At 73.3% G+C, this 222,938-nt stretch carries 202 protein-coding genes, 4 tRNA genes, 11 pseudogenes and 1 riboswitch (1 of these 218 running past the window's edge); of the genes and pseudogenes, 110 read left to right on the forward strand and 107 right to left on the reverse strand.

Annotated elements, in window-relative coordinates:
- Positions 1-330 precede the first annotated feature (330 nt).
- The 4 genes from ACF0H8_RS00005 to ACF0H8_RS00020 all read left to right on the forward strand — a co-directional run bounded on the left by ACF0H8_RS00005 (position 331) and on the right by ACF0H8_RS00020 (position 4,097).
- Complete coding sequence (locus ACF0H8_RS00005; RefSeq protein WP_395286955.1) at positions 331-1,461, forward strand: peptidoglycan DD-metalloendopeptidase family protein; 1,131 nt, start codon at positions 331-333, stop codon at positions 1,459-1,461.
- Positions 1,462-1,861: 400 nt separating this feature from the next.
- Positions 1,862-2,045: riboswitch (cyclic di-AMP (ydaO/yuaA leader) on the forward strand.
- Between the two features lie 3 nt (positions 2,046-2,048).
- Positions 2,049-2,897, forward strand: coding sequence for a C40 family peptidase (locus ACF0H8_RS00010; protein WP_395286956.1), 849 nt, complete (start codon positions 2,049-2,051; stop codon positions 2,895-2,897).
- Between the two features lie 211 nt (positions 2,898-3,108).
- Positions 3,109-3,432, forward strand: coding sequence for a type II toxin-antitoxin system VapB family antitoxin (locus tag ACF0H8_RS00015; RefSeq protein ID WP_395286957.1), 324 nt, complete (start codon positions 3,109-3,111; stop codon positions 3,430-3,432).
- 53 nt (positions 3,433-3,485) lie between these two features.
- Positions 3,486-4,097 (forward strand): LytR C-terminal domain-containing protein, encoded by a 612-nt coding sequence (locus ACF0H8_RS00020; RefSeq protein WP_395286958.1) that lies wholly within the window; start codon positions 3,486-3,488, stop codon positions 4,095-4,097.
- 12 nt (positions 4,098-4,109) lie between these two features.
- Here the strand turns inward: ACF0H8_RS00020 and ACF0H8_RS00025 are convergent, their stop codons facing one another.
- The gene (locus tag ACF0H8_RS00025) at positions 4,110-5,648 is read right to left on the reverse strand and encodes a uracil-xanthine permease family protein (RefSeq protein WP_395286959.1); all 1,539 of its coding nucleotides are present in this window, start codon (positions 5,646-5,648) and stop codon (positions 4,110-4,112) included.
- Positions 5,649-5,671: 23 nt separating this feature from the next.
- On the opposite strand from ACF0H8_RS00025, the gene ACF0H8_RS00030 reads away from it, so the two are divergent.
- The 4 genes from ACF0H8_RS00030 to ribA all read left to right on the forward strand — a co-directional run bounded on the left by ACF0H8_RS00030 (position 5,672) and on the right by ribA (position 9,469).
- Entirely contained in the window at positions 5,672-5,992 is a 321-nt protein-coding gene (locus tag ACF0H8_RS00030; RefSeq protein WP_395286960.1) for a hypothetical protein, read from the forward strand.
- Between the two features lie 23 nt (positions 5,993-6,015).
- Positions 6,016-6,750 (forward strand): glutamine amidotransferase, encoded by a 735-nt coding sequence (locus ACF0H8_RS00035; protein ID WP_395286961.1) that lies wholly within the window; start codon positions 6,016-6,018, stop codon positions 6,748-6,750.
- A gap of 126 nt (positions 6,751-6,876) precedes the next feature.
- On the forward strand, positions 6,877-7,869 hold the full coding sequence (locus ACF0H8_RS00040) for a bile acid:sodium symporter family protein (protein ID WP_395286962.1): 993 nt from the start codon (positions 6,877-6,879) through the stop codon (positions 7,867-7,869).
- A gap of 223 nt (positions 7,870-8,092) precedes the next feature.
- On the forward strand, positions 8,093-9,469 hold the full coding sequence (ribA, locus tag ACF0H8_RS00045; protein ID WP_395286963.1) for a GTP cyclohydrolase II: 1,377 nt from the start codon (positions 8,093-8,095) through the stop codon (positions 9,467-9,469).
- Positions 9,470-9,600: 131 nt separating this feature from the next.
- Here ribA and ACF0H8_RS00050 read toward each other — a convergent pair whose 3' ends face one another.
- Genes ACF0H8_RS00050 through ACF0H8_RS00060 form a run of 3 tightly spaced genes read right to left on the reverse strand, consistent with a single transcriptional unit; the run spans position 9,601 to position 12,015 of the window.
- Positions 9,601-10,647 (reverse strand): glycosyltransferase family 4 protein, encoded by a 1,047-nt coding sequence (locus ACF0H8_RS00050; protein ID WP_395286964.1) that lies wholly within the window; start codon positions 10,645-10,647, stop codon positions 9,601-9,603.
- Positions 10,648-10,656: 9 nt separating this feature from the next.
- Entirely contained in the window at positions 10,657-11,037 is a 381-nt protein-coding gene (locus ACF0H8_RS00055) for a 6-pyruvoyl trahydropterin synthase family protein (RefSeq protein ID WP_395286965.1), read from the reverse strand.
- A gap of 15 nt (positions 11,038-11,052) precedes the next feature.
- Positions 11,053-12,015, reverse strand: coding sequence for a zinc-binding alcohol dehydrogenase (locus ACF0H8_RS00060; RefSeq protein ID WP_395286966.1), 963 nt, complete (start codon positions 12,013-12,015; stop codon positions 11,053-11,055).
- A 130-nt stretch (positions 12,016-12,145) separates the two neighbouring features.
- Here ACF0H8_RS00060 and ACF0H8_RS00065 point away from each other — a divergent pair, with 130 nt between their 5' ends.
- The 6 genes and pseudogenes from ACF0H8_RS00065 to ACF0H8_RS00090 all read left to right on the forward strand — a co-directional run bounded on the left by ACF0H8_RS00065 (position 12,146) and on the right by ACF0H8_RS00090 (position 15,930).
- Positions 12,146-12,724 (forward strand): alpha-ketoglutarate-dependent dioxygenase AlkB, encoded by a 579-nt coding sequence (locus ACF0H8_RS00065; protein ID WP_395286967.1) that lies wholly within the window; start codon positions 12,146-12,148, stop codon positions 12,722-12,724.
- A 68-nt stretch (positions 12,725-12,792) separates the two neighbouring features.
- Complete coding sequence (locus tag ACF0H8_RS00070) at positions 12,793-13,641, forward strand: HAD family hydrolase (RefSeq protein WP_395286968.1); 849 nt, start codon at positions 12,793-12,795, stop codon at positions 13,639-13,641.
- 138 nt (positions 13,642-13,779) lie between these two features.
- On the forward strand, positions 13,780-14,349 hold the full coding sequence (locus tag ACF0H8_RS00075) for a dihydrofolate reductase family protein (protein WP_395286969.1): 570 nt from the start codon (positions 13,780-13,782) through the stop codon (positions 14,347-14,349).
- A 353-nt stretch (positions 14,350-14,702) separates the two neighbouring features.
- On the forward strand, positions 14,703-15,044 hold the full coding sequence (locus tag ACF0H8_RS00080) for a helix-turn-helix domain-containing protein (protein WP_395286970.1): 342 nt from the start codon (positions 14,703-14,705) through the stop codon (positions 15,042-15,044).
- A pseudogene (locus tag ACF0H8_RS00085) lies at positions 15,026-15,349 on the forward strand (DDE-type integrase/transposase/recombinase); the annotation flags it as partial. The gene ACF0H8_RS00080 and the pseudogene ACF0H8_RS00085, both read left to right, overlap by 19 nt.
- Positions 15,350-15,507: 158 nt before the next feature.
- On the forward strand, positions 15,508-15,930 hold the full coding sequence (locus ACF0H8_RS00090) for a hypothetical protein (RefSeq protein WP_395290779.1): 423 nt from the start codon (positions 15,508-15,510) through the stop codon (positions 15,928-15,930).
- On the opposite strand, the gene ACF0H8_RS00095 is transcribed toward ACF0H8_RS00090, so the two are convergent.
- Positions 15,912-15,997, reverse strand: a tRNA-Ser gene (locus ACF0H8_RS00095). The two genes, ACF0H8_RS00090 and ACF0H8_RS00095, sit on opposite strands and share 19 nt — an antisense overlap.
- A 193-nt stretch (positions 15,998-16,190) precedes the next feature.
- Here ACF0H8_RS00095 and ACF0H8_RS00100 point away from each other — a divergent pair.
- Complete coding sequence (locus tag ACF0H8_RS00100; RefSeq protein ID WP_395286971.1) at positions 16,191-16,769, forward strand: protoglobin domain-containing protein; 579 nt, start codon at positions 16,191-16,193, stop codon at positions 16,767-16,769.
- 51 nt (positions 16,770-16,820) lie between these two features.
- Here ACF0H8_RS00100 and ACF0H8_RS00105 read toward each other — a convergent pair whose 3' ends face one another.
- Positions 16,821-17,960: an FAD-dependent oxidoreductase gene (locus tag ACF0H8_RS00105; RefSeq protein ID WP_395286972.1), complete on the reverse strand. Its 1,140-nt coding sequence runs from the start codon at positions 17,958-17,960 to the stop codon at positions 16,821-16,823.
- An 80-nt stretch (positions 17,961-18,040) separates the two neighbouring features.
- On the opposite strand from ACF0H8_RS00105, the gene ACF0H8_RS00110 reads away from it, so the two are divergent.
- Positions 18,041-18,898, forward strand: a complete 858-nt coding sequence (locus tag ACF0H8_RS00110; RefSeq protein WP_395286973.1) for an NAD-dependent protein deacetylase — start codon at positions 18,041-18,043, stop codon at positions 18,896-18,898.
- A 1,010-nt stretch (positions 18,899-19,908) separates the two neighbouring features.
- On the opposite strand, the gene ACF0H8_RS00115 is transcribed toward ACF0H8_RS00110, so the two are convergent.
- Both ACF0H8_RS00115 and ACF0H8_RS00120 read right to left on the reverse strand, forming a co-directional pair.
- The gene (locus ACF0H8_RS00115; protein ID WP_395286974.1) at positions 19,909-20,175 is read right to left on the reverse strand and encodes an acylphosphatase; all 267 of its coding nucleotides are present in this window, start codon (positions 20,173-20,175) and stop codon (positions 19,909-19,911) included.
- A 176-nt stretch (positions 20,176-20,351) separates the two neighbouring features.
- Positions 20,352-20,783, reverse strand: coding sequence for a nucleoside deaminase (locus ACF0H8_RS00120; protein ID WP_395290780.1), 432 nt, complete (start codon positions 20,781-20,783; stop codon positions 20,352-20,354).
- A gap of 168 nt (positions 20,784-20,951) precedes the next feature.
- Between ACF0H8_RS00120 and upp the strand changes: the two genes are divergently transcribed.
- Positions 20,952-21,587, forward strand: coding sequence for a uracil phosphoribosyltransferase (gene upp, locus ACF0H8_RS00125; RefSeq protein WP_395286975.1), 636 nt, complete (start codon positions 20,952-20,954; stop codon positions 21,585-21,587).
- Positions 21,588-21,599: 12 nt separating this feature from the next.
- Here the strand turns inward: upp and ACF0H8_RS00130 are convergent, their stop codons facing one another.
- Complete coding sequence (locus ACF0H8_RS00130; protein WP_395286976.1) at positions 21,600-21,803, reverse strand: hypothetical protein; 204 nt, start codon at positions 21,801-21,803, stop codon at positions 21,600-21,602.
- Between the two features lie 14 nt (positions 21,804-21,817).
- Between ACF0H8_RS00130 and ACF0H8_RS00135 the strand changes: the two genes are divergently transcribed.
- Complete coding sequence (locus ACF0H8_RS00135) at positions 21,818-22,882, forward strand: alpha/beta hydrolase (protein ID WP_395286977.1); 1,065 nt, start codon at positions 21,818-21,820, stop codon at positions 22,880-22,882.
- A 66-nt stretch (positions 22,883-22,948) separates the two neighbouring features.
- On the opposite strand, the gene ACF0H8_RS00140 is transcribed toward ACF0H8_RS00135, so the two are convergent.
- The 3 genes from ACF0H8_RS00140 to ACF0H8_RS00150 form a co-directional block, all read right to left on the reverse strand.
- Positions 22,949-24,757: an MDR family MFS transporter gene (locus ACF0H8_RS00140; RefSeq protein ID WP_395286978.1), complete on the reverse strand. Its 1,809-nt coding sequence runs from the start codon at positions 24,755-24,757 to the stop codon at positions 22,949-22,951.
- A complete protein-coding gene (locus ACF0H8_RS00145; protein ID WP_395286979.1) occupies positions 24,754-25,257 on the reverse strand; it encodes a MarR family winged helix-turn-helix transcriptional regulator in 504 nt (167 codons plus the stop codon). Before ACF0H8_RS00145 ends, ACF0H8_RS00140 begins: the two co-directional genes overlap by 4 nt.
- 104 nt (positions 25,258-25,361) lie before the next feature.
- Positions 25,362-25,880 (reverse strand): DinB family protein, encoded by a 519-nt coding sequence (locus ACF0H8_RS00150; protein WP_395286980.1) that lies wholly within the window; start codon positions 25,878-25,880, stop codon positions 25,362-25,364.
- Between the two features lie 314 nt (positions 25,881-26,194).
- Between ACF0H8_RS00150 and ACF0H8_RS00155 the strand changes: the two genes are divergently transcribed.
- From ACF0H8_RS00155 to ACF0H8_RS00175, 5 genes are read left to right on the forward strand one after another with little or no spacing between them, the layout of a single operon-like run.
- The gene (locus ACF0H8_RS00155) at positions 26,195-26,629 is read left to right on the forward strand and encodes a nitroreductase family deazaflavin-dependent oxidoreductase (protein WP_395286981.1); all 435 of its coding nucleotides are present in this window, start codon (positions 26,195-26,197) and stop codon (positions 26,627-26,629) included.
- Positions 26,630-26,660: 31 nt separating this feature from the next.
- Complete coding sequence (locus ACF0H8_RS00160) at positions 26,661-27,977, forward strand: ThiF family adenylyltransferase (RefSeq protein ID WP_395286982.1); 1,317 nt, start codon at positions 26,661-26,663, stop codon at positions 27,975-27,977.
- Between the two features lie 13 nt (positions 27,978-27,990).
- Positions 27,991-29,250, forward strand: coding sequence for a gephyrin-like molybdotransferase Glp (gene glp / locus ACF0H8_RS00165; RefSeq protein ID WP_395286983.1), 1,260 nt, complete (start codon positions 27,991-27,993; stop codon positions 29,248-29,250).
- 5 nt (positions 29,251-29,255) lie between these two features.
- Positions 29,256-29,735 carry a cyclic pyranopterin monophosphate synthase MoaC gene (moaC, locus tag ACF0H8_RS00170; RefSeq protein WP_395290781.1) on the forward strand — a complete coding sequence of 160 codons (480 nt, stop codon included), beginning with the start codon at positions 29,256-29,258 and terminating at the stop codon, positions 29,733-29,735.
- Positions 29,732-30,373 (forward strand): molybdenum cofactor guanylyltransferase, encoded by a 642-nt coding sequence (locus ACF0H8_RS00175; RefSeq protein WP_395286984.1) that lies wholly within the window; start codon positions 29,732-29,734, stop codon positions 30,371-30,373. The genes moaC and ACF0H8_RS00175 overlap by 4 nt, the downstream gene beginning before the upstream one ends.
- A 240-nt stretch (positions 30,374-30,613) precedes the next feature.
- Here the strand turns inward: ACF0H8_RS00175 and ACF0H8_RS00180 are convergent, their stop codons facing one another.
- A complete protein-coding gene (locus tag ACF0H8_RS00180) occupies positions 30,614-31,147 on the reverse strand; it encodes a molybdenum cofactor biosynthesis protein B (RefSeq protein ID WP_395286985.1) in 534 nt (177 codons plus the stop codon).
- Between the two features lie 176 nt (positions 31,148-31,323).
- Here ACF0H8_RS00180 and ACF0H8_RS00185 point away from each other — a divergent pair, with 176 nt between their 5' ends.
- The 3 genes from ACF0H8_RS00185 (at position 31,324) to ACF0H8_RS00195 (ending at position 34,693) form a co-directional block, all read left to right on the forward strand.
- Positions 31,324-31,734: a molybdopterin-binding protein gene (locus tag ACF0H8_RS00185; protein WP_395286986.1), complete on the forward strand. Its 411-nt coding sequence runs from the start codon at positions 31,324-31,326 to the stop codon at positions 31,732-31,734.
- A gap of 65 nt (positions 31,735-31,799) precedes the next feature.
- Entirely contained in the window at positions 31,800-32,609 is an 810-nt protein-coding gene (gene modA, locus ACF0H8_RS00190) for a molybdate ABC transporter substrate-binding protein (RefSeq protein WP_395286987.1), read from the forward strand.
- Positions 32,606-34,693: an ABC transporter permease gene (locus tag ACF0H8_RS00195; protein ID WP_395286988.1), complete on the forward strand. Its 2,088-nt coding sequence runs from the start codon at positions 32,606-32,608 to the stop codon at positions 34,691-34,693. Before modA ends, ACF0H8_RS00195 begins: the two co-directional genes overlap by 4 nt.
- A 26-nt stretch (positions 34,694-34,719) precedes the next feature.
- Here the strand turns inward: ACF0H8_RS00195 and ACF0H8_RS00200 are convergent, their stop codons facing one another.
- A complete protein-coding gene (locus ACF0H8_RS00200) occupies positions 34,720-35,064 on the reverse strand; it encodes a DUF488 domain-containing protein (RefSeq protein ID WP_395286989.1) in 345 nt (114 codons plus the stop codon).
- Between the two features lie 61 nt (positions 35,065-35,125).
- On the opposite strand from ACF0H8_RS00200, the gene ACF0H8_RS00205 reads away from it, so the two are divergent.
- From ACF0H8_RS00205 to ACF0H8_RS00215, 3 genes are all read left to right on the forward strand, one after another.
- Positions 35,126-36,013, forward strand: a complete 888-nt coding sequence (locus ACF0H8_RS00205) for a ribonuclease Z (RefSeq protein WP_395286990.1) — start codon at positions 35,126-35,128, stop codon at positions 36,011-36,013.
- 122 nt (positions 36,014-36,135) lie between these two features.
- On the forward strand, positions 36,136-37,257 hold the full coding sequence (locus ACF0H8_RS00210; protein ID WP_395286991.1) for a maleylacetate reductase: 1,122 nt from the start codon (positions 36,136-36,138) through the stop codon (positions 37,255-37,257).
- A gap of 121 nt (positions 37,258-37,378) precedes the next feature.
- Positions 37,379-37,774: a cupin domain-containing protein gene (locus ACF0H8_RS00215; RefSeq protein ID WP_395286992.1), complete on the forward strand. Its 396-nt coding sequence runs from the start codon at positions 37,379-37,381 to the stop codon at positions 37,772-37,774.
- 18 nt (positions 37,775-37,792) lie between these two features.
- Here the strand turns inward: ACF0H8_RS00215 and ACF0H8_RS00220 are convergent, their stop codons facing one another.
- The 3 genes from ACF0H8_RS00220 to ACF0H8_RS00230 form a co-directional block, all read right to left on the reverse strand.
- Positions 37,793-38,968: a hypothetical protein gene (locus ACF0H8_RS00220; RefSeq protein ID WP_395286993.1), complete on the reverse strand. Its 1,176-nt coding sequence runs from the start codon at positions 38,966-38,968 to the stop codon at positions 37,793-37,795.
- Between the two features lie 96 nt (positions 38,969-39,064).
- Entirely contained in the window at positions 39,065-40,225 is a 1,161-nt protein-coding gene (locus tag ACF0H8_RS00225; protein ID WP_395286994.1) for a HoxN/HupN/NixA family nickel/cobalt transporter, read from the reverse strand.
- Between the two features lie 76 nt (positions 40,226-40,301).
- Positions 40,302-41,678: a rhodanese-like domain-containing protein gene (locus tag ACF0H8_RS00230; protein WP_395286995.1), complete on the reverse strand. Its 1,377-nt coding sequence runs from the start codon at positions 41,676-41,678 to the stop codon at positions 40,302-40,304.
- Positions 41,679-42,164: 486 nt separating this feature from the next.
- On the opposite strand from ACF0H8_RS00230, the gene ACF0H8_RS00235 reads away from it, so the two are divergent.
- On the forward strand, positions 42,165-42,344 hold the full coding sequence (locus tag ACF0H8_RS00235; protein ID WP_395286996.1) for a helix-turn-helix transcriptional regulator: 180 nt from the start codon (positions 42,165-42,167) through the stop codon (positions 42,342-42,344).
- Between the two features lie 183 nt (positions 42,345-42,527).
- On the opposite strand, the gene ACF0H8_RS00240 is transcribed toward ACF0H8_RS00235, so the two are convergent.
- From ACF0H8_RS00240 to ACF0H8_RS00265, 6 genes are all read right to left on the reverse strand, one after another.
- Complete coding sequence (locus ACF0H8_RS00240) at positions 42,528-42,815, reverse strand: hypothetical protein (RefSeq protein ID WP_395286997.1); 288 nt, start codon at positions 42,813-42,815, stop codon at positions 42,528-42,530.
- A gap of 71 nt (positions 42,816-42,886) precedes the next feature.
- Positions 42,887-44,035, reverse strand: coding sequence for a bifunctional glutamate N-acetyltransferase/amino-acid acetyltransferase ArgJ (argJ, locus tag ACF0H8_RS00245; protein ID WP_395286998.1), 1,149 nt, complete (start codon positions 44,033-44,035; stop codon positions 42,887-42,889).
- Between the two features lie 260 nt (positions 44,036-44,295).
- Positions 44,296-45,582, reverse strand: coding sequence for a Zn-dependent hydrolase (locus ACF0H8_RS00250; protein ID WP_395286999.1), 1,287 nt, complete (start codon positions 45,580-45,582; stop codon positions 44,296-44,298).
- Entirely contained in the window at positions 45,579-45,830 is a 252-nt protein-coding gene (locus tag ACF0H8_RS00255) for a hypothetical protein (protein WP_395287000.1), read from the reverse strand. The genes ACF0H8_RS00250 and ACF0H8_RS00255 overlap by 4 nt, the downstream gene beginning before the upstream one ends.
- Positions 45,831-46,056: 226 nt before the next feature.
- Entirely contained in the window at positions 46,057-47,298 is a 1,242-nt protein-coding gene (locus ACF0H8_RS00260; protein ID WP_395287001.1) for a M20 family metallopeptidase, read from the reverse strand.
- 27 nt (positions 47,299-47,325) lie between these two features.
- A complete protein-coding gene (locus ACF0H8_RS00265) occupies positions 47,326-48,873 on the reverse strand; it encodes an AbgT family transporter (protein ID WP_395287002.1) in 1,548 nt (515 codons plus the stop codon).
- Positions 48,874-49,065: 192 nt separating this feature from the next.
- Here ACF0H8_RS00265 and ACF0H8_RS00270 point away from each other — a divergent pair, with 192 nt between their 5' ends.
- The 4 genes and pseudogenes from ACF0H8_RS00270 (at position 49,066) to ACF0H8_RS00285 (ending at position 51,615) form a co-directional block, all read left to right on the forward strand.
- Complete coding sequence (locus ACF0H8_RS00270; protein ID WP_395287003.1) at positions 49,066-50,085, forward strand: AsnC family transcriptional regulator; 1,020 nt, start codon at positions 49,066-49,068, stop codon at positions 50,083-50,085.
- Positions 50,086-50,566: 481 nt separating this feature from the next.
- Positions 50,567-50,923, forward strand: a pseudogene (locus ACF0H8_RS00275) (transposase); the annotation flags it as partial.
- Between the two features lie 368 nt (positions 50,924-51,291).
- Positions 51,292-51,348: pseudogene (locus ACF0H8_RS00280) on the forward strand (hypothetical protein); the annotation flags it as partial.
- Between the two features lie 69 nt (positions 51,349-51,417).
- On the forward strand, positions 51,418-51,615 hold the full coding sequence (locus tag ACF0H8_RS00285; protein WP_395290782.1) for a transposase: 198 nt from the start codon (positions 51,418-51,420) through the stop codon (positions 51,613-51,615).
- 277 nt (positions 51,616-51,892) lie between these two features.
- Here ACF0H8_RS00285 and ACF0H8_RS00290 read toward each other — a convergent pair.
- The 14 genes and pseudogenes from ACF0H8_RS00290 to ACF0H8_RS00355 all read right to left on the reverse strand — a co-directional run.
- Positions 51,893-52,276 (reverse strand): annotated as a pseudogene (locus ACF0H8_RS00290) (integrase core domain-containing protein); the annotation flags it as partial.
- 29 nt (positions 52,277-52,305) lie between these two features.
- Positions 52,306-52,732, reverse strand: a pseudogene (locus ACF0H8_RS00295) (transposase); the annotation flags it as partial.
- A 626-nt stretch (positions 52,733-53,358) separates the two neighbouring features.
- The gene (locus ACF0H8_RS00300) at positions 53,359-54,315 is read right to left on the reverse strand and encodes a sugar kinase (protein WP_395287004.1); all 957 of its coding nucleotides are present in this window, start codon (positions 54,313-54,315) and stop codon (positions 53,359-53,361) included.
- Between the two features lie 20 nt (positions 54,316-54,335).
- A complete protein-coding gene (gene eda, locus ACF0H8_RS00305; RefSeq protein WP_395287005.1) occupies positions 54,336-54,977 on the reverse strand; it encodes a bifunctional 4-hydroxy-2-oxoglutarate aldolase/2-dehydro-3-deoxy-phosphogluconate aldolase in 642 nt (213 codons plus the stop codon).
- Positions 54,978-54,997: 20 nt separating this feature from the next.
- A complete protein-coding gene (locus ACF0H8_RS00310; RefSeq protein WP_395287006.1) occupies positions 54,998-55,753 on the reverse strand; it encodes an SDR family oxidoreductase in 756 nt (251 codons plus the stop codon).
- Entirely contained in the window at positions 55,750-56,784 is a 1,035-nt protein-coding gene (locus tag ACF0H8_RS00315) for a zinc-binding dehydrogenase (RefSeq protein WP_395287007.1), read from the reverse strand. Before ACF0H8_RS00315 ends, ACF0H8_RS00310 begins: the two co-directional genes overlap by 4 nt.
- Positions 56,781-57,791 carry a C-terminal binding protein gene (locus tag ACF0H8_RS00320; RefSeq protein ID WP_395287008.1) on the reverse strand — a complete coding sequence of 337 codons (1,011 nt, stop codon included), beginning with the start codon at positions 57,789-57,791 and terminating at the stop codon, positions 56,781-56,783. The genes ACF0H8_RS00315 and ACF0H8_RS00320 overlap by 4 nt, the downstream gene beginning before the upstream one ends.
- On the reverse strand, positions 57,788-58,579 hold the full coding sequence (locus ACF0H8_RS00325; RefSeq protein ID WP_395287009.1) for an SDR family oxidoreductase: 792 nt from the start codon (positions 58,577-58,579) through the stop codon (positions 57,788-57,790). Before ACF0H8_RS00325 ends, ACF0H8_RS00320 begins: the two co-directional genes overlap by 4 nt.
- 26 nt (positions 58,580-58,605) lie before the next feature.
- Positions 58,606-59,424, reverse strand: coding sequence for an IclR family transcriptional regulator (locus tag ACF0H8_RS00330; protein ID WP_395287010.1), 819 nt, complete (start codon positions 59,422-59,424; stop codon positions 58,606-58,608).
- Between the two features lie 27 nt (positions 59,425-59,451).
- Positions 59,452-60,282, reverse strand: coding sequence for a 5-dehydro-4-deoxy-D-glucuronate isomerase (gene kduI / locus ACF0H8_RS00335; protein ID WP_395287011.1), 831 nt, complete (start codon positions 60,280-60,282; stop codon positions 59,452-59,454).
- 104 nt (positions 60,283-60,386) lie between these two features.
- Complete coding sequence (locus ACF0H8_RS00340; protein ID WP_395287012.1) at positions 60,387-61,691, reverse strand: TRAP transporter large permease; 1,305 nt, start codon at positions 61,689-61,691, stop codon at positions 60,387-60,389.
- Between the two features lie 12 nt (positions 61,692-61,703).
- Entirely contained in the window at positions 61,704-62,207 is a 504-nt protein-coding gene (locus ACF0H8_RS00345; protein WP_395287013.1) for a TRAP transporter small permease, read from the reverse strand.
- 26 nt (positions 62,208-62,233) lie between these two features.
- Positions 62,234-63,262: a TRAP transporter substrate-binding protein gene (locus ACF0H8_RS00350; RefSeq protein WP_395287014.1), complete on the reverse strand. Its 1,029-nt coding sequence runs from the start codon at positions 63,260-63,262 to the stop codon at positions 62,234-62,236.
- 475 nt (positions 63,263-63,737) lie between these two features.
- Positions 63,738-64,010, reverse strand: a pseudogene (locus tag ACF0H8_RS00355) (IS630 family transposase); the annotation flags it as partial.
- Here ACF0H8_RS00355 and ACF0H8_RS00360 point away from each other — a divergent pair.
- Positions 64,009-64,581: pseudogene (locus tag ACF0H8_RS00360) on the forward strand (IS630 family transposase); the annotation flags it as partial. The pseudogenes ACF0H8_RS00355 and ACF0H8_RS00360 sit on opposite strands and share 2 nt — an antisense overlap.
- 459 nt (positions 64,582-65,040) lie before the next feature.
- Here ACF0H8_RS00360 and ACF0H8_RS00365 read toward each other — a convergent pair.
- The 13 genes from ACF0H8_RS00365 to ACF0H8_RS00425 all read right to left on the reverse strand — a co-directional run bounded on the left by ACF0H8_RS00365 (position 65,041) and on the right by ACF0H8_RS00425 (position 73,227).
- A tRNA-Arg gene (locus tag ACF0H8_RS00365) sits at positions 65,041-65,113 on the reverse strand.
- A gap of 72 nt (positions 65,114-65,185) precedes the next feature.
- On the reverse strand, positions 65,186-65,986 hold the full coding sequence (locus ACF0H8_RS00370) for a GvpL/GvpF family gas vesicle protein (RefSeq protein WP_395287015.1): 801 nt from the start codon (positions 65,984-65,986) through the stop codon (positions 65,186-65,188).
- On the reverse strand, positions 65,983-66,306 hold the full coding sequence (gene gvpK, locus ACF0H8_RS00375; RefSeq protein WP_395287016.1) for a gas vesicle protein GvpK: 324 nt from the start codon (positions 66,304-66,306) through the stop codon (positions 65,983-65,985). Before gvpK ends, ACF0H8_RS00370 begins: the two co-directional genes overlap by 4 nt.
- Positions 66,303-67,268, reverse strand: coding sequence for a gas vesicle protein GvpJ (gvpJ, locus tag ACF0H8_RS00380; RefSeq protein ID WP_395287017.1), 966 nt, complete (start codon positions 67,266-67,268; stop codon positions 66,303-66,305). Before gvpJ (ACF0H8_RS00380) ends, gvpK begins: the two co-directional genes overlap by 4 nt.
- Complete coding sequence (locus tag ACF0H8_RS00385; RefSeq protein ID WP_395287018.1) at positions 67,261-67,749, reverse strand: gas vesicle protein; 489 nt, start codon at positions 67,747-67,749, stop codon at positions 67,261-67,263. The genes gvpJ (ACF0H8_RS00380) and ACF0H8_RS00385 overlap by 8 nt, the downstream gene beginning before the upstream one ends.
- 64 nt (positions 67,750-67,813) lie before the next feature.
- On the reverse strand, positions 67,814-68,647 hold the full coding sequence (gene gvpO, locus ACF0H8_RS00390) for a gas vesicle protein GvpO (protein WP_395287019.1): 834 nt from the start codon (positions 68,645-68,647) through the stop codon (positions 67,814-67,816).
- Complete coding sequence (locus ACF0H8_RS00395) at positions 68,644-68,898, reverse strand: gas vesicle protein GvpG (RefSeq protein WP_395290783.1); 255 nt, start codon at positions 68,896-68,898, stop codon at positions 68,644-68,646. The genes gvpO and ACF0H8_RS00395 overlap by 4 nt, the downstream gene beginning before the upstream one ends.
- Positions 68,899-68,903: 5 nt before the next feature.
- On the reverse strand, positions 68,904-69,659 hold the full coding sequence (locus ACF0H8_RS00400) for a GvpL/GvpF family gas vesicle protein (RefSeq protein ID WP_395287020.1): 756 nt from the start codon (positions 69,657-69,659) through the stop codon (positions 68,904-68,906).
- Positions 69,656-70,069, reverse strand: a complete 414-nt coding sequence (gvpJ, locus tag ACF0H8_RS00405; protein ID WP_395287021.1) for a gas vesicle protein GvpJ — start codon at positions 70,067-70,069, stop codon at positions 69,656-69,658. The genes ACF0H8_RS00400 and gvpJ (ACF0H8_RS00405) overlap by 4 nt, the downstream gene beginning before the upstream one ends.
- On the reverse strand, positions 70,066-71,169 hold the full coding sequence (locus ACF0H8_RS00410) for an SRPBCC family protein (protein WP_395287022.1): 1,104 nt from the start codon (positions 71,167-71,169) through the stop codon (positions 70,066-70,068). Before ACF0H8_RS00410 ends, gvpJ (ACF0H8_RS00405) begins: the two co-directional genes overlap by 4 nt.
- A 61-nt stretch (positions 71,170-71,230) precedes the next feature.
- Complete coding sequence (locus ACF0H8_RS00415; protein WP_395287023.1) at positions 71,231-72,373, reverse strand: hypothetical protein; 1,143 nt, start codon at positions 72,371-72,373, stop codon at positions 71,231-71,233.
- Positions 72,374-72,889: 516 nt separating this feature from the next.
- Positions 72,890-72,978, reverse strand: a tRNA-Ser gene (locus tag ACF0H8_RS00420).
- A 164-nt stretch (positions 72,979-73,142) separates the two neighbouring features.
- Positions 73,143-73,227 (reverse strand) — tRNA-Ser (locus tag ACF0H8_RS00425).
- A gap of 427 nt (positions 73,228-73,654) precedes the next feature.
- Here ACF0H8_RS00425 and ACF0H8_RS00430 point away from each other — a divergent pair.
- Positions 73,655-74,623: an NAD(P)H-quinone oxidoreductase gene (locus ACF0H8_RS00430; RefSeq protein ID WP_395287024.1), complete on the forward strand. Its 969-nt coding sequence runs from the start codon at positions 73,655-73,657 to the stop codon at positions 74,621-74,623.
- Positions 74,624-74,668: 45 nt separating this feature from the next.
- On the opposite strand, the gene ACF0H8_RS00435 is transcribed toward ACF0H8_RS00430, so the two are convergent.
- The 3 genes from ACF0H8_RS00435 to ACF0H8_RS00445 form a co-directional block, all read right to left on the reverse strand.
- On the reverse strand, positions 74,669-75,637 hold the full coding sequence (locus ACF0H8_RS00435; RefSeq protein ID WP_395287025.1) for a carbohydrate ABC transporter permease: 969 nt from the start codon (positions 75,635-75,637) through the stop codon (positions 74,669-74,671).
- Positions 75,634-76,620, reverse strand: coding sequence for a carbohydrate ABC transporter permease (locus tag ACF0H8_RS00440; protein ID WP_395287026.1), 987 nt, complete (start codon positions 76,618-76,620; stop codon positions 75,634-75,636). Before ACF0H8_RS00440 ends, ACF0H8_RS00435 begins: the two co-directional genes overlap by 4 nt.
- An 81-nt stretch (positions 76,621-76,701) precedes the next feature.
- On the reverse strand, positions 76,702-78,060 hold the full coding sequence (locus tag ACF0H8_RS00445; RefSeq protein ID WP_395287027.1) for an ABC transporter substrate-binding protein: 1,359 nt from the start codon (positions 78,058-78,060) through the stop codon (positions 76,702-76,704).
- 268 nt (positions 78,061-78,328) lie between these two features.
- On the opposite strand from ACF0H8_RS00445, the gene ACF0H8_RS00450 reads away from it, so the two are divergent.
- Positions 78,329-79,420: a winged helix DNA-binding domain-containing protein gene (locus tag ACF0H8_RS00450; RefSeq protein ID WP_395287028.1), complete on the forward strand. Its 1,092-nt coding sequence runs from the start codon at positions 78,329-78,331 to the stop codon at positions 79,418-79,420.
- Between the two features lie 32 nt (positions 79,421-79,452).
- Here ACF0H8_RS00450 and ACF0H8_RS00455 read toward each other — a convergent pair whose 3' ends face one another.
- Positions 79,453-80,415 carry a DUF5937 family protein gene (locus ACF0H8_RS00455; RefSeq protein ID WP_395287029.1) on the reverse strand — a complete coding sequence of 321 codons (963 nt, stop codon included), beginning with the start codon at positions 80,413-80,415 and terminating at the stop codon, positions 79,453-79,455.
- Positions 80,416-80,472: 57 nt separating this feature from the next.
- Here ACF0H8_RS00455 and ACF0H8_RS00460 point away from each other — a divergent pair, with 57 nt between their 5' ends.
- A complete protein-coding gene (locus tag ACF0H8_RS00460; RefSeq protein ID WP_395287030.1) occupies positions 80,473-81,897 on the forward strand; it encodes an MFS transporter in 1,425 nt (474 codons plus the stop codon).
- On the opposite strand, the gene ACF0H8_RS00465 is transcribed toward ACF0H8_RS00460, so the two are convergent.
- Together ACF0H8_RS00465 and serS are read right to left on the reverse strand one after the other, a co-directional pair.
- Positions 81,836-82,750 carry an HAD family hydrolase gene (locus ACF0H8_RS00465; RefSeq protein WP_395287031.1) on the reverse strand — a complete coding sequence of 305 codons (915 nt, stop codon included), beginning with the start codon at positions 82,748-82,750 and terminating at the stop codon, positions 81,836-81,838. The two genes, ACF0H8_RS00460 and ACF0H8_RS00465, sit on opposite strands and share 62 nt — an antisense overlap.
- Positions 82,747-84,018, reverse strand: coding sequence for a serine--tRNA ligase (gene serS, locus ACF0H8_RS00470; protein ID WP_395287032.1), 1,272 nt, complete (start codon positions 84,016-84,018; stop codon positions 82,747-82,749). The genes ACF0H8_RS00465 and serS overlap by 4 nt, the downstream gene beginning before the upstream one ends.
- A 245-nt stretch (positions 84,019-84,263) precedes the next feature.
- Between serS and ACF0H8_RS00475 the strand changes: the two genes are divergently transcribed.
- A complete protein-coding gene (locus ACF0H8_RS00475; protein WP_395287033.1) occupies positions 84,264-85,532 on the forward strand; it encodes a diacylglycerol/lipid kinase family protein in 1,269 nt (422 codons plus the stop codon).
- 425 nt (positions 85,533-85,957) lie between these two features.
- Here ACF0H8_RS00475 and pheA read toward each other — a convergent pair whose 3' ends face one another.
- On the reverse strand, positions 85,958-87,004 hold the full coding sequence (gene pheA / locus ACF0H8_RS00480; RefSeq protein ID WP_395287034.1) for a prephenate dehydratase: 1,047 nt from the start codon (positions 87,002-87,004) through the stop codon (positions 85,958-85,960).
- A 95-nt stretch (positions 87,005-87,099) separates the two neighbouring features.
- Here pheA and ACF0H8_RS00485 point away from each other — a divergent pair, with 95 nt between their 5' ends.
- Positions 87,100-89,697, forward strand: coding sequence for a hypothetical protein (locus ACF0H8_RS00485; protein ID WP_395287035.1), 2,598 nt, complete (start codon positions 87,100-87,102; stop codon positions 89,695-89,697).
- A gap of 34 nt (positions 89,698-89,731) precedes the next feature.
- On the opposite strand, the gene ACF0H8_RS00490 is transcribed toward ACF0H8_RS00485, so the two are convergent.
- From ACF0H8_RS00490 to ACF0H8_RS00500, 3 genes are all read right to left on the reverse strand, one after another.
- Positions 89,732-90,532 (reverse strand): glycosyltransferase, encoded by an 801-nt coding sequence (locus tag ACF0H8_RS00490; protein ID WP_395287036.1) that lies wholly within the window; start codon positions 90,530-90,532, stop codon positions 89,732-89,734.
- Positions 90,533-90,627: 95 nt separating this feature from the next.
- On the reverse strand, positions 90,628-91,506 hold the full coding sequence (locus ACF0H8_RS00495; protein ID WP_395287037.1) for a DUF5926 family protein: 879 nt from the start codon (positions 91,504-91,506) through the stop codon (positions 90,628-90,630).
- 85 nt (positions 91,507-91,591) lie between these two features.
- Positions 91,592-91,945, reverse strand: a complete 354-nt coding sequence (locus ACF0H8_RS00500) for a rhodanese-like domain-containing protein (RefSeq protein ID WP_395287038.1) — start codon at positions 91,943-91,945, stop codon at positions 91,592-91,594.
- Between the two features lie 119 nt (positions 91,946-92,064).
- Here ACF0H8_RS00500 and pgm point away from each other — a divergent pair, with 119 nt between their 5' ends.
- On the forward strand, positions 92,065-93,744 hold the full coding sequence (pgm, locus tag ACF0H8_RS00505) for a phosphoglucomutase (alpha-D-glucose-1,6-bisphosphate-dependent) (protein ID WP_395287039.1): 1,680 nt from the start codon (positions 92,065-92,067) through the stop codon (positions 93,742-93,744).
- A gap of 6 nt (positions 93,745-93,750) precedes the next feature.
- Here pgm and ACF0H8_RS00510 read toward each other — a convergent pair whose 3' ends face one another.
- Entirely contained in the window at positions 93,751-94,251 is a 501-nt protein-coding gene (locus ACF0H8_RS00510) for a GNAT family N-acetyltransferase (protein ID WP_395287040.1), read from the reverse strand.
- A 158-nt stretch (positions 94,252-94,409) separates the two neighbouring features.
- Here ACF0H8_RS00510 and ACF0H8_RS00515 point away from each other — a divergent pair, with 158 nt between their 5' ends.
- A complete protein-coding gene (locus tag ACF0H8_RS00515) occupies positions 94,410-95,714 on the forward strand; it encodes an Nramp family divalent metal transporter (protein WP_395287041.1) in 1,305 nt (434 codons plus the stop codon).
- A 112-nt stretch (positions 95,715-95,826) separates the two neighbouring features.
- On the opposite strand, the gene ACF0H8_RS00520 is transcribed toward ACF0H8_RS00515, so the two are convergent.
- Both ACF0H8_RS00520 and ACF0H8_RS00525 read right to left on the reverse strand, forming a co-directional pair.
- Positions 95,827-97,893, reverse strand: coding sequence for a PhoX family protein (locus ACF0H8_RS00520; RefSeq protein WP_395287042.1), 2,067 nt, complete (start codon positions 97,891-97,893; stop codon positions 95,827-95,829).
- A gap of 140 nt (positions 97,894-98,033) precedes the next feature.
- A complete protein-coding gene (locus tag ACF0H8_RS00525) occupies positions 98,034-98,498 on the reverse strand; it encodes a nucleoside deaminase (protein ID WP_395287043.1) in 465 nt (154 codons plus the stop codon).
- A 101-nt stretch (positions 98,499-98,599) separates the two neighbouring features.
- Here ACF0H8_RS00525 and ACF0H8_RS00530 point away from each other — a divergent pair, with 101 nt between their 5' ends.
- From ACF0H8_RS00530 to ACF0H8_RS00560, 7 genes and pseudogenes are all read left to right on the forward strand, one after another.
- Positions 98,600-99,808, forward strand: coding sequence for an MFS transporter (locus ACF0H8_RS00530; RefSeq protein ID WP_395287044.1), 1,209 nt, complete (start codon positions 98,600-98,602; stop codon positions 99,806-99,808).
- Positions 99,809-99,879: 71 nt separating this feature from the next.
- Positions 99,880-100,233: pseudogene (locus ACF0H8_RS00535) on the forward strand (thiamine pyrophosphate-binding protein); the annotation flags it as partial.
- A 236-nt stretch (positions 100,234-100,469) separates the two neighbouring features.
- Entirely contained in the window at positions 100,470-101,345 is an 876-nt protein-coding gene (locus tag ACF0H8_RS00540) for a basic amino acid ABC transporter substrate-binding protein (protein WP_395287045.1), read from the forward strand.
- A gap of 17 nt (positions 101,346-101,362) precedes the next feature.
- Positions 101,363-102,148, forward strand: coding sequence for an amino acid ABC transporter permease (locus ACF0H8_RS00545; protein ID WP_395287046.1), 786 nt, complete (start codon positions 101,363-101,365; stop codon positions 102,146-102,148).
- Positions 102,145-102,924 (forward strand): amino acid ABC transporter ATP-binding protein, encoded by a 780-nt coding sequence (locus tag ACF0H8_RS00550; protein ID WP_395287047.1) that lies wholly within the window; start codon positions 102,145-102,147, stop codon positions 102,922-102,924. The genes ACF0H8_RS00545 and ACF0H8_RS00550 overlap by 4 nt, the downstream gene beginning before the upstream one ends.
- Before the next feature lie 206 nt (positions 102,925-103,130).
- A complete protein-coding gene (locus ACF0H8_RS00555; protein WP_395287048.1) occupies positions 103,131-103,649 on the forward strand; it encodes a gluconokinase in 519 nt (172 codons plus the stop codon).
- Positions 103,646-104,356: an HAD hydrolase-like protein gene (locus ACF0H8_RS00560; protein ID WP_395287049.1), complete on the forward strand. Its 711-nt coding sequence runs from the start codon at positions 103,646-103,648 to the stop codon at positions 104,354-104,356. Before ACF0H8_RS00555 ends, ACF0H8_RS00560 begins: the two co-directional genes overlap by 4 nt.
- A 180-nt stretch (positions 104,357-104,536) precedes the next feature.
- Here ACF0H8_RS00560 and ACF0H8_RS00565 read toward each other — a convergent pair whose 3' ends face one another.
- The 3 genes and pseudogenes from ACF0H8_RS00565 to ACF0H8_RS00575 form a co-directional block, all read right to left on the reverse strand.
- Positions 104,537-104,923 carry a transposase gene (locus tag ACF0H8_RS00565; protein ID WP_395290784.1) on the reverse strand — a complete coding sequence of 129 codons (387 nt, stop codon included), beginning with the start codon at positions 104,921-104,923 and terminating at the stop codon, positions 104,537-104,539.
- A 297-nt stretch (positions 104,924-105,220) separates the two neighbouring features.
- Positions 105,221-106,224, reverse strand: a pseudogene (locus tag ACF0H8_RS00570) (transposase); the annotation flags it as partial.
- 122 nt (positions 106,225-106,346) lie between these two features.
- Complete coding sequence (locus ACF0H8_RS00575) at positions 106,347-107,093, reverse strand: FadR/GntR family transcriptional regulator (RefSeq protein WP_395287050.1); 747 nt, start codon at positions 107,091-107,093, stop codon at positions 106,347-106,349.
- Between the two features lie 268 nt (positions 107,094-107,361).
- On the opposite strand from ACF0H8_RS00575, the gene ACF0H8_RS00580 reads away from it, so the two are divergent.
- The 4 genes from ACF0H8_RS00580 to ACF0H8_RS00595 all read left to right on the forward strand — a co-directional run bounded on the left by ACF0H8_RS00580 (position 107,362) and on the right by ACF0H8_RS00595 (position 111,762).
- Positions 107,362-108,741 (forward strand): GntP family permease, encoded by a 1,380-nt coding sequence (locus tag ACF0H8_RS00580; RefSeq protein ID WP_395287051.1) that lies wholly within the window; start codon positions 107,362-107,364, stop codon positions 108,739-108,741.
- Between the two features lie 8 nt (positions 108,742-108,749).
- Positions 108,750-109,520 (forward strand): SDR family oxidoreductase, encoded by a 771-nt coding sequence (locus ACF0H8_RS00585; RefSeq protein WP_395287052.1) that lies wholly within the window; start codon positions 108,750-108,752, stop codon positions 109,518-109,520.
- A gap of 232 nt (positions 109,521-109,752) precedes the next feature.
- Positions 109,753-110,778 carry an L-idonate 5-dehydrogenase gene (locus ACF0H8_RS00590; protein ID WP_395287053.1) on the forward strand — a complete coding sequence of 342 codons (1,026 nt, stop codon included), beginning with the start codon at positions 109,753-109,755 and terminating at the stop codon, positions 110,776-110,778.
- Between the two features lie 15 nt (positions 110,779-110,793).
- A complete protein-coding gene (locus ACF0H8_RS00595; RefSeq protein ID WP_395287054.1) occupies positions 110,794-111,762 on the forward strand; it encodes a C-terminal binding protein in 969 nt (322 codons plus the stop codon).
- Positions 111,763-111,804: 42 nt separating this feature from the next.
- On the opposite strand, the gene ACF0H8_RS00600 is transcribed toward ACF0H8_RS00595, so the two are convergent.
- A complete protein-coding gene (locus ACF0H8_RS00600) occupies positions 111,805-112,509 on the reverse strand; it encodes a sulfite exporter TauE/SafE family protein (protein ID WP_395287055.1) in 705 nt (234 codons plus the stop codon).
- Between the two features lie 429 nt (positions 112,510-112,938).
- Here ACF0H8_RS00600 and ACF0H8_RS00605 point away from each other — a divergent pair, with 429 nt between their 5' ends.
- The 4 genes from ACF0H8_RS00605 (at position 112,939) to ACF0H8_RS00620 (ending at position 118,086) form a co-directional block, all read left to right on the forward strand.
- Complete coding sequence (locus ACF0H8_RS00605) at positions 112,939-115,632, forward strand: M14 family zinc carboxypeptidase (protein ID WP_395287056.1); 2,694 nt, start codon at positions 112,939-112,941, stop codon at positions 115,630-115,632.
- Positions 115,633-115,802: 170 nt separating this feature from the next.
- Positions 115,803-116,762: a sugar kinase gene (locus ACF0H8_RS00610; protein ID WP_395287057.1), complete on the forward strand. Its 960-nt coding sequence runs from the start codon at positions 115,803-115,805 to the stop codon at positions 116,760-116,762.
- Complete coding sequence (locus tag ACF0H8_RS00615; RefSeq protein ID WP_395287058.1) at positions 116,759-117,379, forward strand: bifunctional 4-hydroxy-2-oxoglutarate aldolase/2-dehydro-3-deoxy-phosphogluconate aldolase; 621 nt, start codon at positions 116,759-116,761, stop codon at positions 117,377-117,379. Before ACF0H8_RS00610 ends, ACF0H8_RS00615 begins: the two co-directional genes overlap by 4 nt.
- Positions 117,376-118,086 carry a FadR/GntR family transcriptional regulator gene (locus ACF0H8_RS00620; RefSeq protein WP_395287059.1) on the forward strand — a complete coding sequence of 237 codons (711 nt, stop codon included), beginning with the start codon at positions 117,376-117,378 and terminating at the stop codon, positions 118,084-118,086. The genes ACF0H8_RS00615 and ACF0H8_RS00620 overlap by 4 nt, the downstream gene beginning before the upstream one ends.
- Positions 118,087-118,147: 61 nt before the next feature.
- Here the strand turns inward: ACF0H8_RS00620 and ACF0H8_RS00625 are convergent, their stop codons facing one another.
- The 11 genes from ACF0H8_RS00625 to ACF0H8_RS00675 all read right to left on the reverse strand — a co-directional run bounded on the left by ACF0H8_RS00625 (position 118,148) and on the right by ACF0H8_RS00675 (position 131,661).
- On the reverse strand, positions 118,148-119,032 hold the full coding sequence (locus tag ACF0H8_RS00625) for a carbohydrate ABC transporter permease (RefSeq protein WP_395287060.1): 885 nt from the start codon (positions 119,030-119,032) through the stop codon (positions 118,148-118,150).
- The gene (locus tag ACF0H8_RS00630) at positions 119,029-119,970 is read right to left on the reverse strand and encodes a carbohydrate ABC transporter permease (RefSeq protein ID WP_395287061.1); all 942 of its coding nucleotides are present in this window, start codon (positions 119,968-119,970) and stop codon (positions 119,029-119,031) included. The genes ACF0H8_RS00625 and ACF0H8_RS00630 overlap by 4 nt, the downstream gene beginning before the upstream one ends.
- An 11-nt stretch (positions 119,971-119,981) precedes the next feature.
- The gene (locus ACF0H8_RS00635; RefSeq protein ID WP_395290785.1) at positions 119,982-121,274 is read right to left on the reverse strand and encodes an ABC transporter substrate-binding protein; all 1,293 of its coding nucleotides are present in this window, start codon (positions 121,272-121,274) and stop codon (positions 119,982-119,984) included.
- 125 nt (positions 121,275-121,399) lie between these two features.
- Positions 121,400-122,548 (reverse strand): galactonate dehydratase, encoded by a 1,149-nt coding sequence (gene dgoD, locus ACF0H8_RS00640; protein WP_395287062.1) that lies wholly within the window; start codon positions 122,546-122,548, stop codon positions 121,400-121,402.
- A gap of 129 nt (positions 122,549-122,677) precedes the next feature.
- Positions 122,678-124,855, reverse strand: coding sequence for a glycogen debranching N-terminal domain-containing protein (locus tag ACF0H8_RS00645; RefSeq protein WP_395287063.1), 2,178 nt, complete (start codon positions 124,853-124,855; stop codon positions 122,678-122,680).
- On the reverse strand, positions 124,852-126,477 hold the full coding sequence (locus tag ACF0H8_RS00650; protein ID WP_395287064.1) for an MGH1-like glycoside hydrolase domain-containing protein: 1,626 nt from the start codon (positions 126,475-126,477) through the stop codon (positions 124,852-124,854). Before ACF0H8_RS00650 ends, ACF0H8_RS00645 begins: the two co-directional genes overlap by 4 nt.
- The gene (locus ACF0H8_RS00655; protein WP_395287065.1) at positions 126,477-127,271 is read right to left on the reverse strand and encodes a sugar phosphate isomerase/epimerase family protein; all 795 of its coding nucleotides are present in this window, start codon (positions 127,269-127,271) and stop codon (positions 126,477-126,479) included. The genes ACF0H8_RS00650 and ACF0H8_RS00655 overlap by 1 nt, the downstream gene beginning before the upstream one ends.
- Positions 127,268-128,308: a zinc-binding alcohol dehydrogenase gene (locus ACF0H8_RS00660; RefSeq protein WP_395287066.1), complete on the reverse strand. Its 1,041-nt coding sequence runs from the start codon at positions 128,306-128,308 to the stop codon at positions 127,268-127,270. Before ACF0H8_RS00660 ends, ACF0H8_RS00655 begins: the two co-directional genes overlap by 4 nt.
- A 35-nt stretch (positions 128,309-128,343) precedes the next feature.
- On the reverse strand, positions 128,344-129,294 hold the full coding sequence (locus ACF0H8_RS00665) for a carbohydrate ABC transporter permease (protein ID WP_395287067.1): 951 nt from the start codon (positions 129,292-129,294) through the stop codon (positions 128,344-128,346).
- Entirely contained in the window at positions 129,291-130,238 is a 948-nt protein-coding gene (locus tag ACF0H8_RS00670) for a carbohydrate ABC transporter permease (RefSeq protein ID WP_395287068.1), read from the reverse strand. The genes ACF0H8_RS00665 and ACF0H8_RS00670 overlap by 4 nt, the downstream gene beginning before the upstream one ends.
- Positions 130,239-130,263: 25 nt before the next feature.
- Entirely contained in the window at positions 130,264-131,661 is a 1,398-nt protein-coding gene (locus tag ACF0H8_RS00675) for an ABC transporter substrate-binding protein (protein ID WP_395287069.1), read from the reverse strand.
- A gap of 127 nt (positions 131,662-131,788) precedes the next feature.
- Between ACF0H8_RS00675 and ACF0H8_RS00680 the strand changes: the two genes are divergently transcribed.
- The 3 genes from ACF0H8_RS00680 to ACF0H8_RS00690 all read left to right on the forward strand — a co-directional run bounded on the left by ACF0H8_RS00680 (position 131,789) and on the right by ACF0H8_RS00690 (position 134,695).
- Complete coding sequence (locus ACF0H8_RS00680; protein ID WP_395287070.1) at positions 131,789-132,766, forward strand: Gfo/Idh/MocA family protein; 978 nt, start codon at positions 131,789-131,791, stop codon at positions 132,764-132,766.
- A gap of 196 nt (positions 132,767-132,962) precedes the next feature.
- Positions 132,963-133,457 carry a general stress protein gene (locus tag ACF0H8_RS00685; protein WP_395287071.1) on the forward strand — a complete coding sequence of 165 codons (495 nt, stop codon included), beginning with the start codon at positions 132,963-132,965 and terminating at the stop codon, positions 133,455-133,457.
- An 8-nt stretch (positions 133,458-133,465) separates the two neighbouring features.
- Entirely contained in the window at positions 133,466-134,695 is a 1,230-nt protein-coding gene (locus ACF0H8_RS00690) for an AGE family epimerase/isomerase (RefSeq protein ID WP_395287072.1), read from the forward strand.
- Between the two features lie 48 nt (positions 134,696-134,743).
- On the opposite strand, the gene ACF0H8_RS00695 is transcribed toward ACF0H8_RS00690, so the two are convergent.
- From ACF0H8_RS00695 to ACF0H8_RS00715, 5 genes are all read right to left on the reverse strand, one after another.
- Entirely contained in the window at positions 134,744-135,025 is a 282-nt protein-coding gene (locus tag ACF0H8_RS00695) for a hypothetical protein (RefSeq protein ID WP_395287073.1), read from the reverse strand.
- A 143-nt stretch (positions 135,026-135,168) separates the two neighbouring features.
- The gene (locus ACF0H8_RS00700) at positions 135,169-135,420 is read right to left on the reverse strand and encodes an acyl carrier protein (RefSeq protein ID WP_395287074.1); all 252 of its coding nucleotides are present in this window, start codon (positions 135,418-135,420) and stop codon (positions 135,169-135,171) included.
- 308 nt (positions 135,421-135,728) lie between these two features.
- Positions 135,729-136,550 carry a matrixin family metalloprotease gene (locus ACF0H8_RS00705; RefSeq protein WP_395287075.1) on the reverse strand — a complete coding sequence of 274 codons (822 nt, stop codon included), beginning with the start codon at positions 136,548-136,550 and terminating at the stop codon, positions 135,729-135,731.
- Positions 136,551-136,624: 74 nt separating this feature from the next.
- A complete protein-coding gene (locus ACF0H8_RS00710) occupies positions 136,625-138,109 on the reverse strand; it encodes a sugar porter family MFS transporter (RefSeq protein ID WP_395287076.1) in 1,485 nt (494 codons plus the stop codon).
- A 209-nt stretch (positions 138,110-138,318) separates the two neighbouring features.
- Positions 138,319-139,215, reverse strand: a complete 897-nt coding sequence (locus ACF0H8_RS00715; RefSeq protein ID WP_395287077.1) for a LysR family transcriptional regulator — start codon at positions 139,213-139,215, stop codon at positions 138,319-138,321.
- Between the two features lie 121 nt (positions 139,216-139,336).
- Between ACF0H8_RS00715 and ACF0H8_RS00720 the strand changes: the two genes are divergently transcribed.
- The 9 genes from ACF0H8_RS00720 to ACF0H8_RS00760 all read left to right on the forward strand — a co-directional run bounded on the left by ACF0H8_RS00720 (position 139,337) and on the right by ACF0H8_RS00760 (position 147,548).
- Positions 139,337-140,587, forward strand: a complete 1,251-nt coding sequence (locus ACF0H8_RS00720) for an FAD-dependent oxidoreductase (protein ID WP_395287078.1) — start codon at positions 139,337-139,339, stop codon at positions 140,585-140,587.
- A complete protein-coding gene (locus ACF0H8_RS00725; RefSeq protein WP_395287079.1) occupies positions 140,587-141,429 on the forward strand; it encodes an NAD-dependent epimerase/dehydratase family protein in 843 nt (280 codons plus the stop codon). Before ACF0H8_RS00720 ends, ACF0H8_RS00725 begins: the two co-directional genes overlap by 1 nt.
- A gap of 12 nt (positions 141,430-141,441) precedes the next feature.
- Positions 141,442-142,339, forward strand: a protein-coding gene (locus ACF0H8_RS00730) for an IS5 family transposase (RefSeq protein WP_395287080.1) whose coding sequence is annotated in 2 segments (ribosomal slippage) — positions 141,442-141,801 and positions 141,803-142,339 — 897 coding nt in all. Because the reading frame shifts where the segments join, the coding sequence is not laid out codon by codon here.
- Between the two features lie 77 nt (positions 142,340-142,416).
- Positions 142,417-143,223 (forward strand): ABC transporter ATP-binding protein, encoded by an 807-nt coding sequence (locus tag ACF0H8_RS00735; protein ID WP_395287081.1) that lies wholly within the window; start codon positions 142,417-142,419, stop codon positions 143,221-143,223.
- Positions 143,220-144,095 carry an ABC transporter permease gene (locus ACF0H8_RS00740; RefSeq protein ID WP_395287082.1) on the forward strand — a complete coding sequence of 292 codons (876 nt, stop codon included), beginning with the start codon at positions 143,220-143,222 and terminating at the stop codon, positions 144,093-144,095. The genes ACF0H8_RS00735 and ACF0H8_RS00740 overlap by 4 nt, the downstream gene beginning before the upstream one ends.
- The gene (locus ACF0H8_RS00745; RefSeq protein WP_395287083.1) at positions 144,092-145,123 is read left to right on the forward strand and encodes an ABC transporter substrate-binding protein; all 1,032 of its coding nucleotides are present in this window, start codon (positions 144,092-144,094) and stop codon (positions 145,121-145,123) included. The genes ACF0H8_RS00740 and ACF0H8_RS00745 overlap by 4 nt, the downstream gene beginning before the upstream one ends.
- Positions 145,124-145,412: 289 nt before the next feature.
- Positions 145,413-145,649, forward strand: a complete 237-nt coding sequence (locus ACF0H8_RS00750) for a DUF6458 family protein (RefSeq protein ID WP_395287084.1) — start codon at positions 145,413-145,415, stop codon at positions 145,647-145,649.
- A gap of 158 nt (positions 145,650-145,807) precedes the next feature.
- Positions 145,808-146,938, forward strand: a complete 1,131-nt coding sequence (locus tag ACF0H8_RS00755; RefSeq protein WP_395287085.1) for an App1 family protein — start codon at positions 145,808-145,810, stop codon at positions 146,936-146,938.
- 166 nt (positions 146,939-147,104) lie between these two features.
- Complete coding sequence (locus ACF0H8_RS00760) at positions 147,105-147,548, forward strand: DUF1801 domain-containing protein (RefSeq protein WP_395287086.1); 444 nt, start codon at positions 147,105-147,107, stop codon at positions 147,546-147,548.
- Positions 147,549-147,660: 112 nt separating this feature from the next.
- Here the strand turns inward: ACF0H8_RS00760 and ACF0H8_RS00765 are convergent, their stop codons facing one another.
- The gene (locus ACF0H8_RS00765) at positions 147,661-149,277 is read right to left on the reverse strand and encodes a S49 family peptidase (RefSeq protein ID WP_395287087.1); all 1,617 of its coding nucleotides are present in this window, start codon (positions 149,275-149,277) and stop codon (positions 147,661-147,663) included.
- A gap of 441 nt (positions 149,278-149,718) precedes the next feature.
- Between ACF0H8_RS00765 and ACF0H8_RS00770 the strand changes: the two genes are divergently transcribed.
- Entirely contained in the window at positions 149,719-150,063 is a 345-nt protein-coding gene (locus tag ACF0H8_RS00770; protein ID WP_395287088.1) for an STAS domain-containing protein, read from the forward strand.
- Between the two features lie 112 nt (positions 150,064-150,175).
- On the opposite strand, the gene ACF0H8_RS00775 is transcribed toward ACF0H8_RS00770, so the two are convergent.
- Entirely contained in the window at positions 150,176-151,324 is a 1,149-nt protein-coding gene (locus ACF0H8_RS00775; RefSeq protein WP_395287089.1) for a glutamate--cysteine ligase, read from the reverse strand.
- Between the two features lie 260 nt (positions 151,325-151,584).
- Between ACF0H8_RS00775 and ACF0H8_RS00780 the strand changes: the two genes are divergently transcribed.
- Positions 151,585-152,505 (forward strand): SDR family oxidoreductase, encoded by a 921-nt coding sequence (locus ACF0H8_RS00780; RefSeq protein WP_395287090.1) that lies wholly within the window; start codon positions 151,585-151,587, stop codon positions 152,503-152,505.
- Positions 152,506-152,574: 69 nt separating this feature from the next.
- Here ACF0H8_RS00780 and ACF0H8_RS00785 read toward each other — a convergent pair whose 3' ends face one another.
- Entirely contained in the window at positions 152,575-152,811 is a 237-nt protein-coding gene (locus ACF0H8_RS00785) for a hypothetical protein (RefSeq protein WP_395287091.1), read from the reverse strand.
- The gene (locus ACF0H8_RS00790) at positions 152,730-154,034 is read right to left on the reverse strand and encodes an aminotransferase class I/II-fold pyridoxal phosphate-dependent enzyme (protein ID WP_395287092.1); all 1,305 of its coding nucleotides are present in this window, start codon (positions 154,032-154,034) and stop codon (positions 152,730-152,732) included. The genes ACF0H8_RS00785 and ACF0H8_RS00790 overlap by 82 nt, the downstream gene beginning before the upstream one ends.
- Positions 154,035-154,242: 208 nt before the next feature.
- Here ACF0H8_RS00790 and ACF0H8_RS00795 point away from each other — a divergent pair, with 208 nt between their 5' ends.
- Positions 154,243-155,157, forward strand: coding sequence for a glycerophosphodiester phosphodiesterase (locus ACF0H8_RS00795; protein ID WP_395287093.1), 915 nt, complete (start codon positions 154,243-154,245; stop codon positions 155,155-155,157).
- 108 nt (positions 155,158-155,265) lie between these two features.
- On the opposite strand, the gene ACF0H8_RS00800 is transcribed toward ACF0H8_RS00795, so the two are convergent.
- Together ACF0H8_RS00800 and ACF0H8_RS00805 are read right to left on the reverse strand one after the other, a co-directional pair.
- Positions 155,266-155,712 carry a hypothetical protein gene (locus ACF0H8_RS00800; protein ID WP_395287094.1) on the reverse strand — a complete coding sequence of 149 codons (447 nt, stop codon included), beginning with the start codon at positions 155,710-155,712 and terminating at the stop codon, positions 155,266-155,268.
- The gene (locus ACF0H8_RS00805; protein WP_395287095.1) at positions 155,709-156,281 is read right to left on the reverse strand and encodes an RNA polymerase sigma factor; all 573 of its coding nucleotides are present in this window, start codon (positions 156,279-156,281) and stop codon (positions 155,709-155,711) included. The genes ACF0H8_RS00800 and ACF0H8_RS00805 overlap by 4 nt, the downstream gene beginning before the upstream one ends.
- 171 nt (positions 156,282-156,452) lie before the next feature.
- On the opposite strand from ACF0H8_RS00805, the gene ACF0H8_RS00810 reads away from it, so the two are divergent.
- From ACF0H8_RS00810 to ACF0H8_RS00860, 11 genes are all read left to right on the forward strand, one after another.
- Positions 156,453-156,941 (forward strand): Asp23/Gls24 family envelope stress response protein, encoded by a 489-nt coding sequence (locus ACF0H8_RS00810; protein ID WP_395287096.1) that lies wholly within the window; start codon positions 156,453-156,455, stop codon positions 156,939-156,941.
- Positions 156,938-157,267, forward strand: a complete 330-nt coding sequence (locus tag ACF0H8_RS00815; RefSeq protein ID WP_395287097.1) for a hypothetical protein — start codon at positions 156,938-156,940, stop codon at positions 157,265-157,267. The genes ACF0H8_RS00810 and ACF0H8_RS00815 overlap by 4 nt, the downstream gene beginning before the upstream one ends.
- 41 nt (positions 157,268-157,308) lie before the next feature.
- A complete protein-coding gene (locus ACF0H8_RS00820; protein WP_395287098.1) occupies positions 157,309-157,488 on the forward strand; it encodes a DUF2273 domain-containing protein in 180 nt (59 codons plus the stop codon).
- Complete coding sequence (locus ACF0H8_RS00825; RefSeq protein ID WP_395287099.1) at positions 157,481-157,879, forward strand: Asp23/Gls24 family envelope stress response protein; 399 nt, start codon at positions 157,481-157,483, stop codon at positions 157,877-157,879. Before ACF0H8_RS00820 ends, ACF0H8_RS00825 begins: the two co-directional genes overlap by 8 nt.
- Positions 157,876-158,502 (forward strand): DUF6286 domain-containing protein, encoded by a 627-nt coding sequence (locus tag ACF0H8_RS00830; protein WP_395287100.1) that lies wholly within the window; start codon positions 157,876-157,878, stop codon positions 158,500-158,502. Before ACF0H8_RS00825 ends, ACF0H8_RS00830 begins: the two co-directional genes overlap by 4 nt.
- A complete protein-coding gene (locus ACF0H8_RS00835) occupies positions 158,499-159,080 on the forward strand; it encodes a hypothetical protein (protein WP_395287101.1) in 582 nt (193 codons plus the stop codon). Before ACF0H8_RS00830 ends, ACF0H8_RS00835 begins: the two co-directional genes overlap by 4 nt.
- A gap of 186 nt (positions 159,081-159,266) precedes the next feature.
- Complete coding sequence (locus tag ACF0H8_RS00840; RefSeq protein WP_395287102.1) at positions 159,267-160,094, forward strand: DUF2382 domain-containing protein; 828 nt, start codon at positions 159,267-159,269, stop codon at positions 160,092-160,094.
- Positions 160,095-160,235: 141 nt separating this feature from the next.
- Positions 160,236-160,511, forward strand: a complete 276-nt coding sequence (locus ACF0H8_RS00845) for a hypothetical protein (RefSeq protein WP_395287103.1) — start codon at positions 160,236-160,238, stop codon at positions 160,509-160,511.
- A gap of 357 nt (positions 160,512-160,868) precedes the next feature.
- Entirely contained in the window at positions 160,869-161,363 is a 495-nt protein-coding gene (locus ACF0H8_RS00850) for a toxin-antitoxin system HicB family antitoxin (protein WP_395287104.1), read from the forward strand.
- Positions 161,364-161,385: 22 nt separating this feature from the next.
- A complete protein-coding gene (locus tag ACF0H8_RS00855) occupies positions 161,386-162,210 on the forward strand; it encodes a DUF4097 family beta strand repeat-containing protein (protein ID WP_395287105.1) in 825 nt (274 codons plus the stop codon).
- Positions 162,211-162,539: 329 nt separating this feature from the next.
- A complete protein-coding gene (locus tag ACF0H8_RS00860; RefSeq protein WP_395287106.1) occupies positions 162,540-162,839 on the forward strand; it encodes a GNAT family N-acetyltransferase in 300 nt (99 codons plus the stop codon).
- 79 nt (positions 162,840-162,918) lie between these two features.
- On the opposite strand, the gene ACF0H8_RS00865 is transcribed toward ACF0H8_RS00860, so the two are convergent.
- Positions 162,919-163,911: a pirin family protein gene (locus ACF0H8_RS00865; protein ID WP_395287107.1), complete on the reverse strand. Its 993-nt coding sequence runs from the start codon at positions 163,909-163,911 to the stop codon at positions 162,919-162,921.
- A gap of 155 nt (positions 163,912-164,066) precedes the next feature.
- On the opposite strand from ACF0H8_RS00865, the gene ACF0H8_RS00870 reads away from it, so the two are divergent.
- A complete protein-coding gene (locus ACF0H8_RS00870) occupies positions 164,067-164,453 on the forward strand; it encodes a hypothetical protein (protein ID WP_395287108.1) in 387 nt (128 codons plus the stop codon).
- 216 nt (positions 164,454-164,669) lie between these two features.
- Positions 164,670-165,440, forward strand: a complete 771-nt coding sequence (locus ACF0H8_RS00875; protein WP_395287109.1) for a DoxX family protein — start codon at positions 164,670-164,672, stop codon at positions 165,438-165,440.
- 34 nt (positions 165,441-165,474) lie between these two features.
- Here the strand turns inward: ACF0H8_RS00875 and ACF0H8_RS00880 are convergent, their stop codons facing one another.
- Positions 165,475-168,735 carry an SNF2-related protein gene (locus ACF0H8_RS00880; protein WP_395287110.1) on the reverse strand — a complete coding sequence of 1,087 codons (3,261 nt, stop codon included), beginning with the start codon at positions 168,733-168,735 and terminating at the stop codon, positions 165,475-165,477.
- Positions 168,736-169,598: 863 nt separating this feature from the next.
- Between ACF0H8_RS00880 and ACF0H8_RS00885 the strand changes: the two genes are divergently transcribed.
- From ACF0H8_RS00885 to ACF0H8_RS00975, 19 genes are all read left to right on the forward strand, one after another.
- Positions 169,599-171,266, forward strand: coding sequence for an ABC transporter substrate-binding protein (locus tag ACF0H8_RS00885; RefSeq protein ID WP_395287111.1), 1,668 nt, complete (start codon positions 169,599-169,601; stop codon positions 171,264-171,266).
- Positions 171,266-172,294: an ABC transporter permease gene (locus tag ACF0H8_RS00890; protein ID WP_395287112.1), complete on the forward strand. Its 1,029-nt coding sequence runs from the start codon at positions 171,266-171,268 to the stop codon at positions 172,292-172,294. The genes ACF0H8_RS00885 and ACF0H8_RS00890 overlap by 1 nt, the downstream gene beginning before the upstream one ends.
- A gap of 41 nt (positions 172,295-172,335) precedes the next feature.
- Positions 172,336-173,208 (forward strand): ABC transporter permease, encoded by an 873-nt coding sequence (locus tag ACF0H8_RS00895; RefSeq protein ID WP_395287113.1) that lies wholly within the window; start codon positions 172,336-172,338, stop codon positions 173,206-173,208.
- Complete coding sequence (locus ACF0H8_RS00900) at positions 173,205-174,875, forward strand: dipeptide ABC transporter ATP-binding protein (RefSeq protein WP_395287114.1); 1,671 nt, start codon at positions 173,205-173,207, stop codon at positions 174,873-174,875. The genes ACF0H8_RS00895 and ACF0H8_RS00900 overlap by 4 nt, the downstream gene beginning before the upstream one ends.
- Entirely contained in the window at positions 174,872-176,173 is a 1,302-nt protein-coding gene (locus ACF0H8_RS00905) for an acyl-CoA dehydrogenase family protein (protein WP_395287115.1), read from the forward strand. Before ACF0H8_RS00900 ends, ACF0H8_RS00905 begins: the two co-directional genes overlap by 4 nt.
- A complete protein-coding gene (locus tag ACF0H8_RS00910; protein WP_395287116.1) occupies positions 176,170-177,558 on the forward strand; it encodes an LLM class flavin-dependent oxidoreductase in 1,389 nt (462 codons plus the stop codon). Before ACF0H8_RS00905 ends, ACF0H8_RS00910 begins: the two co-directional genes overlap by 4 nt.
- Before the next feature lie 85 nt (positions 177,559-177,643).
- The gene (locus ACF0H8_RS00915; RefSeq protein ID WP_395287117.1) at positions 177,644-178,171 is read left to right on the forward strand and encodes an NAD(P)H-dependent oxidoreductase; all 528 of its coding nucleotides are present in this window, start codon (positions 177,644-177,646) and stop codon (positions 178,169-178,171) included.
- Positions 178,168-178,692 carry a flavin reductase family protein gene (locus ACF0H8_RS00920; RefSeq protein ID WP_395287118.1) on the forward strand — a complete coding sequence of 175 codons (525 nt, stop codon included), beginning with the start codon at positions 178,168-178,170 and terminating at the stop codon, positions 178,690-178,692. Before ACF0H8_RS00915 ends, ACF0H8_RS00920 begins: the two co-directional genes overlap by 4 nt.
- 88 nt (positions 178,693-178,780) lie before the next feature.
- A complete protein-coding gene (locus tag ACF0H8_RS00925; protein ID WP_395287119.1) occupies positions 178,781-179,014 on the forward strand; it encodes a hypothetical protein in 234 nt (77 codons plus the stop codon).
- A gap of 195 nt (positions 179,015-179,209) precedes the next feature.
- A complete protein-coding gene (locus ACF0H8_RS00930) occupies positions 179,210-179,482 on the forward strand; it encodes a hypothetical protein (RefSeq protein ID WP_395287120.1) in 273 nt (90 codons plus the stop codon).
- Between the two features lie 183 nt (positions 179,483-179,665).
- Positions 179,666-180,241: a hemerythrin domain-containing protein gene (locus tag ACF0H8_RS00935; protein WP_395287121.1), complete on the forward strand. Its 576-nt coding sequence runs from the start codon at positions 179,666-179,668 to the stop codon at positions 180,239-180,241.
- A gap of 396 nt (positions 180,242-180,637) precedes the next feature.
- Entirely contained in the window at positions 180,638-181,408 is a 771-nt protein-coding gene (locus tag ACF0H8_RS00940) for a GntR family transcriptional regulator (RefSeq protein WP_395287122.1), read from the forward strand.
- 47 nt (positions 181,409-181,455) lie between these two features.
- A complete protein-coding gene (locus ACF0H8_RS00945; protein ID WP_395287123.1) occupies positions 181,456-182,412 on the forward strand; it encodes an ABC transporter substrate-binding protein in 957 nt (318 codons plus the stop codon).
- A gap of 14 nt (positions 182,413-182,426) precedes the next feature.
- Entirely contained in the window at positions 182,427-183,323 is an 897-nt protein-coding gene (locus ACF0H8_RS00950; RefSeq protein ID WP_395287124.1) for an ABC transporter permease, read from the forward strand.
- 13 nt (positions 183,324-183,336) lie between these two features.
- On the forward strand, positions 183,337-184,134 hold the full coding sequence (locus ACF0H8_RS00955) for an ABC transporter ATP-binding protein (protein ID WP_395287125.1): 798 nt from the start codon (positions 183,337-183,339) through the stop codon (positions 184,132-184,134).
- 47 nt (positions 184,135-184,181) lie between these two features.
- A complete protein-coding gene (locus tag ACF0H8_RS00960; protein WP_395287126.1) occupies positions 184,182-184,919 on the forward strand; it encodes a DUF1275 family protein in 738 nt (245 codons plus the stop codon).
- A gap of 5 nt (positions 184,920-184,924) precedes the next feature.
- The gene (locus tag ACF0H8_RS00965) at positions 184,925-186,028 is read left to right on the forward strand and encodes an acetamidase/formamidase family protein (protein WP_395290786.1); all 1,104 of its coding nucleotides are present in this window, start codon (positions 184,925-184,927) and stop codon (positions 186,026-186,028) included.
- Positions 186,025-187,626, forward strand: a complete 1,602-nt coding sequence (locus ACF0H8_RS00970; protein WP_395287127.1) for an AtzH-like domain-containing protein — start codon at positions 186,025-186,027, stop codon at positions 187,624-187,626. The genes ACF0H8_RS00965 and ACF0H8_RS00970 overlap by 4 nt, the downstream gene beginning before the upstream one ends.
- Before the next feature lie 73 nt (positions 187,627-187,699).
- Positions 187,700-189,469: a DUF429 domain-containing protein gene (locus tag ACF0H8_RS00975; protein ID WP_395287128.1), complete on the forward strand. Its 1,770-nt coding sequence runs from the start codon at positions 187,700-187,702 to the stop codon at positions 189,467-189,469.
- Positions 189,470-189,491: 22 nt separating this feature from the next.
- Here the strand turns inward: ACF0H8_RS00975 and ACF0H8_RS00980 are convergent, their stop codons facing one another.
- Positions 189,492-189,857, reverse strand: coding sequence for a TipAS antibiotic-recognition domain-containing protein (locus ACF0H8_RS00980; RefSeq protein ID WP_395287129.1), 366 nt, complete (start codon positions 189,855-189,857; stop codon positions 189,492-189,494).
- A 47-nt stretch (positions 189,858-189,904) separates the two neighbouring features.
- The gene (locus tag ACF0H8_RS00985) at positions 189,905-190,777 is read right to left on the reverse strand and encodes an RICIN domain-containing protein (protein ID WP_395287130.1); all 873 of its coding nucleotides are present in this window, start codon (positions 190,775-190,777) and stop codon (positions 189,905-189,907) included.
- Positions 190,778-191,190: 413 nt separating this feature from the next.
- Between ACF0H8_RS00985 and ACF0H8_RS00990 the strand changes: the two genes are divergently transcribed.
- Both ACF0H8_RS00990 and ACF0H8_RS00995 read left to right on the forward strand, forming a co-directional pair.
- A complete protein-coding gene (locus ACF0H8_RS00990; RefSeq protein WP_395287131.1) occupies positions 191,191-192,855 on the forward strand; it encodes an alpha/beta hydrolase domain-containing protein in 1,665 nt (554 codons plus the stop codon).
- 148 nt (positions 192,856-193,003) lie between these two features.
- Positions 193,004-193,594 (forward strand): amidohydrolase family protein, encoded by a 591-nt coding sequence (locus ACF0H8_RS00995; protein ID WP_395287132.1) that lies wholly within the window; start codon positions 193,004-193,006, stop codon positions 193,592-193,594.
- 418 nt (positions 193,595-194,012) lie between these two features.
- Here the strand turns inward: ACF0H8_RS00995 and ACF0H8_RS01000 are convergent, their stop codons facing one another.
- Together ACF0H8_RS01000 and ACF0H8_RS01005 are read right to left on the reverse strand one after the other, a co-directional pair.
- On the reverse strand, positions 194,013-195,302 hold the full coding sequence (locus ACF0H8_RS01000) for a cation:proton antiporter (RefSeq protein ID WP_395287133.1): 1,290 nt from the start codon (positions 195,300-195,302) through the stop codon (positions 194,013-194,015).
- A 205-nt stretch (positions 195,303-195,507) separates the two neighbouring features.
- Positions 195,508-196,332 (reverse strand): annotated as a pseudogene (locus ACF0H8_RS01005) (SOS response-associated peptidase).
- On the opposite strand from ACF0H8_RS01005, the gene ACF0H8_RS01010 reads away from it, so the two are divergent.
- On the forward strand, positions 196,255-196,569 hold the full coding sequence (locus tag ACF0H8_RS01010) for a hypothetical protein (RefSeq protein WP_395287134.1): 315 nt from the start codon (positions 196,255-196,257) through the stop codon (positions 196,567-196,569). The pseudogene ACF0H8_RS01005 and the gene ACF0H8_RS01010 overlap by 78 nt on opposite strands.
- A 436-nt stretch (positions 196,570-197,005) precedes the next feature.
- On the opposite strand, the gene ACF0H8_RS01015 is transcribed toward ACF0H8_RS01010, so the two are convergent.
- Both ACF0H8_RS01015 and icmF read right to left on the reverse strand, forming a co-directional pair.
- Positions 197,006-197,389 (reverse strand): nuclear transport factor 2 family protein, encoded by a 384-nt coding sequence (locus ACF0H8_RS01015; RefSeq protein ID WP_395287135.1) that lies wholly within the window; start codon positions 197,387-197,389, stop codon positions 197,006-197,008.
- Positions 197,390-197,423: 34 nt separating this feature from the next.
- Positions 197,424-200,723, reverse strand: a complete 3,300-nt coding sequence (gene icmF / locus ACF0H8_RS01020; RefSeq protein WP_395287136.1) for a fused isobutyryl-CoA mutase/GTPase IcmF — start codon at positions 200,721-200,723, stop codon at positions 197,424-197,426.
- Positions 200,724-200,890: 167 nt separating this feature from the next.
- On the opposite strand from icmF, the gene ACF0H8_RS01025 reads away from it, so the two are divergent.
- Both ACF0H8_RS01025 and betT read left to right on the forward strand, forming a co-directional pair.
- Positions 200,891-203,977 carry a DUF3427 domain-containing protein gene (locus tag ACF0H8_RS01025; protein ID WP_395287137.1) on the forward strand — a complete coding sequence of 1,029 codons (3,087 nt, stop codon included), beginning with the start codon at positions 200,891-200,893 and terminating at the stop codon, positions 203,975-203,977.
- A gap of 470 nt (positions 203,978-204,447) precedes the next feature.
- Complete coding sequence (betT, locus tag ACF0H8_RS01030; RefSeq protein ID WP_395287138.1) at positions 204,448-206,691, forward strand: choline BCCT transporter BetT; 2,244 nt, start codon at positions 204,448-204,450, stop codon at positions 206,689-206,691.
- Between the two features lie 2 nt (positions 206,692-206,693).
- On the opposite strand, the gene recD is transcribed toward betT, so the two are convergent.
- From recD to ACF0H8_RS01050, 4 genes are all read right to left on the reverse strand, one after another.
- The gene (gene recD / locus ACF0H8_RS01035; protein WP_395287139.1) at positions 206,694-208,601 is read right to left on the reverse strand and encodes an exodeoxyribonuclease V subunit alpha; all 1,908 of its coding nucleotides are present in this window, start codon (positions 208,599-208,601) and stop codon (positions 206,694-206,696) included.
- Positions 208,598-211,924: a UvrD-helicase domain-containing protein gene (locus ACF0H8_RS01040; RefSeq protein ID WP_395287140.1), complete on the reverse strand. Its 3,327-nt coding sequence runs from the start codon at positions 211,922-211,924 to the stop codon at positions 208,598-208,600. The genes recD and ACF0H8_RS01040 overlap by 4 nt, the downstream gene beginning before the upstream one ends.
- On the reverse strand, positions 211,921-215,310 hold the full coding sequence (recC, locus tag ACF0H8_RS01045) for an exodeoxyribonuclease V subunit gamma (RefSeq protein ID WP_395287141.1): 3,390 nt from the start codon (positions 215,308-215,310) through the stop codon (positions 211,921-211,923). Before recC ends, ACF0H8_RS01040 begins: the two co-directional genes overlap by 4 nt.
- Positions 215,311-215,384: 74 nt before the next feature.
- Positions 215,385-215,594 (reverse strand): ATP-binding domain-containing protein, encoded by a 210-nt coding sequence (locus ACF0H8_RS01050; protein ID WP_395287142.1) that lies wholly within the window; start codon positions 215,592-215,594, stop codon positions 215,385-215,387.
- A gap of 245 nt (positions 215,595-215,839) precedes the next feature.
- Between ACF0H8_RS01050 and ACF0H8_RS01055 the strand changes: the two genes are divergently transcribed.
- Positions 215,840-217,084 carry an AI-2E family transporter gene (locus tag ACF0H8_RS01055; RefSeq protein ID WP_395287143.1) on the forward strand — a complete coding sequence of 415 codons (1,245 nt, stop codon included), beginning with the start codon at positions 215,840-215,842 and terminating at the stop codon, positions 217,082-217,084.
- Positions 217,085-217,134: 50 nt separating this feature from the next.
- Here ACF0H8_RS01055 and ACF0H8_RS01060 read toward each other — a convergent pair whose 3' ends face one another.
- From ACF0H8_RS01060 to ACF0H8_RS01085, 6 genes and pseudogenes are all read right to left on the reverse strand, one after another.
- Complete coding sequence (locus ACF0H8_RS01060; RefSeq protein ID WP_395287144.1) at positions 217,135-218,076, reverse strand: serine/threonine-protein kinase; 942 nt, start codon at positions 218,074-218,076, stop codon at positions 217,135-217,137.
- Positions 218,077-218,227: 151 nt separating this feature from the next.
- Positions 218,228-218,949: pseudogene (locus ACF0H8_RS01065) on the reverse strand (aldehyde dehydrogenase family protein); the annotation flags it as partial.
- Positions 218,950-219,034: 85 nt separating this feature from the next.
- A complete protein-coding gene (locus tag ACF0H8_RS01070; protein ID WP_395287145.1) occupies positions 219,035-219,460 on the reverse strand; it encodes a hypothetical protein in 426 nt (141 codons plus the stop codon).
- 696 nt (positions 219,461-220,156) lie between these two features.
- On the reverse strand, positions 220,157-221,065 hold the full coding sequence (locus ACF0H8_RS01075) for a VOC family protein (RefSeq protein ID WP_395287146.1): 909 nt from the start codon (positions 221,063-221,065) through the stop codon (positions 220,157-220,159).
- 44 nt (positions 221,066-221,109) lie between these two features.
- Positions 221,110-222,435, reverse strand: a complete 1,326-nt coding sequence (locus ACF0H8_RS01080) for a hypothetical protein (RefSeq protein ID WP_395287147.1) — start codon at positions 222,433-222,435, stop codon at positions 221,110-221,112.
- 45 nt (positions 222,436-222,480) lie between these two features.
- Positions 222,481-222,938, reverse strand: the 3' end of a protein-coding gene (locus tag ACF0H8_RS01085) for an aldehyde dehydrogenase family protein (protein ID WP_395287148.1). The gene runs 1,048 nt beyond the window's last position; the window shows 458 of its 1,506 coding nt (coding positions 1,049-1,506); the start codon falls outside the window, past its right edge; it ends in the stop codon at positions 222,481-222,483.

Below are 222,938 nucleotides of genomic sequence, written 5' to 3' on the forward strand. Positions count from 1 at the left end.
GTGCGACGTCGCACGAAGCCCGGGTCCTCCCCACGAGGGCCCGGGCTTCGCCGTTCCAGCCGACGCGGCCTAGGGGCGCTCTCGCGCCGGAGCCGTCGGGCGGCGCGGGCACCTGCCGGCGCGGGCACCTGCGCGCGCCCGCGTATCCACACGAAGTGCGACAGGTGGCGACGACACACGGGGGGTGACGAGGCGCACAGGAAACGGGGGTAGATTTCCCGGATCAGCGCTCGTTATCGTTCTGTGACCTTTCCGGTGAGCACGCCGACGTGTGCGCCACCCGAAGAGCTCCCCCGAGGGGCTCGTCCCCTTCCTGTGGAGGTTTGCTTCATGCCGAGTCGTGCTCTGCCCACAACCGGGGCACCACTGACCCGACGGCAGATTCGTGAGGCCGAGCGCGCCCGCGAGCGCCTCGGCCTGGCGGCGCCCACCGAGGCGCCCCAGCCCGCTACGCCGACGGCCGACAGCACCCCTGTCGCGCCGGCCGAGGACGTCGTCACGACCAACGCTCCCGCCACCGAGACTTCGAAGGTCGCGCCCGGCGCGGCCGCCAGCGTCTACGGCGGCGACGCCGACGGCATCCCCACCGCGGTCCTCATCCGCCCGGCCGTGCGCCGCCGCGACCTGCGGGTGCAGGCGTCGGCGACGCCGCACCGCCGCCGGGTCCGCGTGCCGCACGTCGCCGCGCTCGGCGTCTTGGGCGCGCTGACGGTCGTCACCCCGGTCGTGGGGGCGGTCGACGGCGCCGACTCGGCCGCCGCCGCGACGGTCCGGACCCAGCCGAGCGTGCTCGGCCCGCTCTCCGCCAGCTTCGCCTCCGCCGAGCTCGAGCAGGGCGGCACGCCCGAGAGCCTGAAGTTCGACCCGAACGCCGAGGCCCGGGCGCAGGAGGTCGCCGCCTCCCGCGCCGCCGAGCGCCAGGCTCTCGAGGAGGCGGCAGCCGCCGAGGCCGCGGCTGCCCAGGCAGCCGCCGAGGAGGCCGCCCGGCAGGAGGCTCGGGCCAACGCGGTCGTCATGCCGCTGGCCGCCGGCACGTACCGGCACACCTCCGGCTACGGCAACCGCAACGACCCGCTCGGCCGCGGTGCGGCGTACTCCTTACACCTCGGCACCGACATGGCCGCGCCGCGCAACACCCCGATCCACGCGGCGGCCGCCGGCACGGTGGTCCACGCCGGCGCCGGGATCGACGGGCGCTCGAGCAACCTGATCATCATCGAGCACAACATCAACGGCGAGAAGTTCTTCACCTGGTACGTGCACATGTACAACGACGGCGTCTACGTCAGCGCGGGCCAGCAGGTCGCCGCCGGCGACGTCATCGGCGGGGTGGGCTCCAACGGCAACTCGACCGGGGACCACCTGCACTTCGAGGTGCACCTGGCCGACGGTGACACCACCACCGACCCGCTGGCGTGGCTGGCGCAGCACGGCGCGAAGGACGTCAGCGAGCTGCCCTGACGCACCGCGGCCCGCGGTCGGTCCTCCTCCGGGAGGGCCGGCCGTTCTGCGTCCACCCGCCGGTGCCGCCCGTAGAGCAGGCGCCGCCCCGCCGCCAGCAACCGCCGCCATCACGCCGGCAGCGACCGCCGCCGCGCCGCCCGGTGGGCGCGGCCCGGCCGGCAGAGCGGACGCCGTCCCACGCGCAGAGCGGGAGCCGTCCCGCGAAGGCAGCGAGCGCCGTCCCGCCGGGTGGCCGGGGAGCTTCCACCCCTCGGGCGCACCGGCGCGGGAGGACGGCGCCCGGCGCCGTCCACAGGGACCGAGATCAAATCGAAACATTCCGTGATCAAACCGTGACATCGGAACGGCTCGCCCGGTAACGTCCCACCCACTCGCCGGAACCCTCCTCCGGCGAGCCCCGGGCGGAACGCCGAACCCTGCCGCCGCCCGGGACCCGACGGACAGTGCGGCAGGGACGGGGGAACCAACTTGTGGCCCTGGCGCGCCCAGGGCCTTGGGGTGAAGCGCGGCTATGACGCCGCGCCGGGTGCACTCCCATCCGAACCCGACAGCTCACCTCGCAGGCGGCCAGGAGAGGCAAGCCAGTGACGACCAGCACAGACGCGCGTCACAACGACGCGCCAGAACTGAGCAAGAAGCTGTCCGTATCCCTCCTCACCCGCCGGGGCGTCGCCGCCCTGGCATCGACCGGCCTCCTGCTCGCGGGGGCCACCGGCGCCAGCGCCACCACGCGGGAGCCCGCCCCGGCCCAGGCCCAGGTCTCCGCCTCCGCCCAGCGCGCACCGCGCGCCGTCGTCACCACCCCCACCGTCTCGGTGCCCGCCGACACGACGTGGAGCGTGGCGACCCTCGAGGCCGTGGCCACTCCGCCGCCACCCCCGCCGCCGCCGCCGGCACCCGAGCCGGAGCGGGAGACCGTGAGGCGCGAGGCGCCCGCGACCTCGCGGACGGCGGCCCGGGCGGCCGTCCCGGCCGCGGCCGCGCAAGCGTCGGCTCCGGCCGCCGCCTCCGCACCGGCCACCGCCTCCGCACCGGCCACCGCCTCCGCACCGGCCACCGCCGCGGCGCCGGCCGCCCCCGCGGCGCCGGCCCCGTCCGCGTCCGCCAGCGCGGTGGTGAACTACGCGCGCCAGTTCCTCGGCACGCCGTACGTGTACGGGGGCTCCAGCCCGGCGGGCTTCGACTGCTCGGGCTTCACGCAGTACGTCTTCGCCAACTTCGGCGTCTCCCTGCCACGCTCCTCGGGCGCGCAGGCCGGCGCCGGGGTGCGGGTCTCCGCGGCGGAGGCCCGGCCCGGGGACCTCGTGTGGTGGCCGGGGCACGTCGGTATCTACACCGGCAACGGCAACAACATCGCGGCCCGCAACCCGGGCACACCGCTGGCGGAGACGCCGATCTACAACGGCAGCCCCACGTTCATCCGGGTGCTGTGACCGACTGACCGAGCGGGCGGGACGCCGCGTGGCCCGGGGATTCCCGGGCCACGCGCCGCCTCGGGCTCGCCGTCCCCGCCCGCTCCTCACGGTCCGGGCAGCGCGCCGGCCGGCTCCGCAGCGCCCGCACAGCGCCGCCGGCCCCTCGCCGGGCGGCGCCGCGCACACCGGTTCCCGACCACCGGTCGCCGGGCGCTCTAAGATCGTCGGCGTGATGTTCAAGGCCGTGGGTGACGGGCGCCCCTACCCCGAGCACGGCGTCGCCACCCCGCGGGACTGGGCCGCCATCCCGCCCCGGCAGGTGCGCCTCGACCAGCTGGTGACCACCAAGAGCACCCTGGACCTGAGGTCCCTCCTCTCCTCGGACTCCACCTTCTACGGCGACCTCTTCGCGCACGTGGTCGCGTGGCGCGGCACCCTCTACCTCGAGGACGGGCTCCACCGGGCGCTCCGCGCCGCCCTGCAGCAGCGGCTCATCCTGCACGCGCGCATCCTCGAGCTCGACGACGCCGGCCGCCCGGTCCCGGCCGTCTGACCCGCGTCGTCCCCTCCCCGCCGGCGGGCCGGGCCTCGACTACGGTGAGCGCTGTGACCGCCACCGCGCCCGACGACACCGACCGACTGCGCGCCGCGAGGCGGCGCCACCTCCAGCAGCGCCAGACCGTCATCATCGGCGGTCTCGTCACGGTCCTGCTCGTCGTCGGTGTGATCGCCGGCGCGATGTGGGCGGGGCTGCTCCCCGCCCCCTTCACCCGGGAGTTCTCCAGCCCGGAGCCCACGGAGGAGGCGATCGTCACCCCGTGCGTGCCGGAGGGGACGGCGCCGCCGGCGTTCACCGAGATCACCGCGAACGTCTACAACGGCACCGACCGCCCCGGCCTGGCGGGCGACACCGCCGAGGGGCTGGGCCAGGCGGGCGTGGTCGTGAACCAGCAGGCGAACTGGCCCCAGGGCGAGTACTCCGGCGCCGTGCAGATCATCGTCGGTCCCAAGGCCGTCGCCGCCGGGTACTCCGTGGCCCGGGCCTTCCCCGGTGCGGTCGTCAGCCTGGACGAGAACCGCGACGACGAGACCGTCGACGTGGTGCTCGGCGCGACGTACGAGTCGATGCTGCCGCCCGAGGAGATCGCCGCCCTGGACCCCGCGGCGCCGCTGGTCTCCGCCGAGGGGTGCACGCCGGTGGAGCAGCCCGCGGAGTGAGCGCGGGCCGCGCTACAGGCGCGAGGCGGCCTCGGTCGCCCGAGGGGGCGCGCCCGAGCCGTCGGCCCCGGCGGCGCCCGGAGCCTGACCGGCCCCGCCCGTCTCTCGGCCGGCGCGCCGCAGCCCGCCGTCGAGCTCGGCCCCGGCCGGCGCGGAGGCGGGGCTGGCCGCCTCCTGGCTGGTGCCACGCAGCCGTGAGACCCTGCGCATGACGTGGTAGACCACGATCGCGGCTGCCGAGCCGAGCGCGATGCCCTCGAACGGCGTCCCGCCGACGACCCACGTGTAGTTGGCGATGCCGACGACCAGGGCGATGGCCGCGGTGTTGAGGTTCACCGGGTCGGAGAAGTCCACGCGGTTCTGCACCCAGATCCGCACGCCGAGCATGCCGATCATGCCGTAGAGCACGGTGGCCGCCCCGCCGAGCACGCCGACCGGGATGGTGTTGATGGCCTCGCCGAACTTCGGCGAGAGGCTGAGCAGGAAGGCCACGACCGCGGCGACGTAGTACGCCGCGGTGGAGTACACCCGGGTCGAGGCCATCACGCCGATGTTCTCCGCGTAGGTGGTGGTGCCCGAGCCCCCGCCGGTGCCGGCGAGCACGGTGGAGAGGCCGTCGGCGAACAGCGCCCGGCCGGTGACGTCGTCCAGGTTCCGGCCGGTCATGGCGGCGACGGACTTCACGTGCCCGACGTTCTCAGCGACGAGCACGAAGACCACGGGCAGGAACAGCCCGAGGGTGCTCGGGTCGAAGGTGGGCGCCGTGAAGTCGGGGAGGCCGAACCAGGCGGCGTCCCCTACCTTCTCGAAGCTGACCTCGTCGCGGAGGATCGCCGTCACGTACCCCACGACCACGCCGAGCAGGATGGACAGGCGCCCGAGGATGCCCCGGAACAGCACGGTGACGAGCACGATCGCAGCGATGGTCGCCAGCGCCGTGACCGGCGCCTGCTCCACGTTGCTCCAGGCCGTCGGCGCCAGGTTGAACCCGATGAGCGCCACGATCGCACCGGTGACGATCGGGGGCATGACGGCGTCGATCCACCGGGCCCCGGCGAGGTGCACGACCACGCCCACCACGGCCAGCAGGGCGCCGACCGCGATGATCCCCCCGAGCGCGGAGGACTGCCCGTGCGAGGCGGACGCCGCGGTGATGGGCGCGATCAGCGCGAAGCTGGACCCGAGGTAGCTCGGCAGCCGGTTGCCGGTGATCAGGAGGAACAGCACGGTGCCGATGGCGGAGAAGAACAGCGTCGTCGCCGGCGGGAAGCCGGTGATGAGCGGGACGAGGAACGTCGCGCCGAACATCGCCACCACGTGCTGCGCGCCGATGCCGATGGTGCTGGGCCAGCTCAGCCGCTCGTCCGGCGCCACCACCTCGCCGGGGCCGAGGTGCCGGCCGTCGCCGTGCACGGTCCAGCGTCCGAGACCCTTGCCTGTCGCGCCCACGGCGCCCTCCCGATGATCCGTCACTCCCGCGCCCACGACGTCGGGGGGCCTGGCTCGGGAGGAGAGCGTACCCAGCGGCGCGGGGAGCCCGCGTCGTGCCATCCTGGGAGCCGAGGGAGGCCCCGATGAGCACGAGCGATCCGGGCGTCGCCGGCGGGCCGCTGCCCGCCCTCACGCCGCCGCCGCTGGACCCGTTGGCCGTCGCGTCCCTGGCGCTCGGCCTGCTCGCCATCGTTCCCGTCCTCGCGCTGGCCGCGGTGGCCTGCGGGCACCTGGCCCTGCACCGGGCGGCCTCGGCGCGCGGGCGGGGCCGCGCCATGGCGGGCGTCGCCCGCGGGTACTCCCCCGCCGGGCGGGCCCTCGCCGTCGCCGGCTCCGCGCTCGGCTGGGTGATGACGACGGTGTGGGCGCTCGCCGTCGCGGCCGTCCTGCTCCTCGGCGGCTGACCCGGCGCCGTTATCCTCGCCCTGTGAAGCCATTCCTCCTCCTGGCGACCCGGCCGGAGGACGCCGCCGCCGACAGCGAGTACGAGGCGTTCCTGCGCTACGGCGGCCTCGAGGAGCGCGAGCTGGTCCGGGTCCGGCTCGAGGCGGGCCCGCTGCCGCCGCTCGAGCTGGCGGACTACTCGGGCATCTTCGTGGGCGGCAGCCCGTTCACCGGCTCGATCCCCACCGAGCACAAGAGCGACACGCAGCGCCGCGTGGAGGCCGAGCTGGCGGGCCTGCTCGACGTCGTGGTGGCCGCCGACTTCCCCTTCCTCGGCGCCTGCTACGGCGTCGGCAGCCTGGGCCGGCACCAGCGGGCGGTCATCGACGGCACCTACGCCGAGCCGATCGGCGCGCCGGTGATCGAGCTGACCGAGGCCGGCGCCGCCGACCCGCTGCTGGCCGGGATGCCGCGCCGGTTCCAGGCCTTCGTCGGCCACAAGGAGGCGATCACCTCGCTGTCCGAGGGCGCGGTGCTGCTCGCGTCGTCGGCGGACTGCCCGGTGCAGATGTTCCGGGTACGGGAGAACCTCTACGGCACCCAGTTCCACCCCGAGCTGGACGTGCCGGGGATCCTCGAGCGGATCCGGATCTACCGCGACGCCGGGTACTTCCTGCCCGGGGAGCAGGAGGCCGTCGAGCGGGCGTGCGCCAGCCAGCGGGTGGACGCCCCGCAGCGGCTGCTGCGCAACTTCGTCGAGCGGTACGCGCGGGACTGACCCGCCCGGCCCGGTCGGGCTCCCGGGCGGCGAGGCCGCCGCCGGCGGCACCGCTCACCGGCCGCGGTTCTCACGAAGCGGTACGGCACGTTCCAGATAGCGGGCGGCGGGGCATCATGCTCGCCCATGACCCCTACCGAGACCAGCGCCCCCGCCCCCGCTGCGGATCGCAGCGCGCGCCTGGCCGTCACCGTCTTCCCGTTGCTGATCCTCGCCGGCGCGGCGATCGCGTTCCTGACGCCGGGCACCTTCGCCCCGATGGGCAGCTGGATCAACCCGTTGCTCGGGATCATCATGTTCGGGATGGGCCTGACGCTCACCGTGCCCGACTTCAAGCTCGTCGCCAGCCGGCCGCTGCCCGTCCTGCTCGGCGTCGTCGCCCAGTACTCGATCATGCCGCTGCTGGGCCTGGGCGTGGCGTGGGTGCTGCGGCTGCCGCCGGAGCTCGCGGCCGGCGTCATCCTCGTCGGCTGCACCCCGGGCGGGACGTCGTCCAACGTGGTGACCTACCTGGCCAAGGGCGACACGGCGCTGTCGGTGACGATGACGTCGGTCTCCACGCTGCTCGCGCCGCTGCTGACCCCGGTGCTCACGCTGTGGCTCGCGGGCACCTACATGCCGGTGGACGGCCCGGCCATGGCCCTGTCCATCCTCCAGATCGTCCTGGTGCCCGTGGCGCTCGGCCTGGTCGTCCGCCTCGCCCTGCCCGCACTGGTGAACCGCGCCCTGCCGATCCTGCCGTGGCTCTCCGTCGTCGCGATCACGATGGTCGTCATCGCCGTGGTCTCCGGCAGCGCTGACAAGATCGTCGACGCGGGGCTGCTGGTCCTCGCCGCCGTCGTCCTGCACAACGGGCTCGGGTACGCGATCGGCTACGGCATCGCGGCGCTGACCCGGCAGCCCGAGCGGGTGCGCCGCACCGTGGCGGTCGAGGTCGGCATGCAGAACTCCGGCCTGGCCGCCGGCCTGGCGGCGCAGTACTTCAGCCCGCTGGCCGCGCTGCCCGGCGCGGTGTTCTCGGTGTGGCACAACGTCTCGGGCGCGATCCTCGCCGCGCTCTTCCGCCGTCGCCCCATCCCCGCCGAGCCGGCGCGCGAGCCGGTCCCGGCCGCTCGCTGAGCGGCGCCCGCACCACACACGTGCGCCCCCGGTCCGGGACACGGACCCGGGGGCGCGCTCCTTCCCTCCCGGGGCGAGCGCCTCCGTGCCGGACGGCCGGACCGTCACGGCTCCAGCGAGCGCGCGGAGGTCCCGGCCGAGGGCGCGCCAGCTGGCCGGGGCGCGCCGCCCCTGAGGGAGGAACGCTGTGCGTCCGCCGTTGCGCCTGTGCGAAGGTGTGCCAATGACCGACGCTGAAGTCCACGTCCTCGCCAGGCGCGTGGTCGCCACCTCGCTCCCCACCGCCCACGGCACCTTCCGCATGCTCGGCTACGACGGCGCCGCCGGCCTCGGGCACGTCGCCCTCGTGCTCGGCGACCTGGACGGCGACGAGCTCGACGGCCTGGCGCCGCTCGTGCGGGTGCACTCGGAGTGCCTCACCGGTGACGCGCTCGGGTCGCGGCGGTGCGACTGCGGCGAGCAGCTCGACGCCGCCCTGCACGAGATCAGCCTGGAGGGGCGCGGCGCCGTCATCTACATGCGCGGGCACGAGGGCCGGGGCATCGGCCTGCTGGCCAAGCTCCACGCCTACGCCCTGCAGGACGCCGGGGCGGACACCGTCGACGCGAACCTGCAGCTGGGCTACCCCGCCGACGCGCGCGAGTACGACGAGGCCGCCGCGATCCTGCGGGACCTGGGCGTCGCGCGGGTGCGGCTGCTGTCCTCCAACCCGGACAAGGCCGTCAAGCTGGAGCAGCTGGGCATCGAGGTGGTCTCCCGGCAGGCGCTGCCGGTGGCGGACCGGCCGGAGAACACCTTCTACATGACCACCAAGCGCGTGCGGATGGGGCACGACAGCCTGGGGGGCACGGCCGACGTGTGGCTCGAGCTCCTGGCCGGCCGGGTGCCGGGCGCGGCGTCCCCAGGCCTGGACTCCGTCCTGCTGGACCGCTACGGCCCGCTCGTCGCCGCGGGGTCGCCGCTGACCATCGCGCAGCTGGGGCAGAGCGCCGACGGCTTCATCGCCGCCCGCAGCGGCGACGCCGAGTTCGTCACCGGCGCCGAGGACCGCGAGCACCTGCACCGGCTGCGCGCGCTCGTCGACGCGGTCGTCGTCGGTGCCTCCACGGTGGTGGCGGACGACCCCCGGCTGACGGTGCGGGCCGTCCCGGGCGCCTCCCCGGTGCGCGTGGTGCTGGACCCGCGCGGCAGGGTGCCGGCCACGGCGCGGGTGCTGCGCGAGGCCGACAGCCCCACGCTGTGGTGCGTCGGCCCCGAGGCCGCCGTCCCGGACGACCTGCTGCCGCACGTGGCGGTGGTGCGCCTGCCAGCCGGCCCGGACGGGTTCGCGCCGGACGCCGTGCTGGCCGAGCTGCGCCGCCGCGGCCTGGGCCGGGTGCTCGTGGAGGGCGGCGGTCGGACGGTGTCGTCGTTCCTCGCCGCCGGCCTGCTCGACCGGCTGTTCCTCACCACCGCGCCCAAGCTCATCGGCGACGGCGTGCCGGGCATCCGGTTCACCGGCTCCGACCGGCTCGCGGACGCCCTCTCGGCCCCGGTACGCCGGTTCGTGCTCGGGGCGGACATCTGCACGGAGTTCGACCTGGGCGCGCGCCAGAACTGACCCGCCCGGCCCGGCCGTGGCCGCGGCCCTTCGACTGCTACAGGACATCTCGGCCGCTACATCTCCTGCTGTGGCGGTCGAGGAATTCTGTAGCGGCCGGCCCGGTCCGGTGGGCCACCGGCAGCAGCCGACTACGCCAGGGCGGCGAGCACCCGCCGGGCGGTGTCGTCCCAGCCGGGCAGCCGGGTGCGCCGCTCGGTCGCGGCGCGCCGCCACTGCGCCCGCAGGCGCGGGCTGCCGAGCCACTCGCGCAGGACCGCGGCGAGGGCGTCCACGTCGCTGGGCGGCACCGCCCGGCCCGGCGGCGTGCCCGCCGGCGTCCCCGCCCCGGTGCCCAGCGCCTCCACGGCGCCCGTGCCGGCCGGGACCACCGCGGGGATGCCGTGCGCCAGCGCCTCCAGGACCACCAGGCCGAAGGTCTCGGTCCGCGACGGCAGCACCAGCAGGTCGGCCGCCGCCCACTGGGCCTCCAGCGCCGCGCCGACGAGCGGCCCGGTGACGAACAGCCGGTCCCCCAGCCCGGCCGCGGCGATCTCGGCGCGGACCGCGTCGGCGTAGCCGGGGTCCGCGGCGGTGGGCCCGACCAGCCGGGCGGTCCATCCCAGGTCGTGCACGCGGGCGAGCGCGCGCACGAGGGTGAGCTGGTCCTTCGTCGGCGTCAGCGCCGCGACGGTCAGCAGCCGGGGCGGCTGAGGCGGGCGGGCGCCCCACGCCTGCGGCGCCGGCCGCGCGCCCGGCGGGGCCACCCGCACGTCCAGGCCGTACCTCGCGGCCAGGTCCGCGGCCGCCGTCCGGCTGGTCGCGATCACCCGGCTGGCCGCGTGCAGGGCGGCGCGCTCCGCCGTCGCCCGGCCCTCCTGCTCCACCGGGGCGAGGCCCACCTCGTCGGCGAGCGGCATGTGCACGAGCACGGCGACGGTGCGGCCGGCGGCGACGGCGCCGCGCACCGCCTCCGGGGCGGCGCAGGCGACGATCCCGTCCACCAGCACCACCGGCAGCTCCCGCAGCAGCCGGGCGAGCCGGCGGCGGTCCTCGGCCGCGGGTGCCGGCCACGCGCCGGGCACCGTCCGCACGTCCACCTCGCGGCCCGCCGCCCGCAGCGCGGCGACCAGCTCACGGTTGTACGTGTTGCCCCCGCTCGGGCCCTCCCGCGTCCAGGTGACGAGCGTGATGGGCATGCGCGCGGCTCAGGACAGCGGCAGGGAGTAGGTGGCCCAGGCGTCGGGGTGCTCCCGCAGGGTGACCTCGAGCCCGGCGTAGGTGCCGGCGGGCAGCCGCCCGGCGACCCGCTCGGCGACCACGCGGGCGAGCGTCTCGGTGGTGGTCAGCACGCCGGCCAGCTCGGGATGGTCGTCGAGGTTGGTGTAGTCCAGGTCCGCCAGGGCGTCGCGGAGCAGCCCGGTGGCCTCGCCGATGTCGATGACGATGCCCTTCTCCCCCAGCTCCGCCCGGTCGATGGCCAGCTCGACGACGTACGTGGCGCCGTGCAGCTGCTGGGCGGGCCCGAAGGCGGGGTGGGGCAGGGAGTGGGCGATCATCATGTGGTCGCGCACGGTCAGCCTGTACATGGGGCTCCTTCTTCTCTACGGGTACTGGACGACCTGGCACAGCGCCGCGGGGTCGTCGGCCAGCGCGGCCATGGTGGCCGGCAGGTCGGCGAAGGCGGAGCGGCCGGTGAGAAAGGCATCGAAGGCCGGGTCGGCGAGCTGCCGCAGCGACACCGCGAGGCGGTCGGCGGTGGTGCGGCGGGCGCGCCGGGCCGCGGCGACGGCACCGACCTGGCTGGCGCGGACGGTGAGGCGGCGGGCGTGGAAGGCGCCGCCGAGCGGCACGCGCGGGGCGCGGGTGCCGTACCAGGACATCTCCACCAGCTCGCCCTCCTCGCCGAGCAGCTCCAGGCCGCGGGCCAGCCCCTCCTCCGACGCCGAGCAGTGGATCACCAGGTCGCACCCGTCCGCTGCCTCCTGGGGTGCGCGGAACGTCACGCCGAGCGCCTCGGCGAGGGCCGCCCGGGCGGGGTTGACGTCCACGAGCTCGAGCCGCTCGAGCGGGAAGGTCCGCAGCAGTGCCGCGACGGCGCCGCCGACCATGCCGGCCCCGATGACGGCCACGCGGTCCCCCAGGCGAGGCGCGGCGTCCCAGACGGCGTTGACGGCCGTCTCCACGGTGCCGGCGAGGACGGCGCGGTCGGAGGGCACGTCGTCGGGCACGGGCGTCAGGGCCGCGACGGGCACGACGTAGCGGTCCTGGTGCGGGTGGAGGCAGAACACCCGTCGCCCGGACAGCTCAGCGGGGCCCTCCACGACGACGCCGACGGAGAGGTACCCGTACTTCACCGGCCCCGGGACGTCACCCTCCTGGAAGGGCGCCCGCATGATGCCGGCGACCTCCGCGGGGACCTCGCCCCGGTGCACGAGGAGCTCGGTGCCGCGGCTGACGCCGGAGCGCAGCGTGCGCACGAGCGCCTCGCCGGGCCCCGGGGCGCGCTCGGGCTCGGTGCGCAGCTCTCCTCGGCCGGGGGCGGTCGTCCAGTAGGCGGTGAACATCTTCCGATTCTCTCGTGCCGCCCGTCGCGGCGCGCGGGCGGCCGGCCAGGCGGGGGCCGCCGCGGGAGTGGCGCCGCCGGGCGGATCGGCCGGCCGACGTCCCGCCGGGGCCCGGCGCTAGCATCCGCAGATGGCACCGATGCGGGGGATCGTCGAACGGCCCGCGGGTCTGCGGTTCCTGCCCGAGCTGATCGGGGAGGCGGAGGAGCGCGAGCTGCTGGGCCACCTTGCGGACCTGGACTACGGCGCGGTGGTGCTGCACGGCCAGGCCGCCCGCCGGGTGGTGCGCCACTACGGCGTGGGCTATGACTTCGACTCCCGCGGGGTGACCCCGGGCGACCCCGTGCCGGGCTGGCTCGAGCCGCTGCGCGAGCGTTGCGCCGCCCTGCTCGACCGGCCCGCGGCGGACTTCGCGGAGGTGCTGGCCACGTTCTACCGGCCGGGCGCGACGATCGGCTGGCACCGCGACGCTCCCGCCTTCGGCGACGTCGTCGGGGTCTCCCTCGGCTCGGCGTGCGTCATGCGGTTCCAGCTGGGCGCCGGGGCGGAGCGGCGCGTCTTCGAGCAGCCGCTGCCGCCGCGGTCGGCGTACGTGCTCACCGGCCCGGTGCGCACCCGCTGGCAGCACAGCATCCCGGCCGTCAAGGAGCCGCGGTACTCCCTGACGTTCCGCACCCTGCGGCGGGGCTGGGGGCCGCCGACGGCGTGAGCCCGCCGGCCCGGCCGTGCCGGCGGGCTACCGTTGCGCGACCGCCCCTTGGACGAAGGAGTGCCCGGATGCCCCTGCCGGACGAGCTGCCCGCCGACCTGCTGGACGTGCGCGCGATCGCGTTCGACGTCGACGGCACCCTCGCCGGGAGCGACCACCTCGTCAGCCCGCGGACGCTGCGGGCCCTGGCCGAGCTCCGCCTGGCGGCGATCGAGCCGATCATCGTCACCGGCCGCATCGTCGACGCGGCGACCGACATCCTCGCGGGGGCGGGCATCGACGGTTTCGCGATCGCCTCGGGCGGCGCGGTCGCCGTCGACACCCGCGCGGCCGAGCCGCTGCACACGGCCACCATGGACTCCGCCGACGTCGGCGCCGTGGTGGACTTCGCCGTCGACCGCGGCGTGGAGCCCCTGGTCTTCACGGCCACCGAGATGGTCGTCGCCGAGGGCAGCGTGGCCTACCAGTACCTCGTGGCCGCCAACCTCGACGCCGTCGTCCGGGTCGTCCCGCCGGCGGACCTGCCGGGCGACGGCGTCACCAAGGCGATGCTCTTCGGTGCCACCGAGCGCCTCGACGAGCTCGACGCCGAGGTCCGGGCCGCCCTGCCGCGAATGGTGCGCTCGATGGACAACGTCTTCGAGGTCGGCCCCGCCGACGCCGACAAGTGGGTCGCGCTCCGGGCCGTGCTCGAGCGCCTCGGGATCGCGCCGGGGCAGGTGGCGGGGCTCGGCGACGGCGAGAACGACGTGCCGTGGCTGTCCCGGGTGGGCTGGCCCATCGCCATGGCGAACGCCCGCGAGCCGGTCAAGGCCCTGGCCCGGCTGGAGATCGGCCACCACGGCGACGACGGCGCCGCCGCGTTCGTCGAGGCGCTGCTGGACCGGCGCGCCGACCGGGCGTCCGCGCGGCGCTGACGGCGCGCACCCCGGTCCGGGGATCCGAGCGGCGACGGGTCGCGGCCGGGTCCGGCCCGAGTGTGCGCCGGTGCGCTGGTGCGCACCGCCACTCCCCGCGACACTGGTGCCTCTGCCGTCCCCGCCACGGGAGCCGCGATGCGCAAGGTCATCCTGTTCATGTCGGTGTCCGTGGACGGCTTCATCGAGGGGCCGGGCCGCGACATCAGCTGGCACCTCGTCGACGACGAGGTGCACGGCCACGTCAACGAGCGCCTGAGGTCCATGGGCGCCTTCCTCAGCGGCCGCGTCACCCACGAGCTCATGGCAGGCTTCTGGCCCACGGCCGACGCCGACCCCGCCAGCACGGCGCCGATGGTGGAGTTCGCCGGGATCTGGCGGGACATGCCGAAGTTCGTCTACTCCCGGACGTTGCAAAATTCCGGCTGGAACACGACGATCGTGCGCGACGTCGTCGTCGAGGAGGTCCTGGCGCTCAAGGCGGAGCCGGGCGGGGATCTCGCTCTCAGCGGCGCCGGGCTCGCCGCGACCTTCCGGCGCCTCGACCTCATCGACGAGTACTCGCTGTACGTCCACCCGGTCCTCGTCGGGCTGGGCAAGCCGCTCTTCGAGCCCTCCGCCGCACGCACCGGGCTCCGGCTGGCCGAGACCCGACCCTTCGGCAACGGCGTCGTCCTGCTCCGCTACGAGCGCGTGAGGCCGTCGTGATGCTCGTCGGCGCTGGCGACGGAGAGTCCTCCCGGGCCTGGGAATGCAGGAAGCCCGGCCCCTGCCGGGACCGGACTTCCTGATGTCTCGCGACATCAGCGGTAGCGGTGGTGTCCTGGTTCAAGACATCCCGGACACCTCTCTCAAGACATCCCGGACACCGTCAACCCCGCCTGGACAACGCGTCCGTGACGGCGCCCGTTCGAGCTAGTCGAGATGTCGCAGGACATCCCGGACACGCGCCATGGCCGGCCCCGGACACCTCGGCCACGACGCATCATCCCCGTCGGGCGCCCGCGGTCAGGAGCGTGTCGCAAGACATCCCGGACACCACCCGGCCCTACCCGTAGGGCATGTCCTCTCTGCCCCGGCTGGTCCTCACCGCCGTCGTCATCCAGAAACGTCCCGTCGCCGAGGTGACCGCCGCCTACGGGGTCTCCCGGTCCTGGGTCTACGAGCTCCTCGCCCGCTACCGCGCCGAGGGCGAGAGCGCCCTCGAGCCCCGCTCCCGCCGCCCGCACACCAGCCCGCGAGCGATCAGCGACGAGGTCGTCGCCGCGATCGTGGCCCTTCGCGCCGAGCTCACCGATGCCGGCCACGACAATGGGCCCGCCACCATCGCCCACCACCTCGCCCAGGACGGCCTCACCGTCTCCGAGGCCCCATCTGGCGGACCTTGCACCGGCACGGCCTGATCACTCCCGAGCCCAAGAAGCGGCCGAAGTCCTCCTACATCCGCTTCCAGGCCAGTGCACCGAACGAGTGCTGGCAGTCCGACTTCACCCATATCCGCCTCGCCGACGGCACCGACACCGAGGTCCTGACCTTCCTCGACGACCACGCCCGCTACGCCCTGTCCGTCACCGCCCACCGGGTCGTCACCGGCACTACCGTCACCGCCGAGTTCACCGCCGCGACCGCCGTCCACGGCATCCCGGCCACCGTGCTCACCGACAACGGCCTGGTCTACACCACCCGCTCCCTCGGCGCCCGCAACGCCTTCCAACGCCTGCTCATCACCCTCGGGGTCCACCAGAAGAACGGCGCCCCGCACCACCCGCAGACCCAGGGCAAGGTCGAACGCTTCCAGCAGACCCTCAAGAAGCACCTGACCACCCCCGCGAACCCGCCACCACGCTGGAGCAGCTGCAGGCCCAGATCGACGCCTTCGTCAGCTACTACAACGACACCCGCCCGCACCGCTCCCTCGCGGGCAGAACACCCCGGGCCGCCTACCTCGCCCGCCCGAAGGCCGCCCCGCTCGGCTCACCCGCCGGCAAGGACAACCGCGTCCGCACCGACAAGATCGACCGCCAGGGCAAAGTCACGCTGCGCTACAACGGCCGACTGCACCACATCGGCGTCGGCCGAGCCCACGCCCGCACCCCGGTCGTCATGGTCATCCAAGACCTGCACATCACCATCGCCGACGCCACCACCGGCGAGATCCTGCGCCGAGCTCACCCTCGACCCCACACGCGACTACCAACCCCGATAACGGAAAAGCCCGGACCCACAAACGTGGGTCCGGGCTGTCCGGGATGTCTTGCGACATCACACAGCGGTAGCGGTGGGATTTGAACCCACGGAGGCTGTTAACCTCACACGCTTTCGAGGCGTGCTCCTTAGGCCGCTCGGACACGCTACCTCGCCGCGTGATGGTACCCGGCGGAGGGAGGCCGCCCCAAACCGGCGCCTCGTGGAACCCATCACGTCGCTCCTCTCGCCGCGGCCCGTCCTGCGACCGCGGGCCGCCGCGCGGTCCCCGGCCGTGGCCCCTCCCGCCTCTGGCGGGCCGGGGGTACCTTGAGGGAAAGGTCCACGCTCGATGGAGGGGCATCATGAGCGAGACGGCCATCTCCGGGTACGACTACGGCACCGTCGCCGCCTCCCCGGTCACCAAGGAGGAGCTGGACCTGCTCCGCGCATCGGTGCTGTTCGGGCACGAGGACGAGGCGGCGCTGCGCCGGGCGGGTGAGGTGCTGGGCGGCCAGGTCGAGCAGATCCTGGACGTCTGGTACGGGTTCGTGGGCGTGAATCCCCAGCTCCTCGCGCACTTCTCCGGCCCGGACGGCGAGCCGATCGCCGCCTACCTCGACCGGGTCCGCGGCCGCTTCGGCCAGTGGATCCGGGACACGTGCGAGCGGCCCTACGACGAGCGGTGGCTCGCTTACCAGGAGGAGATCTCCCTGCGGCACACCCCGGCCAAGAAGAACCGCACGGACAAGGTCACCTCCAGCTCGCACGTCCCGCTGCGGTACCTGGTGGCGCTGATCTACCCGATCACCGCAACGGTGCGCGAGTTCCTCATGAAGGGCGCCTCCGGCGAGGACCTCGAGGCCATGCACGAGGCCTGGCGCAAGGCCGTCGTCCTGCAGGTGGCGCTGTGGACGCGGGCCTACGCCCCCGACCTCTGGTGACGCTCAGCGCCCCAGCACGTGCTCGGTGACGCTCAGCCCTCTCGGTGACGCTCAGCGCCCCAGAACGTGCTCGGTGACGCGCGCGCCGCCGGCGAAGCGGGCGAGCGAGAAGCTCGCGACGTCGCCGTCCGGCGTCCGCCCCTCGGCGAGGTCCGCGAGCACCAGGCCCATGAGCGCCGAGAACTTGAACCCCTCACCGGAGTCCCCGCAGGCCACGACGACGCCGCCGGGCAGGACGTCGAGGACGAACCGGCCGTCCGGTGAGAGCGTCCAGGAGCACACCTGCGCGTCGAGCGCCCGCGGCGTCAGGGCGGTGAGGTCGCGCCGCACCCGCGCGACCGTCTCCGCCACCAGGTTCTCGTCGGGGCTGCGGTCGTCGTCGCCCTCGGCCAGGTCGCGCACCGGCCGGTCGAGGCCGAGCTTGTAGCCCACGCCAGGCGTGGGCATGGAGTACAGGCCGGGCTCGTCCCCGCGCGGGCCGTCGAAGAGGCACGGGAAGTCGTCCGCGGCGCCCGGGTCGGCCGGGTCGCCCACGTGGACCACCTGCTCCAGCCGCGGGCGAAGCGGCAACTCGACGTCCAGGGTCGCCAGCAGCGGGCCGGCGCCCGGGCCGGCCGTCAGCACGACGACGTCGCCCGCGAAGGTCCGCCCGTCCTCGCACGCCACCGTCACCCCGCCCGGGCGGGTGGCCACCTCGCGGACCATGGGCCCGACGACGAGCTCGCCGCCGGCGGCCTCGAACAGCCTGGCCTGCGCCCGCAGCGACTCCGCGGCCAGCACCGGCCCGGCCTCGGCCTGCCACACGGCCGGCCGCCCGTCCGGCCGGAGCCCGGGGAAGAAGCGGGCGACGTCGCCGGGCTCGACCTCCTCGTGGGCCACGCCCTCCGCCCGCAGGGCGCCGGCCACCGCGGGGACGGACACGTCGTCGCGCCACAGCAGCCCTCGGCGCAGGAAGACCTCCCGGCCGCTCCGGGCCGCCAGCCTCTCCATGGCCTCGACGCTGCGCAGGCCCAGGCGCACGCGCAGCGCGTCCGGGTGGGTGAGGCGCCAGAGCCGGGTCGGCCCGGAGGATGAGGCCAGCGCGTTGCCGATCCCGTACCGGTCGAGGAGCACCACCTCGTGCCCGCGCCCGGCCAGCTCGGCAGCCGCCGGCAGTCCCCAGGCCCCCGCTCCCACCACGATGCACCGCATGGCGCCGAGCCTAGCCACGCCAGACGGCGCCCCACCCGCTCGGCCGTCGCCGCCGGGGGACGCCACGTACTCTCGGTGGGGTGACGACCGAGCCCGCGACGTCGGCCGCGGCCACCGGGGAGCCGCTGGCCCGCCTGGTCGCGACCCTGGGGGGCCGCCGGGTCGCCGTGCTGACGGGCGCGGGCGTCTCCACCGACTCCGGCATCCCGGACTACCGCGGCCCGGACTCCCCGCCGCGCAATCCCATGACGTACCAGCAGTTCGTGGGCGACGAGCGCTTCCGCCGCCACTACTGGGCCCGCAACCACGTCGGGTGGCGGCACATGCGCCGCACCCGCCCGAACGCCGGCCACCACGCGCTGGCCAGTCTCGAGGCGGCGGGGATCGTCGTCGGCGTCATCACGCAGAACGTCGACCTGCTCCACGAGGCCGCCGGCTCCCGGCGCGTCATCGACCTGCACGGGCACTACAACGAGGTGGTGTGCCTGCGGTGCGGGCACGTCATCCCCCGCGCCGAGCTGCACGAGCGGCTCGAGGCCCTGAACCCGGGCTTCCTGGAGCGGGTCGCCGCGGTCGCCGACGTGGAGATCGCGCCCGACGCCGACGCTGTGGTCGAGAGCACGGCCGGCTTTCGCGTGGCCGCGTGCGGGATCTGTGGCGGCGTGCTCAAACCCCACATCGTCTACTTCGGCGAGAACGTCCCCAAGCCCCGGGTCGCCGCCGCGTACGACATCGTCGACGAGGGCGAGGCGCTGCTCGTGGCCGGCTCGTCCCTCGCCGTGATGAGCGGGCTGCGCTTCGTGCGCCACGCGGCCAAGGCGGGCAAGCCGGTGGTCATCGTCAACCGGGGCGTCACGCGCGGGGACGACCTCGCCGCCGTCAAGGTCGAGGCCGGCACCTCCGAGACGCTGACGGCGCTGGCCGACGCGCTGACCTGAGGACCCACACTGACCTGAGCCCCGCAGGGCCCTGCCCGGCCTGGGGGCGGCTGCAAGGCCCGCGCCACTTCATTGATGAGGATTCGTCAGGCATTGCCTGACGAATCCTCATCAATCCCGTCTCCGCGCCGCTCAGCAGGGCCCCGGCCTCGCAGGGGGTTGGCTGCCGCCATCCGGGCGGGTTCCTGCAACATTCCTGGAGGCGGTGGCTGCCGCCTTCCGGGCGGGTTCCTGCAACATTCCGGCAGGGGGTGCTGCCACCTTCCGGGCGGGTTCCCGCAACATTCCTGGAGGGCGGTTGGCTGCCGCCTTCCGGGCGGGTTCCTGCAACATCCCTGGAGGGTGTCAGCAATGCGGAACAGGAGGCAGGATTTTGAGACCTCCGCTCGATTGGCGCCGACGACGCATGCCGCGCTGGAGCCGTGCAGGTCTTATGGGCGGTGCCAGGGACACCGGAGAAGTGAGGCTCTCTCGGCTCTCCGTGTCGGCGACGGTCGACAAGTAGGCCAGGAACGACGGGCGAGTTCGAAACCTGCCGGTTTCGACCGTCGCTGACACTCCGCCGGGTGGTGCAGACGGCGTCCGCTGCGTCCGGTACGCGTGTGCCCTCGGCGGTTTCAGCAAGGCTGAGGCAATGCCACAATCCGGTCACGAGGCCTTCCCGCTCGGGGCGCCCGACCAACCCTGATCTCCCCTGCTCCCGCGTCGCGATCCTCCCTCCCTCGTCGCGATCCTCCCTGCTCCCGCGTCGCGATCCGCCCTGCTCCCGCGTCGCGATCCTCCCTGCTCCCGCGTCGGGGTCCGGCGTCACGCAAATCTGAATCGGCGACTGCAGACCGTTCGCTGGATCGAAATTCCTGACAGCCCCCAAGAAATCAGCGCGCCCCGGTCGGAGATCCGGCATCTACCGAGCCGCTCGGATCACGGCCACGAGAAACCGCCGCGGCGGCCACCGTTGGCAGCGACAACTCCGCATGACCGCGGCCACCACGGGCGTGGAGCGTGCGGCGTCAGTAGGTGTCGAACCCGGCAAGGCCCTCGGGCCGCTCCTCCGCGACGTCCACCCGCGTGACGTCCGCGTGCCGGGGTCCGCGGCGGGTCCAGGTCACCATCTGCTCCACCGCGGTCGCGTCGCCCTCGAACACCGCCTCCACCGTGCCGTCCGGGCGGTTCCGCGCCCAGCCGCGCACGCCCAGGTTCTCGGCCTGCATCTGGCAGGAGAATCGGTAGCCCACGCCCTGGACGAGGCCGTGGACGATGACGCGGCGCCGGATCACGGTCCCAGTGTGCCGGGGACCCGCCCGCCCTGCCCTGCGGGCCCGTACCGGCCCGCACGACCTCTCGCCCGCGAGCACCGCCAGCACCGCGAGGACCGCAAGCACCGCGAGCCGCGAGCTCCCCGAGCGACGCGAGCACCGCGGGCCACCGGCGACGCCGGCACCGCGCGGCCGCGCTACCGCCGCTCGCCGAAGAAGTCCCGCAGCAGCGCGGCGCTCTCGGCCTCCCGCACCCCGCCCAGCACCTCGACGCGGTGATTGAGGCGGGAGTCGCGCACGACGTCGCGCACGGACCCCGTCGCCCCGGCCTTGGGGTCCCACGCCCCGAGCACCACCCGGGCGACGCGAGCGAGCACCACCGCACCGGCGCACATGGTGCAGGGCTCCAGGGTGACCACCAGGGTGCAGCCCTCCAGCCGCCACGTGCCGAGCGCCCGTGCCGCCTCCCGCAGGGCGAGCATCTCGGCGTGCGCCGTGGGGTCGCCGTCGGCCTCCCGGCGGTTGCGCCCGCGGCCGAGCACCTCCCCGCCCGGGCCCAGCACCACCGCGCCCACCGGCACGTCCGCGCTGCCGAGCGCCTCCCGGGCGAGCCGCAGCGCGAGCGTCATCGCCTCGTCGACGGCGGCCGGGACGGCGGGGGTCGGGCGGGCGGGGTCCACGGGCACATCGTGTCATCCGCCGCGCCGCGCCCGCCGCTCCCGGGGCCGGCCGGGCCGCCCGTGAGCCGCAGGACCCCGACCCCGGCGCCGCCGACGGCCGGACGATAGATTCAGCGCATGCGCCTGCACGTCGCGGACCACCCGCTGATCGCCCACAAGCTCACCGTCCTGCGCGACAAGGACACGGAGTCCCCGACGTTCCGGCTGCTCGTGGACGAGCTGGTCACCCTGCTGGCGTACGAGGCCACCCGCGACGTGCGCGTGCAGCAGGTGGAGATCACGACCCCGGTCGCGCCGACGGTGGGCACCCACCTGGCAGCGCCGAGGCCCATCGTCGTGCCGATCCTGCGCGCCGGCCTCGGCATGCTCGAGGGCATGACGCGGCTGCTGCCCACCGCCGAGGTCGGCTTCCTCGGCATGCAGCGCGACGAGACCACGTTCGAGGCGATCACCTACGCCAACCGGCTGCCCGAGGACCTCTCCGGCCGGCAGTGCTTCGTGCTGGACCCGATGCTCGCCACCGGCCACACCCTCATCGCGGCGATCAGCTACCTGTTCGAGAAGGGCGCCCGGGACGTCACCGCCATCTGCCTGCTCGCCGCCCCCGAGGGCCTGCGGACCCTGGACGAGGCCATCGGCGAGCGCGGCGACGTCACCATCGTCACCGCGGCCGTCGACGAGCGCCTCAACGAGAACAAGTACATCGTCCCCGGCCTCGGCGACGCCGGGGACCGGCTCTACGGCGTGGTCTGAGCCCGCCGCCGCTCACGCCGCCTGCAGCGCTGTGATCGGCGAGACCCGCACCGCCCGCCGGGCGGTCGCCGCGGACGCCGCGGCCACCACGAGCCCGGCGGCGCCGACGCACGCGGCCAGCACCTCCCACGGCACGGCGGGGGCGAAGAACCCGACACCCTCGACCGCGGACAGCCCGGTCACCAGGCACAGCGGCGGCGTGAAATCCAGCGGCACGGCATGATCGGCGCATGCGTCGCGACGTCAACGGCTCAGCACGACCCACCGTCCCCGACCTCCCGGACGCGCCGTCCACCGTCCCCGATCGCGGCCCGGTTCCCGCAGGAACGCGCGAGGACCTGCTCGGCCCGCCCTGGGTGGCGCGCACGCTACGGCTGGGCCGGCTGACCGACGGCGGCGAGGAGCCCGCGGCCCCCGACGTGGCCACCCTCGTCCACCACGCCGACGCCGGCGGCCGGGACCGCGCGGTGCTGTACCTGCCGGGCTTCGTCGACTACTTCTTCCAGGCCGGCCACGCCCAAGCCTGGATCGACGCCGGCTACGACTTCTACGGCCTGGACATGCGGCGGGCGGGCCGCTCGGTCAACGGCCACCCCCGGCCCGACGACGTGCGCGACCTGCGGGTGCACGACGAGGAGATCGGGGCGGCGCTCGAGCTCGTCCGGGCGGGCGGCGCGCGCCGGCTGGTGCTCCTCGGCCACTCCACCGGCGGGCTGCAGGCGGTGCTGTGGGCGCACGACCATCCCGGCACGGTGGACGTCGTCGTGCTGAACTCGCCGTGGCTGGACCTCAACCGCGGCTGGTTCGAGCGCACGGTCCTCACCGCGGTGCTGGACCGGCTCGGCGCCTGGTTGCCGAGCGTCCAGGTGGGCACCCTCGGCGACGCGTACGGGCGGAACCTGCACGCCGGCACCGGCGGTGAGTGGGAGTACGACCTGAGCCTCAAGCCCCACGCCGGCTTCCCCGTCCGGGCTGGGTTCATCCGGTCGGTGCGCCGCGCGCACGCGGAGCTCGCGCGGGGCATGGACGTCGCCGCGCCGGTGCTGCTGTGCTGCTCCACCCGCTCGGGCGACCGGCGGCAGCCCGGCCCCGCCGAGCTCACTAGCACCGACGTGGTGCTCGACGTCCGCCAGATGCTCCGCCGCGCCCCCATGATCGGCGAGGACGTGACGATCCTCCAGGTGCCGGGTGGCATCCACGACCTCGCCCTCTCCCCCGCGCCGGCTCGCGAGTACTACACCCGCGCGGCGATCGAGTGGGCGAACGCCCGGCTCGACGAGCTCGCCCCCGCGTAGCGCGCGAGATGTCATCTTCCTCCCCAGATGTCATGACATGTGGCGAGGCGGGGGGCGGGCGGGGCGTCAGGCCTTGCGGCCCGCCCCCTCGTCGGCGATCACGCGGTCGGCGGTGGCGGCCGCGACGGCTGCGGTCGGCTCGATGCCCACCTTGCCGGCGGCGCTCGGCGCGCCGGCGCGGGTGGCGGCCACCCCGCGGGTGGCCGGCTCCCCGGCGCGGGTCCCGGCGGCGTCATCCGGGGTGGTCCCGCCCGCCGTAACCGTCTCGCCAGCCACCTCGGAGATGACCTCGTGGCTACGCCGGGGCACGTCCCAGGTGCTGCGCAGCTCGGTGCCCTTCATGAAGAGCACGGCGATGAACCCGACGGCGGAGATGGCGGCCGCGACCACGAAGACCGAGCCGATGCCGTCGCCGTAGGCCCCGGTGACGATGTCCGCCATCGCCGGCGGCACCTGGGAGAGGTCCAGGGATGAGGTAGAGGTGTCAAGGCCGGTCCCGTCGAGCTCCTGCTCCGCCATCCCGGCCCGGGTCAGCGAGGTGACGCGCTGGGTGTAGATCGCGCCGAGCACCTGGATGCCGATCGCGCCGCCGAGCGAGCGGAAGAAGGTCACCGAGGACGTCGCGGCCCCGACGTCGCCGATGGAGACGGTGTTCTGCACGGCCAGCACGAGGTTCTGCATGGACGCGCCCAGGCCGAGGCCGGCGACGAGCAGGTACAGCCCGATCAGGCCCAGGTTCGTGTCGCCGTCGGCCGTTCCCATGAGGGCCATGCCGAGGGCGAGGAGGCCCATGCCGCCCACGACGTACGGCTTCCACCGCCCGCTGGCGGTGACCCAGCGGCCGGCCACGGTGGAGGAGACGAGCAGGCCGACCATGATGGGCAGGCCGAGCCAGCCGGCGACGGTCGGGGAGTACCCGCGGCCGATCTGGAAGTACTGGCCCAGGAAGACGTTGGCGCCGAACAGGGCGGTGCCCACCGCGAGGCTGGCCACGATCGCCAGCATGGTGGTGCGCTCGGTGAGGATGCCCAGCGGGATGACCGGCTCGCTGACGCGCCGCTCGACGAGCACGAACGCCACGGCGCTGACCGCCGCGGCGGCGAGGAGCGCCGCGGTCTGCCAGGAGACCCAGTCGAAGGCGTGGTTGGCGAAGGAGACCCAGACCAGCAGGAGCGTGGCGGACAGGGAGATGAGCACCGCCCCGAGGTAGTCCACCCTGGCGCCGGGCCGGCCCGTGCCGGGCACGTGCAGGTTCTTCACGACGACGGCGATCGCGGCGAGCATGAACGGCACGGTCGCCCAGAAGCACCAGCGCCAGCCGAGCCAGGGGGTGTCCACGATCAGGCCGCCGGCGAGGGGCCCGGAGACCGTGGCCACCGCGATGACGGCGCCCATGTAGCCGTTGTACCGGCCGCGCTGCCGCGGCGGGATGATCGTGGCGATGATGATCTGGGTGAGGACCATGTTGGCCCCCATGCCCAGGCCCTGCAGCACCCGGACGGCGATGAGCATGCCGGCCGACGTGGAAAGGCCCGCCAGCACCGACCCGGCGATGAAGACGACCATCGAGGCGAGCAGCAGCTTCTTCTTGTCGAAGAGGTCGGCCAGCTTGCCCGCGATCGGCGTCACCGCCGTCGAGGCCAGGATCATCGAGGTGATGATCCAGGTGTACTGCTGCTGGGTGCCGCCGATCTCCCCGACGATCACCGGCAGCGCGTTGCCGACGATGGTGCCGGAGAGGTTGCCGACGAACATGGCCATCAGCAGGCCGGTGAGCACCTTCAGGATCTGCCGGTGCTCGCCGTGCGCCGTGGCGGCCTCCTCGGCCGTCATCCCGGCGTAGACCCGCCGGGAGGTGAGGTTCTTCTTGCTCAACCGAGCTCCTTCGTCAGTTCCATAGCCGGCTCCGCGCCGGTAAGTCGTGCGTAGACGTGCTCCGCCGCCGCGGTGAGCTCGGCGAGGTCGTCCGCCAGGCGGCGCATCCGCTCGGGCGACCAGCCGTCCATGGACTGCTCGATGGCCTCGACGTGCAGGCGCCGGACCTCCCGCAGCCGCGCGAGCCCCGCCTCCGTCAGCGACACCAGCGTCGCCCGCCCGTCCTCGGGGTCGGGCCGGCGGGCGATCAGGCCGTCCTTCTCGAGCCCGCCGATCTGCCGGCTCGCGACGGAGGGGTCGACCAGCTGTTGCTCCGCCAGCGCAGCGACTCGGCACTCGGTGGCGCGGTACAGGCTGAAGAGCAGCTGGACCTGGGCCGGCTGGAGCCCGGCGCGGCGGGCGACCATCGTGCCGAAGGTCCGCGCGCGCCGGTTGAGGTGGGTGATCTGGTCGAGGACGCGGGCCGAGGCGTCCTGTCGCGTATCGGTCAGTTCGGGCACGGGTCCGACCGTACGCCTACATGCACCATGCATCTATATAATTCGGTGTGCGGTTGCCCATAGCGGTGCACAGCCGCGCGCCCGCGACGACCCGGAGACGCCCCTCAGCCGCGCACGTCGTGCAGGTGGTGCAGCACGTCGTGGACGAAGTACTGAGCGAGCGTCTCGACCGTGAACTCCGAGCCGTTGCTGCGCACGCCGCGGCGCTGCCACCGCTCCTCCGGCACGGCCGCGAAGGCTTCCGCGATCCGGTCCCCCGCCGCCTCCAGCTGAGCGCTGACCTCGGCCGGGGTCTGGCCGGCGTAGTTCCCCTCGACGGCGGCCGCGTCCTGGTCCCAGTCGGGGAAGGTCGGCTCGTCCTGCTCGAGCATGAGCCGGAGCCGGCCCTCGAACACGGTGAAGACGTCGCGCACGTGGGCGGCGTACTCCAGCGGCGACCAGGTGGACTCGTCGGGACGCACCGCCACGCCGGGCCGGCGCAGCACCTCCTGCCAGCGCGCGACGGCGTCGCGCACCAGGCCGGGCACGCTCGCGGGGTCCTCCCGCGCGGCCTCCACGCCGCACTCCTCGCAGCGGCGCCGCAGCACCCAGGTCCAGTCCTTGGTGTCCGGCACGATCGCCATGCCCGCTCCTCCCGCCGCGCCCGCCCGTGGGGCGGGTGTCCGGCCCCGGCTGCGTCGGTGCCCAGGCTAGGGGAACGCCGGCGTGCGCGTCCGGCGCGGGCTGGCGGAACACCGGCCGGAGGTGGCGGTGCCGGACGTGGCGCGGTCGCCGAGACCGCGTTGCCGGGCCGTGGCGCGGCCGCCGGGACCGCGTTGCCGGGCCGTGGCGCGGTCGCCGGGACCGGCGCGGGTCCGTCCCGCGGTGTCCCGGGTTCCTCCGCAGCAGCGTCGGCGGTGCCTCGCGCTCCGCTCCCCGGGGATGCTTGACTGCGACCATGCCGCTCACAGGTACGTACGAGCCCAGCCCCCGCGCCTCGGTCCGCGAGCAGGTCGAGCTCTACGAGCGCTCCGGCGGGGCCGAGGGCGCGACCATGCGCGGCCTGCCCTGCGTGATCCTCACGGTCCGCGGCGCCCGGTCGGGCAAGCTGCGCAAGATCCCGCTCATGCGGGTCGAGCACGACGGCGCCTACGCGATCGTCGCCTCGCTGGGCGGCTCGCCGCGCCACCCGCTGTGGTACCGCAACGTCCTCGCCAACCCCGAGGTGGAGCTGCAGGACGGGCCGGAGAAGTGGGACATGGTCGCCCGGGAGGTCACGGGCGCGGAGAAGGAGCTGTGGTGGCAGCGCGCCGTCGAGGCCTTCCCGCTGTACGCCGACTACCAGCGCCGCACCAGCCGCGAGATCCCCGTGCTGGTGCTCGAGCGGGCCTGACCAGGCACGGCGCCGCGCCTACAGTGTGGGCATGCCGCTGCCGCCGCTGGTCGCCCCGGGCCCGCCGCTGACCCGGGAGCAAGTCCGGCGCTACTCGCGGCACCTGCTGCTCGGGCAGCTCGGCGAGGAGGGGCAGCGCCGCCTGCGCGCCGCCCGGGTCCTCGTCGTGGGCGCCGGCGGCCTGGGCGCTCCGGCGCTGCTCTACCTGGCCGCCGCCGGCGTGGGGCGCCTCGGCATCGTGGACGACGACGTCGTCGACGGCTCCAACCTCCAGCGCCAGGTCATCCACACGACCGCCGACGTGGGCCGGCCGAAGGTCGACTCGGCGGCGGAGAAGATCGCCGCGCTCGCGCCGGACGTGGTCGTCGACCGCCACCACCTCCGCCTGGACGCCGCCAACGCCCGGGCGGTGCTGGCCGGCTACGACCTCGTGCTGGACGGCACCGACAACTTCCCCACCCGCTACCTGGTCGCCGACGTCGCCGCGGAGCTCGGGCTGCCGGTGGTCTGGGCCTCGATCCTGCGCTTCGACGCCCAGGTCTCGGTGTTCTGGTCGCGCCCGCCCGGGACCGCCGCGGGGGTGACGCTGCGCGACCTCTTCCCCGCCCCGCCCCCGCCGGGGACGACGCCCTCGTGCGGGCAGGCCGGTGTGCTCGGGGCGATGACCGGCCAGGTCGGCTCCCTCATGGCTACCGAGGCGGTCAAGCTCATCACCGGCACGGGGGAGCCCCTGCTGGGGCGGGTGCTGATCCTCGACGCCCTCGCGGCCCGGTGGAGCGAGCTGCCGGTGCGGCCGCGCGCCGCCGCACCGGCGCCACGCACCCGCGCCGAGCTCGGCTACGACCCCACCGGCGCGCCGGCCGGCTCGCTCGCCGCCGCCGTCGCGGCCGCGGAACGCGCGACCGGGCCCGACGCTGCTTCGTCCGACGCCGCAACCTGGCCCGGCGGCGCCGCGCCCGGCGGCGCGGCGCCCGACGCACTCACGCCCGCGACCCCGAGCATCACGGCGACGGAGCTGGCCGAGCGGCTGTCGGACCGCGAGCGCGGCGCCGACGACTTCGTCCTGCTAGACGTCCGCGAGCCGGCCGAGCGCGCGATCGTCGCCATCCCCGGCGCCGTCAGCGTCCCCCTCGGCGAGGTCCTCGCGGACCCCGAGGGCGCCGTCCACCGCCTCGACCTGGGCCGCCCCGGCGAGGCGGCCCGCGAGCTGCTCGTGCACTGCCGCACCGGCCAGCGCTCCGCCCAGGCCGCCCGCGCCCTGGCCGGGGCGGGTGTGCGCGTCGTGGACGTCGCCGGCGGGGTGCTCGCCTGGGTCGCCGACGTCGACCCCACCCTGCCGACCTACTGACGCGAGGAGCCCCATGATCACCGTCGAGCAGCACCTGGACCGGGTGCTCGCCGCCGTCGCGCCGCTGGCGCCGCGCCGCCTGCCGCTGGGCGAGGCGCAGGGCTGCGTGCTGGCCGAGGACGTCGCCGCGACGCTGGCGGTGCCCCCGTTCGACAACTCCGCCATGGACGGCTACGCCGTCCGCGCCGCCGACGTCGCCGCGGCCGACGAGGCCGCGCCGGTGCGCCTGCGCGTGGTCGCCGACCTGCCCGCCGGCTCGGCCGCACGCCCGCCCGTCGAGCCCGGCACCGCGGTGCGCATCATGACCGGCGCCCCCGTGCCGCCGGGGGCGGACGCCGTCGTCCCGGTCGAGCACACGGACCAGCAGGCCGGGCCCGGCGCGCTGCCGGCGACCGTTCAGGTGCGGCGCCCGGCGGCGCGCGGGGCGCACGTCCGCAGCGCCGGGGAGGACGTCCCTCCCGGGCACGTCGTCCTCCGGGCCGGCACGCACCTGCGGGCGCGGGACCTCTCCGCCGCGGCGTCGGTGGGGCACGGCTCCCTGCTCGTCCACCCCCGGGTGCGGGTGGGCGTGCTCTCCACCGGCGCCGAGCTCGTGCCGCCGGGCGAGGAGCCCGGGCCGGGGCAGATCCCGGACTCCAACGCCGTGCTCGTCGCCGGGCTGGTGCGGGAGGCGGGCGCCGCGGCGGTGCCGCTCGGCGCGGTGGACGACGACCCCGAGGCGCTGCGGACACGGCTTGCGCACAACCTGGGGCGCCTGGACGCCGTGATCACCACCGGCGGGGTGAGCGCCGGCGCGTACGACGTCGTCAAGGAGGTGCTCGCGCCGCTCGGCGAGGTCGGCTTCGACCAGGTGGCCATGCAGCCCGGCAAGCCCCAGGGGTTCGGGGTGCTCGCCCACCCGCACGGCGAGCTCGGGGTGCCGATCTTCTGCCTGCCGGGCAACCCGGTCAGCGTGTTCGTCAGCTTCGAGGTCTTCGTCCGCCCGGCGCTGCAGCGCATGCGGGCGCTCGTGGCCGAGGCCGGGCCGCGGCCCACGCTGCCCGCCGTCGCCGCCGCCGGGTGGCGCTGCCCGCCCGGCCGGCGCCAGTACATGCCCGTGGTGGTCGACGCCCCGGGCGAGGACGGCGAGGTGCGGGTGCGCCCGGCGGCCGCCCGCGGGTCCGGCTCGCACCTGGTGGCCTCGCTGGCCGCCGCCGACGCCCTCGCCGTCGTCGAGGCCGGCACGGCGGAGGTGGCCCCGGGCGACGCCGTGCGCGTCATGATGGTGCCGTGAGCGCCATGGAACCCGTCCGCCTGACCCACCTCGACGACGCCGGGCACGCCCGGATGGTCGACGTCACCGGCAAGGAGCCGACCGTGCGGGAGGCGGTGGCCACCGGTGAGGTGCTGTGCCGCCCGGCGGTGATGACGGCGCTGCGCGAGGGCACGGTACCCAAGGGCGACGTGCTCGCCGTCGCGCGGATCGCGGGCATCGCCGCGGCCAAGCGGACGCCGGAGCTGCTGCCGCTGGCGCACACCATCGGCGTGCACGGCGCCGCCGTGGACCTCGAGCTCGCCGAGGACCGGGTGCGGATAACCGCCACCGTGCGCACCGCCGACCGCACCGGGGTGGAGATGGAGGCGCTCACCGCCGTCTCGGTCGCCGCGCTCGCCGTGGTGGACATGGTCAAGGGCGTGGACCGTTCCGCCGAGATCACCGCCGTGAAGGTCGTTGCGAAGTCCGGCGGCCGCTCCGGCGACTGGCGCCTGCAGGAATGACGCCCGGCCGCGGGGCCACGCCCGCCTTCGACGCCGTGGTGCTCGCCGGCGGCACGGCCCGTCGCCTGGGCGGCGCCTCCAAGCCGGACGTCGTCCTCGGCGGGCGCCGCCTGCTCGAGCACGCCCTCGACGCGGCGGCCGGCGCCAGGCGCACCGTCGTCGTCGCCCCGCCCGAGGTGGCCGTGCCGCCCGGCGTGCTGCGCACCCTCGAGGACCCGCCGCACGGCGGCCCGGTGGCCGGGATCGCCGCGGGCCTGGCGGCGCTCGACGCCGCCGCCACCTCGGGCAGCCCGGCGGCCGACGGCGCCGGGCCGGCCCCGTGGCTGCTCGTGCTGGCGTGCGACGTCCCCTACGCCGCCGACGCCGTCCCGCGCCTGCTCGCCGCCGCGGTCACGGGCGACGGCGCGTGCCTCGTGGACGGCGACGGCCACGCGCAGTGGCTCACAGGCGTCTACCGGACGGCGGCCCTGCGGGAGCGGCTCGGCGCCCTGCCCGACGCCGGCCGAGGCGCCTCGGTGCACCGGTGCGTCGGCCCGCTCGCCACCGCGCGCGTCCGGGCGGCCGGCCGCGAGGCCGTCGACGTGGACTCCTGGGCGGACCTCGACGCCCTGGGCGCCGACGGCGCCCCGCTGCCCTGAGCCCGCGCCGTGTCCCACACCGCCCGCCATCGAGGGCGCGCGGCCGAATGCGCCCGCCGTCGACCGGAGGGCCGCATTCGAGTGCCCGCCGTCGACCGAAGGGCCACGCATTCGAGTGCGACGTTGTGGGGCCCCGCGGAACCATGTGACCCCCAAGAACGTCGCAGTCGCTGAGCGGCGAACCCAGAACGTCACAGTCGAGGGGCTCCCGCGCCGGCTCGGCGGGCGCGCGGTGGCTCGCTAGTGCCCGGCGCCGCCGAGCTGGTCCAGGACGTGTCGCACCAGCGGCGCGAGCACGGCGACGGCGTCGCGCACGGCACCGGGCGAGCCCGGCACGTTGACGACGAGCGCCTCGCCGGCCCTGCCGCGCGCGATCCCGGCGAGCCCCCGCGAGAGGACGGCGGTGGGCACCGCGGCGGCGCCGCGTGCGCGGATCGCCTCCGCCAGCCCCGGCAGCTCCCGCACCAGCAGCGGCCCCGTCGCCTCCGGGGTGAGGTCGCGCGGCGCCAGGCCGGTCCCCCCGGTGGTCAGCACCAGCCGCGCGCCGTCCGCCAGCGCCCGGCGGATGGCGGAGCGCACCGGGTCCACGCCGTCCGGCACGACCACCACCCCCGCCGAGACGCCGGCCCCGGCGAGCAGCTCGGCCGCCAGGGGGCCCGACCGGTCCTCGGCCTCGCCGCGGGCGCACCTGTCCGAGACGGTGACGACGGCGCCGCGTACGAGACCGCCGCCGCCCGGACCGGGGGTGGACGCTGGCTCGGGTCTGTGGTTCACGGCGCGGCTACGGGTCGGTTGCTCACGTGCTCACGGTAGCCAGCACGAGCGCGGCAGGACCCCCGGGCACTCCGGAGGCCGGCGCCCGGCCGCGGGGAGCACTGCCTGCACTTCGCCCCGCGGATTCGGGGACCGGGGCCTGTTGATCCCGCCGGTGCGGCGCTATCGTACGGTTCGTGCCGCAGTATCGGATCAGTGAGGCGGCCGGTCTGCTAGGGGTCAGCGACGACACGGTCCGTCGCTGGGTCGACGACGGCCGCCTGCCCGCGGGCACCGACGCCGCCGGGCGGAAGGTGGTCGACGGCGCCGCGCTCGCCCGCCACGCGCAGGCCCTCGCCGGGCGCGTCCCGGCGGGCGAGCCGGACGGCGTGCGCGGCTCCGCCCGGAACCGGTTCACCGGGCTGGTGACCGACGTCGTCGCCGACGGCGTCATGGCCCAGGTGGAGCTGCAGTGCGGCCCGTTCCGGGTGGTTTCGCTTGTCAGCAGCGAGGCGGTGCGGGAGCTGGGCCTGGAGGTGGGCTCGCGCGCCACCGCGGTCATCAAGGCCACGACCGTGCTGCTCGAGACCCCCGCGGCGCGGGCATGACCGGCCGGCAACCGCAGCCCGGCCGCCGGAGTCCCGCGGCGCGCGCCCACCGCCCGCGCCCCCAGGTGATTGGCCGGCCGCACCTGCCGGGCCGCCGCGCGCGCCGCGCCGCCCGCGCCGCCGGTGGTGCCCTCCTCGCCCTGTCGGTGGGGGTCGGGTGCGCCGCCGGCACCTCCGGCGGCGGGGCGGACGGCGCCGCCGGCGCGGCCGAGCTCACGGTCTTCGCCGCGGCCTCGCTGACCGGCGTGGCCGAGCAGGTCGCGGCGCTCGTGGAGGAGGCACGACCCGGCACGGAGGTGCGGCTCTCCTTCGCCGGCTCCTCGGACCTGGCCGCCCAGGTGATCGCGGGGGCGCCCGCCGACGTCCTCATGACCGCCGACGAGGCGACCATGGACCGCCTCGTCGACGCCGGTCTGACCGACGGCGAGCCCGTCGTCGTCGCGGAGAACCATCCGGCGCTCGTGGTGCCCGCGGGCAACCCGGCCGGCGTCACCGGGCTCGACGCGAGCCTGGACGGCGCCGCCCTGGTCGTGTGCGCACCCCAGGTGCCGTGCGGGCGGGCGGCGCAGGAGCTCGCGGGCCTGGCCGGGATCACGCTCACCCCGGTGAGCGAGGAGTCCGCGGTCACCGACGTGCTGGGCAAGGTCCGCTCCGGGCAGGCCGACGCCGGCATCGTCTACAGCAGCGATGCCCGGGCCGCCGGTGACGCCGTCGAGGTCGTGCCCGTGCCGCTCGCCGAGCGAGTCGTCAACCGCTACCCGGCCGCGGTGCTCGCCGGGTCCGGCGAGCCGACCCTGGCGCGGGCCTGGATCGCCGCCCTCACCGGGGAGCAGGGCCGCCTGGTCCTCGCCGACGCCGGGTTCGAGCTGCCATGACCCGACCCGCAGCCGACCGGTCGCCGGACCGGCGGGCTCCGGCACGGCCACAGGCCCCACGGGCGGCGCCCCGGCGCGCCGACGGCGGCGGGCTGCCGGGCTGGGCCTTCCTTCCGGCCGCGCTCGGCGTACTCCTCCTCGCCGTGCCGGTCGCCGGCGTGCTGCTGGAGGTGCCGTGGGCGCGCTTTCCCGCCCTCGTCGCCAGCGAGGCGTCGGTGGACGCCCTGGCGCTGAGCCTGCGCACGTCGCTGGCGGCCACGGGGCTGTGCGTGCTGCTCGGCGTGCCCCTCGCGCTCGTGCTGGCGCGCGCCCGGTGGCCGGGGATGCGGGTGGTGCGCACGGTCGTGCTGCTGCCGCTGGTGCTGCCGCCGGTCGTCTCCGGCCTCGCGCTCCTGACCACGCTGGGACGCCGCGGCCTGCTCGGCGGACGGCTGGAGGCGCTGGGCGTGGAGGTCGCCTTCTCCACCGGCGCCGTCGTCCTCGCGCAGGCCTTCGTGTCGCTGCCGTTCCTGGTGCTCGCCCTCGAGGGCGCGGCCCGCACCGCGGGCACCCGGTACGAACGGGTCGCCGCCACCCTGGGGGCGCGGCCGACGACGGTGCTGCGCCGCGTCACGCTCCCGCTGCTGCTGCCCGCGCTGGGTTCGGGCACCGCGCTGGCCTTCGCCCGCTCCCTCGGCGAGTTCGGTGCGACCCTGACCTTCGCCGGCTCCCTGCAGGGCGTCACCCGCACCCTGCCGCTGGAGATCTACCTGCGCCGCGAGACCGACCCCGACGCCGCGCTGGCCCTGTCCGTGGTGCTCATCGCGGTGGCCGCGGTGATCGTGCTGGTCACCGAGCGCCCGGCCCGTCGCGGCGCCGGGGAAGGGCGGGGCGACGACGGCGCGGGGACCGTGAGCGCGCCGGACGGCCCGGCGAGGGCGGGCGCGCCCGACGGGGCGGTGCCCGGCTCCGCCCCGGAGGAGGCAGCGCCGGCAACGCGCCCGAGGGGAGGCGCCCCGTCAGCCGGGCCGGCGCTGTCGGTGCGGGCCGCCGTCCCGGACCGGGGCGTCGACCTGGCCGTGGAGGTGCCCGCCGGGCAGGTGCTCGCCGTCCTCGGCCCGAACGGCGCCGGCAAGTCCACCCTGCTGGCCGTGGCCGCCGGGCTGGTGCGCCCCACCGGCGCCGTCCGCGTCGGCGGCCGCACCGTGGCGGACGGCGCCACCTGGGTCCCGCCGCACGCCCGCCGGGTGTCCCTGCTCGCGCAGGAGCCGCTGCTCTTCCCGCACCTGGACGTCACCGCCAACGTCGCGTTCGGGCCCCGGGCCGCCGGCACGCCGCCCGCCCGGGCCGAGGCGGCCGCCCGCGAGCGCCTCGCCCAGGTCGGCTGCGCGCCCCTCGCCCGGCGCCGTCCGTCCCAGCTCTCCGGCGGCCAGGCGCAGCGGGTCGCGCTGGCCCGCGCCCTGGCCACCGACCCCGACGTGATGCTGCTCGACGAGCCGCTGTCGGCGCTGGACGTCGGCGCCGCCGCGGAGATGCGCCTGGTGCTGCGCCGGGTGCTGCGCGGTTCGGGACGCACGGCCTTGCTGGTCACCCACGACCTGCTCGACGTCCTCGGCATCGCCGACGCCGTGGTCGTGCTCGACGGCGGGCGGGTGGTCGAGCGCGGACCGGTGGTGGAGGTGCTCACCCGGCCGCGCTCGGCCTTCGCCGCCGCCCTGGCGGGCGTGAACCTCGTGGTGGGGTCCCTGGCCCCCGACCGTTCCGCCGTCGTCGCGCCGTCACCCGCGGGCGGCGCCCCGCTCGTGCTGCACGGCCTGCCCGACGCCGGCTGCGAGCCGGGCGGCGCCGTCGCCGCCACGTTCAGCCCGCGCGCGGTCGCGGTGCACCTGGCGCCGCCCGGCGGCAGCCCCCGGAACGTGCTCCCGGCCACCGTCGCCTCCCTCGAGTCCCAGGGCGAGCTCGTCCGCGTGCGGGCGGCGACGACGACCGGGCACCTCCTCGCCGCCGACATCACGCCCGGCTCCGCGGCCGCTCTCGGCCTGGGGCCGGGCGCGCCCGTGCACCTCAGCGTCAAGGCCGCCGAGGTGACGGTCTTCCCCTCCTGACCGGCGGGGCCGGAGACGCCCGGCGGTCAGGAGGCGAGGAAGTCTCGCAGCACCACCGCCTGGTTGTGCTCGGTGTCCTTCGCGCCGTAGAGCAGCGTGACCCGGCCGCGCTCGCGCTCGAGCTCGCGCAGCCGCTCCACGGCCGGGTTGCCCGCCAGCTCGTCGCGGTAACGCCGGGTGAACTCGGCGAACCGCTCCGGGTCGTGGTGGAACTCCCGGCGCAGCTGCGTGGACGGCGCGACGTCCTTGAGCCACAGGTCGATGCGCGCGCCGTCCTTGGCCAGCCCCCGCGGCCACAGCCGGTCCACCAGCACGCGGGCGCCGTCGTCCTCGCCGGGCGGGTCGTAGACGCGGGCGATGGCGAACGTCATGGGCCCATGGTGGCCCGCCCCTGCCGTGCGGCGACAGCGCGCGGGGCGGCACACTCGGACGATGCGCGAGCTGGTCGTCCTCGGCACCGCCTCCCAGGTGCCCACCCGCACCCGGAACCACAACGGGTACCTGCTGCGCTGGGACGGGCAGGGCCTGCTCTTCGACCCGGGCGAGGGCACGCAGCGGCAGATGGTCCACGCCGGCGTCGCGGCGTCGTCCATCACCCGGATCTGCCTCACGCACGTGCACGGCGACCACTGCTTCGGGCTGCCCGGCGTTCTGGCCCGCCTGGCCCTCGACGGCGTCGAGCACCCCGTGCACCTGCACTACCCCGCCTCGGGCGCCGAGGTGGTGCGGGCTCTGGTCACGGTCGCCGGCGTGCGCATCGACCTGCGGCTGCACCCGCACGGCGCCGCCGGGGAGGTGGCCGAGGGGCTCGACGTCGTCCCGCTGCGCCACCGCGTCGAGGCGTTCGGGTACCGCCTGCGCGAGCCGGAGGGGCGGACGCTGCTGCCGGAGCGGCTCGCCGCCGCCGGCGTCCGCGGCCCCGGGGTGGGTCGGCTGCAGCGCGAGGGCCGGCTCGGCGCCGTCCGCCTCGAGGACGTCAGCGTGCCGCGGCCCGGGCAGCGGTTCGCCATCGTGATGGACACCGCGATGTGCGAGGGCGCGGAGGCCCTGGCCGAGGACGCCGACCTGCTCCTGGCGGAGTCGACCTTCGCGGACGGCGAGGCGGAGCTGGCCGAGACGTACCAGCACCTCACGGCCGGCCAGGCCGGTGCCCTGGCCGGCGCCGGTGGCGCGGGCACGCTGGTGCTCACGCACTTCTCCTCCCGCTACACCGGCACGGGGGAGCTCCTCGAGCAGGCGCGCGCCCGCGCCGGGTCGGTCGTCGTCGAGGCGGCCGAGGACCTCGACCGCTACGGGCTGGGCCGCCGGCGCGGGTTCTGAGCAGGGCGAGACCGCGTCACCGACACGCCCCAACGTTCCCCGCGCCGGGCCGCACGGGCGCAAGATGGGAGCAGCACGACCGGCGCCGCGAGTCCGGCCGGCGCCGTCGCCGAGGAGGGAGGTTGACGTTGCAGTTCTCCTTCGACACCTCACCCGCGCGCGTGGTCTTCGGCCGTGGGACCGTCCTGACCGCCCTGCCGCCCGAGGTCGAGCGCATGGGGTTCGAGCGGGTCCTGGTCGTGGCGGGCCGGCCCCACGAGCCGCTGGCCCGCAAGGTGACGATCCCCTTCGCGGAGGTGGCCGTGGCCTGGTTCACCGGTGTCGAACCGCACGTGCCGGCCGCCGTGGCGGAGCGGGCCGTCGAGCTGGCCCGCCGCGCCCGGGCCGACGGCGTGCTGAGCATCGGCGGCGGGGCGACCACGGGCACCGCGAAGATCGTGGCCCGGGAGACGCACCTGCCGATCGTGTCGGTCCCCACCACCTACGCCGGCTCGGAGATGACGCCGGTGTGGGGCATGACGACGGCGGGCCGCAAGGAGACCGGCACCGACCCGGCGGTGCAGCCGCGCACGGTCATCCTGGACCCCGACCTGACGGACGAGCTTCCCCGCGCCCTGGCGGTCGCCTCCGGCCTGGGCGCGATGGCGCACGCCGCCGAGGCCCACTGGGCGCCGGGCGCGAACCCGATGACCGCCGCCCTGGCCGACGAGGCGGTGCAGGCCCTGGCGACCGGGCTGCGCGGGATCGGCCGGGTGCCGCTGGCCCTGGCGAACTCGCCGGAGGCCGCGCTCAACGACCCGGTCGGCACGTGGGCCGGCACCTCCGCCAACGCCGGCGAGCAGCTGCTCTACGGCGCGTTCCTGGCCGGTGCCATCGTCGCCGCCACCGGCTCGGGCCTGCACCACCGGATCTGCGCCGTGCTGGGCGGGGCCTTCAAGCTGCCCGACGCCGCCGCGCACGCCGTCGTGCTGCCGCACGTCCTGGCGTTCAACTCCCCCGCCGTGCCGGCCGCCGCCGGCCGGATCGCGCGCGCGCTGGGCGCCGAGGACGCCGTCGCCGGCCTGCGCGGGCTGTACGCCGAGGTGGGGGCGCCCCGCACGCTCGAGCAGATCGGGCTGCGCCGCGACCAGCTCCCCGAGGCGATCGACCGCGTCAACGCGGCCCTGCCCATCCCCAACCCCCGCCTGGTGGGCACCGGTGACGTCCGCGCCCTCCTGACCGCGGCCTACGAGGGCGTGGCCTGACGCCCGGGCCGCCCGGGCCCGCCGCGGGACGGCCTCGCGGGCGTTCGGTCGCGGGGCCGTCCGGTAGCGGGCCCCCGCGGGCGCACCTAGCGTCGCAGCACCATCGACGAGGGGAACCATCATGGCGGGTGACGTGCGCCCCGAGGTGCTCAGCGCGGGCCAGGGCCAGCAGGAGACGTGGGACGACCCGGTGAAGGGCAAGGTCTCCTTCGTGACCACGTTCAGCAGCGGCGCGACCGCGACCACCGGCCTGACAGCCGGGGTCTCCGAGCTGGCGCCCGAGGGCTGGCTGGGGCTGCACCGGCACACGCCGCCGGAGGTCTACTACGTCCTGGAGGGTGAGGGGCTGGTCGTGATCGACGGCGCCGAGCACCCCGTGTCGGCGGGCTCCGCCGTCTTCATCCCCGGCGACGCCGAGCACGGCATCCGCAACACCGGCAGCCAGACCCTGCGCTTCCACTACACCTTCCCGGTGGACTCGCTGCAGGAGGTCGACTACCGGTTCTCCGAGGGCTGACGCGCACGGCCGGGAGCGCTACCGCTGCAGCCTGGCCATGCGCGCGCGGGCCCGGTCCGCCGCCGTGCGGGCGCCGTCGTAGGTGTGCTCCGCCGCCTCGCGCTGCTCCTCCGCGTCGGCGAGCTCGTCCTCGACCACCTCCAGGTCCTGCTCCCGCTCGTCCACCTGCCGGCGCAGCTCCTCGAGCTGGGCCTGGAGCCGGAGGCTGCGCGCCTGCAGCCGCTGGATGCGCTCCTCGGCCTTGCGCAGGGTCCGCTGCGCGCTGTCGGCGAGGGCGTCGGCCGCGGCGGCCTCCTCCCGCGCCTCCTCGAGGGCGCGGGTGTCGTCGGCAACCACGCTGAGCCGGCCCTCCGGCGCCCGCCCGGGTTCCGCCTCCGGCTGGGGCTGGCGTGCTCGGGTCGTCCGTCGCGCGTCCACGCGGAGCCGCGCCGGCTCAATCTCCGGCTCCGGCTGCGGCTCTCTCTCCCGCGCCGGCTCCGGCTCCGGCTGCGGTTCCGGGGCGGCCTGCCGCTCCGGGGCTTCCGCTGCCTCAGGCACTTCCTCTGTCTCTGGCTCGGCCCCGGCCTCGGCCTCCCGCCCGGCCTCGGCCTCCCGCGCGGCCGCGGCCGCCCGCCCGGCCGGGGCACCGCCGCGGCTACGGCGCGCCCGGGCGGTCGCCGTGGCCTCCTGCTCCGCGCGGTCGCCCAGCGCGGCAGGCACGGCGACGACCCCGTCGAGGTCGACCGGGCCGACCGTGGCCTCCATGGGCTCGACGAGCAGCCCCGTCCGGAGCGCCGCCGCGGCCCCGCCGTCCACCATCGCGGCGTGCAGGGTGGCCTCCACCTGGCCGGCGACCGCGTCCGACATGCCCTGCCCCATCCCGGCGAGCAGCGTCCGGGCCCGCCGCACCACCTGGGAGGTAAGCTCGCGTCGCTGCTTGTTGAGGTCACGGAGGCGGCGGGCGTCCAGGTCGGCCTGGGCGCGGCGCAGCGCCGTCCCCAGCTCGAGCACCTCCTCGACCTGGTCCGGCAGGTGGCGGACGATCGTGTTGACGGCGCCGGCCGCCGCCGACGGCTTGGGCAGCGCCTTCACGGCCGCGGCGAGCTCCTTCTCGCCGGCCGCCCGCAGCTGCTTGGCGCGGTCGTTGCGGGCCTGGGTGAAGTCCGACACCGCCAGCCCGTACAGGTCCTGCGCCACCTCCACCAGGTCGGTCATGCGGGGGCCCGCCCCGTCGCCGCGTGCGCCGTCATGTGGAGGATTGGACCACCTCCCGCCCTCGCGGTCTCGCCGAGCGGGGGACTGCCGGGCGCCTCAGCCCTGGGCGAGACGTCCCTGCCAGCGGTCCTCGAGCCGGCCCCAGCGCCAGACCGCGATGCTGACCAGCCAGGTCGCGACGAAGAGGCCGACGAGGACGTACCCCACGTTACCCAGGTCGAGGGCGGCCACCTCGCCCAGGAGCCCGCCGGTGGGCCGGACGTGCTCGGCCAGCAGCTGCAGCAGGACGACGCTGCCCACCCCGAGCGCGGCCAGGACGGAGAGCACGGTGACGGTGAGGTTGTAGTAGACCTTGCGCACAGGGGCGAGGAACGCCCAGCGGTAGGCGCGGGCCATGACCACGCCGTCCGCGGCGTCGAACAGGCTCATCCCGGCGGCGAAGAGGACCGGCAGCACGAGGATCGCGTACCACGGCAGGGTCAGCGCGGCGGTGCCGCCGGCCAGGACGAGCAGGGCGACCTGGGTGGCCGTGTCGAACCCGAGGCCCATGAGCAGCCCGACGGGGTACATGTGCCAGGGCCTGCTCACGCGCCGGGTGAACCGGCCGAGCAGCCGGGCGAGGAGGCCCCTGCTGTTGAGGTGCCGCTCCAGCTCGGCCTCGTCCAGCGGGGCGCCGCGCAGCTCCCGGAACACCTTGACGATGCCCCGGACGGAGCCGAGGTTCAGCAGCCCGATGAGGATCAGGAACGTCCCGGCGACAACCGTGCCGACCAGCCCGAGGGTCTGCTGCAGCGTGGAGTTCTCGTCGACGACGTGTCCGGCGATGGCCTGGACGCCGAGGGCGAGGAGCACCGCCAGGCCGAAGACGACGCTGGAGTGGCCCAGGGAGAACCAGAAGCCGACGCTGAGGGCGGGGCGGCGCTCGCCGACGAGCTTGCGGGTGGTGTTGTCGATGGCGGCGATGTGGTCGGCGTCGAAGGCGTGCCGCACGCCCAGCAGGAACGCCGTCACCCCGAGCCCTACCCCGAAGACGCCGGCGTTGCCGACGACCAGGCCCTGCGGGGCGACGGCGAGCAGCAGGACGCCCCAGCCGACCACGTTGAGCAGGACGACGACGGCGACCATGCCGGCCAGCGACCGCTTCTCCGCGCCGGTCCACCTCCGCCGGCCTCCCGCGGCGGGCGCGTCGGCTCGGCGGTCCGGCGCAGCGGGGCCGGGGACGGTGCGGTCCGACAGCGGGCAAGGGTTCTCGGGCATGGCATTCCTTCCGGCCCCTGGCGGGCGGTGGGCGACCGTTCGAGGGTAGCCAAGGCAGCCTCGCCATGGCGGCAGGTCAGGCGGACGCCGGGGCCTGTCCGGCCTCGACAGGCAGCCCCGCGGCGGCGGCCGACCGGGCGAAGCTGTCGTCGATGAGGACCACCCGCCGTCCCGTCGCCGCGAGGAGCGAGGCCGCGATGGACGCCCGGTATCCCGAGGCGCAGTGGACCCACACCTCACCGGCGGGTACCTCGCCCATCCGGGCGACGATGTCGTGGATCGGGACGTGCACGGCACCGGCGATGTGAGAGACGCGCCACTCGCTTGTCCGGCGCACGTCCAGCACCGTGACCGGCCGGTGGTGCCGCACCTGCGCCAGGTCCGCGAACGACGCCCGGGCCAGCGTGGCCAGCGGGTCGGCGGTCCACTCCTCCGGCCCGCCGGTGGCGGCCGCGGCCGGGCGGTCGATCCCGATGCGGACCAGCTCGCGCTGGGCCTGCGCGACCTGCTGCGGGCTCTCGCCGAGCAGGGTCACGGGGGTGCCCCACGGGATGAGCCAGCCGAGGTAGGTGGCGAAGCGCCCGTCCAGCCCGAAGCTGAACGTGCCGGGCACGTGCCCGGCGGCGAAGGCGGTGCGGTTGCGCAGGTCCACCAGCCACTCCCCGGCCCGCAGCCGGCGGCGGAGCTGCTCCCTGTCGGCGCGCTGCGGCTCGGTCAGGTCCGGCGCCGACGGGCCGGCCGCGTTGATCGCGCCCATGCGCACGTAGTAGGCGGGATAGGCGTCCAGCCCGGCCAGCACGTCGGCGACGTAGTCCTCCTCGTCCTGGCTCAGGACCGGGTTCACCAGCCGCTCCTGCCCGATGGTGGAGGCCGTGGTGTGACCGCCGGAGGGGGTGGCGCAGAAGCTGCCGAAGCCGTGCGTGGGCAGCACCCGGGTGTCGTCGGGCAGCTGGGCGGCGAGCCGGCGCGCCGAGCCGTACTGGCGGTGCGCCAGCTCGTGCGTGTGCTCGGCCCCCAGCAGGTCGGGGCGGCCGGTGGAGCCGAACAGCAGCGACCCGCCGGAGAACACGGCCGGGTGCTCGCCCTCGAGGACGTACGCCAGGTGGGTGAAGGTGTGCCCCGGCGTGTGCAGCGCGCGGACCCGCAGCTCGGGGCTGACCTCGACGACCTCGCCGTCGCGGACGGGCACGCGGTCGAAGGTGACGTCGTCGTCGGCGTTGACGAGGTACCGGGCGCCGGTGCGCCGGGCCAGCGCGTACCCGCCGGTGACGTAGTCGTTGTGCACGTGGGTCTCGAGGACGTGGGTGATGCGCACGCCGGCCCGCGCGGCGGCGTCGAGCATCCGGTCGATGTCCCGCTGCGGATCGACGACGAACGCGACCCGGCCGTCGTGGACCAGGTAGCTGCGGTCGCCGAGCGACGGCGTGTCGATGGAGACGATCGTGACCGGCATCCGGGCCCTCCGGCTGGTGGCCAGCCGCCGGGCGCCGCGGCGAGCCGGCGGCGCCCGGCGCTCGATGACTCCATGATGACGCCGAAGGCCGCCGAAGCCGAGAGGTCCGGACCGCCGGCGGCGCGGATGGGCAGATGAGCGTGGTCAGACGAGCGCGGTCGCGACGAGCGCGAGCAGCGGCGGGCCCCCCTCGGCCACCACCCCGCCGATCCCCGCGCCGCGGGGCCGGCTCATGGCCAGTCGGTCGGCGACCAGCATGGCCATGCTGGACAGCACCGAGAACACAGGTAGATGACGAGCGTGCGGCCGACCGCCTCCTGGCCCACGGCCCATGCGGCGACGCCCAGGATGAGCCCGGCGCCGATGAAGGCTGAGCCCGGCGCCGATGAACAGGATCACCATCGAGCCCGCCTCCGGCGACCAGCTGCTGGGGCTGCTGCTCGTGGCCTACGGGTTGACGCCGCGCGAGCGGGACGTCTGCCGGGAGTGATCGCGGGGCGCTCGACTACCGACATCGCGGGCCGCCTGTTCATCTCCGCCAACACCGTCCAGGACCACCTGAAGTCGGTGTTCGCCAAGGTCGGTGTGCACAGCCGCGGCGAGCTCGTGGCCCACCTCCGCCCGGAGGCCGCGCCGCCCGTGGAGGCGAGCGTCGCCCCGCACTGAGCAAGGGGCCGTGGGCCCCCGGCCCGCGGGATTCACGGTCGCGGGGTTCCGGCACGACAAAGGCCCTGAACTGCACGAGTGCAGATCAGGGCCTCACATTCGGTGCGCCCTGAGGGACTCGAACCTTCAACCTTTCTGATCCGTAGTTGGAAGGTGACCCCGTAGGGGCCCCGTCAGGGAGTGTCAAACCGCAAGAAAACCGCTGCCGCCTTGAGGATCTCGTTCGCCTCGCGCAGGCGCTTGTTCTCCGCTTGAGGGCTTTGATCTCCTCGTTCTCCTCCGTGCTCCCCCGGCCTTGTCCCCGGTGTAAACCCGCGCCTGGGAGACGCAGCGGCGCAGCGTCTCGCGCGGGATCCCGAGCTGGGAGCCCACCGCGATCGTCGCCTTCGTCTGCGAGCCGTAGTCACCGCGGTGGTCCAGCACCATGCGCACCGCACGGTCCTTGACCTCCGGGTCGTACTTCTTGGGCATGTCGCCATCCTTCACTCAGAAGCAAGCGGCATCGAACCCGTGACGGTTCGGTGTTCGCCCAGCTCGTTCAACTAGGTGGTGTAGTCGGCATTGATGCGGATGTACCCCTCCGTGAGGTCGCAGCCGTACACGGTGAACTCGCCGGCTGCGATCCCGAGGTCGACCTCGATGAGCACCGCGTCGTTCTTCAGGTACGCCTCGAGCTCGGCCCTGCGCTCGGGCGTGGGCAGCGTCGGGTAGGTCTCCAGACCTCCGAACGCGATGCGGACGTTCTCCTCGAGGATGTCGGTCTCGGTCTCGCACTTGCCCACCGCCATGGCCACGCGGCCCCAGTTGGGGTCGGCGCCGTGCACGGCCGTCTTGACCAGCGGCGAGTTGACGATCGCCTTGCCGACGAACTTGGCCTGCGCGTCGTCGCGGGCCCCGGTCACGCGCACCTCGATGAGCGTGGAGGCGCCCTCGCCGTCGGACGCGATCATCCTGACCAGCTCGGTGCACACCTCGAGCAGGGCCCCCTCGAAGGCGGCCAGGTCGACCGGTCCGCCGACGCCGGAGGCCACGACGGCGGCAGTGTCCGACGTGGACGTGTCGGTGTCGACGCTCACCGCGTTGTACGTCCGCTCGACCACGGCGCGGAAGACGCGGTCCAGGTCCCCGGCGGCCACCTCGGCGTCGGTGTAGACGAACGACAGCATCGTGGCCATGTTCGGCTCGATCATCCCCACGCCCTTGGCGATGCCGACGATGCTCGCCGCGCCCACGCGCCGAGAGACCACCTTCGCACGCGTGTCAGTGGTCATGATCGCGCGCGCGACGGCGTCGAGGTCGACGGGCCCGGACCCGGGCAGGGCCGCGAGCCGCTCCCGCACGGTCTCGATCGGGTACGGCACCCCGATGACGCCGGTTGAGGCGACGAGCACCTGCTCGGGCCGGCACCCGGCCCGTGCGGCCGCCCACCGCTGCAGCTCCCGGGCGTCGGCCAGGCCGCGCTCCCCCGTGGCGACGTTCGCGTTCCCGGACACGACGACGACGGCGCGCAGCCCGCCGGTGTCGCCCTCGCGGCTGACGCGGACGCTCGGGCCCGCGAAGCGCGACCGGGTGAACACGGCGGCCGACGTCGTCGCGCCCGTGGCGTGGACCAGGCTGACGTCCGGGACGCCGTCCTTCACTCCGGCGTTGCCCGTCACGCCGGCGAACCCGGCGACGGTGGCGGTGGTCATGCGGCTCTCTCCTCCTGCTGGTGCGGGGTGGTACCGGTCACGCCGGGCTGCGCTCGCGCAACGTCGACCGAATCACCGCGGCCGTGCGCGCCGCGGCGGCGTTACTGCACCCCTGACCAGACCGAGGCGGGCGGCAATCCGCTACTGGATGCGCAGGACTCGCCGAGTCACCGGGGCCTTTTTTCGTCCCAGGTGCGACGGGCACGGTGGCGGGCGGGGAGGACCTCGGCTGAGCTCGGCGACCTGGCGGTGTCCGCCGCTCATGCGGTCCTTCGATCAGGCTCGGCGTCGAGGGCCAGCAGCGCCTCCAGGAGCACGCCCGCGCCGGTGGCGATGTCCTCCGCGTTGGTCCACTCCTCCGGTGCGTGGCTGATCCCGTCGCGGCTCGGGACGAAGACCATCCCGGTGGGGACTACGCGGTTCACCATCTGAGCGTCGTGGCTTGCCCCGCTCGGCATGACCCGATAGGCGACGCCTCGGGCCTCGCTCGCCCGGACGAGGTGATGCTTGACCCGCTCCGGGAGGACAACCGGCGGCGTGTCTGCCAGGAGTTGACTGGTCAGCCGGATGGTGCGGCGCTGGCACAGCTCTGTGGCCCGGCTGAGGAACTCCGACACGGTCTGGTGCTGGCGGTCGGCGTCAACGTCGCGGACGTCAAGGGTGAAGCGCACCTTGCCGGGGATCGTCGTCAGGGATCCCGGCGAGACCTCGAGCCGGCCGACCGTGGCGCGCGTCCCGTGGTGGCGTGTACGGCGGGCGAGCCGCTCGGCCAAGAGGACGAGCTCGGAGGCCGCGGCGAGCGCGTCGGCGCGCTGGTGCATCGGAGTGCCGCCGGAGTGTGACGCCCTGCCGTGGAGGTCGATGGCCAACCTGGTGCTTCCCGAGATGACGTCGACGACGCCGACCGGGACGCCGAGCGACTCAAGCACTGATCCCTGTTCGATGTGGAGTTCGATGAACGCCGCCCAATCATCGTGGTGCCACCGGGCGTCGCCGATGTCGTGGGGGTGGAGCCCGACAGAGCGCATGGCGGCGGCCATGGTGATCCCATCGGCGTCGGTCAGTCGCTCTAGGTCTGCTGTGTCGGTGAGGCCTGCCACGATGCGGGACCCATTGCATGCCTGACCGAACCGCGCGCCCTCTTCGCTCGCGAAGACGACAATTCGGACGGGGTGGCATGTCCGGAGTCCCGTCGTGCTGAGGAGGCGCGCTACCTCCATCGCTGCGGCGACGCCGGCGATTCCGTCGAACCGGCCGCCGGAGGGGACGGAGTCCAGGTGCGAACCGGTGCCAAGGGCCCGTGCTCCCGGATCCGTGCCGGCGGCCTCGGCGATGGTGTTGCCGGCGGCGTCCGTCCGGACGCTGAGTCCGAGCTCCTCCATCGCCGCGCGGAAGTACGCGTGAGCCTGACGCTCGAGGGTTGAGTAGGCGAGGCGGGTCACGCCGCTTCCCGGCTCGGAGAGGCTCGCGAAGTGCGCGATGTCGGCCGCGATGCGGGCAGCAGAGGGGAGGAGCACTGCGGCCGGGGACTTCTTGAGGGTGGTCATGAGTTGTCCGTAGTGAGGGAGTCGAGCCGGTCCTGCTCGAGCGCGGTGGCCGCGAGGACCACCTGCCCGCCGGCGGCGGTGAGGCCTGCCTCCCGCGGGAGGAGTCGCGTGGGCGGGGCCTTGGGGCAGAGAGACCAGGGGGCGCCCTGGTCGGTCAGGGCCGTGCCGAAGACGCGGAGCAGACCCACGTTCTCCCTGACGAACGCGCGTTCGGCACCCAGGGCCTTGGTCGCGCTTATGGAAGCCATGAGATCAGGAGTTCCGAGCGGCCGGTGCGGGTGCCGATCCGAACAGGGCGGACGGCGTCGAGCAACTCGGACGGGGTGACGCCAAGCATCTGGCCCTCCGGCGGTGAGTGCGGGATTTCGTGTGCGCGCGGTCGGTCGTGGCCGGTGCCGCACCGCCCGGGAGGGCGGCTGCGGACCGGAAGAGGGCCGGTCGGGCGCACCAGTCGCCCGCCGGGAGCGTCGGCCGCTACCGGGCCCTCCTGAGGGCGTTCGACGCCGCGAACTCCTTCTTCACCCGTGAGAGCGCCGCGGGGTCCGTGAACAGCGTGAGCGCGGTGGCCGCGAGCACCCGGGCGCCGTCCAGCACGGCCGACGCCATGCGCGGGCCCGCAGCCGCCGTCGCGAACTCCCGCGTGTGCAGGTCCAGGCCCTCCTCCAGCTTCAGCGTCGGGTGAACCGAGGGCACCAGCTGACTGACGTTGCCCATGTCGGTGGAGCCCACCCCCATCCCGGAGCTGCCAGCTCCGACCTGCCGGCCGACCAGCTCCATGGCCGCGGTGACGATCTGTCCCATCACGGAGTTCGTGAGCAGCGGGTGGTACGGCGGCGTGCGCTGCTCGATCGTCACGTTGCAGCCGGTGGCCAGCGCGGCGCCCCGGGCGCAGTCCTCCACTCGCGGCACGAGGGCGTGGAGCCGACCGGCGTCGGGTGCGCGGACGAAGACCCGCAGAGCCGCGTGCTCGGGGATGATGTTCGGCGCCTGCCCGCCATCGGTGACGATGCCGTGCACACGCACCTCGGGCGGCATCTGCTGGCGCAGCATGCCGATCGCGCTCCAGGCCAGGGTTGCCGCGTCGAGGGCGTTGACGCCCTGCTCGGGACTGGCGGACGCGTGGCTGGGCCGGCCCGTGAAGTCGATGTCCAGCGCGACCCGCCCCAGCGTCGGCATCGCGACGAGGTCGACGCTGGAGGGATGGACCATCATGGCGGCGTCCACGCCGTCGAGCAGACCTGCCTCCACCATCGGCACCTTGCCGCCACCGCCCTCCTCGCCCGGGCTGCCGACGACGAGGAGATGCGCCGGCACGCCGGGGTGCCGCTTGAGCCACGCCTTCGTGACCAGTGCGGCACCGAGGCCGGCCGCGGCGATGACGTTGTGGCCGCAGCCGTGGCCGATGCCCTCGAGAGCGTCGTACTCGCAGAAGATCGCGAGAGTCGGCGCGCCGGGTCCTGCCGCCGGGCTCGACCAGCGGCCGACGAACGCGGTGGGCAGACCGGCGAACCCCGTCTCGGTGCTCACGCCGTCGGCGCGGAGTGCGGCCACGAGTGCGGCGGCGGCGTGCTCCTCCTGGAAGCGGACCTGCGGGTGGGCGTGGATGTCGCGCGCCAGCGCGACCAGCTGGTCTTGGACATCCGCCAGCAGCGGCTCGAGGTCGGCGAGTGTCTCGGCGACGGACGTAGCGGGACCAACTGTGGTTCGGGTGCTCATCGTCTCTCCTTGTGCGGTCGGGTGAGGTCAGAACGTCAGGCCGTGGCCCGGACCGACGGGCAGACCGAGTAGACCCCAGAGGACGAACAAGGCCATCCAGACGAGCCAGATAGTCACGGTGAAGGGCAAGACCAAGCTGAAAAGGGTGCCGAGGCCCGCCTTCCTGTCGTACTGCTGCATGAAGCCGAGGACGACGGGGAGCATGGGGTTCATCGGGACGAGGGGGTTGGTCGCCGAGTCGCTGATGCGGAAGGCCGCCTGCACGTAGGCGGGATCGATGCTGTTGATCATGAACATCGGCACGAAGATCGGCGCCAGGAGCGTCCACAGCCCCGAGCCGGACACCATGAGCAGCGCCGGGACGAAGACGAACACGGCGAAGAGGGCGAGTCCCCAGATGCCGTCGAGGTTGGTGGCCTCCATGATGGCGGCGCCCTCGGTGGCCACGAGCAGGCCGAGCTGCGTCCAGTCGAAGTAGGCGATGGCCTGCGCGGCGCTGAAGATGACGACGAGGAAGGGCGCCAGCTCCTTGACCGACTCGGCCATCATCGCGGGGACGTCGGACTTGTGCGTGATGGTCCCGGCGGCCTTCCCGTACGTGACGCCCGCGAGAAGGAAGCCGAGAAGGATGCAGACCGGCAGGCTCGACATGAACGGCGACCTGAGGATCGCGCCGCCCTCACCACGGAGCGGCGACGCCGGGTAGAGCACCGCGGCCGCGACGACGACCGCGAAGAGGACCAGGGCCAGGCAGGTGGCGAGGAGCGCCCTGCGCTCCGAGGGTGAGGCGGGCTCGAGGGTGGCGGCGTCGGCGAGCGCCGTTCCTGTGTACGGGCCCAGCCGCGGCTCGACGAACCGCTGGCACGCGAAGGTGATGACCACGGCCAGCACGAGCGTCGACGCGCCCATGAAGTACCAGTTGGCGACGGGCGAGATGGCCATGTCCTGGACGATGGAGGTCGCCTCGGTGGTAATGCCGGCGAGGAGGACGTCGGTGCCGGCGGGCAGCAGGTTGGCGCTGAAGCCGGCCGCGACTGCGCTGTAGGAGGCGACGAACCCTGCGATCGGGTGTCGCCCGGCTGCCATGAACGCCGCCGCTGCCAGCGGCGGGAGGATCACCATTGCCGAGTCCGACGCGAGGTTGCCCATCATTGACACGAGCACGACGGCGAACGTGACCAGACCCGGCGGCGCCGCCATCACCGCGCTGCGCATCGCCCGCTCGAGCAGGCCGGAGCGCTGGGCGACTCCGATGCCGAGCATCACGGTGACGATGAGACCCAGCGGCGGGAAGCCGACAAAGTTGTCGATCGCCGAGGTCACCATGAATTCGGCGCCCTCACCGGAGAGGAGGCTGCGCACCTGCACCGACTCACCCGTGCTGGGGCTGACGGCCGACCAGCCCGCGAACCGGGCGACGGCCGAGAGCGCGATGATGGCCACCGCGATGTAGAGGAACAGGAAGAACGGGTGGGGCAGCCTGTTGCCCCATCGCTCGACGGCTGACAGCAGGCGCCACGTCCTGCCGGCGGGAACTGCCGCGACGTCAATCTTCTCGGTCGTGGTCGGGGACACGTGGGCCTCCTTCGCTCGGGACGGATGACGGGAGGCTCGCGGGCGAATGATTCGCCGACGTTACGCCGCCGGTCGCCGGTGTTACCGATGCCGGTTTCCGTCACTCGTCCCGCTACATGGACGGCATCCGCCACCAGCGCCCCGGATTCCGACACAATCCGTCACACGCACGTCTTCGGCGGAAGGAGTCCCGTGGCCCGGCCGAGGTCCCAGCCCGAACGGGCGCTCGACGACCGCGACTTCGCGCTCCTCGAGGCTCTCCAGGTCGCGCCCCGCGCGCCATGGGAGCTCCTCGGGCGTGCACTGGGCATCGGTGCGCGGACGGCGCGGCGCCGGTGGGAGGAGCTGCGGGAGCACGGCCACGCCGCCATCAGCTGCACCCCCGGTCGGGTGATCGACGGCGCGTACGTCGACCTCGACTGCGACCGGGACCGGTCCGAGGAGGTCGCTCACGCCCTGGCGAGGATTCCGGACGTGGCCTCGGTGGAGCTCATCTCCGGTGGTCACGACGTCCAGGCGCTCCTGCACTCGTCGAGCCTCGCGCGCCTTCGCGAGGTGCTCATCTCGGAGATCGCCCGCACTCCCGGGGTCCTCCGCCAGCGGTCGGCGATCATCACCAACATCTTCCGGCTGGGCGCCGAGTGGCGGATCGGTCTGCTCACCGCGCCCCAGCTGGCCCTCCTCGCCCCGGCGCGCGTGCTCGTCCGGCCCTCGGCGCCTGTCCCGGCATCGGCGCACGCCCTCCGGGCGCCGTTGCTGGAGCTGCTGACGGAGGACGGACGGATGACCGTCGCCCACCTGGCCGCCCGTACCGGGGTCGCAGAGGCCTCGGTGCGACGGGCGCTGCTGGCCTTGCTCGTCTCTGGGCATCTCGTGCTCAGGTGCCACGTGTCGGGATACGCCGTCGGCCGCCCGATGAGCGCCGTGCTGCGGCTGACCGCGCCGGCGGACCAGCTCACCGCCACCGCGCAGGCCATCTCGGCCCTGAACGTCACGCGCGTCTGCGTCGGGCTGGCGGGCGGACCCAGCAACCTGCAGGCGGGCTTCTGGCTGCGCCGTCCCGCGGACCTCATCGCCCTGGAGGAGACCATCACGAGCCGCACGCCAGCGGTGGTCACGGACCGCGCGGTCACGCTGCGGACGATCAAGCGGATGGGTCATCTCATCGACGCGGACGACCGCATCATCGGCTCGATGCCGCTGCCCGTCTGAGCACGCCGGCATTCCGCTAGGCCGGGCCCCGGACCGACGTGGACCCGCGTGCGATGGCGGCCGGTCGCTCCTGGCGACCTTGGCCGTGGTAGGCGTGGCCACCGCGCCGACCCTCGCCTAGACGGTATGGAGTGACACACGATCCGTGGGGAGTCTCCGTTCCCGGTGCCGTTGAGGGTGGCGCGGGTGTCCCTCGCTCCGGTGGAGTGTCCGCCGGCGCCGGTCGGTGTCAACGTCGTTCATGCTCGCTGCGCTGCGCGTGCTCCACGTTGACACCTTCCCGGGCGTCGGCGGGTAGGCGGCGATCGAGGGATACCCGATCCGTAGGCACTGCCCGGGGGGAGCAACGGTTGGGCGTTGCGGGCCGGGGCCTCGCGCACAAGTGTTCGTGGGTTACCGGGCAGGGGCCCGCCCGCCCGGCCTATCCGACAAGTTGTGGGAGGCCCCGGTGTTCACCGAGCGTACGAGTGTGGGGCTGGACGTGCATGCACGATCCGTTGCGGCAGCGGCCATCGACGGCGTCACGGGCGAGCTGTTCGAGACCAGGTTGACCCCGTCGTATGAGCACGTCCGTTCGTGGGTGCAGGCACTTCCGGGCCCGGCGGCGGTGGTTTACGAGGCCGGCCCGACCGGCTTCGCGCTGTACCGGGCGCTGAGCGCGGCGGGGATCCGGTGTGTGGTTGCTGCCCCGTCGAAGCTGGTCAAGCCGTCCGGGGACCGGGTCAAGACCGACGCCCGGGACGCGATCCATCTGGCCCGGCTGCTGCGCCTGGACGAGGTCACCGCGGTGACGGTGCCCAGCGCGGACCAGGAGGCCGCCCGGAACCTCGTCAGGGCCCGAGAGGACTGCCGCGGTGACCTGATGCGGGTTCGGCACCGGCTCTCCAAGCTCCTGCTGCGCGAGGGCATCGTCTACTCCGGCGCTCAGGCCTGGACCGCAGCGCACGACAAATGGCTGCGCCAGCGGCGCTTCGACGCCCGGGCGACCCAGCAGGCGTTCGACGCTGATTACGACGCCGTGCTGACCGTCAGGGCGCGCCGCGACCGGCTCGACACAGCCATCGTCGCCATGGCCGCCGACAGCGAGTACACCCCGACGATCCAGCGGCTGGGCTGCCTGCGCGGGATCAACACCTTGACCGCCTTCGCCCTGGCGGTGGAGATCGGCGACTGCAGCGCTTCACCGGCAACACCATCGCCTCTTTCGTGGGCCTCGTCCCCTCGGAGTACTCCTCCGGAACCTCCAGGGTGCAGGGCTCGATCACCAAGACGGGCAACGGGCACGTCCGCCGGCTGCTGGTCGAGGCGGCCTGGCACCACCGCGCGCGGTACGTGATCGGCAAGACGATGCGCGACCGGTGGGACAACGCCCCGGCGGCAGCCCGCGCGCGTGGAGACCTGGGCAACCGGCGACTGCACGCCCGCTGGGTCACCTTCATCGACAGGCGCAAACGCCCCACCATCGCCAACGTCGCCATCGCCCGTGAGCTCGCCGGCTGGTGCTGGTCTCTGGCCATCATGGACGACTGACCCCACGAGCCGCTTCGTCGAAGGGGACCCTGGTGGCAGCGCGTGGAGCGACCCGCGAAACAACTATGAGCAGCCGGCTACGCCAGCGACGCTCGACCCTAGACACGCCGGCCCGCTCCTGCCGAACCACCGTCCTGCGGTAACCAACCCGCGCATTTCAGTCTGACCGCGCGTCGCCAACGACACGCTCACCAGGGCACCGAACGACGAAGCAACGAGGCGCCGCCGGAACCCCGGCGGCGCCTCACCATGCCACTTGACAACCAGCCACTCCATATCAGATGTACTGCCCCGGCAGGTTGGTTACGCGGTCGGCGGGTGGGGCGCCTTTGAGGGCGGTGTGGCCGCGGTGGTGATTGTGGTGATGGAGGAACTAGTCGTAGGCGGCGACGCCTTCGGCCTCTGAGCGGTAGGGACGCGCGTAGGCCCATTCCACGAGCAGGATTCGGTTGAACCGCTCGACCTCGCCGTTGGTCAGGGGCCGGTAGGGGCGGGTGTACTTGTGCTTGACGTCCGCGGTGTCCAGGACGGCGTTGAACAGCCCCGAGCGGTAGCACGGACCGTTGTCGGTCAGCACCCGCTCGACGCTGACGGCGCGGTCGGCGAAGTGCGCGAGGGCTCGGTCATGAACGCCCGCCGCGGTCTGCTTGGTCTTGTCGGTCGGCCCGGTCCCGTCCCCTCAGGAGGGACGTCGAGGTCCTTGGCCATCTCCGAGACCTGGGACCTGCTCAGCCCGGTGATGCCGAGCGTCTGCACCAGCTTGTCCATCCGCCGGGTGGAGACCCCGAGCAGGTAGCAGGTCGCCACCACCGAGGTCACGGCCGACTCGGCGCGGCGGCGCCGCTGCAGCAGCCACTCGGGGAGTAGCAGCCGGTGCACAGCTTGGGATCGCGACGTCGACGGTCCCCCGCGAGTGTCGAAGTCGCGGTGGCGGTAGCCGTTGCGCCGGTTCGCCCGCGCCTCGCTCGCGGTAGCCGGCCCCGCAGACCGCGTCGGCCTCGGCGGAGAGCAGGGCGTTGATAGACATGGCGAGCATGTCCCGCACCAGGTCGGGAGACGCTTGGGCGAGGTGCTCGTGCAGGAACCGGGCAGGGTCGATACTTGAGGGTGCGGTCATCGCGTTAGGTCCTCTTCGAGTCGGTTGTGAGAGATCACTCGAAGGATCACGCGGTGACCGCACTCGTCTACGTCGGCACGCTCACCGGGCTACCGATACACCACTCTGCCGACGTAACTCTTCGCCCAGGCGCGCAGACCCTGTGCGTGCACCTCGTCGATCAACTCCATCACTCCTTCCGCGGAAGGATGATGCGCCTCGACGCGCGGAGTGTTGCACGGGCCACCGACGCCACGTATGGAATCACGACTGAGGAGCCGACTGGAGCCGAGACGTGGGCTCCAATTATGGGGCTGCGGCGCCCCCGGACGGCATGCCCCCGACACCGGAGTTTTCGTTGGGATGGCGCCGTTTTCGCTGTGCGCCCGGAGGGACTCGAACCCCAACCTTCTGTTGAAGGACCACGACTCTCGCCCGTATTCGATGCCCCTCGACATGTCGCCCAAGCTCTGCAGCTCGGCCCGTTTCCTGCTCTCGTCAACTCGCACCATCGCGACGTAACTTCCGTCGATTTCGATGAGTAAACGAGACCATGAGCCGTCTGCCATGCCGGATAGGGCGGCGCCCCTTCCCGCTCCAACACCGGACAGACCTCCCACCGGACCGTTTCTGGGCTCGAAGCTTAGCTAGAACGCGGGCATTGTCTCCGCGTCACGCACCCACGGTCCGTGCCCGGGGCGGAAGTCGTCGGGTGATCCGAGCACCCATGCGGCGACGGAGTGGCCCATGGCGAGTCGGTCGGTCGCGCTGTCGTCGCGCAGCAAGGCGCCGAGGTAGCCGCCGGCGAACGCGTCACCGGCGCCGACCGGCTCCACCACGGCCACGCGGCGGGCCGGCAACCGGGTGACGACCTCGCCGTCGTCGTGCCGGTGGAACTCGACAGCCTCGTTGCCACCATCCTTGACGACGACGTAACGGGCGTCGGGGAAGAGGTCCGCGATCTCCTCGGCAGTCGGGGTGCCCCACAGACGCTCCGCCTCGTCCCGGCCGACGAGGACGATGTCCGCCCGCGCGGCCAACGGCCGGAGGACGGCGGCCGCTTCGTCCGCGGACCAGAGGGACGGGCGGTGGTTGACGTCGAAGGAAACCAGCGCCCCGGCGCGTTGTGCGGCGTCGATCACGGCAGGAACGAGGTCGCGACAGCTCGGCGAGAGGGCGGGGGTGATCCCGCCGAGGTGGACAAGGCGCGCACCGGCGACGGGCCAGTCGCCGATCTCCGACGCGCGCATGCGGGACGCGGCAGAGTCCTTCCGGTAGTAGTACACGCCGCCCGCCGGATCTTTGACGTACAGACCGGTGCGGGCATCGGGGTCGCGACGTACCCACCAGGTGTCCACACCGTGCGACTCCAGCTGAGTGACAACCCGCTGACCCAGCGGGTCGTCGCCCACAGCAGAGACCCACGCCGTCGCGATCCCCAGGCCGGCGAGGTGCTGGGCGACGTTGGACTCCGCCCCGCCCGCCGTCACCGTGAATGTCTGGCCGGTCGCGACCGGGGTGGCGTCGCAGGTGGTGACCATCGCCATGGTCTCGCCGATGCACACGACCTCCGGCAGGGCGGGCTTGTCTGACGACTGTGACATGAAGCCTCCGTGGTCTCGGTTCAGGCGGTGGGGACGGGCACGGCCGCGGTGAGCGCGACCGCCTCGGCGGTCAGGCGCGTGACGCCCTCGAAGTCGCCGGAGGCCACGAGGTCGTTCGGGACCATCCACGATCCGCCGACGGCCACTACGGAAGGCAGTGCGAGGTAGTCGTCGAGGTTCTCCGGGCTCACCCCGCCGGTGGGAATGAACCGGGCCTGGGCGAACGGTGCGGCGAGCGCCCTGATCGCCCGCGCACCGCCGGACGTCCCTGCCGGGAAGAACTTCACCGTGCTCAGTCCCATTTCCAGCGCCGCCTGGATCTCCGTGGCTGTGACCGCGCCGGGCAGCGCCAGCACTCCGTGCTCCGCGCACCGCTCGACCACGGCGCGGCTGAGGCCCGGGGAGATGACGTAGGCGGCGCCGGCTGCGACGGCCCGGTCGACCTGCGCGGCCGTCAGCACTGTGCCGGCACCGACGAGGATGTCGCCGCGGCCCGCCATCGCTCGGATCGAATCTTCGGCGGCGGCTGTCCGGAACGTCACCTCGGCCACGGGCAGGCCGCCGGCAACCAGCGCCGCGGCCAGCGGGTCCGCCTGCGTCGCGTCGTGCAGGACGACCACGGGGACCAGGCGAGCGGCACCCAGCCGCGTCAGAACGTCCATGCTTTCTCCTTGTGGTCGAGTCATCGGGCCAACCAGCCGCCGTCGACGGCCAGTACCTGCCCGTGCACGTAGATGGCCGCCGGGGCGGCGAGGAACACGACGACGTCGCCGATGTCGTCGGGAGTGCCCCACCGTCCGGCGGGGATGCGGACGGAGAGCTGCTCGAGCCGCACGCGATCGTTCATCAGGGCGGTGTTCATGTCGGTGGCGAAGTAGCCGGGCGCGACGGCGTTGACGTTCACGCCCCGGCCCGACCATTCGTTGCACAGCGCCTTGGTCAGCTGCGCCACGGCACCCTTCGAGGCGGCGTACGCGGGGATGGTGATCCCGCCCTGAAAGCTGAGCAGCGAGGCGAGGTTGACGATCTTGCCGTCGCCCCGCTCGAGCATGGGTCGCCCGAAGAGCTGGCACAGCTGGAAGACGGCCCGCAGGTTGACGTCGAGCACCCGGTCCCATACCTCGAGGGGGAAGTCTGCGGCCGGGGCTCGCTCCTGCGTTCCGGCGTTGTTCACCAGGATGTCGATGCGGTGGACGGCGAGGACCTCGGCAGCGACGGCGTCGATCCCGTCGGGGTCGAACAGGTCCAGCGCGTACCAGGACAGCGTCCGGCCCAGGCCCTCGGCGTGGTCCCGCAGGTCTGCGGGCACGTCTGAGCGGGAGAGGATGACGACGTCGGCGCCGGCGCCCAGCAGCGCCTCGGTGATGCCCCGGCCGATGCCCCGCCCGCCCCCGGTGACAACGGCGGTGCGGCCGGTCAGGTCGAAGGGCCCGCTCATGCGTCGGCCCTCGCGGCGTCCGGGGTGACGAGGACCTTGAGGCAGTCCTCGCCGGCCGCGGCCGCGACGTACGCCGCGGCGACGTCGTCGACGGCGTAGGCGCGGGTGGGAAAGCGCCCAAGGTCGAGGGCGTCCTCCGCGATGAACGCGATGGCACGCTCCACGTCGGCGGCGGTGTAGACGCGCACCCCCACCATGGTCTGCTCCTTGAAGTTGATGTCGCGCAGGTCGACGGCGGCGGGCTGCTTGTAGACGCCCACCACGACGATCCGGCCGCGCACACGGGTGGCGGCGGTCAGCTGGGCCGCGACGGCCGGGTGCCCGGCGCTGTCGAACGTGGTGTCCGCACCCTCCCCATCGGTCAGCGGTGCGAGTAGCTCGGCCGCGGTGGCGCCCTCGGGGACCGTGGTGAATCCGTAGGAGGCGGCGACCTCGCGGCGCCAGGCGCTCGGCTCGGCGACGACCACCTGGCCGGCCCCGGCGTGCCGGGCGACCAGCGCCGTCAGCAGGCCGATGGGTCCCGCGCCGAAGACGGCGACGGTGTCGCCGGCCTCCATGCCGGACATCTCCACCGCGTGCACGGCGACGGCGAGCGGCTCGGCCAGGGCCGCAGTCCGCGGGTCCACGCCGTCGGGCACGGTGTACAGCACCTCGGGCGGCAAGGACACATACGCAGCCATGGCGCCGGGCGCGTCGATGCCGTAGAGCCCGAGCGACCGGCACACATGCGAGTGGCCCTCGCGGCACGCGCGGCAGGTGCCGCAGGAGATGAGCGGGCGCACCGCCACGAGGGTGCCCTCGGGAAGGCCCGACGCCCCGGGCTCGGCGATCCAGCCGGACATCTCGTGACCGGGGACCAGGCCGGGGCGCGCCCGTGGGTGCTTGCCGTGGTAGATGGCCAGGTCGGTGCCGCAGATCCCGTTGTAGGCGACCTTGACAAGGGCCCAGCCCTCGGGTCGCTCGGGCAGCGGAACCTCCTGCGGCTCGACGGTGCCCGTGGCCGCCCAGACGGCGGCGGTCATCGTGCTCATGCTCGGCTCCTCGCTCGGGTCGCGACGTGGACGGCGTTGCGCCCCGGGGCCCCGAGGACCTCGGGGTTGACGATGTTGCGCGGGGTGCGGCCGGCGCACACGTCGAGCACGTTCTCGATCGTCCGGCGCTTGAGCTCGCCGTAGGACTCCTCCGAGTACCACGCCAGGTGCGGGGTCAGCACCACGTTGTCGAAGGTGGTCAGTGGGTGGTCGTGCGGCAGCGGCTCGTGCTCGTGCACGTCGATGCCGGCGCCCGCGATGGTGCCCGCCCGCAGCGCGGCGACCAAGGCGGACGTGTCGAGGACGCCGCCCCGCGAGGTGTTGACGATGATCGCGTCGCGCCGCATGGTGGCCAGCTCGCCGGCGCCGATCAGCCCGCGGGTCGTCTCGTCGAGCGGGGTGTGCAGGGAGAGCACCTGGGAGCGTTCGAGCAGCTCGGGCAGCGAGACCGTGGCCACGCCGTGGTAGGTGGTGCCCGGTTCGGAGCGGGCGTCGTATCCGATCACCTCGTAGCCGAGGCCGGCCGCCTTCCGGGCGGTGGCGCTGCCGATACGGCCCATGCCGAGCACGCCGAACACCCGCCCGGCGATCGTGTGAAGCGGCCGCACGGCCGGCAGGTCGAAGCGCCCTGCCCGGACCCCACGGTCCAGCCGGGGGATGCCGCGGGCCACCGCCAGCGTGAGCCCGATCGCGTGGTCGGACACGGCCTCCGTCCCGTAGTCGGGGACGTTGCAGACGGCGATCCCGCGGGCGGTGGCGGCGGCGACGTCGACCGAGTCCACGCCGACGCCGTAGCGGCCGATGGCGCGAAGGCCCGGGAGCGCGTCCATGATCTCGCCGCTGATGCTCGCGTACTGCACAAGGATCCCGTCGGCGTCGGCGCAGTTGGCTACCAGCTCGCCGGCACTACGGGATTGGGTGATGAGGAGCTCGGCTCCCCGCGCGTCCGCCTCCGCCTGCTCGACGGCGAAGGAGTCGTGGTCACACTCGGTGACGGTGATTCTCATCGGGCCAGCCACCCCCCGTCGACGGGGAGGACGACGCCGTTGACGTAGTCGGCGGCGCGCGAGGCGAGGAAGAGCACAGCGCCGGCGATGTCGGTCGGGAGCGCCCAGCGGCCCGCCGGGATGCGGTCGATGATGCCCTGGCTACGGTCGGCGTCGGCGCGCAGGTCGGCGGTGTTGGCGGTCGCGACGTAGCCCGGCGCGACGGCGTTGACGTTCACCCCGCGCCCGGCCCACTCGTTGGCCAGCGCCTTGGTGAGCCCGGCGACCGCGGACTTCGAGGCGGTGTACCCAGGCACGTTGATGCCGCCCTGGAAACTGAGCATGGACGCGGTGTTGATGATCTTGCCGTGGCCACGCTCGAGCATGGTGCGTCCCACCTCCCGCGAGAGCACCCAGGTGGCCCGGAGGTTGATGTCCATGACAACGTCGAAGTCGGCGTCGGAGTGCAGCGTGGCCGGCGTACGGCGGATGGTGCCGCCGTTGTTGACGAGGATGTCCACCTCGCGCGCAGCGAGGTCAGCGGCCAGCGCGGCCACCGCGTCGCGATCCGCGAAGTCGGCCCGCAGCGGCGTGAATGTCCGGCCGGCCTCCTCCACAGCGCTGCGGACCTCGCTCGGGCCGGTGGGCATCGAGTTCGAGACACCGACGACGTCGGCGCCGGCCCGCGCGAGCGTCGTGGCCATGGCTAGGCCGATGCCCTGGTTCGCGCCGGTCACAACGGCCAACTCGCCGTCGAGGCTGAACAGGTCCACCAGCGTGGTGGAGACGAACGTTCCTGTGTTGCTCATGGTGCTTCTTCCTGGGTGGGCGCCGGTCAGCGCGGTCGGTACCCGAGCGCCGCCGAGATCGCGGAGGCCGTGGCGAGGACGTCGGCGGACATCGCTTCGACCTGCTCGGGGGTGTGCTCGAGAGCGAGGGTGGAGATGGAGACGCCGTACTTGACGACGCCGGTGTGGTCATGGATGGGGGCGGCTACGCACGCCACGCCGGGCACGTTCTCCTCGCGGTCGAGGGCGTAGCCGTGCTGCCGGATCCAGGCCAGCTCCGCCCGCAGCTGCGGCAAGGTGGTGATGGTGTGCTCGGTGCGAGGCGCCAGGCCCGCCCGGGTGACGAAGCGGGCGACGGCGTCCTCGGGCCACGAGGCGAGGATGACCTTCCCGATCCCGGAGCTGTGCATGGGGATCGTGTGCCCGACCCGCGACGGCATGCGGTACGGCTTGTCGGAGTCGGTGCGCACTAGGTAGATCACCTCATCCCCGTTCGCGGCGCCGACGTGCACGGTGCAGTGCACGTTCTCGACAAGCTTGTCGACGAAGGGCTGGGCGATGGCGGAGATGTCGATGCGCTCCAGGGCGTGCCCGGCCATGGAGAGGATCTTCGGGCCGGGCATGTACCCACCGGCGCGGTCCGCCACGAGATAGCCGTGGTCGATGAGGGTGGTCAGGATGCGGTGTGTCGTGGCCTTGGCCAGGCCGGTCGCCTCCACCACGTCCGTGAAGCGGCGGTGGGTGAGCGCGGCCTCGAGCACGAGCAGGGTCTTCTCGCTGGCGTTGGCCGGGCCACGGCGCCCCGGCGCGTTGACGTCTGCCACGCTGTCGGGGCCGAACGCCTCCGCGGCCTGTTCCGTACTCATCCCGATCTCCCCGTCCGCGCCGAACCCTCAGCGCATGTCAGCGATGGCGAAGCCATCCATGTCCTCGAACGCCTGATTCTCCCCGGCCATGGCCCAGACGAAGGAGTAGGAGGCGGTTCCGACGCCGGAGTGGACGGACCAGCTCGGGGAGATGACGACCTCGCGGTCGCCCACCACGAGATGGCGTGTCTCGCCCGGCCGACCCATGAGGTGTACGACGCGGGCTTCGGCCGGGAGGCCGAAGTAGAGGTAGACCTCGGTGCGGCGGTCGTGGGTGTGCGCCGGCATCGTGTTCCACATGCTGCCCGGGTGCAGGGTGGTGACTCCCATGACCACCTGGCAGCTCCTCACCCCGTTCTCGTGGATGTACTGGTTGAGGGTGCGCCGGTTCGACGTGAGCGGGTCCCCGAGCTCGCGGGTGGTGCCCTGGCCCGCTTCGACGAGACTGGTGGGGTACGCGGTGTGCGCGGGCGCGGAGAACAGGTAGAACCGTGCCAGGTCAGCGTCGCCGGCGGAGGTGAACGTCACCTCGACAGCACCGCGGCCGACGTACAGGCACGAACCCGTGGTGAGCGTGTGCTCGATGCCGTCCACCGTGACGGTGCCCGTGCCGCCCACGTTGACGATGCCGGCCTCGCGGTGGTCGAAGAAGTTGTCGCTGCGGATCTCGGGGAAACCGGGCAGGGTCAGCGGCTCGCCGGCCGGTGAGATGCCGGCCACAACCACGCGGTCGTGGTGGGTGTAAACCGCCTTGACCTCACCGTCGGCGAAGAGGTCCTGCACGAGGTAGCGCTCGCGCAGGCCGGCGGTGTCCATGCCCGGGATCTGCTCCGGGCTGGTCGCGTACCGCTGTTCCATGACGATCCTTCCGTTCGGGTGCGGGGTGCCGGTCATCGGCTTCCCCGATGGGGTCGTGCAGGGCCGGGAGGTGGGCGTCCGCCCGGCCCAAGTGCCGGGAGAGGTCAGAGGAGGCCGATCAGGCCGGGGAGCCACAGCGAGAGCTGCGGCACGAAGGCGACGATGACGAGTAGGACGACGAGGGCGACGAAGTACGGAACAAGGTTTCGGATGACGTCCTCGATTCGGCGGTCGGAGACCTTCGCCCCGACGAACAGCACGGGGCCGACGGGTGGGGTGATAGTGCCGATGCTGAGGGCGAGGATCATCACCATGCCGAAGTGGATGGGGTCCATCCCGAAGCTGGAGACGATGGGCAGAAAGATCGGCACGAAGATCAGCACCGCGGGCGTGGGGTCCATGAAGCAGCCGATGACCAGGGTGGCTACGAGGATCAGGATGAGCAGCACCGTGGTGTTGTCAGTGAGCGCGAACATCGTGTCGGCGACCATCGCCGGGATGCCGGCGAAGGACATGACCCAGGACATGATCGTCGAGACGCCGATGAGGAACATCACGACCGACGTGGTGACCGTGGCGGTGTAGAGGATGCCCTTGAGGTCCCGGACCTTGATGGCGCGGTAGAGGAACGACAGCACCAGGGAGTAGACCACCGCGACGCAGGAGCCCTCGGTCGGGGTGAAGTAGCCGGCGAGGATGCCGCCGATCACCACGACGATGAGCAGCAGCGCGGGGACGGCGTCGAGGATGATTCGCGCGCGCATGGCCCAGTTCGGCTGGTCGGCAACGCGTAGCTGGGACCTCTTGCGTGAGTACAGGTGCACGATCAGCATGCAGACCACCGCCCAGAGGATGCCTGGCGCGTACCCGGCCACGAAGAGTGTCGCGATCGAGGTCGAAGAGACCAGCGAGTAGACGATCATCAGGTTGCTCGGCGGGATGAGCATCCCGGCCGGGGCGGAGGCAATGTTCGTGGCCGCGGCGAAGTTGCGGTCGTACCCCTCCTTCGCCTGCATCGGCGCCATGGTCGAGCCCACCGCGGCGACCGCGGCGACGGCGGAGCCCGAGACGGCGCCGAAGAGCGCGTTCGCGGCGACGTTCGTCTGGGCGAGGGAGCCCGGCATGCGGCCGACCAGGACCTTAGCGGCGTTGATGAGCCGCAGGGCGATGCCGCCGTTGTTCATGATCACGCCTGCGAGCACGAAGAACGGGATGGCCAGCAGGGAGAAGCTGTTGATCCCCCGGAACATCTGCTGCGCCGAGGTGAGCAGGCCGTTCTCGAACCCGAGGGCGGAAACGGCCGCGAGGGCCGACGACAGTCCCACGGCGACAGAGATCGGTGCGCCGAGCAGCATGAGGACCGCGATGCCGACGACCAGCACGGTACCGGCGAGAGTTGCGACGTCCATGGTGTTCGCCTCCTAGATGACGTCCGGCTCGACGTCCTCGACCGCGCTCTCGGCGCGGGTGGAGATCGCCACCAGGTGGTAGAGGGTGTAGAAGGCCACCAGCACGCCGGAGACCGGCAGGGCCAGGTAGAGCCAGCCGACGTTGACGGGCAGGCCAGTGAGGTTCTGGTTCCAGGTCAGCTGGGAGACCCGCCATCCGCCATAGACCAGGACGAGTACCGCGAAGGCGAGGATCGCGAACTGCATGGCGAGCGCGACCACCCGGGCGAGGCCGTCGGGGAACTTCGATATCACGAAGTCGACGGCGATGTGGCCGCGCTCACCGAAGACCAGCGCCGCACCGAAAAGGCCCAGCCAGATGAAGAGATACTTCGCGAGTTCTTCGGACCACCCGCTGGGCTGGTCCAGGACAAGGCGGGTGAACACCTGCCACGTCACGTCGAGGACGAGGACTCCGAACAGCACCACGCAGAACCAGGTCAGCACGCTGTCGAGCGTCTCTTTCACTTTTCTCATGGCCGGGACCTCTCCGGTTCGGCAGGTCACTCGGCGCCGGCGCGGACGGCCTCGTAGAGGGCCTTCTGCGTGTCGGTAGTGAGCGATTCCTCGATCAACGGCGTGAGGGCGGCACGGAAGGCGTCGGCGTCGACCTCGTTGAACTGCGCTCCGGCCTCCTTCGCCGCGGCGACGGACTTCTCGACCTCCTCGCCCCAGTACCCCGCCTCGGCGTCGATGGCGGCCGCAAGCTCCTCGGTGAACACGGCCCGGTCCTCCTCGGACATGCCGTCCATTACGGCGGGGTTGACGACCAGGTAGTCCGGGAACATCAGGTGGCGCGTGTAGGAGTAGTAGGGCGCGATCTCGGCGTGCTTGAGGTTGGCGTAGATCGACTCGTTGTTCTCGCCGCCGTCGATGACGCCGGACTGGATGGCGGTGTAGACCTCGCCCTGCCCCATGGGCGTTCCGGTACCGCCCATCAGTTCCATCATCCGCAGGTTGGTGTCGGACTCGATGACGCGGATCTTCATGCCTGCCAGGTCCTCGGGCGTCTCGATCGGCTTCTCGCCGTTGTAGACGCTGCGCACGCCGCCGTGGAAGCCGACGAGCACCCGGACCCCGGAGTCCTCCATGGAGGCGAACAGCTCACCCGTGATCTCCGGGTCGTTGACCGTCTTGCGCTGGTGCTCCTGGGAGTCGAACGTGTACGGCAGGTTGAAGACGACGAAGTCGGGGTTGATGTTCTCCAGCAGCGAGCCCGCCACCATCGCCATCTCGATGGAGCCGGCCTGCACCAGCTCCAGGGTGTCCTTCTGCGTGCCGAGGGTCTCGTTGGGGTAGACCTGCAAGTCGTAGCGGCCCTCGGTGCGCTCGGAGATCCGGTCGCCCATCTCGTCGACAGCCTTGTACTGCGGGTGGGTCTCCGTCTGGTTGAAGGCCACCTTGAAGACCTTCGCGCTGTCCTCGTTGACGCCGGCGCCTCCCTCCTCGCCGCTCCCCGAGCCGCAGGCGGCGAGGACGAGGGTTGCGGGGGTGACCGTGGCCAGGATCGAAACGACCTTGTTCCGTCGCATGTGTGCTTCCTTCTCTTCGCCCACCTTCGGTGAGCTCGCTCGTCGCACCGGTGGTGCGGCCCGCGCGCGTCGTAGCGCTCGGAGACGGGTGCGCGCTGGGCGTATCCGTACCCGGGTCGACCTGCCCGTGCTGGGACTGTCAACATCATTGTGAGGTCCTGCTGCCGGAACGATGTTCCGTGGCACGGAACTATGGCGGAGGCCGGAGGCGATGTCAAGTGGCTCTCCGCTTGCACGAGCCCCCTGTCAGTGCGCGCAGAGGGATCTCCCCAAATCTGCGCACTGAATCTCGTGTAGTTCCACCGCTGAGGCCAAGCCCCCTCGACGATGAGGGTCTCCGACCGTTTGCCATGCGCCTCGAAGGAGGCGACCTCGGGCTGGCACGGCGGGACGACATCGACGCGAGGCCCTGACCTGCGGCGTGCAGGTAATCCACCCTCCCCTCACCGTCCGTGGCCCAGGGCACGCCGGGAGGGAGGCACATCGCGTTCTCCGGCGGCGCGAGATACAGCCCCACCACGTCGGTGACCTTGGCGACCAGCTCGGGATCGGTCGAGAACTTGAAGGTCTCCTCGCGCCACGGCTGCACCCCGTACTCCCGCCAGGCCCGGGCGACCGTAGCGTTGCCGACGCCGAGGTGACGGGCCAGCAACCGGGACGGCCAGTGCGTCACGCCGTACTTCTTCGGCGGCGGCGCCAGCGTCACCGCCACGACCCGGCGGTGGTCGACGCTCCGCGGCCGACCCGTGCTGTGCGTGGACGAGAAGTCCCAGATCCAGGCGCTGGACCGGACCGCCCCGATGTTGCCCATGCAGCCCGGGCTGCCGGAGCGGCGTACCCACGACTACGTCCGGCACGGGACCTCGACGCTGTTCGCGGCCCTGGAGATCGCGACCGGGAAGGTCACCGCGGCGTGCAAGCCACGCCACCGCCACACCGAGTTCCTGGCCTTCCTCAAACAGGTAGCTCGCGCCTATCCCGACGACGGGACCGGGCGCGAGCTGCACCTGGTGCTGGACAACTACGCCACCCACAACAAGGCCGAGGTCCGCGCCTGGCTCGAGCAGCACCCGCGCATCCACGTCCACTTCACCCCGACCGCCGGCTCCTGGCTCAACCTCGTCGAGGTCTGGTTCGGCATCATCGAGCGCCAGGCCATCCACCGCGGCAGCTTCGCCTCCGTCAAGGACCTCGACGCCAAGATCCGCGCCTTCATCGACGGCTGGAACGACCGCTGCCACCCATTCGTCTGGACCAAGACCGCAGAAGAGATCCTCAAGAAGGCGAACCGTCAGACCACTTCAAACACGGGCCACTAGAGGCGCACGCCCACGCCGCACCTGAGTGCCAATCGCCGTTGGCCCGTCTGTCCTGGCTTTCTCACCCTCGGCATCGGGCTCGCCGCTGACGTCGTGGTCGACGTCGACTGCGGCCATGCCCCCCGCACCTCTCACTCGTCAACCGCCCGCCCGCCGAACTCGTCGTCGACCACGAACGGAAGAGCCCTGACCCAGGTGCTGACCTAGCCGCTCGCCCCGGCCCAGGCCCCACACCGCGAGAGCGGCACGCACGCCGCAAGCGCCGCAAGAAGGCGCGCGGGGACCGGTTGGTGCCAACACCGGGAAGTAACTACATTCCCCCGACCCCAATCCGAGGGGCTCGACGCCCGCGAGCGCCCGAGTCCGCAGCAGATCGAGACCAAAAGCGATGAGCAAACGGTGCGTTGCGAGAAGAACGAGGGGCCCTGACCCGCGTTTCCGCTGGTCAGGGCCTCGCTGTGCGCCCGGAGGGACTCGAACCCCCAACCTTCTGATCCGTAGTCAGATGCTCTATCCATTGAGCTACGGGCGCGTGGCCGCTCGGGCCGTCTTCGACTCTACCGTGCCCGGCAGACCCGATCCAATTCGGGAGGCGTGAGGGTGGTCACGGTGCCCCCACAGACGGGTCGGCCTCCGGGGTCATCGCCGGTACCTCCGCGAAGGAGTACGGGGGCCACGGGCCCAGGTAGCGGATGCGCGCCGCGGGCTGCTCCTGCTGGATGGCCGCGAGCTCGAGCCCCACCCTCTCCATGTTCTCGCGCCGCACCAGGACGGCCACGGTCAGCACCGCGACGGTGCCCGGCTCGGTCCGGGCGCTGCGGTTCTCGGTGAGCTCGTCCGAGATAACCGCGAGGCGGCGACGGTACTCGGGGTAGAGGTCGTCGGCGACCCTGTCGGCGATGTCCCGCTCGAGCTGGTCGAGCTTCTTGCGTAGCAGGCGCTGGACGCCGGCCGGCCGGCCGTCCATGTCGGCGAGCAGGTTCTGGGCGTCCGGGTGCTGCTCGGCCAGCACGTGCGGGTCCAACGCGATCTCGACCCGCAGCTCCACGCGGTCGCGAAGCCGGTCCAGCCGCTCCCCCAGCGCGGCCGCGCCGCGGGCGAGCCACTCCTGGAGCCGCTGCTGCGCGGAGGCATCCTCGGCGGCGGCGACGAGGACGTTGAAGCTGACCGGCAGGACCGTGCCCGCGCGCTCCCAGGCCCGCTCGATGACGTCGCCGTGCTCGAGCACCCACCGCTTGACGTCGTCGTCCGCGCCCTCGTACGGGGCGCCGGAGTGCCGGTGGACCACCGCCGCCACGTCACCGGAGGGCACCAGCTCCAGCGAGGTGCGGTCGATGCCGGTGCCGAGCTCGCCGGTCGTCGCGGCGGGCACGATCGCGTACACGTAGAGACTCTCGGCCGTCACATTCCCTCTTTCCTGACCTCCTCGGCCCACCTCGCCGGATTCACCAGCTTGTCCACCACCTCGTCGACGACGTCGTCGAGGCCCCGGCGCAGGTCCGCCACCGAGGTCGTCAGCCCGTGGTCGCGCTTGATCTGGTCCAGCGCCTCGTCCAGCTCCAGCAGCGCCTGCCCGAGCCGCTCCTGCTCCTCCTCGGTCAGCTCACCGCCCTCGAGGCGCCGGATGGCCTGGCTCTCCAGGGCCTCCTCGATCACCTCGACGAGCGTGATCACCAGCGTGAGCACGCCGTTCTTCAGGCTCTGCTCGTCGATCTTGAGGGTCATCCTGCACCTCCCGGTTCCGGCGGCTGCCCCTCCGGGCCGCCGCCCGCCATGCGTCGGAGCCGGCCCAGCCAGTGGGCCGTGTCGTGGGTCGCCAGCCGCACGTCGCCCGAGCGGGACCGTACGACGAGCACGTCGGAGTGGCCGACCGGCGTGCGTCCCGCCTCGACGTCGACGGCGGTGAGCGCCTGCGGGCGCAGCCGGACGGCGGGCCGGGAGTCGAGCGGACCCTGCCACGTCAGGCCGTCGGCCTCGTCCAGCGTGGCGGCGCCGCCCCGCCACAGCGCGCCGCCGGCCCGTTCCTCCAGGTACCACACGTGCCCCTCCGCGAGCGGCCGGCGCCTCGTCTCGACGACGGCGGCCCGGGAGCCGGCGTCGCCCACGCCCTGCTCGCGGAGCAGCTCCCGCAGCCGCTCCGGGGCCGCGGCGGAGAGGACCGTCTCGCCGGCCGGGGTGGTCACGTGCAGCCGCGCCCGGTCCTCGCCGCCGATGCTGCGCTCGGTGCGCAGGTCGAGCGCGGTGATGTCCTCGAGCGGCGACTGCCACAGGATCTCCTGCGGGTCCCGCCGGTAGGCGATCAGCCGCCGCGTCGTCAGGTAGACGGTGCCGGGGCGCCAGGTGCGGTACGGCTCCTCCTGCAGGTGCCCGCCCGCCATCCGCGCCACGATCTCCTCGCCGTCGGCCAGGGGCACGTGCCGGGAGATCGACCGGCGCACCCAGGCGCGGGTCTGCTCGTCCCAGCTGCGCATCATCCCGTACTCGAGCATCGTCTCGATGCCCGCGATGGTGGCCCGCAGGTTCACGCCGATGAGGGGAATGTCCGCGACGGTGATGATGAGGTCCAGATCGAGGTAGACGCCCTTGTTGAGCAGCACCTCGAGCAGGTCGGGCAGCGTGGCGCGGAGGTCGCGCGTGGGCTGGAGCCCGGCCTGCGGAGCGGTGACTGCGCCACCCTGCTCACTCATCGGACCCGGCGGCCTCCCGACGCTTCGCCGCGGCGCCGGCCCGTGACCGGTCGTCCCCGGACCTGGCCTCGGTGACCTCGCCCTGCTCACCAGCCTCGACCTGCCCGCGCTCCTCCCGGGCGCGGACGGCCCGCGCGCTCTGCCACCCGCACCACGGGCAGTACTCGTCCAGGAGCTGGGCGGTGGGGGCCGTCTTGCCGCAGCTCGGGCAGGTCTCCTTCGGCTCGATGGCGTTGCGCCACGCGACCGTCTCCGTGTTGGTGCCCGCCGGGAACTCCAGCCCGTACTTCGCCGCGGTGTCGAAGGACGCCAGCGCGGCGCGGATGCGGATGCCGAGCAGCTCTACGCCCGCGACCGAGACCATGATGTCGGCGTTGAGCACCAGGCCCTTGTCGAGGAGCGTCTCGATGACGTGCACGAGCGAGCCGTCGCGGTCCCGCTGCGGTTCCATCGCCCCGCCACGCCCGCTGACCACGCTCATGCCTGACGACCTTCCTCTGCGTCCTTCACCGGACTGCCGGCGCGGCCCGTCCCGGCGCGTTCCCTCACTCGTCCCGGACCTGTCCGCGCACGTACCGCGTGCCGCGCCTGTAGGAGACGAGCTCCCCCTCCTCGTCGAGCTCGATCCGGTACTCGGCCATGATGTCGGCCGTGCTCGGCACGTGCGGGTCCTCGAGGACCTCCAGGCCGACGGCCCAGCCGTTGTCGTCGCGCTCGACGCCCACCACGGCCTCGATGCGGCGGTTGGTGAGCTCCGCGAGCTGCTCCACCGCCGCCGCCGCGGCCCGGCGTGCGGTCAGGCGGGGCGGGCGCTCCTCGCGCTTCCCGTCCGGCGGCGACGCCTCCGACGAGGAGGTCCTTCCGCCGTCCTGCGGGCTCTGCTCGCGTCCCTGCTCGTCCTCCGTGGTGGTCCTGCCTTCCTGGCGCCCCTGGGTGCTTTCGTCCGACGGCTCCCTGCCGCCGCTCGACGGCTCCCTGCCGCCGTCCGACGGCTTCCTGCCGCGGTCCGGCTGCTCCTCGCCGCCGTCCGCCTGCTCCTTGCCGCGCTCCGACCGCTCCGCGCCGCCGGCTGCCTGCTTGCCGTCCTCCGCGGTTGCGGGCCGGCGCGGGGCCGGCCGGTCCCCGGCGTCGTTCCTCCCGGCTCCCTCCCGACGCTCGTGGGGGTCCCCGTGCTCGGGACGCTCGCCCTGCCCGGACGACGCCGCCCGGGCCTCGCCCCGCTCGGAGTGCTCGGCCGGCCTGCGCGCCGGCTTGGAGCCCGTGCCCTTCGGCCGCTCCTCGGCCGGGCGGCGCTTCTGCTGGCCACCTTCCGTGCGCTTGGCCGGCTGGGCGCCCTCGCGCCGCGGACGCTCCCGCGTCCCGGTGTCCGACTCGCTCATCGTTGCCCTCCTTCCCGGCTCCTGCGGTTCGCCTCGAGGAGCCTGGCGATGAGCTGCTCCTCGCGGGCGGCGGCCTCGTCGCCGGTGAGCTCGCCGGACTCCCGCGCACGGGCCACGGCGTCGAGCTCCCGGCGGATCGTGCCGGCGTCGTAGTACTGCCGCTCTGCCTCGTCGCGCACCTGTTCTGCCACCCAGACGGTGCCACGCACGGGTGCCAGCGGGAGCGACAAGATGTTCCAGAGGAGCCCCATGCCGCTCACGCCTCCACGAAGTCGTACGGGGCCTGGGGACCCACGAGCCGGAACGTGGCGCGGTCCTTCATCCGGGCCGCGACGTCCTCGACGGCGTCCTCGAAGCTGGTGATCTCGTTCCGCCTGACCAGCACGGCGGCCTCGAGGACGTCGTCGACCTGCCCGGCCTCCCGGGGTCGCAGCTCCTCGGCGTAGCGGGTCAGGTCCGCAGTGATGGCGGCCGCGTCCGTCGAGCGCTTCTCCTCGAACCCGCGCACGACCAGCTCGCCGAGCCGGATCCTGTCGTAGTAGGACGCGTCCTCGGGCTTGCCCGCCGTGGACTCGCGGAGCTCGCGGATCTCGGGCTGCTCGGCCACCAGCTCCGCGATGACGGCTTCCTGGACGTAGCGCACCTGCAGCGTGAACTGCACCGCGTCCGAGAGCCGCCGGAGGTCCTCGACGTACCGGTCCTCGTGCTCGGGCAGGACCTCCTCGCGGAGCACGTCGACGTCGGGGACGACGGTCGCGAACCTCATCGGCAGCACCGGGCACGCCGCGGCCACGGTGTCGAGGACGAGTGCGTGCGCGCGCATCTCGTCGGGGAGCCCGACGACCTCGGGCTCGGGCAGGTCGGAGACCAGCACGCCGACGTGGCCCATCGGTTCCAGGCGCACCGGGTGCCCGCCGAGCCCGTTGAGGTCGGCGGGCACCTGGGCGTCGGCCGGGACGATGCCGTAGACGTACTGGTTGAGCTCGGTCGCGCCGGGGTCAGCGGCTGTCATGAGGACGCCTTGTCCGCGCTGCGACGGCGCGTCCTGTCCTCCTCGCCGCCCTGGTCCTCGTCGCCGGACCGCCGGCTCGTCAGGGCCTCCTTCGCCCCGGAGAGAACGCCGCCGGTCTTGCCGCGGGCCCCCGCGTTGGTCATTCCTTCGACCAGCTCGGGCAGGTCCTTGCCGCCCTGGGCCTGGAGGTCCAGACGGTTCGTCGCCTCGGCGAACCGGAGGAACGTGTCGACGCTGGCGATGACGATCCGGGCGTCGACGGTCAGGATCTCGATGCCGACCAGGGACACCCGGACGAACGCGTCGATGACGAGGCCCTTGTCCAGGATCAGGGCGACGACGTCCGCGAGGGAGCCGCCCTGCGGCCGGTCGACGTAGCCGCCGCGGCCACGCGTGGTCGTGACGCTCACCGGGTCCTCCTAGCCGGCTGGGGCTCCGCCTCTTCCTCGGCCTCGCCCTCCTCTGCCTCGCCCTCTTCGTACTCCTCCTCGGGCTCGCCCTCCTCTGCCTCGCCCTCGGCATACTCCTCCCCCTCGGCCCCGGCCTCCTCGGGCTCCTCCTCGTACTCGTCGCCGGCCTCGGCCTCTTCCTCCTCGGCCCGGGCCCGCTCCTCCTCCTCGAGGACGTCCTCGTGCGTACGCACGATCTCCTTGTCGTGGATCTCGGCGTGGTACCCCTCGAGGTCCTCCGGATGGAGCACCGCCTGGGTCATCACGTACCGCTGCCAGAACTTCAGCTCCAGCCGCATCCGGCGGTTGGCGGCGCGCCAGATGTTCGCCGTCTTCTCCATGAGGCCCTGCGGGTGGTACTCGAGGATGACCGCGATGCGGGTCAGCTCCTCGCCCAGCGGCTGGAAGGTCACGGCGCCGCTGATGTGCCCCTTGCGCCCGGTGGAGTCCCACACGATGCGCTTGTAGGGCACCTGCTCCTTGATGGAGGTCTCCCACTCGCGGTGGGACCAGAAGACCTGCCCCTTGAACTTGACCTTGCCGTCGTCCTTGTTGAGCTCGGCGTGCTCGAGCTTCTTCATGAAGTCGGGCCAGCGGTCGTACTCGGTCCACTGGTTGTACGCCACCTCGACGGGTACGCCGACGTCGAAGCTCTCGACGAAGTTGTTGAACTTGAACTTCTTGCCGCCCTTGCCCTTGCCCTTGCCGCCGCCACCGAAGACGCCCTTGACCTTCTCCTTGACGCCGGTCGCGGCGGCGCTGAGGCCGGCCTTGACCGGGGACTCACCCTCGGCCATCTTCTCGGCGGCCTTGCCGGCCGCCGCCGCCTTGGCGGAGACGCCGTCGCCGTCGCCACCCTGCTCGCCCTCACCCGCGCTCGGGGCCTTCTCCCCGCTGGCATAGGCGGTGAGGCGATCGGCGACGCCCCCGACGCGGTCCGTGAGCTTGTCGACGGCACGGCCGCCGAGCGCCCTGGCGAAGCCGCCGGCGGACCCCTTCAGCGCGTCGATCGGCAACTTTCCCGTGCTGGTTCCTGACTCCTGAGCCGTCTTGCTTTCCATCAAGCTGCTCCTTCACCTTCGCCGATCCGTCGACCGTGACCTCGTTGCCGTCAGCGCCTGCTCACGGGGCGGGCCTGGTGGGCGCCATGCGCTTGGGGGCCGCCTTCTTGCCGCCGCTCGCCGGCTTCTTCTTCGGCGCCGCCTTGGCCGCCTTGGGCTTGGGTGCGGGCTTCGGCTCGGGCTCCGGCTCTGCCTCCTCGGCGGCAGGCTCGGCAGCTTCTTCCTCGGCCGGCTCCTCAGCCTCCGCCTCCGGCGCCGCCTCTTCTTCCTCGGCGGGCTCCTCAGCCTCGGCCTCGGGCTCGCCGGCCTCTTCCTCCTCGGCGGGCTCCTCGGCCTCGGCCTCGGGCTCCGCGCCCTCTTCCTCCTCGGCGGGCTCCTCGGCCTCGGCCTCCGGCTCGCCCTCTTCCTCGTACTCCTCTTCCTCGTACTCCTCCGCGGGCTCCTCACCCTCCGCCTCAGCCTCGGCGCCCTCTTCCTCCTCAGCCTCGGCCTCGGGCTCAGCGCCCTCTTCCTCCTCGGCGGGCTCCTCGGCCTCGGCCTCCGGCTCGCTCTCTTCCTCGTACTCCTCCGCGGGCTCCTCACCCTCCGCCTCAGGCTCGGCGCCCTCTTCCTCCTCGGCGGGCTCCCCGGCCTCGGCCTCCGGCTCCCCCTCTTCGTACTCCTCCGCGGGCTCCTCACCCTCCGCCTCAGCCTCGGCGCCCTCTTCCTCCTCGGCCGGCTTCGCCACGCCCGCTGCCTGCTGCGCCACGCCCTTGACCCGGCCAGGCACCGCAGCCGTCTCCTCGGTGACCCCTTGCGCCGCCTTGCCAGCACCCTTCGTCACGTCCTCGGCGGCCTCACCGGCGCCTTCTGTTGCGCCCTCGGCGGTCTCGGCCGCACCCGCGGCCTGCTCACGCAGCGGCGCCTGGAGCTTCTCGGTGCGCTCCTGCAGGTTGCTGGTGAGCGACTCGACACCCCTCGTCGCGGCGGCCAGCGCTGCGACCCTGGTCGCCTCGGTGAGGCGCCCGGTGACCTCCTCCGTGAGCCTCTTGACCTCGGGCGACTCGAGCACCGAGCCCAGCGCCGAGGTGAGGCCCTCACGGTTATCGCTCAGTTTTCGCGCACCGACACTGGTGGCGAGCGTGAGCGCCAGCTTCATCTTCTTGGTCCGCCCGAGCAGGTATCCGCCCAGGAGCAGACCGGCGAGCTTGAGCTTGTCATCCATCGCGTATCCCTATCCCCCCACGGTTCCGGCCAAGCACATCCACCCCGCGTGTGCAGGATGTCACAGGCCCCTCACCACTGCGCGACGAGTGTCGATTGGCACCGGCCGCACCTCATCAGGTCTTCTCCAGGACACCGCAGTTACAGGCCGCACGCATCCGCAGACGAGGCTCGGCCAGGGGGAGCCATGGTGCGCCGAAGCCGGATCGCCGGGATCATCAACGGATCCGGCTCGGCGCTCGGTGCCGGAGAAGTGGGGTGCTGGACGCGGACGACGGCGTGGGCGGGCGGCCAGCCGCAGACGACGGCGTGGGCGGGCGGCCAGCCGGGCACGGGCGAGACGCCGTCAGGCAGCATCGCCCCCTGCAGCTGGGCGGCCGCTCACGCATCCCGCACCTGCCCGAGCCGCGGGCGAGCTCACCCTCGACCCCACACGCGACTACCACCCGACAACGGAAAAGCCCGGACCCACAAACGTGGGTCCGGGCTGTCCGGGATGTCTTGCGACATCACAGAGCGGAGACGGTGGGATTTGAACCCACGGACGGGTTGCCCCGTCACGGCCTTAGCAGGGCCGCGCACTAGACCTGACTATGCGACGTCTCCAAGTCCATCGGACAGGTTACCTGGCGCGGTCGCCCTGGCCAAAAACGGGCGCCTGCGCCATGGACACCCGGCGCATCCGCCCCAGCCTCGTGACGAGCGCCGGTCCCTGGCTTGGCACCTGTGACGCAGCCACCGGACAGCCTCGCCCGCCGGGGCCGCGCACGCGGAGGGCAAGGGATTCGAACCCTTGGTGGGTCGCCCCACAACGGTTTTCAAGACCGTCACATTCGGCCGCTCTGTCAGCCCTCCCTGCCGTGCGCCACGGTCCGCAGGCCGTGGTGACAGCGCCGTCCAGTCTACGGGCGCCCCATCGCCGGTCCGTCGCCGTCGGCCGGGCGCGCCGCGGGAGGCCCGCCGCCGCGGTGATCGCACCCAGGCGCCCCACTGCTCGGCGAATCGCGCGGATCGCGCCACAACTGGGGCCAGAGTGACGACGGGACGCCGCGCCGCGGACAACCGACCTGCGCAGACGCTCCCCGGCCGATACCAGTTGTGGCGCGATCCGCACGCCACGCTGCCGTCATGCCCCGCGAGGGCGTCCGGCGACACCAGCGTCGTGGCCAGGCGTCGCCGCACGAGATGACACCGACCCAAGGTGGGCGGCCACAAAGAAGCCCCGGCCCCCACCCCGCGTGGCCCGCGCGACCGCCCGGCACGGCTAGGCCAAGATGGGCCCATGCGTGCCATTACCGTCATCGCCGACCAGGAACTCGAGCTCGCCGACGTCCCCGACCCCACGCCGGGTCCCGGGGAGGTGCTCGTGCGGGTGGCCGCCACCGGCGTCAACCGCGCGGACGTGCTGCAACGCGCCGGTCACTACCCACCGCCGCCCGGGACCAGCGACGTCATGGGGCTGGAGGTCTCCGGCACCATCGCCGCCCTCGGCGAGGGCGTCACGGCCTGGCGGGAGGGCGAGCAGGTGGCCGCCCTGCTCGCCGGCGGCGGCTACGCCGAGCTCGTCGCGGTGCCGGCGGGCCAGCTGCTGCCCGTCCCCGCGGGTCTGGACCTCGTCGACGCCGCGGCCCTGCCGGAAGCCGTCTGCACCGCCTGGGCCAACCTCGTGCAATCCGGCGGGCTGACCAACGCGGACACGGTCCTGGTCCACGGCGGCTCCGGCGGCGTGGGCTCGGCCGCCATCCAGCTCGCCGCCGCGCTGGGCGCCCGGGTGCTCACCACCGCCGGCGGTCCCGAGCGCGCCGCCCGGTGCCGCGAGCTCGGCGCCGACCTCGCGATCGACTACCGCGCCCAGGACGTCGTCGAGGAGGTCGAGCGCGCCACGGACGGACGCGGCGTCGACGTCATCCTCGACGTGCTCGGTGCGGGGGGCCTGCCCGGCAACGTGCGCATGCTGGCCACCAACGGGCGCCTCGTCGTCATCGGCACGCAGAAGGGCCGCAAGGGCGAGCTCGACCTGGGGCTGCTCATGACCAAGCGGGCCAGCATCCACGCCGCGACGCTGCGCGCCCGCCCGCTCGAGGAGAAGGCCGCGGTGGTCGCCGACGTCCGCGAGCGCGCCTGGCCGCTGCTCGACGACGGCCGGCTGCGTCCCGTCATCTCCCACCGCGTCCCGCTGGCGGAGGCGGCGCGGGCCCACGAGCTGCTCGAGAACGGCCAGGTCTTCGGGAAGGTCCTGCTCCTGCCCTGACGAGGCGGGGCGGCGCCCGCCCCGGGCAGTCCACCGCTCCCGCCGCTATCCCTTGACGGACCCGGCGAGCAGCCCCTTGACGAAGTACCGCTGCAGGCTGAAGAACACGACCAGCGGCACGATCATCGAGACGAACGCGCCCGAGGTCAGCAGGTGCCAGTCCTGCCCGCGCGAGCCGGCCATCTCGGACAGCCGCGCCGTGAGCGGCTGGATCGCGTTGTTCCCGCCGGAGAAGGTGAGACCGACCAGCAGGTCGTTCCACACCCACAGGAACTGGAAGATCGCGAAGCTCGCGATGGCCGGCACCATCAGCGGCAGCATCACCCGGAAGAACACCGTCACGTGTCCGGCGCCGTCCACGCGGGCGGCCTCGATGAGCTCCCGGGGGATCTCCGACATGAAGTTGTGCAGCAGGAAGATCGCCAGCGGCAGGCCGAAGGAGGAGTGCGCCACCCAGATCGGGAGGAAGGGGAACGCCTCGGCCAGCGCCGTCCCGGAGAAGATGCGCAGCAGCGGGATCAGCGCCATCTGCAGCGGCACGATCTGCAGCGCGAAGACGATGACGAAGACGGTGTCCCGGCCCTTCCACCGCAGCACCGAGAAGGCGTAGGCCGCCATGGTCGCCACCACGAGCGGGATGAGCGTCGCCGGCACCGTGATGGTCAGCGAGTTCATGAAGAAGTTGGACAGCTGACCGGTGGAGGCCCGGCCGAACAGCACCGTCTCGTAGTTCGCCATCGTGAACGACGGGTCGGTGAAGAACGTCCACCAGCCGCTCGTGCGGATCTCCCCCTCCGGCCGCACGGAGCTGATGAGCAGCCCCGCGGTGGGCAGCGTCCACACCACCGCGATGAGGATGGCGACGACGGAGCCGGCCTGGCTGGTCAGCATCGCCTTGGCGCGGGAGGCCGAGGAGACGCGCGGGCCGCGCAAGTCCCGCCGCATCGGGTCCGGCAGGGACGACCTCGGCTCGAGGGTCGCGACGGCCGGGTTGGCCGGGGTTATGCCGCTCATGCGCCACGCACCTCCCTGTTCCGCAGCATCTGGCGGACGTTGAAGACGATCACCGGGACGACCAGGACGAAGATGACGACGGCGAGCGCCGAGCCGACGCCGTTGTTGCCGAAGGTGAAGGACTGGTCGTACATCTGGTTCGCCAGCACCTGCGTGCCGAACCGGGCCCCGGTCACCGTGCGGGTGATGTCGAAGATCTTCAGCGTGGCGATCATGATCGTGGTGACCACGACGACGAGCGTGGGCCGGATTGAGGGCACCGTGATGCTGCGGAACATCTGCCACGAGCTCACGCCGTCGAGCCGGGCGGCCTCGATGATGTCGGCCGGGATGGCCTTGATGGCCGCGGAGAGCAGCACCATCGCGAACCCGGCCTGGATCCAGATCATGATGACGATGAGGAAGAACGTGTTCCACGGCCCGTCCTGCAGGAACCGCACCGGCTCCAGGCCCAGGCCGGTGAGCAGGGCGTTGAGCAGGCCGATCTGGTCCTGCTCGGCGCCGCGGTACTCGTAGACGAACTTCCAGATGATGCCGGCGCCCACGAACGAGATCGCCATCGGCATGAACAGCAGGGACTTCGCGACCTTCTCGAAGCGCTTGCCGTCCACCAGGATGGCGTAGAGCAGGCCGACGGCGGTGGAGACCAGCGGCACCAGGGTCACCCACCAGAAGGTGTTGACGAAGGACTGGATCGACTCGGGGTTGGTGAACACCCACTCGTAGTTCTCCAGCCCGACCCAGGTCTCGGACCGGCGGTCCATGAACGACATGAGCATCGTGCGGATCGCCGGGTAGATCAGGCCGACGCCCAGCAGCAGCACCGCCGGGCCGGCGAAGACGAGCAGCGTCCAGAAGCTGCGGCTGCGCCCCGCGAACCTGTCCGCGGTGCGCGCGACCGCCATGAGGGCGATCACCACCGCGGCGAAGACGAGTACGGCCAGCACCATCTGGCCCGTCTTCGAGTACAGGAAGAAGTCCATGTCACGCTCCCCGGCCGTGGATGGGTGGGGCGCCGGGGGTGCGGCCTGCTGGCCGCACCCCCGCGCCGGGTGGTCAGCTGGTCAGCTGGCCGGCCAGGACGCCTCGATCTGGTCCAGGACCGTCTTGGTGTCCGCGCCGTCGATCCACTGGGTCATGCCGGTCCAGAAGGACCCGGCGCCGACCTCGGAGGGCATGAGGTCCGAGCCGTCGAAGCGGGCGACGGCGTCCTCGTCCTGCAGCAGCTCGATCGCCAGGCGCAGCACGTCGGAGGACGCGAGCCCGGGGTCGACCGCCTTGTTGGCGGAGGTCACGCCGCCGATCTCGACGCGGGTGTTCGCCCACTCGCCCGAGGCCATGAAGGCCTGCACGGCCTGGGTGGCCTCCTCGTCGTTGAAGGCGCCGACGAACTCGCCGCCGGTGAGCAGCGGCTTCTCGTCCGCCGTCTTGCCGGGCAGGTAGAAGGCGAAGACGTCGCCCTCGGGGCTGACGTCGGTGTCCTCCGGCCACTGCGCCTCGTAGAACGAGGCCTGGCGGTGCATGTAGCACTCGGCCTCGAGGATGGGCAGTCCGCCGTCGTTGAAGGAGGTGGTGGCGATGGACCGCGAGTCGCCGATGCCGCCGTTGACGTAGTCGTCGTTCTTCAGGATGGAGCCGGCCATGTCGGTGGCCTCGACGATCTGCGGGTCGTTGAAGGGCACCTCGTGGCTGACCCACTGGTCGTACAGCTCGCCGCCGCCCTGACGCAGGACCATGTCCTCGATCCAGTCGGTGGCCGGCCAACCGGTCGCGCCGCCGGACTCGATGCCCGCGCACCACGGCTTCACGCCGGTGGCCGCGATCTCCTCGGTCAGGCTCATGAGCTCGTCCCAGGTCTCGGGGACCTCGTAGCCGCCCTCCTCGAACGCGCTCGGGGAGTACCAGACGAAGGACTTCACCGACGCCATGAGCGGCGCGGCGTAGAACTCGCCGTCGACGGTGCCGTAGGCCTTCCAGTCCTCGGACCAGCCCTCGTCGACCTTCGCCTCGACGGCGTCGGGCGCGGGGACGAGGTAGCCGTCGTCGACCATGCGGGCCAGCAGGCCCGGCTGCGGGAAGATCGCCAGGTCGGGGGCGTTGCCGCCCTCGGCCTGCACGACGACCTGCTGCTCGAACTCGCCGGAGCCGTTGTGCTCGACCGTGATGCCGGTGCACTCGGTGAACTCGGAGAAGGAGTCCTGGAGCTGGTCCGCCTCCGTCTCGCGGATGGAGGAGAACAGCGAGACCGTCTCGCCGTCGAACGCGCCGTACTCCTCGAAGGCGGAGCAGTCGGCGTCGCTGCCCTCGCCGGCGGCCGAACCGCCGCCACCCAGGTCGTCGGCGCCACAGGCGGAAAGCACCATGGTGAGGGCGGCGGCACCGGCCAGGGTGGCCACGCCCCGCTTCTTGGACGTCCTCTTCATCGCGGAACTCCTCGTCACGTCATCGTCACGCGAGCGCGGCAGCGCTCCCGTCGGCCTACCCAACCACCGCGCGGATGTGATTTCCGACGCAAACGTCCCGTCGGATGTAACGGTTCTGCAACAAAGCAATCGGGGGCCCGATCTCGCCATCCGGACGGCGGGTGGTGCAGGTCCCGGTGCGGTGCCATCGGCCGGACCGGCGGCCGTCGCCGGGGGCGACCCGTCGATCCGTCAGCCGGGCCCCGGTCCTGCTGCCACACTCGGCGCCATGGCTGCGGCGGCAGGGCCGGTCCTCGGCACGCGCGTCCTGGGTAGGGCGACGCTCGAGCGGCAGGGCCTGCTGCGCCGTGCGCCCGGGGGCGTGCACGCGACGCTCGAGCGGCTGGTGGGCCTGCAGGGCCAGGTCCCCCAGGTGCCGTACACCGCGCTGTGGGACCGGCTGGAGGGGTTCGACCCCGAGGAGCTCTCGGCGGCGATGGCGGACCGGTCGGTGGTGCGCGCCACGCTGATGCGCGGGACCCTGCACACCGTCACATCCGAGGACGCGCTGGGGCTGGCGCCGCTGATGGCGCCGGTACTCGCCCGGGCGTTCGGGTCCACCGCCTGGGGGCAGCGGCTGCGGGGCGTGGACCTGGAACCGGTGCTCGCGGCGGCGCGCGAGCTCGTGGAGGAGCGGCCGCGGACCCGCGCCGCGCTGGGCCAGGCGCTCGGCGAGCGCTTCCCGGAGCTGGACGGTGGGTCGGTCGCGTACGCGTTCAGCTACCTGGTCTCTACCGTGCAGCCGCCGCCGCGCGGGCTGTGGCGGCGCAGCGGCCCCGCGGCCCTGACCACGACGGAGTCGTGGCTGGGGCAGGCGCCCGCCCCGATGCCGGCGCAGACCCTGGTGCGGCGCTACCTCGGCGCGTTCGGGCCCGCGACCGTGATGGACGTGCAGGCCTGGTGCGGCCTCACCCGGCTGCGCGAGGTCACCGACGGCATGGACCTGCGCCGGTACCGCACGCGCGACGGCGCCGAGCTCCTGGACCTGCCGGACGCCGCCCTGCCGGACCCCGACGTCCCCGCCCCGGTGCGGCTCCTGCCCGAGTACGACAACGCGCTGCTCGGCTACGCCGACCGCTCCCGGGTGGGCGCCGGCCGCGCCGTGCGCTGGCCCGAGCACGGGCCGGGCGGCGCGATCGGCACCGTGCTCGTCGACGGCCTGGCCGCCGGGACGTGGGTGCTGCGCCGCCAGCCCCTCAAGCTGCAGGTGACGCCGCTGTTCCCGTTGGCGGCGCCGGAGCGGGACGAGATGACCGGCGAGGGCGTGGCGCTGGCGGCGTTCCTGCGCCCCGGCCGCGAGGTCGCCGTGGAGGTGCGATGACTCGGGCGTTCGCCGGGCGATGACCACCGGCCTCAACGGGCGGCGTGGCCGAGCAGCGCGTCCCCCAGCTCGCTGCGCAGGTACAGCACGCTGCGCCCGTGCCGGGCGGCGGTGAGCAGCCCGCCGTCGCGCAGCGCCCGCAGGTGCTGGTTGACGGCGGAGGTGGTCACCCCCAGGCGCACGGCGAGCTCGGTGGAGGAGGCCGGCTCCGCCAGCGCGGTGAGCAGCCGGGCGCGCGCCTTCCCCAGCAGCGCCGCGACCGCCGGCTCGCGGCCGACGTCCTCCCGCTCCCACAGCGCCCCCTGGCCGCGGGCGGGGTAGAGCAGCATGGCCGGCTCGTCGACGCCGACGGGCACCGAGGTGCGCGCGGTGAACATGGTCGGCACGAGCGTCAGGCCCTGCCCGCCCGTCCCGCCCCGGCGCTCCAGCCGGCTCCTGAGGTCGACCCGCAGCCGCCGGCCGTCGAAGGTCACGCTCGGGCTGAGCCCGTTGAGCATGGCGGAGAGCCCGCTGTAGGCCATGACGCGCCCGCGGTGGACGATGTCGGCCTCGAGGACGGCCTTCATCCGCGGCCAGTGGGGCGCGAAGCACAGCTCCCAGTACCCGTGCAGCGCGGCCACCACGCGGCCGATCGCCGCCCGCGGCGGCCCGGCCAGCACCGCGGGCACCTCCCCGCGCACCGCCCGCAGCTGACGGGTGAACTCCTCGGGGGCGATCGCCCCCAGCTGCTCCAGCTCGTCCTCCAGGCGGGTCAGCGGCGAGGCCGGCCGGGGGTTGAGGAAGTCCGGCGTCCACAGCCGGTCGTCCACCAGCGCCGTGAGGACCTCCACGTCCGCCCGGGCCCGCGCCGCCTCCGTCCGGGCCAGCCAGGGCAGCTGCAGCGGGTACCGGCCGGGGGCGCGGAGCGTCTTGAGGGACAGGCCCATCTCGCACAGCGGCGAGAGCCCGAAGCGCACGCCCGCCAGGTCCGTCTCGCTCAGCTCGTACGTGAACATGTAGCGCAACGCTATATCGATTCCAGCCGCGTCCGGTTCGAGACCAGGATGCATGGCGTGAGCGACTCCCGGACCGTCCCCGCCGACACCTCGACCGAAGCACTTGGCGGTCCGGCGACCGAGACCGCGGCGACGGGCCCGACAGCGGAGACCGCCGCGACCGGCCCGACGTCGACCGGCGGGGCCGGCGGCCTGCGGGCGCGGCTCCTTGCCGGGTTCGGTGACCCGGTGCTGCGGATCCTCGCCACCGCGACGATGGTGAGCACCCTGGGCCGGGGGGTGTTCTTCACGCTGACGGTCCTGTACTTCACCACGGTGGTCGGCCTGAGCGCCGGGCAGGTCGCCGTCGTCCTCTCCGTCGCCAGCGGGGTGGGGGTGGGCACGTCGCTGCTCGGCGGGCAGCTCGCGGACCGGCTCAGCGCCCGGTACCTCCTGGTCGTCCTCACGGTCGCCGAGGGCGTCGCGCTCGTGGCCTACACCGCCGCCACGTCCTTCGCCGCGGTGCTGGCGCTGGCCTGCGTGGTCACCGGCGCCGGCAGCGCCTCGCACTCGGTCCGCTCGGCGATCATCGCCCGGGCGTTCGACGGCGCCGCCCGCGTGGGCGCGCGGGCCGTGCTGCGCACCGTCACCAACGTCGGGATCGCGCTCGGCTCGGCGGGCGGCGGCCTGGCGCTGCTGGCGGGGACGGGGACGGCCTACCGCGTCACGATGGTCGCCGCCGGCGTCGCCTACGTCCTCAGCGCGCTGCCGCTGCCCCGGCTGCCGCGGCGGGTGGACGCCCCGCCGCGCGGGGCCGCCCCGCGGAGAAGCGGCGGCCGGGCGGCCGAGGCGGCCGCCGTGCCCGGCCGCTCGCCGTTCCGGGACGCGCGCTACCTGCTGCTCACGGTGCTCTCCGGCGCCTTCAGCATGCAGTTCGCGCTGGCCGAGGTGGGCCTGCCGCTGTGGGTGTCGGACCACACCGTCGCCCCGACCGTCGTCGTCGCGATCGCCTTCATCCTCAACACGGTGATCGTCGTCGCGTTCCAGATCCGCCTGTCGCGGGGCACCGACGACGTCGGGCACGCCGGGCGGGTGATCGCCCTCGCCGGCGTCCTGATGCTGGCGGCGACCGTGGCGTACGCCGGCTCGGCGGACGTGGGGGCGGGCGCGGCCGTCGTCCTGGTCCTGGGTGCCATGACGGCGCACTCCTTCGCGGAGGTGCTCTCCTCCGCCGGCACGTGGGGCCTGAGCTTCGAGCTGGCCGAGCCGGCGCGGGCGGGGGCGTACCAGGGTCTCTTCGCGATGGGCTACAACGTCGGTGCCATGGCGGCGCCGGTCGTCGTCACCGCCACCGCGCTCACGCACGGGTGGTGGGGCTGGCTGGCCCTGGGCGTGCTGTTCCTGGTCGCGGCCCTGGGGATGTGGTGGATCGCGCGGCGGGCTACCGGTCCAGCAGCGCCCGCAGGACGACGGCCGCACCGTCGTGAGCGACGTCGTCGGTGACGGCGTCCGCGGCCGCCTGCACCTCCGCGGCGGACTGGCCCATGGCCACCCCGAGGGCCGCCCACTCCAGCATCTCCAGGTCGTTGGACCCGTCCCCCATCGCCACGGTGGCGGCGGGATCGATGTCCATGCGCCCGCGGAGCATCTCCAGCGCGCTGGCCTTGTTGACGCCCTCGGGCGAGATGTCCAGCCACGCGGTCCAGCCGACGGCGTAGCCCACGCCGTGCAGGCCGACCCGCCGGACGAGCTCGTGGAAGTCCGCCGAGCTCAGCTCCGGCGCGCGCAGGGTCACGCGGGTGGCCGGGGCGGAGACCAGCTCCTCGAAGTCGACCACCTGCACCTCGCCGCTGAGCTCCCCCATCGGGAACGGCGCGGTGACCTTGAACCCCTTGCCGAGGTCCTCGACAGCGAACAGCCCCGACGGGAGCTCCTCGCGCAGCAGCCGCAAGGTCGGCCCGGGGTCGAAGGTGACGACGTCGGAGATGACGTGGCCGTCGTCGAGCTCGGGGTCGAGCCGGATGCACACCGCCCCGTTGGAGCACACCGCCCAGCCGCGGCTCAGGCCCAGCTGCTCGGCGACCGGGGTCACGGCCTGCACCGACCGGCCGGTGGAGAGCACCACCTGCGCGCCGGCGTCGCGGACCGCCGCGACGGCCTCGGCGACGGCGGCGCTGAGCTCGCCGGCGTGGCTGAGGAGCGTGCCGTCGATGTCCAGGGCGACGAGCAGCTCGTCCCCCGCCGCGGGCAGCGTGGGCGGCACCAGCTCGCGCCACCGCGCCGCCCGGGCGCCCAGGGGCAGGACGCCGTTGCCCTCCCGGGCCGCGGCGCCCCCGGCCACCACCTCACCGGTCATGCGGGCTCGATGACCTCGAGACCGCCCAGGTACGGGCGCAGGCCCGCCGGCACGCGCACCGAGCCGTCCGGCAGCTGGTGGTTCTCCAGGATCGCCACGAGCCACCTCGTGGTGGCCAGGGTGCCGTTGAGCGTGGCGACCGGCCGCGTCTCCCCGGCGGCGGTGCGCTCGCGGGTGCCCAGGCGGCGGGCCTGGAAGGTGGTGCAGTTGGAGGTGGACGTGACCTCCATGTAGCGCTCCTGGGTGGGCAGCCACGCCTCGCAGTCGAACTTCCGGGCGGCGGAGGTGCCCAGGTCGCCGGCGGCGGTGTCGATCACGCGGTAGGGCAGCTCCACCTTCGCGAGCATCTCCTCCTCCCAGGCGAGCAGCCGCTCGTGCTCGGCCGCCGCCTCCTCGACCGGGACGTAGGAGAACATCTCCACCTTGTTGAACTGGTGGACGCGGATGATGCCGCGGGTGTCCTTGCCGTACGAGCCGGCCTCGCGCCGGTAGCAGGTGGACCAGCCGGCGTAGCGCAGCGGGCCGCCGGTGAGGTCGAGGATCTCCCCCGAGTGGTAGCCCGCGAGCGCCACCTCGGAGGTGCCGGTGAGGTACAGGTCGTCTGTGGCCAGGTGGTAGATCTCGTCCGCGTGCGAGCCGAGGAAGCCGGTGCCGCCCATGACCTCCGGGGTGACGAGGGTGGGCGTGATCATGGGCGTGAAGCCCGCCGCCACGGCCTGGTCCAGCGCCGCCGTCAGCAGCGCGAGCTCGAGGCGGGCGCCGATGCCGGTGAGGTAGTAGAAGCGGGCGCCGGAGACCTTGGTGCCGCGGCGGGTGTCGATGGCCCGCAGCCCCTCGCCGAGGTCCAGATGGTCCTTCGGGGTGAAGCCCTCGGCGGCGAAGTCCCGCGGCGTGCCCTCGTGGCGCAGGACGACGAAGTCCTCCTCGCCGCCCTCCGGGACGCCGTCGGCGACGACGTTGGGCACCTTCCACAGCAGCTCGTCGGCCGCGCGGGCCGCCTCGGCGGCCGCCGCCTCGGCGGCCTTGACCTGCTCGGCGAGCTCCTTGGCGCGGGCGAGGATCGCGGGCCGCTCCTCCGGGGAGGCCTTGCCCACCGACTTCGAGACCTGCTTCTGCTCCGCGCGCAGCTCCTCGAACCGGGACAGGGTGGCCCGGCGCCGGGCGTCCGCCTCCAGCAGGCCGTCCACCAGGCCGGCGTCCTCGCGGCGGGCGCGCTGGCTGGCGCGGACCTTCTCCGGATCCTCACGCAGTGCTCGAAGGTCGATCATGCTCCTGAGCCTAATGGGCGGTTTCGCCCCGTCCGTTCCGCCCGGGCGGCGCGGCCGCCGTCGTCGCGGCGGCGGGTCAGCGCGCCAGCTCCAGGAGGACGGCGATGACGGTCCGGTGCAGGACGTGCGCGACCAGGCTCACCGCGGCGGTCTGGGCCGGCGCTCGAGCCGCCGGGGCGCTTCGCTCGCCGCAGGGCCGTCGCCCCGGAAGGGCACGAGGGTGCCGGTCCGGGTAGGTTGCCGACATGGGCTGGGAAGGGATCGTCGCGATCGTCGCGCTCGTGCTCGCCCTGGCCGCGCTCGTCGTGGGGCTGGTCACGTACCGCGCCCTGGCCGCCCGCCGTTCCCGCACCACCCCGATCGAGGAGTTCTCCAGCGCCGGCGCCACCGACGAGGAGGTGGGCCCGCCGGCCGTGGTGTTCAACCCCTCGAAGGGCGCCGACGCCGACTCGGTACGGCGGATCGTGGCCGAGACCGCCAGCGACGTGGGCCTGCCGGAGCCGCTGTGGTTCGAGACCACCGTCGAGGACCCGGGCCTCGGCCAGACCCGCGAGGCCCTCGCCCGGGGCGCGTCGGTGGTCGTCGCCGCCGGCGGTGACGGCACCGTGCGCGCCGTCGCGGAGGGCCTGGCCGGCACGCGCGTGCCGATGGGGCTGCTGCCGCTGGGCACCGGCAACCTGCTGGCCCGCAACCTCGAGCTGCCGCTGGGCAACCAGCGCGAGCTGGTGGCGACGGCGCTGACCGGCCGCAACCGGACCATGGACCTGGGCTGGCTGCGCACCGAGCCGCTCGGCCCCGACGAGGCCGCCAGGGTGGAGGGTCGGGCAGACGCCTCCACCGCCCGCTCGGCGGACCGGGACGACACGGCCGAGGCCGCCGAGGGCACGGTCAACGACCCCGCGATCCCCGCGGACCCGGAGCAGGCCGCCCGGGAAATCGTCCCGCCCGACGCCGGCGCCCTGCCGGACGACGACCCGGAGAAGGAGCACGTCTTCCTCGTCATCGGCGGACTGGGCTTCGACGCCGCGATGGTGGCCGGGGCCGACGACCAGCTCAAGGCCAAGCTGGGCTGGATGGCCTACTTCGTGGCGGGCGTGCAGCACCTGACCGGCCGGAAGATCCACGCCACCGTGGAGTACGGCGACTCCGGCCGGCGCGAGGAGGTCACCGCCCGCACGATCCTGTTCGCCAACGTCGGCCGCCTGCCCGGCGGCGTGGTGCTGTTCCCCGACGCCCAGCTCGACGACGGCTGGCTGGACATCGCCGCCATCGACACCCGCGGCGGGATCATCGGCTGGGTGGACCTGCTGCGCAAGGTGACGCTGCAAGGACTCGGCGTGCGCAAGGACCCCGTGCCGCTCAACACCGGATCCATCGAGTTCCGGCGCAGCCACGAGGTCGTGGTCCGCACCGAGGAGCCCGAGCACGTCCAGGTCGACGGCGACCTCGTCGGGTTCGCGAGGACCATCTACGCCCGCGTGGAGAAGGGCGGCCTGATCGTCCGCACCGCGTGACCGGGACACCGGGCCGCGCACCGGGTCGCCGGCGCGCGTGACCGGGACACCGGCGCGCGTGACCGGGACACCGGCCGGGGGCAGCCGTCTAACGTCCGGACACTGCCGGGCCCCGCGTCGAGAATGGCCTAACTCGGCATTTGCGCGGGAAACGGCCGATCAGGGCATTCTCGCCACCACAGCCAGGCGATCGGCCCGAAGTGCGCCACGCGGCTCGAACGGCTCGACCCAAGCGCGCGAGGCTGTGACCGCCGAGAATGGCCTAACTCGGCATTTGCGCGGGAAACGGCCGATCAGGGCATTCTCGCCGGGCAAAGCGCCCAACCAGGGCATTGTCGCCGCCACTCACCCGCCGGTCAGCCGCTACGCAACGGATTCCTGCCGCCCAGGGGCCACGCCCCGGAGTCTCGTGTCCCGCGGCCACCTCAGACGGCGAGGCCGGCCAGCAGGTTGGCCACCCACTCCCGCGCGGCCTTGAAGTCCGCGTCGTAGGTGCCGGGCCGCACGTGGGGGCGCTGGCCGTCGGCGCGCGGGTAGGAGCCCAGGAAGCGCACCATCGGGCACACCCGGTGCAGGCCGATGAGCGTGGCCTGCACCCGCTCCTCGGCCACGTGCCCCTCGGCGTCGATGGAGAAGGAGTACCGGCCCAGGGAGTCCCCGATCGGGCGGGACTCGATGCGGGAGAGGTTCACCCCGCGCGTGGCGAACTGCTCGAGCATGTGCAGCAGGGCGCCGGCCTCGTTGTCCGGCAGGTGCACCACCAGCGTGGTCTTGTCCGCGCCCGTCGGCTCGGGCACGTAGCCGGGCTTGGCCACCAGGACGAACCGGGTGACGGCGTGGGGGTTGTCCGCCACGCCGTCGGCGATGACCTGCAGCCCGTACTTCCCCGCCGAGTGCGGGTTGACCAACGCGGCGTCGAAGCCCGGCGCGGGCTCCTGCGCGAGCAGCGCGGCAGCCGCGGCCGTGGAGGTGGCCGGCACGTGCACCGCGTCCGTCAGGTGCGCCGCGACCCAGCCGCGGCACTGCGCCCAGGCGTGCGGGTGCGTGGAGACCCGCCGCACCCGCTCCAGCGTCATGCCCTCGCGGGCGGCGAGCACGAACGTGATCGGCACCAGCATCTCGGCGACGATGACGAGCGGGCTGCCGGCGCTCAGCGCGTCGAGGGTGACGTTGACGCCGCCCTCGACGGAGTTCTCGATCGGCACGACGGCGTAGTCGGCCTCGCCGGTCCGCACCTTCTCGAGCGCCGTGACGACGTCGAGGCACGGCACGAGCTCGGACTCCGTGGGATCGGTCACCTGCAGCAGCGCCACCTCGGTGAACGTGCCCTCCGGTCCGAGGTAGGCGAACCGCCCGCGGCGGGGCTCCTCCTCGGCGGTGGCGGTCGCCGTCCGGCCGGCAGCGGGACGCGGCTGCGCGGCCACCTCCGGCCCGCTCTGCGGGCGCGCGCCGTCGTCGGCCTGGTGGTGCATCGGGATCCTCCAGCTCGGGGCCTGTCGGGGCCGAGCCTAGTCGCGTCGGGCCGGGCCTTCTGCGTCGTCCAGGACCCGGCACGTAGGCTGCCCGGGTGAGCAGGAGACGGCGCAAGGACAGGCAGCGGCGGTTCGCCACGATCCTCGCGCTGGCGGTCGTGCTGGCACTGGTGCTCCCCTTCCTGCTGCCGCTGCTGCCCGCGGGGGCGGCCACCGCAGCTCCGGCGCCGGCGTCCGACGCCGCGGCCGGCGCCACCGCCCCCGGGGCCCCCGCCTCGGCGGACACCGCGAGCACCGACGCGCCCCTCGTCGTCATCGGCACCGCCGGCGTGCGGTGGGAGGACCTGTCCTCCCTCGCCACCCCGCACCTGTGGGGGCTCGCCCAGGAGGCGGCCGCGGCCAACATGGTCGTGCGCTCGGTCCGCTCCTCCACCTGCCCCGCGGACGGCTGGCTCGCCCTCTCCGCGGGCCGGCGCGCCGCCGACGTGCCCATGGAGGACTACGGCACCTGCCGCGAGCTGCGCGACGCCCAGGAGGACGGCACCGTCCCGGGCTGGCAGGACTACCTCGACGCGGCGGAGGAGGCCTCCTACGACGCCACGCCCGGCCTGCTCGGCGACGCGGTGGCGGAGGCGGGCGTGCCCGCCGTCTCGCTGGGCCCCGGGGCGGCGATCGCGCTGGCCACCTCGGCGGGCACGGTCGCCGGGGACTACGGCCCCGCCTCCGTCAGCGCCCAGCGGCTGGAGTCCGCGGTCCGCGAGGCGCTGCCCGGCCACGCCCTCGCCGTCGTCGACGTCGGCGCCGTCCGCGACCGCAACCGCCCGCTCGTCAACGTGCCGGACGAGCCGGCCGAGGACGGGCTCGCCCCGGGCGAGGCCACCGAGGAGCCCGCCCCGGCGGAGACCCCCACGCCGCCGCCGGACGAGGCGTGGCTGCTGAAGTCCCCGGAGCGGCACCTGCAGGTCTCGGCGATCGACGCCCGCGTCGGCGGCGTGCTCGCGGCGGTGCGCGCCGCCGCCCCGCACGCCACCGTGGTGGTCGCCTCGCTCGCCGACTCCGGCACCACCGCGCTGATGCAGCTGGTCGTCGCCGACGGGCCCGCCATGCCGCCGATCCCGTCCGACGGCGCGCTGCTCGACACGCGCTCGACCCGCCAGCCCGGCATGGTGCAGTCCACCGACCTCGCGCCCACGGTGCTCGGGATGCTCGGCGTGGAGGCCCCGGCGGGGCTGGCCGGCGCCCCGCTGGGCGTGGCGCCCGACGGCCGCACCGGCCCGGAGCGGGTCGCCCACCTCGACGACGTCAGCCGGCACGCCGTGGCCATCCGCCCGCTGACCGCGCCGTTCACCTCGGCGCTGGTGCTGATGAATTTGCTGCTCTACGCCGTCGTCACGCTCGGGCTCAACCGCCGGTGGCTCGACGGCGCGGCCGCCCGGCTCGAGGCGCGGGCCGCCCGCGAGGCCCGGGGGGCGGCGACCGCCGCCCGCCTCGCGCGCGCTCTGCGCTCGCGCCGCCCCGCCAAGCTGCTGCGCACCCTGCGCACCGCCGCGGTCACGGTCGGCGCCGTGCCGCTGGCCTCCTACCTGGCGAACCTGGTGCCCTGGTGGCGCACCGACGAATCCGGCGTGGTGCTCTACGGCCTGACCGCGGTGATCGCCGCCGCCCTCGCCGCCGTCGCGCTCCTCGGGCCCTGGCGGCGCTTGCTCCTCGCGCCCGTCGCCGTCGTGGGCGGCCTGACCGCGGTTGTGCTCGCCGTGGACGTCCTCACCGGCGCCCGCCTGCAGCTCTCCTCGCTCATGGGCGTCCAGCCGCAGGTGGGCGGGCGGTTCTACGGCTTCAACAACTCCTCGTTCTCCCTCTTCGCCGCCTCGACGATCCTCACGGCCATGTGCGTCGCGGAGCCGCTGGTGCGCCGCGGGCGCCGCGCCTGGGCGGCCGCCGCCATCGGCCTCATCGGCGCCGTGGCGGTGGTGCTCGACGGCGCCCCCTCCATCGGCGCGGACTTCGGCGGCCCGCCGGCCCTCCTCCCCGGGTTCCTCGTCCTGGCGCTGCTGGCCCTGGGCGTGCGGCTCACCTGGCGCCGCATCGCGGCGGTGCTCGGCGTGACCGTGGTGGCCGCGCTCAGCTTCTCGGTCCTGGACTGGCTGCGCCCGCCGGCGGAGCGCTCCCACCTGGGCCGGTTCGTCGAGACCGTGCTCGACGGCGGCCTGTGGTCGGTCGTCGCGCGCAAGCTCGAGCAGAACCTCAACAACCTGTTCGGCTCCGTCTACGCGCTGCTGGCCATCGGCGGCATCGCCGTCGTGGTCGTCCTGCTCACCCGGCCGCTGCGCCGCGGGCCGAGGGGCCGGGACGGCTACGGGTGGCTCACCGGCGGGGACACCGTGGGACGGCTCGACCGCGACGCCGTCATGCTGCGGCCCACCCTGGTGGCACTGGCGACCACCTTCGCGATCGCCTTCGCCGTCAACGACTCCGGCATCGTGCTCCCGGCCCTCGGCATCTCGCTGGCCGTGCCGCTGCTGGTGGCTGTCGTCGCCGGGTGGCTGCTCGAGCACGGCACGACGGCGCCGCCGCCCGGGCGGGAGGGGGCGACGCCGGCCGCGTCCACCGGCAGGGCGCTGCGCGTGCCGCGCCGCCGGGCGAGGGTGGCGGCCGACGACGCCGGTCAGCCCTCGGGGGCCCAGGCGCGGTAGGGGTCAGCCCTCGGGAGCCCAGGCGCGGTAGGGGTCAGCCCTCGGGAGCCCAGGCGCGGTAGGGGCGCCCGGGCTTCTGCCGGGCCGGGTTGTCCCCGCGCCGCGACGCGGGCACCCGCACGCCGCGCAGCCGCCGCGCGTTCACCGCGAGCGCGACGTCGCGGTACTGCGCGCCGCGGTGGAGCTGCCCGGCGAGGTCGTTGCGCGAGGCGCGGTGCCGCAGGTCGCAGGGCACCTCCTGGACGGTGAGCCCCGCGACGAGCAGATCGATGGTCATCCCGGTCTCCACGCCCCAGCCGCGGGACAGCGGGCTGGCCGCCTCGAACGCGGCGCGGGTCATGCACCGCTGCCCCGACAGCGGCTGGGTGGGGGTCCAGCCGGTGGCGCGGGCGATCGAGCGGCGCGCCAGGCCCGTGACGATGCCGCGACCGCCCGCACCGGGCTGCGGGGGCAGGACGGCGATGGCGCAGTCCGCCCGGCCCTCGAGCACCGGCGGGACCAGCGGCGCGGTCGCGACGGCGCTGTCGCCCAGGTCCGCGTCGATGAACAGCAGCAGCCGCGGCGGCGCGCCCTCGACGTCGCGCATCGCGACCACGGAGGCGCCGGTCTCCATCGCCGAGGCCTTGCCCCGGTTCACCGAGTGGCGCACCACCACGGCGCCGGCGGCGCGTGCCGCGTGCTGCGTGTCGTCCTGGGAGCCGTCGTCGACGACGAGCACGAGGTCCACGTGCGGGATGGCCCGCGCCGCCCGGACGGTGGCGGCGATCCGCTCGACCTCGTCCTTGGCGGGGATGACGACGGCGACACGCTGCGACCTGGGCCCGGGCTCCTTCACGCGGGAGAGCCTAGTCAAAATCTAGACCAAAGGCGCACCGGGCCCGGGTGAGGGCTTGACCACTGCATGACGATGCCGACTCCGCGGGACCGGCGTCAGCGCAGGCTGACCTGCCGGGAGACGATCCCCGCGCGGGCGCGGCGCTCGTCCGCCGTGAGCGCCTCGGTGCTGGCCAGGGCCTGCTCCAGCTTCGCCTCGAAGGCCTCGAGCGGCGCGGCCAGCTCATCCGCCTCCGTGCCCGGCGCGAGCTCCCACACCGGGATGAGGATGCCGGCGGACCGGAAGGCGCCCACGAACTTCGCGCCGTCGTCGACCGCGGACTCCCGGGCCGCGTGCAGCCGCGCGAGCGCGTTGAGCACCTGCTCCTGGTCCTCGGGGCGGGCCCAGCGCAGGAACTCGCGCGCGCCCATGCGCACCCAGTACGCCGACCGCACACCGTCGACCTTCACCGTCGGGACGATGTTGGCGTTGGCCTGCTCGAGGGCGGCGGCGACGTTGTCGTCCTGCTTCGCCTCGTCCGTGAGCCAGAAGTCGAACGAGTCGCGGACGGTGATCTCGAAGGGGCCCGTCAGGTCCAGGACGTCCTGCAGCCGCGGGCCCGGCTCGGGCAGCCCGGCGGTGGTCAGGGCGCTGCCCGGCTCGAGGTCGAGCGCCTCCAGGAGCGCGGCGGCCACGTCGCGGGAGGCGTCGCCCGAGCGCATGCCGGTCTGCAGCGCGACGAGGACGGCGTCGTCGTCGCGGTGGATGGCCGGGAGCATGTCCGGCAGCAGGGTGACGAGCTGGACCTCGCGGTCCCCGTGCTCGGCGGTGGTGCGCACCGAGAGGGTGGCGGCGGGGATGATCTCGCGCATGGCCACCAGGTCGGTCTCCGCGGGCAGGCCCTCGAACGGCCGCTCGACGTACGCGACCTCATGCCGCTTCGGCTTGGGGGTGCCCTCGGGGCGGGACTGGCGCTTCCTGCTCTTCTTACCCATGGCGCCCTAGCCTAGGGGGCCCGGGGAGACGTCCGTCACCGGCCCCGGCGCGGGGTGGGTCGGGTGACCGTGGGCGCCGGGCGGGTCAGAGGACCGTGGGGGCGGCGCCGTCGTCGGTGGTCAGCGGCAGGCCGGCGCGCTCCCACGCCTTCATGCCGCCGTCGACGTTGTAGGCGTCGAACCCGGCCTGGTTCAGCCAGGCCACGGACCGCGCGGACCGGCCGCCCGAGCGGCACACGACCAGGAGGTCACCCTCGGGGATGTCGTCGACGCGGACGGGCAGCTCGCCCATCGGGATGTGGACCGCGCCGGGCGCGTGGCCCGCGTCCCACTCGTCCTGCTCGCGGACGTCGAGCAGCACGTAGCCGTGCGGGACGGGACGCTCGGGATCGAGGTCGGTGACGGGGACGGAGCTGCCGGGCACGTCGGGAAGGGCCATGCCCCCAGCCTAGGACGCCGGCGCCCCACCGCACCGGCCGGGGCGCGGACCGGCACTTGCGGACCGCGGGGGACGCGTCCGCGGTGCTGGGAGGGCGCCCCGGTGGCAGGATCGGGAACATGCACGAGCGCGCAGGTACCACAGCCCGTTCCGAGGACCTCATCGACGTCGACCAGGTGGTCTCGGCCTACTACGACCGCGAGCCCGACGTCGACGACGCCACCCAGCAGGTCGCGTTCGGCACCTCCGGCCACCGCGGCTCCAGCCTCGACGGCGCGTTCAACGAGGCGCACATCGTCGCCACCACCGCCGCGATCGTGGAGTACCGCCGCTCGCAGGGCATCGACGGGCCGCTCTACATCGGCCGCGACACCCACGCGCTGTCCGAGCCGGCGTGGCGCACCGCCGTCGAGGTGCTGGCCGCCGCCGGCGTCGAGGCCCGGGTGGACGCGCGCGGGTCCTTCACGCCCACCCCGGCGGTCTCCCAGGCGATCCTGCGGGCCAACGGCGCCGGCACCACCGGCGGCGTGCGCACCGTCGGGCCGGAGCTGGCCGACGGCATCGTGGTGACCCCCTCGCACAACCCGCCCCGCGACGGCGGCTTCAAGTACAACCCGCCCCACGGCGGCCCCGCCGGCTCCGACGCCACCTCGGTGATCGCCGCGCGCGCCAACGAGATCCTGCGTTCGGGGTGGAAGCAGGTCGAGCGCGTGCCGTTCGACTCGGCGATCGCCGCGGAGACGACCCGCAAGCACGACTACCTCACCTCCTACGTCGACGACCTGAGCAACGTCCTCGACATCGACGCCATCCGGGACGCCGGCGTGCGCATCGGCGCCGACCCGCTCGGCGGGGCGTCGGTGGAGTACTGGGGCGCCGTCGCCGAGCGGTACGGGCTGGACCTCACCGTCGTCAACCCGGAGGTGGACCCCACCTGGCGGTTCATGACGCTGGACTGGGACGGCAAGATCCGGATGGACTGCTCCTCGCCGTCGGCCATGGCCTCCCTCGTGGCGAAGATGCGCGCCGACGGCGGCGCGGCGCCGTTCGACGTCGCCACCGGCAACGACGCGGACTCCGACCGGCACGGCATCGTCACCCCCGACGCCGGGCTGATGAACCCGAACCACTACCTGGCCGTGGCCATCGAGTACCTCTTCACGCACCGGCCGCAGTGGCCGGCCGCCGCGGCGATCGGCAAGACCCTCGTGTCCTCCGCGCTCATCGACCGGGTCGCCGACGGGCTGGGGCGCAGGCTCATCGAGGTCCCGGTGGGCTTCAAGTACTTCGTGCCGGGCCTGATCGACGGCTCCGTCGGCTTCGGCGGCGAGGAGTCCGCGGGCGCCTCCTTCCTGCGCAAGGACGGCAACGTCTGGACCACCGACAAGGACGGCATCCTGCTCGCGCTGCTGGCGTCCGAGATCCTCGCGGTGACGGGCCGCTCCCCCAGCCAGCTGCACGCCGACCTCGTGGAGCGGTACGGGGACAGCGCCTACGCCCGCATCGACGCCGCCGCCTCCAAGCCGCAGAAGGCCAAGCTCGCCAAGCTCCAGCCCGACGACGTCGCCGCCACCGAGCTGGCCGGCGAGCCGATCACCGGGCGGCTCGTGGACGCCCCCGGCAACGGCGCGGCCATCGGTGGGCTCAAGGTCACCACGGAGAGCGCGTGGTTCGCCGCGCGCCCGTCGGGCACCGAGGACGTGTACAAGATCTACGCCGAGTCCTTCCGCGGCCCGCAGCACCTGGCGCAGGTGCAGGCCGAGGCCAGGAAGGTCGTCGACGCCGCCCTCGCCGGGTAACGCACGTCACCAGAGCGCGATCCGCCACCGGTTGACCCGCATCGGCGTGCCCGGCGGATACTCCACGTCCGCCTCGCCGAGCAGCTCGAAACCCACGGACCGGCACAGGGCGTTGGAGGCGGCGTTCTCCACCGACGGGTGGGCGTACACCCATCGGTGCCGGCGCTCCGCCCGGGCACGGTCGAGGGCCAGCCGGGTCCCACCCGAGGCGAGCCCCCGCCCCTGGAGGGCGGGCACGATGCTCCAGCCCATCTCGTAGACCGGCGCGCCGTCCTCCTCGGCGTCCCAGTAGCCGACCGACCCGGCGGCCTCGGCGCCGGCGAGGATGACGAACATCCGTCCCCGTCCGCTCCCCGCCAGCGCCAGGTAGCGCGCATGCCGCCCGGCGAGCTTCTCCGGCGGCTCCGGGCCGCCGAGGTAGCGGGTGGCGAGCGGGTCCCCCATGGTCGCCTCGAGGACGGGGAGGTCGCCCTCCGCCCAGTCGCGCAGCGCAACAGGCCCGGTCATCGGCGACCCCCTCCTCGCAGGTGTGCCACAGCCTAGGCACCGCCACCGACATCCCGCGGCGTCCTACGGTCGGACAACATATGAATCGGTCTGGCGCGCGGGAGCGGCGACGTGCTTCACTCTCGCGATCCCATTCCAGACTCCAACGAGGGTGATTCATGAGCGAGCAGCCGTCGCGCGCCTCCACCAGCGACCTGGCACCGGACGCCGTCGTCCCGGGCCACGAGCCGCAGATATCGCTGAAGAAGTGGCAGATCATCGGGCCCGGGCTGGTGGTGGCGGGCACCGGCGTCGGCGCCGCTGACCTCGTGGCCACGCTCACCGCCGGCTCGCGGTACGGCTACGCGCTGCTGTGGGCCGTGATCGTCGGCGTGATCCTGAAGATCGTGCTGGTGGAGGGCGCCGGCCGGTACTCGCTCGCGACGGGCCGCACGATCTTCCAGGGCTGGCGGTCCCTCGGCCGCTGGACCACGTGGTACTTCGCCCCCTACATCGTCATCTGGGGCGTGGTCTACGGCGCCTCCGCCATGACGTCGGCCGCCCTGCCCCTGGTCACCCTGTTCCCGGGCATCGACCTCAAGGTCGCCGCGACCGTCAGCGGCCTCATCTGCTTCGCCATGGTGTGGTTCGGCCGCTACCGGACGTTCGAGAAGATCGTCAGCGCACTCGTGCTGATCATGATGGTCACGGTCGTGGGCATCTCCACGCTGGCCCTGCCCAACCTCGGCGAGATCGCCCGTGGCCTGGTGCCGCTCATCCCCGACGGGTCCATGATCTACGTCCTCGGCCTGGCCGGCGGCGTCGGCGGCACCATCACCCTGGCCGCCTACGGGTACTGGCTGCGGGAGAAGGGCTGGGCGTCGGCCGGGTGGATGCGGGTCATGCGGCTGGACAACACCGTGGCGTACGTGGTCACGGGCATCTTCGTCGTCGCGGTCATGATCATGGGCGTCGAGCTGCTCTACAGCGCCAACCTCGCCATCTCCTCCGGCGACAACGGTTTGATCGACCTGTCGGAGATCCTGCGCGACCGCTACGGCGACGTCATCGGCATCCTGTTCCTCGTCGGATTCTGGGCCGCGTCGTTCTCCTCCCTCGTGGGCGTGTGGAACGGCGTCTCGCTGATGTTCGCGGACTTCGTCGGCAACCTGAAGGGCCTGCCCGGCGACCACCCCGACGTGCACACCGGCGGCAAGTACTTCAAGTGGTACGTGGTGTGGCTGACGTTCCCGCCGATGCTGCTGTTCTTCCTCGAGCAGCCCACCGGCCTGGTCATCGCCTACGGCGCGCTCGGCGCGCTCTTCATGCCCTTCCTCGCCCTCACGCTGCTCTTGATCCTCAACTCCTCCCGAACGCCGAAGGAGTGGCGCAACGGGTGGCTGAGCAACGTGGTCATGGGCATCTGCACGCTGCTGTTCCTGGCGCTGGGCGTGAACCAGCTCATCGGCGCCTTCAGCGGCTGAGGCCCGCCGGCCTGCCGATGGTCGCGCCGAGCGCGGCCGGGGTACGGGGCCGGTCGGTCCCCGGGCGCCGCCATGCTGTGCGGCGCCCGGGCGCCCCGATCGTCCGGCCCGCTCAGGCGCTGCCGATGTCCCGCCCGTCGGCGCGCCACGCGACCACGACGGACGGCCGTGGCACTCCGCCGTCGGGCCACCGGGAGAGGGGGTTCTCGAACGTCGACCCCTCCGCCTCCCCGGGGTGCTGGACGTGGACGAGGACGCGCTTCTCCTCCACCCACGGACCGCACGTCTCCGCACCGACCGGGACGGTGAGGAACTGCGTGACCTGCCCCCGGTGCGGAGCTTCCAGCGCGACGCCGAAGAGCCCGTCGTTGGAGCCGAGGGCGTTGCCGTCCGTGGCGATCCAGAGGTTGCCGTACCGGTCGAAGGTGACGTTGTCCGGGCACGAGATGGGTGAGACCTGGCTCTTGTCGAACCCGGCGAAGTAGGTGCTGGGGTCGTTCGGATCCCCGCACAGCAGCAGGATGCGCCAGGCGAACGACGTCGCCCCAGCGTCGTTGTTCCGCTCCTCGAGCTCGATGACGTGCCCGTGCCGGTTCTCCACGCGGGGGTTCGCCTCCTCCGGACCCGCGTACCCGGCCAGCCCCCGGTTGGTGTTGTTGGTCATCGCCATGTACACCCGCCCTGTCTGCGGGTGCGGCTCGATGTCCTCCGGCCGGTCCATCTTTGTGGCGCCGACACGGTCGCCGGCCTCGCGGACGAAGGTGAGCACCTCGATGCCATCCATCCCGGGCACGTGCGACACCGCCTCGCCCCCGCAGGAGGTGACCAACGGTATCCACTCGCCGCCGCCGTCGAACTCGCCGTCGGCGGGCACGTGGCCGTCGCCGGTGATCTCTCCCGGGGAGTCCCCGGTGAACCGCGCGACGTAGAGGGTGCCGTTGTCGAGCAGCGTGGCGTTGTGCCGGCGGCGGCCCTTGCGGTACCGGTCCCGGGAGACGAACTTGTAGACGTACTCGAAGCGCTCGTCGTCACCCATGTACGCCGCAGCCCGGCCGTCGGCCGTCAGCCGGATGGTCGCGCCCTCGTGCTTCATGCGCCCAAGGGCGCTGCGCTTGCGGGGTGTCGAGGCAGGGTCGTACGGGTCGATCTCGCACACCCAGCCGAACCGGTTCGGCTCGTTCGGCTCCTTGGCGAGGTCGAAGCGGTCGTCGAAGCGCTCCCACTTGCGGTCGCTCGCGCCCTCGTTGACCCCGTAGCGGCGCAGCCGCGCAGCCGCTGCCGGATCGCTGACCACCTCCGCGTTGGCGAAGTACTGGTTGAAGTTCTCCTCCCCCGTCAGCCACGTGCCCCACGGTGTCAGTCCGCCGGCGCAGTTGTTGAGCGTGCCCAGCACGGTCGTTCCGTCGGGGTCGGCGTGGGTGGACACCAGCGGCGCCCCGGCGACCGGCCCGGACATCCGGAACTCGGAGCGCACGGTGAACCGGCGGTTGAGCGGGTGGCCGACGACGGCGTCGAGCCCGCCGGACCGGCGCCCGCGCCGCTCACCCGTGAGGGCCACCACGCTGAGGCTGTGCGCCGCCCAGGCGATCTGGACCTGCTCGCGGGTGGGCGCGTCCGGGTTGTAGCCCGGGAACATGAGCTCCTCGTTGGTGTACTCGTGGTTGGCCACGAGCAGGAACGAGCCGCGGCCGCGCAGGGGCAGCAGCCCGAGGTAGTCGCAGTTGTAGCCGAACTGCCTCTCCTGCTTCTCCGCGCTCTGGTCCAGCGGGTCGAACTCGGGCACGCCCTCGAAGAGCGGGTCGCCCCAGCGGAGCACCACCTCGTGCAGGTACCCGGGCGGGACGGTCACGGCGTCGGCGGTGTTCGGCGGCACGGGGGTGAACCGCAGCCCGGGGGCGCCCGCGCCGTCCCCGCCTCCGCCCGCTCCGTGTGCGCCCGCCGTCGGGGCGGCGCCGGTGGCGCCCATCCCGGCGAGCGCCACGACGACGCCGGCCTGCAGGACGCTGCGGCGGGACACCACCCGGGCCACGACGTCGCCGAAGTACTCGTTGGCCGAGGTGTTGGGGATCTCGTGGAAGCAGGCGTCACCACAGCGATACCGGCACGTCATCGCCGACCGGCCGCCCGGGTGGGCACGGACGAGCGGCAGGAGCGTGCGCCGGGGGAGGGTCTCGCTCATCACATTCCTCACGTCGGCGTGAGAGCGCGCGGGCCGCGCGCCCGCCCCCGCGTCCGGGGTGTCGCGATCCTCGCCGTCCCGGCGTTACCGACGCGTTACGGACAGCGCGGCACGGCTCTCCGGCCGCCCGCGCCGCGCCATCAGCCCTCCTCGCCGATGTCCTCGTGCCACAGGTGCGGCTCCTCCGCCACGAAGGCGCGCATGAGGTCGGCGCACACCGGGTCGTCGAGGACCACGACCTCCACGCCCCGCTGCCGCAGCAGCTCCTCCCCGCCGCGGAACGTGCGGTTCTCGCCCACGACCACGCGCGGGATCCCGTAGAGCAGGATCGCTCCGGTGCACATGTCGCACGGCGACAGCGTGGTCACCATGGTGGCGCGCGCGTAGACGCTCGCGGGCAGCCGGCCGGCGTTCTCGAGGCAGTCCGTCTCGCCGTGGCGGATCACGCTCCCGTCCTGCACCCGCCGGTTGCGCCCGACGGCGAGCACCCGCCCGTCCACGACCAGGGCCGCCCCGATGGGGATGCCGCCCTCGGCGCGGCCGGCCCGGGCTTCGGCCAGCGCCGCGGCGAGCGCGTCGGCGTCCGTCGGTCGCGTCGTTCCCATGAGTCGATCCTGCCAGCGGGCCGGGCGCGGGTGACCAGTGCCACCGCGCGGATCCGTCCGTGCGGCGGGGGACCACCGGCGGACGGTGCGAGAATCCTCCGGTGCTCGGCCCCTACCGCCAGGTCCTCGCCCTCCCGGGCGCCCTGGCCTTCTCCGCCACGGGTCTGCTGGCCCGCCTCCCCGGGGGCATGGTGAGCATCAGCATCGTCCTGATGCTCGCGGCCCTCACCGGCTCCTACGGGCTGGCCGGCAGCGTCTCCGCGACCTTCGTCGTCGCGCAGGCGGTCTGCGCCCCGCAGCTCGCCCGGCTCGTCGACCGGCACGGCCAGGCCAGGGTCATGGTGCCGTCGGTCACCGTCAGCGCGCTGGGCCTCGCCGGGCTCACGGCCGCCGCGGTCGCCGGCGCGCCCAGCTGGACGTTGTTCGCGGCGGCGGTGCTGGCCGGCGCGACCATCGGATCCATGGGCGCCCTGGTGCGCGCCCGGTGGAGCCGTGCCGTGCACAACCCGGGCCAGCTGCATCGCGCGTTCTCGCTGGAGTCCGCGTTCGACGAGGGCACCTTCGTCCTCGGGCCGGTGATCGCCACGGCGCTGGCGACCTCGGTCGCCCCGTGGGCGGGCCTGGCGCTGGCTCTGGTCCTCGTCGCGGGGGGTGGCTACGCCTTTCTCGCCCAGCGGTCCACCGAGCCGCCGACGGCGGTGCTGACGGGTCGCTCCGGCCGCGGCTCCGTCATGCGCTCCAGCGCCATGGTGGGGCTCGTCGTCGTCTTCGTGTTCGCGGGCGGCATCTTCGGCGCCACCGACGTCGCCGTCGTGGCCTTCACCGCCGAGGCCGGTCGCCCGGGCGCGGCCGGGCTGCTGCTCGCAATCTTCGCGGGCGGCTCGATGATCGCCGGCCTCCTGTACGGCGCCAAGGTCTGGACCGGGCCCGCGTGGCGGCGCTTCCTGCTCGGCGTCGTGGTGCTCGCCGTCGGCTCGTCGTTGTTCCTGCTGGTCAACAGCCTCGGCGTGATGGCGGTGGTGATGTTCGTGACCGGCTTCGCGATCTCGCCGACGATCATCAACGGCAACTCGATCATCCAGCAGGTCGTCGCGAAGGAGCGCCTCACCGAGGGCCTGACGTTGCTGAGCACGGGCATCAACCTGGGCGTCTCGCTCGGCGCGTCCGTCGGCGGCACGATGATCGACCGGGCCGGCTCGTTCGGCGGGTTCGGCACGGTCACGGTCTGCGGGCTGCTCGCCGTCGTCGCCGCGCTCCTCACCGCCCCGGTGCTGCGGCGTCGTGCCACGGAGGTCCCGCACCTGCCGTGAGCTCGGGCCCCGGGCTGCAGGGGGCGGCCGGGGGCGGGAGATCGTCAGCGTCGTCTGACGAAGGAGTCGCCATGGCCCGCACCGTCGCCCAGCATCTCTTGGACCAGATGGTCGCCGCGGGGGTCCAACGGATCTACGGCATCGTGGGGGACTCGTTGAACCCGGTCGTCGACGCCGTGCGCCGCACGCGCGGGATCGAGTGGGTCCACGTGCGGCACGAGGAGTCCGCCGCCTTCGCCGCCGCGGCCGAGGCCGAGGTCACGGGCAGGCTGGCCGTGCGCGCCGGCTCCGGCGGTCCGGGGAGCATCCACCTGATCAACGGCCTCTACGACGCCAACCGCTCGCGGGTGCCGGTGCTCGCGCGCCCTCGATCACCTCCGGGCAGATCCGCGGCTTCGCCACCGCGGTCACCAAGCAGGTGCTCGGCGGCGCCATGGGCGAGGTCATGGCCATGGCCAGGTCGAACCTCCGCAACGTGCCGGCCGTGACCTCGGTGCGGCGCCGTCGCCGGGGGCCGGCCCGGCACCCACGCCGTCGCTGCGCGGCGCCGCCGGCCGCGGCGCCCGCGCGCGACGGAGCGGACCGTGTTGGACCCTGGGTCCGTGATCTGCCACACTCCTGCAACCTCGGCGTAACACCGGGGAAACAACTGCCTGATGCCATGACCTGGCAGAATCTTGACGTCACCGGCGCCCTGGAGGCCACCATGACCGCACGTCGGACCCGTATCGCCGTCGGGGCGGCAGCCGCCGCGCTGGTGCTGGCCGCGTGCGGTGGCGGGGGCAACGGCGAGGACGGCGGTGGTGACGGCGGTGGCGCCGCAGCGGGGGCCGAGTTCGACCTGGTCCAGGAGGGCACGCTGACGGCATGCTCGGACGTGCCCTACCCGCCGTTCGAGTTCGAGGACCCCAGTGCGCCCAGCGGCTACAGCGGCTTCGACATCGACCTGCTCTCGACGATCGCCGAGAACCTGGGCCTCGAGCTGGCCGTCCAGGACGTCAGCTTCGACGCCCTGCAGTCCGGCACCACGCTGGCCGCCGGGCAGTGCGACATCGGCGCCTCGGCGATGACCATCACGCCCGAGCGCGAGGCCAACCTCGACTTCACCGACCCCTACTACGACTCCCTGCAGTCGCTGCTGGTGCACAAGGACTCCGGCATCGAGTCCATCGACGACCTCGCCGGCAAGAACGTCGGCGTGCAGCAGGGCACCACCGGCCAGAGCTACGCCCAGGAGAACGCCACCGGCGCCAACATCTCGGCCTTCCCCTCCGACGGCGAGCTGTGGCCGGCGCTGCAGGCGGGCCAGATCGACGCGATCCTGCAGGACCAGCCGGTCAACGTCGAGCACGTCAAGGCCGACGAGAACTACGTGATCGTCGAGGAGTACGAGACCGGCGAGCAGTACGGCTTCGCCCTCGCCAAGGGGCAGAAGCCCGAGCTGCTCGAGGCCATCAACGCCGAGCTCGCCACGCTGCGCGAGGACGGCACCTACCAGGAGATCTACGACTCGTACTTCGCCGCCGACGAGTCCTGAGCCGGCCGGGGGTCGCCGTGCGCAAGACCACCAGGCGCCGCCTGTCACGCGGCGTGAACTACGCGATCTTCCTCGCCGTCGTGGTGATCGTCGTCGCGGCGATGGACTGGGAACGCGTGGCCAACCAGTTCTTCCGGCTGGACATCGCCCGGGAGCAGCTGCCGCAGATCATCACGATCGCGCTGAAGAACACGATCCTCTTCACGCTGATCGCCTTCTTCGGCGGCCTGGTGCTCGGCATCGTCATGGCGTTGCTGAAGCTCTCGCAGGTGGGGCCCTACCGCTGGTTCGCCACCGCGTACATCGAGGTCTTCCGCGGCGTCCCCGCGCTGCTCACCATCTTCGCCATGGCCTACATCGTGCCGATCGGCCTGGGTGTCCAGGTGCCGGGCGGCCAGATCGGGGCCGGGCTGCTCGGGCTCATCCTCGTGGCGTCGGCGTACATGGCCGAGGTGATCCGCGCGGGCATCCAGGCGGTGCCCAAGGGGCAGACGGAGGCAGCACGTTCGCTGGGCATGTCGCCCGCACGGACGATGTTCTGGGTGGTGCTGCCCCAGGGCTTCCGGATCATCATCCCTCCGATGACGAACGAGTTCGTCCTGCTCCTCAAGGACACGTCGCTGTTGTTCATCGTCGGGTCCACCGTCTTCACCAAGGAGCTGACCACCTTCGCGCGTGACGCGCTGACGACGAACGCCAACGGCACCCCGCTGATCATGGCGGCGATGCTCTACCTGCTGGTGACGATCCCGCTGACGCGCCTGGTGGCGGTGCTCGAACGGAAGATGGCGAGGACCCGATGACCGCACCCCTCGGCTCCGGCGCGGAGGTCACCACGCCGCCTCGCGACGTGCCCGCCATCGACATCCGGGACCTGCACAAGAGCTTCGGCGAGCACGAGGTGCTCAAGGGCATCAACCTGACGATCCAGCCGGGCGAGGTCGTCTGCGTCGTCGGCCCCTCCGGCTCGGGAAAGTCCACGCTGCTGCGCACGGTGAACCTGCTGGAGCAGCCCACCAGCGGCTCGGTGCACATCGAGGGGGTGGACATCCTCGATCCCGACGTCGACCTGGACCACATCCGCACCCGGATCGGCATGGTCTTCCAGCAGTTCAACCTCTTCCCGCACATGACCGTGCTCCGCAACCTCACCATCGCCCAGGAGCGGGTGCTGCGCCGCAAGCCGGCCGAGGCGAGGGCGGTGGCGCGGGCCGTGCTCGAGCGGGTCGGGCTCACTGACAAGGCGGCTGCGCACCCGGCGCAGCTCTCCGGCGGCCAGCAGCAGCGGGTGGCCATCGCGCGGTCGCTGTCGATGAACCCCGACATGATGCTCTTCGACGAGCCCACCTCCGCGCTCGACCCCGAGCTCGTCGGCGAGGTGCTCGAGGTGATGAAGGGCCTGGCGGCCGAGGGGATGACGATGATGGTGGTGACGCACGAGATGGGCTTCGCCCGGGAGGTCGGCAGCCGGCTGATCTTCATGGACGACGGCCTGATCGTCGAGGAGGGCACCCCCCGCGAGGTGCTGGCCGCCCCGCAGCACCCGCGCACACAGGCGTTCCTCTCCAAGGTCCTCTGACCGCGTCCAAGGTCCTGTGACCGCGTCCAAGGTGCTGTGACCGCGTCCGCGGTGCTGTGACCGCGGGACTTACCTGCCCTCTCCGGAGGCGTCGGCGGCCTGCCCGCGCCCGTGAGATCGGCCACTGACGCGCGGATCCATTTGGATGCCGTGGCCTCGCGGTGACAACGTCGGGGGGCGAGGGTCGCGCAGGAAGGTCAGGAACGATGGTGAACAGCAGCGCCAAGCATCTCGTCGTCATGGGGGTGGCCGGGTCGGGGAAGACCACCGTCGCCGAGCTCCTCGCCGAGCGTCTCGGCTGGCTGCGGGCCGAGGCGGACCAGTTCCACCCGCAGGCGAACATCGACAAGATGAGCGCGGGCACCCCGCTGACCGACGAGGACCGCTGGCCGTGGCTGCGGGCCATCCGGGCGTGGCTCGACGAGCAGGACGCCGCCGGCAGCAACGCCGTCGTCACCTGCTCCGCCCTCAGGCGGGCCTACCGCGACATCCTCGCCGGCCCCGACGGCGACGTCACCTTCGTGCACCTGAACGGCTCGCCGGAGCTCATCGCCGAGCGCATGGCCGCCCGCAAGGGGCACTTCATGCCCACGTCCCTGCTGCCCTCGCAGTTCAGCACGCTGGAGCCGCTCGCGGACGGGGAGAACGGCATCGCCCTGGACATCTCCGGCACCCCGGAGCAGATCGTCGACGAGATCCTCTCCAGGCTCGGCCTGCCCGGATGAGCACCGGCACGCTGGCGCCGGCCCGCGCGCCCCGCCTCGCGCCCACGGCCGTCCTCCTCGACCTCGACGGGACGCTCAGCCACTCCGGTCCGGTGATCACGCGGTGCGTGGCCGAGACGCTGGCCCGCCACGGCTACCCCGCCCAGACCCCCGAGGAGCTGCTGCGCTTCGTCGGCCCGCCCAGCCGGGAGGGCTTCGCCGAGTTCGGTGGCGTGCCGGAGGAGGAGCTGACCGCCGTGGTCGCCACCTACCGGACGATCTACCCGGAGCACATGCTCGAGGCCGAGCTCTTCCCCGGGGTGCCCGAGCTGGTCGGCCGGCTGCACGCCGCCGGCCTGCCACTCGCCGTGGCGACGTCGAAGCTGCGCCACCTCGCGGTCCGCATCCTCGAGGACGCCGGGCTCGCCGGGTACTTCTCCGTCATCTGCGGCGCCACGCCGGACGAGAGCCGCAGCACGAAGGCCGACATCGTCGAGGACGCCCTGGCGGGGCTGCGCGCGGCCGGCGCGGACGTCGGGGGCGCCGTCATGGTCGGAGACCGGCACCACGACGTCGACGGCGCCGCCACCCACGGCGTGCCCACCGTCCTGGTCGGGTGGGGCTACGGGCAGCCCGGCGAGGAACGGGGCGCCCGGGCGACGGCGGCGACCCCGGAGGAGCTCGCCGCGCTGCTGCTCGGCGCCGACGACGGCGCGAGCCCCGGCTAGGAGGCTGCTGAACAAGACGGCGTTCTTGTACCCGCGTGAGCAGAAGCGTGCGCGGGCAGGTCGCCTCACGGCCGTCTCGCGGCGGTCACAGCGCTGGGCTGGACGTCGAGGTCGGGCCTGCCCGTCGGATTCATGATGCGCCTGGCGGGCCCGTGCGGGCCGGGGCGGTGGTCCAGCCGGTCAGGCCGTGGCCATCACCCAGGCCCCGGCGGTGCGCTGCAGGCCGAGGGTGAGCAGCCGCTTGAGGTTGATGGCGGCGGCGCGGTGGTGGAGCCAGTGGTCGTTTTTGGCGATCCCGCGGTAGCGGACCTTGCGGTTGCCGCGGGTGAGCCAGGCGATGGAGCGTTCGACCATCGGCCGCCAGGTGCGGTAGGTCTGCTGGAACTCGGGTTGCTGGGCCCGGGCGCGGTGCGCGCGCTGGAGCGCGTCGTGGGGGTGCAGGTCGAGCTGGCGGCCGCGCGCGGCGGTGGTGCAGCGCGCCCGGAGCGGGCAGCCGCGGCAGCCGGCCCCGAAGGTGACCTTGCGCTTGGCACTGATCTTCCGGGTCAGCCCGTTCGGGCAGGTCACGGTGCCGGCGGCCTGGTCGACGGTGAAGTCCTCGAGCGTGAACCCGCCCGGGATGGCCGGGCGCAACGGCCAGGGCTTGATGATCGCCGTGTGCCCGGCCGCCTCCAGGGCGGCCAGCGCCTCGCCGGTGCCGTAGGCGGAGTCGGCGAGGACCTCGACCGGGACCTGCGCGACGACGGGCGCCTCGCCGGCCTCCGCGGCCTCGAGGCTCGCGGCGCTCTCGGGGTTCTCCGGGCTCGCGGCGCTCTCGGGGTTCTCCGGGCTCGCGGTGCTCTCGGTGGTCTCGGGGCTCAGGGTGGTGTCGGTGGCCAGCAGGTCGACGCCGACCGCGCCGTCGGCGGACTCGGCCCCGGCGGCCTTGGTCAGCTTGGTGGCGGTGATCAGCCCGGTGGCCGGCTCCACCACGACATGGGCCTTGAACCCGTTACGGCGCTGATGGACGGTCTTATGGGCGTGCCGGGTCTGGGGATCGACGGTGGAGATGACCCGGTCGTAGGCCACCTTGCGGGCGATGCGCCAGCGCCCGTCCGTGCCGTCGCTGCCCTCGGCGGGCTCGACGTCCTGACCCGCGACCACCGCCAGCAGCGCCACGACCTGCGCCTGGTCCTCGGGCAGCGCATCGACGTCGAGGTGGTCCAGCAGCGCCAGCGCATCGGTGACCAACGCCGAGACGAGCTCGTCCCGGGCGGCCGGGTCGTCCCAGGCGATCCGCGGCTTACCCGGCGAGCTGTAGTCGTGCCGGGTGCAGTGCGCCGCGACCGCCTTCTTGCCGCCGGTGACCTCGCGGGCGACCCGGCGGATCGCGGCGATCAGCTGGGTCACGGTGTCCTGGGTGGCGACCGCGTCCTCCAGCACCGTGGAGTCCAGCGCCCGCCGGGTCTTGCCCGTCAGGATCCCGGTCTCCAAAACCACCGCGTTCACGGCCTCGAAGATCCGGTACGGCCGCCGGCTCGCGGCGAGGCGGCGGCGCCAGTACGTCAGCGTGGTCGGATGGAACGCCGGCGCCTGCACCGGCAGACCGCACGCCGCCTTCCACCGCAGGTCGAACGTGACCGCCTCGGCCGCCTCCCGGTCCGACAGCCCGTTCAGCGTCTGCAGCACCAGCACCGTGGCGACCACGTCCGCCGGCACCGACGGGCGCCCGCGCGCCGAGCGGAACAGGTCCGCGAACAACTCCTCCGGGAACAACGCCAGCCGGTGCTCGGCCAAGAACGCGTACACGCTGCCCGGCTCAAGCAGCTCACCGGCCATCGACTCCGCGTCGAACAGATCCCGCTGATCTCTCGAGCTCGCCCCTGCATGCCCCAAGCGTTCCCGAACCGCACACCAAGACCGGGCAGGGACACGCATTGTTCAGCAGTCTCCTAGCGCTCACCGGCGGCGGTGACCCGCTGGCCGCGGGCCCATCCCGCTGCGGCGGCGCTCATGATGTGCGGGACGGCGGCGCCGTCAGCCGCCCGGCGGGCGTCGCGAGGTCGGCGTCGCGCAGCTCGTGCCAGACCTCCATCACCACCGCCCTGGCGTGGCGCTCGGCCGCCTCCTCGTCCCGCGCGCTCACGGCGCGGGCGACCGCCTCGTGGTGGTCCAGCGACGCCGGGGCCGGCTCGGCCGGGGTCAGGTGCAGGTGCGTGCGGCCCGCGAGGACCTCGGTGATCACGTCCTGCATCGCCAGGAACAGGTCGTTCTCGCTCGCCTCGAGCAGCAGGCCGTGGAAGGCGATGTCGGCCGCGAGGTACTCGGGCTGGTCCCCCTGGCCCGCCTCCCCAAGCTCCCGGATGCGCGCCGCGAGCTCCGCCAGCCGTTCCCCGACGGCGGGCCCCGCCTTGCGGGCGGCCAGCCGCGCCGCCGTCGGCTCCAGCGCCAGGCGCAGCTCGGTGAGCCGGTGCAGCTGCAGGTCCCGCTCCGGCCCGCACAGCCGCCAGCGCACCACCCGCGGGTCGAGCACCGTCCAGCCGGCAGGGGGCCGCACCCGCACCCCGACGCGGCGGCGGGACTCCACCATGCCGAGGGACTCGAGGACCCGCACCGCCTCGCGCACGACCGTGCGCGAGACGCCGAACCGCTCCTCCAGGGATGCGAGCGTCACCACGCTCCCGGCGGGCAGCCTCGCGTGCGCGATCTCCTGACCGAGCCGGTCCAGCACGTCGCTGTGCAGCACCGGTGCCGTCATCGTGACCTCCTTGTTCCCCTGGCGTCTGGCCCGCCCGGGACAGCGCACCTCGGCCCGTCGGGAATGCCCGTCCGCTAGTTGGTTTGTCAATGATGTGACCATTGTGTCAGGGTGGTCGGCACCACACCAGGGCCGTCCGGCATGCGACCACTGTCGCCGCGAGACCGCGGCCCTGGCCCCGACAACGCCGGCCCGCCGCGAGGCGGACCGGTCGAGAACTGGGCGGCGGCCACCACGGGTGGGCCCGTCCACGACAACGGAGTTATCCATGGAAGAGTGGACTCAGACCCTCGGAGCGGGTCCCCTGCTCGGGATCGCGGCCGCCGCCATCGCGCTGCTGCTGGTCCTGGTCATCAAGTTCAAGATGCACGCGTTCCTCACGCTCATCCTGGTCTCGCTGCTCACGGCGTTCGCCGCCGGCATCCCGACCAACCTCATCGTCGACACCGCGGTGAGCAGCTTCGGCGGCACGCTCGGCTCGGTCGCGCTGCTCATCGGCCTCGGCGCCATGCTCGGCAAGATGGTCGAGCACAGCGGCGGCGCGAAGGTGCTGGCCGACAAGCTCGTCGACGCCTTCGGCCACCGGCGGGCACCGTTCGCCCTCGGCCTGGCCTCGCTGATCATGGGCTTCCCCATCTTCTTCGACGCCGGCCTGGTCGTCATGCTGCCCATCATCTTCGCGGTCGCCCGCCGCCTCGGCGGGGGCAACGTGCTGCTCTACGGCATCCCGGCAGCGGCCGCGTTCTCGGTGATGCACGTCTTCGTGCCCCCGCACCCCGGCCCGGTCGCCGCGACCGAGCTCTACGGCGCCAACCTCGGGCTGGTGCTGCTCGTCGGCCTGGTCATGGCCTTTCCGGTCTGGTACGTCTCCGGTTACCTCTGGGGCAAGCGCGTCGGCACCAAGTACGTCATCCCGGTCCCGGCCCTGTTCGGGTCCGTGGACGAGGACCAGCCCAAGAACCCCCCGCGCGTCGGCACGGTCATCGCGATGCTGCTGCTGCCGCTGGTGCTCATCTTCCTGAACACCGGCCTGGACTTCCTGCGTGCCGCCGGGGTCGTCTCGGCCGACGCCACCTGGTTCCAGGTCCTCTCGGCCCTGGGCGAGTCTCCGGTGGCGCTCCTGATCTCGGTCCTCGTCGCCACCGTCGTGCTCGGCACCCGCCGCGGCGAGAACGGCACCGCCCTGGAGAAGGTGCTCGACTCCTCGCTCGGCCCCGTCGCCTCGGTCACCCTCATCACCGGCGCGGGCGGCATGTTCGGTGGCATCCTGCGCGCCTCGGGCATCGGCGACGCCCTCGCGAACTCGCTGGACAACCTCGGGCTGCCGGTGATCGTCGCCGCGTACGTCATCGCCGTCATCCTGCGCGTGGCGCAGGGCTCGGCCACCGTCGCCCTCGTGACCGCGGCGGGCCTCATGGCGCCGGCCGTCGCCGCCGGTGACTACAGCGTCATGCAGATCGTCGCCGTCACCCTGGCCACCGCCGCCGGCTCGGTCTTCGCCGGGCACGTCAACGACTCGGGCTTCTGGCTCGTCGGCCGCCTGATGGGGATGGACGTCAAGACCACCCTGAAGACCTGGACGGTCCAGCAGGCCCTGGAGTCGGTGCTCGGCTTCGCCGTCGCCCTCGCCGTCTTCCTGATCTTCTGAGGAGCGGGATGGGCAACATCTTCGACATCTCGGGCCGGCTGGCCCTGGTCACCGGCTCCTCCCGCGGCCTGGGCAACGCCCTCGCCACCGGGCTCGCCGAGGCCGGCGCCCGCGTCGTCCTCCACGGCCGCGACCGGGACGCGCTCGCCGCGGCCGCGGACCGGATCGCCGAGGCCACGGGCACGGCCCCCGCGGGGACCGCCACGTTCGACGTCACCGACGTCGAAGCCGTCGAGGCGGGCGTCGCCGAGCTGGTTGCCGAGCACGGCGTGCCCGACATCCTGGTCAACAACGCCGGGATCCAGCGCCGGGCGCCGTTCACCGAGTTCCACCCGAAGGACTGGGACGACATCGTCGCCACCAACCTCTCGAGCGCGTTCTACGTCTCCCGGCAGGTCTCGCGGGGGATGGCCGAGCGCGGCTCGGGCAAGATCGTCAACATCGGCTCGGTCCAGTCGATGCTGGCGCGGCAGACCATCGCCCCGTACTCGGCCACCAAGGGCGGCGTCGTCATGCTCACCAAGGGCATGGCCGCCGACCTCGCGCGGTTCAACATCCAGGTCAACGCCATCTCCCCCGGCTACTTCGCCACCGAGATGAACAAGGCCCTCGTCGAGGACGAGGCCTTCAACGCCTGGGTGATCGGCCGGACCCCCGCCCAGCGGTGGGGGAGGTTCGAAGAGCTCGTCGGCACGCTGGTGTACCTGGCGTCCGACGCCTCGAGCTTCGTCTCCGGGCAGAACATCTTCGTCGACGGCGGCATGACGTCCGTCGTCTGACCGCCCGGTTGGGTGGGGCGGCCCATCCGCCACGCCCACCCGGCCGCCGAGGGCCCCTCGACACGTCGATGGCCACTCCTGCAGCTGCAGCCCTCGACGTGTCGAGGCGCCCTCGCGGTGCCCACACCGCCCGGCGCCGCCCCCGGCACCCGGCCCCTCCGACCCACCCCGGCCCCTCCGCCCCACCCCACCCCGCCCGACGACGCGCCGGGCACCGCAGAAGGAAGTTGTCATGAAGGCCATCGTCATCAACGGCAAGCTCGACCTGCAGGAGGTCGACGTCCCCACCCCTGAGCCCGGCGAGGGCCAGGTCCGCCTGCGCATGGCGTTCGGCGGCATCTGCGGCTCGGACCTGCACTACTACAACGAGGGCGCCAACGGCGAGTACGTCGTCCGGGAGCCCCTCGTGCCCGGGCACGAGATGTCCGGCACCGTCGACCTCGACCCCTCCGGCGAGCTCGCCCCCGGCACGCCGGTGACCATCCACCCGGCCACCTTCGGCACCCCGGAGCCCGGCGTGGAGGACCGCCGGCACCTGTGGCCGGGCGGCTCCTACCTGGGCAGCGCCTCCACGTGGCCGCACACCCAGGGCGGCATGAGCGAGTACCTCGTGGTGGGCAAGGACATGGTCCGCGTGCTGCCCGGCTCCCTGCCCCTGCGCCGCGCCGCGCTCGCCGAGCCCCTCGCCGTCGCGCTGCACGGCATCAACGTCGCCGGCGGGGTGGAGGGCCGGCGCGTCCTAATCTCCGGCTCCGGCCCGATCGGTCTGCTCGCCGCCGCCGCGGCGCTGGCCAAGGGCGCCGCCCAGGTGGTGTCCACGGACGTGCTGCCCGGCCCGCTCGAGCGGGCCCGCGCCCTGGGTGTCCACGGCACCGTCCAGGTCGGCGTGGAGGAGATCCCCGCGATGGCCTTCGACGTCGTGCTGGAGTGCTCCGGGGTGCCGGCAGCCATCAGCCCCGCGCTGGTCGCGGCGCGCCGCGCCGGCATCGTCGTCCAGGTCGGGATGGTCCCCAACGAGCCCCGGCCCATCAACCTCGCCGCGCTGGTGTCCAAGGAGTTGCAGCTGCGCGGCACCTTCCGGTTCGACGACGAGATCGACGAGGCCGTCGCCCTGCTCGACGCCAACCCCGGCTTCGAGCAGGTCATCACCCACGAGCTGCCCGCCGACCGGGCCGTCGAGGCCTTCGCCGCCGCCAAGGACTCGGCCTCGTCCGGCAAGGTGCTCGTCTCACTCTGGCGGCCCGCCGACCATGCCTGACCCGAAGAAGCGTCCATGAAGATCGTCATCACCGACCTCGACCACGCCTCGGCCGACGTCGAGCGCGAGGTCGCCGCGACCGCCGGCGCCGAGCTGGTGCTCACCCAGGGCACCGACCCGGCGGAGGTGGTCGCCAACGCCGCCGGCGCGGACGGGCTGCTGGTGCAGTACGCCGCCATCACCGCCGAGGTGCTCGACGCCCTGCCCAGCGTCCGGGCGGTCGGCCGGTACGGCGTCGGGGTCGAGACGGTCGACGTCGACGCCGCCACCGCCCGCGGCGTCGCCGTGTGCAACGTGCCCGACTACGGCACGGAGGCGGTCTCGGACCACGCCGTCGCGCTGGCCCTGACGGTCGGCCGCGGCATCGGCACGCTCGACCGCAACCTGCGCGCCGGGGTCACCGACCTGACCCCGGCGCTGCCGGTGCACCAGTTCGCCGGGCGCATCTTCGGCGTGCTCGGCTACGGCGCCATCGGCAGGGCCACCGCCCGCAAGGCCGCCGGCGTCGGCTTCGAGGTGATCGTCACCGACGCCACCCTCGCCCCGGGGACCGCGACGCCCGAGGGGTACGAGGTCGTCGGCCAGGGCGAGCTGCTGCGCCGCGCGCAGGTGCTGTCGGTGCACGTGCCGCTCGTGCCCAGCACCCGGCACCTCCTCGACGCCGCGGCCCTGGCCACCATGCGGCCGGACGCCATCGTCGTGAACACCTCCCGGGGCGGCGTGGTGGACACCGACGCCCTCGTCGCGGCGCTGGCCGAGGGGCGGATCCTCGGGGCGGGCCTGGACGTCTTCGAGACCGAGCCGCTCCCCGCCGACCACCCGCTCACCCGGTTCGACCGCGTGGTGCTCACCCCGCACGCGGCGTTCTACTCCGAGGAGTCCTACGCCGAGCTCAAGCGGCGCACCATCGGGAACGTCGTCGACGTGCTCGCCGGCCGGACGCCCCGCAACATCGTGAACCCGGGGGTGCTCCGCGGCGGGTGAGCCGGTTCCCCGCTCCACGCGGGCCGCAAGGACCCCCGTCGCTCAGAGCAGCAGGTTGGCGGCGGCCACCACGGTCAGCACCAGGACGAGACGCTCGAACACCGCCCGCGGCAGGCGCCGCGCCAGCGGCCGCCCGACCAGGGCGCCGACCACGACGGCGGGCGCGAGGACCGCGTCCAGGAGCAGCGACTCCCGCGTGATGAGCCCGAGCGAGGCCGAGAAGGGCAGCTTGGCGAGGTTGATCGCGAAGAAGAACAGCGCCGCGGTGCCGAGGAACATCGCCACCGAGAACCGCGACGCCAGGAGGTACAGCGACATCACGGGCCCGCCGGCGTTGGCCACCATGGTCGTGAAGCCGGCGAGCACGCCGTAGCCGCCGGCCCGCAGCCGCGCGAGCCGGCCCCGCCGCGGCGCGGGCTCCGCGCCCGGCAGCGCGCCGCCGTCCTGCCGCCCGCGGCCCGCCCGCCGGCCCGCGAGCGGCACCGCCACGAGGGCCAGGAGCACAGCGCCGATCACCCGGCGGACCATGTGGTCGCCGGCGACGGCGAGGAACCCCGTCCCGGCCAACACGCCGAGCAGCACGGCGGGCGCCAGCCGCCGCAGCGTCGGCCAGTCGGCGTGGGCGCGGTACGACCGCACGGCGAAGAGGTCTCCCACCAAGAGGAGCACGAGCAGCGCCCCGGTGGATGCCTTCGCCGGGAGGACGGCGGCGAACACGGCGACGGAGATCGTGCCGGCGCCCGGCACGGCGGTCTTGCTCAGCCCGACCAGGGCGGCCGCTCCCCCAGCAACGCCCAGGAGAGGGCCGACAGCTCTGGCACCCCGCAAGCATGCCGCACAGGTACCGCGGGCTCGGCATCGGTCCGCCGTGCCGCCCGCGAGCCGGCGCGGCGCCCCCCGGCGTCGACCTGCGCGCCCACCCGGCTGGCACACCGCGTGCCTCGCCGTCCAGCGTCCGCTTGCGCCGCCGCGTCCCTCTCGCGCCCGGGCCGCGTCAACGTCCGCGGGCAACGATCGGGCAACGATCCCTGCGCCCCGGCAACGATCCCGCATCGATTACCGGACGACCGGCGCTTTGTGATCCGTCCGAAACATCGGCCGCCTAGGTTGGCGAAGCCCCCGGCCGCGCGGCGCGCCGCTCCGGAGGCCTGCACGTCTTCAGGGGGAAGGACTGCCATGCAAACTCGGTTCCGCACGACGGCCGTGGGCGCGCTCGCCGCCGCGCTCCTGGCGACGGCCCCGGTCCCGGCCGCCGCGGCCCCGGCGCCGCCCGCACCCGCGGCCCCGGCGCCGCCCGCACCCGCGCCCGCCCCCGCGGCTCCCGCCGTCGCCGACGACGACGGCGCGCCCTACCCGCGCCAGGCGCCGCTCGCCGAGCCCGCCCCCGACGCCGACGACGCCTCCCTGGACCGCGGCGCGCTCGCCTACCACGAGATCGCCCCCGCGCTCAACGACCTCATGGCCGCCTCCGACCTGGTCTCCGCCGAGGTCGTCGGCGAGTCGACGCAGGGGCGGGAGATCTACCTCGTCACGGTCACCGCGCCGGAGACCGCCGCCGAGAGCGCGCAGCAGGACGCCTGGCGCGAGGCGGTCAAGCACTCCCCCGCCGCGGCGGCCGCCGACCCGGCGCTGGCGGAGGGCTACAAGCTGCCGGTGTGGTTCAACGGCAACATCCACGGCAACGAGTGGGAGGGCACCGACGCGACCCTGGCGTTCGTGGAGGACCTGGTCGGCGACGTCGCCGCCGGCGACCCGGCCGCCACCGCACTGCTGGAGGACCACCGCCTGTACTTCACCGTCGCCAACAACCCCGACGGGCGGGTGGCCGGCACCCGCGCCACCGCCCTCAACCTGGACCCCAACCGCGACTTCGTCACCTCCACCACCCCCGAGACGCGCGTCGTGCGCGGCCTCGCGGACGACCTCCAGCCGGCGTTCTTCGTGGACCTGCACGGCTACACCGGCGTGCTCCAGGTGGAGCCCACCGGCCCGCCGCAGGGCGAGAACTACGAGCACGACCTGCTGATGCCGCACGCCTATGCCGCCGCGCTGCGCATCGAGGAGGACGTCGTCGCCGCGGGCATCGAGGGCAACCCCCTCACCCCCGCCGGCGGCATCCGCATCCCCTACCGCGACATCGCCGACGGCTGGGACGGCTGGCCGCCCGTCTTCACCGCGCAGTACGTGGCCTTCCAGGGCGCCATCGCCTACACCGTGGAGCTGCCGCTGGGCCGCACCGCCGACCGGGCGGAGAGCGCCCGCCGCACCAGGGTGAACACGACCGTGGGCGAGCAGGTCATCGGCTCCACCACCGCCTACGTGGCCGAGCACCGCGGGGACCTCCTGGGTAACCAGATCGAGATCTTCCGGCGCGGCCTCGCGGGCGAGCCGCTGCGGCAGATCCCGGCGCAGCCGGACGGCGCCGACTACCCCGGCCCGGACCAGTGGGCCGCCGAGTGGGACGCGGCCGACGTCACCGGCACCACCTTTCCCCGCGCGTACGTCGTCCCGCGCGGCGAGCGCCAGGCCTCCGAGACGAACGCAGCGACGCTGGTCGACCACCTCCTGGCGCACGGCGTGGAGGTGGACGCCGCCGCGGCGCCGTTCACCGCGGGCGGCGTGCGCTACCCGGCCGGCTCGTACGTGGTCGACATGCACCAGCCGCTCCGCGGCCTGGCGAACGTGCTCCTGGCGGACGGCTCCGACGTCTCCGGCCGCGTGCCGTCGATGTACGACATCTCGGCGTGGAGCCTGGGCCGGCTGTGGGGCGCGACCGTGACCCCCGTCGGGGACACCACCGGGGCCCCGATCGGCGTGGTGACCACCCCGGTGCTGGCGGCCGCCCCGACCGGGTCGGCGCCGGCCGGCGGCCACCTGCGCGTGCAGGTGGGCGGCGCGGCGGAGGTCACCGCGGTCAACGCGCTGCTCGACGCCGGCGTCCGGGTGACCGCCACCGGCGACGGCGCCGTCGTCGTCCGGCCCGAGGACGCCGCCGCGGCGCGGCCGGTGCTGGCGGTGCACGGCGTGACGGCCACGCGCACGGACGCCCGCGCCCTGCGCGGCCCCACGAAGCCGCTGGCGGACCTTCGGGTGGGCTACACCTCCGCCGCCGCGTACGGCGGGGAGGATCTGCTCACGCTCACCGAGCTCGGCTTCGACGCCGTCCGCGTCACGGCCCAGAACCTCTCAGACGGCGGCGTCGACCTCGCCGAGGTCGACGTGCTCTGGCTCGGCGCGCCCCTGCGGTTCGGCCCCGGTCAGGAGGCTGGTCGCAGGCAGGTGGCCGACTACCTCGCCGCGGGCAAGGGCTTCGCCGGCCGGGCGGAGGCCGGCGCCGCGCTGGCCGCCGACTTCGGCGTCCTCGACGTCGGCGTCGTCACCGCGCCCGGCGCCGCCAACGGGATCGTCGCGGTGCAGACCCCCGACGACGGACTCCTGGGTGCGACCGCCCGGTCCTCGGCGTTCGCGTACGCGCCGAGCTACTTCACCGACCTGGGTGAGAACGTCACGGTCGAGCAGGCCTACGCGCTCGATCCGCTGGTGAGCGGGCACTGGCGCCCCCGCCCGGACGGCACCGGCGGACCGGACGACGCCGCGGGGCAGCCCTCGGTCGTCTCGGCGGTCTCCGCCACCGGGGCGCGGGCGGTGCTCTTCGGGACCCATCCCACGTTCCGCACCCACCCGCGCGGGATGTGGACGGACCTCGCCACCGCCCTGTTCTGGGCCGGTCCGGACGGCGAGCGGGCACCCGGCGCGGCCACGCCCCGGACGGAGCCGGCGCCGCTGGGCGTCATCCCCGCGGACGCCGGGCCGGACTGCCCGCCCTCCGCGGGACCGAACCAGTCCGACCGCTGGGACACCTGCGCCTGACGACGCTCCCGGGCACGATCGCCGCGGCGTCAGGACACCGCCGCTCCCGTCGAGGCCGGCCGTGCTGCAGGGTGGACCCGCCGTCCCCCAGCGCGCCGAAAATGGCCGCTGCGCGGCTAGAATCGAAGCCGGTGATTCCGGCACCGCTCCGAGCACGACGAGGTGATCTCTTGGCGTCCCCTACCACGCCGGACGTGCTGTGCATCGGCGAGGCGATGGCCCTCGTCGCGCCCACCGACGGCAGGTCCCTGGCGTCGACCCAGCAGGTCGAGCTCACGTTTGCCGGCGCCGAGTCGAACGTCGCCCACCACCTGGCCGACCTCGGCGTGCCGACCGCCTGGGTGAGCGCCCTGGGCGCCGACGCCCTGGGTGACCGCATCGTCGAGGCGCTGGCCGCGGCCGGTGTCGACGTGCGATGGGTCGACAGGCGCCCCGGCGCCCCGACCGGCGTCTTCTTCAAGGATCCCGGTCCGGAGGGCACCCGGGTCCTGTACTACCGCGCGGGGTCGGCCGCCAGCACCCTCGGGCCGGCGGACGCGGGGCGCTGGCCCCTGGAGGGCGCCCGGCTGATGCACCTCTCGGGCATCACGCCCGCGTTGTCACGGACCTGCGCGTATCTCACCGACACGCTCCTCGACCGTGCCCGCGAGATCGGCATGACCGTCTCCTTCGACGTCAACCACCGGCCGCCGCTGTGGCGCGACGGCGCCGCGGCCGAGCAGCTGCACCGCCTCGCCCAGCGCGCTGACCTCGTGTTCGTGGGTCGTGACGAGGCGGAGAGCCTCTGGGGGACCGCATCGGCGGAGGACGTCGCCGCGCTGCTGACTGGACCGTCGGTGCTCGTGGTCAAGGACGGGGACCGGGAGGCGGTGGAGTTCGACCGGCGCGGCGGCGCACCCCGGGTGACCCGTGCGCCGGCCCGCCGGGTCGCCGTGGTGGAGCCGGTCGGCGCCGGGGACGCATTCGCCGGGGGGTACCTCGCGGCCTTCCTCCGGGGCGACGACGCCGAGGACCGGCTGGCCCTGGGCCACTCCCTGGCGGCGTGGACGCTGGGGACCAGCGCGGACTACCGTCCTGGGCACGGGCCGGCCGTACGACCGCACACCGACGACGAGCAGGACGGCGCATGAGCACGGACACCCAGCCCACAGCCAGCTGGTTCGACGAGGCGTTCACGGAGCGCGACGTCATGGTTATCCTCCGCGGACGCTCACCCGGAGCGACGGCATCGTTGTGCCACCGCGCATGGGACCTCGGCATCGCGCAGGTGGAGGTGCCCGTCCAGTCCCCGGACGCCATGCCCAGCTTGCTCGCGGCCATCGCCGCGGGTGCCGAAAGGGGTCGGCAGGTGGGGGCCGGGACCGTGACGAGCGTGGAACAGCTGGAGATGGTGGCGAACGCCGGCGTCTCCTTCACCGTCGCCCCGGGGCTGGACGAGGACGTCATCCGCTGGAGCACCGATCACGGCCTGCCGCACCTGCCGGGGGTGAGCACCCCCAGCGAGATCCAGCGCGCGCTGCGCCTGGGCTCGCCCTGGCTGAAGGTCTTCCCCGCTTCGGTGCTCGGACCCGAGTGGTTCCGCGCCGTCCGCGCCCCGTTCCCACACCTGCGCATGGTGGCGACCGGCGGCGTGACGACGGACACCGCCCGCCGCTACCACGACGCAGGCGCGCGGGTGATCTCGCTGGGGTCTGCGCTGGAGGACGAGCGGCAGCTCGAGGCGCTCCCGGAACTGCTCAGGAGATGACCACCTCGGCCTCGCCGACGCTGGCGCAGCAGGTGATGGAGGCGCTCGCGCGGGAGATCGTCGCCGGACGCCGGCCCCCCGGCGCCGTGCTGCGCATCGAGGATCTCCAGCGCGAGCACGGCGTTTCCCGCACGGTGGTGCGCGACGCCCTGCGCGCCATGGAGTCCCTCCATATGGTCAGCGCCCGCCGCAGCATCGGCGTGACGGTCCAGCCCACGACGGAGTGGAACGTCTTCGCGCGCGACGTCGTGCGCTGGCGGCTGGAGAGCGAGGGCGTCGAACGGCAGATGCGGTCCCTCACCAGCCTGCGCGCCGCCGTCGAGCCGATGGCCGCGTCACTGTCGGCCACCGCGGCGCCGCCGAGCGTGTCCGCCGAGCTCGTGGCGCTCACCGACGGGATGCGGGCCGCTGCCGCAGCCGGGGACCTCGACCGCTTCCTGGAGCTGGACCTGCGTTTCCACTCGATGATCCTGCGCAGCTGCGGCAACGAGATGTTCGCCGCCCTGGACGAGCCGATCGCCGAGGTACTGCGCGCACGCCACGAGAAGAACCTCATGCCGAGCAGGCCCCGGGACATCCCCGTGCTGCTGCACATGCTCGTCGCCGCGGCCATCCGCGACGGCGACCCGGCGACGGCGGAGAGCGCCATGCGTCAGATCGTCGCCGAGGTGCAGTCCATCGTGGACCGCCGCCGGGCCGACGGCTGATGGAGCACGACGGCCCGGGCACGACGCCGCCGGCCCCCACGAGGGCCCGGCGTCGCATGTGTCACCCCTTCGTCGCCCCGGCCGTCAGCCCGGAGACGATGTACTGCTGGGTGAACAGGGCCATCACCATCACCGGCAGGGTGATGATCACCGACGCCGCCATGAGCCCACCCCAGTCGATGCTCGAGTAGGCGATGAAGTTGAAGATCGCGACGGGCAAGGTCCGGGTCGCCTCGCCCGAGAGCACCAGCGCGAACAGGAAGTTGTTCCAGGAGAAGATGAACGCCAGGATCGATGCCGTCGCGATGCCCGGGACCGCGAGGGGCAGGGCGATCTTGCGGAAGACCCCGATGTTCGACAGGCCGTCGACGCGGCCGGCCTCCTCCAGCTCCTGCGGGATGCCCTCGAAGAACGACAGCATGATCCACGCGATGAGGGGCAGGGTGACGAACATGTGGGAGATCACCAACGGTACGTAGCCGCCGACCAGCCCCAGCCGGGAGAACACGAAGTACCACGGCACCAGCAGCGAGACGCCGGGGATGATGCGCGCCAGCAGCAGGGCCCCGGACGCGCGGTGCATCCCGTAGCGGGCCATGGCGTAGGCCGCGGGAACCCCGACGACCAGCGAGATGGCCGTCGAGACCACGCCGACCACCAGCGAATTCCAGATGAAGGGCAGGAAGTTCTGCTCGGTCAGGACGTTGCGGAAGTTGTCCATCGTCGGGCTGAACGTGAACATCGCCGAGGGGTCGGTGATGTCCAGGCTCGTCTTGAACGCCGACAGCAGCATCCACAGCAGCGGGAACAAGAAGACCGCGATGACGACGGCGATCGCGATCGCCCGCCACAGCTGGGCCTGGTACCGGCGGCGGCTCCTGCTCGCCGCCTGGACGGGCCGGCCCTGCCCGGCGGTGCGAGCCTTCTTGGGGGTCAGCGTGGTCATCGGGAACCTGCCCTGGAGATGCGGAAGAGGAGCCACGCGAAGAACACGATGAGGAGGAAGAACACCACCAGCACCGCGGACGCCATGCCGTAGTCGTTGTACTCGAAGGACATCGAGTAGGCCAGGATGTTCAGCGTCTCCGCCTCGTGCAGCGAGCCGCCTCCGCGGCCCTTCGTCGCGTAGAGGAGGTCGAACGTCTTCAGCGCGTCGATGCTGCGAAGCAGCACGGCCGTGACGATGGCCGGCAGGAGCATGGGCAGCGTGACGTGCCGCAGGCGCTGCCAGGCGTTCGCGCCGTCCACCAGCGCCGCCTCCTCCGGCTCCTCGGGAAGCGTGGACAGGCCGGCCAGCAGGATGAGGGCGACCATCGGCGTCCACTGCCAGATGTCGACGAACATCAGCGTCGGCAGCGCCTGATCGGGGTCGGAGATCCACCCCTGCGCAGGCACGTTGAACCAGCCGAGGAACTCGTTGGCGAAGCCGATGGTGGGCTCGAAGATGAGCAGCCACATCATGGCGACCGCGACCGGGGTGGCCACGAGCGGCAGCAGGATCACCACGCGCACGAAGCCCTGGCCCCCGAAGGGCTTGCGCAGCAGCAGCGCGATGGCCAGGCCCAGGACGAGCTCGACGAGCACCGCGCCGGCGGTGAAGGCCAGCGTGCGCCACACCGCCGGCCAGAAACGCGGGAATGCCGTGAGCATCTCCGCGAAGTTGTCCAGGCCGATAAAGGAGAACTCGCGCTGGATGGACCCGCGGGCGTCTGTGAGGGAGAGCACCACGGTGTAGATGACCGGGAACAGGATCATGCCTGCCGTGAACACCAGCGCCGGAAGGGTGAAGACCCACTTGACGTGCCGGTTGGCCCAGGCGTTCAGGGCGGCCAGAGGCCCCGCACCGGTGCTGCGGGGCCTCTGCGTCGTCGAGACGGAAGACATGCGCGTCCTCGCTACTGCTCGTCGTCCAGAAGTGCCTGGTACTCGGTCTGCGCCTGCTTCAGCGCGGCGTCGAGGTCCTGCCCGTCGAGGACGGCGATGATGGGGGCGCCCACGATGTCACGGGCCCGCGCCACTTCGACGACGACCGGACGGTCGTGGTTGACGCCGGCCTCGGCGGAGTCGATCAAGACCTGGGCGAGCTGCTCCGGGAACGCCGACGTGGCTTCCGGGTCCTCCCAGACGGAGCCGCGGGCGCCGGCAACGCCCTCGAGCTGGATCTCCTTGACCATCTCGGGGCTGGTGGCCCACTCGATGAAGGCCCAGGCGTTCTCCTGGTTCTCGGAGTTCGGGTTGATGCCCAGGCCCCAGGAGGGGATCGAGTACGGCTTGGAGCCCTCGGGGCCGCCCGGCATCTGCGCGTAGCCGACGGTGTCGCCGATGCGCGACTGCCCCGGGTCGATCATGTTGTTGTAGAAGACGCTGGCGTCGGTGTAGAAGGCGGCCTGGCCCTGCTGGAAGATGGCGCTGGCCTCCTTCCAGCTCATGTTGGTCACCCCGGGAGGGCCGTAGTCCTTCAGCAGGCCGGCGTACATCTCGTAGGCCTGCTTGGCCTCGGGGGTGTCGATCGTGGCCGTGCCGTCCTCGTCGAAGTCCCCGCCGTAGCCGTACAGGAAGCTGGAGAACTGGGTGACGGCGGCGGCGCGCTGGCCGCGGGCGACGAAGCCGTACACGCCCTCGTTCTGACTCTGGATGGTCTCCGCGGCGGCCTTGAGCTCGTCGAAGGTGGTCGGGACCTCCAGACCCGCCGCCTCGAGAAGGTCGGTGCGGTAGTAGAGGATCTCCTGCTCGGTGACGATCGGCACAGCGACGACGCCCTCGTCGGTGGTGACGGCGTCCTTGGCCTGGAAGTCGTCCCAGTTGAAGTCCTCCGAGGCGCCGTCGATCATGTCGTCGAGCGGCTGGAGCCACCCGTTGAAGGAGAAGAGCTTCGCCTCCTGCAGCGGGCGCATCATCATGACGTCGATGTCCGTGGCACCGGCGTTCAGCTTGACGTTGTACTGGTCGGACAGCTGGTCCTCGCCGAGCTTGGTGGTCTCGACGTCGATACCCGTCTCCTCCTCGAACTCGGGGATCTTCTGCTCCACCACGGTGGTCCAGGGGTGGTTGGCAAGCGTGACGAAGAGCTTGCCGCCGGTGGCTTCGCCCTCGGCCGATCCCTGGTCATCACCGCCGCCGCCGCAGGCGCTCAGTACCAAGGCGGTCGCCGTGATGACGGCCGCTGCGACACCCTTCTTCCGCATCATGCTCACGTCCAGCTCCTTTGCTAGATCTCTCGATGTACACGAGTCGACTAAGTATGACTAACCGATGTGAGTGCTGTCACGCCTGCCCCGTTGCAATCCGGTCACGAGGTGTGCGCGGGGGGTCGTCACCACTCCGCCAGGCTTCCGTCCTTACGGCGCCAGACCGGGGTGCGCCAGCGGTGCCCCACCTCGTCCGCGCGCCGCACCGCGGCCTCGTCGATGGCGATGCCCAGGCCCGGCGCCGTGGGCCGGCGGATGTAACCGTCCACGAAGGAGAACGTCTCCGCGTCCACCATGTAGTCGAGCAGCTCGTTGGTGCCGGCGTTGTAGTGGATGCCAATCGACTGCTCCTGGATGAGGACGTTCGGCGTGGCGAAGTCGACCTGGAGCGACGCCGCGAGCGCCAGCGGGCCGAGCGGGCAGTGCGGAGCGATGGCGACATCGAAGGTCTCCGCGAGAGCGGCGATGCGCCGCACCTCCGAGATGCCGCCGGCGTGAGCGAGGTCGGGCTGGAGGACGGCGACGCCGGCCCGCGCCGCCGGTAGCACGTCCCACCGGCTGTAGAGGCGTTCCCCGGTGGCGATGGGCACGGACGTGCCCTCGACGATGCGACGCAGCGTCTCGGTGTTCTCCGGGACGACCGGCTCCTCGACGAAGAGGGGATGGAACGGCTCCAGCAGCGGCAGCAGACGCCGCGCATACGGGCCGGAGATGCGCCCGTGGAAGTCGAGCGCGAAGTCGCCAGCGGCCCCCAGCGCCCCGCGGGCGGCGGCGGCGCGGGCGAGGATTCCATCTGTGTCCTCGCGCGTGCCGAGGTGGTCCAACGGGCCGGACGCGTTCATCTTGACGGCGGTCAGGCCCGCGGCGAGCTGGGCCTCGACCGCCTCGGCGACGCCCGCGGGGTTGTCCCCGCCGATCCAGCCGTAGACCCGCACGGCGTCCCGGACGGGGCCGCCCAGCAGGTCGTACACCGGCACGCCGAGCGCCTTGCCCTTGATGTCCCACAGCGCCTGGTCGATGCCGGCCACGGCGGACCCGAACACCGGCCCGCCGCGGTAGAAGCCGCTCTTGGTCATGCGCTGCCACAGCGCCTCGATCTTGCCGGGGTCCTCGCCCACCAACAGGTCCTCGAAGGAGTGGACGGCCGCGCGCACGGTCTCGCCGTGCCCCTCGAGGCTCGCCTCGCCCCACCCGACAACACCCTCATCGGTCTCAATACGGACGAACAGCCAGCGGGGCGTGACGAGGAACGTCTCGACGTTGCGGATCTGCATCTCATCTCCATCGACGAAGCAGGTGATCTGTCTCGCCATTAATGTTACCAAGGGCGCCGCGCGGAACACCGCGCTGCACTCCTGGAGCGATCGGCGCGTGGGGATGCGGTCGGCCGGCCCGCCGGGCGGCTACGCCTTCAGCAGCCGGGCCGCGGCCACGCCGGCCGCGGCGGCCCACGCCTGCGGCACCGCCGCCCGGGCGTGCGTGAGCGGTCCGGGGAAATCCGCCGTCGTGTTGCCGCCGAACAGCTCGGGCAGGTGCCCGCCGAACGGCTCGGCCGCCCGCAGCAGGCCGGCGGCGAGCCGGTGCGCCTCGTCGGTGAAGCCGTAGGCCTGCATGCCAAGCGCGGCGAGCACCGTGTCGTGCGGCCAGACGGCGCCGCGATGGTAGGACAGCGGCGAGTACGCCGGCTGCCCCGCGGCCAGCGTCCGCAGGCCGAAGCCGGTGAAGAACGCGGGCGACATCAGCCGCTCCACGACCAGCGCCGCCTCGGCGTGGCTGAGCATGCCCGTCCAGAGCAGGTGCCCGGCGTTGGAGGCCAGCGCGTCCACCTGGCGGCCGGCGCCGTCGAGCGCGAGCGCGGGGAACTCGGCCCCCTGGAGCCAGAACCGTTCCCGGAACCGCTGGCGCAGCGCGCCGGCCGCCGCCTCCAGCTCGTCGGCCCACGCGCTGTCGCCGGAGAGCGCCCGCGCCAGCCGGACCGTCTCGACCAGGGCCCGCCAGGTGTAGCCCTGCACCTCGCACAGCGCGATCGCGCCCTCCGCCGGCCGGCCGTCCGCGTGCACGACGCCGTCCGCGGAGTCCTTCCAGCCCTGGTGGTGCAGGCCGGCAGGGTCCGGGACGTAGCGGACGAAGCCGTGCTCGTCGAGCCCGCCGGGGCCGCGCAGCCACGCCACGGCGGCCCGGGCGCTGGTCTTGAGGGTGCGCAGCAGCGGCTCGGCGTGCGCGCCGAGCCGGCCGAGCGCCACCAGGTACAGCGCGGTGGTGTCGACGGCACCGTAGTACCGCAGGAAGGGCACCTGGCCGAGCACGGCCAGCTCCGAGACGCGCAGCTCGTGCACGACCTTGCCCGGCTGCTCGCCGCGCGCGGCCTCGTCACCGGTCCCCTGCGTGCGGGCCAGCGCCTGGACGACGCCCGGCAGCAGGGCCGGCCGCTCCTGGTGAGCGAGCAGGGCGGCGAGGACGGCGTCACGGCCGAAGAACGTGAGGAACCACGGCACCCCGGCGGCGGGGACGGCGAGCTCCGGCTGCGTGGGGCACGGCATGACCAGCGCGTCGAGGTCGGCCAGGCCCTGCGCCCGGAGCCGGTCGACGGGGTCGGCCGGGAGATCGCCGGGGTCGGTCCGGTCGCCGGCCGGGTCGTGGGGCAGCGGCGCCCCCGGCAGGCGGGCGGCGGCCCCGCTCGGGAACGGCTCGCCTGCGGGCCCAGCAGCGGCAGGCTCCGCCGTCTCGGGGGCGGGCGCCGTGGCCGGCCCCCGCTCGGCCGGGGGGTGCGGCCTCCGCTCGGCAGGGGGATGGGCGCCGGCGTCGAGCTCCTCCTCGGCGGGCGCGTCGACGTCGACCTCCACCCGCACCTCGCGAACCTCGCCGGGCGCGAGCGTCACCACCCAGCCGAGCCGGCCCCCGACGGCGCCGTCCGCCAGGTCGATGCCCGAGGCGATCTCCGCCGTGCCCGTCGCCCGCACCCGCACGCGCCGGGTGAAGGCCCCGTCGTCCAGGCGGCGCGCGTAGGTCATCTCCAGGGCGTCCGGGCGCACGTGCACCGCGGCGCTGCCGCCGGAGAGGTCGAACGCGCGGCCGTCGGCGCGCAGCTCGAAGGGGTCGGCGAAGTCGGTCGCGGCGTGGAGCACCACCGCCAGGCGCACCTCCTCGCCGGCCAGGCCGCGCAGCGTGAGCACCTCGGTCATCCCGCCGGCCCGCACCCGCTGGCGCCGCACCAGCAGGAACCCGGGCGGGACGTGCCGCCGGGTGGCCGGCACGAGCGCGAGCGTGCGGGTGCTGCGCCCGAGGCGCACGCCGGCGTCCTGCAGCGTGGCGCCGTCGACGGTCAGCGCCCACACCGACAGGCACCGGGTGTCGGCAACGAACAGTCCCAGGGGCGTGCGGCCGGGCACGCGGTCGTCGGGCGGCCGCCCGGCGGGCGTCCCGAGCCCGGCGGGCGCCGCCCCGAGCCCGGCCGCGCCCAGCCCGGCCCCGCCCTCTCCGGCCCGCTCGGCGTGGGCGAGGAAGGCCCTGGTGGTGAGGGAGCCGTCGGGCGCGCTGAGCAGCATGGTGCCGGCCCGCACGAGCACCTCGGCCGCGGTCATCTCACCGGCTCCGCCACCGCCAGGTCGAGGGCCAGGGCTGCCGTCCAGCTGAAGTCCCGGGCGCCGTGCGGCTCGCCCGTCATCGGGTCGACGTACTCGGGGAAGTCGTGCCGCCGGGCGAGCAGCATGAGCTGGTCGGCCAGGCCGTCGGCGAGCGGGCCCTCCAGGTGCTCGTGCAGGCCCACGACGAGCAGCCAGTTCATGTTGAACCAGGCCGGCCCGCGCCAGTACCGCGCGAGGTCCACGTCCGCCGCCCGCAGGTCGTAGCTCGGCACCATGAGCGCCCCGCCGCCGAGGAACCCGGGCCCGCGCACGGTGGCGACCAGCTGCTCGGCGCGGTCGAGGCCCGGCACGATCAGCGGCACGAGCCCGTTGACCACCACCCGGCGCACGAGGGTGTCCCGGAACACGTCGTGCGCGCCGTACAGGCCCAGCTCCGGCACGTACAGGTGCTCCAGCGCGGCGGCGATGCGCGCGGACCGGGCGCGGTGCGGGCCTGGGTCGCGCCCCAGCTCCTCGGCCATCTCGGCCAGCGCCAGCTCGGAGACGGCCCACAGCGCGTTGAAGGCGGGGTCCTCCAGCACGAAGGGGTGGTCCGGGTCGTCGTCGTCGCAGCCGTGGTCGCGGTACCGCTCGGCGAGCCGGTAGTACTGCGCGTACTCCCGCTCCCCCGGCCGCTCCCCGGGGCGCACGTGCGCCAGGTCCGGGCGCCTGGCGGTCGTGGTGGGCCCGACCGGGACGGCGGCCAGCGCCTCGTCCCACAGCGGGGAGTCGTCGGTCCCGGACTCCCACGGGTGGATGACGCTGGCCAGGCCCGCGCCGCGGTGGTCGCGCCGGGCGGCGAGGTAGCGGTGCCAGGCCACCAGGCGGGGGTAGACCCGCTCGAGGAAGCCGCGCTCCCGGGACAGCTGTGGCGCCGCCTTGTGCACGAGCAGCGCCGCCCACGCGTGGTTCGGCGGCTGCACCAACCCCGACGTCGGCACCTCCGGCGCGCCGGGAAGGCTCCGCGAGCGCCAGAAGGACTCGCCCGGCTCGTAGTCGTCCGGGTGGGCGGGGTCGTACACGATCTGCGGCACCCGACCGTCGGCCCACTGCGCGGCCAGGAGCCGCTCCAGCTCCGCCTGGGCCCGCTCGGGTGCCACATGGCGCAGCCCGACGGCGATGAACGCCGAGTCCCAGCTCCACTGGTGCGGGTACAGCCCCGACGCCGGCACGGTGTGCGTGCCGGTCCAGTTGCGCTGGAGCAGCTCGGCGGCCACCCGGCGCAGCTCGTCGCGGTCGGCACGTTCGGCGCGGTCCTCCTCCTGCGCGGCGACGGCCCGCTCCGCCCGGGCCTCGGCGGCGACCTCCTCCCCGGCCCGCTCGACCGTCTCCTCGGCCTCGGCGACGACCTCGCGGACGTCCCGCTCCTCGGGGGTCTCCGGGAGCCGGCCGGGCGCGGCGACGTCGCCGGCCCCTGCGTCGCCGGGCGTCGCGTCGCCGGGCGTCGCGCTGCCGGGCGTCGTGCCGGCTCCGGCCGCGCCGCCACCACCGGCGGCGCCGCCGGTGCCACCGCCCGCGACCTCCGCGGCGTCCGGGTCCACGCCGTGCGGCTCCACCCCGTACGGGTCGACGTCGCGCATCACAGCACCCCTCTCAGCAACGCGGCCGACCTTGGCAGCACCGACCCGGCCGGGCCGCTCAGCCAGGACTCCACCGCGACGTCCCCGGCGTACCCCGTCTCGCGCAGCGCGGCGAACAGCGGCACGAAGTCGACGTGCCCGGCACCGGGCTCGAGCCGGTTGGAGTCGGAGGCCTGCACGTGGCCCAGGTGCGGGCCGGCCCGGCGCAGGGCGTCGGCGAGGTCGGTCTCCTCGATGTTCATGTGGAACGTGTCGGCCGCGAGCCGCAGCGCGGCCGAGCCGATGGCCCCCACCAGGGCGGCGCCCTGCTCGAGGCGGTTGACCATGTGGTCCTCGTACCGGTTGAGCGGCTCCAGGTACACGCTCACCCCGGCGGCCGCCGCGTGGTCGGCCACCCGCCCGAGCGTGTCAACCAGCACGGCGGTGTCCTCCTCGGGGCTCCGCGGGGGCACGAACGGCGGCAGCCTGGTGGAGAACATCCCCCAGGACGCCGGCGTCATCGCCCCGCTGCCGCCGATCTCCGCCATCACGTCGAGCTGGGAGCACAGCTGGACGACGGCGTCCTCCCGCCTGGCGGGATCGAAGTCGCCGACGAAGTGGTCGGTCTCCGGGCACACGGTGGGCATCACGACGCCGCCGGCGGCGGCGCGCCGCAGCTCGGGCAGGCGCCGGGCGAACCCCAGGTCGCCGGCGCCGCGCAGCTCGATGCCGGTGAACCCCCACGCCGTCGCCGTCTCCCACTTCTCCTCGAGGGTGGCGCCGGGCAGGTGCTGCTCCTGCACGCACAGTCTCACGGCATCTCCAGGATGACCTGCAGGGCCTGGGTGCCGTTCCCGTCGAGCATGGCGTAGGCCTCCGCGGCCTGGTGCAGGGGGTAGCGGTGGGTGACCAGGGACAGCACGTCCGGCTCCCCCTTCAGCAGCAGGTCCACCACCGTGCGTTGCAGGCGCGGCACGTCCCACCGCGAGCGCAGCACGGAGGGGACGGAGCCGATCTGCGAGGCGACGATCTGCACCCGGTTGTGGTGGAACTCCTCCCCGAGGCGCAGTACCTCGCCCTGACCCTGGTAGAAGCCCGCGGCGACGACGACGCCGTCGAGCCCGACGATCCGAGTGGCCGCCTGCAGCCCGACGTAGGAGCCGGAGATCTCGATGGCCGAGTCCGCGCCGGCGCCGCCGGTCAGCTCGCGCACCCGCAGCGGCAGGTCAGGGCCCGGCGCCAGGACATGGTGGGCCCCCATCTTCCGGGCCATCTCCTGGCGCAGCGGGATCCGCTCGACGGCGATCACGGTCGCCCCGGTGAGCACGGCGTACCGGGTGGCCATCAGTCCCACGACCCCCTGACCGATGACGCAGATCGTGAAGCCGATGGTGGAGTGGGCCGCGAGGACGGCGTTGAGCGCGATCGCCCCGACCCGCACGAAGCACCCCAGCACGGGGTCGACGCCGGGTGGGAGCCCGTGCCCGCGCAGCTCGGCGGCGTCCAGCACGCCCTCGGTGCGGTGGCCCCAGATGCCCCAGACGAGGTCCCCCACGGCGACGTCGTCGGGCAGGGGCATGGTCAGCCGCTCCCCCATCTCGACGATCTCGCCGACCTCGGAGTAGCCCCAGCCCTCCAGCGGGTACCCGGCCGAGGTGCCCTCCCGCTGGAGGAACAGGCGCATCTGCGGGTCCCAGACCGAGGTGAGGTAGGGGTTGGTGCCGCGGTAGGCGGTCATCTCGGTGCCCGCGGAGATGCCCGAGGCGATGGTGCGGACCCGCACCTGGCCGGGCTGGAGCGCCACCTGGGGCACGGTGACGACCTCGACCACCCGCGGCGCGGTGAAGCGCATGACGTCTGGCACCTCGACTGCCTCTTCCCGACCCCTCAGCCCTTCTCCGCGCCGCTGGTCAGACCTTCGGTCAGCAGCCGCTCCGTGACGAAGAACAGCACGATGACGGGCACGGTGATGACGACCGAGCCCGCCATCAGTACGGTGGTGGGGACCTCGACGCTGCCGGAGAGCTGCGCGAGGCCGAGGGAGACGGTCCACCTGTCGCGCTGCTCGACCAGGAAGAGCAGGGCGAAGAGGAACTCGTTCCACGCGATCATGAACACGAAGATGCCGGTGGACATGATGGCGGGCAGGGCCAGCGGCAGGCTGATCCGCCGGATCACCCCTACCCGGGTCAGGCCGTCCACCATCGCCGCCTCCTCCACGCTCTGCGGCAGCGACTCGAAATAGTTGCGCAGCGTGTAGATGGCCACCGGCACGGTCTGCGCGATGTACACCAGCACCAGGCCCACCAGCGACCCGCGCAGGCCCAGCCGGGTGAAGAGCACGAACAGCGGGATGGCCAGCACGATCGCCGGGAAGAGGTACACGGCCAGGAACAGGGCGCTGACCTGGCGCCGGCCGAAGAACGGCAGCCGGCCGATCGCGTAGCTGCCCGGGATCGCCACCAGCAGCGAGAGCGCCACCGCCGAGAGCGCCACGAATGCGCTGTTGAGCAGGAAGCGGGTGAAGCCCTGCCCGCCGCTGGCAACCGGCAGCAGTACCTCCCGGTAGGTGTCGAGCGTGAAATCCCGCAGCCCGGCGACCAGGGAGGTGGGGTTGAGCAGCAGCGTCTCGATGGGCGTGACGGACAGGTAGAACATGTAGTAGAAGGGCACCAGGGTGGCCAGCAGGAACCCGGCGATGGCGGCCCAGCGCAGGATCGTGAGCACCCGCCGCTCGACCCGGTCGCGCGTCCAGCCCCCGGCCGGGTGCGGGCCGGGGCGGGTCGTGAGCCGCTCGGGTACCCCCGCGGCCACCGGTACCCTCGACACCTCGCTCACAGCCGCTCCCCCCGCCGCCGCAGCAGCCACATGTACAGGGACAGGCCGATGACGAGCACCACCGCCAGGACCACCGACTGCGCCGCGCCCGCGCCGACGTTGCGCTGGACGGTGAGGTACTGGAACACGCTGACGCTGACCACGCGCGTCCCCGCGGCGCCGCCGGTGAGCAGGAAGACGTCGTCGAACTCGTTGAACGTCCAGATCGCCCGCAGCACCGCCAGCACCCCGATCACCGGCATCAGCTGGGGCAGCGTCACCCACCGGAACGCCTGCAGCGGCGTCGCGCCGTCGACGACGGCGGCCTCGTCGATCTCCCGGGAGAGGGACTGCAGCCGGGCGAGGATGAAGAGGAAGGCGAACGGGAAGTTCCGCCAGCCCTCGAACAGGATCACGGTCAGCAGCGCCGTCGGGACCGTGATGCTCAGCCCGAAGATGTCGAGCTGGCCCTGCGCCTGGCTGAGGAACGCGATGGGCTCGTCCCAGCCGAGCACGTTCTGGCCGAACCCGTTGACGATGCCGAAGTTGGGGTTGAGCATCGTGCGCCACACGAAGGTCACGGCCACGACCGGCGCGACGTAGGGCAGCAGCATCGCCGCGCGGACGAACGTGCGCCCGCGGAACGGGCTGCGCACCACCAGGGCCGCGAGCAGGCCCAGGGCGATGGTGAGGATCGTCGAGCCGGCCGTGTAGAAGATGGTGAGCAGCAGGCTGCTCCACATCACCCCGGAGGACAGCACGAGCCGGAAGTTGTCCAGGGTCAGCGGCTGGAAGATGCTCGCGGTGCCGATCTGCAGCAGCCGCAGCTCCTGGAAGGCGATGAGGAAGGACCACAGCAGCGGCACGATGACGACGGCGAGCACGATGATCAGCGTGGGCGTCAGGAGCAGCACCCCCGTGCGCGCGTCGCGCTTCTCGAGGCCGCCCCGTGCCTGCCGTGCCATCGCCCCCTCCGTCCCGCGGCCCGCCTCAGGAGCCGGTCTGCTGCTGGATCTGGGTGACCTGCTCGGCCATGCTCGCGACGGCGTCGGCCGGGTCGGTGCCGGCGTTGATGACCTCGGCGAGGCCCGCCGGGATGACGAACTGGGACTGCACGGTGCCGGCGAGCTGCCCCTGGCCCTGTGGGATGCCCCACCGGGTGAGGTTCTCGGCGCTGGCGGCGACGGCCTCCAGGACGGCGGGGTCGTAGATGTCCGACAGCGGCGCCTTGGTGTCCACGCCGGCCTGCATGCCCCGCCAGGCCGTAGTGAACCGGTCCGGCTCGTCAGCGGTGCCGGTGCGCACGGGGACCTTGCCCTCCGGGGCGATGGCCAGCCAGTCCTCGTACCCGTCCTCCATCAGCCACTGCACCAGGTCGGCGGTCTCCGGGGCGGCGTCGGCGAGCGGGGCGAAGGAGACCACCTCGCCGAAGGTGGCCGGCTGCGAACCGCTGGGCCCCTCGATGGCGCTGACGACGCCGGTGTTCTCGGAGAGGAATCGGGGGTTGTCGGCGCACTCCGGGCAGGTCGGCAGGGCATCGTTGCGCAGGCCGGCCAGCTCGTCCAGCAGGAACGAGGACCAGATCACCATGCCGGCCGTGCCCGCGAAGTAGGCGGCGCGGGTGGTGTCGGCGTCCTGGTTGCCGGCCACGGAGTAGTTCCGCATCAGGTCGGTGTAGAAGGTGACCGCCTCGGTGCACTGCTCGCTCTCCAGCGCGACGTCGCCGCCGTCGTCGACGAGCTGGCAGTCGTTGGCCAGGGCGACCTGCTCGAAGGTCTGGTGCGTGAAGGTCTCCGCCGGCGCGGTCGCCGCCACGATGCCCGCGACGCCGCCGGTGTTGAGGGCCTGGGCGGCGGCCTCGATCGCCTCGTACGACTCCGGCGGCTCGAGCCCCGCCTGCTCGAACAGGTCGGTGCGGTAGAAGAGCAGCTGGGACCAGCTGTCGCTGGGTACCGCGAGCTGGGTGTCCTCGCTGCGGGTGAGCTCGAGCGCGGACTCGGAGAACGTGTCCTCCCCGAGCGCGTCGACGATCTCGGCGGCGAGCGCGGTGTCGAGCAGCCCGTCGGCGTTGAGCTGGTTCACCGCGCCGAGGGACACGGCGGCGATGACGTCGGGCAGGTCGCCCGCGGCCGCCGCCGAGGTCAGCACCGGCGTCAGCTGGTCCTCCGCGACCGGGACCAGCTCGACCCGGGTGCCGGTCTCCTCGGCGAACCGGTCCAGGATCGCCTGCTGCGCCTCGACGCGTTCGCTGAGGTCCTCGACGGTCCACATGGTGAGGGTGCCGCCCTCCCCGCCGTCGCCTCCGCCGCCGTCGCCTCCGCCGTCGCCGCAGGCCGCCAGGACCATCGCCGCGGCCGCGCCGCCCGCCAGGAGTGCTCGCCGCTTCATGAGGACCTCGTCTCGGTCGCGCCGCGGGTACCCGGCCCCGTCGCCGGTCGCCTGGGCGTCAGGCTACGGTGTGGCGTATCTCACGACAACCGTAGCGATTTGCGTGTCAGGGCAGGCCAGAACGGGCGTGGCGGTCTGGAGGGACTTCGTGGTGGACGACGGCGGACGCGGCACCCCGGTCACGGTCGGGCTGGTCGGGGCGGGCCGGTGGGCCCGGCTGACCCACGGCCCGATGCACTCCGCGCCGGGCCCGACCCGGCTGACCGGGGTGTGGGCCCGACGCGCCGACGCCGCGGAGGAGCTGGCGAACGAGCTCGGCGTGCCGGTGTACCAGCGGTTCGATGAGCTGCTCGAGGCCTGCGAGGCCGTGGACTTCGCCGTCCCGCCGGGCGTCCAGGCCGAGATGGCCCCGGTGGCCGCCCGCGCCGGGAAGGCGCTGCTGCTGGAGAAGCCGCTCGCCAAGACCCTCGACCAGGCTCGCGCGGTGGCCGACGCCGCCGGCGAGCACGGCGTGGCGACCATCGTGGCGCTCACCCGCCGCTACCACCCGCGCACCCGCGACTTCCTGGCCGCCGCCGCCCGGCTGCGCGAGGAGGGGCCGCTCGCCGGCGGGCAGGCGGCATACCTGCACGGCGGGTACCTGCCGGGCGGGTTCCTCGCCGGCACCGCCGCGACGACCTGGCGCGGCGAGCCCACCGGCATGCTCCTCGACATCGGGCCCCACCTGCTCGACGTCGTCCAGGAGGCGGCCGGGCCGGTGGAGGCCGTCCGTGCCGAGGGCGACGCCACCCGCCACCTCACCCTGACCACCCGTCACGACGGGGGCTGGCTGGTCCAGTCGCTGCTCTCCGGGGCGGTCGCCGTCGAGCACCCGGTCACCCGCGCGGAGATCCTCTCCGGGCAGGGCCACCTGCGCTGGGACACCGAGGGCATGGCGGGGGACGAGCCGTGGGCCCGGCTGCGGGGCGAGTTCGCCGCCGCGGTCCGCGACGGCGCACCCGTCACCGCCGACGCCCGGCACGCCGTCCGGCTGCAGGCGGTGCTGCACGCGGCGTGGGTCTCGGCCACCGAGGGCGGCTGGGTGGACGTGCCCGCCACGCCGTAGACGGCCCCGACCAGCCGCCGCCCCCCCGACCAGCCGTCGGCCCCCGGACCTCACCGACCCCGACCAGCCGTCACCACCGACCCGGGACATCCGTCGGCGCGCCGCCCGGGCGCCCCGCCCTGAGGCCCCGTTCTGCGGAACCTCCCCGGCCGCCATATCGTTGGGATAGACGAACCATCTACGTGAGGAGCGCACGATGACCATGCCCAACACGCCCGGGGCCATGGGCAGTCAGAACATGCTCGGGGCCATGAGCAAGGCGGACTACCGCCCCCTCGTCGAGCTGCCGAACTACGCCGACGCCCAGGACCTCGTCGACTTCCTCTCCGACAACGGCTTCCCGGTGGGCAAAGTGCGGATCATCGGCACCGGCCTGCACTCGGTGGAGCAGGTCACCCACCGCAAGACCAAGGGCCGCGCCGCCCTGGAGGGCGCCGGCAGCGGCGCCTGGTTCGGCCTCCTGCTGGGCCTGCTGCTCTCCCTGTTCGTGCCCGGACAGTTCTGGCTCACCATGCTGCTCGCCGCCGTCGTCTTCACCGCCCTGTGGGGCGCGCTGTTCGGCTTCCTCTCGCACTGGGCCACCCGCGGCAAGCGCGACTTCGCTAGCATCAAGGGGCTGGAGGCCTCCAGCTACGAGGTCCAGGTGACCGCGGAGCACCTGGCCCAGGCCCGCCAGATGGCCAACCTCTGAGCCCGGCCGTGGGCTGGCTGGGCGGCGCCGCGCACGCGCGGTGGCTCGAGCGTGAGACCGACGCCCTGCTCACGTTCGCCCGCGGCGCCGCCACCGACCTGGGCTTCGGCTACCTGGACGACGCCGGCCGGCCCCTCCCCGGGCGCCCGGCCGAGCTGTGGATCACCTGCCGGATGATCCACGTGTTCTCCCTGGGCACGCTGCTGGGCCGCCCCGGGTGCGCCCCGCTCGTCGACCACGGCCTGGCCGCGCTCGAGGGGGTCTTCGCCGACCGCGAGCACGACGGCTGGTTCGCCGCCGTCGGGCCGGACGGCCCTGCCGAGACCCGCAAGGAGGCCTACCCCCACGCCTTCGTGCTGCTGGCCGCCGCGAGCGCGACGGCGGCCGGCCGGCCCCGCGGCGCCGAGACCCTCACGCACGCCCAGGACGTCTCGACGCGTCACTTCTGGCGCGAGGACGAGGGCATGGTCGTCGAGGGGTACGACCGGGGCTTCGCGGCCGCCGAGGACTACCGCGGCGTGAACGCCAACATGCACACCGTCGAGGCCTACCTCGCCGTCGCCGACGTCACCGGCGACGACGGCTGGCTGGACCGGGCGCTGCGGATCGTGCGCCGCGTCGTCGACGGCTTCGCGCGGGAGGCCTCCTGGCGCGTCCCCGAGCACTTCACCCGGGGCTGGACCCCGCTGCCGGACTACAACCGGGAGGACCCCGCCCACCCGTTCCGGCCCTTCGGCGCCACCGTCGGGCACTGGTTCGAGTGGGCGCGCCTGACGCTGCAGGCCGCCGACGCGCTGCGGCGCCGGGACCGGGAGCCCGGCGCCTGGATGCTCGACGCCGCCCGGGAGCTCTTCGCCGCCGGCGCGCGTGAGGGCTGGGCGGTGGACGGCGCGGACGGCTTCGTCTACACCGTCGACTTCGACGGCCGCCCCGTCATCCGCGAGCGCATGCACTGGGTGGTCGCCGAGGCCATCGGGGCGGCGGCCGCCCTCCACGCCGTCACGGGCGAGCCGGAGTATGAGCGCTGGTACGCGACCTGGTGGGACTACGCCGCCGCGCACCTGATCGAGGCGCCCGGCGCCTGGCGGCACGAGCTGAGCCCGACCAACGGGCCCAGCGCCAAGACCTGGACCGGCAAGCCCGACGTCTACCACGCCGTCCAGGCCACCCTGCTCCCCCGCCTGCCGGTCTCCCCGGCGCTCGCCCCCGCCCTGGCCGCCGGCCTCCTCGACGCCTGAGGCTCGACGTCCGCCCAGCGCTCGGCTATCGCGCCTGACCGTCGGCGGTCAGAAGGGGTTCGCGCGCCGGCCGATGACGTACCCGGCCGCCACGGCCAGGAGCACGACACCCAGCAAGGTCACGCCGTAGCCCATCAGCTGCGCCGGCCCGAGCACGACCATGCTCTGGGTCGGGAGCATGACCAGCGTGGCGGCGGTGGTCGAGACGAACGGCGCCTCGGCCGGCGCTTGGTGAGCCGCCCAGCCGGACGAGGGGAAGCGGACCGCGAGCACGAGCCCTCCGACGATCAGGAACAGGGCCATCGCGGTGAGCCTGCGCGGGAGCGACATGGCCGCAGCGTATGGCCAACCCCGGCCGGGGGCTGCCGTGCTGCGCATGACCGCGCACCGAAACGACGAGCGCGCATGTCACACCATGCGCGCTCGCCGTCTCGATACGCGGCCGGCGGGCCGCTGGCGGCCCGGGGGCCGTCCTACGCCTCGGCGCCCTCCTTGGGCTGGGTCACGTCGATGCCGCCGAGCGACTTGAGGAACTCGTGGCACTTCTTGGCTCGCTCGGAGTCCTGCGCCATGACCTCCTCGAAGAAGGCCGCGATGTCGTCCTTGCCCGCGTTCTTGGCGTCACGGACGTACTGGCCGTAGTCGTGCCCGGCCTTGAGCGAGTGGTACTGCACCGAGATGAGGTCGTAGGTGACGTCGTCGAAGCCGGTCTCTCCGGTTGCCATCGCGCTTCCCTTCTCTCGTGGTCCGCGAGGACGAGCTGCGCCCTCGCGCCCCCGGCGGGGGCTGCCGTCCACGTTAGGCAGCCCGCCGGGCGCCGCAACCCGGAGCCTTGATCCGCGAGGCGACCGGCCCCGGGAGCTGGGGTGCTGGGGCTTCCCGCGCGCAGGGCTCCGATCGATGCCACGCGGGCGGGGCGGCGGGTGCCGAGCACGCCCAGGCGGGGCCGCGGGCCGGCCGGACGGCCAGGCCGGCGAGCGGCAAGCGGCAATCGGCAAGCGGCAATCGGCGGAGCCGGCGCACGTACGAAGGTTCAGAGGCACTCGCCCGAGCCGAGGGCCGCGAGCCCCTCGCGGTCGCCAGGCCCCCACCCGGTCTGGCCGACGTTGCCCTCGTACATGAGCTCGGCCGGGTCGTCCACGTGCCCGAGGCCGACGACGTGCCCCAGCTCGTGCATGATGACCGCCCGTACCCGCGCCTCGCCGTCGAGGTGGCGGAGCGCGTCGGCGAGCGTCGGCGCGTCGAGCGTCACGCCCCCGGTGACGAGCTGGCTCCGCCCCATCGCCTCCAGCACGACGCTGCCGCCGACGCCGGCCACGTCGCCGGCCAGCTCGGGCTCCGCCTCCGGCGTGGACCACGCGATGACGACAGGGGGCCAGCCGCCGACCGGCGGCACCCCGCTCACGACGCCGCCCCACTCCGGCTCGTCCTCCGTCGTCCCGGCCGCCTCGAAGACGAGGCCCGTGGCGAGGGAGACCTCGCGGACCGCCTCCTCGACCAGGCGGCCGCCCCCGGCAGGCGCCAGCGCGTCGTTCACCGCGTACCTGATGGGCTCGCACGGGTCGTAGGTGACCGGCACGCCGGGGCGGCCGGGCTGGTGGACGAACGCGAACGTCCCCACGCCGGTGCCCACCGCCGGGGGATCCCCGAGCGGCCGGTCCGTCGTGACGACGTAGCCCCCGGCGGCGAGAGCGACGAGCACGGCCACCGCGAGCAGGGCTCGCCCGGTGCCGCCGTGGGTGGACCGCGGCGTGCTCGCACCGGGCAGGTCCGGCCCGGGCAGCAGGCGGCGCATCCGGCGACGACGGCGCGCCGGACCGAGCGTGATGCCGTCGCGCAGCTTCCCGGCGCCCATGCGGGGATCCTTCCACGGGCGGCGCACGAAAGATGGCCGCTCGAGCGTCCCGGCCGCGCGGGCGTCCCGGCCGCTCAGGCGTAGCGGCGGCGGAAGTCCTCCTCCAGCTGCTCCAGCGAGCGCCCCGACGTCTCCGGGACGAGCCGCCACGCGAAGACGATCGCGCCGATGTTGATCACCGCGAAGACGAGGAAGGCGGCAGCTCCCCCGAAGGAGTCGACGAGGACCGGGAACGCGAAGGAGATGGCGGCGTTGACGCACCAGTGCAGGAAGACGGCGATGCCCATGCCGAGGCCCCGGAGCCGCAGCGGGAAGATCTCCGAGAGCATCACCCACGTCACCGGGGACAGGGCAGCCTGCTGGAAGAGCAGGAAGACGAGCATGAACGCGAGCACCGTGTAGCTGGCGGCGGCCGCCGGCACCTCGCCGGCCCGCAGCGCCGGCTCGACGCCGGTGGCGAACACGAGGCTCAGCGCCAGCAGCGAGAGCAGGATCCCCGCCTGGCCCACCAGCAGCATGGAGCGGCGGCGCACGCGGCGGACGACCCGCAGGCCGATCACCGCCGCGACCACGGAGACGACGCCATTGGCGATGGTGGCGGTGAGCGCCGCGTCGGTGGCCAGGCCGGTGAGCTCCAGCAGGGTGGGGGCGTAGTACATGATCGTGTTGACACCGCTGACCTGCTGGATCACCGCGATGCCGATCCCGACGACGAGCAGCCGCCGCACCCACGGCACGCGCAGGTCGCGCCGGCCGACCCGGTGGGTGGCGGCCTCGGCGTCGACCACGCGGGTCATCTCGAGCAGCTCGCCGACCGCGTCGTGCCCCGCGGGGCGGGTGCGCCGCAGGGTGGTGAGGGCCTCGCCGTAGCGCGCCTTCGCCGCGTACCACCGGGAGGTCTCGGGCAGGTGCATGCCCAGCCACAGGGCGACGGCGGGCACCGAGGCGACCACGAGCATGTAGCGCCAGGTGTCGGGCGAGTCCACGGTGTTGGCCAGGACGGCGTTGACCGTGTAGGCGAGCAGCTGGCCGGTGACGATCATCAGCTGGTCGACGGCGACGTAGCTGCCGCGGGACTCTCTGGGCGCCAGCTCGGCGAGGAAGACCGGCACGGTCGCCGAGGCGCCGCCGACCGCGAGGCCGAGGACCACCCGCGCCAGCACCATCACCGAGACGTTGGGCGCCACGGCGGTGCCCACCGCGCCGAGCAGGAAGACCACGGCCAGGACCAGGAGGGTGCGCCGTCGCCCGTACCGGTCCGAGAACCGGCCGGAGCCGAGGGCCCCGAAGGCCGCACCGACCAGCAGGGAGGATGTGACGAGCCCCTCGGTGGCGGGCGTCAGCCCGAGGCCGCCCTCCTGCGCGTCGCGGGACATGTACGGCAGCGCGCCGGCGATGACGCCGGTGTCGTAGCCGAAGAGCAGGCCGCCCAGGGTGATGACGAAGGCCGCGAGCCGGGTCCGCAGCGGCGTGACCGGGGACGTGGCCTCGGGCAGCGCCGCGAGCTCCTGCCGGGTGACCGTGCCGTGCTGGGCACGCGCGCCCGCTGCCGTTCCCACTTCGCCGCCTTTCGCCGAGGACCCCCTGATATGGGGACGTCTGTCGACTTTATCCTGCGGCGACGGCGGGCCTGGCGGGCGTCCCCGCCCAGCCCGCCGCGGTGCGGGTGAGCGCCGTCTCAGCAGGACTCAGCCGGGCCGCCGGACGGCATGGTGGAGCCCCTGCCCTGTCGCCCGGGAAACGTGTGGGCGGCGCCCACTCGGTGCCGTCACCAGTCGGCACGCTTTCCTTCCTGTGACATGATCTCGACCAGTCGCTCGGTGGCGGACGGTGCTGAGTTCCGCCATGCAGCCCATGTCAGGACCGCCAGGCTTTCACCGGCAGCGTCCTTCTCGACGAACGGAACCCACGTCCAGCCGGGAAGGTTTCGTCCGGCAGAGGCTCTGGTGACAAGGACGGCGTCGACCTTTGTGCTCTCCGCGATCAGAGCAGCGTGCTCCGAGAACCGCCGAAACACCCATCGGGCCCTGACGCCAGCAGCCGCTGACGCAGCTCGGAGCCGATCCTCCTCGCGTGTGACCTCGTCTGCGGCGTGGGCCATCACCTGCCTGTCATGAAGATCGGTGAACCGCACTGCGGCGTGGTTCCGGAGCGGGGAGTCCGGCGGAACCGCCGCGCCGAGCTGTTGGCGCAGCACGCCCGCGTTCTTCAGGCCCGTCGGCCGGGAGTGCAGCAGGGCAAGGTCCACGAGGCCATTTCGTACCATCGCCTGCTGCTCGTTGCTGCTGGCCTCCAGCAAGGAGACCGCAACCTGGGGCAGCTCCGCCCGCGCGTGGTCCAGCACGGCCAGGAACCACTCGTGCGGAACGCCGGGCGGAAGGCCCACCCGCACGATCTCGCGATGCGCCTGGAAGGTACGAACGACCTCCGGTATGCGTTCGACCTGCGCGAAGACCACCTGGGTGTGCTCGTACAGTCCCCGCCCAGCCGGCGTGAGCACCATGCCGCCTGGCGTCCGCTCGAACAGCCGCTGCCCGATCTCGCGTTCGAGCACCGCGATCTGCCGACTGAGCGAGGGCTGAGTCATGTGCAGCATCTCAGCCGCCCGGCTCACCGAGCCGGCGTCCGCCACCTTGGCGAAGTACGAAAGGTGTCGTAGTTCCATGTCCCGGGCACCCTATGCCTGCAAAGCATGGATGGGCTGCAGAACAGGCATTTGCGGTTATTAAGGCGCCCCGGCAAGTTAGGCATAACGACCAATTCGCACCATGGAACGAGGACGTCCTATGGCCCTCACCGCCGACTTCGATCTCCTGGTTGCCGGAGGCGGCGCAGCGGGAATCGCTGCGGCCGTCGCCGCCGCACAAGCCGGGGCGAGGGTGTGCCTGGTCGAGCAGCACGGCTTCCTCGGAGGAGCGGCGACAGCGAGCTCGGTGCTCACGCACTGCGGCTTCTTCGACCAGACGCGTACCCAGGTGGTGCGCGGCGTGGGTCAGCAGGTCCTGGACCGCCTCGCAAGCCGCGACCTCTACCAAACTGAGACGTTCGCCTCGACCGGCAACACTGTCGTCCTGCTGGACCTGGAGACCACCAAGAGCGTCTATGACGACCTGGTCGCCGAGGCCGGCGTGACCCTGCTCCTCCATTCCCGGCTAAGCGGCGCCACCGTCGAGGACGGGCGGCTCGTCGCCGTCACGGTCGACCACCGCGGGGGCCGGGAAGTACTGACCGCTCGGTCCTTCGTCGACTGCAGCGGCGACGGCGCGCTGCTGGCCGCCGCCGACGCCGCCGTCCACGTCTCCCCAGTTTCCGAGCGCCAGGCGTCCACGCTCGTCATGCGCGTCGGCGGTGTCGACGAGTCGGCCGACATCTCTGCCGACGCCCTCTCCAGAGCGGTCCAGGACTATCAGGCCGCCACCGGCGTGGAGCTTGGGCGCGACGGTGGCACAGCCGTACGGATGCCGCTGTCCCGCGAGGTCATGCTGCTGCTTGCCGACGAGTATCGCGATGTCCTGGATGTCGCGGAGCTCACGGCCGCCGAGACCGGTGCACGTCGCCAGGCGTGGCACTACCTGCGCGCCTTCCAGCGCGGGCTGCCCGGATGGGAGCACTCGTTCTTGGCCGCCACTGGCCCGCAGATCGGCATCCGGGAGTCGCGCCGTCTGGTCGGCAGAGACACCGTGACGGCGGAGGATGTCTCCACCGGCCGGCGCCGCCCAGACGATGGCGTGGCCCGCTGTGGGTGGCCCATGGAGGATCACGCCACTCCAGGGGTGACGGTCTACGGCGGCATCAAGGACAAGGGTTGGTACCACATCCCGCACGGAGCCCTCGTGTCGGCGACGATCGACAACCTCTGGGCGGCCGGGCGGCTCGTCAGCTCGGACAACCGCGCCTACGCCTCGCTCCGGGTGATGGGCACCGCGTTCGCCACGGGGCACGCCGCAGGGATCGCCGCCCTCCTCCACGCGCGCACGGGCCGGCACGACTACGCCCCCGTCCGCGAGGCCCTGGTGGCCCAGGGAGCGCTGATCTGATGCCTCAGGCTGCCGATGTCATGCGTGTGGCTCTGACGGGGGCTGCGGGTTCACTTGCTGGTGACGTCATCCCGGGTCTCCTCGACCTTGGCTACCACCTGGTCTGCCTCGACCGGCGGCGGCCGGACCGGCCCAGGGGCGGTACCTGGTACACCTTCCCCCTGGAGGATCGTGACGCCCTGTCCCAGGCTCTGAACGGGTGCGACGCCGTTGTGCACCTGGCCGGTATCCCACTCGAGGCGGACTGGGACGCCGTGTTGTCGGCGAACGTCGGCGCCACCCAGGCCGTGCTCGAGACCAGCCGTTCCCTCGGCATCGGCAAGGTCGTGCTCGCCAGCTCGATCCACGCGGCCGGCTTTGTCCCGGTCCCGCCCCCGGGCGAGAAGGTGCCCGACGACGTGCCTGTCCGGCCCAACACCTTCTACGGGGTGAGCAAGGCTGCCGTCGAGGCGCTGGGGAGCATGTACCACGACCGCCACGGCATGGATGTCGTCTGCCTGCGTATCGCCTCTCGGTTCGACAGGCCTCGGGACGAACGCATGCTCAGTACATGGCTGTCCCCCGCCGATGCGGTCCGCCTGCTCCATGCCGCGCTCTCACCATCGGTGAAGGGGTTCCGACTGGTCTGGGGCGTCTCCGCTAACACCCGTAGCTACCTCTCCCCGGAGGGCGGCTCAGCCATCGGGTTCGAACCGGCGGACAACGCCGAGCGGTGGGCCGGCGAACTGGTGAGCGACCAGCCTCCGCAATTACCGGATATCACGGACTGGAATGCCCGATACATCGGCGGGGCGTTCTGCTCTCCTAGGGCGTGTCTCCTAAAGGCTGCGCTGTCTGTCTGAAACGCTGCGAGGGTGTCGCGTACTGCCCAGCTCACGGATGCCCAGTGGGAGTTGATCGAGCCGTTGATGCCGTCCTCGGGCGGGCGGCGGGGGCGGCCGTTCCGGGAGCACCGCATGGTGGTGGAGGGAATCATCTACCGCTACCGGGCCGGCATCCCGTGGCGGGACCTGCCCGAGCGTTTCGGGCCGTGGCAGACGGTGTGGAAGCGACACCGCCGGTTCAGCGGCGATGGCACCTGGGACAAGGTCCTCACCACGCTGCTCGCCCACGCCGACGCCGCCGGGCTGATCGACTGGGAGGTCTCGGTGGACTCCACGATCAACCGTGCCCACCAGCACGCCACGAACCTGCCCCGGGACACAGGGGGACCTGTCGAATTACACGAAACTGCGCGAGGAGCCGCCTGATCACGCCATCGGCCGTTCCCGCGGCGGGCTGAGCACGAAGATTCACCACCTGTGCGACGGGAACATGCGCCCGCTCGTGATGCTGCTCGGCCCCGGCCAGGGCGGGGACTCACCGATGTTCGAGCACGTCCTCGGCGCCTTGGAAGTTCCCAGGCTGGGTCCCGGACGCGCCCGCACCACGCCGGTGCGGGCGCTGGCTGACAAGGCCTACTCCTCGAAGGCCATCCGGGCGCTGCTGCGCCGGCGCGGCATCCAGGCCGTCATCCCCGAACGCTCCGACCAAGTCGCCAACCGCAAACGCCGAGGATCCAAGGGTGGACGCCCGGTCACCTACGACACCGAGGCTTACAAGCGGCGCAACGTCGTTGAACGCTCCTTCAACGTCTTCAAGCAATGGCGCGCCCTGGCCACCCGCTACGACAAGCTCGCCCTGACCTACCGCGGCGGCGTCGTCCTCCGGGCCATCACCATCTGGCTCAAGACATTAAGAGACACGCCCTAGCCCACCAAGGTACGAGCCCCGGAACAACGACGACCGCGGCGCAGACAGTTGAGCCCCCCACCACGAGGAGAGAGTTCATGACCGAGACGGCGGTGTCGGCGGACGTCGACACCTTTGCTTTCGAGACCGAGGGAGTCTCCAAAGTCTTCGTCGGCCAGCACGGTAACGTCCAGGCCCTCAGCGACATCAACCTCGGATTCCGCAAGGGGTCCTTCACCTGCATCGTGGGCCCCTCCGGGTGCGGGAAATCCACGCTCCTGCGAATCCTCGGCGGCCTGGAGACCGCGACGACGGGAAAGGTCGTCGACAGCCTCGGATCCACACGGGTGCCCAAGTCGGCATTCGTGTTCCAGGAGCACGGTGTCTTCCCCTGGTTCGACGTCCTGCAGAACGTCGCCTTCGGCGAGCGCATGGCAAATGTGGGCAAGAAGGAACGTGAAGATCACGCTCGACACTGGATCGCCCATGTCGGACTCAGCGGTTTCGAGCATGCCTATCCCCACCAGCTCTCGGGGGGCATGCGCCAGCGCATTGCCATCGCGCGGGCCTTCGCCACCGGCTCACCGTCACTTCTCATGGACGAGCCCCTGGGTGCGCTCGACGCGCAGACCCGCATCCTTATGCAGGAACTCCTCGTTCGACTGTGGGAGGCCGAGCGCAAGACGGTCGTACTGGTCACCCACGCCATCGAGGAAGCGCTGCTGCTCGGCGACCAGATCATCGTGATGTCCGCCCGTCCGGGGCGGGTGAAGGAGATCATCGACGTGCCCTTCGCCCGACCGCGCGACGTCGCCATCGAGGGCACGCGTGACTTCGCCGCGGCGCGGCAGGCGATCTGGGAGTCCCTGCGGGACGAGGTCCAGAAGTCGGTGAGCTTCGCATGAGCACCGTGGAGGCCCAGACGCACCGCCGAACGGGCGACGACGCCGAGCTTGGCGCGGCCATCGAGCGGGACTACCGCCGTGAGCGGCGACTCAGGGCGCGAGACGTCACTCTGGCAGTCCTCACGCCGATCGTTCTCCTTCTGATGTGGGAGCTGGCCTCCCGGGGCGGGGTGCTGGATCCACGACTTTTCACCCCGCCGTCGCAGATCCTTGTCCGCGGTTGGGAGATGGTGCTCACCGGGGAGCTGTGGGCCCACACCGTCGCCACGGTGGGGCGGCTCCTCGCCGGCCTGTTGTGGGGCGCGGCCTTCGGCATCGTCTTCGGGTTGCTCATGGGGGTATGGCGCCCCGTCCGCGCGGCGCTCGGCCCCACCTTCACGGCGTTGTACGCCCTCCCTAAGATCGCGATCCTGCCGCTTCTCCTGCTGATCTTCGGCCTGACCGAGACCCCGAAGATCCTTTCCGTGGCGATCTCGGTGTTCTTCGTCGTACAGATCAACACTCTGGCCGGCATCGTCCAGATCGACTCGCGCATCCTGGAGGCGGCGCGCGCCTACCGGGCGACCGGGTGGAAGCTCTTCCGGCACGTGCTGCTGCCTGGGGCATTGCCCCACATCATGACCGGGCTGCGCGTCTCGGCGGGGATGGCTGTCATCGTCATCACCGCGGTCGAGTTCGTCGCCTCCAACGACGGGCTCGGCTATCTCATCTGGAACTCCTGGCAGCTTTTCCAGCCGGAGAAGATGTTCGTCGGCCTCATCGCCGTCTCGCTGATCGGCGCAGTCGTAACAGGTCTAGTAATCCTCCTCGAGCGCATGCTCCTGCCCTGGAAGCACGCCACCGGACCCCGTAGAAAGGCAAAGAAGCCATGAGAAGAACGAGAATCCTGGCGAGCGTGGCGGCGCTGGCCGCCCTCCTCGCCGCGTGCTCCAGCGGGACCGCGGGCGAGTCCAGATCCACGGGCGGTGGCGAGGACGGCGCTGGCGAGGAGCTGGCGACCGTCAGGGTTGGCCACGTCCAGCTACCGATCTTCGCGCCGCTGTACGTCGCTGACGCCAGGGGCTACTTCGCCGACGAAGGCATTGCCATCGAGCTCGAGACGGTCAAGTCCGGTCAGGACGCGGTGCCCCTCGCGTCGGCCGGCCAGCTCGACGTCGTCGCGGCGGGGTTCTCCGCAGGCATGTTCAGTGCCATCGAGACCGGCCTGGACGTCAAGGTTGTCGCCTCCATGGGTGTCTCTGACGGCAACACCGAGTCCTCTCCGACCGACCTGGTCGTCTCCAGCTCCCTCGTCGACTCGGGCGAGATAACTTCCGTCGCCGATCTGGAGGGCCGCAATGTCGGCGCCGCCGGTGGGCCGGGAGCCACCGGCGCCTATCTCCTCGCCCTGGCGTTGGAGGAAGAAGGCCTGACGATCAATGACGTCACGATCGTCAACCTCGCCAACCCCGACATGCCGACCGCGCTCGCCAACGGAAGCATCGACGCCGGGCTGATAAGCGCACCGTTCTCGACCCTCGCGATCGAGGACGGCACGGGCGTCTCCTTCGGCGTGCCACCGAAGGGCACCTCCGGCACGGGCGTGATCTACGGCGGCCAGTTCGCCGAGTCGGACCTCGCCCAGCCGTTCTTCAACGCGCTGGCCCGCGCCGCCAAGGACCTCCAGGGCGAGGACCGGTACTCCGAGGAGAACCTCGAGATCATCGGCGCGGCCACCGGCCAGACGGCTGAGGAGGTCGCCTCGGTCCCGCTGTACACCTGGCTGCCCGACCTGGCGCCGCTGCCTGACCAGCTGGCTGCGATGGAGCGCGTGTGGATGCAGGCAGGTGCCATCGAGTACTCCGATCCGCTCCCTCAGGATGCCTACATCGACAGTTCGTTCGCGGAGAACGCGGAGTAGCAGACCCGAGGTCATGCTCGGCCGGCCGGTGTGGGCGATGCCGGCTGGCACGCGAGGTCGCCTCGAGCGCTCGCTCCGACCATCGCTCCTGCATGAGCATGAGGCCGGCGCTCCACCTCACGAGGTGGAGCGCCGGCCGCGTTGTTGGTCAACGCCGACGCCCGGTCCCGCCCTCGCCGGCCTCGCGCTCGCCGGGATGTGATGCCGCTCCGGGATGCGGACGACCTCCGGCGCCACCACACTCGGGGCACCGACCCGCCCCCGCGGGTCTTGACGAAGGGAGCGGAGCATGGGCATCGGAGGAGGCATCTTCCTCATCGTCGTCGGCGCCATCCTGGCCTTCGCGGTCTCGGACATCATCTCCGGCGTCGACCTGACGATGGTCGGCTACATCTGCATGGCCGCCGGCGTGATCGCGCTCGTGCTGGCGCTGGTCATGAACCGCCAGCGCACGAACACGCGCCACACCGAGTACGTCGAGCGCCGCGACGACCGCCACGTCCACGGCCCCGGCGACACGGTCTGAGGTGGCGCGCCGGCGCGACGGCGCGAGCGCGGCGGGCCCCCTCGGCGGCGTCCGCAGACCCGCCGCGCGTAACACCTGCGGACGGGCCGCGCGGGGCGTCCGCCGCCGTCGCCGTCCCCGCCGGGCCGCCTCGTGCGGCCGCGTCTAGGGTGTGGCCCGTGGCACTGAGCAGATTCGGCATCGCGCTCGACGACGCGATCAACCGGCGCAGCGTCCGGGCCCTGAAGAAGAAGGGCTGGCGCCCGCGCACGATCGGCCTGACTGGGTACGGCTCGGTGCAGAGCCTGCACGTGCTCGGCCGGGTGGTCATGGCCGACCCCAGCGTGCCTCAGGACGACGACGAGATCACCCCGGTCGGGCCGATCAACGTGGGCGCCGTCGCCGCCGAGGCGCAGCGCGGCTGGCGCGCGTTCTTCACCGCGCAGGTCGGCTTCCTGCCGGTCGTGGTGCGGGCCGGCGACCAAGAGGTCCGCACGACGACGGACCGCGGCGGGTACATCGACGTCATGGTCCGTGACCACGGGCTGCCACCCGGCTGGCACGAGGTGACGATCGAGGCCAAGGCCGCCGAGCCGGCCACCGCGAGGGTCCTGGTGGTGGACCCTGAGGTACGCGCCGGCATCGTCTCCGACATCGACGACACGATCATGGTGACGATGCTGCCGCGTGCCCTGCTCGCGGCCTGGAACACGTTCGTGCGCCACACCAGCTCCCGCAAGCCGGTGCCCGGGATGGCGGAGCTGTACCGCGGGGTGCTCGAGGAGCAGCCCGCGGCGCCCGTCTTCTACCTGTCCACCGGGGCGTGGAACGTGGTGCCGACGCTGAAGGACTTCATGCGCCAGCACGGCTACCCCGACGGGCCGATGCTCATGACGGACTGGGGGCCGACGAACACCGGGCTGTTCCGCTCCGGCATCGAGCACAAGCGCACCCAGCTGCGGAACCTCATGATCACGTTCCCGAACATCCGCTGGCTGCTCGTCGGCGACGACGGCCAGCACGACCCGATGATCTACGACGACGTCGCCCGCGAGCACCCGCGCCACGTGGCGGCCATCGCGATCCGCGAGCTGTCCCCCGCCGAGCAGGTGCTCTCGCACGGCACGCCCGAGGCCATCGAGGAGCCGAACCCGCTGCGCAACGCCAACGCCGAGCACGGCGTGCCCACGGTCAAGGGCCGGGACGGCTACGCCTTGGCGGAGGTGCTGCCGGACGTCCTCGTCGCCCGGCGAAAGGAGCGCCTCGCCGCGGACGAGGCGGCACGCGTCGCCGCGGAGGGGCAGTCCTGAACCGTCCCGCCGCGGAGCGGTCGTGACCGGCTCCTCCCCGGGTATGGACGACGCCGTCGCGCCCCAGCCCGATCCGGGCCCACAACGCTCGGGCGGCGGTTGCGCGTGAGGTCGCGGCAGGGTTGGCGACGCCGCCGGCGTGGGTGCAGCGCGGCAGGATGGCCCCATGACCCAGATCCCGGACGACGTCACCGCCTACCTCGATGCCGCCCCCGAGTCTCGCCGGCAGCTGCTGCGGGAGGTCTTCGACACCGTGGCCGCCAACGTGCCGGACGGCTACGAGCTGGGCATGCACTTCGGCATGCCCGCCTGGGTGGTACCGCTCGAGCGCTTCCCGGACACCTACAACGGCCAGCCGCTGGGCTACGTCAGCGTGGCCGGGCAGAAGAACTACGTCTCGGTGTACCTCATGGGCGTCTACTCCGTGCCCGAGGAGGCCGAGTCCTTCCAGGCGGCGTGGCGGGCGAGCACCGGGCGGATCGACATGGGCAAGTCGTGCCTGCGGCTGCGCAAGCCCGACGACGTCGACCACGAGCTGCTCGGCCGCACCGTGGCGGCGATGCCGGTGGAGCGCTTCCTCGACACCTACGAGCGGATCCGGAACCGCTGACGCCGCGCCGGCCGGCCAGGGCGCATGCCGCACCTGGCGGTGAGCGGCCCGCGAGTGCCCCCGACGACCAAGATGGCCCGCTCGGCAGTGCCGTCATGAGGTGCCGCGACCGTCAGCGGACGGTGATCGAGCGGTCCATCCATGCCAGCACCCGCTCCTGGCCGAAGGGCCACACCCCGGCGAGGGCCGACGCCGCATCCTTGCCGAAGGTGGGCGCCCCGGGAAGGGCGAGCCCGGCGCCGACGGTGCGCACGGGCGCGTCCTCGCCCAGCCCGGCGAGGCGGCGGGCGGTGGCGATGCCGTCCTCCAGGCCGCCCAGCTCGTCCACCAGCCCCAGCTCCCGGGCGTCCCGGCCGCTCCAGATCCGGCCGCGGGCGAGCTCCTCCACCCGCTCGCGGGGGAGCCGGCGGCCGGTGGCGACGCGGTCGACGAAGCGGCCGTAGGTCTCGTGCAGCACCTTCTCGGCCCACTCCCGCTCCGCCTCCGTGAAGGCGCGGGCGGTGCTGGCGAACAGGGCGCGGTCGCGGCCGACCGACTCGGGGTTGAGCCCGTGGCGCTCGTTGAACTGCGTCAGCACCGGCTTGCCGATGACCACCCCGATGCTGCCGGTGATGGTGAACGGGCTCGCCAGAACCCGGTCCGCCGGCGCGAGGACGTAGTAGCCGCCCGAGGCGGCCACCTCGCCCATGACCGCCACCACCGGCTTGTCGCAGCGGGCCACGGCACGGCCGATCAGGTCCGACGCGAGCGCCGAGCCGCCGCCGGAGTCCACGAACAGCACGATCGCCTTGGTGCGGTCGTCGCGCTGCGCGCGGTGCAGGGCGGCGACGACGGTCTCGGAGCCGGCCAGCGGGCCGCGGAGGAGCGGCACCGGCGGGCCGGGGCGGCTGCGTCCGGTCACGATCATGCCCACCACCGGGACGACGGCGACGCCGGCCGCGGCCCGCGCGAGCTTGCGCGCCGAGAGCTGTGGCCGCGCCAGCTCCAGCGTCCGGCCCCAGTGCGGGCCGACCGGCGTGACCAGCTCGTCGTCGTACGCGACCCGGGAGATGAGCCCGGCCTCGCGCAGCTGCTCCGCGCTGGTGAAGTCGGCGTCGAGCCAGCCGCGCGCCGTCTCGGCGTCGACGCCGCGGGCCGCCGCCATCTCGCCGAGCCAGCTGTGCTCCGCGGCGGCCAGGTACGCGGTGAGCTGCTCGCGGTTGTACTCGTCCATCCGGTCCTGCGAGAACGGCGTCAGCGCGGACTTGTACTCCCGGATGCGCAGGTTCTCGAACGTGACGCCGTGCCGGCTGAGGAAGCTGCCGTAGAAAACCTGCTCGGCGGCGAAGCCGGGCACGGAGACCTCGGCCGACTCGGGGGCGACCACCTCGGTGAGGGCGGTGGTGACCAGGAGGCTGCGCATGGTCACCTCCGGGAGGTAGGCGACCACGCGCCTGCGCTCGGCCAGCCGGCCCAGCAACCCGCCGATGGCGCGGGCGGTGGCCAGGCCCGCCGTCAGGCCGGTGACGCGGACGAGGACGCCGCTGACCCAGCCGGCCTCCCGGAGCCTCTCCAGCCGGGCCGCGAGGCTCTCGAAGGTCTCGGTGCGCTGCAGCATCGTCTGCAGCGCGGCTGCCGAGCGGTGCGTGGGGTAGCTGCCGTGCAGGTCGACGACGACCCAGTCGGGACCGCCGCCGTCGTGGCTGTCGCGGCCGAGGGCGAGGCGGATCAGCTCCGGGACGGGCGCCATTCACCCACGCTAGCCCGACACGCGGGCAGCGCGGGCGCCGTCGGGCGGTCAGAGGCTGCGGGGGCAGCGCGGGCGCCGTCGGAGCGGTCAGAGGCTGCGCGTGCCGCGGCGCGACTGCAGCGTCGCCCCCGGTCATGGCGGCCGGCGCCCATCATCCCCGCCGCCGCGCCGCGGGCGGCGGCACGAGAAGGGCGCGAGGCCGCGAGCCGTGGGCGTTCATCCGAGTCCCTTCCGCCGGTACGCGCAGCGTAGGCGGGAGGGCGTCCGCGCGCCGGGTGAGATTCACGCCCCGCCGGCGCGCAGAGAGGACGCGCTGCGGACGCCGGTCTTTCATGCGACCGTGGATTGAAAACCAGAGCGAGGTTCGAAGGAGCGGCAGGCATCGTGAGCGACATGGGGACACCCCTGAGGAATGCGCAGCGTCATGGGGACCCTGGGTCGGTGGCCGTGCTGCACGCCCCTCTCCGCACACGCCTTCTGCTCTCCGGCGAGGTGGACGTGAGCATGAACGCCGAGCTCAACCAGGTTGTCGAGGACGCCATGCTGCGCGCGGTCCCCGTGGACGTCGACTCCCGCGCCGTGACGTTCATGGACTCCTCCGTCGTCGCGATGCTGGCCCGGCTGGCGTACCGCCTGCCGTACCGCCTGCAGGTGATCGAGCCGCCGGAGCTGGTGCGGTTCCTGCTGGACGTCACCGAGCTGGGCGACATCGTCGACGTCGTCGAGCAGGACCCGGGCTTCCCCGGGGACGGAACAACGGCGACCGGCGCACCGCCGGCCGCCTGACCCGCCGCACCCTCGAACGGAACCCCGGCTCCGCGGCCACGGGACCCACACCGGCGGGCGGGCCGGCCCGGGGCCGTCGTCGGAGCATGGCCGCCCGCCGGGCGCCCGAACCTCAGCCTGCCGTCACGCGGGCGGCTTCGGCGGCTACCGCGGCGAGGTCTCCCGTGCGGGCGAGCACGTCGCGCTGCCGGCGGGCGCCGGTGCCTGCGGCGAGGACCCGGGCGACGCCGTCCTCCACCAGCGCCAGGTCCCCGTTCTCCTCGAGCGCCGGGCGCACGTGCGCCACCAGCGCGCCGACCACCTCGGCCGCCGGCCGTGGCGCGCCGTCGTGCGGGTTCACCAGCGCACCCTCCGCGCCGTCGCGGCCCGCCTGCCAGCGGGCCAGCCGCAGCAGGCCGGCGGGGACCGGCGGAGCCTCAATCCCGGCGGCCCAGGCCGCGGCGGCGGTGTCCACGAGCCCCCGGCTCAGTGCGGCGACCAGCACGGCATCCTCGGCAGCCAGGCAGACGTCGGCGGCGCGGATCTCCACCGTGGGGTAGCGCGCCGAGAGCCGGGCGTCGAAATAGACCATCTTCTCGTCCAGCACGACGCCGGTCGCGAGCATGTCCCGCACGTGCCGCTGGTACGCATCCACCGAGCCGAACACGTCGGTGGGCCCGGCCGAGGGCCAGGCGCTCCACGCCTGGGAGCGGTAGCTGGCGTAGCCGGAGTCCTCGCCGCGCCAGAACGGCGAGTTCGCTCTCAGCGCCAGGAGGGTGGGCAGCCAGACGCGGATGCGGTCCAGCACGCCCACGGCTTCCTCGGCGGAGCCGACCGAGACGTGGACGTGGCAGCCGCACACCAGCTGGTCGGTCGCCGTCCGGCCGAACCGGGCCGCCATCTCCTCGTACCGGGGCGAGGGCGCGAGGTTCGGCTGGGCCGGCACCGGGGAGGTCGCCGTCGCCACGACCTTCGCTCCGGCCGCGACGGCGGCATCGACGGCGCGGCGCCGCCACGCCCGCAGCTGTCGCGCCACGTCCCCGAGGTCGGCCGCCGGCGGGGTGCTGAACTCGATCTGCTCCTGCTGGAGCTCGCCCTCCAGACGGCCGCCCGGGCCGGCGTCGTCATCGGGAGGCCCGCCGGGCCGGGCGTCCCTGTCCTCCGGGGCACCGGCGAGGCCGGCCTGCGCCGCGCGGCGCAGCACCTCGCCGGCCACCGGCTTGGGCGCGCCGGTCTCGGCGTCGACCAGCAGGAGCTCCTCCTCCACCCCGATCGTCCTCACGGGCACAGTGTGTGGGTGGCCCGGGTCCGCCGCATTTCGGCCCTCCTGCCTCCGCAGCAGCCGCAGCGACGGGCGGTTCCGAGGCGGGCCCGGCGCGGACGGAACCGGCGGCCAGGGCGGGCTCGCCACGCCCCCCGCGAGCGGGCGCCCGGTGGCTGCGGATGCGGCCGGACGGGCACCGGCGCCACCGGATGCGGCCCGGCGGGCTCCGGCGCAAGGTGGACAGAGTCAGCACGACGATCCGATGAGGAGGCCGCCCAGTGACCACAGAGGACACCCACACCACCCGCACGGACCAGCTCACGCTGGTCAACCCGGTCACGCGCTACCCGTCCATCAGCCCGCCCGAGCAGGAGCAGCCCGAGCCCGGGCTGGACGCCGAGCTCGCCCCCAAGGCGGACCTCGGCGAGTTCTCGTACCGCGGCACCGGGCGGCTCGTGGGCCGCAAGGCGCTTGTCACCGGCGGGGACTCCGGCATCGGCGCCGCCGTGGCCATCGCGTTCGCCCGCGAGGGTGCCGACGTCGCCATCACCTACCTGCCCGAGGAGGAGGAGGACGCGCAGAACGTCGCCCGCATCATCACCGAGAGCGGCGTGCGGGCCGTGACGCTGCCCGGCGACCTGACCGACGCCGCCTTCTGCGCCGAGGTGGTCGAGCGCACGGTCGGCGAGCTCGGTGGCCTGGACATCCTGGTGAACAACGCCGGCAAGCAGATCTACCGCGAGAGCCTGGACGACCTCCCGGACGAGCAGCTGGAGGAGACCTTCCGGACTAACATCCTGGCGATGTTCCGGCTCACCCGGGCGGCGGTGGAGCACCTGCCGCCGGGGGCCGCGATCATCAACACCACCTCGATCCAGGCCTACCAGCCCGCCCCGATCCTGCTCGACTACGCGTCGACCAAGGCCGCCATCAACAACTTCACGAAGGGACTGGCCCAGCAGCTGGCTCCCAAGGGCATCCGGGTCAACGCCGTCGCGCCCGGCCCGATCTGGACCCCGCTGCAGCCCTCGGGCGGGCAGCCGACCGACGCCCTGCCGGAGTTCGGGCAGAGCACCCCGCTGGGCCGCGCCGGCCAGCCCACCGAGCTGGCGCCGGCCTACGTGTTCCTCGCCTCGCCGGAGTCGAGCTTCGTCCTGGGCGAGACGCTCAACGTCAACGGTGGTCAGCCCACGCCCTGACGACATCCCCGCCCACCGCCCGACCGGCCGCCCGCGTGCTCGTGGGCGGCCGGTCGTTTCTCGCCCGCGCTACTCGGCCACCACGCGCAGGGACCTCAGCTCCGGGTCGGCCGCGTCGGGGATGAGCATCCCCGCGGCCAGACCGGTGGTGAGGTACTCGAGGATCTCGGCGTTGATCCGCTCGCCCGGCGCCAGCACCGGCACCCCGGGCGGGTAAGGCGTGATCATCTCGGCCACGACGCGGCCGGCCGCGTCGCCGACCGGCACCTGCTCGACCCGGCCGAGAAACGCGTCCCGCGGCAGCATGACGTTCTCCACCTCGAGGGTGGGCCCCGGCGGCAGCGCCACGTGCGGCGGCGCTCCATGGTCGCCGCCTCCCCGGCGAGCCGGGCGAGGGCGTCGACGAGGACCCGCTCGTCGCGGTCGTCGTCGGCGTGGGTGATCCGGGCGCTGATCCGGCACGTGTCCGCCGAGCCGACGTCGACGTGGCAGGCGGCGCGCAGCCACTCGGCCGCCTGGAAACCGGTGATGCCCAGCTCGCGCACGTCGACGGTCAGCGCCAGCGGGTCGAGGTCGAAGGCGCCCTGGGGACGCACGACCTCGCGGCCCATGAGGTTCAGTCCGTCGATGCCCGCGATCGCCTCCCGGATCCGGCCGGCGCGGGCGATGGCGGCGCTGAGCAGCTCGTGGCCGTGCTCGACCATCTGCCGGCGCCAGCCGTCCAGCGTCAGGTACACCAGGCTCGAGGAGCTGGTGGTGCCGAGCAGGTCCTCGCGGGCCTTGAGCACGCTGGGATCGATGCGGTCGCCCTTGAGGTGGAAGACCGAGCTCTGCTCGAGGGCGCTGCCCATCTTGTGCACGCTGGTCACCACCAGGTCGGCGCCGGCGTCCATGCCCCAGGTGGGCAGGTCCTGGTGGAACGGCAGGTGGGCGCCCCAGGCCTCGTCGACGATCAGCGGGATGCCGGCGTCGTGGCACACCTCCGCCACGCCGGCGATGTCGGCGCAGGTGCCCCAGTCGGTCGGGGTGATCAGCAGCATGCCCTTGGCGTCGGGGTGGTACGAGAGGGCGCGGCGCACGTCCTCCGGCTCCGGCGGGTGCGCCAGGCGCAGGTGCTCGTCGAAGTGCGGGTGCACCCACACCGGCTGGATGCCGCTGATGATTAGCCCGGAGACCACCGACTTGTGGGCGTTGCGCGAGACGAGCAGCTTCTCGCCCGGGCCCGCCACGGAGATCATCGCCGTCTTCACCGAGAGCGAGCTGCCGCACGTGGAGAAGAACGCGTGGTCGGCGTGCACCGCGTCCGCCATCAGCTCCTGGGCCTGCTCCAGCACGCCCTGGGACTGGCGCCGGTCGTCCAGCCCGTTGAGCGAGAGCACGTCGGAGGCGAACATGCCCTCGCCGACCGCCTCCAGCACCCGCGGGTCCACGCCCTTCCCCTGCCGGTGCCCCGGCGGTCCGTAGACGACGTCCCCACGGCGCCGGAACTCCTCCAGCGACTCGAGCACCGGGACACGCGAGTGATCCATCAAGGGCTCCTCCTTGGCTCGGCGGCGCCCGGCCCGTGTACCGGCCGCCTCCCGGCCGATCCTCGGCCGGGCCCGTGACGTCTGCAATCGGGGGCGCGGCGCCGCCATTCACCGAGTGTTTCCCCGCCCGCCAACCGCGCTCCTCGGAGGCTTTACGGACGGTGCTTAGCGTCGACGGCGCAACTGCACCCCACGCGAAGGACGCAACATGGCTCTCCCTGCCCGCGCTGGAACCATCGGCGCGCTGACCGCCGCCGCCCTGCTGGCCGGCGCCTCCGGCGCCGCCGCCTCCCCGACGGCGCAGGCGGCCGCCGGCTCTGCCGCCGCAGATGACGTGATCACCGTCGCCCACCGCGGCGCCTCGGCCTACGCTCCCGAGAACACCTTGCCCGCTGTCGAGCTCGGCGCCGAGATGAAGGCCGACCTCGTCGAGATCGACGTGCAGGCCACCGCCGACGGCGAGCTCGTCGTCATCCACGACACCACCCTGGCCCGCACGACCGACGTCGAGCAGAAGTTCCCCGACCGCGCGCCGTGGAACGTCGGCGACTTCACCTTCGAGGAGATCCGCACCCTCGACGCCGGCTCGTGGTTCGGCGAGGAGTACGCCGGCACGCAGATCCCCACGCTCCAGGAGGTCCTGGACGCCCTCGACGGCCGCGCCGGCCTCCTGCTCGAGGCCAAAGCCCCCGCCCTGTACCCGGGCATCGAGCAGACGATCGCCGAGGAGCTCGACGGCGAGGGCTGGCTGCGCGCCGGCGCCGCCTCCGGGCGTCTGGTGGTCCAGTCCTTCGACTGGGGCTTCATGGAGGCGTTCAACGCCCTCGCCCCGGAGGTGCCCGCCGGGCTGCTGGGCGACCCGCCCGGGGACGACGCCGCGCTCGCCGAGCTGGCCACGTGGGCGGACCAGGTCAACCCCAGCCACACCCGGGTGACCGGCGAGGTCGTGGAGCGCATCCACGACGCCGGCCTGGAGATCATGCCGTACACCGTCGACGACGCCGACCGCATGCGCGAGCTGGTCGAGCTCGGCGTGGACGGCGTGATCACCAACCGCCCGGACGTCCTCATCGACGTCCTGGAGGAGGACCGGCCCGGCCGCGGCCGGCCGGACGCCGCCTGACCCGACGCCGCCGGACCGGCGACGCCTGACCCGGCCACGCCTGACCCGGCGACGCCTGATCTCCCGACGCCTGGAAGGCCCCCGCCGCGGCGGGGGCCTTCCGGCTCGTCAGAGCAGCCGCGCGTCGGCCGTCACGTCGGAGACGCGGACGTGCACGGGGACCCCCAGCCGGCGCTCAGCGGACAGCCCCAGCAGCCCGGCCAGCGCCGCGGTGACCGCGTCCCGGACCTCCCGGGCCAGGGGCACGAGCTGGGCGCCGTACAGCGCGACGACGTCGACCGTGACCGCCTCGAGGTCGTGCGTGGCACCGGTTGTGCAGCGCACCCGTGCGGCACCCGCCTCGGACAGCGCGTCGAGCGCGTCACGCACGTGGGTGACGACGACGTCGGCGGCGACGAAGAAGTCGCCCGCCGCGCTGTGGCCGCGCACGGGTGCCGACGGGCGGAAGGCCGCGAGCGCCCGGGCGAAGACGTCCGTGCGGATGGCGATCCACCCGCCGTCGGTGTGCTGACGGAGCGTGGCCGCGGCCCGGTCGAGGATGCCGTCGCCGTTCATCGCCATCCTTCCAGCCTTGCTTCCAGGCCCCGGCGGGCCCGGTGGAGCTGGCCACGTACGGCATCCACGGTGGTGTGCCGGATCGCGGCCACCTCGGCGTAGCTCAGGCCCTCCACCTCGACGAGCAGCCAGGTCGACCGCTGGGTGAGGGGAAGCTCGGCCAGCGCGGCGTCGATGGCGGCCAGGAGGCCGGCGGCGAGGGCCTGCTGCTCGGGGCCGGACCGGTCAGGTACGGCCACCTGCACCTCCTCCACCCGAAGCGTAGCCGGAGGACGGCGGCGCAGCGAGGTCCGCACCTGGTTGATGGTCAGGGCGAACAGCCACGTGCGCAGTGCCGCGTCGCCGCGGAAGGCGGGCAGCCCGCGCCATGCCGCGGTCAAGGCCTCCTGCAGGCAGTCCTCGGTGTCGCCGTGGTGCTGGAGCATGCGGTAGGCGTACCGGTACAGGGCGGGCCCGTGGCGCTCGGCGATGACCACGAAGGCGGCCCGTTCGCCGAGCGCCGCACGCCGGGCGAGCACGTCGTCGGGAAGGCCGGAGAGGGCCGGCGGTTCTCGGAGCGGTTCAGGCACGCGGTCCCCCCGATGGGACGAGCGGGCGGGCCGGTGACGAGAGCCCGCCATATGTGACGTACATCACACGATCCGGCCCGTGAGGATCGCGCGTCACGGGCGTCTCACTCATTGACGCTGACAGCCGCGACGGGTGTCGGCAACTCGGGCACCAGCGAGAGGAAGTCCACTGTGAGCGAGCAGACCAACCCGACCGTCTCGGGCAGCGCCGTGAGCACCCGCAACACGGGTGCCATGACCCGGGGCGCCACGGCCGGCGGATCACCGCTGAGCAGCGAGAAGGGCACCACCACCATCAACGACGTGGTGGTGAGCAAGATCGCCGGGATCGCAACTCGTGAGGTCAACGGCGTCCACTCGATGGGCTCGGGCACAGCCCGCGCCATCGGAGCCCTGCGCGAGCGCATTCCCGGCAGCACCACCAACACCACCCAGGGTGTGTCCGTCGAGGTCGGCGAGACGCAGGCCGCGGTGGACCTCAGCATCGTGGCGGAGTACGGGGTGGCGATCGCGGACCTCGCCGAGGGCATCCGCCGCAACGTCATCAACGCGGTCGAGCGGATGACCGGCCTGGAGGTCACCGAGGTCAACATCGACGTCGTCGACGTCCATCTTCCCGAGGACGACACCCAGCCAGAGCCGGAGCCACGGGTCCAGTGACCGCGGACCCCGGCCCCGCCCGGGCGTCGCAGGACCGCGCGGACGCGGTGGCGGCAGCGGTCCTCGCCGTGCCGGGGGTTGCCCGGCTGCACACGGGCGCCTTCGGCGAGGTGGGCACCTACCTGCCGGGCCGGCGGGTGGCCGGCGTGCGCATCCGGCCCGACGGCGTCGAGGTCCACGTGGTCGTCGAACACGCGCTCCTGGACCGCCGGGTACCGCTGCCAGTGCTCGCCGAGCAGGTTCACCGGGCTGTCGGCGCGCAGGTGCCAGGGCCCGTCCACGTCTACATCGACGACCTCGACGAGCCACCCCCTCCGTCCGTCTGACCACCGGCCGGCTCGCCGGCCGTCGCCCACAAGGAGTCGACATGACCAATTCCCTCAACGGCCTGCTCGCCGGGCTGATCCTGGCGATCGCCGCCATCGTCGGCGGGTTCAACGGCTTCCTGCTGGCGTTCGTGCTGGGCGTCGTCGGCCTGCTCCTCGCCGGCGCGCTCTCCGGCGAGCTCGATCTCTCCGCCATGCGCTCCGGCCGCGGCCGTGGTTAGCCAGAGCACCGCCCCAGGACCGGGCGTTCCCCGCGGGGACGCCCGCACCCGCGGAGCCGTAAGGGTCGCCGACCGCGTGGTGGAGCGGATCGCGCGCGCCGCCGTCCTGCAGGTGGACGGCGTCGCACCCGCCGGCAGCTCTTCCGGGGCGATCGGGTCGGCGCTGGGCCGGACCTACCCCCGGGTGGAGTGCGACGTCGCCGGCGACCACATCCGGGTCGCCGTGGAGATCGAGGCCGTGTGGCCCGCGTCGGCCGCGAAGGTCGCCCAGCGCGTCCAGTCCGCCGTCGCGGACCAGCTGCACCGGCTCACCGGCCTGGAGGTCGACTCCGTGCGGGTCGTCGTGGCGCAGGTCGTTCCTGCCCCTGAGGAGTACCGGAGGGTTCGATGAACGAGCAGCCCCGGCACGTCGCGGTGCCGGGAGGCGCCACGAGAGACGACTCGCCCGTCGGCACCACCGAACCACCCGGAGACTGGCAACCGATGCCGGCGGCCAGCCTGCCCACCCGCAGCGGGAGCATCGGCGTCGTCGGCCCGGCACTGGCCGTCCTGCTGGTCGCCGCCGGGGCGGTCCTCGTGCGTGACGCGCTGGTGTCCGGTGGCGCCGTACGCGGGCGGCCATGGATTCCGGCGGCGCTCGACGCCGTCGACGGTCTGAGGCCGGGCCCGTTGTTCCTGGTCGGCGGCATCGTCGCGGCCCTGCTCGGGCTGTGGCTGGTCTACGTGGCCCTGCGCCGCCGGGTGCGGTCCCGGGCCGCCGTGGCCTCGCGCACCGGGATCTACCTGGGGCTCGGCGACGTCGCCCGCCTGGCCAGCGGGGCGGCCGAGGAGGTCGGCGGTGTCATCTCCGCCTCCACGTCGGCCAACCGGCGCACCGTCACCACCACAATCCGCTCGACCGGTGGCCCGGACGTCGCCGACGCCGTCCGCCAGGCGGTGGCCGAGCGGCTGTCGCCGCTCGACCCGGCGCCCCGCATCAACGTCGCCGTACGCGGAGGGGGGAACCGGTCATGAGCCGCGCCGTGCTCGCGCTGGACCGCATCGTCACCCTGATCCTGGGCCTCGTGCTCCTCCTCGGCGGCCTGGCCGCCATCGCCTGGTGGGCGGGCCAGCTGGACCGACTGTGGCCCGCCACGCCCGGCTCGCTGCAGTTCAGGCCGGCCCGCGACGCGGTGGAGGCCGGGTGGTGGCCCTGGGCCGCCGGCGTGGCGGGCGCCGTGGCGATCCTCCTGGGCCTGTGGTGGCTCGTCTCCCACATCCCCCGCCGGTCCGTCCCCGCGCTGGCCCTGCCCGGCGGGGACGTGCGCGGAGGGCTGCGCCTGGACCCGAATGCGGCCACCGCCACCGCGGCGGACGTGCTCGCGCAGACCCCGGGGGTCCGCTCGGCGCGCGGCACCATGCGCGACGACCGTGGCGAGCTCGTGGCCGCGCTCGACGCGACGATCGAGCCCACCGCCGATCTCACGACCGTCGTCGCGGCCGCCGAGCGCGTCAGCGCCGAGCTCGGCCACGTGCTGGACCTCCCGGCGGCCCGCTGCCGGGTCCAGCTCCGCGTCGCGCGGCGGGGCCGGCGCCAGGCGCGGGTCGGCTGAGACGCGCCCGATCCGATCCGCGAGGGAACGCTCCGTCACCGACGCGGCCGGCTCGGCGCCGTCGGTCGACGGTGCCGACGGGGATCCGGCCCACCAACCGCCGTGCCTCTTTCGGAGCGCCTCGTCCCGATGCGGCCTGTTCGGGGCGTGCCTACGTTGGCCGTCCGTCCTACCTCCAGGAGAGACATGATCACCAACGAAGCGATCTCCCAGCTCGCCGGCGCCACTGTCGTCGGGCGTGACGGCGACAAGCTCGGCACCGTCGGGCAGGTCTATCTCGACGACGTCAGCGGGCAGCCCGACTGGGTCACCGTCAAGACAGGACTGTTCGGTACGTCCGAGACGTTCGTGCCTCTGCGGGAGGCCACCGTGGAGGGCGACACCCTCCGTGTGCCCTACGACAAGAGCACCGTCAAGGACGCACCTCGAGTGGACGACGACGGCCATCTCTCCGCCACCGAGGAGGAGGAGCTCTACCGCTACTACGGGATCAGCGAGTCCTACGGCGCCGCCGGCACCGAGGACACCACCGGGGTCGCCGCCGGCACCGAGGACACCACCGGGGTCGCCGCCGGCACCGCCGACGTGCGGACCGACACCACCGGCTACGACACCTCCGGGCCGACCACCGACTCGGCCATGACCCGGTCCGAGGAGCAGCTCAACGTCGGCACGGCCCGCCAGGAGGCCGGGCGCGCGCGGCTGCGCAAGTACGTCGTCACCGAGCAGCAGAGCGTCAGCGTGCCGGTCAGCCGCGAGGAGGTCCGCCTCGAGCGCGAGCCCATCACCGACGCGAACCTGGGGGCCGCGATGGACGGCCCGGCCATCTCCGAGGAGGAGCACGAGGTCGTCCTGCAGGAGGAGGTCCCCGTGGTCTCCAAGGAGGCACGCCCGGTCGAGCGCGTCCGGCTGGACACCGAGACCGTGACCAGCGAGCAGCAGGTCACGGAGGACGTCCGCAAGGAGCAGATCGAGATGGAGGGCGACGAGGGCGCCGGACGCAGGGGCGTCTGACCCACTGACGCGCCTGCCCGTGGCACGTCCGCCGCGGGCCCCGGCGCCTTCCGCACGAGCTCGGGGTGCGGCGGCTCCCAGGAGCAGCCGCACCCCGCGCCGTACAGACACATGCAGCGCACCACGACCCAGGAGGCTCACATGACGTCATCCGCGCCGGACTTCGTCGTCTCGGGCGTTCCCTATTCGGTCACGGACGTCGAGGGCCGCACACCTGCCGGGACCGGCGACCTGACCGGACGGACGACCTTCGCCGTGGAGGGCTACACCGGCCGCCACGTCGTCTCCGGCGAGGGCGTGCTCGCCGACGACGGCTCTGTCCGGTTCCTCGAGAAGGACCCCGCCGCCGGCAAGGACGTGCGCGCCTGGCGCATCCGCGAGGAGGCGGACGGCCGGCTTGTCGCCCAGACCGACTGACGCCCACGGGCGCCCTCGGGAGTGAGGTGCCCCCGCGCGCGCCGTTGCGCCCGGGGGCACAACTCGGCGGGACGTCCGCTCGTCGAGTCACCGGCAACGTACGGCGGCGCGGCTGCGCCGTCGAGACCCCAGATCGGTGGGTACTGCTTCGGGGGACGCCCGAGATCGCACGACTCGCCCGAGATAGAACGCCGCCGGGTTCTATCTCGGTGCCCCCATCTATTTCGGCCGACCACGCCGGGATCCGGCCGAGGACGCGCGGACTTGACCGCCGCCGGGCACGGACAGCCGACCTTGCCCAGTCTGGCCATCATTGAGCCATTGACCTGACACCACAGTGGTGTCACGCTGATGCGCATGGACATCACACCGTACGTGGAGACGCTGCGCCGGGACCTGCTCGCGACCGCCGAGATCGGCGGCCCGGAGGTGCGCGCGGCGGCGGAGCGGCTCCTGCCTGGCCTGGAGCCGGCGGTGCGCCTGGCACTCATGGACGCCCTGTCCCAGGCCGCGGCCGAGATCACGAGCGAGCTTCCGGCGGGTTCGGTGGAGGTCCGTCTGCGCGGGCGCGAGCCCGAGCTCGTCGTCGACGTGCCCACCGAGTCCCGCCCCGCCGCCGCGGCCCCGCCCCTGGAAGACGAGGAAGACGGCGACGACGCCGTCGCGCGCATCACGCTGCGCATCCCCGAGTCCGTCAAGGCACGCGCGGAGGAGCTCGCGGGCCGCAGCGGCCGTTCCCTCAACAGCTGGATCGTCGGTGCGCTGCGGGCGGCGACCCGCGAGCGCGTCATCGACATCGACCTCGGCGACCGGCGCGGACCCCGCGGCCGGCGCATGACCGGCTGGGTCTAGCCCACGAGCACAGGAGAGCACCATGGACTACACGTTCCCCACCCCCCGCCCCGTCGAGCTCTACGTCGAGCTCGGCGCCGGCCGCCTCACCGTCCGCGCGGGTGACGTCACCGAGACGCTCGTGCGCGTCGAGGGCCACGACGCCGAGCAGGTCAGCGTGGACCAGCGAGGTGACCAGGTCACCGTCCTGGCGCCGCGTCGCTGGATGGACGTCTTCGACTCGATGCGCGACCTCACGGTCACCGTCGACCTGCCCACCGGGAGCACGCTGGTCACGAAGCTGGGCGCGGCCGACCTGCTGGCCACCGGCACGTTCGGCGCCGCCCGGCTGCGGTCCGGCTCCGGCGAGCTCCACCTCGGCGAGCTCACCGGCCACGCCGCCGTGGAGACCGGCTCCGGCGACGTCGTCATCGGCGCCGTCCGCGCCGAGCTGCGCGTGAAGTCGGGCTCCGGCGACGTGCGGGTCGACCACGTCGGCGGCCGCGCGGGGATCGTCACCGGCTCCGGCGACGTGCTCCTCGGCGTCACCGAGGGCGACGTCGTCGCCCGCTCGGGCTCGGGGGACCTGCAGGTCGGCGACGCGCACACGGACCTCCGGCTGACCACCGCCTCCGGCGACATCGCCGTGCGCGCGGTGCGCCGGGGGAAGGTGCGGGCCAAGGCCGTCTCGGGGGACGTGCGCGTGGGCGTGCCGCGCGGCATCCCGGTGTGGACCGACGTCAGCAGCATCAGCGGCAAGGTGGTCTCCACGCTCGAAGGAGCCGGCCGGCCGGCGGAGGGGCAGGACTTCGTCGCGGTGCGGGCCTCCTCGGTCAGCGGCGGGATCTACCTCGACCAGCTCGCCTGAGGGCTCCCGTCGCCGCGCGTCACCTCTTGGACAGTCCCAACCGGCACGGCGCGGAGGAGGGCGCAGCGCCCTCCGCCGATCCGCCGCCGTGGGCGTGCGCCGACCAAGGCCGGCGACCCTCAGGCGCCCCCGCACAGGCCGCACCGCCGAGGGCGCCTCGACACGTCGAGGGCCACTCTTGCAACTGCAGCCCTCGCCGTGTCGAGGCGCCCTCGCTGGTGAAGCCCGCCGCCTTGAGCGCGTCCCGGCCGGGCGCCCGGCCCGGCCGCGATAGCTCGGCCCACTCGGTCCGCGGGATTATCCGACGCCGTAGGACCGTTCATCCCGACATGGCGACCATCAACGTCCAGAACGCTCCGGAGCGGGCCCGGTACGAGGCCCTCGTCGGCGGGGAGCTCGCGGGCTTCGCCGAGTACGACGAGGTCGGCGACCGGCTGATCTTCACGCACACCGAGGTCGCGCCCGACTTCGAGGGCAACGGCATCGGCTCGGCGCTGGTGCGCGGCGCGCTCGACGACGTGCGCACCCGCGGCCTGCGCGCGGTGCCGGTGTGCACCTTCATGCAGGGCTGGCTCGCCCGGCACGAGGGCGAGTACGAGGACGTCGTCCTCGATCCCGCCGCCAGCTGATCCCCCACCGCCGACTGATCGCCACGCCCGCGGCCGCGCAGAGAACCCTCGACGAGAGCTCCCGCGGCCGCTGACGGGCTCAGCGGGCGCGGGGCTTCAGCCGCAGGTGCGGCAGCTCCGGGGCCGGCAGCGGCGCGCCGTCGTACCCGCTCACCGCCCCGAAGCGACGCCGGCCCACCTCGCCGCCGGCGATGGCGTCCTGCCACTGCGCACGGGCCTCGACGATCTCCTCGTGCGTGCGCCCGACGAAGTTCCACCACATGAGCACCTGCTCGCCGAACGGCTCGCCGCCGACGAGGACAGCCCGGACGGGGGCGTCGCCGGCCTCTAGCACCAGCTCTCCCGCCCCGGGCGCGAGGTAGGCGAGCCACCCCGGTTCCACCGGGTGCCCGGCCACCCGCAGGTCGCCGGCGTCCACCAGCACCGCGTGCTCGAACGTGGCCTCGACCGGCACGCGCACGACCGCGCCCGTGGGCACGTCCAGCTGTGCGGCCACCAGCGGCGAGTACGCGCGCGCCGGTGAGGTCACGCCGGCGAGCGAGCCCATGAACACCTGCACCCGGGCGCCGTCGAGCAGCACCGCCGGCACCTCGTCGACGTGCTCGAAGGCGGGCGCGCCGCTCCGGTCGCCGTCCGGCAGCGCGGTCCACAGCTGGACCCCGTGCAGCCGCCGCTGCCCCGGGAAGCGTGCCACCGTGCCCTCCTCCGAGTGGCAGATGCCGTCGCCGGCGGTCATGAGGTTGAGCTGGCCGGGATGGATGGTCTGGACGGAGCCCACGGCGTCCTGGTGCAGCACCTGCCCCTCGAACAGCCACGTCACCGTCTGCAGCCCGATGTGCGGGTGCGGGGGCACGTCCATGCCGCCGGAGACGGCGACGTCGTCGGGACCGTAGTGGTCGAGGAAGCAGAACGGTCCCACCAGGGTGCGCTGCTTGGAGGGCAGGGTGCGGCGCACCGTCATCGCCCGCGGCCCGCCCAGCGGCACGTCGCGCGGCTCGATCAGCTCGACGCCCGCCGCCGCCGGCCCGGCCTCGCACACCCGCTCGACAGGCCGTGTCTCCAGGTTGGTCACCCCGCCAGCGTAGGCACCGGACCGGGCTGACGGGTCTGCCCGGGGTACTGGAGGCCCGCTCCGGCGTCCGGCCAGCACCCCGCGCCTTGCCAAGGCGCGCCCGCCAGTTCGGACGATTCTCGACAGTTAACCGCCCGCCTGCCACGCTGGGCGGCGTGGACATCACGACCGAGATCTGGAACCGCGCCGCCGGGTTCGAGGACATGGACGGCTTCCGGGACGGCGACCGGGCACTGCACGACGCCCTGCTGCTGCACGGCACGGCGATGAACGGCGGGCTGCTGCACGCCCTGGAGTCGCTCGAGGCGGACGAGCTGACCGCCGCGGTGGCCGGGTTCCGCTGGCTGGGGCTGGCCGGGACCGCGGAGCAGATCGAGGCTTTCGCGGCGGACGCCGTTGACGCCGACGCCGCCGAGACGGAGGCGCTCGAGGAGCGCGGCAACGAGCTGTACTACGGCGCCGTGCCCGACGACGACGTCCTCGAGGCGGCGTTCCGCGCCCGCCACGCCGAGCTGCCCGAGGCGTTCGCCCCGCTCGCATAGGCCCGGTCCGCCCGGCGCCGGGAAGCCGGCCCGGCGTGCCCACGCAACAGGCCGCTCAGCGCCCTGGCATGCCCTCACGGCCGCCCCCGGGAAGACAGCGGCAACGGCGCCGGGCCTCCTCGGCGTGCCGTGCGGGCGTCCGGGTGCGAGCCTGGAGGTGGCCGGCTGACGCGGCCGCGCGGCCGGCATGACGTCGGAGCGACGAAGGGACGGCTCATGTCTCACCCGGTCAAGTCCCACCCGGTCAGGTCACGCCCGGTCGAGCTCCGCCGGGTGACAGCCCGCCCGGTCAAGTCTCACCCGGTGGAGGACGCCGGCCTCCTGGCGCTGCGGGCCGGGGTCGGCGGCATCCTGATCGCGCACGGCTGCCAGAAGCTCTTCGGCTGGTTCGGCGGGCACGGCCTCCGGGGAACCGCGACGGCCTTCGAGGGCATGGGCTTCAAGCCCGGCCTCCCGAGCGCCGTCGCGGCCGGCGCCGGGGAGGCCGGCGGTGGCGCGCTGCTGGCGCTCGGTCTCGGCACCCCGCTGGCGGCCGCCGCGGCCAGCGGCACCATGATCGCGGCCGCGGGGGTCCACTTCCCCGCCGGGTTCTTCGCCCAGGCCGGCGGTTACGAGTACGTCGCGCTGCTCAGCCTGTCCAGCGCCACCCTGGCGCTGACCGGGCCCGGTGCCTGGTCCGTGGACCGGTTGCTGGGCTACCGGCTCAACCAGCCGTGGATCTCCGTGGCCGGGATCGTGGCCTCCGCGGTGGCCGCGACCGCCGTGCTCAAGGTGCGCGAGCGGACCCTCGCCGCCCGGGCCGGCGCCCCCGCGCAGGAGGGGCCGCACGCCGCGGCGACCCAGGAGCCGTCCCAGGGCGCGCCGGTCGCTGAGGGCCCGCACGCCGCGGCCCAGGAGCCCGGACAGGGCGCACCGGCAGGGCAGCGCCCGTCGGAGACCGGAACCCCCGGCGGCCTCGGCGGCGTGGAGGGCGGCGGCACGGAGTAGTCGCCGAACAGCCGGCGCGAAGGACGGCGACCGCTCAGGACACCAGGAGCGACCGGATGTCGTCGGCGCTCAGCGGCGCGGCCAGCACGTCGCCGTCGTCAACCACCCGGTCGAACAGGTCGCGCTTGCGCTCCTGGAGGGCGAGGACCTTCTCCTCGATGGTCTCCTCGGCGACGAGGCGGTAGACCATCACGTGCTTGTCCTGCCCGATGCGGTGGGTGCGGTCGACGGCCTGGGCCTCGGCGGCCGGGTTCCACCAGGGGTCGAGGATGAAGCAGTAGTCGGCCTCGGTGAGGTTGAGCCCGAACCCGCCCGCCTTGAGGCTGATGAGGAACACGGGGTCGTCGCCGTCCTTGAACTGGGCGATGCGGCGGGCGCGGTCGCGGGTGCGCCCGTCGAGGTAGGCGTAGGTGATGCCGGCCTCGTCGAGCCGGCCCTTGATGGTCCCGAGGAAGCCGGTGAACTGGCTGAAGACGAGCGCCCGGTGGCCGCCGTCGACGACCTCCTGAAGCTGCTCGAGGAAGACGTCGGCCTTGCTGGCGCGGATGCCGGCGTACTGCTCGTCCACGAGCGCCGGGTCGAGGCTGAGCTGCCGGAGCAGGGTCAGCGAGCGCAGGATCGTGAAACGGTTCCTGTCCAGGTCGTCGACCAGGCTGAGCACCTTGCGACGCTCGCGCTGCAGGTGGGTCTGATAGATCTTCCGGTGCCGCGGGTTGAGCTGGACGCGCAGCACCTGCTCCTGCTTGGCCGGCAGGTCGGCAGCCACCTGTTCCTTGGTGCGGCGGCGGATGAACGGGCTGAGGCGCCGGCGCAGCGCGGCCAGCAACGCCGGGTCCTCACCACGCTCGATCGGCTTGCGGTAGGTCTCGGTGAACGCCTTCGGGTCCGGGAAGAGCCCGGGCGCCGCGATCGAGAGCAGCGACCACAGGTCCATGAGGCTGTTCTCCAGCGGCGTGCCCGTGATCGCCAGCTTGAAGGGCGCGGGCAGCTTCCGGGCGCACTGGTAGGTCTGCGCCTGGTGGTTCTTGACGAACTGCGCCTCGTCCAGCACCAGGGCGCTCCACCGGAGGTCCCGGTAGGCGGCGAAGTCGATGCGGAACAACGCGTAGGAGCTCACGACGACGTGGGCGCCCGCGACGTCCTCGGCCAGCGGCCGGCCGGCGCGCTTCTGGGTCGCGGTGACCGCGCGGACGGTCAGCCCCGGGGCGAAGCGCGCGGCCTCGGCGGCCCAGTTGCCCACCACGCTCGTGGGCGCGACGACGAGCACCGGCGCCTCCAGCCGGCCGGTCTCCTGCGCGCGGCAGACCGCGGCGAGGGTCTGGAGCGTCTTGCCCAGCCCCATGTCGTCCGCGAGGATCCCGCCGAGCCCGGCGTCCCACAGGAAGCTCAGCCAGCGGTAGCCGTCGAGCTGGTAGGGCCGCAGGTGCGCGGCGAGCCCGACGGGCACGGGCGCGGGCTCGGCGCGGCCGCCGTCGCCGAGCAGGTGCCCGACCGCGCGCGCCCACCGCTCGCTCTGGGCCTCGACGACGCCGAGGTCGCGCAGCTCCTCCCACAGCCCGGCCTGGTAGGCGCTCAGCCGCAGCTGCCCCGGCGGGCGGTCCTCGAGCGCGCCGGCCTCGGCGATGAGGCGGCGCAGCTGGTCCAGCTCGGGACGGTCGAGGGCGAAGTAGGTGCCGGAGTCGAGCACGAGGTGGCTCTCCCCCCGGACGAGCGCGACGAAGAGCCGTTCGAAGGGGATCTGCTCGCCGTCGATCTGGACCGTGACGCCGAGGTCGAACCAGTCGGAGTCCTCGGAGTCCCTGGCGGAGACGCTGATGACCGGCGCCGTCTCGGAGCGCCGGTACTCGGGTGCGGTGCCGACGACCTCGACGACGACGTCCTGCGCGCGCAGCGCCGGCAGGACCTCCTCGGTGAACACGGCGGCGTCGATCCCGCGAAGCTCGGCGGTGGGCGCGAGAGCGGGGACGACGCCGTCGGTCCGCAGGCGAGGGGGCGCGCCCGCCGGGAGGTCCAGCTGCCGCAGGAGCTGCCGCTCGGCCGCCGGGTCGCGGCCGCCCGCCGCGGCGCCGTCGTGGAGCGGGACGCGGTGCGAGGCATCCCCGACCCGGTAGAGGAAGGACCACTCGAGGGTCAGCCGGTGGCCGTCCCCGTAGGTCAGGCGCAGCGCCAGCCGCGGCGGGAGGACGTCGGGCAGCTCGACGGACGCGTCGGCGGAGTGCACCGGCACGACGCGGCGCAGGCCGGGGTAGTACTCCCGCAGGAACCGCTCCGAGTCCGCGGCCGGGACGGTCAGCCTCCCGGCGCCGACGAGTGCGGCGGCCTGCCTCGTCAGCGGCTCCTGGAGCGGGGCGAGCAGCAGGCCACCGGGGGTCTGGTCGTCGTCGGCCAGCTCGACGGCGACGCCGTGCGCCGGGGAGCCCACGAGCCCGAGCAGCCGCCCGGACTCGTGCTCGGCGGGCAGGCGCAGCGCCGCCGTCAGGGTGAGGTCCGACGTCGGCGTGCGGGCGATGTCCACGACGACGACGGCGGAGGCGGCGGCAAGCTCGACAGGCCCCACGCCGCGGGCGGGCACCAGGGTGACGCCCGCGTCCACCGCGCGGCGCAGTAGCGGCCACAGGGCCGGCCCGAACTCGTCCAGGAAGACCGGGACGTCACCGTAGGCGTACCCGGCGCTGGAGCGGTGGGCGCGGAACAGCTCGTGGAGGGCGTCGCGGTGGGCGCGCACGAGGCGGTCGGCGTAGGTGTACCGGAGGTCGCCCCACGAGATGCCGGTGCGGACCCAGTTGTCGCGCCGGCCGGGGACGACGGGCCGCAGCCGCACCCGCCCGCCGGCACCGGAGACGGGGCGCACCACCTCGAGCTGGAGACCGACGGGCACGCCGTCCGGGGCCGGGTCCTCCCGCCGGACGACGTCGGCGAGGATCCGCTCCCACTCGGGCGTCGCCTGCGGGACGTCGCCGCCGAGGTCCAGGCCCCACAGGGCCGCCAGCAGGACGGCGGCCACGTGCTTGCAGTCGGTCCCGACCGGGCAGGTGCAGTGCCCCGTGGTGCGCGGCCGCTGCGGCGAACCACCGACCTGCACCAGGACCGAGTAGGGCCGCAGCACCGAGCCCTCGACCGAGGCGTACAGCGTGCGGGTCCGCGCGTCGGTGTGGTTCCAGCGCACCCGTCCCTGCTCGGCGTAGGCGAGGCCGCGGGCGAACGTGGAGCCGCCGACGGTCCCGAGGATCTCCTCCTCGTCGGGGAACCCCGGCCAGCGGGAGGGCGGCGTGGATGCCGGGAGCCGGTCGGTCACGCGGCCAGCGTAGACGGGGGCACGGACACCGAGGCGGACGTCGCGGCGTCGTGCCTGCCTCCCGTCTGGGTCGCCATCTCACCGGACCACCTGGAGCCGATATGTCCGGCAGGAGAGACGGACGGCCTTTGGACGGGCGCGCGCGTCCCACATCGTAGGCAGGGCGGGCGTCCGGGCGACGGCGGTGCCTCGGAGTCTGCCATCGTCCTGGTCACAGCCGCAGACCGGCTGCCCGGACGACGATGGAGCAAGGATGAAGGCGAACTCGGGACTCTTCCCGCACGCGAGCCGCACCCTCCGCCTGCCCGCCCGCGCCACCGCCGGCGCGATGCGCTGTCGCCGCTCCATGCGCCGGTCCTGCGCCGCCTGATCCCTCCGGCGCAGGACGCCCCGATCACCACCCCAGGCCGCCCCGTGACTGGCGCGCCAGCCGGCTCTGTGAAAGATCCGTCAGGAATAGCCTGACAGATCCTTCCCGCTGGCCGAGCGGCGCACCTCGACCGTGGTCGAGCGCTGGTCGGCCGCCGGCTGAGGGACTTTCGGCCGCCGGCTGAAGGCCCACCGCCGCCGGCTTCGGCCCCTCGGCCGCCTGCTGAAGGTCGCTCGGCCGCCGGCCGGAGCCTCCACCTCGCCTGGCCCGGGCACCGGCGTGCGCGCCGTCATCGCTGGCCCTGACCGCCAGCCCATCCGGCCGTCCACCACTGCCCCTCGCCGCCGGCACATCCGTGGGACCGCCATCCAGCTCAGTCCTGCGGTCCCCCAGTCGTCCGATCCCCTCAGTCGTCCGGTCCGCCACGGGGCCAGCCGGCAGACATTCATCCTCACCCACGCCGCCACGCGGCCGTCCCCCGCAGGAGACCTCTGTGACCACTCGTATCCGCCGTAGAGCAGCGGCAGCTGCCACGCTCACCGCCCTCGCGACCGTCCTCGCCGGCTGCGCGGGTGCCGCCGGTTCCGGCGCGGCCAGCGAGCCCTCAGGCGAGCCGCGCCCCGGCGGCACCCTGACGTACGCCACCGGCGACGTCGAGCCCCCGTGCCTCGATCCCGTCAACAGCGGCGGCGGCGTCCCGCAGGCCCTGATCTCCACCCAGTACCTCGAGCCGCTCTTCTACCAGGACGACGACGGCGAGATCCAGCCGTGGCTGGCCGAGAGCTGGGAGTGGTCCGAGGACCGCCTCAGCCTCGACATCACGGTCCGTGACGACGTCACCTTCACCGACGGCGCCCCGCTCAACGCCTCGACGATCGCCGCCAACGTCGCCTACATCAAGGACCCCGCGACGCTCTCCAGCACCGCGTTGCTCGCGCTGGAGAAGGTGGAGTCGGTCGAGGAGGTCTCGGAGCTCACCGCCCGCCTGCACCTCTCCGAGCACGACAACGCCCTGCTCGAGCACTTCGCGCAGGTCTGGGTGCCGATCCAGTCCCAGGAGGCCCTCGCCCGCGGCGCCAAGGAGAACTGCGCCTCCCCGGTCGGCACCGGCCCCTTCAAGGTGGAGCGCTGGGAGAAGCAGGAAGAGGTGGTGCTCGTTCGCAACGAGGACTACAACACCGCCCCGGAGAGCGCCGCCCACACCGGTCCCGCGTACCTCGAGAAGATCCACTGGCGCTTCCTGCCCGACCCCGCGGCCCGGTTCGCCGCCCTGCAGTCCGGCGAGGTCGACGTCATCGACGTCATCCAGCCGCAGGACGCCGTCCAGGCAGAGGGCGACCCCAACCTGGAGACGCTCATCGGCTCCCGGCCCGGCCACGTGGTCAACCTCGCGCTGAACACCACCGTCGAGCCGTTCCAGGACGTCCGCGTGCGCGAGGCCTTCGTCCGCGCCGTCGACGTCGACGCAGCCCTGAAGAGCGTCTTCCTCGGCACCGTGCCGCGCTCGAGCTCGGTGCTCAGCAGCATCACCAAGTACAACCTGCAGGAGCCGGAGGTCTTCGCCACCGACGTCGACAGGGCGAACGACCTGCTGGACGAGGCCGGCTGGACCGAGCGCGACCCGGAGGGCTACCGCGTCAAGGACGGCGAGCGCCTCTCGGCGACGGTCCTCCAGACGGACTCGGTCCTCGTGCCCGTCCCGGTCCTCGAGCAGTTCCAGGCCAGCGCCAAGGAGGTCGGCCTCGAGCTGGTCATCAGCCAGGAGGAGCAGTCGACCTGGACCGAGAAGCGCAACACCTGGCAGTACAACCTGCTCCCCGTCTACTACACGAAGAACTCCCCGGCCGTCCTCAACCTCACGCACGAGACCGCGGGGATCCCGTCCATCACGCCGGGCGGCTACCACGCGAACTCCAACGGGCTGCAGTCCCCGGAGGCGGCCGAGCTCGACGCCGTCCTCCAGCAGGCGGCGGCCACCGGGGACGAGGAGGAGCGCGGGAAGCTCTACACGCAGGCGCAGGAGACCATCCACCGCAACTACACCAACCTGCCGATCTTCGACCAGCAGACCCGGCTCGGCCTGCGCTCCGACGTCGAGGGCACGCGCCTGATCTCCCCGCTGACCCTGCCCACCTTCTACGACACCTGGCTGGACCGCTGATGGCCGCCGCGACGGGGCACGCCGCGGCGCCACCGAACGCGCCGGCCGCTGATCCTCGCCCAGCCCAGACCGAGCCCGGCCACGGGCGCGGGCCCGCGGGCCCTGCCCGCCGCCTGCTCCCGCGCCTCGGCGGAGCCGTCTTCGTCCTGTGGGCGGCCGCCACGATGTCCTTCTTCGCCGTCCGCCTCATCCCCGGTGATCCGGTGGACGCCCTCCTCGGCGGGCCCGACTCCAACGCCACGGAGGGGACCCGGCAGGCGGCCCGCGAGGCGCACGGCCTCGACGAGCCGCTGGCCCTTCAGTACGTGCAGTACCTCGGCCGGCTGGTCACCGGCGACCTCGGGGACTCCTACCTGCTCAAGCAGCCGGTCTCCCAGGTGCTCGCGGACCACCTCGGCAGCACCCTCGTCCTGGCCGGGCTGGCCCTGGCCGGGGCGTGGGTCCTCGCCCTGGCGCTGTCGCTGTGGGCGGCCCGCGGGGGTCGCGTCGCGACGGCGGCGGGGAACGTGCTCGAGGTCGTCGCAGCTGCGGTGCCGGAGTTCTGGCTGGGCACGCTGCTGATCGTGGTCTTCAGCGTCAACCTCGGCTGGCTGCCCGCCACCAGCGGCGGAAGTGCGACCGGGCTGGTGCTGCCGGTCCTCACGCTGGCGATCCCGCTGGCCGGGTTCCTCGCCCAGGTCATGCGCGAGTCGATGCTCGAGGCCATGCACGCCCCGTTCGCCCTCTCCGCGCGGGCACGCGGGGAGGCCGAGGTGGGGGTGGCCCTCCGGCACGCGCTGCGCCACGCGGCGCGGCCCGGGATCGGGCTGTCCGGATGGGCCTTCGGCTCCCTCATCAGCGGCGCGGTGGTGGTGGAGACCGTCTTCTCCCGCCCGGGCCTCGGGCGGAGCCTGCTGCAGGCGGTGCTCGTGCGTGACGTGCCTGTCGTCCTCGGCGTGGTCCTGGTCGTGGCGGCGATCTACATCGTCGTCACCCTGCTCAGCGACATCGCCGACCGTCTCGTCGATCCCCGGCCGGCGACCTCGTGAGCGCCCCGGCCGTCAAGACCCCGACCCCGCAGGAGGACCACGTGACCTCGATCGTGGACGCACCGCCCCGGCGCGCCACCGGCGCGCCCCTCGCGCCCAACCCGAAGGGCCACCGCCCGCAGGCGGGGATCGCCGTCCCCGTGCTCGTCCTGGCGGCCCTGCTCACGGCCGCGGCGGTGCCCGCCCTCCTCGCGCCCTCCGGGCCGCTCGAGATGAACCCGACCGCGGCGTTCTCGCCGCCGTCGGCCGAGCACTGGTTCGGCACCGACGAGTCCGGCCGGGACGTCTTCTCCCGCGTCATCCACGGCACGCGCGACTCGCTGCTCATCGGGGTGCTGGCCACCGCGGTCGGGCTCGGCGTCGCCGTCGTCCTGGGAACGCTCGCCGGCCTCGCCGGCCGGTGGGTCGACTTCGGGGTGTCCCGGGTGCTGGAGGTCCTCCTCGCCTTCCCGGGCCTGCTCCTGGCGCTCCTCGTCATCACGATCCTCGGCCCGGGCGTCGTCACCACGACCCTGGCGGTCGGGCTGGCCACCGCGCCCGGCTACGCCCGCCTCATCCGCAGCCAGGTCCTGGCGGTGCGGAGCTCGGGGTTCATCGAGTCGTCCGTGGTGCTGGGCCGGTCCCGGTGGTTCATCGTCCGCCGCCACGTCCTCCCCAACGTCGCCGCCCCGCTGCTGGTGCTCGCCACCCTCGGCGTCGGGCAGGCGATCGTGTGGGCCTCCTCGCTGAGCTTCCTCGGCCTGGGCGCCACCCCGCCGGACCCGGAGTGGGGGGCCATGCTCTCCGCCGGACGCGTCTATCTCGGCAACGCCTGGTGGCTCACCTTCTTCCCGGGCCTCCTCATCGTCGTCAGCGCCGCGGCCACCACGGTCCTCGGCCACACCCTGCAGCGCCGTGGGAGGGAGACCCGATGACCACCACCGACGTTCCCGTGGTCAGCGTCCGCAACCTGCGCGTGACCTTCGCCGGCACGCAGGTCGTGCACGGCGTCGACCTGGACATCCACGCCGGGGAGTGCGTGGCCGTGGTGGGGGAGTCCGGCTCCGGCAAGTCGGTCACCGCCCGCAGCCTCATCGGGCTGACGGGGCAGGGCGCCCGCGTCGCCGCCGACCGCCTCGACCTGCAGGGGGAGGACCTGCGTGGCGCCTCCGAGTCCCGCTGGCGCAAGGTGCGCGGCGCCGGCGTCGGGTACGTCCTCCAGGACGCGCTGGTGTCCCTCGACCCGTTGCGCCGCATCGGCCGGGAGATCGAGGACGCGCTCCGGCTCCACACCCGGCAGCCCGCCCGCCGGCGCCGCGAGGCCGTCCTGCAGCTCCTGGAGGACGTCGGCATCCCCGAGCCGGGCCAGCGCGTCCGGCAGCGCTCGGGCGAGCTGTCGGGCGGCCTGCGGCAGCGCGCGCTCATCGCCTCGGCCATCGCCCTTCGCCCGCCGGTCCTCGTGGCCGACGAGCCGACGACGGCGCTGGACGCCACGGTGCAGCAGCAGATCCTCGACCTGCTCGGCCGCCTGAAGGACCAGGGCAGCGCCCTGCTGCTCATCAGCCACGACCTGGCGGTCGTCGCGCACATGGCCGACCGTATCGCCGTCATGCGGGCCGGGGAGATCGTCGAGCACGGCCGGGCGCAGCAGGTCCTGCACGACCCGCAGCACGACTACACCCGCAGGCTGCTGCGGGCCGTCCCCACCGACCGGCCCCGCGGCACGGCCCTGGCCGACGCGCCGGTGACCGTCTCGCCGCGCCGGCAGGAGCTCGTCGCGGCCCGGCGCGCGGGCGGGCCGACCGTCGCCGGTCCCGTGCTGGTCGGTGAGGGGCTGCGCAAGGTCTACCGGAACCCGGACGGCTCCCCGCGGGTCGCCGTCGACGACGTCTCCTTCGCCCTGGCCCCGGGCACGACCCTCGGCGTCGTCGGGGAGTCGGGGTCCGGCAAGACGACGGTCGCCCGGATGGCGCTGGGCCTGGTCCGGCCGGACGCCGGGGAGGTGCGCCTCCTGGGACGGCCGTGGAGCGTGCTGCCCGAGAAGGCGCGCCGGCCCCACCGCCACCACGTCGCCGCCATCTACCAGGACGCGCTGGGTTCCTTCGACCCGCGATGGTCGGTGGGGCAGATCCTCGACGACGCCCTGATCGGCGCGGACGGCCTGTCCCGCGGCGACCGCCGGGACGAGGTCGCCGAGCTGCTGGGGACCGTGGGCCTGTCCCCCGACGTCGCCCGCCGCAGCCCGCGGCGTCTCTCCGGCGGCCAGCGGCAGCGGATCGCCATCGCCCGCGCGCTCGCCTCCGGGCCGGACGTCATCGTGTGCGACGAACCCGTCTCCGCGCTGGACGTCTCCATCCAGGCCCAGGTGCTGGACCTGCTCGACGAGCTGCAGCGCCGCCTGGGGCTCAGCTACCTGTTCATCTCCCACGACCTGGGCGTCGTCCGGCACGTCAGCGACGAGATCGTCGTCATGGCGGGCGGTCGCGTCGTCGAGACCGGCACGTCGGAGGAGATCTTCGCCAACCCCACCCAGGAGTACACCCGGCGCCTGCTCTCCGCGGCACCGCGGCTGGAGACCCCCGCCCTGAAAGGACTGTCATGACCCTCTCGGACCTCCACCGCCCGCCCACGACGGAGGAGCTGCTGGACCGGTTCCGCCCCGTCCTCGCCGAGATCGCCGCCGGTGCGGTGGAGCGGGAGAGCACCCGCACCCTCGCCCACGACGCCGTCGCGCTCCTGAAGGACGCCGGGTTCGGGGCGCTGCGGGTGCCGCAGGAGTACGGCGGCGCCGGCGCGACGCTGCCCCAGTCGATCCGGCTGCTGCTCGAGCTCGGCGAGGCCGACTCGAACCTCGTCCAGGCGCTGCGCGCGCACTTCGCCACGGTCGAGGGCCTGCTGGCCTCGCCGGACGAGGTGCAGCGGGCCAAGTGGTTCCGGCGTTTCGCCGCCGGCGCGCTCGTCGGCAACGCCACCACCGAGCGGGGCAACGCGCAGGGCCGCAGCAGCACCCGGCTCACCGCCCGGGACGGGCGCTACGTCCTCAACGGCACGAAGTACTACAGCACCGGCAGCCTGTACGCCGACTGGGTCACGGTGCAGGCCGAGACCGACGACGGCACCAGCGTGCGGGCGTCGGTGCCCTCGGTCGCGCCGGGGCTGGAACTGCTGGACGACTGGGACGGCTTCGGCCAGCGGCTCACCGCCTCCGGGACCACCCGGCTGACCGACGTCGAGGTGCTCCCGGACGACGTCGTGCCCGCCCCGCGTGACCGCGAGCCCAGCCACCTCACCCCCTACGTCCAGCTCGTGCTGCTCGTCGCCCTCGGCGGCGTGGCCCGGGCGGCCCGCCGCGACGTCGTCGCCTACGTGCGGGCCCGGAAGCGGGCCTTCGCCCACGGGGTCGGCGACTCCCCCGCACGCGACCCCCTGGTCCAGGAGGTCGTCGGCCGCGTGAGCAGCGCCGTGTTCGCCGTCGAGGCGATCCTCGACGCCGCCGCCCGGGAGGTCGAGCGCGCCGCGGACCGGACGGCGGCCGGCGAGCTGTCCGAGGCCGACGCCGCCGAGCTGGACACCGCGCTGTCGGAGGCGCAGATCGGCGTCGCCGAGCTGGTCCTGGACGTGACCACCCGGCTCTTCGAGGTCGGCGGCGCCTCCGCCGCCTCCGAGTCCCTGCGGCTGGACCGGCACTGGCGCAACGCGCGCGTGCTGGCCCAGCACAACCCGCTCATCTACCGCGCCCGGGCCGTGGGCCAGCAGCGCCTGACCGGCGACCACCGCAGCACCGCGGTCTTCGTCGGCCAGGCCGCCCACGCCGCCCCGCCCGCCGGCGCCCCGTCCTCCCCGGGCGCCGGGGCGCCCACCGACCAGCCCATCAGCTCGACCGAGGAGTCCCGCGCATGAGCCGCCCGCTGCTGTTCAACGCCTTCGTCATGAACACCGCCTCGCACATCCACCACGGCCAGTGGCGCCACCCCGACGCCCGGCAGCACGAGTTCGACGACGTGAACCTGTGGATCGACCTGGCCAGGACGCTCGAGGAGGGCCTCTTCGACGCCATCTTCTTCGCGGACGTCTCGGGCCTGTACGGGCCGGCGGGCGGGCAGTACGTGGACAACGTCCAGGAGGGCCTGCAGATCCCGTCCAACGACCCCGCCGTGCTGCTCGGCGCGCTGGCCACGCACACGAAGCACCTGGGGCTGGCGTACACGTCCAACGTGATGCAGAACCACCCGTTCAACTTCGCCCGGCAGGTCTCCACCCTCGACCACATCTCCGGCGGCCGGATCGCGTGGAACATCGTCACCTCGACCCAGGAGAACGCGGCCCGCAACTTCGGCCTGCCGGCGCTGGTGGAGCACGACGCCCGCTACGACTGGGCCGACGAGTACCTCGAGGTCGTGTACAAGCTCTGGGAGGGCTCCTGGGACGAGGGCGCCCTGCTGAGGGACAAGGAGGGCGGCCGCTTCGCCGACCCGGCCAAGATCCACAAGATCTTCCACGAGGGCCCGCGCTACAAGGTCGAGGGCCCGCACCTGCCGGCGCCGTCGCCGCAGCGCACCCCCGTGCTGTTCCAGGCCGGCGGCTCGGCGCGGGGCACCCGGTTCGCCGCGGAGAACGCCGAGGCGGTCTTCATCATCACGCCCAACCCGGACGTGGCCCGCGACCAGATCGCCCGCACCAAGGACCTCGCCGTCGCGGCCGGACGCGGCCCGCAGGACATCAGGTTCTTCCAGGGCCTGACGCTCGTCGTCGGTGCCACGCACGCCGAGGTGGCGGCGAAGGAGGCCGAGTACCTGGAGCACGCCTCCGTCACCGGCTACCTCACCCACGCCTCGATCGGCATCCTGCCGGACGGGACCCGGCTGCCCGACGACACCCTGCTGAAGGACATCCCGAACAACGGGGGCCACGCCCACGTGGAGTGGCTGCGCCGGGCGACGCCGGACCGCGAGCCCACCCTGGCGGACCTGGCCGGCGCGCGGCTGCGCAACGCGTACTTCGCCGGCACCCCGGACGAGATCGCCGACCACCTGGAGGGCTGGCAGGCGGCCGGGGTCGACGGCGTCAACCTCATGAACCTGCGCCTGCCGGGCACCTACCAGGAGTTCAACGAGCGGCTCCTGCCCACCCTGCAGCGCCGCGGCCTCGCCAAGACGGAGTACGCCGAGGGCACCCTGCGCCGCAAGCTCTTCGGCACCGACCGCCTCGACGAGCGGCACCCCGCCGCACGCTACCGCGGCGCGTTCGCACCGGCCGCCGCCGGGGCGGGCGCACCCGCCCGCTAGGCGCCGCGGCGCCGACCATGCGCCACCGCGGGCGGGGCGTCCCCGCCCCGCCCGCGCGCACCACCCGAAACCGGAGGTCCTTCCCATGAGCACACCCGTCGTCGCCCTGTCGGGCAACCCCCGCGCCGGCTCGCGCACCCGCACCGTGGCCGAGCGGGCCGCGGCACGCGTGGCCGAGCTGCTCGGCGCGCCCGCCCCCGCCGTCGTCGACCTCAGCGAGCTGGCCGGCGAGATCTTCGCCGCCGAGCGGCCGGGGGCGGACGCCGCGAGGGCGACCGTCGCCGCCGCCCGGGTCGTCGTCGTCGCCACACCGACGTACAAGGCCACCTACACCGGGCTGCTGAAGTCCTTCCTGGACCTGTACGGCAACAACGGGCTCGCCGGCGTCGTCGCCGTGCCGCTGCAGGTGGCCGGCAACCCCGCCCACCTCCTCGCCGCCGAGGTGCACCTGCGCCCGCTGCTCGTCGAGCTCGGCGCGCAGGTGCCCACCCGCGCGCTGGTGCTGACCGAGGGGCAGCTCGACGACCTCGACGCCGTCCTCGACGCCTGGGTGGAGTCCCAGGGCGAGACGGTGGTGCGCGCGGCACGCGCCCTCGAGGAGGCGCGGGCATGAGCCAGATCCTCCACCTGCCGCCCGCCCGTGGCGCCGTCGACGCCGACGACTTCAAGGCGCTCTTCCGGCACCACCCCGCCGGGGTCGCCGTCGTGACCCTGCGCGGCCACGGCGGCCCGGTGGGCTTCACCGCGACGTCGGTCATCTCCGTCTCCGCCGAGCCGCCGGTGCTCGCCTTCTCCGTCGCGGCCACCTCCTCCTCCCGCCCCGCGCTGGAGGAGGCCGGGACGGTGGTGGTGAACTTCCTGGCGGAGGACCAGCGCGACGTCGCCGCCCGGTTCGCCACGAGCGGCATCGACCGCTTCGCCGCCGGCGACTGGCACCCGCTGCCCACCGGCGAGCCTGTCCTGGAGGGCGCCACGGCCTGGGTGCGCGGCCGGATCGAGGAGCGCGTGCCGGTCGGGGACAGCCTGCTCCTGACCGCGCGGGCGGTGCGGGTCGGCCACGGCCACCGCCGGGAGCCGCTGGTGTACGTCAACCGCGGCTACCACCGGCTCGGCGAGCACAGCCGGCTGACCTGAGCGTGGGGCGAGGTGACGGCCAGGGGTGCGCGCCCGCGCACCGGCGTGCACCCTGGAGGTGACCCCACGTCTACCGAGGCAGGACGACATGGCCACCTGCGACGTCTGCGGCAACGACTACGAGAAGACCTTCACGATCACGCGCGGTGACGAGTCGGGCACGTTCGACAGCTTCGAGTGCGCGGTGCACGCCATGGCGCCGACCTGCGCGCACTGCGGCTGCCGGGTCCTCGGCCACGGCGTCGAGGTCGGCGACACGATCTACTGCTGCGCGAGCTGCGCCCGCCACGCCGGCCACAACGAGCCGGTCGACCACGCCTGACTGCGCGGCACGCCTTCCGTCGACCTGACAGGCCGGCACACGCCCGCCTGCCGTCGTGCTCGCCGCGTTCACGCGCGGGACGTAGGCCATCCGCGACGGCGAGCCGCGAGCGCTCCTCCCGTTCCGCCCCGGCGACGGCGGCCGCCTGCCATCCTCGAGAGGTCGCCAAGCAACCTCGGCCCCAGGAGGTCCGCCATGACGTACTCGGCCGCGAACCCGGTCGTCTCGGGAGTGCCCTACCTCGTGATCGAGGTGGACGGGGGCAGCCCGGGCGCTGTGGAAGAGCTGACCGGGCGGAGGACCATCACCGTCGAGGGCGCCACGGGCCGCCACGTCGTCTCCGGCGAGGCGGTGCTTCGGGACGACGGCTCCGTGCGGCTGATCGAGAAGGACGCGGGCGCGGGCAAGGACGTGCGCGCATGGCGGATCTACGCCGAGCCGGGGCGCGGGCTGCTGGCGCAGAGCTGACCGTACGGACCCGCGGGGGACGATGCCGCGCGCGATCGTGCTGACCGCGGCCGTGGCTGCAGCGGGCACGTCGGGCCGACGGCGACCCGCTTCATGAGGCCTCTCGCTGCGGGTGCTGGGCCTTCGATCCGTGCCTACGCTCGGAGGACCTCGCAGAGCAACGACGCACAGGAGGGACGTCCCATGACCGAGATGCCGACCGGTGGACAGGGCACGGATGTCGTCGACATCCTCACCAGCGACCACCAGGAGATGCTGGCGCTGATCGCCCAGATCGAGAGCACTGCGGACCCGAGCCAGAAGCGGGACCTGGCCGACACCGTGATCGCCGAGGTGATGCGCCATGCCGTCGCCGAGGAGATGTTCGTCTACCCCGCGATCGAGGAGCACGTGCCCAACGGCAAGGAGGAGGTCGAGCACGACAAGAAGGAGCACGACGAGATCGTGCAGGTGATGAAGCGGATGGAGGACGTCGACGCCTCGGATCCGCAGTTCATGGAGCTGGTCCGGGAGCTGGAGTCGCAGCTGCGCCACCACGCCGGCGACGAGGAGGCCGACCAGTTCCCGAAGCTCCGGGCGAACATCCCCGCCAAGACGCTCGTCGAGCTGGGCGAGAGCGTGGAGAACGCCAAGAAGCTGGCGCCGACCCGCCCGCACCCCACCGCGCCCCACTCCGAGCTGTTCCACAAGACCCTCGGGCCGGGTGTCGGCCTGGTCGACCGGCTCCGCGACAAGCTCACCGGACGGAAGACCGGCTGAGGGAATCACTCGCACGCCGTTCTCGGCGGCGCCGCTGACCCCACGATCCGCGGGGGTGTGCCGACTCCGGCACACCCTCGCGTCGCGGCCCCGCCACCTACCGCAAGCCGGTGCCCGGCCCCGGGCCCGCCGTTCCCCTTCGCGCCAACCGCGGGACAAGTTTCGGACACCCGCCGGCATCGTGGCGATCTGCAGGCACGGCGGCACCGGGGAGCCGGGAACCCGCCTTGAGCCGCCCGGGGGCCGCGCTCACCGGGGCTCGGCGCAGCCTCCAGCCACGCGAGCACGGCCGACCGCGTGCGCCCGTACCGGGCGAAACACGCGAGCAAGATTCGTGACCTGAAAAGGTAACAAAGGGAGATCCGACCGAAATATGGGCTCTCTACGGTCACGGCCATGGATACAGCCCTGGACACGGCGACGGACACGCCCCGGGACACGGCGACGGACACGCCCCGGCACACGCCGCACGGCGGTGCGGCAAGGACCGGCTCACTTGTCTACACCCGGCTGCGGTCCGACATCCGCGCCGGGCGCCTCTCACCCTGGGACCGGCTGACCGAGTCCGGCCTGTGCGCCCGGTTCGGTGTCTCGCGCACCCCGGTCCGCGAGGCGCTCACCCGGCTCGTGGCCGAGGGCCTGCTCGAGCGGCACACCGACGGGCTGGCCCTCGTCGTCCCGGACCTCCCGACCGTCCTGGGCCTGTACGAGCTGCGCCTGACGCTCGAGCTGCGGGGGCTGCGCCGGGTTGTCGAGGGTCTCGTGGAGCTCCACGACACCGGCCTCCTGCTCGAGCAGCGCGCCCGGTGGCGCGCGCTCGAGGCGGCGGCGCCGGCCCCGGCGCCGCGGCTCGCCGCGGACGACGAGCAGTTCCACCTCGCGCTGCTCGCCGCGGCGGGCGAGCCCGTCCTGGTCGACGCGCTGCAGTCGGTCAGCGACAAGATCCGGGCGATCCGGGTGTACGGCTACCTCAGCGAGGCCCGGGTCGCCGATGCCGTCCGTGGACACCTCGAGATCCTCGACCTCGTCCTCGCCCGTGACCTCGACGGCGCCGAGGACGCCCTGCGGCGCCATGTCGAGAGTTCCCGGACCGCCGCCGTCGCCCGGGCGTCCGAGGCCATCGCGGCCCTGCGCATGACCGATGGGTACCGCACAGCCGTGCCCTAGGGGCCCCCCTGACCACCACCATCCGATATTTATCGAGAGGAACACTCATGAAGCACCCCGCCCGCGTCGTCCCCGCCCTCCTGCTCGGGAGCGCGCTCACTCTCTCGGCGTGCACCGGCGAGCCGTCAGCCAAGGCCGGCACGGACAGCGACGACCAGGTCGTCACCATCGCGACCCAGCGCCAGCCGCACCTGTTCGCCCCGTACGTCTACGAGCAGTTCGCGCCGGAGGGCGTGACCATCGAGGTCGTCCCCATGGCGAACTCGACCGACGAGATGAACGCCGTCCTCACCGGTGACGTCGACTTCGCCCTCATGGGGGTGCCCACGGTCATCTCCGGGGTCGCCCAGGGCGAGGACATCACACTCGTCGCCTCGGGCGCCGACGGCGGCAGCGGCCTGATCGGCGACCCATCCATCGCCTCGGCCGCGGACCTCGCCGGCAAGCGGGTCGGCTACGTGCCCGGCTCCTCCCAGGAAATCGCGCTTCGGCTGACCCTGGAGGCGGCGGGCGTGGACCCCGACGCTGACGTCGAGCTCGTCAGCCTCGGCTACGCCGACATGGCCGACGCCCTGGCCCGAGGGGACATCGACGCGTACGCCGGCGCCGAGGTCAACACCTCCATCTCGCTGCTGGACGGCGCCACGGAGGTGGCCTCCATCTACGACACCCCGATCGGGCGCGTGAACATCGGCCTCGCCACGAGCGCGAGTCTGGCCGAGGAGGACCCCGCGCTCGTCCAGCAGATCGTCGACACCCATGCCGCGGCGGTCGAGCACCTTCTCCAGAACCCCGACGCCTGGGTCTCCGGGGTGCAGGAGCAGTTCAGCTTCGACGAGGCGGTCCTCGACCAGGCGATCCAGAACATCTGGCTGCGCTCCGACCTCGACGGCGAGTACCTCACCCAGGTCGGTGAGCTCGCCGACCAGATGGTCGCGCTCGGCACCATCGGCGAGGCCCCGGCCGCCGAGGACGTCATCACCACCGAGTTCGTCGCCGAGTAGGGGGCACGATGACCATGACCACCACACGCGGCGGCACCGTCACTGCGGGAGCCGTGAGCTCCGCCGCACCCGCCGCTCCCCCGGAACGGGGAAAGCGCCGCGCGCCCGGGCTGCGCAAGACCCTGCTCGCGCTGCCCGTCCCGGTCGCGTTCCTGCTGCTGTGGAGCGTGGGCGTCCGGCAGGGCTGGACGCTGCCGCTCGACATCCGCATGGACCAGGTCCCCACGCCCGAGGCGGTCGCCGTCCGGCTGGTCGACCTCGCGACCGGGGGCCTGATCGACGACCCCTACAGCGGCGAGCTGTGGCGCCATGCCTGGGCCAGCCTCGTGCGGGCGGTCTCCGGCTTCGCCATCGCGGCCGTCCTCGCCATCCCGCTCGGCATCCTCATGGGACGGTCGCGCCTGCTCACGCATCTCCTCGAACCGGTCGTCAACCTGGTCCGGCCGATCCCGGTCACCGCGTGGGCGCCGCTGGCGCTGATCATCATCGGGATCGGGGACCGCTCGGCGATCTTCCTGGTCTTCCTGGCGGCGTTCTTCCCGATCCTCGTCAACACCGTCGCCGCCGTGCTCCAGGTGCCCGACCGGCTGCTCGAGGCGGCGTCGATGCTGGGCACCCCGACCTGGCAGCGCCTGTACAAGGTGGTGCTGCCGGCCGCCATGCCGGGCATCGTCAGCGGCCTGCGGGTGGCGCTGGGCCTGGCCTGGGCCCTGCTCGTCGTCGGGGAGATGACCGGCATCACCGTCGGGCTCGGCGCCATGATCACCGAGGCCAAGGTGGTCGCCAAGACCGACCTCATCATCGCCGGCATGGTCGTCATCGGCCTTCTCGGCTTCGCGACGGACCGCGTCCTCGTGCGCCTGATCAAGCTCGCGTCGGGCCGCCGTCCCCTCCTGCGCGAGCAGTCCTGAAGGAGTGAAGACCATGAACCTCGATCCCCAGACGACCTCCCGGCCGGGGGCCATCTCGATCCGCGGCCTTGGCAAGCGCTACGGCACGGGCATGTTCGCGATGCGCGGCGTCGACCTCGAGATCGCCCCCGGTGAGCTGGTGGCCCTGGTCGGCGCCAGCGGCTGCGGCAAGAGCACCGTCCTGCGCCTCCTCGCCGGCTTCGAGACCGCCACCGAGGGCTCGATCCACGTCGACGCCCGCCCCGTCGCGGCGCCGAGCCCGGAGCGCGGCGTCGTGTTCCAGGACTACGGGCTCTTCCCGTGGCTGACGGTGCGGGAGAACGTCGCCTACGGCCTCAAGCAGCGCCGCCTGCCGAGGGTCGAGGTCGCGGCCCGGGCCGACGAGTTCATCGGCCTGGTGGGCCTCACGCGGTTCGCGACCTCCTTCCCGCAGGAGCTCTCCGGCGGCATGCAGCAGCGCGTGGCCATCGCCCGCGTCCTGGCCAACCGGCCCGCCGTCCTGCTCATGGACGAGCCGTTCGGCGCGCTGGACGCCCTCACCCGCGAGCAGCTGCAGAACGAGCTGGCCCAGATCCGCCGCAGCGTGGGCACCACCATCCTCTTCGTCACCCACAGCATCGAGGAGGCGGTCTACCTCGCCGACCGCGTCGTCGTCATGGCCGGCGGCGTCTCGCACGGCGTGCCCGGCCAAGTGCGCGCGGTGGTCGACGTCCCGCTCGGTCAGGAGCGGGACACGACCGCACCGGAGTTCAACGCCCTCGAGCGCGAGATCTCGGGCCTCGTGCACCGCGGGCTGGACCGGGCGGCGTGAGGGTGGCGTCCCGGGCGGGCGACGCGGTCGCACCGCGAGAGGCGACCATGGGCCGGACGACGGAAGGCGCCACGACGACGCTCGGCCTCCTGCTGGCGCTGACGTTCTCCACGGGCGTCATCGACGCCGTCGGCTACCTTGGCCTGGACCGGGTCTTCACCGGCAATATGACCGGCAACGTCGTCATCCTCGGGATGGCGCTGACCGGGGCGGCGGACCTGCCGGTCGTCGGCCCGGTCGTGGCGCTGGCCGGGTTCATGGCTGGCGCAGCGGCGGGCGGCCGCGCCTTGCGGGGCGTGGCGGCCGGCTGGACACCGCGCACCACGTGGCTGCTGACCTCGACGGCGCTCCTCATCCTCGCGGCGGCCGTTGCCACCGTCGCGGCCGACGAGCACACGGCACCCGTCCAGGCCGTGGTCACGACCACGCTCGGGGTGGCGATGGGCGTGCAGGCGGCGGCCGCCCGGCACCTGGCGGTCAAGGACGTCACCACCGTCGTCGTCACCTCGACCCTCACCGGCCTCGCCGCCGACTCGTGGCTGGGGGCCCGCACCGGGCAGCGGTGGCGGCGCCGGGCGGGTGCCGTCGTCCTCATCGGGGCCGGCGCGGCCGCCGGGGCCCTGCTTCTCCTCGCCCACATCGCCCTGGGCATGCTGCTCCCGTTTCTCATCACGCTCACCGTGGCCCTCGTCGGTCACCGGGGGGCGCAGCGTCCCGGTCCCGAGCACGCCGCCGCCGCGGGCCCCGCCCACCCCCTCACCACCGACCAAGGGAGCCGACTGTGACCACCCTGACGACCACGGTCCCAACCACACCCCTCCAAACGGGCGCCGGGCCGATCCGCGCCCGCCACTACCTGCCCGCCGACCCGGGCACCACCCTGTGGGGCCGGCTCCCGTGCGCCGCCGACAGCCCCGTGCTCACTGTCGAGCCCGGCGCCGAGGTCACGATCGACACCCTGAGCCACGAGGGCATCCTGGAGGACCAGGGCCGCGACCCCCGGGCCTTCTTCACCGCCCAGGGCGTGGACCCGGAGCTTCTGCTCGACGACGCCGTGGCCCTCGCCGCCGCCGACGTCGCCCGCGACCCGCACGTCGACGGACCGCACGTGGTCACGGGCCCCATCGAGGTGCGCGGCGCCGAGCCGGGAGACCTGCTCGCGATCAGCGTCGTGGAGCCCCTCCCCCGCGTGCCGTACGGCGTCGTGTCCAACCGGCACGGCCGGGGCGCGCTGCCCGGCGAGATGCCGCTGGGCGCGGCGAACGTCTCCGTCCTCGCCCGCGCCGAGACCGCGCCCGACGGCGTGGCCGTCGGCGTGCTGCCCCTGGCCCCCGGCGGCGAGCGCCAGGCGCGCTTCCCGCTGCGGCCGTTCCTGGGGATCATGGGCGTCGCCGTCGCGGACGGGACGCGCCCGCACTCCGTGCCGCCGGGGAGGCACGGCGGCAACATCGACATCAACCTCCTGACCGCCGGCGCCACCCTCTACCTGCCCGTCCAGGTCCCCGGCGCGCTGGCCTACGTGGGCGACCCGCACTTCGCCCAGGGCGACGGCGAGGTCGCGCTGACCGCGATGGAGGCCTCCCTGCGCGCCACGGTGCGGCTCGACGTGGTCTCCCGCGAGGCGGCGCTGCGGCGCTTCGGCGAGCTCCTCGGCCCGGTCGCGGAGACGACCGACTACCTCGTGCCGACCGGCATGGACGAGGACCTCGACGAGGCCGTGCGCCGGTGTGTGCGCGCCGCGCTCGCCCTGCTCGGCGCCCGCTACGGGATGGACCGCACCCTGGCGTACGCCTACCTCTCGGCCGCGACCGACTTCAACATCTCCCAGGTGGTCGACCTGGTCAAGGGCGTCCACGCCCGCATCCGGCTCAGCGACTTCGGCGGTGCGGCATGAGCGGGACCGCGCTGGCCGTCGTCGCGGCGGCGGAGGTGCCCGTCCACGTGCCCGACGGCGAGGCCGTCCCCGCCGGGCTGCTGGAGCACTTCTGGCGCTACGAGCGGGCGCTCATGGCCGACGATCTCGCCGAGCTCGACCGGCTCTTCCGCCCCGGGCCGTGGACCATGCGCGGTGACGGCGCGGGCCTGCTGGTCGGCCACGAGCGGATCGGCCGGTTCCGGGGCGGCCGCGGGGGCGCCCCGACGCGCCGGGTCCTCGCGGTGCACGTGCGCCTGGCCGGCCCCGACCACGCCCTCGTCGTGGCGGAGACGGCGCCGTCGCGGGGCGGGCGGGGCCAGCAGACCCAGCTCTGGCGCCGCACCGGCGAGCGCGCCTGGGCGGTGGAGGCGGCGCACGTCTCCGCCCCGGCGCCGGCCATCGACCCCGCCGTCTGGCGCGTGGTCGGCGATCCTCTCGTCGGGGCCACCGGGGCGGGGGCGCTGTCCGGGCTGACCGTGGCGGTCAAGGACGTCTTCGCGGTGGCAGGGCACGCCGTCGGCGGCGGGGTGCCCGACTTCCTCGCGAGCGGGCCCGTGCAGTCCCGTCACGCCCCCGCCCTGGCGGCCCTGCTCGACGCCGGCGCGTCGGTCCGCGGCATCGCCCGGACCGACCAGCTCGCGTACTCGGTGGCCGGGCGCAACGCGCACTACGGCACGCCACCCAACGTCGCGGTGCCGGGGGCGCTGCCGGGCGGTTCCTCCAGCGGCCCGGCAAGCGCGGTCGCGCTCGGGCAGGCGGACGTCGGCCTGGCCACCGACACCGCCGGGTCGATCCGGATGCCGGCCTCGTACCAGGGGCTGTGGGGGCTGCGACCCACCCACGGGCTCGTCACGGTCGACGGCGTGCTGCCGCTCGCCCCGACGTTCGACACGGTGGGCTGGATCGCCCGGGACGGCGCCACGCTCGCGACCGTCGCGGGCGTGGGGCTCGACGCCGCCGGGCAGCGCCCGCTCCGCCCGGCGGACGCACCGGCCGAGGTCCTCGTCGCCCCGCAGCTGGTCGACCGTGCCGAGCCGGGGGTCCGGACCGCATTCGGGGCCGCGGTCGACGCGCTCGCCACCGCCGGTGCGCTCGCAGGAGTCCGGCACGTCGACGTCGGTGACATGGAGGAGCTGTACGAGGCGTTCCGGATCGTGCAGGCGGCGGAGGCGTGGCGGTCCCACGGCGCATGGCTCACCGCCCACCCCGGCGCCGTCGTCGGGGACGTCGCCGAGCGGTTCGCCGACGCCGCCGCGGTGACACCCGGGCAGGAGGCGCACGCGCGCGAGGTCCTCCGCGAGCGCGCGGCCCGGATCGCGGCGGAGCTGGCCGGCCGGGTGCTGCTGCTGCCGTCGGCCGCCTCCGTGGCCCCGGCTGCCGACGCCTCCCCTGCTGAGGTCCAGCGCGCCCGGGCCGCGACCCTGTCCATGACCTGCGTGGCGGGCGTGCTCGGGGCCCCGGCGCTCTCGGTGCCGCTGCTGCACGTCGACGGCGCGCCGGTGGGGTTGTGTCTGGTCGGACCGCGTGGCACCGACCTCGCCCTGGTCGAGCTCGGACGGCGCCTCGCCGGGGTGTAGCCGCGCCGGGCGCGCCGTGCCGGTGCCCCGCCCGTCGTCGTCGCAAGTCACCGCGGCAGGGCAGAGTGTGCCCATGTACTTCATCGGCATCGATCTCGCCTGGGGGGAGCGTCAGCCAAGCGGCGTGGCCGTCCTGGACGGCGACGGGCGGCTCGTCCAGCTCTCCGCGCAGACCACGGACGAGACGATCGGTGCCGCGCTCGCGCCGTACCGTGAGGACCCGGTCCTGGTGGCGATCGACGCGCCGCTGGTGGTCACCAACCCCAGCGTCAACCGCCCGTGCGAGGCCGCGTTGAACCGGGACTTCGCCCGGTTCGACGCCGGCACCCACCCGGCCAACACCGGCAAGCCGGAGTTCGCCGGCACCCCTCGCGGCGCCCGGCTGGCCAAGGCCCTCGGGCTGGACATCAATCCCGCCTCGGGCCGGCCCCGGCGCGCCATCGAGGTCTATCCCCACCCGGCCACGGTGGCGCTGTTCGGGCTCGGCCGGACGCTGAAGTACAAGCAGAAGCCGGGTCGGAGCGTCGCCGAGCTGCGCGAGGCGATGCTGATGCTGGTGCACCACATCGAATCCCTGGCCGACGCCGAGACGCCGATGGTCGTGACTGAGCACCCGGGCTGGCGCGAGCTGGTGGCCGACGTGACGTCCGCCGAGCGCAAGAGCGAGCTGCGCCGGGCGGAGGACCAGATCGACGCGGTCCTGTGCGCCTACGTCGCGCGGTACGCGGTGGCCCACCCCGAGCGCACGACGACGTACGGGGACCTCGCGACCGGGTACATCGTCACCCCGACCCTGCCGGCCGGGCTCGTGCCCACCCCGCGCGAGAATGCCGCACCGTCCCGCGCGGGGGCCGCTGCGGACCCGGTCCGAGATGCGGTGCGGGCCTACGCGGCGCAGCGGCCGGAGCTCGAGCGGATCACGGCGCAGTACGTCGCGCTGATCACCGGGCTCCTCGACGACGCGGGCATCAACTACCACGCGGTCACGGGGCGCACCAAGAGCGTCGCGTCCTTCGCCGGGAAGGCCGCCCGCACCCTCGACGGCGAGCCCGTCTACTCCGACCCGCTCCGCCAGATCACCGACCAGATCGGCGTGCGGATCGTGACCTACGTGCTCAGCGACGTCCAGGCCGTGGTGGAGCTGCTTGCCGACCAGCTGTCGGTGCTCGAGGACCGGGACATGGGCCTGGAGACGGCGCAGGAGGGCCGGTTCGGCTACTCCAGCCGGCACGTGCTCGTCGCGCTCGACGCGGCCCGGGCGGGCGCTCCCGATCACATGGATCTGCAGGACCGGAACGCGTCGGTGCAGGTCCGCACGATGCTCCAGCACGCCTGGGCGGAGTTCGAGCACGACATCCGTTACAAGGGGACCGTGCCGGAGGCGGATGCCCCGGACCTCGACCGGCGCTTCACGCTGGCCGCCGGGCTGATCGAGCTCGCCGACCGGGAGTTCTCGACGATCCGGGACCGGCTGCAGGAGAGCATGACGGACCAGGAGCCCCAAGTCGACGAGGCGGACCCGCGGATCAGCGCCCAGGACCTGGCCGCGTTCCTGGCCGGGCGGTTTCCCGACGCCGGCTGGTCGCGGACGGACCACTACGAGTGGGTGTCCGGGCTGCTGCTGGAGCTGGGCGTCACGTCGCTGCAGGAGCTCGGGGAGGTGCTGCGGCCGGTCGACAGCGCGTCGATCAGCGAGCGGATGGGCTACCGGTACCCACCCGGCGCCGTCCGCCGCCTGGACGACGCACTGCTCGTGGTCTTCGGCGACCGGTACGTGAGGATGCACGGCAACGCCAGGCGGGCAGAGGCGCTGCGCGCCCGGCTGGAGAAGCTCAAGGGCTGAGCGCGAATACCACACACTCCGGTCAGGCACCCCCCTCGGACAGGCGGGCCTGGGCGTAGGCGGTCATGGCATCACGCTGGTAGGCGGCCAGCCCCGCGACGACCTCGTCGAAGACCTCTCGGCTCCGGTCGTCGCTCAGGAGCGCCTCGCCGAGCGCGGTGAACGTGGTGGCGTCGACACCTCCGTACTGGTTCGCCGCGCGGTAGTACCAGTCGAGCTCGTCCAGAACGGCTGGGTCGCTCGGGGGTTTGCCGGCGACCATCAGCTCGGCCAGGCGAACCATGCGGTCCGCCATCTCGCGTTCCTCGCCCCGGATCTGCTCGGGCCACGCGGCCCGGCGTTCGGTCGTCGGCGCGAGTCGGTCCAGCAGTGCTTCCGGGCGCTTCACCCGGCGTCTTCCCCAACGCATCGCCACCGCCTCGACAGAGTGAGAGGTCAGTACTTCCACCGCTGGTTGGCGCCGCCCCACCAGTCCCACTGCTGGATGAGCGCGCCGTTGCCCTCATCGATCCCCGCCACCTCGATGACCTTGCCGCTGTGCCTGGCGGTCAGCTTCAGCTCACCGATGCCGTAGGGCTCGGGACGGAACTGCTGGTTGTCGCCGCCCCACCACTCCCACTGGTGGATCACGGCACCGTTCGCCGTCGACAGGTTGGCCACGTCGAGCACCTTCCCGCTGAGCTGCGAGACGATGCGGGCGTAGCCGCCGCCGGTGGGCTCCAGCCGCCACCGCTGGTTGCCGCCGCCCCACCACTCCCACTGGTGGATCACGGCACCGTTCGCCGTCGACAGGTCCTTGACGTCGATCACGCGGTCGCTGTGCCTGGCGAACAAGCCCCGGGCCGGGGCCCGGGCGAACGTCACGCAGTACACCCACTCGTTGGCGCTGTCGGTGTGGCTGGCCGAGAAGCCGAGGTGCGTGTACGCACCGTCCTCGATGATCTGCCGGTGGGGTGGGCTGCCCATCCACCAGTTGAAGGGCGCGTCGCCGTTGAGGAGCGCGCCTCCCCAGTAGAGGATCTCGCCGGTGCGCTCGGGTCGCCAGCCTGCCTGGAGGGCGGCGGCGGTGATGCGCTCAGCTGGGGTGGTGCGGTTGTCGGAGCTGATGTGCGCGTTGCGTGCGGGGGTCTTGTACACCCAGGGATTGGCCGACATGTCCGAGGTGTGCCGCCCTGCGGCGGACGACAGGTCTGCGTCGACGAAGACGGGGAGAAGGCCGAGCGCGGCTCGGTGCCGGTTGATGTGGCCCTGGGTCGCCACCCCCGTCAGCGGCACGCCGAAGAGCAGGTCACCGAAGCCGACGGTCATGCGGCACCGCCTGCTCGGACTCGGTGACCGCTCCGTCTCCCGGCTCGCACGGCGGGTCTGGAGTCCGGCGCCATCATGTGCTCCTCCTCGACACCGGGCCAGGATCCTCACCCGGCGTTATCCGCGCATTACTACTGGCGACGGCGTCGAGGACGTTCTCCCTTGGCGACGCCGCGTTCCGCAGCCGCGTGACCACCGCGGCCTGCCCGCGGGCGCCGCCGTATGGCAACAAGTGGCAACCATGGGGCGCGCGTGCCGTTGCGGACCATGATCGTCGGGGCGGGACGGGGGTCGTCGGGGCGCGCGGGAGCGTCCTCGGCCACCACGGTCCCGACCCGCGGGCACGCGTCCGTGTGCACCGAACACCGTCGTTCTCGGGGGAACCAATGACACAACTTCCACAACGTCGTCCGATGCGAGCGGCGCTGGCTGCGGCCTGCGTCGGCGCGCTGGGTCTGACGCTGGCCGCCACGCCGGCCGCCGCGGGCCCGGCAGGTCCGGCAGGTCCGGCAGGTCCGGCAGGTCCGGCCGCGGACCCGATCACGGGTTCGCTGACCGCCGTCCCGCAGGTCGAGGGGCCCGTCGCGGAGACCGCGGACAGCTACATGTGGTCCACGATGGAGCGCGCCCGGGTGCCCTTCGACGTCGCCGACCGCGGCTACGTCGAGGAGGAGTACTTCCTCTCCGGCACCGCGAACGTCTACGACAACGCCGGCGGCGGGCTGCAGGTGGTCACCGAGGCCGTCCCGTACGTCAACAACATCCTCGTGCGCCGCCCGGCCGAGCGTTCCGACTCCTCGGGCGTCGTGCTCGTGGACATCCTCAACGCCTCCAACGGCTTCCCGGGCGAGGACCACTGGCGCCGGATGTGGGACTGGGCGATGGAGGAGGGACACACCGTCATCGGGGTGACGTCGAAGCCGATCCAGGTGGACGCGCTCAAGAACTTCGACGCCGAGCGTTACGCGGACCTGACGTGGGACGTCGCGGATGTCGAGCGCGAGCCGATCCTCGCCGACCCGGCGAACCCGCGCTCGTTCGACCCCTTCATGCTGGTGCCCGGCGCGGAGGAGGGTCTCGCGTGGGACATCCTCACGCAGGTCGGCACGCTGCTGGACAGCAAGGACGGGCGGGCGGTCCTCGGCGGGCAGAAGGCCAAGACCGTGCTGCTCATGGGCCAGTCCCAGTCCGGCATCTACCTCAACACCTACGCCACCAACTTCCACGAGGCGGTGAGCGAGGCCAACGACGGGCCCGTGTTCGACGGGTACCTGAACACCGTCGGGGCGGTCCTCGAGCGACCGCTCCGCCAGGGCGAGGACGGTGGCTTCGTCACCCTGCCCGGCTCGGAGCCGGAGCTGGACGTCCCGTTCATCACCGTCACCGCCGAGGGCGACGCCGGCCTCTTCGGCGCCGCGACGCTCGCCGAGAAGGACCTGCCGGACAACCGCCGCCACTGGCAGGTGCCGGGCACCCCGCACACGGACCTGCTCTCCCCGGTGATCCCGGCCGACGAGGAGATCTACAAGGCCGGACGGCTGCCCAACACCCAGGTCCACGACCCGGCGTTCCGCGAGTCGCTCAACCCCTACCCGCTCGAGCCGACGATCATCGCCGCCGCCGAGGCCCTCGTCGCCTGGTCCAAGACCGGCGAGCCGGCCGCGCCCTCGCAGTGGTTCGACCAGGCCGGCGGCACGCTGGCCCGGGACGGGGCCGGCAACGTCACCGGCGGCGTGCGCTACGGCCTCATCGAGCACCCGCTCGGGCAGTACCTGGGCGGCGCCGCCCCCGGCGCGGTGTACGGCACGGTCGACCTCATCTCGGCGGAGGAGTTCGCGCAGACCTACGGCACGCGGGAGGACTACCTCGCGCTCGTCGCGGAGGTCGACGCCGCCCAGATCGAGGCCGGCTACCTCACCGAGTACGGCGCCGACTACCTCGCCGGCGTGGCCAACACGCTCATGGACCGGATCGGCGTCCCCGCCGCCGACGCCGACGCCCGCGACGGCGTCCCGCCGGGCCACGGGGGCACCCCGCCCGGGCACGGCGGCACGCCGCCGGGCCAGGCAAAGAAGTAAGAGTGGGCGTGCGGCCACCGATCCACACGGGGTCGGTGGCCGCGCCCGTGCCCAGCGGCCCACATGGGCTCGGGCGGCCTGGGCACCTATCCGGAGGAGGACCCGGGCATCCCCGAGCTTACTCGGGAGCAGCTGGCCGCCGGCATCGGTGAGGCGCACAAGTTCCGCAAGCGCACCGCCACCCACGCCTACAGCACCGAGGCGATCCGCAACGCCGTCGATCGAGCACGGCGCCTTCATGGACGAGGGCGTCATCCCCGAGATGGTCGCCCGCGGCACGGCGTACGTGCCGACCCTGTCCTCGGTCATCGCCATCGCCTACCGGCACAAGGTCGCCGGAAGCACGGACATGTACGAGGCGATCATGACCGACATCGTGGGCCGGCACATGGACAGCGTGCGGATGGCCTGGGCGGCCGGGGTGCCGGTGGCCACGGGCACGGACACCAACGGCGAGGTGGTCGAGGAGCTCGAGCTCCTCGCCGAGGCCACCGGCGCAAACCCGCTCGACGTCCTGCCCGCCGCGACGTCCGTGGCGGCCGAGGTGGTCGGGCTCGGCGGGACCACGGGGGTGCTCGAGCCGGGCCTGGCGGCGGACGTCGTCGTCGACGGCGACGTGCGCGCCGGGTTCGAGGCGCTGTGGCGCCCCCGGTGGGGGGTCCGCGACGGCGTCGTCTTCGACGGTGCGCCGATGCCGCTGGGGCTGCGGCTGACGGAGATGCGCGCGGCCCAGGGCTGATCAGACGTTGCGACGGGTACCTGCGGCCGCTGGAGTCACGCGGTTCCTCCGCGACCGTCACCAGCGCCTGACGGCACGGAGTTCGCGACTCCCCACACGATGCAGAGGACCAGCACGGTGACGACGTCGGTCCGACCGTCGGCGAAGGGCGGTCGGACGAGCACGCCGGCCCGGCGCAGGCAGGCGGCGGACGAATTCGGCCGCGACAGCGGGTGCTGCCCAACGTCGGCACCGCCGTCGTGTATCCGGCGCCCGCAAACGAGTGGATCTGCATCCCAGGCCCCATGGCCACAGCGCCGCTTCGCGCTGGAGCGCTCTGCCTCGTGATGAGTGAGCCGAGCAGTAGCGAGGCCGCAAACTCTTGGTTCTCAGACGCGGCGCTCGGAGACACTCATCGACTCGCCCGAGCACGAACAAGTCAGAGGGTGGTCGTGGCTGGGCCTTCTGTATGACCGCTGGCTCTGGCGGCGGCCCGCCGTCGGCGGTCCAGCGAGTCCATGACCGGCCCCGCAGTGACGCCGTGCAGGACCACCGAGCCGGCGACCACGAGGCCGACCACCTGCCAGAGACTGCGCGCCTCTGGGAAGTTCGCGTGTCCGAGAGCGTAGGAGAGGTAATACAAGGAGCCGATCCCCCGGATGCCGAAGTAGGAGATGGCCGCGCGGTCGAATGGTCCGGTCCCTCCGCGGGTCAGCGCGACCCAGCCGGCGAGGGGACGGACCACCAGGAGGATGAGGACTGCGACCAGCACGTGCTGCCAGCTCATGCCCGCCAGCAGCCCCCGCGCGATCGCCCCTCCAAGCAGGACCAGGATGATGATCGTAAGCAGGCGCTCAAGTTGCTCGATGTACTGGTGCAGAACCCTGTGGTACCCGTGCTGGCGCTCCTCGTTGCGGATGACGCACGCGCAAACGAAGACCGCCACGAACCCGTACCCCTCGACCAGTTCGGCAAGCCCGTACGCGGCGAAGGTACTCGCCAGCGCCACGAAACCCTCGCCGTGCTCTGCCAGGCGGTACCGGCGGGAGGGGGCGGCGAAGAAGAGCTTGCCAAGCAGCCAACCCAGCCCGGCACCGATGCCCACCCCGGCGGACAGCCGCCACACGACATCGACGAGCACCCACTCGCCACCCCAGGCGCCCAGCGGTGCTACGCCGGCGGCCGCGATAGCGATCGCCGCGTAGATGAAAGGAAAGGCGAGGCCGTCGTTGAGGCCCGCCTCGGAGGTCAGGGCGAACCGGATCTCATCTTCCCTCTCCGGATCATCGGACGGCTCACCGACCTGGACCTCCGTTGCCAGCACCGGGTCCGTGGGCGCCAGGGCGGCGGCGAGCAGCACCGCGGCTGCCACCCCCAGGCCCAGCAACGACCAACCCAGGACCCCGATGGCGAGCATGGTCAGCGGCATCGTGATCCCCAGCAGTCGCCAGGTCGACATCCACCGGCGCCAGCCCACTGGGCGGTTCAGCGCCAGGCCGGCTCCCATCAGCGAGACGATCACACAGGCCTCGGTCAGGTGCTCCGCCACTCCCGGGTGATCCAGCGGGTCTGGAGTAGGCAAGGAGTCGATGACTGCGAACCCGGCCACCCCAGCGCCGACAAAGACCATCGGCATCGACGCGGGAGCACCCGCCAGCATCCGCGGCAGGACCGCGGCGAGCAGCGCCGCCACCCCCGCCGCGGCATACACGAGCCCGGTCGGATCCATCGCAGACCGCCCCTCTCCCCGCCAGCCATTGCCGGCCGACACTCAAACGCACCACATTCCCGGCCCCCTCGGCCGCTCACGCCCCACCGAAGTCGTTCGTGGACCCGGCCACGGGGAACTCACGCCCGAGGCCTTCCGCACGCCAGTCTTCGACCGCCGCAACTGCAAGGCACAACAGATAAGGCCTGCACGCCTCCGGTGCACCTCAGAACCGCTGGCCGGCTGACCCGGACCGCCACCATGACGACGGCACCGACCAGGAAGTCCGGCGCAGATGGACCCGATCGCAGACCTGCCGAGCGATCGTCTCTGATCCCGCAGCACCCCGCCTGGGGAGAGCCCCTGGGCGTGTGCGAGAGTACGCCCGCCACGTATGAGATCCCCACGCCAGCAGGGTGGTGACTCGCCGTTGAAGGTGGCGTGTGGCGCACCCATGATCCGCAGCCAGCTCAGCGGCGGGCCCACCGCCGACCGGGCGCGGCACCAGGTGCGGCTCCGGCATCGCGGCGACCATCTCCCGCACCTCGGCCAGGTCGGTGATGCTCGGGTCGAGCCAGTCGGCGAGCATGTCCGCCGGGACGATGCCCAGGGACCGGTCGTGCACGTGGCCCAGGGCGTCGGAGGCCGTGGTCGTCAAAACCGTGTTGGTTCACCGCCACCGATCCGGGTGGTCCTCCGGCAGCTCGCGGTCCTTCCACCACTCGTACAGGCCGGCGAACGCCAACGGGGCGCCGTGCGCGGCGTGCAGGTAGTGCGGCTGCTTCTTACCGCCCTCGAGCTTCTGCCACTCGGAGTACCCATCCGCCGGCACGATGCACCGGCGCTTGGCGGCCGCGGCCGTGAACGACGGCTTCTCGGTGATCGTCTCCGAGCGGGCGTTGATGAGCTTGTTGCCGATCGCTGGGTCTTTCAGCGTGACCGTTGCGTGAGGGCGGGGCGGCCGTGGATCACCTTGCTCCTCGGTTACGGTGCACTTATTACCGGCGAGAGCAGGGTCCCGATGCGCGCGACGTGGCGAGCAGCCCTCAATGGGGCGATCGGCGGCGCGGCGGCCGCCGCACTTCTAGGACTGGCCCTCGCCCTGATGGCATTGTTCACCGGCGGCTCCGTGGCCCTGCCAGGGCTGATCAACGCGGCTGGCGGGATGACCAATGGGGCCGCCTCGGTGGAGTTCACCGTGGGGTGGGTGGTGCTCGCCGCCGCAGCAGCAGCCGGTGCTCTGTTCGAGGTCCTTCGGACCCGCGGGCGAGACAAGAAAAACAGCTGACCCTGACCCCTCTCGCACGTCCGGCCGTCAGCGACCCTTCGGGTGCCGTCGGTCCCAGGACATGCGGTCCCGCTCGTAACGTTGCTGCGCACGCTCCCAGGAACGGTCTTCGACCCCGAAAGGTGTGTGTCCATGCTCAAGGCAGTAACCGGAGATGGCGTCGTCTCCGGAGTCATAGCTGCCGGCGTTGCAGTTGACGCACAGCGGCTCGGCGGGTGGCGAGTCCTCCTCGGGGAAGAGTCGCTCGAACCGATTGGTGCCCGCCGCGGCCTGTAGCACAGCCCGCTGCACGGTCGGCAGCAATCCCGGGGCTCGTGGTTGCGGTCGCGGCAGGCGCCGACGCTAGCCGGTTGCTGCGGATGAGTCGCGCGCGTTATCCGGTGCGACCGGGGCCGTGTTGCGGGGCGCCGTCGAGTGCCCTGCCCTCGGGGGTCGGTCACGCCTGCTCGCGCTCGACCCACTGGGCGCGCCACTCCGGCGCCTCGAACGGCTCTGCCCAGTACGCCGTCTCCCGGGCGATCTTGCCGTCGCGGAAGTCGAAGATGAAGACGCTCTTGTAGGTCGGGCCGCCGTAGTCCAGCGTCGCCTCGAGCACCGCCAGATCGCCCGAGACGCTGAGCCGGCGCGGGGTGACCGTGGGCAGCCCGGGGAAGGCGCCGTAGACCGAGCGTCGTTTGTCGCCCCCGACCACCTTCTCCCCCGACTGGGGCCAATCCATCACGGCGTCCTCGTGGAACAGCTCGTCCATCACCGCAACCTGGCGGTCGTTGAGGCACTCGACCAGGCGCTCGACCACCCGGCGGTTGGTCTCTTCGGTCATCGTGGGTCTCCTCGATGTGGTGCCTGGGTGGGGCCTACACGTTCCGCCGGTACTTCCCACCAACGTCGAACAGCGCCTGGGTGATCTGCCCGAGGCTGCACACCCGCACCACGTCCATCAGGACCTCGAAGACGTTCTCCCCCGCGAGCGCCGCCGCCTTCAGCCGGGCCAGCGCCGCGGGCGCCTCATCGGCGTGCTCGGCGTGGAAGGCGCGCAGCCGCTCCACCTGGCCGCGCCGCTCCGCCTCGGTGGCCCGGGCCAGCCGCAGCGGCCCCTTGGCTGCGCCGTCGCCCCCGGGATGGCGGAAGGTGTTGACGCCGATGATTGGCAGCGACCCGTCGTGCTTGCGTTGCTCGTAGAGCATCGACTCGTCCTGGATCTTGCCGCGCTGGTAGCCGGTCTCCATGGCGCCGAGCACCCCGCCGCGGGCGGAGATGCGGTCGAGCTCGTCGAGGACGGCGTGCTCGACCAGGTCGGTGAGCTCGGCGAGGAGGAACGAGCCCTGGTTGGGGTTCTCGTTCAGCATCGGGCCCCACTCGTTGTTGATGATGAGCTGGATGGCCAGCGCGCGGCGCACCGACTCCTCGGTTGGGGTGGTCACCGCCTCGTCGTAGGCGTTGGTGTGCAGGGAGTTGGCGGCGTCGTACAGGGCGATGAGGGCCTGCAGCGTGGTGCGGATGTCGTTGAAGGCCATCTCCTGGGCGTGCAGCGACCGGCCGGAGGTCTGGATGTGGTACTTCAGCCGCTGGCTGCGCTCGTTGGCGCCGTAGCGGTCGCGCATGACGATTGCCCACACCCGCCGCGCCACCCGGCCGAGCACCGAGTACTCGGGGTCCATGCCGTTGGAGAAGAAGAAGGACAGGTTGGGCGCGAAGTCGTCCACCGCCATGCCGCGGGCGCGGTAGGCCTCCACGTAAGTCAGGCCGTTGGCGAGGGTGAAGGCGAGCTGGGAGATGGGGTTCGCCCCGGCCTCGGCGATGTGGTAGCCGCTGATGGACACCGAGTAGAACCGCCTGACTTCGTGGGCGACGAACCACTCCTGCACGTCCGTCATGACCTTCAGCGCGAAGTCGGTGGAGAAGATGCAGGTGTTCTGCCCCTGGTCCTCCTTGAGGATGTCCGCCTGCACGGTGCCGCGGACGTTGCGCAGCACGTACGCGCGGATCTCGGCGGCCTCGGTGTCCGACGGCGGCCGGCCGCGCCGGGCGGCGAAGGCCTCCAGCCGCTGGTCGATGGCGGTGTTGAGGAACATCGCCAGGATGGTCGGCGCCGGGCCGTTGATGGTCATCGACACCGAGGTGTTCGGCGCGCACAGGTCGAATCCGGCGTACAGCGCCTTCATGTCCTCCAGCGTGGCGACCGAGACGCCGGAGGTGCCCACCCGGCCGAAGACGTCCGGGCGGTCGTCCGGGTCGGCGCCGTAGAGGGTGACGGGGTCGAACGCGGTGGACAGCCGGGTGGCGGGCTGGCCCTCGGCGAGCAGGTGGAAGCGGCGGTTCGTGCGAGCCGGGTCGCCCTCGCCGGCGAACATGCGCGCCGGGTGCTCGTCGGTGCGGCGGCGGGTGAACACCCCGGCGGTGTACGGGAAGTGCCCGGGCAGGTGCTCGCCGCGCAGCCAGGTGAGCAGGTCGCCGTCGTCGTGCAGGCGCGGCAGCGCGAGGCGCGGCACCGGGATGCCGGCCAGGGAGAGGGCCGGCTCGATCGAGCGGGCCGAGGCGGACAGCAGCGGCCAGTCCCCCAGCAGCGCGCGGCTGTCCTCGCCGAGGGTCTCCTTCACCTCGGCGACGGCGGTGTCCAGGTCCTCGGTGGCGGCGCCGCGGCGGGCGAGGACGTCCCGGGCGTCGCTGAGGCGCTGCAGCTCGCGGGCGGCCTGCGCCTGCTCGATGGTGCGGCGGTGATAGGCGCGCACCGCCTCGGCGGCCTCGGCGAGGTAGCCGACCCGGGCGACCGGCACGAGCGGGGCGACCTGGGTGGAGACCTTGCCTGCCACCGGCTGGAGGGCGCCGTCGGTGATGGGCAGGCCGCGCGCGGCGAGCAGGTCGCGCAGGTGCAGGTAGAGGGCGGTGACGCCGTCGTCGTTGACGCGCGAAGCGACGGTGCCGAAGACGGGCAGATCCTCCGGGCGGGTGGAGAAGGCGAGGCGGTTGCGGGCCACCTGCCGGCGCACGTCGCGCAGGGCGTCCTCGGCACCGCGCCGGTCGAACTTGTTGATCGCGACGACCTCGGCGAGGTCGAGCATGTCGATCTTCTCGAGCTGGGTGGCCGCACCGAAATCGGGGGTCATGACGTACACGGGCACGTCGACGTGGTCGACGATGCCGGCGTCGCCCTGCCCGATGCCGGGGGTCTCGACGATGACGAGGTCGGCGCCCCACACCTTGGCGGCGGCGACCATGTCGTCCAGCGCCTCGGGCAGGTCGCCGCCGGCGCCGCGGGTGGCGACGGACCGGAAGAAGGTGCGCGGGCCGTCGATGGCGTTCATCCGGATCCGGTCGCCCAGCAGCGCGCCGCCGCCGCGCCGGCGCGTGGGGTCGACGGCGAGCACGGCCACGCGCAGGGCCTCGCCCTGGTCCAGCCGCAGGCGGCGCAGCAGCTCGTCGGTGAGCGAGGACTTCCCAGAGCCGCCGGTGCCGGTGACGCCTAGCGCAACGGCGGATGTCGCCGCAGCGGTTTCACGTGCAACTTCCAATTGGTCCTGCGGCAACCGACCGAGCTCGAGGGCGGTGAGGGTGCGGGCCAGCGCCCGGGCGTCGCCTGTCCTCAGGTGCTCGAACGGGGGCGGCGGGCCGCCGGCCGCCTCGATCGGGTCGACATCGGCCTCGCGGACGATCGCGTTGACCATGGCTGCAAGGCCGAGGCGCTGGCCGTCCTCGGGCGAGAAGATGCGGACGCCGATCTTGGCGAGCTCGGCGATCTCCTGCGGCACGATGACGCCGCCGCCCCCGCCGTAGACCCTCACGTGGCCGCAGCCCTCCTCGCGGAGGCGCTCGACGAGGTAGGAGAAGTACTCCATGTGCCCGCCCTGGTAGGACGAGACCGCCACCGCCTGGGCGTCCTCCTGGACCACGGCGGTGACCACGTCTTCCACGGAGCGGTCGTGGCCGAGGTGGATGACCTCGCACCCTTGCGACTGCAGGACGCGGCGGATGATGTTGATGGCGGCGTCGTGGCCGTCGAAGAGGCTGGCGGCGGTGACGACGCGGACCGGACTGGCAGGCTGGTGGAGCGGCGCATGCACCGCTCTCGCCGGGCGCTGCTCGACGACTGCCACGCCGCTCGTCGCGGGCCCCTCTACGGAGCGCCCTGCCACAGGCTCATGCCCGTCGGTGGACATGCCCTGAGCGTACGGTGCCCCCGTCGCCGCGGCGACAAGGTTGCGACGTCCATTGACTGCCCGGTACGCGAAAGTAAGGACGTCACATTCCGGCATCTTCGCGAGTTGTTTTCACTCCATGCCTCCCCGCAATGACAGACTGCCAGCGGCGGCAGGGAGGCACGCGCGTGGACGAGGGTATTTACGAGCAACTACTGACGAGGAAGCTCGAGCGAGACCTATCCGCCGTGCCGCATCTGAGGGCGGAACTCCACGAGGTGGACCCCGCGGATGAGCCGGACGTCCTGGCACGCCACATCGCCTCCGAAGTGGCGCGCGTTCTCCGCGACACGAGGAACGAAGCAAAGCGGGCTGCGCTCGCCAACGAACTGCTTAACGTCGTTCGCGCCGGGGAACACGCAGTCGCGGCACCCACGCGCCATCTCATGGCACTCAATAAGCCGCGTGACGTCGGAACGGCTCCGCAGTACGGAGTTCGGCCGCGGACGCCACTCTCTGACGCCGCACTCTTGACCAATGCGAAGGGCGATCCCAGCCTGGGCGCGGAACTTCGTGCTGAGATCGAATCGGCTGACCAGATCGACCTGCTATGCGCGTTCGTGAAGTGGCACGGACTTCGACTCCTTGAGGACCAACTACGCCGATTCGCCGAGAGAGGCGGGCGGCTTCGGGTTGTCACAACGACCTATATCGGTGCCACGGAGCGGCGGGCACTCGACCGACTAGTCAACGAGTTTGGCGCGGAGGTCAAGATCCAGTACGAGATCGCTCGTACCCGCCTGCACGCGAAGTCATGGCTTTTCAGGAGGACATCGGGCTTCAACACTGCCTACGTCGGGTCGTCGAATCTCTCAGTGGCTGCGCTCCTCGACGGCGTGGAGTGGAACGTCCGCCTTTCGGCGATCGCAACGCCGTCACTGCTTCAGAAGTTCGATGCGACCTTCGAGACTTACTGGAACGATCTGTCATTCCGAAGCTACGACCCCGAGCGCGACGGACAACTATTGGATGCGTCTCTCATAGAGGCTGGCGGTCGGCAATCCGGGACGGAACGCAGCATCAACCTCGCGGGCTTGGAGGTTCGGCCCTTCCCACACCAGCAGGAGATCCTCGAGCAGCTCGAGGTAGAGCGCACGGTGCATGGGCGCCATCGGAATCTGGTCGTTGCCGCCACGGGGACCGGGAAAACGGTCGTCGCGGCGCTCGACTACCGCAACCTTACGGCGACCGCTGGCCGGCGTCCCCCGCTGCTCTTTGTGGCGCACAGGATGGAGATCCTTCAGCAATCACTGCGTACGTACCGCGAAGTGCTGTCGGACGGATCATTCGGCGAACTCTGGGGCGGCGGCTACATGCCGGAGGAGGGAGAACATGTCTTCGCCACGATCCAGTCGATTGACAGGCGTGGCGTGGATACTCTCGCGTCCGATTCGTTCGAGATTATGGTGGTCGACGAGTTCCACCACGCGGAGGCCTCCAGCTACAAGCGACTGCTGGCGCATTTCACGCCGCGGGAACTGCTGGGATTGACTGCCACCCCTGAGAGAGCCGACGGTGTAGACGTTCGCGAGTTCTTCGATGGCCGCACGGCGGCCGAACTCCGCTTGTGGGATGCCCTCGAGGGCAACCTCCTGAGCCCGTTCCATTACTTCGGCATCGCCGACACCGTGGACCTGCGCGACATCGGATGGAGCCGCGGTCAGTACGACCGAGCCGAGCTCGAGAATGTGTACACGGGCAACGATGCGCGAACTCGCATCATCCTCAAGCAGTTGCGCGACAAGGTTGGCGACGTCCACAACATGCGCGCGCTTGGCTTCTGCGTCGGCGTACGACACGCGCAGTACATGGCCGAGGCGTTCACGAATGCGGGGGTTCGAGCACGAGCGGTGTGGGGTGATACGGACACGGAGGCACGGCGTGCAGCGCTTGCGGACCTTCGAGACCGGAAGGTGAACATTCTCTTCTCGGCCGACTTGTACAACGAGGGCCTTGACCTTCCCGACGTCGACACAGTGCTCTTCCTGCGTCCGACCGAGAGCGCGACCATCTTCCTGCAGCAACTCGGTCGCGGCTTGCGCCGCACTGCGACGAAGCCGGTGCTCACGGCCCTCGACTTCGTTGGCCATCAGCGGAAAGAGTTCCGCTTCGACCGCCGATACCGCGCGATGACAGGCGCCACGCGTGCGGGCTTGCGTCGCCAGGTGGAGAACGGCTTTCCGTTTCTGCCTTCAGGCTCCCAGATTGTGCTCGACCGTGAGAGCCAGGCGCTGGTCCTCGAGAACATCAAGAGCCAGCTCAACCCAAACTGGAAGACGCTCGTTCGCGAATTACGTCAGTTGGGGGACGTATCTCTGGGCGAGTTCCTCCGCGAGACCGATCTCGACCTGAGCGACGTCCTGAAGAACTCGAAGAGTTGGACGCTTCTGCGCCGTGACGCTGGCCTGCCCCTCGCCGCCGTCGGACCACGGCACGACACCATCATCCGGAGGGGTCGGGCGCTCGCCCACGTGGACGACTTGCCACGCGGACGTGCTTACCTGCGCCTCCTGGCCGACGACGCTCCTCCCTACGGAGAGCTCGATCCAGAAGCTCAGCAATATGCACGCATGCTTGTCTTCAGCGTCTGGCCAGACGGCGGAGGACACCGCAGCTTCGACGGCGCGCTGGGCGCTCTTCGGCCCGAGATTGCGGCCCGCGCGGAATTCCGCGAGATTATCGAGTTTGCTCTCGCGAACATCGGTCATGTTCCCGCGAGCCTTGAAGGCCCGCTTGCGGGAACATCGCTCGCCTCACATGCGCACTACACACGTGAAGAGATCGTCGTGGCGTTGGACTACGCCGGGTTCGACCGCCTGCCGAACAGCTTCCGCGAAGGCGTATTTTTCTCCGCACCCTGGCAAGCCGACGCTTTCCTGGTCACGCTGAAGAAGTCTGAAGAGGACTACTCACCGACGACGATGTACAACGACTATGCGATTAGCCCGGACCTGTTCCACTGGGAGTCGCAATCCGGGACGACCATCGCTTCTCCGACCGGCCAGCGTTATCTGCATCACCGAGAAGCCGGCACGAACGTCCTAATCTTCGCGCGGGAGGCCAAGAAGAACGCCTTGGGTACGGCTGCATACATGCTCCTGGGCGACGCTCGATACGTCACTCATGAAGGCGAGCGCCCCATCAGTATCACTTGGAAGTTGAGCCGGCCCCTACCTGCGACCTTCTTCCAGCTTGCTTCCGTAGCAAACGGGTAGCCGAAGGCTAGGTACTTCTAGCTTCTCGAGCCATGCCTTTCGCGAGCATGGCTCGCTGCGCCGGTCGGGGCCTCCTTGCAAGCTCACTAAATGCAGGAGGCCGTCAACACCGCGATTTTCACTGAGTCGTCGTGCAGCCCGAGCCAGCCGTGCACCACGCGGCGCCACGCGGCCTCGTGGAGGATGCCGGCGAGTTCTCTCCGGTGGGCGCGGCCGCGGCCAGGCGCTCGACCAGAGCACCTGGCTCGCAGTCACCGAGCGACCTGAGTTCCTTATGACATCTGCTACAGACTGTTGGACCAACGGCAGCCTGCACGTATGGTGAACGGCGAGCTAGTGTTCCAACGGCGGCTGCACGGCTGGGTGACGGCACCGCCGACTTGGTTCCCCTTATCGCTTCGGTTCTGAGATGGCTGCGGCGCGCGCCGGCCGCGCGCCCACGGATCAGGACCCGAGGCGAAGGAGAACGAGTGGCGACGTCTGACCACGAGGTGACACCGAACACCCAAGCATCCGCATCGAAGTTCGACCGCGGTCGATTCGGCGCCACGGAGCGACGGAAGCCCCGGATCGACGACGAGAACCGGGCGCCGATCTCCAGCGCCGAGCTCAGCAAAGGGCCTACGGAACTAGCGGAGGACCGCGGGGCGCGCGTCAACTGGCGGGTCTTCATCATCTCGGCCGCCGTGATCGTCGCTTTCTCGCTGTGGGCGATGCTCGCACCCACCAGCGCCGCGAACGTCATGCGCGATCTCGTCCTGCGGATCGCGACGAACCTCGGCTGGTTCTACGTCGTGACCGTCGTGCTGGTGATCCTCTTCGTGCTCTGGGTGGCCTTCTCGAAGGAGGGCCAGGTGCGCCTCGGCCCCGACCACTCCCGCCCCCAGTACAAGCGGTTCACCTGGATCGCCATGCTGTTCGGTGCCGGCGTCGGCATCGACATGCTGTTCTACTCCGTGACCGGTCCGATCGCGCAGTACATGATGCCCCCGACGGGCGACCCGCAGTCGGCCGAGGCCGCTCAGGACGCCGTCGTGTGGACGATGTTCCACTACGGCATCTCCGGCTGGTCGATGTACTCCCTGCTGGGCATGGCGATGGGCTACTTCGCCTACCGGTGGGGCATGCCGCTGTCGATCCGCGCGGCCCTGTACCCGTTGCTCGGCAAGCGCGTGCGTGGCGCCGCCGGCGACACCATCGACATCTTCGCCCTGATCGGCACCGTCTTCGGCGTCGCGGCCTCCATGGGCATCGGCGTCGTCCTGCTGAACGTCGGCTTCTCCTGGCTCTTCGGCCTGCCCGAGGGCCTGGCCCTGCAGATCGCCCTGGTCCTGGTCGCGGTCGTCATGACGGTCGCCGGCTGCCTGTCGGGCGTCGACAAGGGCATCCGCCTGGTCTCCGAGCTGAACATCTGGATCGCGGCCGCGATGATGCTCTACATCCTGGTCACCGGCAAGACCGCGTTCCTGCTCAACGCCCTGGTCACCAACATCGGCCGGTTCATCGGCACCCTGCCGGAGCGCACCCTGGAGACCTTCGCCTACGAGCCCGGCGGCGCCGACTGGATGGGCGGCTGGACGCTGTTCTTCTGGGCGTTCTGGCTGGCGTGGGGCCCGTTCGTCGGCCTGTTCTTGGCCCGGATCTCCCGCGGCCGCACGCTGCGTGAGTTCGTCATCGCCGCCATCACCGCCCCGGTGCTGTGTGACTTCATCATCGTCTCGATCTTCGGCAACTCCGCCCTGTCGGTCGTCATGGGCGGCAACACCGAGTTCGCCCAGCAAGCCGTCGAGCACCCCGAACAGGGCTGGTACGCCCTCCTCGAGATGTTCCCCGGCGCGGCGTTCCTGATCGGTCTGGCAACCCTGTCCGGCCTGCTGTTCTACCTCACCAGCGCCAACTCCGGCGCCATGGTGATGGCGAACTTCTCGTCCACGATCCCCGACCCCGCCCAGGACGGCGCGAAGTGGCTGCGGATCTTCTGGGCCGTGCTCACCGCGTTGCTCACGATCGCCATGCTGATCGCCGGCGGCGTCACCACCATGGAGTACGCGACGCTGATCTTCGCCTTCCCCGTGACGATCGTCGCCTACCTGATCATGGCCTCGTTCTCGAAGGTGCTCCGCATGGAGCGGGCCGAGCGCGAGGGCCAGGTCATTCACCGCCGCTCGGCCGGCCAGGTGCCGGAGAAGACCTGGAAGCAGCGCCTTGCGCAGCTGCGGTCCTACCCGTCGAAGAAGTCCGTCTCCCAGTTCATGGACCGGACCGTGCACCCGGCACTCACCGCCGTAGCCGCCGAATTCCGGGAGCAGGGCTACGAGGCGACCCTGTCCACCACCCCGAACGGCGAGACCGGCATCGACGAGCACACGCTGGTCGTCAACATGGCCGAGCACCGCGACTTCCACTACCAGGCGGCCGCGGTCGAGGCCCCGGTGCCCCGCATCGGCGGCCGGCCCATGTCGAAGGGCGACGACCTCTACTACAAGGTGGAGGTCTTCACCCAGACCGGCACCGAGGGCTACGACCTGATGGGCCTGACCCAGCAGCAGGTCATCAACGACGTCCTCGACCGGTACGAGGCGCACCTGTCGTTCCTCCGCTACTCGAGCGAGCACGACTACGCCTCGGTCCTGACCCCCGCGGTCCCGACCACGACAAGCCCCACCCCGCTCGTCCCGACGGTCGGAGACGATGTGGAGCGCATCGCGGACTGAGGTCAGGCCAACGGCTCGCGCAGCCCGCTCGCCCGCCGCACCCGGCGCGCCACCGCCGCGCGGAACGCCTCCTCGGTGCCGACCACGCGCACGAACTCCTGCGCCCGGGTCACCGCCGTGTAGAGCAGCTCGCGGGTCAGCAGCGGCGAGGTCGCGGGCGGCAGGACGAGCGAGACGCGCCGGAACTGGCTGCCCTGGCCGCGGTGGACGGTCATGGCGTAGACGGACTCCACGGGCGGCAGCCGGTGCGGCCGCACCCGCAGCGGATCGGCCGGGTCGCCGAATACGGCCACCACCCCGCCTTCGCCGTCCGCCACGACCACGCCGGTGTCGCCGTTGTACAGGCCGGTCTCCCGGTCGTTGGCGGTGACGAGCAGCGGACGGCCCGGGTACCAGGGCGAGGCTGGGGCGTGCCGGTCCGGGCCGGCCGCGTCCGTCACCCACGCCTCCACCAGGGCGGCCCAGTGCGCGACGCCGGCCGGCCCGCGGCGGTGGGCGAGCATGACGCGGTGGGCGTCGAGCGCGCGCAGTGCCCGCGCCGCGTCGCCCTGGCGGGCGGCGAGGACCAGGTCTGCCCCGGCCTCCTCGGCGTCCTCGCGGACGGGCCGGACGTGCGCGTCGGTGAGCCGCTCCCCCACCTCGACGAAGCTCACCGACGGCCCGCCGTCCCGCAGCACCCCCAGGGCCCGGTCGGCGTCGCCGTCGCGGATGGCGGCGGCGAGCGGCAGGATCGCGCTGGTCTCATCCTGCCGGTGCACCTTCGTCAGCCGCACCACGCCGCCCCGCAGCTGCGCGCGCCCGTCGGCCGGGAGGTCGGCGGGCACGAAGCGGGCCACCGCGCCGGGCAGCGCGTCGGCGACCGGCGGCCGCGCCACGAGGTCGCCGAGGACGGCGCCCGCCTCGACCGAGGCCAGCTGGTCCGGGTCGCCCACGAGCACCAGACGCGCCTCCGGCCGCAGCGCCTCGAGCAGACGCGCCATGAGCGGCAGGGACACCATCGACGTCTCGTCCACCACCACCACGTCGTGCGGCAGGTGGTGGCGCGCGTCGTGCTGGAACCGCGTCGAGCTCCCGGGCTGCCACCCGAGCAGGCGATGCACGGTGGTCGCCTCGGGCGAGCCCACCCGCGCCCGGTCGTCCGCGTCCGGGATCTCGTCGATCACCTCCCGGACGGCCTCCTGCAGGCGGGCCGCGGCCTTGCCGGTCGGCGCGGCGAGCGCCACCCGCAGGCCAGGGCCGGCGACGTCCTGGAGGACGGCGAGCACCCGGGCGACCGTCGTCGTCTTGCCCGTCCCGGGGCCGCCGGTGAGCACGGTGAGGCGGCTCAGCGCCGCCGTCGCCGCCGCCAGCCGCTGACGGTCGTCCTCCGGCCGCGGGAACAGGCGGCGGACGGCGGCGGCGAGCCGGTCGTCGTCGATCCCGCCGACGGGGGCGGTGAGCCGAGCGTCGACCTCGCGGCGCACGACGAGCTCGTCGCGCCAGTACCGGTCGAGGTAGAGCCGCCCGTCGACCCACCGCACGGGCCGGTCGGCCGGGCCGTCCACCCCGACGGCGACCAGCGGACTGGCCCGCACGGCGGCCTCCCAGCCGGCGCGGTCGGGCCAGGGCAGCGGCCCGGCCGGCGCGGCGTCCTCGCCCTCGGGCACGGCGAGCGCGTCGAGCTCGTCCAGCCGCACGCACACCGACCCCGCCCGCACCGCCCGCACGGCCAGCGCGACGGCGAGCAGCACCCGCTCGTCCGTCTCGCGGGTGAGCCGGCCGAGGCGGGCGGCCACGTGGACGTCGGCCGCGGCGAGCACGTCGGCGGCGTTGAACGCCGCCAGCAGCGGCGGGGCGTGCAGCGCCCGGCGGGCGTCGGCCCCGACGGCCGGGTCCGGAGCGAGGACGCCAGCCGTGAACGGCGCGGTCATCGGGTCCTCCCCTCCAGCAGCGCGGACAGCTCGACCACGAGCGCGGCCGGCGGCCGCCACGCCATGACCCCGTACGGCGCACCGCCCGGGGCCGGCGTCCCGGGCCCGCACATGCCGCGGACGAACAGGTACAGCCCGCCGGCGAGGTGCCGCTCGGGGGCGTAGCCGCGCTGGCGCCAGCGCAGGTAGCGGTGCAGGGCGGCGAGGTAGAGCAGCAGCTGCAGCGGGTAGTGCGCCTGCATCATCGCCTCGGCCACCGCCTCGGGGCGGTAGTGCCAGGCGGTGAGCGGCTCCTCGAGCGGGCCGAGCCGGTTGGTCTTGTAGTCCACCACGAGGTAACCGGGCACCTCGCCGTCACGGCGGCGCAGGACCGCGTCGATGCTGCCGGTGAGGTAGCCCCGCAGCTGCGCCTCCCCGAGCCCGGCGAGCCGGTCGGCGTACGCCGCAAAGACGTCGTCGGCCGGCAGGTGGCGGCGCAGCAGCGCGGCGACGTCGTCGAGGGTGGCCGCCGGGCCGGACGGGGTGTCCCCGCCGCCGAGCGGCAGCTCGAACTCGAGCTCGGCCAGCCGGTCGCTGGGCGGGAAGTCCGCCAACGTGGCGCCGCCGGCGAGCGGGCCCAGCGGGGTGGCCATGACCAGGCCGAGCGCCCGGGCGAGCTGGGCGGCGTCGACGCCGGGGGCGCGGGCGGTGACCGCCTCCTGGCACCGGGCCAGCAGCTCGGCGTCGAGGTCCGCGGCGGCGGTGTCGACGTGCTCGAGGATCTCGTGGACGAGCGTGCCGAAGGCGGCGCCCGCGGGCAGGTCCGCCATCGGGGAGACGATCTCGCGGGCCGGGTCCGCGGCGGCGACGGCGGTGGTCACCGCGACGTCGGCCTCGTCCTGGATGCCGGTGGTCTCCGGCTCGCTGCCCACGCCCTCGGCGTGCGCGGCGGCGGTGAGCCCGGTGTAGGAGGTGCGCCGCCAGGAGTGGTCGAGGACGCGGTCGAGCCGGGCGACGGCGAGCTCGGGCCGGCCGCGCCCGGGCGGGCTCCAGCGGGCGGGCGCCGGGCGCTGCGTGACCTGCTCGAGCGCGATGGCGCCGCCGGTCCGGGCGCACAGGGCGGTGAGGGCGGCGGTGATCGCGTCGTCGGCGGCGACGGAGACCTTCTCGGGCGGCTGCTCCCCGGGCGCGGCGCCGCCGAGCAGGAGCCGGCTCAGCGGCCCGCCCGCGGAGTTCGACGACGGCGCCCAGTGCACCACCACCTGGGTGGCGGCGCGGGTGAGGGCCACGTAGAGCAGGCGCAGGTCCTCCCCGCGCTCCTCGGCCAGGTGCCGCTCCCGGGCGGCGTCGTAGCCCTCGGAGCCCTGGCCGCCGACGTGCAGCAGCCGGGTGCCGCCGTCGTCGTGGTAGCGCAGGATCGGCGGCGTGCGGGACTCGTAGCGGTCCCACCCGAAGGGCACGTAGACCACCGGGAACTCCAGGCCCTTGCTGGCGTGGGTGGTGACGACCTGGACGGCGGCGGCGTCGGTCTCGAGGCGCCGGCTGCGCTCCTCGGCGTAGTCCTCCTCGGCCTCGGCCACGCGGCGGCGCAGCCAGTCGGTCAGGGCGGAGACCCCGAGCCGGTCCTGGACCGCGGCGAGGTGCAGAGACTGGCCGACGTGGCGCAGGTCGGTCAGGGTCCGCTCGCCCGTCGCCGTGCGCAGGAGGCGCTCGGCGACGCCGCCGATGCTGACGGCCTCGAGCAGGGCGGCGACGCCGCGCTCGGCGAGCAGCCGGGCCCAGGTGCGCACCGTGTCGGAGAGCTCGTCGAGCTCCGCCTCGGCGGCGCCGGCGAGCGTGGCGGCGTCCCACCCGACGAAGGGTGTCAGCGCCAGGGCGGCGGTGCGGCCGGGGTGGGCGGGCTGCTCGAGCGCGCTGAGCAGGGTCACCCACTGCTTGGCAGCGGGCGTGGAGAAGACGCTGACCAGCCCGGAGATGACGGCGGGCACCCCGGCGTCGGCGAGCGCCTCGCGCACGGTGGTGGCGTCGGCGTTGCGGCGGGTGAGCACGGCGATGTCGCCCGGCTCGAGCGCGCGCCACGCGTCGCCACCGCGCAGGCGGGTCTGCCCGAGCTGGCGGACCACGTCCGCGGCGACGTCGGCCGCGATCAGCTCGCGTACTGCGGGTACGCGCGGAGGCTTGGTGCTCTTCGGGAATGGGGCGCGGGTGACCTGGCGCAGCCGCACCGGCGCACCGCCGTCGAGCCGGCGCCCGGTGTGCTGGGCGTCGACGTGGCGGACGACGATCGCCTCGTCGCCCAGGGCCGCGCCGCCGAGGATCGCCTCGAGTCCCTGCAGGAGCGGCTCGTCGCTGCGCCAGTTGCGCCCGAGGGTGGCGGTGGTGGTCGCGTCGCGCCGAGCAGCGAGGTAGGTGACGACGTCGCCGCCGCGGAAGGCGTAGATGGCCTGCTTGGGGTCGCCGATGAGGACGAGGGTGCGGCGCCCGTGAAAGGCGGTGCGCAGGATCTCCCACTGGACGGGGTCGGTGTCCTGGAACTCATCGACGAGCACCACCTGGTACCGGGCGCGGACCCGTTCGGCGGCGGCCGGGCCGTGGACGGGGTCGGTGAGGGCGTCGCGCAGCAGGACGAGCAGGTCGTCGTAGTCCAGGAGGTGGCGCGCGCGCTTGCGATGGACGACGTCGGCCAGGGCGTCGCGGGCGAAGGCGTACCGGTGCCCGGCGGGGGTGTCGGGGGCGGCCGCCGTGGGCTCGAGGCCGGCCTGGTAGTCGCTGACGGCGGCCTTGGCGACGGCGCGGGCGTCCGCCGGGGTGAGCGCCGGCGGGGAGTCGGCGTAGCGCTGGAGGTACAGGTCGTCGACCACCTCCTCGACCAGGTCGGCGATGTCGGGGACGAACGTGGCGTCGGCGTCGACGTCCCCGGCGACGCCGAGGGAGGTGAGCATCTGCTGGCAGAAGCCGTGGGTGGTGGTGATGGTGGCGGCGTCGAGCTGGGACAGCGCCCGGGTGAGCCGGCGCCGGCGGCGCGCCAGCTCGGCGTCGTCGACGGCCGCGAGGTGGGCCACCACGGCGTCGTCGCTGGTGCGGGCGTCGGGGCTGCGCAGCGCGCGCTCGGCGTGGAGGAGCCGCTCGCGCACCCGGTCGCGCAGCTCGGAGGTGGCGGCCCGGCCGAAGGTGACGATCATGAGCTCGGCCAGCTCGGCGATCCCCTCGGCCACGTACCGGGTGGCCAGCGCGGCGATGGTGAACGTCTTGCCCGTGCCGGCGCTGGCCTCGAGCACGGTGGTGCCGGTGGGCAGGTCCCCGCAGACGTCGAAGACGCCGGTGTCGGTCGTCGTCAGGCTCACGGGATCTCCGTCTCCTCGTGGGTGAGCAGCGGCTGCCAGACCCGCCGGGCGAGGACGCCCAGGCGAGTGCGGTCCTCCGGCCACCAGGGCCGCTCCTCCGCGGTGGGCGTGCCGAGGATGTCGGCCAGGGAGGCGCCCTCGCCCCAGCACAGGACGTGGTGCTCGTCGGTGCGCTCGAACCCCGCGTTCCACTCCCGGCTGGCGTTCTCCAGGGCCATCGCCTCGGAGTCGCCGCCGTACCGGCTGGTGGCGTACGAGCACGAGACGGGGACCGGCATGGGCAGCGGCTCGCGCGCGGCGAGGGCGCGCAGGTGGACGAGCTCGTCGAGCCACGCCAGCGCCTCGGCCTGGGTGGGGGCGGTGAGCCGGGAGACGACCGCGCCCGGCTTGTTGTGCTTCGGGCGGCCGATGGTGGCCGCCGACCAGCCCTGCGCGGGGCGGGCGGCGGCGAGGGCGAGGAGCTGGACCCAGGCGCGCAGGCGGTGCTTGGGGCCGAGGCGGGAGAAGACGGTGCGGACCACGGTGGTGCCGTGCACGCCGGGCACGGTGCCGGACACGGTCAGGCCCGAGGGCAGAGCGACCGTGACGTCGACGGCGGCGGCGGGGCCGACGGCGTAGGTCCGGGCGGCTTCGGCGATGAGCGCGACCCTGGCGTCCACGTCGAGAAGGGTGGCGCGGCCGAGCTCGCGGGGCGGGACCTCGCCGCGGCGCCACTCGGCGTTGAAGGCCTGGCGGGCGTCCACGCCGTCGAGCCGGGCGGCGAGCAGCCGGTCGCCGATCTGCCACGTGGCCAGGCCGTCGAGACTGAGGGGGAGCCGGTCCTCGACGTCCTCGATCTCCCCGGCGAGGGAGAGCTGGAGGCGGCGGCGGAGGAACCACCTGACCGGGTGCTCCAGCATCGCGACGAGGTCGTCGAGGTCGACGCCGTGGGGCGCCTCCTGCGCAGGCAGCGGCGCGGTGAGGAACGGGACCCGGCCCACCCGCTCGCCGCGGCCGGCCAGCGCCGCCCGCCGGGCGACGGCGTCGAAGCTGAACGCGCCCGGGCGACCCAGCGCGCCCGCGGTGAAGTTGCGCTCGTCGACCACCTGGAGGGGGTGGTGGACGCGCACGTGCTCGCGCACGGGCCGGCCGTCCGAGGCGGTGGCGGCGGCGTCGAGGGCGTCGAGGAGCTCGCCGACGGGGACGGCGGGGGGCCGGGCGGCGCCGGTGCGCTCGTCCGCGCCGCTGTAGAGGACCACGAGGTGCTCCTCGGCGGCGGTGACGGCGTCGAGGAAGAGCTGGCGGTCCTCGCTGCGGCGGTCCCGCTCGCCCAGGCACGGGTCGCGCAGGAGCAGGTCGTCCCCGTCGGCGGCGCTGCCGCGCGGGAAGACGCCGTCGTCGACGCCGAGCAGGCAGACCACGCGGTGCGGCACGGCGCGCATGGGCTCCAGCGAGCAGATGGTCAGGGCGCCGGTGCGGAAGCCCGCGCGGGTGGGCCGGCCCTCGAGGAGGTCGCCGAGGAGCGCACGGACGTCCGGCAGCCGCAGGGGCACCTCCTCGTGGTGCTCCCCGGCGGCGCGCACGTCGGCGAGCACCCGGCGCGCCTGGACCAGCTGCCAGCTGTCGGCGGGGCCGGTGTCCGCGAGCAGGGTCAGCGCGCGGTCGAGGGCGGCCAGCCACTCGGCGAGCGGCCGGGCGCCGTCGAGGGTGGCGAGGACGTCGGTGAGCCGGTCCAGCAGCTCCGCGAGCCGGCCGGCGAGGTCGATGTCGGTGCTGTCGACGTCGTCCAGCGGCAGGGCGGCGCCGACGTAGCGGTAGTCCTCCTCGGCCATGGCGGCGCCGAGGAGCAGCCGGTCGAGGGCGAGGGCCCAGGTGCCCTGGCGCAGCTCGGGCAGGCCGAACCGGGCGCGCCGGGCGAGGTCCTCGCCCCAGTGGACCCCGCTCTCGACGGACCAGTCGCGGATGTGGTCGAGGTCGTCGTCGCCGAGGCGGAAGCGCCGCCGGACGGGCTCGGCGGCGGCGAGGTCGAGCACCTCCGAGGCGGTCACCCGGCCGTCGGCGAGGCGGAGCAGGGTGCTCAGGACGCCGAGCACGGGGTTGGTGCGGCCGGGCGAGCGGTCGGCCAGGCGCACGCGCAGGCTCTGGCCGGGGTGGACCTTGGCGCGGTGCTCGGCGGAGGCGTCGTCGGCGACGAGCCCGAAGGTGGCGGTGACCAGCGGGGCGACCGACTCGATGTCCGGGCACATGACGATGACGTCGCGCGGCTCGAGGGTGGGGTCGTCGGCGAACAGGCCGGCGAGGACCTCGCGAAGCACCTCGACCTGCCGGGTCAGGCCGTAGCAGGCGTGGACCTGGACGCTGCGGTCGCCCGCGGCCAGGGCGTGCGGGGCGGCGTCGGGGTCGTCGTCGCGGAGCCGCTGCTGGAGGGCGCCGAGCAGGGTGGGCGGCGGGGAGGGGGCCGGGTGGTGGCTGACGGCGGGCGGCGCGCCGGCGCCCCCGGACGCACCCGCGGTGGCCCGCAGCCGGATCTGGAGCTCGACGGCGTCCCGGGCCATCGAGGCGAGCATCGGGTGCTCGGCGAGCGCCGGCTGGTCGCGGCGCCGTCGAGAGTTCGCGGAGACCGCGGCGACGCGGTCCCACAGCACCGGCGACGGGTGGGGCAGCCAGAGGTGGACGTCGCGGTGCTCGGCCAGCGCAACGAGCGTGCGCAGCTGGTCCTCCGGCAGCCGGGTGGCGCCGAACACCGACAGCCGCCCGGGCAGGTCGGCGGCCTCCGGGCGCTCGACGAGAGCAGCCAGCGCCGCCGGGAGCCGCTCGCCGGGGCTGGCCACGCCGACCCGCTCGCGCAGGCGGCGCCACAGCTCCGGCTGCCACCGCAGGTCCGCGGGCACGGGGCCGCCGGCGCCGTCCTCGTCGACGCCCCGGGCCCAGGCGTCGGCGAGGTCGGGCCGCTGGGAGGCGTAGGCGGCGAACAGCCGCGCCAGGTGGCGGGCGAGGCCGAGCCGGCGGCCGCGGCGGAGCTCGTCGTCGTCCGCCGCGCCGAGGTACCGGTCGATCGGCGCGCACCACTCCTCGCCCGCGGCGGCGTCGACGGCTTCGAGCAGCGGCCACGTCAGGGGCTCGGGCCGCCACGGGTCCTGGTCGCCGTCCAGGCCGAGCGCCGCGCCGAGCACGTCGCCGACGAGCCGGTACGGGGACGGGAAGGCGACGTTGGCGCAGATCCCGGGCTCGCCGTCGGCGCCGGCCCCGAGGTGGTGGGAGAGCCGCTGCGCGAGCCAGCGCTCCACGCCGCGGGTGGGAACGGCGACGACCTCGGGCGCGAAGGGGTCCTCGGGCGGGTCCGCGAGCACGGCCGCCAGGGGCGCGACGAGCGCATCCGCGCGCTCGGAGCGGTGCAGATGAAGCATTGACAGCCTCCTCCAGTCGTCCGGCGCCAGCCTATGGCGCCCCACCGACAGTCCCGTCCGACGGCGCGCGCCGCCTACCCCACCACGCCGGCGGACCACGGTTGCGCGGCCCTGAGTCGCTGTTGCACCGCCTCCCCGCCGATCTCCTCGACCAGCGCCCTCGGCCCCACGACGACGAGGAGCGAGCTCGCCCGGGACAGCCCGGTGTAGAGGATCTCCCGGGCGCGCTCGACCCGGAACCCGTTGACGCACAGCACGACAACCGGGCGCTCGAGGCCCTTCACCGGAGGATCGCCTCGTCGGGCAGCTGGTCCCGCAGCGCCTCCCAGACGGCGCGCTCGCCGTGGAACCCGGTCGGGAAGTCGGGATAGGGCGGGAAGCAGCGCGGCATGGGTCTTTCCTACTCCCCCGACCGCTGCCTGGCGGGCATACCGGCCGCCCGTCCTCCGTGTCGCCTCGCCACCAGGACGGGATTCGCTCGGTCGGGGAGGTCGACGCCTGAGCGGGGCGCCGATGACATGATGACGCGGTGGCCGTCCCCAACCGGCAGCCGCCGGCCGCTGCGGCCGGCCGGGCCCCCTCGACCCTGAGTCTCGTCCTCGCCCTGGCCGGCGTGGTCGTCGTGGCCGCGGGGCTCCATGCGGCCCAGAGCATCGTCGCCCCGGTGTTCTTCGCGCTGACCCTCATCGTCGCGGCCCGTCCGGTGCAGCGCCGGCTCGTGCGCCTCGGGATGCACAGGCTGCTCGCCGCCCTCCTGGTACTCCTTGGGCTGTACCTCGTGCTCGCCGGGCTCGCCGTTGCGCTCGGCTTCTCGGTGGCCCAGCTCTCGACGACGCTCCCCCGGTATGCGTCCGAGTTCCAGGGGCTCTACCAGACCGTCTCCGACTGGCTCGCGTCGCTGGGCATGCAGGCGGCCGACATCGACGAGCTCTTCGGGTCGGTGGACTTCAACAGCGTGCTGGGGCTCCTGCAGCAGGCCGCGAGCGGACTCAGCGCCGCGGGGGCGCAGGTGGCTCTTCTTCTCGTGGTGATGTTCTTCCTCGCCATCGACTCCACCGACACGGCCAGCAGGCGTTCCCTGCTGGCCCGGGCGCGGCCCCGGCTCTCCGTCGCGCTGGCGGGCTTCGTCGTCGCGGTCGGCCGGTACTGGATCGTCGCCACGGTGTTCGGCCTGATCGTTGCCGTCGTCGACGTCGTCGCCCTCTACGCGATCGGGGTGCCGCTCGCGCTGACGTGGGGCGTGCTGGCCTTCGTCACGAACTACATCCCGAACGTCGGCTTCGTCCTCGGGCTCGTGCCGCCCGCGCTCATCGGGCTCCTCGACGGCGGGGTGGGGACGATGGTGTGGGTCGTGGTCGTCTACAGCGTCATCAACTTCTCCATCCAGAGCATCGTCCAGCCCAAGATCACCGGCGACGTCGTCGGCCTGAGCCCGACCGTCACGTTCGTGTCCCTGGTCTTCTGGGCGCTCGTGGTCGGCCCGCTCGGCGCCCTGCTCGCGGTGCCGCTCACCCTCTTCTTCAAGGCCGTCCTCATCGACGCCGACCCCAGCGCCCGTTGGGTCAACGCCTTCCTGGTCACTGCGTCGGCCGCGGAGGAGAAGACGGCAGGTTCGGACGACGGAGACGGGTCCGACGCTGAACCGCCCCGCCGGGCGGACGAGGACGGCGCCGAGGGCGAACCGCACCGCCGCGCCGACGCCGCCGCGCCCGAGCCAGTTGGCAACCCGCACGGCCCGGTCCCGGGCGACTCCCCCACCGCCGACCAGAGCTGAGCCGGGGCCGGACCGCTCGCCGCCGCCGCACAGGGGTCAGTGCTGTCGCTTCAGGGCCGCGGGTGTGCCTCGGTCGCGGAGGTGACGACGTCCGGCGCGATGGTGGGCGCATCGGCGGAACCGTCAACGGCAACGCTCAGGACCGTTCCAGCTGCCGCCTCGACGGTCGCGCCCTGGACCCGCGCCGCGAGGTCGGTGAGCATCTCGGCGGCCTCCTCGGCGGACGGTCGCCGGTCGGGGTCCTTCGCCAGCAGATCGCCCACCAGGCGGTCGAGCTCCTCCGGCACGCCGGGGCTGAGGCGGCCCAGCCGGGGCGCCTCGACGAAGACGTGCTGATGGAGGATGGCGTCGGGCCGCCTGCCCGTGAAGGGAGGACGGCCGGCGACGAGCGCGGTGAGCAGGCAGCCGAAGGAGTACATGTCCGTGCTGCGCGTGGCGCTCTCGGCGCGCGCCTGCTCCGGCGCCATGTACTCGGCGGTGCCCTGGGTGGTTCCCGGCTCGGCGAGGGAGGCGACCGACTGGTACTCGAAGGCGGCGATCCCGAAGTCGACGACCATGACCCTGTCGCCGTCGACGAGAATGTTCGCCGGCTTGACGTCCCGGTGCACGACGCCCGAGGCGTGGGCGGCGGCGAGCGCCCCGGCCACCCGGCTCGCGATGCGCAGGGCCTCCCCGAGCGGGAGCGGCCCGTCGCGCAGCACGGCCGCGAGGTCCCGGCCGCGGAGCCGCTCCATGACGATGTAGGCGGTGTCCCCGTCGACGCCGGCGTCGTAGACCGTGACGATGTCGGGATGCTCCAGCGCCGCGGTGGCGACCGCCTCCCGGTGCATGCGCTCACCGAGCGTGGGGTCGGCGGCGTCGGTCAGGCTGACCGTCTTGACGGCGACCCGCCGCGCGAGGACGAGGTCGATCCCGCGCCACACCTCGGCCATCCCGCCACGGGCGAGCCGGTGATCGAGCTCGTACCGCTGGGCGAGCACTCTTTTGGGCACGCTCGATTGTTGCGGACGGCAGCCGGAACGGCATCGCGGGCGGGACGACGGGGAGGCCCCCGCTTGCGCGCCGCCGGAGCAGGCCGTGAGACCACGGCGACGCCGGAGGCGCACCGACCCCGGGATCCACGGTGCTCTCCCTCGCTCTAGTAGAGATGACCCGCGGGGCGCCCAGTTGCTTGAGGCCCTCGACGCCGAACTCGAGCCCGTACCCGGACTGCTTGGCACCACCGCAGGGCACCCGTGGGTCCACGGCGCCGTGCTTGTTGATCCACACGGTGCCGGCCTGGATGCGGGCGGCGACCTTCCGTGCCATGTCGATGTCTGGAGACCACACCGAGGCGCCCAGGCCGACCTCGAGCGCATTCGCCATCTCGACGGCCTCGTCGATCGAGGAGTACCTGACGATCGGCAGGGCGGGGCCGAACTGTTCCTCGGTCACGGGCCGATTGCGCCCACGACGTCAAGCGGCCGGTAGTGCAGCTCGGCACGGCCGCCGCCGTCGTCGACGACGACCTCCGGCTCTAGCTCGAACGACGCCGTCGCCCGTAGCCAACCGACGCAGGCACCGACCTCGAAGCGGGCGTTCAACCCATTGAGCGGCTTGCCCTGCTCACGAGAGAGCAGCTCGGCGAGCGCCTCGGCGGAGGCCTCGACGGCGTCGGCGGCCCGGTTGAGGTATTCGCTGCGGCGCTCATGGCCCAGGCCCGCCCACCGGGACTGGGCGGCACGGGCGCCCTCGACCGCGGTATTGAGGTCGGCGGTGGTCCGCTCTGGGGCGCGCCCGACGACCGCGCCGGTCGCCGGGTCGTAGATGTTCCGGCCTCCCTCGGCCGGGACGACGGCTGTGAGCAGGTCTGCGACGGAGAGGATCGCTCGGGTCTGGGTCTGGGTCTGGGCGGTCACAACTGCTCTCCCTTACGGTCCGGTCAGTCTCCGTGGCGCCCACGGCCCTCGCTCATGCGCGCGCGACTCGCCGGCCGGGCTCGGGGACCCGGAAGCGAGCACTCGGCAGGTCCTCGGCGCGCACGAACCCGGGGGCGGCGGCCAGCACGTCGGGGACGCGGCTGAGCGCGATGCCGATTGTGGTCTCGACACCGGGCAACGGGCTGACCCGCAGGGTGATGGGCCGGTCCAGGTGGGTCGTCGAGACGGTCGCGTGCGCGTACTCCTCCTCACCGGGCTCGAAGCACTTCCCGACGAGCCGCACCTCGACCGTCACGCCCTGCCTGGTCGTGGCAACCGCCGTCTGCACCCACCCGGTAATGGCGCCGGGCTCGACCACGAGGTCGAGCGCGGGCACGTGGACCGGCGTTCGCGCGACGGTCGGCTCGTGCCGCACATCCTCGGACCTGATGTCGAGCGCGGCGAGCCCAGCGATCATGTGCGCGCACTGCCGGGTGATCGACGGGCTCTCGCCCTCCCCGCCCGGCGGGAGCAGGTCCGCCGGCTGCGCACCTATCTGCAGGAACCCCAGGAGCGGCCCCGAAGGCGGCGAAGTCGCCCGTCACCTCGACCTCGATTCGTGTCACGCCGGGCACGAGGGCGGCGAGCTCGACGGGCAGCCGGGCCATGGCGATGTCGTTGATCCCGGTCGCCACCAGAGAGGCGCCCCCCGCCTTCGCCGCAGCGTCAAGCTCGAGCGCCGTCACCGGGTCCAGCGCCCACGGGTACAGCGCGTCCTCGCCGATCGTCAGCACGTCGATGCCGGCCTCGAGGCAGTCCTTCGCGGCGCCGAGCAGGTCCGCGAGCGCGGTGGTGGTGAAGAACAGCGCGATGTCGGCAGACGTGGGATCGGGCGAGAAATCGGTGACGGCACGGACGTCCAGCCCGTAGGCCGACCTGCCCAGCACGGTGCCGACGTCCTCCCCGACGTGGCTCGACCGGGTGTAGACCCCCACGATCTCGGCGCCCTGGTCGAGAAGGACGGCCGCTGCGGCCGAGCCGGCGGCGCCGAGTCCGAAGATGAGGTACCTGGGGTGGTTCATGGACGCTCCTTTGATGGTGCAGGCGGACTGAAGAGGCGGCCGGTGGTTACGACGCGACGTCGTCGCCACCGGGTGCCGCACTTCCCGGCCCGTCAGTCCCAGATGGCCCGCAGGGACTCGCGCTCGGCCTCGACGGTCTCCTTGTCGAAGCGGAAGTAGGACCGGGGCGGGAGCATGCCCCAGACGTTCGAGCTCTTCCGGTCGTCCGGGAACTCCCGCGGCTCGTGCTGGTCGTCGATCTGTTCCATGTCGCAGTACAGCTCGACGAAGCACTCCGCCTCGGGCAGACGGACGTAGCCGGCAAGGTTGCCGCCGATGCCGTGGCGCACCGGGCCCCACGGGAACCACCGGCCGTGCTGGGCGAGGTGGTCGAACGACTGGCGGATCTGCCCGAAGTCCACCAGGTCGAAGGCGACGTGGTGGAAATGCGGGGTGCCGGTGTTCACGAAGGCGTTGACGTGGTGGTCGGCGCCGACGCGGAGGAACGCGCCGGCGTCGGACCCCAGCCGGTCGGTGAGCTGCTGGCCGACGACGGTGGTGTAGAAGTCGACCATGGCGTCGACGTCCGCCACGAGGTAGTTGACGTGGCCCAGGCGCCGCGGGCCGCCCGGCCGGATCTCGCTCGTCTGCCTGGAGGCCACGGGCAGGACGTCCTGCCCCGCACGCCTGCGGTACGGCACCAGGCGCACCCCGTTGCCCTCCGGGTCGGTGAACGCCACGGCGTCGTCGGTGCGCACGTAGTCGACGTGGTGCTCCCGCAGGTGCTTCTCGGCGTCCGCGAGGCTGAAGCCGGGATGGAGGTTGTACGCGGCGTACTGGATTCCGGGGGTGTTGGTCTTCTCGAGCACGAGGGAGTAGGGCTCATAGTTGCAAGCCAGGTAGGCACGGCCGTTCTCGCGCTCCCGTTCGAGGAGCCCGAACTCCACCTGCCAGGAGTGGGCGGCGGCGTCGAGGTCCTCGACGCCCAGGGAGACGTGGTCGATGTCGTACAGCTTGATCATGGTCGGTCAGTCCTTCTGCGAAGAGGGGTGGGGGCTCGATGGGGTCAGGCGTGGACGCTGTAGAGGTTCCACTCCCAGTCGGTGACGGCGGCCTCGAAGGCGGCGACCTCCGCGCGCTTGAGCGCGCCGTAGACGTCGACGAGCTCGGCGCCCAGTCCGTCGACGAGGACGTCGTCGGCCGCGAGCGCGTCGAGCGCCGCCGGGAGCGAGGCGGGCAGTGCGGCCCCGCCGGGCGAGGGTTCGACACCCCGGACTATCCCGTCGCGGGCGGCGTGGAGAATCCCGGCGAGCAGGAGGTGCGGGCTCGCGCTCGCATCCCCGGCCCGGACCTCGAACCGTGTCGACGTGCCCCGCTCGGCCGGCACCCGCACGAAGGCTCGCCGGTTGTCCTCCGCCCAGCTGGTCGACCGGGGGGACAGCCCCTCGCCGCGCAGCCGCTTGTAGGAGTTGACGGTCGGGGCGGCGAGGGCCATGAGGGCCGGGGCGTGCGCCTGCACGCCGGCGATGGCCGCGAGCGCGGTCGGGCTGAGGGACCGGCCGTCCGGTGCGACGAGGACGTTGCGCTCGTCGGCGTCCCACAGCGAGACGTGGGCATGCAGGCTGCTGCCCTCGTGGCCGGTCATGGGCTTCGCCATGAAGTTGGCCCGCAGCCCCTCGATGACGGCGAGCTCCTTGACCGCCGTCTTCATGAGGAAGGCCTGGTCGGCCGCCGCCGTCGCCTCCGCGTGGTGGAGGTTCACCTCAAACTGTCCCGGGGAGAACTCCCGCGTCACGACCGTCACGCCAACCCCGAGGTCGAGCAGGTTGCGGTGGATTCGTCCCACGACGCCGGCCGGGTCCGTGCCCCGGTCCATCGTGTAGGACACCCCGTCCACGGAGTACGGCCTCGGGTTCCCGCCTCCCGGCTCGAAGAGGTAGAACTCCGGCTCGAGGGCAGCCTGCGCGGTAAGCCCGAGCTCGGCGAGGCGCCGGGTCGCCGCGGCGAGGGCACCGCGCGGGCAGAGTGGCGAGCGCTCGCCGTGTTCGTAGAGTCCGGCGAGCACCCACACCGCGTCCGGCTCCCAGGGCGGGGCGACGGCCGTGTCGGGCTCGACAACGGCGTGGAGGTCCGGGTGGCTCGCCAGGGCCGGGAAGTCGGTCTCCGAGACTGGGACGCCGAGGAGGTCCTCCGCGACGCTCATCTTCGAGTAGGCCACCCCGCCGAGGATCGAGGCCAGGGCCGATGCGGGGTACTGCTTGGCCCGCTGCCGACCGAAGAGGTCCGAGTGCACGACGCGGACCACCTGGACCCCCCGCGCGAGCAGCCGGTCGAGGTGGGCCAGCTCGGGAGCGGATGCCGGGGCCCTGGTGGTGTCGGTCGCGGAGGTCATCGACCAGCCCTTTCTCGGGATTCGTGGACGCAATCCGTGCGCGGCTCAGAGCCGGACGTACGTCGTCTTGAGCTCGGTGTACTTTTCGAGGGCGTGCCGGGACTTGTCCCGGCCGTTGCCCGACTGCTTGTAGCCGCCGAAGGGGACGGTGAGGTCCCCCTCCTCGTAGCAGTTGACCCAGACCGTTCCGGCGCGCAGCTGCCGGGACAGCCGGTGGGCCCGTGACAGGTCGGAGGTCCAGAGCCCGGCGGCGAGCCCGTAGTCGGAGTCGTTGGCGACGGCGACGGCCTCCCCCTCGTCGGCGACGGGGACGACAGCGAGGACTGGTCCGAACACCTCCTCCCGGGCGAGCGCGGAGCCGGGGGCGACGTCGGTCATGACGGTGGGGGCGAAGTAATGCCCACCGGCGAGCTCGCCGTCGAGGTCGCCGGCGTGGCCCCCAGCCGCGAGGGTTGCCCCCTCGTCGAGCGCCCGGGTGACGTGCGTTGCGACCTCCTCGCGCC

The sequence above is a fragment of the Georgenia sp. AZ-5 genome (assembly GCF_043952095.1).
GTDB lineage: Bacteria > Actinomycetota > Actinomycetes > Actinomycetales > Actinomycetaceae > Georgenia.

Excerpts from the sequence above, each read along its gene's own strand:
- ACF0H8_RS00400 (WP_395287020.1), bottom strand. The coding sequence starts at position 69,659 with ATGACAGCCGCTGACCCCGGCGCGACCGAGCTCAACCAGTACGTCTAC.
- ACF0H8_RS00915 (WP_395287117.1), top strand. The coding sequence starts at position 177,644 with ATGAGCACACCCGTCGTCGCCCTGTCGGGCAACCCCCGCGCCGGCTCG.
- upp (WP_395286975.1), top strand. The coding sequence starts at position 20,952 with ATGCGCCTGCACGTCGCGGACCACCCGCTGATCGCCCACAAGCTCACC.
- ACF0H8_RS00500 (WP_395287038.1), bottom strand. The coding sequence starts at position 91,945 with ATGGCCCTTCCCGACGTGCCCGGCAGCTCCGTCCCCGTCACCGACCTC.
- ACF0H8_RS00875 (WP_395287109.1), top strand. The coding sequence starts at position 164,670 with ATGTCTCACCCGGTCAAGTCCCACCCGGTCAGGTCACGCCCGGTCGAG.
- ACF0H8_RS00435 (WP_395287025.1), bottom strand. The coding sequence starts at position 75,637 with ATGAGCGGCATAACCCCGGCCAACCCGGCCGTCGCGACCCTCGAGCCG.
- ACF0H8_RS00935 (WP_395287121.1), top strand. The coding sequence starts at position 179,666 with ATGACCGAGATGCCGACCGGTGGACAGGGCACGGATGTCGTCGACATC.
- ACF0H8_RS00395 (WP_395290783.1), bottom strand. The coding sequence starts at position 68,898 with ATGGGGCTCCTCTGGAACATCTTGTCGCTCCCGCTGGCACCCGTGCGT.
- ribA (WP_395286963.1), top strand. The coding sequence starts at position 8,093 with ATGACCGACGCTGAAGTCCACGTCCTCGCCAGGCGCGTGGTCGCCACC.
- recD (WP_395287139.1), bottom strand. The coding sequence starts at position 208,601 with ATGACCGCGCCGTTCACGGCTGGCGTCCTCGCTCCGGACCCGGCCGTC.
- ACF0H8_RS01070 (WP_395287145.1), bottom strand. The coding sequence starts at position 219,460 with ATGATCGCTGGGCTCGCCGCGCTCGACATCAGGTCCGAGGATGTGCGG.
- ACF0H8_RS00495 (WP_395287037.1), bottom strand. The coding sequence starts at position 91,506 with ATGGGTAAGAAGAGCAGGAAGCGCCAGTCCCGCCCCGAGGGCACCCCC.
- ACF0H8_RS00310 (WP_395287006.1), bottom strand. The coding sequence starts at position 55,753 with ATGAGCGGGCCCTTCGACCTGACCGGCCGCACCGCCGTTGTCACCGGG.
- ACF0H8_RS00150 (WP_395286980.1), bottom strand. The coding sequence starts at position 25,880 with ATGGCGATCGTGCCGGACACCAAGGACTGGACCTGGGTGCTGCGGCGC.
- ACF0H8_RS00440 (WP_395287026.1), bottom strand. The coding sequence starts at position 76,620 with ATGGACTTCTTCCTGTACTCGAAGACGGGCCAGATGGTGCTGGCCGTA.
- ACF0H8_RS00410 (WP_395287022.1), bottom strand. The coding sequence starts at position 71,169 with ATGGAAAGCAAGACGGCTCAGGAGTCAGGAACCAGCACGGGAAAGTTG.
- ACF0H8_RS00070 (WP_395286968.1), top strand. The coding sequence starts at position 12,793 with ATGCCCCTGCCGGACGAGCTGCCCGCCGACCTGCTGGACGTGCGCGCG.
- pgm (WP_395287039.1), top strand. The coding sequence starts at position 92,065 with ATGCACGAGCGCGCAGGTACCACAGCCCGTTCCGAGGACCTCATCGAC.
- glp (WP_395286983.1), top strand. The coding sequence starts at position 27,991 with ATGATCACCGTCGAGCAGCACCTGGACCGGGTGCTCGCCGCCGTCGCG.
- ACF0H8_RS00900 (WP_395287114.1), top strand. The coding sequence starts at position 173,205 with ATGACCACCACCGACGTTCCCGTGGTCAGCGTCCGCAACCTGCGCGTG.
- ACF0H8_RS00320 (WP_395287008.1), bottom strand. The coding sequence starts at position 57,791 with ATGAGAATCACCGTCACCGAGTGTGACCACGACTCCTTCGCCGTCGAG.
- ACF0H8_RS01080 (WP_395287147.1), bottom strand. The coding sequence starts at position 222,435 with ATGACCTCCGCGACCGACACCACCAGGGCCCCGGCATCCGCTCCCGAG.
- ACF0H8_RS00955 (WP_395287125.1), top strand. The coding sequence starts at position 183,337 with ATGAACCTCGATCCCCAGACGACCTCCCGGCCGGGGGCCATCTCGATC.
- ACF0H8_RS00850 (WP_395287104.1), top strand. The coding sequence starts at position 160,869 with ATGGACATCACACCGTACGTGGAGACGCTGCGCCGGGACCTGCTCGCG.
- ACF0H8_RS00340 (WP_395287012.1), bottom strand. The coding sequence starts at position 61,691 with ATGGACGTCGCAACTCTCGCCGGTACCGTGCTGGTCGTCGGCATCGCG.
- ACF0H8_RS00675 (WP_395287069.1), bottom strand. The coding sequence starts at position 131,661 with ATGAAGCGGCGAGCACTCCTGGCGGGCGGCGCGGCCGCGGCGATGGTC.
- ACF0H8_RS00595 (WP_395287054.1), top strand. The coding sequence starts at position 110,794 with ATGAAGATCGTCATCACCGACCTCGACCACGCCTCGGCCGACGTCGAG.
- ACF0H8_RS00790 (WP_395287092.1), bottom strand. The coding sequence starts at position 154,034 with ATGGATCACTCGCGTGTCCCGGTGCTCGAGTCGCTGGAGGAGTTCCGG.
- ACF0H8_RS00515 (WP_395287041.1), top strand. The coding sequence starts at position 94,410 with ATGAGCGAGCAGCCGTCGCGCGCCTCCACCAGCGACCTGGCACCGGAC.
- recC (WP_395287141.1), bottom strand. The coding sequence starts at position 215,310 with ATGCTTCATCTGCACCGCTCCGAGCGCGCGGATGCGCTCGTCGCGCCC.
- ACF0H8_RS00800 (WP_395287094.1), bottom strand. The coding sequence starts at position 155,712 with ATGAACGGCGACGGCATCCTCGACCGGGCCGCGGCCACGCTCCGTCAG.
- ACF0H8_RS00325 (WP_395287009.1), bottom strand. The coding sequence starts at position 58,579 with ATGAGCAACACAGGAACGTTCGTCTCCACCACGCTGGTGGACCTGTTC.
- ACF0H8_RS00330 (WP_395287010.1), bottom strand. The coding sequence starts at position 59,424 with ATGAGTACGGAACAGGCCGCGGAGGCGTTCGGCCCCGACAGCGTGGCA.
- ACF0H8_RS00525 (WP_395287043.1), bottom strand. The coding sequence starts at position 98,498 with ATGGGAACGACGCGACCGACGGACGCCGACGCGCTCGCCGCGGCGCTG.
- ACF0H8_RS00135 (WP_395286977.1), top strand. The coding sequence starts at position 21,818 with ATGCGTCGCGACGTCAACGGCTCAGCACGACCCACCGTCCCCGACCTC.
- ACF0H8_RS00840 (WP_395287102.1), top strand. The coding sequence starts at position 159,267 with ATGATCACCAACGAAGCGATCTCCCAGCTCGCCGGCGCCACTGTCGTC.
- ACF0H8_RS00630 (WP_395287061.1), bottom strand. The coding sequence starts at position 119,970 with ATGTCTTCCGTCTCGACGACGCAGAGGCCCCGCAGCACCGGTGCGGGG.
- ACF0H8_RS00465 (WP_395287031.1), bottom strand. The coding sequence starts at position 82,750 with ATGACCGGTGAGGTGGTGGCCGGGGGCGCCGCGGCCCGGGAGGGCAAC.
- ACF0H8_RS00475 (WP_395287033.1), top strand. The coding sequence starts at position 84,264 with ATGGGCTGGGAAGGGATCGTCGCGATCGTCGCGCTCGTGCTCGCCCTG.
- ACF0H8_RS00735 (WP_395287081.1), top strand. The coding sequence starts at position 142,417 with ATGACCGAGACGGCGGTGTCGGCGGACGTCGACACCTTTGCTTTCGAG.
- ACF0H8_RS00220 (WP_395286993.1), bottom strand. The coding sequence starts at position 38,968 with ATGACCGACCTGGTGGAGGTGGCGCAGGACCTGTACGGGCTGGCGGTG.
- eda (WP_395287005.1), bottom strand. The coding sequence starts at position 54,977 with ATGGACGTTCTGACGCGGCTGGGTGCCGCTCGCCTGGTCCCCGTGGTC.
- ACF0H8_RS00940 (WP_395287122.1), top strand. The coding sequence starts at position 180,638 with ATGGATACAGCCCTGGACACGGCGACGGACACGCCCCGGGACACGGCG.
- ACF0H8_RS00025 (WP_395286959.1), bottom strand. The coding sequence starts at position 5,648 with ATGGCACGACGCGGGCTCCCCGCGCCGCTGGGTACGCTCTCCTCCCGA.
- ACF0H8_RS00205 (WP_395286990.1), top strand. The coding sequence starts at position 35,126 with ATGCGCGAGCTGGTCGTCCTCGGCACCGCCTCCCAGGTGCCCACCCGC.
- ACF0H8_RS00830 (WP_395287100.1), top strand. The coding sequence starts at position 157,876 with ATGAACGAGCAGCCCCGGCACGTCGCGGTGCCGGGAGGCGCCACGAGA.
- ACF0H8_RS00030 (WP_395286960.1), top strand. The coding sequence starts at position 5,672 with ATGAGCACGAGCGATCCGGGCGTCGCCGGCGGGCCGCTGCCCGCCCTC.
- ACF0H8_RS00760 (WP_395287086.1), top strand. The coding sequence starts at position 147,105 with ATGACCCAGATCCCGGACGACGTCACCGCCTACCTCGATGCCGCCCCC.
- ACF0H8_RS00065 (WP_395286967.1), top strand. The coding sequence starts at position 12,146 with ATGGCACCGATGCGGGGGATCGTCGAACGGCCCGCGGGTCTGCGGTTC.
- ACF0H8_RS00975 (WP_395287128.1), top strand. The coding sequence starts at position 187,700 with ATGTACTTCATCGGCATCGATCTCGCCTGGGGGGAGCGTCAGCCAAGC.
- ACF0H8_RS00260 (WP_395287001.1), bottom strand. The coding sequence starts at position 47,298 with ATGAGCACCCGAACCACAGTTGGTCCCGCTACGTCCGTCGCCGAGACA.
- ACF0H8_RS00555 (WP_395287048.1), top strand. The coding sequence starts at position 103,131 with ATGGTGAACAGCAGCGCCAAGCATCTCGTCGTCATGGGGGTGGCCGGG.
- ACF0H8_RS00230 (WP_395286995.1), bottom strand. The coding sequence starts at position 41,678 with ATGCCGGTCACGATCGTCTCCATCGACACGCCGTCGCTCGGCGACCGC.
- ACF0H8_RS00450 (WP_395287028.1), top strand. The coding sequence starts at position 78,329 with ATGGCTGCGGCGGCAGGGCCGGTCCTCGGCACGCGCGTCCTGGGTAGG.
- ACF0H8_RS00845 (WP_395287103.1), top strand. The coding sequence starts at position 160,236 with ATGACGTCATCCGCGCCGGACTTCGTCGTCTCGGGCGTTCCCTATTCG.
- ACF0H8_RS00950 (WP_395287124.1), top strand. The coding sequence starts at position 182,427 with ATGACCACCACACGCGGCGGCACCGTCACTGCGGGAGCCGTGAGCTCC.
- ACF0H8_RS00100 (WP_395286971.1), top strand. The coding sequence starts at position 16,191 with ATGAGCGAGACGGCCATCTCCGGGTACGACTACGGCACCGTCGCCGCC.
- ACF0H8_RS00585 (WP_395287052.1), top strand. The coding sequence starts at position 108,750 with ATGGGCAACATCTTCGACATCTCGGGCCGGCTGGCCCTGGTCACCGGC.
- ACF0H8_RS00720 (WP_395287078.1), top strand. The coding sequence starts at position 139,337 with ATGGCCCTCACCGCCGACTTCGATCTCCTGGTTGCCGGAGGCGGCGCA.
- ACF0H8_RS00795 (WP_395287093.1), top strand. The coding sequence starts at position 154,243 with ATGGCTCTCCCTGCCCGCGCTGGAACCATCGGCGCGCTGACCGCCGCC.
- pheA (WP_395287034.1), bottom strand. The coding sequence starts at position 87,004 with ATGCACCACCAGGCCGACGACGGCGCGCGCCCGCAGAGCGGGCCGGAG.
- ACF0H8_RS00765 (WP_395287087.1), bottom strand. The coding sequence starts at position 149,277 with ATGGCGCCCGTCCCGGAGCTGATCCGCCTCGCCCTCGGCCGCGACAGC.
- icmF (WP_395287136.1), bottom strand. The coding sequence starts at position 200,723 with ATGTCCACCGACGGGCATGAGCCTGTGGCAGGGCGCTCCGTAGAGGGG.
- ACF0H8_RS00520 (WP_395287042.1), bottom strand. The coding sequence starts at position 97,893 with ATGAGCGAGACCCTCCCCCGGCGCACGCTCCTGCCGCTCGTCCGTGCC.
- dgoD (WP_395287062.1), bottom strand. The coding sequence starts at position 122,548 with ATGCAGATCCGCAACGTCGAGACGTTCCTCGTCACGCCCCGCTGGCTG.
- ACF0H8_RS00200 (WP_395286989.1), bottom strand. The coding sequence starts at position 35,064 with ATGACGTTCGCCATCGCCCGCGTCTACGACCCGCCCGGCGAGGACGAC.
- ACF0H8_RS00920 (WP_395287118.1), top strand. The coding sequence starts at position 178,168 with ATGAGCCAGATCCTCCACCTGCCGCCCGCCCGTGGCGCCGTCGACGCC.
- ACF0H8_RS00855 (WP_395287105.1), top strand. The coding sequence starts at position 161,386 with ATGGACTACACGTTCCCCACCCCCCGCCCCGTCGAGCTCTACGTCGAG.
- ACF0H8_RS00835 (WP_395287101.1), top strand. The coding sequence starts at position 158,499 with ATGAGCCGCGCCGTGCTCGCGCTGGACCGCATCGTCACCCTGATCCTG.
- ACF0H8_RS00105 (WP_395286972.1), bottom strand. The coding sequence starts at position 17,960 with ATGCGGTGCATCGTGGTGGGAGCGGGGGCCTGGGGACTGCCGGCGGCT.
- ACF0H8_RS00700 (WP_395287074.1), bottom strand. The coding sequence starts at position 135,420 with ATGGCAACCGGAGAGACCGGCTTCGACGACGTCACCTACGACCTCATC.
- ACF0H8_RS00750 (WP_395287084.1), top strand. The coding sequence starts at position 145,413 with ATGGGCATCGGAGGAGGCATCTTCCTCATCGTCGTCGGCGCCATCCTG.
- ACF0H8_RS00660 (WP_395287066.1), bottom strand. The coding sequence starts at position 128,308 with ATGCGCTTCACCGCGCCGCGGGTGGTCGAGGTCGTCACCGTGCCCCAG.
- ACF0H8_RS00315 (WP_395287007.1), bottom strand. The coding sequence starts at position 56,784 with ATGAGCACGATGACCGCCGCCGTCTGGGCGGCCACGGGCACCGTCGAG.
- ACF0H8_RS00785 (WP_395287091.1), bottom strand. The coding sequence starts at position 152,811 with ATGCTGCCGCGGGACGCGTTTCTCGGCCGGGTCGAGCAGGTGCCGGTC.
- argJ (WP_395286998.1), bottom strand. The coding sequence starts at position 44,035 with ATGACCACCGCCACCGTCGCCGGGTTCGCCGGCGTGACGGGCAACGCC.
- ACF0H8_RS00240 (WP_395286997.1), bottom strand. The coding sequence starts at position 42,815 with ATGCCCAAGAAGTACGACCCGGAGGTCAAGGACCGTGCGGTGCGCATG.
- ACF0H8_RS00575 (WP_395287050.1), bottom strand. The coding sequence starts at position 107,093 with ATGACGGCACCGGTGCTGCACAGCGACGTGCTGGACCGGCTCGGTCAG.
- moaC (WP_395290781.1), top strand. The coding sequence starts at position 29,256 with ATGGAACCCGTCCGCCTGACCCACCTCGACGACGCCGGGCACGCCCGG.
- ACF0H8_RS00510 (WP_395287040.1), bottom strand. The coding sequence starts at position 94,251 with ATGACCGGGCCTGTTGCGCTGCGCGACTGGGCGGAGGGCGACCTCCCC.
- ACF0H8_RS00670 (WP_395287068.1), bottom strand. The coding sequence starts at position 130,238 with ATGGCACGGCAGGCACGGGGCGGCCTCGAGAAGCGCGACGCGCGCACG.
- ACF0H8_RS01075 (WP_395287146.1), bottom strand. The coding sequence starts at position 221,065 with ATGATCAAGCTGTACGACATCGACCACGTCTCCCTGGGCGTCGAGGAC.
- ACF0H8_RS01015 (WP_395287135.1), bottom strand. The coding sequence starts at position 197,389 with ATGACCGAAGAGACCAACCGCCGGGTGGTCGAGCGCCTGGTCGAGTGC.
- ACF0H8_RS00620 (WP_395287059.1), top strand. The coding sequence starts at position 117,376 with ATGACCACCTCGGCCTCGCCGACGCTGGCGCAGCAGGTGATGGAGGCG.
- ACF0H8_RS00685 (WP_395287071.1), top strand. The coding sequence starts at position 132,963 with ATGACCATGCCCAACACGCCCGGGGCCATGGGCAGTCAGAACATGCTC.
- ACF0H8_RS00910 (WP_395287116.1), top strand. The coding sequence starts at position 176,170 with ATGAGCCGCCCGCTGCTGTTCAACGCCTTCGTCATGAACACCGCCTCG.
- kduI (WP_395287011.1), bottom strand. The coding sequence starts at position 60,282 with ATGGAACAGCGGTACGCGACCAGCCCGGAGCAGATCCCGGGCATGGAC.
- ACF0H8_RS00120 (WP_395290780.1), bottom strand. The coding sequence starts at position 20,783 with ATGACGCTCGCGCTGCGGCTCGCCCGGGAGGCGCTCGGCAGCGCGGAC.
- ACF0H8_RS00225 (WP_395286994.1), bottom strand. The coding sequence starts at position 40,225 with ATGCCCGAGAACCCTTGCCCGCTGTCGGACCGCACCGTCCCCGGCCCC.
- ACF0H8_RS00650 (WP_395287064.1), bottom strand. The coding sequence starts at position 126,477 with ATGCGCGACGTCGACCCGTACGGGGTGGAGCCGCACGGCGTGGACCCG.
- ACF0H8_RS00075 (WP_395286969.1), top strand. The coding sequence starts at position 13,780 with ATGCGCAAGGTCATCCTGTTCATGTCGGTGTCCGTGGACGGCTTCATC.
- ACF0H8_RS00990 (WP_395287131.1), top strand. The coding sequence starts at position 191,191 with ATGCGAGCGGCGCTGGCTGCGGCCTGCGTCGGCGCGCTGGGTCTGACG.
- ACF0H8_RS00625 (WP_395287060.1), bottom strand. The coding sequence starts at position 119,032 with ATGACCACGCTGACCCCCAAGAAGGCTCGCACCGCCGGGCAGGGCCGG.
- ACF0H8_RS00195 (WP_395286988.1), top strand. The coding sequence starts at position 32,606 with ATGACCCGACCCGCAGCCGACCGGTCGCCGGACCGGCGGGCTCCGGCA.
- serS (WP_395287032.1), bottom strand. The coding sequence starts at position 84,018 with ATGATCGACCTTCGAGCACTGCGTGAGGATCCGGAGAAGGTCCGCGCC.
- ACF0H8_RS00215 (WP_395286992.1), top strand. The coding sequence starts at position 37,379 with ATGGCGGGTGACGTGCGCCCCGAGGTGCTCAGCGCGGGCCAGGGCCAG.
- ACF0H8_RS00300 (WP_395287004.1), bottom strand. The coding sequence starts at position 54,315 with ATGTCACAGTCGTCAGACAAGCCCGCCCTGCCGGAGGTCGTGTGCATC.
- ACF0H8_RS00080 (WP_395286970.1), top strand. The coding sequence starts at position 14,703 with ATGTCCTCTCTGCCCCGGCTGGTCCTCACCGCCGTCGTCATCCAGAAA.
- ACF0H8_RS00175 (WP_395286984.1), top strand. The coding sequence starts at position 29,732 with ATGACGCCCGGCCGCGGGGCCACGCCCGCCTTCGACGCCGTGGTGCTC.
- ACF0H8_RS00635 (WP_395290785.1), bottom strand. The coding sequence starts at position 121,274 with ATGATGCGGAAGAAGGGTGTCGCAGCGGCCGTCATCACGGCGACCGCC.
- ACF0H8_RS00160 (WP_395286982.1), top strand. The coding sequence starts at position 26,661 with ATGCCGCTGCCGCCGCTGGTCGCCCCGGGCCCGCCGCTGACCCGGGAG.
- ACF0H8_RS01000 (WP_395287133.1), bottom strand. The coding sequence starts at position 195,302 with ATGGATCCGACCGGGCTCGTGTATGCCGCGGCGGGGGTGGCGGCGCTG.
- ACF0H8_RS00985 (WP_395287130.1), bottom strand. The coding sequence starts at position 190,777 with ATGACCGTCGGCTTCGGTGACCTGCTCTTCGGCGTGCCGCTGACGGGG.
- ACF0H8_RS00820 (WP_395287098.1), top strand. The coding sequence starts at position 157,309 with ATGACCAATTCCCTCAACGGCCTGCTCGCCGGGCTGATCCTGGCGATC.
- ACF0H8_RS00455 (WP_395287029.1), bottom strand. The coding sequence starts at position 80,415 with ATGTTCACGTACGAGCTGAGCGAGACGGACCTGGCGGGCGTGCGCTTC.
- ACF0H8_RS00890 (WP_395287112.1), top strand. The coding sequence starts at position 171,266 with ATGGCCGCCGCGACGGGGCACGCCGCGGCGCCACCGAACGCGCCGGCC.
- ACF0H8_RS00945 (WP_395287123.1), top strand. The coding sequence starts at position 181,456 with ATGAAGCACCCCGCCCGCGTCGTCCCCGCCCTCCTGCTCGGGAGCGCG.
- ACF0H8_RS00590 (WP_395287053.1), top strand. The coding sequence starts at position 109,753 with ATGAAGGCCATCGTCATCAACGGCAAGCTCGACCTGCAGGAGGTCGAC.
- ACF0H8_RS00430 (WP_395287024.1), top strand. The coding sequence starts at position 73,655 with ATGCGTGCCATTACCGTCATCGCCGACCAGGAACTCGAGCTCGCCGAC.
- ACF0H8_RS00925 (WP_395287119.1), top strand. The coding sequence starts at position 178,781 with ATGGCCACCTGCGACGTCTGCGGCAACGACTACGAGAAGACCTTCACG.
- ACF0H8_RS00715 (WP_395287077.1), bottom strand. The coding sequence starts at position 139,215 with ATGGAACTACGACACCTTTCGTACTTCGCCAAGGTGGCGGACGCCGGC.
- gvpJ (WP_395287017.1), bottom strand. The coding sequence starts at position 67,268 with ATGAGTGAGCAGGGTGGCGCAGTCACCGCTCCGCAGGCCGGGCTCCAG.
- ACF0H8_RS00345 (WP_395287013.1), bottom strand. The coding sequence starts at position 62,207 with ATGAGAAAAGTGAAAGAGACGCTCGACAGCGTGCTGACCTGGTTCTGC.
- ACF0H8_RS00740 (WP_395287082.1), top strand. The coding sequence starts at position 143,220 with ATGAGCACCGTGGAGGCCCAGACGCACCGCCGAACGGGCGACGACGCC.
- gvpK (WP_395287016.1), bottom strand. The coding sequence starts at position 66,306 with ATGACCCTCAAGATCGACGAGCAGAGCCTGAAGAACGGCGTGCTCACG.
- ACF0H8_RS00350 (WP_395287014.1), bottom strand. The coding sequence starts at position 63,262 with ATGCGACGGAACAAGGTCGTTTCGATCCTGGCCACGGTCACCCCCGCA.
- ACF0H8_RS00385 (WP_395287018.1), bottom strand. The coding sequence starts at position 67,749 with ATGAGCGTGGTCAGCGGGCGTGGCGGGGCGATGGAACCGCAGCGGGAC.
- ACF0H8_RS00255 (WP_395287000.1), bottom strand. The coding sequence starts at position 45,830 with ATGGCTTCCATAAGCGCGACCAAGGCCCTGGGTGCCGAACGCGCGTTC.
- ACF0H8_RS00615 (WP_395287058.1), top strand. The coding sequence starts at position 116,759 with ATGAGCACGGACACCCAGCCCACAGCCAGCTGGTTCGACGAGGCGTTC.
- ACF0H8_RS00060 (WP_395286966.1), bottom strand. The coding sequence starts at position 12,015 with ATGTTCACCGCCTACTGGACGACCGCCCCCGGCCGAGGAGAGCTGCGC.
- ACF0H8_RS00580 (WP_395287051.1), top strand. The coding sequence starts at position 107,362 with ATGGAAGAGTGGACTCAGACCCTCGGAGCGGGTCCCCTGCTCGGGATC.
- ACF0H8_RS00930 (WP_395287120.1), top strand. The coding sequence starts at position 179,210 with ATGACGTACTCGGCCGCGAACCCGGTCGTCTCGGGAGTGCCCTACCTC.
- ACF0H8_RS00860 (WP_395287106.1), top strand. The coding sequence starts at position 162,540 with ATGGCGACCATCAACGTCCAGAACGCTCCGGAGCGGGCCCGGTACGAG.
- ACF0H8_RS00040 (WP_395286962.1), top strand. The coding sequence starts at position 6,877 with ATGACCCCTACCGAGACCAGCGCCCCCGCCCCCGCTGCGGATCGCAGC.
- ACF0H8_RS00560 (WP_395287049.1), top strand. The coding sequence starts at position 103,646 with ATGAGCACCGGCACGCTGGCGCCGGCCCGCGCGCCCCGCCTCGCGCCC.
- ACF0H8_RS00540 (WP_395287045.1), top strand. The coding sequence starts at position 100,470 with ATGACCTGGCAGAATCTTGACGTCACCGGCGCCCTGGAGGCCACCATG.
- ACF0H8_RS00695 (WP_395287073.1), bottom strand. The coding sequence starts at position 135,025 with ATGTCGCTCCCGCGCAGGCTCACCGCGATGGCCCTGTTCCTGATCGTC.
- ACF0H8_RS00250 (WP_395286999.1), bottom strand. The coding sequence starts at position 45,582 with ATGACCACCCTCAAGAAGTCCCCGGCCGCAGTGCTCCTCCCCTCTGCT.
- ACF0H8_RS00055 (WP_395286965.1), bottom strand. The coding sequence starts at position 11,037 with ATGTACAGGCTGACCGTGCGCGACCACATGATGATCGCCCACTCCCTG.
- ACF0H8_RS00960 (WP_395287126.1), top strand. The coding sequence starts at position 184,182 with ATGGGCCGGACGACGGAAGGCGCCACGACGACGCTCGGCCTCCTGCTG.
- ACF0H8_RS00970 (WP_395287127.1), top strand. The coding sequence starts at position 186,025 with ATGAGCGGGACCGCGCTGGCCGTCGTCGCGGCGGCGGAGGTGCCCGTC.
- ACF0H8_RS00415 (WP_395287023.1), bottom strand. The coding sequence starts at position 72,373 with ATGGATGACAAGCTCAAGCTCGCCGGTCTGCTCCTGGGCGGATACCTG.
- ACF0H8_RS00005 (WP_395286955.1), top strand. The coding sequence starts at position 331 with ATGCCGAGTCGTGCTCTGCCCACAACCGGGGCACCACTGACCCGACGG.
- ACF0H8_RS00745 (WP_395287083.1), top strand. The coding sequence starts at position 144,092 with ATGAGAAGAACGAGAATCCTGGCGAGCGTGGCGGCGCTGGCCGCCCTC.
- ACF0H8_RS00905 (WP_395287115.1), top strand. The coding sequence starts at position 174,872 with ATGACCCTCTCGGACCTCCACCGCCCGCCCACGACGGAGGAGCTGCTG.
- ACF0H8_RS00705 (WP_395287075.1), bottom strand. The coding sequence starts at position 136,550 with ATGGGCGCCGGGAAGCTGCGCGACGGCATCACGCTCGGTCCGGCGCGC.
- gvpO (WP_395287019.1), bottom strand. The coding sequence starts at position 68,647 with ATGAGCGAGTCGGACACCGGGACGCGGGAGCGTCCGCGGCGCGAGGGC.
- ACF0H8_RS00725 (WP_395287079.1), top strand. The coding sequence starts at position 140,587 with ATGCCTCAGGCTGCCGATGTCATGCGTGTGGCTCTGACGGGGGCTGCG.
- ACF0H8_RS00550 (WP_395287047.1), top strand. The coding sequence starts at position 102,145 with ATGACCGCACCCCTCGGCTCCGGCGCGGAGGTCACCACGCCGCCTCGC.
- ACF0H8_RS00155 (WP_395286981.1), top strand. The coding sequence starts at position 26,195 with ATGCCGCTCACAGGTACGTACGAGCCCAGCCCCCGCGCCTCGGTCCGC.
- ACF0H8_RS00050 (WP_395286964.1), bottom strand. The coding sequence starts at position 10,647 with ATGCCCATCACGCTCGTCACCTGGACGCGGGAGGGCCCGAGCGGGGGC.
- ACF0H8_RS00445 (WP_395287027.1), bottom strand. The coding sequence starts at position 78,060 with ATGAAGAGGACGTCCAAGAAGCGGGGCGTGGCCACCCTGGCCGGTGCC.
- ACF0H8_RS00605 (WP_395287056.1), top strand. The coding sequence starts at position 112,939 with ATGCAAACTCGGTTCCGCACGACGGCCGTGGGCGCGCTCGCCGCCGCG.
- ACF0H8_RS00645 (WP_395287063.1), bottom strand. The coding sequence starts at position 124,855 with ATGACCGCGGCCGAGGTGCTCGTGCGGGCCGGCACCATGCTGCTCAGC.